At 71.3% G+C, this 221,427-nt stretch carries 197 protein-coding genes, 4 tRNA genes and 3 pseudogenes (1 of these 204 cut by a window edge); 101 read left to right on the top strand and 103 right to left on the bottom strand.

The annotated features are described in order from the left end of the window. Positions 1–764: the 3' portion of a protein-glutamate methylesterase/protein-glutamine glutaminase gene (locus JI742_RS12070; RefSeq protein WP_201827208.1), read on the top strand. It extends 325 nt beyond the left edge of the window; 764 of the gene's 1,089 nt are visible here — the last part of the coding sequence; the start codon falls outside the window, past its left edge; the stop codon is at positions 762–764. Between the two features lie 75 nt (positions 765–839). Further along, positions 840–1,685: a protein NO VEIN domain-containing protein gene (locus tag JI742_RS12065; protein WP_201827206.1), complete on the top strand. Its 846-nt coding sequence runs from the start codon at positions 840–842 to the stop codon at positions 1,683–1,685. Positions 1,686–1,696: 11 nt separating this feature from the next. On the opposite strand, the gene guaA is transcribed toward JI742_RS12065, so the two are convergent. The 5 genes from guaA to JI742_RS12040 form a co-directional block, all read right to left on the bottom strand. Beyond that, on the bottom strand, positions 1,697–3,304 hold the full coding sequence (gene guaA / locus JI742_RS12060) for a glutamine-hydrolyzing GMP synthase (protein ID WP_201827204.1): 1,608 nt from the start codon (positions 3,302–3,304) through the stop codon (positions 1,697–1,699). Between the two features lie 34 nt (positions 3,305–3,338). Next, entirely contained in the window at positions 3,339–4,586 is a 1,248-nt protein-coding gene (locus JI742_RS12055; protein WP_350309676.1) for an MFS transporter, read from the bottom strand. A gap of 91 nt (positions 4,587–4,677) precedes the next feature. Next, complete coding sequence (guaB, locus tag JI742_RS12050) at positions 4,678–6,150, bottom strand: IMP dehydrogenase (RefSeq protein ID WP_201827202.1); 1,473 nt, start codon at positions 6,148–6,150, stop codon at positions 4,678–4,680. A 66-nt stretch (positions 6,151–6,216) separates the two neighbouring features. Beyond that, positions 6,217–6,525 (bottom strand): RnfH family protein, encoded by a 309-nt coding sequence (locus tag JI742_RS12045; protein WP_201827200.1) that lies wholly within the window; start codon positions 6,523–6,525, stop codon positions 6,217–6,219. Continuing rightward, positions 6,512–6,988 (bottom strand): type II toxin-antitoxin system RatA family toxin, encoded by a 477-nt coding sequence (locus JI742_RS12040; RefSeq protein WP_201827198.1) that lies wholly within the window; start codon positions 6,986–6,988, stop codon positions 6,512–6,514. The genes JI742_RS12045 and JI742_RS12040 overlap by 14 nt, the downstream gene beginning before the upstream one ends. 42 nt (positions 6,989–7,030) lie before the next feature. On the opposite strand from JI742_RS12040, the gene smpB reads away from it, so the two are divergent. Further along, complete coding sequence (gene smpB / locus JI742_RS12035) at positions 7,031–7,519, top strand: SsrA-binding protein SmpB (RefSeq protein ID WP_236677019.1); 489 nt, start codon at positions 7,031–7,033, stop codon at positions 7,517–7,519. A gap of 63 nt (positions 7,520–7,582) precedes the next feature. On the opposite strand, the gene JI742_RS12030 is transcribed toward smpB, so the two are convergent. Genes JI742_RS12030 through rimO form a run of 3 tightly spaced genes read right to left on the bottom strand, consistent with a single transcriptional unit; the run spans position 7,583 to position 11,448 of the window. Beyond that, complete coding sequence (locus tag JI742_RS12030; RefSeq protein ID WP_201827194.1) at positions 7,583–8,761, bottom strand: acyltransferase family protein; 1,179 nt, start codon at positions 8,759–8,761, stop codon at positions 7,583–7,585. After that, on the bottom strand, positions 8,758–10,029 hold the full coding sequence (locus JI742_RS12025) for a PLP-dependent transferase (RefSeq protein ID WP_201827192.1): 1,272 nt from the start codon (positions 10,027–10,029) through the stop codon (positions 8,758–8,760). Before JI742_RS12025 ends, JI742_RS12030 begins: the two co-directional genes overlap by 4 nt. A gap of 12 nt (positions 10,030–10,041) precedes the next feature. Beyond that, positions 10,042–11,448: a 30S ribosomal protein S12 methylthiotransferase RimO gene (rimO, locus tag JI742_RS12020; RefSeq protein WP_201827190.1), complete on the bottom strand. Its 1,407-nt coding sequence runs from the start codon at positions 11,446–11,448 to the stop codon at positions 10,042–10,044. 191 nt (positions 11,449–11,639) lie between these two features. Here rimO and JI742_RS12015 point away from each other — a divergent pair, with 191 nt between their 5' ends. Further along, positions 11,640–12,161, top strand: coding sequence for an SRPBCC family protein (locus tag JI742_RS12015; protein ID WP_201827188.1), 522 nt, complete (start codon positions 11,640–11,642; stop codon positions 12,159–12,161). Between the two features lie 21 nt (positions 12,162–12,182). On the opposite strand, the gene phaR is transcribed toward JI742_RS12015, so the two are convergent. The 4 genes from phaR to JI742_RS11995 form a co-directional block, all read right to left on the bottom strand. Further along, positions 12,183–12,821 (bottom strand): polyhydroxyalkanoate synthesis repressor PhaR, encoded by a 639-nt coding sequence (gene phaR / locus JI742_RS12010; protein WP_201827186.1) that lies wholly within the window; start codon positions 12,819–12,821, stop codon positions 12,183–12,185. Between the two features lie 67 nt (positions 12,822–12,888). Next, positions 12,889–14,121, bottom strand: a complete 1,233-nt coding sequence (locus JI742_RS12005; RefSeq protein WP_201827183.1) for an ABC transporter permease — start codon at positions 14,119–14,121, stop codon at positions 12,889–12,891. Next, on the bottom strand, positions 14,118–14,870 hold the full coding sequence (locus JI742_RS12000) for an ABC transporter ATP-binding protein (RefSeq protein ID WP_201827181.1): 753 nt from the start codon (positions 14,868–14,870) through the stop codon (positions 14,118–14,120). Before JI742_RS12000 ends, JI742_RS12005 begins: the two co-directional genes overlap by 4 nt. An 8-nt stretch (positions 14,871–14,878) precedes the next feature. Then, entirely contained in the window at positions 14,879–16,288 is a 1,410-nt protein-coding gene (locus tag JI742_RS11995; RefSeq protein ID WP_201827179.1) for an efflux RND transporter periplasmic adaptor subunit, read from the bottom strand. 197 nt (positions 16,289–16,485) lie between these two features. On the opposite strand from JI742_RS11995, the gene JI742_RS11990 reads away from it, so the two are divergent. From JI742_RS11990 to JI742_RS11960, 7 genes are all read left to right on the top strand, one after another. Continuing rightward, a complete protein-coding gene (locus tag JI742_RS11990) occupies positions 16,486–17,205 on the top strand; it encodes a TetR/AcrR family transcriptional regulator (protein ID WP_236677018.1) in 720 nt (239 codons plus the stop codon). Next, positions 17,202–18,410 carry an efflux RND transporter periplasmic adaptor subunit gene (locus tag JI742_RS11985; RefSeq protein ID WP_201827177.1) on the top strand — a complete coding sequence of 403 codons (1,209 nt, stop codon included), beginning with the start codon at positions 17,202–17,204 and terminating at the stop codon, positions 18,408–18,410. Before JI742_RS11990 ends, JI742_RS11985 begins: the two co-directional genes overlap by 4 nt. Before the next feature lie 2 nt (positions 18,411–18,412). Next, positions 18,413–21,586 carry an efflux RND transporter permease subunit gene (locus JI742_RS11980; RefSeq protein ID WP_201827175.1) on the top strand — a complete coding sequence of 1,058 codons (3,174 nt, stop codon included), beginning with the start codon at positions 18,413–18,415 and terminating at the stop codon, positions 21,584–21,586. Positions 21,587–21,656: 70 nt separating this feature from the next. Further along, positions 21,657–22,307 carry a protein-L-isoaspartate O-methyltransferase family protein gene (locus JI742_RS11975; RefSeq protein ID WP_201827173.1) on the top strand — a complete coding sequence of 217 codons (651 nt, stop codon included), beginning with the start codon at positions 21,657–21,659 and terminating at the stop codon, positions 22,305–22,307. 58 nt (positions 22,308–22,365) lie between these two features. Next, positions 22,366–23,724 (top strand): TolC family outer membrane protein, encoded by a 1,359-nt coding sequence (locus tag JI742_RS11970; RefSeq protein ID WP_236677017.1) that lies wholly within the window; start codon positions 22,366–22,368, stop codon positions 23,722–23,724. A gap of 198 nt (positions 23,725–23,922) precedes the next feature. Further along, complete coding sequence (locus JI742_RS11965; RefSeq protein WP_201827169.1) at positions 23,923–24,270, top strand: c-type cytochrome; 348 nt, start codon at positions 23,923–23,925, stop codon at positions 24,268–24,270. 17 nt (positions 24,271–24,287) lie between these two features. Continuing rightward, positions 24,288–25,568, top strand: a complete 1,281-nt coding sequence (locus JI742_RS11960) for an NAD(P)/FAD-dependent oxidoreductase (protein ID WP_201827167.1) — start codon at positions 24,288–24,290, stop codon at positions 25,566–25,568. Positions 25,569–25,609: 41 nt separating this feature from the next. Here the strand turns inward: JI742_RS11960 and JI742_RS11955 are convergent, their stop codons facing one another. Continuing rightward, positions 25,610–25,906 carry a hypothetical protein gene (locus JI742_RS11955; protein ID WP_201827165.1) on the bottom strand — a complete coding sequence of 99 codons (297 nt, stop codon included), beginning with the start codon at positions 25,904–25,906 and terminating at the stop codon, positions 25,610–25,612. A gap of 99 nt (positions 25,907–26,005) precedes the next feature. On the opposite strand from JI742_RS11955, the gene JI742_RS11950 reads away from it, so the two are divergent. The 5 genes from JI742_RS11950 (at position 26,006) to JI742_RS11930 (ending at position 28,707) form a co-directional block, all read left to right on the top strand. Beyond that, complete coding sequence (locus JI742_RS11950; protein WP_350309675.1) at positions 26,006–26,701, top strand: DUF502 domain-containing protein; 696 nt, start codon at positions 26,006–26,008, stop codon at positions 26,699–26,701. A gap of 226 nt (positions 26,702–26,927) precedes the next feature. Then, positions 26,928–27,137 carry a cold-shock protein gene (locus tag JI742_RS11945; protein WP_201827164.1) on the top strand — a complete coding sequence of 70 codons (210 nt, stop codon included), beginning with the start codon at positions 26,928–26,930 and terminating at the stop codon, positions 27,135–27,137. Between the two features lie 127 nt (positions 27,138–27,264). Next, entirely contained in the window at positions 27,265–27,864 is a 600-nt protein-coding gene (locus JI742_RS11940; protein ID WP_201827162.1) for a chromate transporter, read from the top strand. Continuing rightward, entirely contained in the window at positions 27,861–28,394 is a 534-nt protein-coding gene (locus tag JI742_RS11935; RefSeq protein WP_201827160.1) for a chromate transporter, read from the top strand. The genes JI742_RS11940 and JI742_RS11935 overlap by 4 nt, the downstream gene beginning before the upstream one ends. Positions 28,395–28,419: 25 nt before the next feature. Next, entirely contained in the window at positions 28,420–28,707 is a 288-nt protein-coding gene (locus JI742_RS11930) for a GNAT family N-acetyltransferase (RefSeq protein ID WP_201827158.1), read from the top strand. A 12-nt stretch (positions 28,708–28,719) separates the two neighbouring features. On the opposite strand, the gene paeA is transcribed toward JI742_RS11930, so the two are convergent. Beyond that, complete coding sequence (gene paeA, locus JI742_RS11925; protein WP_201827156.1) at positions 28,720–30,024, bottom strand: polyamine export protein PaeA; 1,305 nt, start codon at positions 30,022–30,024, stop codon at positions 28,720–28,722. Between the two features lie 41 nt (positions 30,025–30,065). Continuing rightward, positions 30,066–30,872, bottom strand: a complete 807-nt coding sequence (locus JI742_RS11920) for a DUF3047 domain-containing protein (RefSeq protein WP_201827154.1) — start codon at positions 30,870–30,872, stop codon at positions 30,066–30,068. A gap of 206 nt (positions 30,873–31,078) precedes the next feature. On the opposite strand from JI742_RS11920, the gene JI742_RS11915 reads away from it, so the two are divergent. From JI742_RS11915 to bktB, 5 genes are all read left to right on the top strand, one after another. After that, positions 31,079–31,429 (top strand): FKBP-type peptidyl-prolyl cis-trans isomerase, encoded by a 351-nt coding sequence (locus JI742_RS11915; protein ID WP_201827152.1) that lies wholly within the window; start codon positions 31,079–31,081, stop codon positions 31,427–31,429. 10 nt (positions 31,430–31,439) lie between these two features. Beyond that, positions 31,440–32,339 (top strand): EamA family transporter RarD, encoded by a 900-nt coding sequence (gene rarD / locus JI742_RS11910; protein WP_201827150.1) that lies wholly within the window; start codon positions 31,440–31,442, stop codon positions 32,337–32,339. A gap of 60 nt (positions 32,340–32,399) precedes the next feature. After that, entirely contained in the window at positions 32,400–33,773 is a 1,374-nt protein-coding gene (locus JI742_RS11905) for a TAXI family TRAP transporter solute-binding subunit (RefSeq protein ID WP_201827148.1), read from the top strand. A 103-nt stretch (positions 33,774–33,876) separates the two neighbouring features. Then, positions 33,877–35,727 (top strand): aminopeptidase P family protein, encoded by a 1,851-nt coding sequence (locus tag JI742_RS11900; protein WP_201827146.1) that lies wholly within the window; start codon positions 33,877–33,879, stop codon positions 35,725–35,727. A gap of 172 nt (positions 35,728–35,899) precedes the next feature. Further along, positions 35,900–37,084, top strand: coding sequence for a beta-ketothiolase BktB (bktB, locus tag JI742_RS11895; protein ID WP_201827144.1), 1,185 nt, complete (start codon positions 35,900–35,902; stop codon positions 37,082–37,084). A 49-nt stretch (positions 37,085–37,133) separates the two neighbouring features. Here bktB and JI742_RS11890 read toward each other — a convergent pair whose 3' ends face one another. Then, positions 37,134–38,243, bottom strand: coding sequence for a hypothetical protein (locus JI742_RS11890; RefSeq protein WP_201827142.1), 1,110 nt, complete (start codon positions 38,241–38,243; stop codon positions 37,134–37,136). Positions 38,244–38,376: 133 nt separating this feature from the next. Between JI742_RS11890 and JI742_RS11885 the strand changes: the two genes are divergently transcribed. Then, positions 38,377–39,393 (top strand): helix-turn-helix transcriptional regulator, encoded by a 1,017-nt coding sequence (locus JI742_RS11885; RefSeq protein WP_201827140.1) that lies wholly within the window; start codon positions 38,377–38,379, stop codon positions 39,391–39,393. 134 nt (positions 39,394–39,527) lie between these two features. Continuing rightward, a complete protein-coding gene (locus JI742_RS11880; protein WP_201827137.1) occupies positions 39,528–40,391 on the top strand; it encodes an undecaprenyl-diphosphate phosphatase in 864 nt (287 codons plus the stop codon). Positions 40,392–40,404: 13 nt separating this feature from the next. On the opposite strand, the gene trmB is transcribed toward JI742_RS11880, so the two are convergent. From trmB to JI742_RS11835, 9 genes and pseudogenes are all read right to left on the bottom strand, one after another. After that, positions 40,405–41,148, bottom strand: a complete 744-nt coding sequence (gene trmB, locus JI742_RS11875; RefSeq protein WP_201827135.1) for a tRNA (guanosine(46)-N7)-methyltransferase TrmB — start codon at positions 41,146–41,148, stop codon at positions 40,405–40,407. A 168-nt stretch (positions 41,149–41,316) separates the two neighbouring features. Beyond that, positions 41,317–41,994, bottom strand: a complete 678-nt coding sequence (locus tag JI742_RS11870) for an AAA family ATPase (protein ID WP_201827133.1) — start codon at positions 41,992–41,994, stop codon at positions 41,317–41,319. Positions 41,995–42,016: 22 nt separating this feature from the next. Next, the gene (pnuC, locus tag JI742_RS11865; RefSeq protein WP_201827131.1) at positions 42,017–42,661 is read right to left on the bottom strand and encodes a nicotinamide riboside transporter PnuC; all 645 of its coding nucleotides are present in this window, start codon (positions 42,659–42,661) and stop codon (positions 42,017–42,019) included. A 95-nt stretch (positions 42,662–42,756) separates the two neighbouring features. Continuing rightward, on the bottom strand, positions 42,757–43,032 hold the full coding sequence (locus JI742_RS11860) for a septum formation initiator family protein (protein ID WP_201827129.1): 276 nt from the start codon (positions 43,030–43,032) through the stop codon (positions 42,757–42,759). A gap of 39 nt (positions 43,033–43,071) precedes the next feature. Further along, entirely contained in the window at positions 43,072–44,355 is a 1,284-nt protein-coding gene (gene eno, locus JI742_RS11855; protein ID WP_201827127.1) for a phosphopyruvate hydratase, read from the bottom strand. A gap of 49 nt (positions 44,356–44,404) precedes the next feature. Then, on the bottom strand, positions 44,405–46,054 hold the full coding sequence (pyrG, locus tag JI742_RS11850) for a CTP synthase (protein WP_201827125.1): 1,650 nt from the start codon (positions 46,052–46,054) through the stop codon (positions 44,405–44,407). A gap of 142 nt (positions 46,055–46,196) precedes the next feature. Then, complete coding sequence (locus tag JI742_RS11845; RefSeq protein WP_201827123.1) at positions 46,197–47,021, bottom strand: proteasome-type protease; 825 nt, start codon at positions 47,019–47,021, stop codon at positions 46,197–46,199. Beyond that, a complete protein-coding gene (gene mutS, locus JI742_RS11840) occupies positions 47,018–49,729 on the bottom strand; it encodes a DNA mismatch repair protein MutS (protein ID WP_201827121.1) in 2,712 nt (903 codons plus the stop codon). The genes JI742_RS11845 and mutS overlap by 4 nt, the downstream gene beginning before the upstream one ends. Before the next feature lie 407 nt (positions 49,730–50,136). Further along, positions 50,137–51,174 (bottom strand): annotated as a pseudogene (locus JI742_RS11835) (inositol monophosphatase family protein); the annotation flags it as partial. A 241-nt stretch (positions 51,175–51,415) separates the two neighbouring features. On the opposite strand from JI742_RS11835, the gene JI742_RS11830 reads away from it, so the two are divergent. Next, the gene (locus JI742_RS11830) at positions 51,416–52,183 is read left to right on the top strand and encodes an RNA methyltransferase (RefSeq protein WP_201827119.1); all 768 of its coding nucleotides are present in this window, start codon (positions 51,416–51,418) and stop codon (positions 52,181–52,183) included. Next, a complete protein-coding gene (gene greB, locus JI742_RS11825; protein WP_201827117.1) occupies positions 52,180–52,746 on the top strand; it encodes a transcription elongation factor GreB in 567 nt (188 codons plus the stop codon). Before JI742_RS11830 ends, greB begins: the two co-directional genes overlap by 4 nt. 19 nt (positions 52,747–52,765) lie before the next feature. Here the strand turns inward: greB and JI742_RS11820 are convergent, their stop codons facing one another. The 7 genes from JI742_RS11820 to hemC form a co-directional block, all read right to left on the bottom strand. Beyond that, positions 52,766–55,087, bottom strand: a complete 2,322-nt coding sequence (locus JI742_RS11820; protein WP_201827115.1) for an esterase-like activity of phytase family protein — start codon at positions 55,085–55,087, stop codon at positions 52,766–52,768. A gap of 76 nt (positions 55,088–55,163) precedes the next feature. Continuing rightward, entirely contained in the window at positions 55,164–56,375 is a 1,212-nt protein-coding gene (locus tag JI742_RS11815; RefSeq protein ID WP_201827113.1) for an esterase-like activity of phytase family protein, read from the bottom strand. A 223-nt stretch (positions 56,376–56,598) separates the two neighbouring features. Further along, positions 56,599–56,675 (bottom strand) — tRNA-Arg (locus JI742_RS11810). A gap of 13 nt (positions 56,676–56,688) precedes the next feature. After that, the gene (locus JI742_RS11805) at positions 56,689–57,963 is read right to left on the bottom strand and encodes a heme biosynthesis HemY N-terminal domain-containing protein (protein WP_201827111.1); all 1,275 of its coding nucleotides are present in this window, start codon (positions 57,961–57,963) and stop codon (positions 56,689–56,691) included. Positions 57,964–57,977: 14 nt separating this feature from the next. Then, complete coding sequence (locus tag JI742_RS11800) at positions 57,978–58,964, bottom strand: uroporphyrinogen-III C-methyltransferase (RefSeq protein ID WP_236677016.1); 987 nt, start codon at positions 58,962–58,964, stop codon at positions 57,978–57,980. 155 nt (positions 58,965–59,119) lie between these two features. Continuing rightward, positions 59,120–60,040: a uroporphyrinogen-III synthase gene (locus tag JI742_RS11795; protein ID WP_350309674.1), complete on the bottom strand. Its 921-nt coding sequence runs from the start codon at positions 60,038–60,040 to the stop codon at positions 59,120–59,122. Next, positions 60,037–61,023 (bottom strand): hydroxymethylbilane synthase, encoded by a 987-nt coding sequence (hemC, locus tag JI742_RS11790; protein ID WP_201827107.1) that lies wholly within the window; start codon positions 61,021–61,023, stop codon positions 60,037–60,039. The genes JI742_RS11795 and hemC overlap by 4 nt, the downstream gene beginning before the upstream one ends. A gap of 97 nt (positions 61,024–61,120) precedes the next feature. Here hemC and ppc point away from each other — a divergent pair, with 97 nt between their 5' ends. Then, a complete protein-coding gene (ppc, locus tag JI742_RS11785; RefSeq protein ID WP_201827105.1) occupies positions 61,121–63,931 on the top strand; it encodes a phosphoenolpyruvate carboxylase in 2,811 nt (936 codons plus the stop codon). A gap of 367 nt (positions 63,932–64,298) precedes the next feature. Here the strand turns inward: ppc and JI742_RS11780 are convergent, their stop codons facing one another. After that, positions 64,299–65,987, bottom strand: coding sequence for an electron transfer flavoprotein-ubiquinone oxidoreductase (locus tag JI742_RS11780; protein ID WP_201827103.1), 1,689 nt, complete (start codon positions 65,985–65,987; stop codon positions 64,299–64,301). 163 nt (positions 65,988–66,150) lie between these two features. On the opposite strand from JI742_RS11780, the gene JI742_RS11775 reads away from it, so the two are divergent. Beyond that, positions 66,151–66,933, top strand: a complete 783-nt coding sequence (locus JI742_RS11775) for an SDR family oxidoreductase (RefSeq protein WP_201827101.1) — start codon at positions 66,151–66,153, stop codon at positions 66,931–66,933. Here JI742_RS11775 and JI742_RS11770 read toward each other — a convergent pair. Together JI742_RS11770 and lplT are read right to left on the bottom strand one after the other, a co-directional pair. Continuing rightward, on the bottom strand, positions 66,930–67,976 hold the full coding sequence (locus tag JI742_RS11770; protein WP_201827099.1) for a glycosyltransferase family 4 protein: 1,047 nt from the start codon (positions 67,974–67,976) through the stop codon (positions 66,930–66,932). The two genes, JI742_RS11775 and JI742_RS11770, sit on opposite strands and share 4 nt — an antisense overlap. A gap of 70 nt (positions 67,977–68,046) precedes the next feature. Beyond that, positions 68,047–69,372 carry a lysophospholipid transporter LplT gene (lplT, locus tag JI742_RS11765; RefSeq protein WP_201827097.1) on the bottom strand — a complete coding sequence of 442 codons (1,326 nt, stop codon included), beginning with the start codon at positions 69,370–69,372 and terminating at the stop codon, positions 68,047–68,049. A gap of 268 nt (positions 69,373–69,640) precedes the next feature. Between lplT and JI742_RS13945 the strand changes: the two genes are divergently transcribed. Both JI742_RS13945 and JI742_RS13940 read left to right on the top strand, forming a co-directional pair. Next, positions 69,641–69,934, top strand: coding sequence for a hypothetical protein (locus JI742_RS13945; protein ID WP_236677015.1), 294 nt, complete (start codon positions 69,641–69,643; stop codon positions 69,932–69,934). 12 nt (positions 69,935–69,946) lie between these two features. Further along, the gene (locus JI742_RS13940; protein ID WP_236677014.1) at positions 69,947–70,264 is read left to right on the top strand and encodes a rhodanese-like domain-containing protein; all 318 of its coding nucleotides are present in this window, start codon (positions 69,947–69,949) and stop codon (positions 70,262–70,264) included. Between the two features lie 40 nt (positions 70,265–70,304). Here JI742_RS13940 and JI742_RS11755 read toward each other — a convergent pair whose 3' ends face one another. Then, positions 70,305–70,922: a LuxR C-terminal-related transcriptional regulator gene (locus JI742_RS11755; protein ID WP_201827095.1), complete on the bottom strand. Its 618-nt coding sequence runs from the start codon at positions 70,920–70,922 to the stop codon at positions 70,305–70,307. Positions 70,923–71,058: 136 nt separating this feature from the next. On the opposite strand from JI742_RS11755, the gene JI742_RS11750 reads away from it, so the two are divergent. Next, positions 71,059–71,769, top strand: coding sequence for a CoA transferase subunit A (locus JI742_RS11750; RefSeq protein WP_201827093.1), 711 nt, complete (start codon positions 71,059–71,061; stop codon positions 71,767–71,769). Positions 71,770–71,798: 29 nt separating this feature from the next. Then, positions 71,799–72,437, top strand: coding sequence for a CoA transferase subunit B (locus JI742_RS11745; protein ID WP_201827091.1), 639 nt, complete (start codon positions 71,799–71,801; stop codon positions 72,435–72,437). Here the strand turns inward: JI742_RS11745 and JI742_RS11740 are convergent. Continuing rightward, positions 72,391–73,446 (bottom strand): RNA methyltransferase, encoded by a 1,056-nt coding sequence (locus tag JI742_RS11740; RefSeq protein WP_201827089.1) that lies wholly within the window; start codon positions 73,444–73,446, stop codon positions 72,391–72,393. The genes JI742_RS11745 and JI742_RS11740 overlap by 47 nt on opposite strands. 147 nt (positions 73,447–73,593) lie before the next feature. Here JI742_RS11740 and JI742_RS11735 point away from each other — a divergent pair, with 147 nt between their 5' ends. After that, positions 73,594–74,004: a surface-adhesin E family protein gene (locus tag JI742_RS11735; RefSeq protein ID WP_201827087.1), complete on the top strand. Its 411-nt coding sequence runs from the start codon at positions 73,594–73,596 to the stop codon at positions 74,002–74,004. Positions 74,005–74,038: 34 nt separating this feature from the next. On the opposite strand, the gene JI742_RS11730 is transcribed toward JI742_RS11735, so the two are convergent. From JI742_RS11730 to JI742_RS11720, 3 genes are read right to left on the bottom strand one after another with little or no spacing between them, the layout of a single operon-like run. Next, the gene (locus JI742_RS11730) at positions 74,039–74,791 is read right to left on the bottom strand and encodes an arginyltransferase (protein ID WP_201827085.1); all 753 of its coding nucleotides are present in this window, start codon (positions 74,789–74,791) and stop codon (positions 74,039–74,041) included. Continuing rightward, positions 74,788–75,606, bottom strand: a complete 819-nt coding sequence (gene aat / locus JI742_RS11725) for a leucyl/phenylalanyl-tRNA--protein transferase (RefSeq protein ID WP_434057649.1) — start codon at positions 75,604–75,606, stop codon at positions 74,788–74,790. Before aat ends, JI742_RS11730 begins: the two co-directional genes overlap by 4 nt. 9 nt (positions 75,607–75,615) lie before the next feature. Next, positions 75,616–77,667, bottom strand: a complete 2,052-nt coding sequence (locus JI742_RS11720; RefSeq protein WP_201827083.1) for a peptidase U32 family protein — start codon at positions 77,665–77,667, stop codon at positions 75,616–75,618. Between the two features lie 177 nt (positions 77,668–77,844). Between JI742_RS11720 and JI742_RS11715 the strand changes: the two genes are divergently transcribed. Then, positions 77,845–79,650, top strand: coding sequence for a hypothetical protein (locus JI742_RS11715; protein ID WP_201827081.1), 1,806 nt, complete (start codon positions 77,845–77,847; stop codon positions 79,648–79,650). Here JI742_RS11715 and JI742_RS11710 read toward each other — a convergent pair. The 8 genes from JI742_RS11710 to JI742_RS11675 all read right to left on the bottom strand — a co-directional run bounded on the left by JI742_RS11710 (position 79,634) and on the right by JI742_RS11675 (position 88,325). Further along, positions 79,634–80,845 (bottom strand): PepSY-associated TM helix domain-containing protein, encoded by a 1,212-nt coding sequence (locus JI742_RS11710; RefSeq protein WP_201827079.1) that lies wholly within the window; start codon positions 80,843–80,845, stop codon positions 79,634–79,636. The genes JI742_RS11715 and JI742_RS11710 overlap by 17 nt on opposite strands. Before the next feature lie 515 nt (positions 80,846–81,360). Continuing rightward, the gene (locus tag JI742_RS11705) at positions 81,361–83,415 is read right to left on the bottom strand and encodes a TonB-dependent receptor (protein WP_201827077.1); all 2,055 of its coding nucleotides are present in this window, start codon (positions 83,413–83,415) and stop codon (positions 81,361–81,363) included. Between the two features lie 46 nt (positions 83,416–83,461). Continuing rightward, positions 83,462–83,770, bottom strand: a complete 309-nt coding sequence (locus tag JI742_RS11700; protein ID WP_201827075.1) for a hypothetical protein — start codon at positions 83,768–83,770, stop codon at positions 83,462–83,464. Positions 83,771–83,778: 8 nt separating this feature from the next. Continuing rightward, positions 83,779–84,636: a DJ-1/PfpI family protein gene (locus tag JI742_RS11695; protein WP_236677013.1), complete on the bottom strand. Its 858-nt coding sequence runs from the start codon at positions 84,634–84,636 to the stop codon at positions 83,779–83,781. A 17-nt stretch (positions 84,637–84,653) separates the two neighbouring features. Continuing rightward, entirely contained in the window at positions 84,654–86,825 is a 2,172-nt protein-coding gene (locus JI742_RS11690) for a TonB-dependent siderophore receptor (RefSeq protein WP_201827072.1), read from the bottom strand. A 48-nt stretch (positions 86,826–86,873) separates the two neighbouring features. Further along, complete coding sequence (locus JI742_RS11685; RefSeq protein ID WP_201827071.1) at positions 86,874–87,395, bottom strand: copper chaperone PCu(A)C; 522 nt, start codon at positions 87,393–87,395, stop codon at positions 86,874–86,876. A 173-nt stretch (positions 87,396–87,568) separates the two neighbouring features. Continuing rightward, positions 87,569–87,856, bottom strand: coding sequence for a hypothetical protein (locus tag JI742_RS11680; RefSeq protein ID WP_201827069.1), 288 nt, complete (start codon positions 87,854–87,856; stop codon positions 87,569–87,571). A 79-nt stretch (positions 87,857–87,935) separates the two neighbouring features. After that, positions 87,936–88,325, bottom strand: coding sequence for a DUF2946 family protein (locus tag JI742_RS11675; protein ID WP_201827067.1), 390 nt, complete (start codon positions 88,323–88,325; stop codon positions 87,936–87,938). Between the two features lie 134 nt (positions 88,326–88,459). On the opposite strand from JI742_RS11675, the gene JI742_RS11670 reads away from it, so the two are divergent. Both JI742_RS11670 and JI742_RS11665 read left to right on the top strand, forming a co-directional pair. Further along, entirely contained in the window at positions 88,460–89,470 is a 1,011-nt protein-coding gene (locus tag JI742_RS11670; RefSeq protein WP_201827065.1) for a zinc-dependent alcohol dehydrogenase family protein, read from the top strand. A gap of 9 nt (positions 89,471–89,479) precedes the next feature. Then, on the top strand, positions 89,480–90,199 hold the full coding sequence (locus JI742_RS11665; RefSeq protein ID WP_201827063.1) for a heparan-alpha-glucosaminide N-acetyltransferase: 720 nt from the start codon (positions 89,480–89,482) through the stop codon (positions 90,197–90,199). 60 nt (positions 90,200–90,259) lie between these two features. On the opposite strand, the gene JI742_RS11660 is transcribed toward JI742_RS11665, so the two are convergent. The 5 genes from JI742_RS11660 to JI742_RS11640 all read right to left on the bottom strand — a co-directional run bounded on the left by JI742_RS11660 (position 90,260) and on the right by JI742_RS11640 (position 94,166). Then, a complete protein-coding gene (locus JI742_RS11660) occupies positions 90,260–91,093 on the bottom strand; it encodes a peptidylprolyl isomerase (RefSeq protein WP_201827061.1) in 834 nt (277 codons plus the stop codon). Between the two features lie 115 nt (positions 91,094–91,208). Further along, positions 91,209–91,493, bottom strand: coding sequence for a BolA family protein (locus tag JI742_RS11655; protein ID WP_350309673.1), 285 nt, complete (start codon positions 91,491–91,493; stop codon positions 91,209–91,211). Next, positions 91,490–92,125: a septation protein A gene (locus JI742_RS11650; RefSeq protein ID WP_201827058.1), complete on the bottom strand. Its 636-nt coding sequence runs from the start codon at positions 92,123–92,125 to the stop codon at positions 91,490–91,492. The genes JI742_RS11655 and JI742_RS11650 overlap by 4 nt, the downstream gene beginning before the upstream one ends. A gap of 47 nt (positions 92,126–92,172) precedes the next feature. Then, positions 92,173–92,613 carry a peptide-methionine (R)-S-oxide reductase MsrB gene (msrB, locus tag JI742_RS11645; RefSeq protein ID WP_201827056.1) on the bottom strand — a complete coding sequence of 147 codons (441 nt, stop codon included), beginning with the start codon at positions 92,611–92,613 and terminating at the stop codon, positions 92,173–92,175. Continuing rightward, positions 92,610–94,166: a protein adenylyltransferase SelO gene (locus JI742_RS11640; protein ID WP_201827054.1), complete on the bottom strand. Its 1,557-nt coding sequence runs from the start codon at positions 94,164–94,166 to the stop codon at positions 92,610–92,612. Before JI742_RS11640 ends, msrB begins: the two co-directional genes overlap by 4 nt. A gap of 149 nt (positions 94,167–94,315) precedes the next feature. Here JI742_RS11640 and JI742_RS11635 point away from each other — a divergent pair, with 149 nt between their 5' ends. The 7 genes from JI742_RS11635 to JI742_RS11605 all read left to right on the top strand — a co-directional run bounded on the left by JI742_RS11635 (position 94,316) and on the right by JI742_RS11605 (position 104,591). Then, entirely contained in the window at positions 94,316–94,528 is a 213-nt protein-coding gene (locus JI742_RS11635) for a hypothetical protein (RefSeq protein ID WP_201827052.1), read from the top strand. After that, positions 94,525–94,812, top strand: coding sequence for a Dabb family protein (locus JI742_RS11630; protein ID WP_350309672.1), 288 nt, complete (start codon positions 94,525–94,527; stop codon positions 94,810–94,812). Before JI742_RS11635 ends, JI742_RS11630 begins: the two co-directional genes overlap by 4 nt. A 146-nt stretch (positions 94,813–94,958) precedes the next feature. Then, positions 94,959–96,950, top strand: a complete 1,992-nt coding sequence (locus tag JI742_RS11625) for a M3 family metallopeptidase (protein WP_201827050.1) — start codon at positions 94,959–94,961, stop codon at positions 96,948–96,950. Between the two features lie 236 nt (positions 96,951–97,186). Continuing rightward, positions 97,187–98,548 carry a TIGR03862 family flavoprotein gene (locus tag JI742_RS11620; protein ID WP_201827048.1) on the top strand — a complete coding sequence of 454 codons (1,362 nt, stop codon included), beginning with the start codon at positions 97,187–97,189 and terminating at the stop codon, positions 98,546–98,548. A 64-nt stretch (positions 98,549–98,612) separates the two neighbouring features. Further along, on the top strand, positions 98,613–99,656 hold the full coding sequence (bioB, locus tag JI742_RS11615; protein ID WP_201827046.1) for a biotin synthase BioB: 1,044 nt from the start codon (positions 98,613–98,615) through the stop codon (positions 99,654–99,656). A 1,223-nt stretch (positions 99,657–100,879) separates the two neighbouring features. Then, positions 100,880–101,953 (top strand): hypothetical protein, encoded by a 1,074-nt coding sequence (locus tag JI742_RS11610; protein WP_201827044.1) that lies wholly within the window; start codon positions 100,880–100,882, stop codon positions 101,951–101,953. Between the two features lie 163 nt (positions 101,954–102,116). After that, on the top strand, positions 102,117–104,591 hold the full coding sequence (locus JI742_RS11605; protein WP_201827043.1) for a tetratricopeptide repeat protein: 2,475 nt from the start codon (positions 102,117–102,119) through the stop codon (positions 104,589–104,591). Between the two features lie 349 nt (positions 104,592–104,940). Here JI742_RS11605 and JI742_RS11600 read toward each other — a convergent pair. Further along, positions 104,941–105,981, bottom strand: a pseudogene (locus JI742_RS11600) (IS110 family RNA-guided transposase). Between the two features lie 398 nt (positions 105,982–106,379). On the opposite strand from JI742_RS11600, the gene JI742_RS14150 reads away from it, so the two are divergent. The 4 genes from JI742_RS14150 (at position 106,380) to JI742_RS11580 (ending at position 109,860) form a co-directional block, all read left to right on the top strand. Next, positions 106,380–106,886, top strand: a complete 507-nt coding sequence (locus JI742_RS14150) for a topoisomerase DNA-binding C4 zinc finger domain-containing protein (RefSeq protein ID WP_201827041.1) — start codon at positions 106,380–106,382, stop codon at positions 106,884–106,886. A 316-nt stretch (positions 106,887–107,202) separates the two neighbouring features. Next, the gene (locus JI742_RS11590; protein WP_201827039.1) at positions 107,203–107,796 is read left to right on the top strand and encodes an ankyrin repeat domain-containing protein; all 594 of its coding nucleotides are present in this window, start codon (positions 107,203–107,205) and stop codon (positions 107,794–107,796) included. Between the two features lie 314 nt (positions 107,797–108,110). Then, positions 108,111–108,704 carry a protein-tyrosine phosphatase family protein gene (locus JI742_RS11585; protein ID WP_201827037.1) on the top strand — a complete coding sequence of 198 codons (594 nt, stop codon included), beginning with the start codon at positions 108,111–108,113 and terminating at the stop codon, positions 108,702–108,704. Beyond that, the gene (locus tag JI742_RS11580; RefSeq protein ID WP_201827035.1) at positions 108,697–109,860 is read left to right on the top strand and encodes a hypothetical protein; all 1,164 of its coding nucleotides are present in this window, start codon (positions 108,697–108,699) and stop codon (positions 109,858–109,860) included. Before JI742_RS11585 ends, JI742_RS11580 begins: the two co-directional genes overlap by 8 nt. 82 nt (positions 109,861–109,942) lie before the next feature. Here JI742_RS11580 and JI742_RS11575 read toward each other — a convergent pair whose 3' ends face one another. Next, positions 109,943–110,746: a DUF1223 domain-containing protein gene (locus tag JI742_RS11575; protein WP_201827033.1), complete on the bottom strand. Its 804-nt coding sequence runs from the start codon at positions 110,744–110,746 to the stop codon at positions 109,943–109,945. 334 nt (positions 110,747–111,080) lie between these two features. Between JI742_RS11575 and JI742_RS11570 the strand changes: the two genes are divergently transcribed. After that, positions 111,081–111,602: a DUF2726 domain-containing protein gene (locus tag JI742_RS11570; RefSeq protein ID WP_236677012.1), complete on the top strand. Its 522-nt coding sequence runs from the start codon at positions 111,081–111,083 to the stop codon at positions 111,600–111,602. A gap of 70 nt (positions 111,603–111,672) precedes the next feature. Here JI742_RS11570 and JI742_RS11565 read toward each other — a convergent pair whose 3' ends face one another. From JI742_RS11565 to recC, 4 genes are all read right to left on the bottom strand, one after another. Then, entirely contained in the window at positions 111,673–112,158 is a 486-nt protein-coding gene (locus JI742_RS11565; protein ID WP_201827030.1) for an SRPBCC domain-containing protein, read from the bottom strand. A 54-nt stretch (positions 112,159–112,212) separates the two neighbouring features. Next, entirely contained in the window at positions 112,213–114,543 is a 2,331-nt protein-coding gene (locus JI742_RS11560; protein WP_201827028.1) for an AAA family ATPase, read from the bottom strand. Further along, positions 114,540–118,697: a UvrD-helicase domain-containing protein gene (locus JI742_RS11555; protein ID WP_201827026.1), complete on the bottom strand. Its 4,158-nt coding sequence runs from the start codon at positions 118,695–118,697 to the stop codon at positions 114,540–114,542. Before JI742_RS11555 ends, JI742_RS11560 begins: the two co-directional genes overlap by 4 nt. Before the next feature lie 76 nt (positions 118,698–118,773). Beyond that, complete coding sequence (gene recC, locus JI742_RS11550) at positions 118,774–122,442, bottom strand: exodeoxyribonuclease V subunit gamma (protein ID WP_201827024.1); 3,669 nt, start codon at positions 122,440–122,442, stop codon at positions 118,774–118,776. 173 nt (positions 122,443–122,615) lie between these two features. On the opposite strand from recC, the gene JI742_RS11545 reads away from it, so the two are divergent. Continuing rightward, positions 122,616–125,033: a Tex family protein gene (locus tag JI742_RS11545; RefSeq protein WP_201827022.1), complete on the top strand. Its 2,418-nt coding sequence runs from the start codon at positions 122,616–122,618 to the stop codon at positions 125,031–125,033. A gap of 13 nt (positions 125,034–125,046) precedes the next feature. After that, the gene (locus JI742_RS11540; RefSeq protein WP_201827020.1) at positions 125,047–126,174 is read left to right on the top strand and encodes a phospholipase; all 1,128 of its coding nucleotides are present in this window, start codon (positions 125,047–125,049) and stop codon (positions 126,172–126,174) included. 105 nt (positions 126,175–126,279) lie between these two features. Here the strand turns inward: JI742_RS11540 and JI742_RS11535 are convergent, their stop codons facing one another. Beyond that, on the bottom strand, positions 126,280–126,969 hold the full coding sequence (locus tag JI742_RS11535) for a Bax inhibitor-1/YccA family protein (protein ID WP_201827018.1): 690 nt from the start codon (positions 126,967–126,969) through the stop codon (positions 126,280–126,282). Positions 126,970–127,114: 145 nt separating this feature from the next. Between JI742_RS11535 and JI742_RS11530 the strand changes: the two genes are divergently transcribed. Next, positions 127,115–127,516 (top strand): GlcG/HbpS family heme-binding protein, encoded by a 402-nt coding sequence (locus JI742_RS11530; protein WP_201827016.1) that lies wholly within the window; start codon positions 127,115–127,117, stop codon positions 127,514–127,516. 41 nt (positions 127,517–127,557) lie between these two features. Here the strand turns inward: JI742_RS11530 and JI742_RS11525 are convergent, their stop codons facing one another. From JI742_RS11525 to bfr, 3 genes are all read right to left on the bottom strand, one after another. Next, complete coding sequence (locus tag JI742_RS11525; RefSeq protein ID WP_201827014.1) at positions 127,558–127,773, bottom strand: hemin uptake protein HemP; 216 nt, start codon at positions 127,771–127,773, stop codon at positions 127,558–127,560. 2 nt (positions 127,774–127,775) lie between these two features. Continuing rightward, complete coding sequence (locus JI742_RS11520; protein ID WP_201827012.1) at positions 127,776–127,997, bottom strand: (2Fe-2S)-binding protein; 222 nt, start codon at positions 127,995–127,997, stop codon at positions 127,776–127,778. Between the two features lie 119 nt (positions 127,998–128,116). Further along, complete coding sequence (gene bfr / locus JI742_RS11515) at positions 128,117–128,599, bottom strand: bacterioferritin (protein ID WP_201827010.1); 483 nt, start codon at positions 128,597–128,599, stop codon at positions 128,117–128,119. Positions 128,600–128,941: 342 nt separating this feature from the next. Here bfr and carA point away from each other — a divergent pair, with 342 nt between their 5' ends. From carA to JI742_RS11495, 4 genes are all read left to right on the top strand, one after another. Next, positions 128,942–130,099 (top strand): glutamine-hydrolyzing carbamoyl-phosphate synthase small subunit, encoded by a 1,158-nt coding sequence (gene carA / locus JI742_RS11510; protein ID WP_201827008.1) that lies wholly within the window; start codon positions 128,942–128,944, stop codon positions 130,097–130,099. A gap of 27 nt (positions 130,100–130,126) precedes the next feature. Further along, positions 130,127–133,444, top strand: coding sequence for a carbamoyl-phosphate synthase large subunit (gene carB, locus JI742_RS11505; RefSeq protein WP_201827006.1), 3,318 nt, complete (start codon positions 130,127–130,129; stop codon positions 133,442–133,444). Positions 133,445–133,559: 115 nt separating this feature from the next. Further along, positions 133,560–134,042, top strand: a complete 483-nt coding sequence (gene greA / locus JI742_RS11500) for a transcription elongation factor GreA (RefSeq protein WP_201827003.1) — start codon at positions 133,560–133,562, stop codon at positions 134,040–134,042. A gap of 11 nt (positions 134,043–134,053) precedes the next feature. Then, entirely contained in the window at positions 134,054–134,518 is a 465-nt protein-coding gene (locus JI742_RS11495; protein WP_201827002.1) for a DUF4149 domain-containing protein, read from the top strand. A 25-nt stretch (positions 134,519–134,543) separates the two neighbouring features. Here JI742_RS11495 and JI742_RS11490 read toward each other — a convergent pair whose 3' ends face one another. Further along, a complete protein-coding gene (locus JI742_RS11490) occupies positions 134,544–135,020 on the bottom strand; it encodes a YhbY family RNA-binding protein (protein ID WP_182662785.1) in 477 nt (158 codons plus the stop codon). Between the two features lie 48 nt (positions 135,021–135,068). Here JI742_RS11490 and JI742_RS11485 point away from each other — a divergent pair, with 48 nt between their 5' ends. The 4 genes from JI742_RS11485 to glmM all read left to right on the top strand — a co-directional run bounded on the left by JI742_RS11485 (position 135,069) and on the right by glmM (position 140,193). Further along, positions 135,069–135,752: an RlmE family RNA methyltransferase gene (locus tag JI742_RS11485; protein ID WP_201827000.1), complete on the top strand. Its 684-nt coding sequence runs from the start codon at positions 135,069–135,071 to the stop codon at positions 135,750–135,752. 139 nt (positions 135,753–135,891) lie between these two features. Further along, entirely contained in the window at positions 135,892–137,811 is a 1,920-nt protein-coding gene (ftsH, locus tag JI742_RS11480; RefSeq protein ID WP_201826998.1) for an ATP-dependent zinc metalloprotease FtsH, read from the top strand. Positions 137,812–137,923: 112 nt separating this feature from the next. Next, complete coding sequence (gene folP, locus JI742_RS11475; protein WP_201826996.1) at positions 137,924–138,793, top strand: dihydropteroate synthase; 870 nt, start codon at positions 137,924–137,926, stop codon at positions 138,791–138,793. A 53-nt stretch (positions 138,794–138,846) separates the two neighbouring features. Beyond that, complete coding sequence (gene glmM / locus JI742_RS11470; protein ID WP_201826994.1) at positions 138,847–140,193, top strand: phosphoglucosamine mutase; 1,347 nt, start codon at positions 138,847–138,849, stop codon at positions 140,191–140,193. Positions 140,194–140,287: 94 nt separating this feature from the next. On the opposite strand, the gene JI742_RS11465 is transcribed toward glmM, so the two are convergent. The 5 genes and pseudogenes from JI742_RS11465 to JI742_RS11445 form a co-directional block, all read right to left on the bottom strand. Beyond that, positions 140,288–141,004 (bottom strand): aquaporin, encoded by a 717-nt coding sequence (locus tag JI742_RS11465; protein ID WP_201826992.1) that lies wholly within the window; start codon positions 141,002–141,004, stop codon positions 140,288–140,290. Between the two features lie 17 nt (positions 141,005–141,021). Continuing rightward, on the bottom strand, positions 141,022–141,546 hold the full coding sequence (locus JI742_RS11460; RefSeq protein ID WP_201826990.1) for an arsenate reductase ArsC: 525 nt from the start codon (positions 141,544–141,546) through the stop codon (positions 141,022–141,024). Positions 141,547–141,765: 219 nt separating this feature from the next. Continuing rightward, a pseudogene (locus tag JI742_RS13935) lies at positions 141,766–142,192 on the bottom strand (ArsI/CadI family heavy metal resistance metalloenzyme); the annotation flags it as partial. A gap of 22 nt (positions 142,193–142,214) precedes the next feature. After that, a complete protein-coding gene (locus JI742_RS11450; protein ID WP_201826986.1) occupies positions 142,215–142,538 on the bottom strand; it encodes an ArsR/SmtB family transcription factor in 324 nt (107 codons plus the stop codon). Between the two features lie 70 nt (positions 142,539–142,608). Beyond that, positions 142,609–143,097: a fasciclin domain-containing protein gene (locus JI742_RS11445; RefSeq protein ID WP_201826984.1), complete on the bottom strand. Its 489-nt coding sequence runs from the start codon at positions 143,095–143,097 to the stop codon at positions 142,609–142,611. Positions 143,098–143,355: 258 nt separating this feature from the next. Between JI742_RS11445 and pstS the strand changes: the two genes are divergently transcribed. The 7 genes from pstS (at position 143,356) to phoR (ending at position 150,303) form a co-directional block, all read left to right on the top strand. After that, complete coding sequence (pstS, locus tag JI742_RS11440) at positions 143,356–144,396, top strand: phosphate ABC transporter substrate-binding protein PstS (RefSeq protein WP_201826982.1); 1,041 nt, start codon at positions 143,356–143,358, stop codon at positions 144,394–144,396. 156 nt (positions 144,397–144,552) lie between these two features. Next, positions 144,553–145,530 carry a phosphate ABC transporter permease PstC gene (gene pstC / locus JI742_RS11435; RefSeq protein ID WP_201827918.1) on the top strand — a complete coding sequence of 326 codons (978 nt, stop codon included), beginning with the start codon at positions 144,553–144,555 and terminating at the stop codon, positions 145,528–145,530. Beyond that, positions 145,527–146,417 carry a phosphate ABC transporter permease PstA gene (pstA, locus tag JI742_RS11430; protein WP_236677011.1) on the top strand — a complete coding sequence of 297 codons (891 nt, stop codon included), beginning with the start codon at positions 145,527–145,529 and terminating at the stop codon, positions 146,415–146,417. The genes pstC and pstA overlap by 4 nt, the downstream gene beginning before the upstream one ends. Positions 146,418–146,454: 37 nt before the next feature. Next, positions 146,455–147,240, top strand: coding sequence for a phosphate ABC transporter ATP-binding protein PstB (pstB, locus tag JI742_RS11425; protein ID WP_201826980.1), 786 nt, complete (start codon positions 146,455–146,457; stop codon positions 147,238–147,240). A 157-nt stretch (positions 147,241–147,397) separates the two neighbouring features. After that, complete coding sequence (phoU, locus tag JI742_RS11420) at positions 147,398–148,105, top strand: phosphate signaling complex protein PhoU (protein ID WP_201826978.1); 708 nt, start codon at positions 147,398–147,400, stop codon at positions 148,103–148,105. 31 nt (positions 148,106–148,136) lie between these two features. Further along, positions 148,137–148,847, top strand: a complete 711-nt coding sequence (gene phoB, locus JI742_RS11415) for a phosphate regulon transcriptional regulator PhoB (protein ID WP_201826977.1) — start codon at positions 148,137–148,139, stop codon at positions 148,845–148,847. Positions 148,848–148,887: 40 nt separating this feature from the next. Then, a complete protein-coding gene (gene phoR / locus JI742_RS11410; RefSeq protein ID WP_201826974.1) occupies positions 148,888–150,303 on the top strand; it encodes a phosphate regulon sensor histidine kinase PhoR in 1,416 nt (471 codons plus the stop codon). Positions 150,304–150,354: 51 nt separating this feature from the next. Here phoR and JI742_RS11405 read toward each other — a convergent pair whose 3' ends face one another. The 7 genes from JI742_RS11405 to hpnC all read right to left on the bottom strand — a co-directional run bounded on the left by JI742_RS11405 (position 150,355) and on the right by hpnC (position 157,721). Further along, a complete protein-coding gene (locus JI742_RS11405) occupies positions 150,355–152,034 on the bottom strand; it encodes a hypothetical protein (protein WP_201826972.1) in 1,680 nt (559 codons plus the stop codon). Positions 152,035–152,164: 130 nt separating this feature from the next. Continuing rightward, the gene (locus JI742_RS11400) at positions 152,165–152,431 is read right to left on the bottom strand and encodes a type B 50S ribosomal protein L31 (protein ID WP_201826970.1); all 267 of its coding nucleotides are present in this window, start codon (positions 152,429–152,431) and stop codon (positions 152,165–152,167) included. A 130-nt stretch (positions 152,432–152,561) separates the two neighbouring features. Then, a complete protein-coding gene (rho, locus tag JI742_RS11395; protein ID WP_182662752.1) occupies positions 152,562–153,824 on the bottom strand; it encodes a transcription termination factor Rho in 1,263 nt (420 codons plus the stop codon). A 227-nt stretch (positions 153,825–154,051) separates the two neighbouring features. Continuing rightward, complete coding sequence (gene trxA, locus JI742_RS11390) at positions 154,052–154,381, bottom strand: thioredoxin TrxA (protein ID WP_201826968.1); 330 nt, start codon at positions 154,379–154,381, stop codon at positions 154,052–154,054. A 160-nt stretch (positions 154,382–154,541) separates the two neighbouring features. Further along, positions 154,542–155,906, bottom strand: coding sequence for a hydroxysqualene dehydroxylase HpnE (gene hpnE / locus JI742_RS11385; protein ID WP_201826966.1), 1,365 nt, complete (start codon positions 155,904–155,906; stop codon positions 154,542–154,544). Positions 155,907–155,911: 5 nt separating this feature from the next. After that, positions 155,912–156,775, bottom strand: a complete 864-nt coding sequence (gene hpnD, locus JI742_RS11380) for a presqualene diphosphate synthase HpnD (RefSeq protein ID WP_201826963.1) — start codon at positions 156,773–156,775, stop codon at positions 155,912–155,914. A gap of 73 nt (positions 156,776–156,848) precedes the next feature. Then, positions 156,849–157,721 (bottom strand): squalene synthase HpnC, encoded by an 873-nt coding sequence (gene hpnC, locus JI742_RS11375; RefSeq protein WP_201826961.1) that lies wholly within the window; start codon positions 157,719–157,721, stop codon positions 156,849–156,851. Between the two features lie 206 nt (positions 157,722–157,927). On the opposite strand from hpnC, the gene JI742_RS11370 reads away from it, so the two are divergent. The 8 genes from JI742_RS11370 to JI742_RS11335 all read left to right on the top strand — a co-directional run bounded on the left by JI742_RS11370 (position 157,928) and on the right by JI742_RS11335 (position 165,459). Continuing rightward, positions 157,928–158,014, top strand: a tRNA-Leu gene (locus JI742_RS11370). A gap of 33 nt (positions 158,015–158,047) precedes the next feature. Further along, on the top strand, positions 158,048–159,364 hold the full coding sequence (gene tig / locus JI742_RS11365; protein ID WP_201826959.1) for a trigger factor: 1,317 nt from the start codon (positions 158,048–158,050) through the stop codon (positions 159,362–159,364). Between the two features lie 149 nt (positions 159,365–159,513). Further along, the gene (gene clpP / locus JI742_RS11360; protein WP_286184232.1) at positions 159,514–160,125 is read left to right on the top strand and encodes an ATP-dependent Clp endopeptidase proteolytic subunit ClpP; all 612 of its coding nucleotides are present in this window, start codon (positions 159,514–159,516) and stop codon (positions 160,123–160,125) included. Positions 160,126–160,258: 133 nt separating this feature from the next. Beyond that, positions 160,259–161,533 (top strand): ATP-dependent Clp protease ATP-binding subunit ClpX, encoded by a 1,275-nt coding sequence (clpX, locus tag JI742_RS11355; protein WP_201826957.1) that lies wholly within the window; start codon positions 160,259–160,261, stop codon positions 161,531–161,533. Between the two features lie 172 nt (positions 161,534–161,705). Next, on the top strand, positions 161,706–164,141 hold the full coding sequence (lon, locus tag JI742_RS11350; RefSeq protein ID WP_201826955.1) for an endopeptidase La: 2,436 nt from the start codon (positions 161,706–161,708) through the stop codon (positions 164,139–164,141). A gap of 197 nt (positions 164,142–164,338) precedes the next feature. Next, positions 164,339–164,414 (top strand) — tRNA-Gly (locus JI742_RS11345). Positions 164,415–164,490: 76 nt separating this feature from the next. Then, positions 164,491–164,564, top strand: a tRNA-Cys gene (locus tag JI742_RS11340). Positions 164,565–164,982: 418 nt separating this feature from the next. Further along, entirely contained in the window at positions 164,983–165,459 is a 477-nt protein-coding gene (locus JI742_RS11335) for a hypothetical protein (protein ID WP_201826952.1), read from the top strand. 178 nt (positions 165,460–165,637) lie between these two features. On the opposite strand, the gene JI742_RS11330 is transcribed toward JI742_RS11335, so the two are convergent. From JI742_RS11330 to JI742_RS11320, 3 genes are all read right to left on the bottom strand, one after another. Then, positions 165,638–166,246: a DUF4236 domain-containing protein gene (locus JI742_RS11330; RefSeq protein WP_201826950.1), complete on the bottom strand. Its 609-nt coding sequence runs from the start codon at positions 166,244–166,246 to the stop codon at positions 165,638–165,640. A 103-nt stretch (positions 166,247–166,349) separates the two neighbouring features. Then, positions 166,350–166,856: a CIA30 family protein gene (locus JI742_RS11325; RefSeq protein WP_201827910.1), complete on the bottom strand. Its 507-nt coding sequence runs from the start codon at positions 166,854–166,856 to the stop codon at positions 166,350–166,352. A 386-nt stretch (positions 166,857–167,242) separates the two neighbouring features. Beyond that, on the bottom strand, positions 167,243–168,205 hold the full coding sequence (locus JI742_RS11320) for a GlxA family transcriptional regulator (RefSeq protein ID WP_201826948.1): 963 nt from the start codon (positions 168,203–168,205) through the stop codon (positions 167,243–167,245). A 305-nt stretch (positions 168,206–168,510) separates the two neighbouring features. Between JI742_RS11320 and JI742_RS11315 the strand changes: the two genes are divergently transcribed. Beyond that, positions 168,511–169,413 carry a dienelactone hydrolase family protein gene (locus JI742_RS11315; protein ID WP_350309671.1) on the top strand — a complete coding sequence of 301 codons (903 nt, stop codon included), beginning with the start codon at positions 168,511–168,513 and terminating at the stop codon, positions 169,411–169,413. Between the two features lie 102 nt (positions 169,414–169,515). Here JI742_RS11315 and JI742_RS11310 read toward each other — a convergent pair whose 3' ends face one another. Both JI742_RS11310 and JI742_RS11305 read right to left on the bottom strand, forming a co-directional pair. After that, a complete protein-coding gene (locus tag JI742_RS11310) occupies positions 169,516–170,364 on the bottom strand; it encodes an ABC transporter substrate-binding protein (protein WP_201826945.1) in 849 nt (282 codons plus the stop codon). A gap of 102 nt (positions 170,365–170,466) precedes the next feature. Beyond that, positions 170,467–170,937 (bottom strand): hypothetical protein, encoded by a 471-nt coding sequence (locus tag JI742_RS11305; protein WP_201826943.1) that lies wholly within the window; start codon positions 170,935–170,937, stop codon positions 170,467–170,469. Between the two features lie 386 nt (positions 170,938–171,323). Here JI742_RS11305 and JI742_RS11300 point away from each other — a divergent pair, with 386 nt between their 5' ends. Then, positions 171,324–172,154, top strand: coding sequence for a hypothetical protein (locus tag JI742_RS11300; RefSeq protein WP_201826941.1), 831 nt, complete (start codon positions 171,324–171,326; stop codon positions 172,152–172,154). A 43-nt stretch (positions 172,155–172,197) separates the two neighbouring features. Here the strand turns inward: JI742_RS11300 and JI742_RS11295 are convergent, their stop codons facing one another. Next, a complete protein-coding gene (locus JI742_RS11295; protein ID WP_201826939.1) occupies positions 172,198–173,724 on the bottom strand; it encodes a cryptochrome/photolyase family protein in 1,527 nt (508 codons plus the stop codon). A 64-nt stretch (positions 173,725–173,788) separates the two neighbouring features. Here JI742_RS11295 and JI742_RS11290 point away from each other — a divergent pair, with 64 nt between their 5' ends. The 6 genes from JI742_RS11290 to JI742_RS11265 are packed head-to-tail and all read left to right on the top strand — an operon-like array spanning position 173,789 to position 178,457. Continuing rightward, entirely contained in the window at positions 173,789–174,370 is a 582-nt protein-coding gene (locus JI742_RS11290; RefSeq protein WP_201826937.1) for a YqgE/AlgH family protein, read from the top strand. Next, the gene (gene ruvX / locus JI742_RS11285; RefSeq protein ID WP_201826935.1) at positions 174,363–174,827 is read left to right on the top strand and encodes a Holliday junction resolvase RuvX; all 465 of its coding nucleotides are present in this window, start codon (positions 174,363–174,365) and stop codon (positions 174,825–174,827) included. Before JI742_RS11290 ends, ruvX begins: the two co-directional genes overlap by 8 nt. 40 nt (positions 174,828–174,867) lie before the next feature. Next, entirely contained in the window at positions 174,868–175,383 is a 516-nt protein-coding gene (gene pyrR, locus JI742_RS11280; protein ID WP_201826933.1) for a bifunctional pyr operon transcriptional regulator/uracil phosphoribosyltransferase PyrR, read from the top strand. Positions 175,384–175,394: 11 nt separating this feature from the next. Then, a complete protein-coding gene (locus JI742_RS11275; protein ID WP_201826931.1) occupies positions 175,395–176,357 on the top strand; it encodes an aspartate carbamoyltransferase catalytic subunit in 963 nt (320 codons plus the stop codon). Then, the gene (locus JI742_RS11270) at positions 176,354–177,673 is read left to right on the top strand and encodes a dihydroorotase (RefSeq protein ID WP_201826929.1); all 1,320 of its coding nucleotides are present in this window, start codon (positions 176,354–176,356) and stop codon (positions 177,671–177,673) included. Before JI742_RS11275 ends, JI742_RS11270 begins: the two co-directional genes overlap by 4 nt. A 13-nt stretch (positions 177,674–177,686) precedes the next feature. Continuing rightward, a complete protein-coding gene (locus tag JI742_RS11265; RefSeq protein ID WP_201826927.1) occupies positions 177,687–178,457 on the top strand; it encodes a lysophospholipid acyltransferase family protein in 771 nt (256 codons plus the stop codon). A 37-nt stretch (positions 178,458–178,494) separates the two neighbouring features. On the opposite strand, the gene gpmA is transcribed toward JI742_RS11265, so the two are convergent. Further along, positions 178,495–179,238: a 2,3-diphosphoglycerate-dependent phosphoglycerate mutase gene (gene gpmA, locus JI742_RS11260; RefSeq protein WP_201826925.1), complete on the bottom strand. Its 744-nt coding sequence runs from the start codon at positions 179,236–179,238 to the stop codon at positions 178,495–178,497. A 97-nt stretch (positions 179,239–179,335) separates the two neighbouring features. Between gpmA and JI742_RS11255 the strand changes: the two genes are divergently transcribed. From JI742_RS11255 to JI742_RS11240, 4 genes are all read left to right on the top strand, one after another. Continuing rightward, the gene (locus JI742_RS11255; protein WP_201826923.1) at positions 179,336–179,791 is read left to right on the top strand and encodes a rhodanese-like domain-containing protein; all 456 of its coding nucleotides are present in this window, start codon (positions 179,336–179,338) and stop codon (positions 179,789–179,791) included. A 34-nt stretch (positions 179,792–179,825) separates the two neighbouring features. Then, complete coding sequence (gene grxC / locus JI742_RS11250) at positions 179,826–180,089, top strand: glutaredoxin 3 (protein WP_201826921.1); 264 nt, start codon at positions 179,826–179,828, stop codon at positions 180,087–180,089. A gap of 140 nt (positions 180,090–180,229) precedes the next feature. Next, a complete protein-coding gene (gene secB, locus JI742_RS11245) occupies positions 180,230–180,700 on the top strand; it encodes a protein-export chaperone SecB (protein WP_201826919.1) in 471 nt (156 codons plus the stop codon). 40 nt (positions 180,701–180,740) lie between these two features. Then, on the top strand, positions 180,741–181,784 hold the full coding sequence (locus JI742_RS11240) for an NAD(P)H-dependent glycerol-3-phosphate dehydrogenase (protein WP_201826917.1): 1,044 nt from the start codon (positions 180,741–180,743) through the stop codon (positions 181,782–181,784). 69 nt (positions 181,785–181,853) lie between these two features. On the opposite strand, the gene JI742_RS11235 is transcribed toward JI742_RS11240, so the two are convergent. Then, positions 181,854–182,705: a DODA-type extradiol aromatic ring-opening family dioxygenase gene (locus tag JI742_RS11235; RefSeq protein ID WP_201826915.1), complete on the bottom strand. Its 852-nt coding sequence runs from the start codon at positions 182,703–182,705 to the stop codon at positions 181,854–181,856. A 182-nt stretch (positions 182,706–182,887) separates the two neighbouring features. Between JI742_RS11235 and JI742_RS11230 the strand changes: the two genes are divergently transcribed. Continuing rightward, complete coding sequence (locus JI742_RS11230; protein ID WP_236677010.1) at positions 182,888–185,539, top strand: ABC transporter permease; 2,652 nt, start codon at positions 182,888–182,890, stop codon at positions 185,537–185,539. 75 nt (positions 185,540–185,614) lie between these two features. Here the strand turns inward: JI742_RS11230 and JI742_RS11225 are convergent, their stop codons facing one another. From JI742_RS11225 to JI742_RS11205, 5 genes are all read right to left on the bottom strand, one after another. Further along, positions 185,615–186,187 carry a chemotaxis protein CheW gene (locus tag JI742_RS11225; RefSeq protein ID WP_201826913.1) on the bottom strand — a complete coding sequence of 191 codons (573 nt, stop codon included), beginning with the start codon at positions 186,185–186,187 and terminating at the stop codon, positions 185,615–185,617. A 31-nt stretch (positions 186,188–186,218) separates the two neighbouring features. Then, positions 186,219–188,021 (bottom strand): methyl-accepting chemotaxis protein, encoded by a 1,803-nt coding sequence (locus tag JI742_RS11220; RefSeq protein WP_201826911.1) that lies wholly within the window; start codon positions 188,019–188,021, stop codon positions 186,219–186,221. 48 nt (positions 188,022–188,069) lie between these two features. Continuing rightward, on the bottom strand, positions 188,070–190,271 hold the full coding sequence (locus JI742_RS11215) for a chemotaxis protein CheW (protein WP_201826908.1): 2,202 nt from the start codon (positions 190,269–190,271) through the stop codon (positions 188,070–188,072). Between the two features lie 49 nt (positions 190,272–190,320). Next, on the bottom strand, positions 190,321–190,683 hold the full coding sequence (locus JI742_RS11210; protein ID WP_182662697.1) for a response regulator: 363 nt from the start codon (positions 190,681–190,683) through the stop codon (positions 190,321–190,323). A 63-nt stretch (positions 190,684–190,746) separates the two neighbouring features. Then, a complete protein-coding gene (locus JI742_RS11205; RefSeq protein WP_201826906.1) occupies positions 190,747–191,178 on the bottom strand; it encodes a hypothetical protein in 432 nt (143 codons plus the stop codon). A gap of 305 nt (positions 191,179–191,483) precedes the next feature. On the opposite strand from JI742_RS11205, the gene JI742_RS11200 reads away from it, so the two are divergent. Then, positions 191,484–192,641, top strand: a complete 1,158-nt coding sequence (locus tag JI742_RS11200) for a hybrid sensor histidine kinase/response regulator (protein WP_201826904.1) — start codon at positions 191,484–191,486, stop codon at positions 192,639–192,641. Beyond that, positions 192,638–193,267 carry a response regulator gene (locus tag JI742_RS11195; RefSeq protein ID WP_182662691.1) on the top strand — a complete coding sequence of 210 codons (630 nt, stop codon included), beginning with the start codon at positions 192,638–192,640 and terminating at the stop codon, positions 193,265–193,267. Before JI742_RS11200 ends, JI742_RS11195 begins: the two co-directional genes overlap by 4 nt. Before the next feature lie 24 nt (positions 193,268–193,291). Here JI742_RS11195 and JI742_RS11190 read toward each other — a convergent pair whose 3' ends face one another. The 5 genes from JI742_RS11190 to JI742_RS11170 all read right to left on the bottom strand — a co-directional run bounded on the left by JI742_RS11190 (position 193,292) and on the right by JI742_RS11170 (position 198,996). Continuing rightward, the gene (locus JI742_RS11190) at positions 193,292–193,594 is read right to left on the bottom strand and encodes a flagellar protein FliT (protein ID WP_201826902.1); all 303 of its coding nucleotides are present in this window, start codon (positions 193,592–193,594) and stop codon (positions 193,292–193,294) included. Between the two features lie 49 nt (positions 193,595–193,643). After that, positions 193,644–194,081 (bottom strand): flagellar export chaperone FliS, encoded by a 438-nt coding sequence (gene fliS, locus JI742_RS11185; RefSeq protein ID WP_201826901.1) that lies wholly within the window; start codon positions 194,079–194,081, stop codon positions 193,644–193,646. A gap of 144 nt (positions 194,082–194,225) precedes the next feature. Next, a complete protein-coding gene (fliD, locus tag JI742_RS11180) occupies positions 194,226–195,614 on the bottom strand; it encodes a flagellar filament capping protein FliD (RefSeq protein WP_201826899.1) in 1,389 nt (462 codons plus the stop codon). A gap of 145 nt (positions 195,615–195,759) precedes the next feature. Then, a complete protein-coding gene (locus tag JI742_RS11175; protein ID WP_201826897.1) occupies positions 195,760–196,581 on the bottom strand; it encodes a flagellin N-terminal helical domain-containing protein in 822 nt (273 codons plus the stop codon). 228 nt (positions 196,582–196,809) lie between these two features. Beyond that, complete coding sequence (locus JI742_RS11170; protein WP_201826896.1) at positions 196,810–198,996, bottom strand: sodium-translocating pyrophosphatase; 2,187 nt, start codon at positions 198,994–198,996, stop codon at positions 196,810–196,812. Between the two features lie 205 nt (positions 198,997–199,201). Here JI742_RS11170 and ppa point away from each other — a divergent pair, with 205 nt between their 5' ends. The 3 genes from ppa to JI742_RS11155 all read left to right on the top strand — a co-directional run bounded on the left by ppa (position 199,202) and on the right by JI742_RS11155 (position 203,979). Next, on the top strand, positions 199,202–199,741 hold the full coding sequence (gene ppa / locus JI742_RS11165; RefSeq protein WP_201826894.1) for an inorganic diphosphatase: 540 nt from the start codon (positions 199,202–199,204) through the stop codon (positions 199,739–199,741). A 116-nt stretch (positions 199,742–199,857) separates the two neighbouring features. Further along, on the top strand, positions 199,858–202,620 hold the full coding sequence (locus tag JI742_RS11160; protein WP_201826892.1) for a M16 family metallopeptidase: 2,763 nt from the start codon (positions 199,858–199,860) through the stop codon (positions 202,618–202,620). 78 nt (positions 202,621–202,698) lie between these two features. Beyond that, complete coding sequence (locus tag JI742_RS11155; RefSeq protein WP_350309670.1) at positions 202,699–203,979, top strand: ProQ/FINO family protein; 1,281 nt, start codon at positions 202,699–202,701, stop codon at positions 203,977–203,979. Between the two features lie 27 nt (positions 203,980–204,006). Here JI742_RS11155 and JI742_RS11150 read toward each other — a convergent pair whose 3' ends face one another. Continuing rightward, on the bottom strand, positions 204,007–205,218 hold the full coding sequence (locus tag JI742_RS11150) for a GNAT family N-acetyltransferase (protein ID WP_236677053.1): 1,212 nt from the start codon (positions 205,216–205,218) through the stop codon (positions 204,007–204,009). A gap of 151 nt (positions 205,219–205,369) precedes the next feature. On the opposite strand from JI742_RS11150, the gene JI742_RS11145 reads away from it, so the two are divergent. Beyond that, on the top strand, positions 205,370–207,121 hold the full coding sequence (locus JI742_RS11145; RefSeq protein WP_201826888.1) for an NAD+ synthase: 1,752 nt from the start codon (positions 205,370–205,372) through the stop codon (positions 207,119–207,121). An 88-nt stretch (positions 207,122–207,209) separates the two neighbouring features. Then, entirely contained in the window at positions 207,210–207,548 is a 339-nt protein-coding gene (locus tag JI742_RS11140) for a P-II family nitrogen regulator (RefSeq protein ID WP_201826886.1), read from the top strand. A gap of 33 nt (positions 207,549–207,581) precedes the next feature. On the opposite strand, the gene JI742_RS11135 is transcribed toward JI742_RS11140, so the two are convergent. The 6 genes from JI742_RS11135 to JI742_RS11110 form a co-directional block, all read right to left on the bottom strand. Beyond that, positions 207,582–208,196: an LOG family protein gene (locus JI742_RS11135; protein ID WP_201827902.1), complete on the bottom strand. Its 615-nt coding sequence runs from the start codon at positions 208,194–208,196 to the stop codon at positions 207,582–207,584. 11 nt (positions 208,197–208,207) lie between these two features. Beyond that, positions 208,208–208,588 (bottom strand): diacylglycerol kinase, encoded by a 381-nt coding sequence (locus JI742_RS11130; RefSeq protein ID WP_201826884.1) that lies wholly within the window; start codon positions 208,586–208,588, stop codon positions 208,208–208,210. 48 nt (positions 208,589–208,636) lie between these two features. Next, the gene (locus JI742_RS11125) at positions 208,637–209,140 is read right to left on the bottom strand and encodes an RDD family protein (RefSeq protein ID WP_201826882.1); all 504 of its coding nucleotides are present in this window, start codon (positions 209,138–209,140) and stop codon (positions 208,637–208,639) included. Positions 209,141–209,244: 104 nt separating this feature from the next. After that, positions 209,245–209,937 carry a DUF3106 domain-containing protein gene (locus JI742_RS11120; protein WP_201826881.1) on the bottom strand — a complete coding sequence of 231 codons (693 nt, stop codon included), beginning with the start codon at positions 209,935–209,937 and terminating at the stop codon, positions 209,245–209,247. 10 nt (positions 209,938–209,947) lie between these two features. Further along, positions 209,948–210,400, bottom strand: coding sequence for a DUF3619 family protein (locus JI742_RS11115; RefSeq protein ID WP_201826879.1), 453 nt, complete (start codon positions 210,398–210,400; stop codon positions 209,948–209,950). A 26-nt stretch (positions 210,401–210,426) separates the two neighbouring features. Continuing rightward, positions 210,427–211,002 carry an RNA polymerase sigma factor gene (locus tag JI742_RS11110; RefSeq protein ID WP_201826877.1) on the bottom strand — a complete coding sequence of 192 codons (576 nt, stop codon included), beginning with the start codon at positions 211,000–211,002 and terminating at the stop codon, positions 210,427–210,429. A 226-nt stretch (positions 211,003–211,228) separates the two neighbouring features. Between JI742_RS11110 and JI742_RS11105 the strand changes: the two genes are divergently transcribed. The 7 genes from JI742_RS11105 (at position 211,229) to JI742_RS11075 (ending at position 217,349) form a co-directional block, all read left to right on the top strand. Further along, a complete protein-coding gene (locus JI742_RS11105) occupies positions 211,229–213,004 on the top strand; it encodes an acetolactate synthase 3 catalytic subunit (RefSeq protein ID WP_201826875.1) in 1,776 nt (591 codons plus the stop codon). 182 nt (positions 213,005–213,186) lie between these two features. Then, positions 213,187–213,681, top strand: a complete 495-nt coding sequence (ilvN, locus tag JI742_RS11100; protein WP_182662651.1) for an acetolactate synthase small subunit — start codon at positions 213,187–213,189, stop codon at positions 213,679–213,681. A 126-nt stretch (positions 213,682–213,807) separates the two neighbouring features. After that, positions 213,808–214,824: a ketol-acid reductoisomerase gene (gene ilvC, locus JI742_RS11095; RefSeq protein ID WP_201826873.1), complete on the top strand. Its 1,017-nt coding sequence runs from the start codon at positions 213,808–213,810 to the stop codon at positions 214,822–214,824. Positions 214,825–214,987: 163 nt separating this feature from the next. Then, on the top strand, positions 214,988–216,019 hold the full coding sequence (locus JI742_RS11090) for an NAD(P)H-dependent flavin oxidoreductase (protein ID WP_434057648.1): 1,032 nt from the start codon (positions 214,988–214,990) through the stop codon (positions 216,017–216,019). An 81-nt stretch (positions 216,020–216,100) separates the two neighbouring features. Continuing rightward, positions 216,101–216,382 (top strand): hypothetical protein, encoded by a 282-nt coding sequence (locus JI742_RS11085; protein WP_201826868.1) that lies wholly within the window; start codon positions 216,101–216,103, stop codon positions 216,380–216,382. A gap of 215 nt (positions 216,383–216,597) precedes the next feature. After that, complete coding sequence (locus JI742_RS11080) at positions 216,598–217,014, top strand: PRC-barrel domain-containing protein (RefSeq protein WP_201826866.1); 417 nt, start codon at positions 216,598–216,600, stop codon at positions 217,012–217,014. A 164-nt stretch (positions 217,015–217,178) separates the two neighbouring features. Further along, positions 217,179–217,349, top strand: coding sequence for a hypothetical protein (locus JI742_RS11075; RefSeq protein WP_201826864.1), 171 nt, complete (start codon positions 217,179–217,181; stop codon positions 217,347–217,349). A 137-nt stretch (positions 217,350–217,486) separates the two neighbouring features. Here JI742_RS11075 and JI742_RS11070 read toward each other — a convergent pair whose 3' ends face one another. Continuing rightward, positions 217,487–218,002, bottom strand: coding sequence for a disulfide bond formation protein B (locus tag JI742_RS11070; RefSeq protein WP_201826862.1), 516 nt, complete (start codon positions 218,000–218,002; stop codon positions 217,487–217,489). Between the two features lie 8 nt (positions 218,003–218,010). Beyond that, a complete protein-coding gene (locus JI742_RS11065; RefSeq protein ID WP_201826860.1) occupies positions 218,011–218,475 on the bottom strand; it encodes a RidA family protein in 465 nt (154 codons plus the stop codon). Between the two features lie 78 nt (positions 218,476–218,553). Between JI742_RS11065 and JI742_RS11060 the strand changes: the two genes are divergently transcribed. After that, positions 218,554–221,298 (top strand): DNA internalization-related competence protein ComEC/Rec2, encoded by a 2,745-nt coding sequence (locus tag JI742_RS11060; RefSeq protein WP_236677008.1) that lies wholly within the window; start codon positions 218,554–218,556, stop codon positions 221,296–221,298. The last annotated feature ends 129 nt before the right edge of the window (positions 221,299–221,427 follow it).

Genomic DNA, 221,427 nt, shown 5'->3' with positions numbered 1-221,427 from the left:
AGATCGGTGTGGCCGACGGCCTGCGCCAGCTGGGCGCCGACATCAGCGAAAAGATCCGCGCCGCCGCCCGCGCCCAGATCCGCAAGGCCCCGCTGCCGCTGCCCGCCGTGGCCGCACCGGCCCCCGCGGCCCCGGCCGCCGCGGCGCGGCCCATGGGCCGGCTGTCGACCGAGAAGATCGTCTTCCTCGGCGCCTCCACCGGCGGCACCGAAGCCACCCGCGAGGTGCTGACCCGCCTGCCGGCCGACTTCCCCGCCGTCATGATCACCCAGCACATGCCGCCGGGCTTCACCACCAGCTACGCCCGGCGCCTGGACAGCCTGTGTCGCATCCGTGTGGCCGAGGCCGAGGACGGCCAGCGCGTGCTGCCCGGCCATGCCTACATCGCCCCGGGCGGCCTGCACCTCAGCGTGGAGCGCAGCGGCGCCAACTACATCGCCCGCGTGCACGACGGCGAGCCCGTCAACCGCCACAAGCCCAGCGTCGACGTGCTGTTCCACAGCGCCGCCCGCGTCGTCGGCCCCAATGCCCTGGGCGTGATGCTGACCGGCATGGGCGCCGACGGCGCCCGCGCCATGCGCGCCATGCGCGAGGCCGGCAGCTGGAACGTCTGCCAGGACGAAGCGAGCTGCGTCGTCTTCGGCATGCCGCGCGAGGCCATCGCCGCCGGCGCGGCCCATGCCGTGCTGCCGCTGGGCCAGATCGCCGAGGCGCTGACCGAGCAGTTGCGCAGCACGGCGGGCTTGTCGATCAACCGGGTTTGAGGCTTGCACCGCCCCTGAACTCGGGGGCGGGCGCTGACCTATGCTCTCCGCGTCAAGGACAAGAGAGCGTGGCGCATGGCCGGGACGGATTGGTCAAGGATTGAAGTCGAGCTCATCGTCAGAGACTATCTGTCGATGTTGGCGTCCGAACTGGCTGGTACCGCCTACAGCAAGACCGCGCACCGCCGCGCGCTGGCAGATCGACTTGAAGGGCGATCGCACGCCTCGATCGAGTTCAAGCACGCGAACATCAGCGCGACACTGCTCGATGCCGGCTTTCCCTACATCCCAGGGTACAAGCCCCGGTCGAACTACCAGGGTCTGCTTATCGATGTGCTGGGAGAGGAGCTGTCTCAGGCCTCGCAACTGCAGGCAGTGGCGGCCGACGACGCCGATCGACCCATCGTCGTTCCCGAGGTCGAAGACATCCTCGCCGTGCTGGCGTCAGCGCCCCGACGCTCCGCCGACACGCGCTCTGTTCGGGAGGCGGTACCGCCACCGCTGCGTCTGACGACCAACTACGTCGAGCGCGAGGCCCGCAACCGCTCACTTGGTGCAGCAGGCGAACTGTTCGTGCTGAATGACGAGCGTGCGCGACTCATCCACAGTGGACAGGAGCGGCTCGCAGCAGCCATCGAGCACACCGCAAAGGTTCGAGGCGACCACGAGGGCTACGACATCCTGTCTTTCGAAGCCAGCGGCGCCGAGCGGCTGATCGAGGTCAAGACGACGAAGTACGGTGCCGAGACGCCCTTCTTCGTCAGCCGCAATGAAGTGAACACCTCGGCGCGCCAGGCCGAGCTTTATCAGGTCTATCGCCTCTTCAACTTCCAGCGCGCGCCCAAGCTTTACACCCTGCCGGGCGCCATCGGTCAAACCTGTAGCCTGTCCGCCGCCACCTTCCTGGCCTCGCCCCGCTGAGGGCCCCCGCCTCACTCCCACTCAATCGTCGCCGGCGGCTTGCTGCTCACGTCATAGGTCACGCGGTTGATGCCGCGCACCTCGTTGATGATGCGTGACGAGACCTTCTTCAGCAGGCTGTAGGGCAGCTCGGCCCAGTCGGCGGTCATGAAGTCGCTGGTCTGCACGGCGCGCAGGGCGACGACGTAGTCGTAGGTGCGGCCGTCGCCCATCACGCCCACGCTCTTGACGGGCAGGAAGACGGTGAAGGCCTGGCTGGTCAGGGCGTACCAGCTCTTGCCGGTGGCCGGGTCGAGGGTGGCGCGCAGTTCTTCGATGAAGATGGCATCGGCGCGGCGCAGCAGCTCGGCGTAGTCCTTCTTCACTTCGCCGAGGATGCGCACGCCCAGGCCGGGGCCGGGGAAGGGGTGGCGATCGACCATCTCGGGCGGCAGGCCCAGGGCCACGCCCAGGGCGCGCACTTCGTCCTTGAACAGTTCGCGCAGCGGCTCCAGCAGCTTCAGGCCGAGCTGCTCGGGCAGGCCGCCGACGTTGTGGTGGCTCTTGATGGTGGTGGCCTTCTTGGTCTTGGTGCCGCCGCTTTCGACCACGTCGGGATAGATGGTGCCTTGGGCCAGGAAGGTCGCGCCCTTGTGACCCGCACCGCCCGCCTTGAGCTTGGCGGCCTCGGCCTTGAAGACGTCGACGAAGAGGCCGCCGATGATCTTGCGCTTGCGCTCGGGGTCGGTGACGCCGGCCAGCGCGCCGAGGAACATCTCGCTCGCATCGACGCGGATCACCTTGGCGTGCAGCTTACCGGCGAACATCTCCATCACGGCATCGCCTTCGTGCAGGCGCAGCAGGCCGTGGTCGACGAAGACGCAGGTGAGCTGGTCGCCGATGGCGCGATGGATGAGCGCGGCGGCCACGCTGGAATCGACGCCGCCGGACAGGCCGAGGATGACCTCTTCATCGCCCACCTGCTCGCGGATGCGGGCCACGGCTTCGGCGATGTAGTCGCCCATGATCCAGTCGCCCTGGCAGGCGCAGATTTCGCGCACGAAGCGCCGGAAGATGGCCTCGCCCTGCTTGGTGTGGGTGACTTCGGGGTGGAACTGCACGGCATAGAGGCCGCGCGCTTCGTCGGCCATGCCGGCGATGGGGCAACTGGCCGTGCTGGCCATGAGCTTGAAGCCGGGCGGCAGCTCGGTGACCTTGTCGCCGTGGCTCATCCACACCTCCAGCATGCCGTGGCCTTCGGGGGTGGCGAAGTCCTGGATGCCGTCGAAGAGCTTGGTGTGGCCGCGCGCGCGCACCTGGGCGTAGCCGAACTCGCGGCTGTCGCTCCATTCCACCTTGCCGCCCAGTTGCACGGCCATGGTCTGCATGCCGTAGCAGATGCCGAGCACCGGCACGCCGGCATCCCACACGGCTTGCGGGGCGCGCAGTTGCTGGTCTTCGTAGGTGCTGGCGTGGCTGCCGCTGAGGATGATGCCCTTGGCGCCGAAGGCCTTGATGAAGTCGTCGCCGACGTCGTTGGGGTGGATCTCGCAATACACCGCCGCCTCGCGCACGCGCCGGGCGATCAGTTGCGTGACCTGCGAGCCGAAGTCGAGGATGAGGATCTTGTCGTGCTGCATGGCGTCGGGCCGGCGGGTGGATCGGGGAAGGGGTTCAGGCGGCGGCCGAAGCCACGGCCCGGCGCTGGGCGCGGAAGTGCCGCCAGGCGAGGAAGGCGCCCAGGGCCTGCGCGAGCGCGCAGAAGAAGAAGGGCAGGCCGATGCGCCAGTCGCCTAGCGGCAGGTGCGAGACCAGGCCCAGCAGGCTGGCGCCGATCATCGGCGCGATGACGGCCATCAGGCTTTGCAGTGAGGCGACGGCGCCCAGGGTCTGGCCCTGGCTGCGCGCGTCGGCGGCATTGGAGACGATGCTTTGCAGCGCCGCCGTGGCAGTGAAGCCCAGCACGTTGAAGCCGATGACGGCGTACATCATCCAGTCCTCGGTGGCCGCGCCCCACAGGGCATAGGCGCAGGCCGAGGAGACCAGACCCAGCACCGCCAGCCGCGGAGCGGCCCAGCGCTTGAGCAGCGGCCGCATCAGGCCGCCCTGCACCAGGGTGGCCATCAGGCCGACGGCGAACAGCGACCAGCCGTTCTCCTTGGGGCCCCAGCCGAACTTGAACTGCGTGTACAGCACCCAGGTGCTGTGCATGGTGAACTGCACCAGGCTGGCCAGGGCCAGGGTGGCGACCAGCGGGCCCACGCCCTCCAGCGCGCCCAGGCGCCGCAACGAGGCCACCGGGTTGGCGCGCGACCAAGCGAAGGCCTGGCGGCGCTCCGCCGGCAGCGATTCGGGCAGCACGAAGAGGCCGTAGAGGCTGTTGGCCACGGCCAGGCCGCCGGCCACCCAGAAGGGCAAGTGCAGATCGATGTCGCCGAGCAGGCCGCCCATCACCGGGCCCAGCACGAAGCCGAGTCCGAACATGGCGCCCAGCAGGCCGAAGCGCTTGGCCTTTTCCTCGGGCGTGGAGATATCGGCCACATAGGCCTGGGCGACGGCGGCATTGGCCTGCATGGCGCCGCTGACCAGGCGCACGACGAGCAGCACCGCCAGCGAAGGCGCCAGCGCGCTGCCGAAGAAGCTGATGGCCAGGCCGGCAAAGCCCAGCAACATCACCGGCCGGCGGCCGAAGCGGTCCGACAGCGCGCCCAGCACCGGCGCGCCGAAGAAGTTGGCCAGGCCGAAGGCCAGGCTGATCGCGCCGAACCAGAAGGCCTGGTCGGCCTGGCTGCCGGTGTAGAGCCCCACCAGCGGCGGCAGCACCGGCACGATCAGGCCGATCGACACCATGTCGATCAGCACCGCGATCAGGATGAAAGGCATGGCCGCGCGGCGCGGCGCGGCGGAGGGGCTTGCGCTCAAGGGACGAGGCTCGGAAGGGGCGGACGAGGGGGCCTTGAAACGACGCCGCCCGGCCGGGGCCGGGCGGGTTGCGAGGGCGGCAGGTGCCGGCTCACTCCATGCGGTAGTTGGGCGCTTCCTTGGTGATCTGCACATCGTGGACATGGCTCTCGCGCATGCCCGCCGAGGTGATCTCGACGAAGGCGGCTTCCTCGCGCATGGCTTCGATGCTGGCGCAGCCGCAGTAGCCCAGCGAGGCGCGCAGGCCGCCGGCCATCTGGTGGACGATGCCCAGCATCGAGCCCTTGTAGGGCACGCGGCCTTCGATGCCCTCGGGCACCAGCTTGTCCGCATTCGGGTTGCTGTTGCCGTCGGTTTCCTGGAAGTAGCGGTCGGCCGAACCGGCCTTCATCGCGCCGATGGAGCCCATGCCGCGGTAGCTCTTGTAGCTGCGGCCCTGGAACAGCACGATCTCGCCCGGCGCCTCTTCGGTGCCGGCGAACATGCCGCCCATCATCACGCTGTGCGCGCCGGCGGCGATGGCCTTGGCGATGTCGCCCGAGTAGCGGATGCCGCCGTCGGCAATCAGCGGCACGCCCGAGCCCTTGAGCGCGGTGGCCACGTTGTCGATGGCGGTGATCTGCGGCACGCCGACGCCCGCGACGATGCGGGTGGTGCAGATCGAGCCCGGGCCGATGCCGACCTTCACGCCGTCCGCACCCACCTCCACCAGGGCCAGCGCCGCGGCGCCGGTGGCGATGTTGCCGCCGATCACATCGACCTGCGGATAGGTCTGCTTGACCCAGCGCACGCGGTCGATCACGCCCTTGCTGTGGCCGTGTGCGGTGTCCACCACGATGGCATCGACGCCGGCCTTGACGAGCAGCTCGACGCGCTCCTCGGTGCCTTCGCCCACGCCGACGGCGGCGCCCACGCGCAGCTTGCCCTGCGCATCGCGCGCGGCATTCGGGAAGCTGGTCTGCTTGGTGATGTCCTTCACCGTGAACAGGCCGCGCAGCTCGGAGGCCTCGTTCAGCACCAGCACGCGCTCCAGCTTGTGCTGGTGCATCAGGGCCTTGGCCTCGGCCAGCGAGGCGCCTTCCTTGACGGTGATCAGGCGCTCGCGGGGGGTCATGATCTCGCGCACCGGGGCATCGAGGCGGGTCTCGAAGCGCAGGTCGCGGCCGGTGACGATGCCGACCACCCGGCCGTTCTCGACGATGGGGAAGCCCGAGATGCCGTGCTGGCGCGAAAGCTCGATCACATCCCGCACGCGCACGCCGGGGGCGATGGTGATGGGGTCGCGCAGCAGGCCGGATTCATAGCGCTTGACGCGCAGCACCTCGGCCGCCTGTTGCTTGGGGCTGAGGTTCTTGTGGACGATGCCGATGCCGCCTTCCTGCGCGATCGCGATCGCGAGGCGGGCTTCGGTCACCGTGTCCATGGCCGCCGAGACCAGCGGCAGGTTCAGCGCGATGTTGCGGGTCAGCTTGGTCGCGAGCGAGGCATCGCGCGGCAGGACCTGGGAGAAGGCGGGCACCAGCAACACATCGTCGAAGGTGAGCGCTTTGCCGAGTAGGCGCATGGGGAAACTCCGGACCCAAAAAAAGATTATAGAAAGTCCGGCTGCGGCCCCGGGCGGGTCGCGGGCTCAGCCGCGGCGGCGCTTGCCCTGGGCGCGGAAGCGCTGGCGGCGGGCTTCCTTGGGGTCGACGCGCAGCGGGCGGTAAAGCTCCAGCCGGTCGCCGGCCTGCAGGGCCTGGTCCAGCCCGCAGGCCTTGCCCCAGATGCCCAGGGCCGAGGGGTCGCCGGGCAGCTCGGCCGCCAGCGGCCGGGCGGCCTGTAGGGCCTGCCGCACCGTGCTGCCGGGCGGCAGGCGCAGGGGCAGGCGCTGCACTTCGCCGGCCCGGGGGCTCCAGACCAGCTCGATCGCCAGGGCCTCGGCCTCAGCGGGGGCCATGGACCTGCTCGGCCCGCTGCACGAAGGCTTCGACGAAGGTCGCGGCGATGCGGTCGAAGACCGGGCTGACGACCAGTTCCAGCGCCTTGCTGCTGAAGGCATAGCGCAGCTCGAACTCGATGCGGCAGGCGCTCGGCGGCGGCGCGATCGCATGGTCATCGGCCGAGGCCGGCGTGCCCAGGGGCGTGAAATCCCAGCGGCCTTCAAGCACCGAGAAAGGCCCGTCGACCAGGGCCATGGTCAGGCTGCGGTCGGCCTCATGGGTGTTGCGGGTGCTGAAGGCATGCCGCACGCCGTGGTAGTTGAGGTGCAGGCGCGCGGTCACGCCGTCCTCGTGGCGGCTCAGGGTCTCGGCGCGCTCGCACCAGGGCAGAAAGCGCGGATAGGCCTCGACGTCGGTGACCAGCGCGTACATCTCGTGCGCCGAGTACCAAAGCAGGACGGACTTGCGGACATGCTTCATAGAATGGCCGATTCTAGGGAGCCCCTTGCCGGGCCCGTCACGATGGCCGCTGCAAGCAACAAGATCGCCGAGAACAAGAAAGCCCGCTTCAACTACCTGATCGAGGAGTCTCACGAGACCGGGGTGGTGCTGGAGGGCTGGGAGGTCAAGGCCATCCGCGCCGGCCAGGTGCAGCTCACCGATGGCTATGTGGTGATCAAGGACGGCGAGCTCTTCCTGATCGGCTGCCGCATCAATCCGCTGCGCACGGCCTCCACCCATGTGCATCCGCAGGCCGACCGCACCAAGAAGCTGCTGATGCACAAGGACGAGATCCGCCGCCTGATCGGCAAGGTCGAGCAGAAGGGCTTCACCCTCGTCCCGCTGGAGCTGTACTACAAGGCCGGCCGCGTGAAGTGCGCCGTGGCCCTGGCCAAGGGCAAGGCCCAGCACGACAAGCGCGAGACCGAGAAGACCCGCGACTGGGAGCGCGAAAAGGGCCGCCTGATGCGGACCAAGGTCTCGTCGAACGGCAGCGCGTCCAAAGACTGAGGCCGGCTCCCGGCGCTGCCGGGCGGAGGGTGCCGGCGGTGAGGGCAGCCAGCTGTCCCGCCCTCAGGCCGCCCGCGTCGCGGCCAGGTGGCGGCCGATCCAGCGCAGGCCCGGCTGCTCGACCTGGCGGTGGAAGCGCGGCGCCAGCGCCAGGCTCAACCCCCATGCAGCCAGCAGGCCCAGGGCATGCAGCCCGGCGGACTGCGCCGGCACCCAGCGCGCGAAGGCCGCGCCGACCAGCATCAGCACCGGGTAGTGGACGAGGAAGAGCGCATAGCTGGCGCCCGACTGCGCGGCCAGCCAGCGGCGCAGTCGGGCGCCCAGCCGGCCGCACTCCGCCAAGCCGGCCCCTGCGCGCTGCCGCCCCCGGTCCAGCCCCAAGCGCAGCACCGGCGCCAGCACCAGCAGCAGGGCCACGGCCGCGGCCAGGGCCAGGCGGCTGCGGAAGTCCAGCCACAGCGCCAGGGCCACGCCGCCGGCCAGCAGGCCCAGGCCAAGCTGGCGCCGCCACGAACCGCGCAGCCCCGGCCCCCACCAGGCCGCCAGCACGCCCAGGCCGTAGGCGCCGAGGAAGTAGGGCGCGGCCACGTCCCAGTCGCTGTCGCGGTTGAAGACCAGCAGCGAGGCCAGGGTGCCGGCCGCCATCAGCAGCGGCGCGGTGGCCGGCCGCCAGGCCGCGGCCGGCGCGCGCGCGGCCCAGGCGGCATCCAGCTTCGCGCCCAGGCCCAGGGCGGCGAGCAGCAGGGCGTAGAGCTGCACGTCGATGGCCACGTACCAGACGCCGGCCGAGAGCGCCTCCACGCCCAGCAGGTCTTGCAGCAGCAGCAGGTGGACGAGGATCTCGCCCAGCTCGGCGGCATCGGGCACATGGTCCAGATCGGCCAGACGCCGCGCCAGGGCCGCGCAGACCAGGGCCAGCATCAGGGTCACGGCCAGTGGCCAGCCCAGCCGCAGGTAGCGCAGCAGCAGGCGCCGCGGCAGCGAGGGCCCGCCCGCCGCCAGCCGGCCGCCCGGCGCCAGGCCCCGGGCCGCCAGCGCGCCGCCGACGACGAGGAAGACCTGCACCGCCTGACGGGCAGGGTCGCCCAGCCAGGCCAGCAGGGCCGGCGCCAGCACGGCGGCATGCTCGGACATCGGCCCGTAGAAGGCCAGGTGATGCAGCACGATGAGCTGGGCCGCGCCCACCTTCAGCGCGTCGATCAGGGGCTGGCGGGCGGCGGCTTCGGCGGGCGCGGGCCTCACCGCGCGGCCTGGGCCAGGGCCTGGTCGACGTCGGCGATCAGGTCCGCCACGTCTTCCAGGCCGATGCACAGCCGCACCAGCGGGCCGCGGTAGGGCGAGCCGGCCGGGCGGATCTGCGCCGGCTCGTAGGGCACGGCCAGGCTGAGCGGCCCGCCCCAGGAATAGCCGATGCGGAAGTGGCGCAGCGCCTCGACGAAGCGCTCGGCACGGCGCGGGCCCTCGGCCGCCTCGGGCGCGAATTCCAGCGTCAGCAGGCCGGCCGCCGCGCGGCACAGCGCGGCCCAGTGGGCATGGCCGGGGCTGTCCGGCCGGGCCGGGTGCAGCACGCGGCGGATCAGGCTGCCGGGCCGGGCAGCCTGCGCCGCGCAGTGCGCGGCCAGGGCGCGGGCAGTGGCGTCCTGGGCGGCATAGCGCAGCGGCAGGCTGGGCAGGCCGCGCAGCACGGCCTCGACATCGTTGGCGCCCACGCCCAGGCCCAGTCGCCCGTGGGCCGCGGCCAGGCGCGCATGCAGCTCGGCATCGCGGCAGGCGATGGAGCCCATCAACAGATCGCCGCCGCCGGCCGGGTATTTGGTGAGGGCGTGCACGGTGAGGTCCGCGCTCAGGCCCTCGCCCAGGTCAAAGGCATCGAAGGCCAGGCCGGCGCCCCAGGTGTTGTCCAGCGCGATCACGGCCTGCGGCGCCAGGCGCCGCGCCGTGGCCAGCAGGCCGCGCAGGTCCGGGAACTCCAGCGTCACCGAGCCGGCCGCCTCCAGCCAGATCAGCCGGGTCGAAGGCCCCAGCAGGCGGCCGAAGGCCTCGGCATCGAGCGGGTCGTACGTGAGGGTGGTGATGCCCCAGCGCTTGAGCTCATGCTCGGCCAGGTTGCGGCTGGGCGCATACACGTTGTCCGGCAGCAGCAGGGTGTCGCCAGGGCCGAGCAGGGCCTGATCGACCAGGGCGATGGCGGCCAGGCCGCTGGGCGCCAGCAGCACATGGGACGCGCCCTCCAGCGTGGCCAGCCGCGCTTCCAGGGTGAAGCTGGTCGGCGTGCCGTGCAGGCCGTAGGTGTAGCCGGACTTGTCGGCCCAGCGGGTCGAGCGCATCGCCGCCACGCTGTCGAAGAAGACGGTGGAGGCCTTGGCCACCGGCACGGCCGGCGATTCGAAGCCGGCCGGCGCGCGGTAGGGGTGGTGGATCAGGCGGGTGGCCGGGCCGGGCGCCGTGGGGTCGGCCGCGGGGTCGGCCGGAGCATTGGCCGGCTGATCCGGCGGCAGGGTGTCAGCCATGGCAGGCGCGGTTCAGACGATCTCGCCGACCAGGTCGTGCCCGCGGGTGGACACGATGCGCGCCTTCACGAAGTCGCCGACCTTGTAGCTCTTGCTGGCCTTGGCCGGCGGCAGCAGGTGGACCACGCCGTCGATCTCCGGCGCATCGGCATACGTGCGGCCCAGGCCGCCCTGCTTGCCCAGGGCCTTGGCCTGGTCGACCAGCACCTGCATGGTGGCGCCCACCCGGGCTTGCAGCTTCGCGGCCGAGACGGCTTCGGCCACGGCCATGAAGCGGGCGCGGCGCTCCTCGCGCAGGGCATCCGGCAGGGCGCCGGGCAGGGCATTGGCCGCGGCGCCGGTGACGGGCGAGTAGGCGAAGCAGCCGGCGCGGTCGATCTGCGCGTCCTGCAGGAAGTCCAGCAGGTGCTGGAACTCGGCCTCGGTCTCGCCGGGGAAGCCGGCGATGAAGGTCGAGCGCACGATGAGCTGCGGGCAGGCCTCGCGCCAGGCCTGCAAGCGCTCCAGGTTGCGCTCGCCGCTGGCCGGGCGCTTCATGCGCTTGAGCACGTCCGGGTGGCTGTGCTGGAAGGGCACGTCCAGATAGGGCAGCACGCGGCCGCCGGCCATCAGCGGCAGCACGCCGTCGACATGCGGATAGGGATAGACATAGTGCAGCCGCACCCAGGCGCCATAGGGCTCGGCCAGCAGGCCGAGCTGCTCGACCAGGTCGTGCAGCCGCGTCTTGACCGGCTTGCCATCCCAGAAGCCGGTGCGGTACTGGGTGTCGACGCCGTAGGCCGAGGTGTCCTGGCTGACGACCAGCAGCTCCTTCACGCCGCCCTCGAACAGGGCGCGGGCCTCGTTCAGCACATCGCCGATCGGGCGGCTGACCAGGTCGCCGCGCATGCTGGGGATGATGCAGAAGGTGCAGCGGTGGTTGCAGCCTTCGCTGATCTTCAGGTAGGCGTAGTGCCGGGGGGTCAGCTTGATGCCCTGCGGGGGCACCAGGTCCATGAAGGGATCGTGCGGCTTGGGCAGGTGGGCGTGGACGGCGTCCAGCACCTCGTCGGTGGCATGCGGGCCGGTGACGGCCAGCACCTTGGGGTGGACCTGCTGAACCAGGTTGCCGCCGTCCGCGCCGGCCTTGGCGCCGAGGCAGCCGGTGACCACCACCTTGCCGTTCTCGGCCAGGGCCTCGCCGATGGCGTCCAGGCTTTCCTGCACGGCCGCGTCGATGAAGCCGCAGGTGTTGACGATGACCAGGTCGGCGCCCGCATAGCTTTTGCTGGTGCGGTAGCCCTCGGCCGAGAGCCGGGTCAGGATCAGCTCGGCATCGGTCAGTGCCTTGGGGCAGCCGAGGCTGACGAAGCCGATGGTCGGCGTCGGGCCGGCCACGGGGGCCGGGGTGGGGGCGAGGGGGGCGTCGGCATCAGGCATCGGGGGATTTTGGCCGAGGCGGGCCCATGGCCGCCGTGCACGGTCCGCGGCCTGCGGCTGGGCTGGCCTCCGGGTTCGTCCTGAGGCCCGGCGGGAAGGCCTCCCACGCAGGGGCAGGGTAGATTGCGCCCCGCCCGGCCGCGCTGGCGGCCGGCCGGCCTTCCCCACCCAGAACTTCCCACGAGACCCCGATGAAACTCACCCGTGCCGCGATGCTGCTGACGATGCTGGCCCTGCCCTGGCTGGTCCAGGCGGCGGTCGACGAAACCATCCGCTACAAGGACTCGATCGAGATCAATGCCCCGATCGAGGCGGTCTGGAGCCGCGCCGGCAACTTCGGCGACCTGGGCTGGCATCCGGCCGTGGGCAAGACCGAGATCACCGCCGGCAGCAACAACCAGGTCGGCGCCGCGCGCCGCATCACCCTGAAGGACGGCGGCACGATCGACGAGATCCTGACCGAGTACGACGCCGCGGCCTTCAGCCTGCGCTACAAGATCACCGAGAGCGTGCTGCCCGTGCGCGACTACGCGGCCACGCTGAGCCTGAAGGCCGTCGACGGCAAGACCGTCGTCACCTGGCGCAGCACCTTCAAGCGCAAGGACCCGGGCAAGACCCCGGCCGCCGGCCAGGACGATGACAGCGCCAAGGCCGCCATCGCCGGCGTCTTCAAGGCCGGTCTCGAAAACCTCAAGAAGCTGAGCGAGCGCTGATCCGGCCGGCGCCCGGCGCCTTCAGCGCCCGCTGCCGCCGGGCGCGCCGGGGAAGCGACCACCGAACAGGGTTTCGGTCTGCTTCTGCATCTGTTCCTGCATCTGCTGGAACAGGGTCTTGGACGAGTCCAGGTAGGGGCCCATCAGGTTCTGCATCAGCGGGTTCTGCAGGTTCATGAAGGGCGCCCAGGCCTCGGCACCGGGCGGCGGGCCGCCGGCGCGAAGCTGATCGGCAAAGCGGTTCTGCAACTCGACGAAGGACTGCATGGTCTGTTCGAGGTAGTTGCCCATCAGGCCCTGCATGGTGTGGCCGTAGTAGCGGATCACCTGGGCCAGCATCTGCTCGCTGAACATGGGCAGGCCGCCCGATTCCTCTTCCAGGATGATCTGCAGCAGGATGCTGCGGGTCAGGTCCTCGCCGGTCTTGGCGTCGCGCACGATGAAGCGCTCATGGTCGAGCACCATCTGCTTCACATCGGCCAGGGTGATGTAGCCGCTGATCCGGGTGTCGTAGAGCCGGCGGTTGGGGTATTTCTTGAGCACCCGCAGGTCGCCTGCGGCGGCCTCGGCGCCGGGGGCTTCGGCCTCGGGCGGCAGGCTGTCCTCGCCGGCCTCTTCGTCGGGACGTGCGGTGCTGCGGGCTTTGCGCGTGGTCGCCATGGGGCTCTCCTCGGGGTGGCGGCCGATTATGGGATGGGCCGGGGCGGCGCCCGCGGCCTGCGCCGGCTCATTCGTGACGCAGGGCCTCGATCGGCAGCAGGGCCGCCGCCCGCCGCGCCGGGTAGTAGCCGAAGAACATGCCGACCGCCGCCGAGAAGCCGACGGCCAGCAGCACCGGCCCGCCGCCCAGCACGATGGGCCAGTCGGCCAGTTGTCCGATCAGCGCGCTGGCCCCGGCGCCGATCAGGATGCCGGCCGCGCCGCCGGCCAGGCTGAGCACCACCGCCTCGATCAGGAACTGCGCCAGGATGTCGCGGCTGCGCGCGCCCACGGCCATGCGCAGGCCGATCTCGCGGGTGCGCTCGGTCACGCTCACCAGCATGATGTTCATGATGCCGATGCCGCCCACCAGCAGGCTCACGCCGGCCACCGCGGCCAGCATCAGCGTCATCACCCGGCCCGAGGCCTGCTCGGCCTCCAGCACCTCGCTGAGGTTGCGCAGCACGAAGCTGTCGGGCTCGCCGGCTTGCAGCTTGTAGCGCTGGCGCAGCAGGCTGGCGATTTCCTGCTGCACGCTGTCGAAGCTCCAGCCTTCCTCGACCTTGACGCTGATCACGTAGACACGCTTCTGCGGCCCGGCCAGCCAGCGGTGGATGCGGTTGCGGAAGGTGGAGATCGGCAGCAGCACGGTGTCGTCCTGGTCCTCGCCGCTGGCGTTCTGGCCCTTGCGGTCGAGCACGCCGATGATGCGCATCGGCACCTGGTTCACGCGCAGGCTGCGGCCGATGGGCGATTCCTCGCCGAACAGCTCGCGCGCCACCGTGCGGCCGAGGATCGCGACCTTGGCCGAGCCGTTCATCTCGCCGACGTCGAACATGCGGCCCTCGGCCAGCGGCCAGTCGCGTGCCTCCAGGTGGCCGAATCCGATGCCATGCGCCCGCGTCGCCCAGTTGGCATTGCCGGCCACCACCTGCACATTGCCCGAGACCGAGGGGCTGGCCACGGCCACGCCCTGCACCTCGCGGGCGATGGCGCGGGCATCGTCCTCGGTCAGCCGCGGGCTGGTGGCCGCGCCGCCGCGCACGCCGCCGGTGTTGAGCGCGCCCGGCACGATCAGCAGCAGGTTGGCGCCGACCGAGCGGATGTGCTCGGCCACCCGCGCCTGCGCGCCGCCGCCGATCGCCACCAGGGTGATGACGGCGGCCACGCCGATCACGATGCCCAGCATGGTCAGCGCGCTGCGAAGCCAGTTGGCCTGCAGCGCGCGCCAGGCGGCGCGGAAGGCGGCCCACAGGCTCATGCCTTGAGCCCCGCGGAAGCCGCTGCGGCCTGCGCGCCGGCCGCCGGGTCGTGCGGCGGCAGGGCGCGGTCCTCGACCAGCCGGCCATCGCGCACGACGAGCATGCGCCGCGCCCAGGCGGCGATGTCGGTCTCATGCGTGACCAGCACCAGGGTGATGCCCTCGGCATTGAGCCGGGCGAGCAGGCGCATGACCTCTTCGGAGGTTGCGCTGTCGAGCGCGCCGGTCGGCTCGTCGGCCAGCAGCAGGCTGGGGCGGTTGACCAGGGCGCGAGCGATCGCCACCCGCTGCTGCTGGCCGCCCGAGAGCTGGGCCGGCGTGTGATCGGCGCGCGCGCCGAGGCCGACCATCTCCAGGCAGGCTCGCGCCCGCTCGCGCCGCGCGGCCGGCGCGACGCCGGCATAGACCAGCGGCAGCTCGACGTTCTCCAGCGCCGTGGTGCGCGGCAGCAAGTTGAACTGCTGGAAGACAAAGCCGATGCGGCGGTTGCGCAGCGTGGCCAGGGCTTCGCCGGACAGGTGCTCGACCGCCTCGCCGTCCAAGCGGTAGTGGCCGCTGCTGGGCTGGTCGAGCGCGCCGATCAGGTTCATCAGCGTGCTCTTGCCCGAGCCCGAGCTGCCCATGATCGCGACGAATTCGCCGGCCTCGATGTCGAGGTTCACCTCGCGCAGGGCATGCACGGTCTGCTCGGCGCTGCCGCCGGGCGGGCGGTAGACCTTGCCGATGCCGCGCAGCTCGATCAGGGCCATGGCCGGGCTCAGAAGCGCACCCGCGGCGCGCCGGCCGGCTGGGGCGCCTGCGCGGCCTGGCCGCCGAAGAGCTGGTTGAGCAGGCCGGGCGCGTTCTCCGGCGCGGGCGGCGAGGCCACCAGCACGGCATCGCCTTCCTGCAGCGGCGCCGGGGCGCCGGGCGGGGCCGGCTCGATGGGCAGCACCTCGGTGCTGCTGCCGTCGCTCAGGCCCAGGCGCACGCGCACTTCCTGCGGCGTGCCGTCGGGCAGCAGGCGCCAGACGCGGCCGCGGTTCAGGCTGCCGCGGCTCGGCTCGGCCGGTGGGCGCTCGGCACGGCCGGGCCGGGCCGGGGCCGAGGCGCCGGCCGAGGAGGCGACAGGCGGCAGCAGCGCCTTGGGCACCTTCACCCGCAGCGCGGCATTGGGCACTTTCAGCGCGGCATCGCGGCGGTCGGTGGCGATGCGCACATTGGCCGTCATGCCGGGCAGCAAGCGGCCGTCGGGATTGGCAAAGCGCACCACCGCCGTGTAGGTGATGACGTTCTGCACGTTGTTGGCCGATTTGCGCACCTGGGCCACCTCGCCCAGATGGGTCTGGTCGGGGTAGGTGTCGACGGTGAAGCTGGCCGCCTGGCCGGGCTGCACGCGGCCGATGTCGGCCTCGTCGACCGAGACCTCGACCTGCATGTCGCGCAGGTTGCGGGCGATGATGAACAGCTCGGGCGCTTGCAGGCTGGCGGCCACCGTCTGGCCGACGCTGACGCTGCGCTTGATGACCACGCCATTGACGGGCGAGCGGATCACCGTGCGGCCCAGGTCGACCTCGGCCGAGGCCACCACCGATTCGCGCTGGCGGATCGCAGCCCGCGCGCTGTCGGCCTGGGCGCGGGCGACGCCGGTCTGCGCCTCGGCGGCGCGGGCGGCCTCGGCCAGGGTGGCGGCCAGGTTGGCGGCGGTGTCGAATTCGGCCGGCGAGATGAAGCCCTGGTCGAGCAGGCCGCGGCGGCGGGCCAGGTCGCGCTCAGCGTTCTGCGCTTCCAGCCGGGCGCGGGCGGCATTGGCCTCGGCGGCAGCCACGCCGGCCAGGGCGGTGCCGGCCTGGGCCTTGGCGGCTTCCAGGTCGGCACGGGCCTGCTGCACCCGCAGCTCGAAGGTCTTGGGGTCGATGCGGGCGATGACCTCGCCCTCGCGCACCTCGGTGTTGAAGTCGGCCCGCACCTCGGCGAGCTGGCCGGACACCTGGCTGCCGACGTTCACCGACAACACCGGATTAACGGTGCCGGTGGCCGAGACCACCGCTTCCAGGGGGCCGCGCTCGACGGCTGCCGTGCGCCAGTCCGTCACCGGGCCGGCGGGGCCGGGCCAGGCCCACCATGCGGCAAGCCCCAGGGCGACCAGCAGCAACAGGCCTCCCAACTTCGCGGTCCAGCTCCTCATGCACGGCCTTTCATGGTCGGTCCATTCTAGGAAGCCCCTGCAAGCCCCCCCGCCGGCTTGACCCTGCGCGGCCCTGGGCCGCAAGCATGACGGTTTGACCCCGGCCGGCGCGCAGGGCACCATACTGACCAAATAGTCAGTAAATCGTCAGCCGGTGGTCGCCTTGTGCCGCCACATCTTGAGACTGTCCCGTCCCCATGAGCCTGTCCGCCCCACCGTCCGCCGCCTCGCAGCCCGCTGCGGAGCGAGCCGCCGAAGGCATGCCGGCCCGCCAGCGGCGCAAGGCCGCCCGCCCGCAGGAGCTGCTCGACGCCGCCCTGGCGCTCTTTGTCGAGAAGGGCTTCGCTGCCACCCGCACCGAGGAAGTGGCCGAGCGCGCCGGCGTGTCCAAGGGCACGCTCTACCTCTACTACCCCAGCAAGGAAGACCTGCTCAAGGCCGTGATCGCGCAGAACATCTCGCGCGAAATCGCCGAAAGCATGGACCGCGTGCTGCGCTTCGAGGGCAGCAGCGCCGAGCTGCTGCGCCTGATGCTGCGCGAGTGGTGGGCCAATGCCGGCGAGGCAAGCTGCGGCGGCATCTGCCGGTTGATGATGTCCGAGGCGGGCAACTTCCCCGAGCTCGCCAGCTTCTACGAGGCCGAGGTGATCCAGCCGGCCCGCAGCCTATGGCGCGCGGTGCTGGAGCGCGGCATGGCCCGGGGCGAGTTCCGCCCCATGCCGGTCGAAAGCACGATCGCCGCCCTGATGGCCCCCATGCTTTTCCTCGTGATGCAGCGCCACACCGCGACAAGCTGCCCGCAGCTCGGCTCGCCGGTCGATCCGGCCGAGGTGGTCGAGCGCGTCGCCGAGCTGATGCTCGACGGCCTGTGCCGGCCCGCCGCCGCCCCGTCCGACGCCGATCGGCGGCCCGCGTGAGCGCCGCGCCCCGCTGCCGCGCCGCCCTGCGGCGCCCCGGCCTGCGGCTGGCCGCCAGCCTGGCCCTGGGCCTGCTGCTTGCCGCCTGCAAGCCCGCGACCCCGTCGGGCACGGCGGCGACCGCGGCCTCCGCCCCCGCGGCGGCCGTGCTGCGCTTGCAGCCCGGTGACTGGGTCGAGGCCAGGCCGCGCGAGCTGGTGCGCAGCCTCGACGTGTCCGGCCCGTTGCAAGCCGTCGACACCGCCTTGGTCAAGGCCCGCCTGGCCGGCGAGCTGCTGCGCCTGGACGTGCGCGAAGGCGACACCGTCCGCGCCGGCCAGGTGATCGGCCGCATCGACGAGCGCGACAGCCGCCTGCGCCTGCGCCAGGCCGAGGAGCAGGCCGGCCAGGCCGCCGCCCAGCTCCAGATCGCCGAGACCGCGCTGGAGAGCAACCGCGCCCTGGTCGGCCAGGGCTTCATTTCGCGCAATGCGCTCGACACCTCGGTCGCCAATGCCGCCGCGGCCCGCGCCGCGCTGCAGGCCGCCCAGGCGGCTGCCGACCTGTCGCGCCGCCAGCTTGAGGATGCGCTGCTGCGCGCGCCCATCGGCGGCCAGGTCTCGCAGCGCTTGGCCCAGCCCGGCGAGCGCCTGGCGCTGGATGCCCGGGTGGTCGAGATCGTCGATCTGCGCCGCATCGAGGCCGTGGTTGCCGTGCCGCCCCAGGCCCTGTCCGAACTGAAGCTCGGCGCCCCGGCGCTCCTGCAGGTCGAAGGTTTGGCGCAGAAGCTGCCGGCGCGGCTGGTCCGCCTCAACCCGGCGGCCGACCCGGCCACCCGCTCGGCCATTGCCTACCTGGCGCTGGAGCCGCATCCGGCGCTGCGTCACGGACTCTTCGTCAGCGGCCAGATCGAGCTGGCCCGCGAGACGGCCTTCGCCCTGCCGCTGTCGGCGCTGCGCAGCGACCGCAGCCCGCCGCGCGTGCTGTGGATCGACGGCGACCGCCTGGTCGAGGCCAGCGTCAAGACCGGCCGGCGCGGCCAGGAAGGCGCCGCCGGCGGCGAAGCCCTGGTCGAGATCGTCGAAGGCCTGCCGCCCGCGCCCGTCGGCGCGCCGCTGCGCGTGCTGGCCGGCAGCGTGGGCGGGGTGCGTGGCGGCACGACAGTGCGCTTCGAGACGCCGGCCGCGGCTGCCGCCCCGGCCGCATCCTCAACCGGAGCGCGCTGAGCATGTGGTTCACCCGCGTCTCCATCGCCAACCCGGTCCTTGCGACCATGGTGATGCTGGCGCTGGTGGTGCTGGGCCTGTTCGGGCTGCAACGCCTGAAGGTCGACCAGTTCCCGGACATCGAATTTCCGGTGGTCGTCGTGCAGATCGCCTACCCCGGCGCCTCGCCCGAGATCGTCGAGGCCGAGGTGACCGAGAAGGTCGAGGAGGCGGTCAACACCCTGGCCGGCATCAAGCAGCTCAGCTCGCGGTCCTACGAGGGCCAGTCCATCGTCGTGATCCAGTTCACCCTGGACACCGAGAGCCGCCGCGCCGCCGAGGATGTGCGCGAGAAGGTGGCCGCGCTGCGCCCGGTGCTGCGCGAGGAGGTCGAGGAGCCGCGGGTCATCCGCTTCGACCCGGCCAGCCGGCCCATCTACACCGTGGCGCTGAGTGCGCCCGGCGGCCAGCACGACCCGGTCGCGCTCAGCGACTATGCCGACCAGGTGCTCAAGAAGCGGCTGGAGAACGTGCGCGGCGTCGGCTCGGTCAGCCTGGTGGGCGCGGTGCGGCGCGAGATCCAGGTGCGCCTGGACCCCGAGGCCCTGGCCGCCCATGGCCTGACGCCGGAGGCCGTGCGCCAGGCCCTGCGCACCGAGAACCGCGAGCTGCCGGCCGGCGCCCTGCGCTCGGCCAGCCGCGAGGACCTGGTGCAGATCCAGGGCCGGGTCGAGCGGCCCGAGCAGTTGCGCGAGATCGTCGTCGCCCAGCGCGGTGCCCAGGCCCTGCGCCTGGGCCAGGTGGCCGAGGTGGTCGACGGGCCGCAGGAGACCGAGAGCATCGCCCGCTACAACGGCGTGCGCACCCTGGCGCTGGAGGTGCTGAAGTCGCAGGACGTGAACACCGTCGAGGTGGTCGACGGCCTCGACCGCAGCCTGGCCGCCCTGCGCGCCGAGCTGCCGCCGGGCATGACGGTGGAGGTGGTGCGCGACGGCGCCCGGCCCATCCGCGTGGCGGTGAAGAACGTGCGCCAGACCCTGATCGAGGGCGCGCTGCTGACGGTGGCCATCGTCTTCCTCTTCCTCAATTCCTGGCGCTCGACCGTCATCACCGGCCTGACCCTGCCGATCGCGCTGATCGGAAGCTTCGCCTTCATGCAGGCCATGGGCTTCTCGATCAACATGCTGACGCTGATGGCCCTGAGCCTGTGCGTGGGCCTGCTGATCGACGATGCCATCGTCGTGCGCGAGAACATCGTGCGCCATGTGCAGATGGGCAAGTCGCCCCGCCAGGCGGCGCTGGACGGCACCGAGGAGATCGGCCTGGCCGTGTTGGCGACGACGCTGTCCATCGTTGCCGTCTTCCTGCCCGTGGGCTTCATGGGCGGCATCATCGGCAAGTTCTTCCACGAGTTCGGCCTGACCCTGGTGGTGGCGGTGCTGATCTCGATGTTCGTGAGCTTCACCCTCGACCCCATGCTGTCGAGCGTCTGGCACGACCCGGCGATCGACCGCCGCGGCACGGCCGCGGCCGCGGCGCGCGGCGGCTGGCTGCGGCGCGGCCTGCATGGCCTGAGCGGGCGCATCGAGCGCGGCCTGCAAGCCAGCGCCCGGGGCTACGAGCGCCTGCTGGCCCGCGCCCTGCGCCACAAGCGCCTGACCCTGCTGCTGGCCCTGGCCAGCATGGTGCTGGCCGTGCTGCTGGCCGGCCGGCTGGGCACGGAATTCGTGCCGCGCGCCGATTTCGGCGAAACCTATGTCAGCTTCAACACCCCGCCGGGCACCGCGCTGGCGCTGACCGAGCAGCGCACCGAGGCGGTCGAAGCCGTGCTGCGCAGCTTCCCCGAGGTGCGCCAGACCCTGGCGACGATCAACAGCGGCCAGGCCCAGGGCAGCCACCAGGTCACGGTGCTGGTGCGGCTGAGCGATCGACGCAGCCGCAGCCGCAGCGCCGACCAGCTCGCCGGCCCGATCCGCGCCCGGCTGGCCGAGGTGGCGGGCATCACCGTCACCCAGGTCGGCCTGCTCGATGCGGTGGGCGGCGCCAAGCCGATCTCGCTCTCGCTGCAGTCCGACGACCTGGACCTGCTGCGCCGCGTGAACCCGCAGTTGCTGGAGGCCATGGCCCGCATCCCGGGCGTGGTCGATCTCGACAGCAGCCTCAAGACCGAGCGGCCCACCGTCGACGTGCGGGTGCGGCGTGATGTGGCCGCCGCGCTCGGCCTGTCGGTCGGCCAGCTCACCGACAGCCTGCGCCTGCTGGTGGCCGGCGAGATCGTCGGCGACTGGCGGGCGCGCGATGGCCAGAGCTACGACGTGCGCCTGCGCCTGGCGTCCGAGGCGCGCGACAGCCTGGAGGACCTGGGCCGCATCCGCCTCGTCGTCGGCAGCGAGGCCGACGGCAGCCCGCGCCTGGTGCGGCTCGACCAGGTGGCCGAGCTGCGCCCCGGCCTGGGCCCCACCCAGATCAACCGCCGCGACCTGAACCGCGAGCTGGAGATCACCGCCAACGTGGCCGGCCGGGCGCTGGGCGAGGTCTCGGCCGACATCCGCCAGCTCATGGCCGGGCTGGACCTGCCGCCCGGCGCGCGCTGGCGCTTCGGCGGGGCCACGCAGGACATGCAGGAGAGCTTCGGCTATGCCATCGGCGCGCTGCTGCTGGCGGTGATCTTCATCTACATGATCCTGGCCTCGCAGTTCCGCAGCTTCCTGCAGCCGCTGGCGCTGATGAGCTCGCTGCCGCTGACGCTGATCGGCGTGGTCGGGGCGCTGCTGCTCTTCAACTCGACGATGAACATGTTCTCGGTCATCGGCATCGTCATGCTGATGGGCCTGGTGACGAAGAACGCCATCCTGCTGGTTGACTTCGCCAACCGCGCCCGCCGCGGCGAGGTGGCGGCCGAGGGCGAGCCCGCCCGGCCGCTGGACCGCGAAGCCGCCCTGCTGCTGGCCGCCCGGGTGCGGCTGCGGCCCATCCTGATGACCACGCTGGCGATGATCTTCGGCATGCTGCCCCTGGCCTTTGCGCTCAGCGAGGGCGCCGAGCAGCGCGCGCCCATGGGCCAGGCGGTGATCGGCGGCGTCATCACCTCCTCGCTGCTGACCCTGGTGGTGGTGCCGGTGGTCTATGTCTACCTCGACCGCCTGGGCGAATGCCTGGCCCGTCGCCTGCGCCGCCCGGCGCCCGATGCGGCCTGAGACCCCCGCGCCAGCGCCCCGGGAAAGCCCGCTCCTAGAATCCCGCAACTCTTGGTTCGCCCCTTCCACCATGAATGTCGAACACGCCCGCTTCAACATGATCGAGCAGCAGATCCGGCCCTGGGATGTGCTGGACAGCTCGGTGCTCGGCCTGCTGGCCGTGGTCAAGCGCGAGGATTTCGTTCCGCACGAGCACCGCGGCCTGGCCTTCATGGACCTGGAAGTGCCGCTGCCCGAGGGCCAGTCCATGCTGGCGCCCAAGGTCGAGGCCCGCCTGCTTCAGGCCCTGAACCTGGGCAAGCACGAGCGGGTGCTGGAGATCGGCGCCGGCTCGGGCCACATGGCTGCGCTGCTGGCGCACAAGGCCCAGTTGGTGCTGAGCCTGGAGATCCGCCCGGCCCTGGCCGAGCGGGCCCGAATGAACCTTCAGCGCGCGGCCGTGCTCCATGCCGAGGTGCGCTGCGCCGATGGCTCGCAGGGCGTGCCCGGCGAGAGCTTCGACGCCATCGTGCTCTCGGGCTCGGTGGCCGAGCTGCCGGCGGCCCTGCTGGCCTCGCTGCGCATCGGCGGCCGGCTGGTGGCCATCGTCGGCACGCAGCCGGTGATGCGCGCCCTGCTGGTCACCCGCCGCGGTCCCGAGGCCTACGACCGCGAGGAGATCTTCGACACCGTGGCGCCGCGGCTGGTGGGCTTTCCCGAACCGTCGGCCTTCCGTTTCTGAACCCGGCAGCGGCCGCCCCGCGGCGCTGCCTCTTGCCGATCCCCAAGGACCCGAGCCGATGCCCTTCCCGATGCCCACGATCTCCGGTGCGCGCAAGCGTCTGTCCTGCGGCCGGATCGGGATCGGCGGGCTGCTGTGGCTGGGCCTGCTTGCGAATGCCCCGGCCCAGAGCCTGCAAGAGCTGCATGCCGTCGCCCAGGCCTATGACGCCCGCACCCTGGCCGCCCGCGCCAGCGCCGAGGCCGCCCGCCACCGCCTCGACCAGGCCAGCGCGCTGCGCCGGCCCAGCGCCGCGGTGTCGGCCTCGATCAACCGCAGCGCCACCGACGCGCCGGGCCGTGACGAGACCATCTACAACACCCGGCCCAATGCCCAGCTCAGCGCCACCCAGCCGCTGATCAACCCGGCCAGCACGGTGCAGATCGAGCAGGCGCAGCGCAATCTGCTGGTCGCCCAGACCCAGCTCGAAGATGCCGAGCAGGACCTGATCCTGCGCCTGTCCGACGCCTACTTCGCGGTGCTGGCCGCGCAGGACACGCTGACCACCGCCCGCCAGAACGAGGCGGCGATCGGCGAGCAACTGGCCTCCGCGCAGCGCAATTTCGAGGTCGGCACGGCCACCATCACCGACACCCGCGAGGCGCAGTCCCGCCGCGACCTGGCCATCGCCCAGCGGCTGGCGGCCGAGAACACCCTGCGCACGGCGCAGATCGCGCTGGACCAGCTCGTCGGCCGCGAGGGGGTGCAGCCCCGCCCGCTGCAGCAGCCGGCACGCCTGCCTTCGCTCAAGCCGGGCGAGGTGGAGCAATGGGCTGCGCGCAGCGAATCCTCGCCCGCGGTGCGGCGCGCCCGGCTGGCGCTGGAGGTGGCCGAGCTGGAAACCCGGCTCGCCCGCAGCGGCGTGCAGCCCACGCTGGACCTGATCGGCAGCTACGGCAAATCGCGCAACACCGGTACGGCTGCGGGCACCTTCGGCGTGGGCACCACCACCACGGCCAGCGTGGGCTTGCAGTTCAACTGGCCGGTGTTCACTGGCGGCCGGGTCGATGCGCGGGTGCGCGAGACGGTCTCGCTCAGCGAGCGCACCCGGCAGGAGCTTGAGGACGTCCGCCGCAACCTGGCCCAGACCACGCGGCAGGCCTATTTCACCCTGCTGTCGGCCGAGGCCCAGGTCAGCGCGCTGGAGGCGGCCGAGGCCTCCAGCCGCCTGGCGCTGGAGGCCACGCAGGTGGGCTACCGGGTCGGGGTGCGCGTCAACCTTGACGTGCTCAATGCGCAGACCCAGCTCTACACCACCCAGGCCAACCTGGCCCGGGCGCGTTACGACGTGTTGCTGGGCCAGTTGCGCCTGCGCCAGGCGGCCGGCGCCCTGGGCGCGGACGACCTGGGCGAGATCGCCAAGCGCTTGCAGCCCTGAACCCGCGCGGGCGCTGCGCGCGGCCCCGGGGCGGGAAGCTGCCACCGGCGGGCTGGCCGACCCTGCACGCCCGAAGCCCACCCGTGCAGCCTGACCCTGGCCTTGCAAACCAGACCGGCGTTAACCCTCGGGGGTCGCCGGGAACCCGCATGCCAAGATATATCAATGTCGGCTGATCTATCGTCTGGAGCTTGTTTCATGCCCCTTGCCATCCCCACCCATCCCCTGCGTTCGCTGCTTGCCGCGGCCGCACTCGGTGTCTTCACCCTCGGCAGCGCCCAGGCCCAGTCCGCCGAGTCGGCGCGGCTGCACCTGCGCAGCCTGGCTGCCACCTGCGCCAACTGCCATGGCACCGACGGCCGTGCCGTGTCGGGCGAATCGATGGTCAACCTGGCCGGCCTCGGCAAGACCTACATCGTCGAGCAGCTCACGGCCTTCCGCGACGGCAAGCGCCCCGCGACCGTGATGCACCAGTTGACCAAGGGCTACACCGACGCCCAGATCGACGCAGTGGCCGGCTACTTCGCCGCCCTGCCCACCCAGTGAGCCGGAGGCCTCCCACCATGCAACGTCGTCGTCTTCTCCAAGGTGCTGCGGCCGGTGGCCTGCTCGCCACCCTGATCCCCGGCCTGAGCGGCTGCGCCAGCGTGCCGACCAGCGCCCGCGTGGTCGTCATCGGTGGCGGCTACGGCGGCGCCACCGCTGCCAAGTACGTGCGCCTGCTGTCGAACCAGGGCCTGGAGGTGGTGCTGATCGAGCCGAATGCGGCCTTCGTCAGTTGCCCGATCTCCAACCTCGTCGTCTCCGGCCTCAAGGGCCTGGACGACCTGACCACCGGCTACGGCGCCCTGGGCAAGTCCCATGGCGTGACCGTGGTGCGCGACTACGCCGCCGGCATCGACGCCCAAGCCAAGACCGTGCGCCTGGCCTCGGGCAGCAGCATCCGCTACGACAAGCTGATCCTCTCGCCCGGCATCGACTTGCAGTTCGACAAGATCGAGGGCCTGGCCGCGGCCCAGCAGGCCGGCACCATCCTGCAAGCCTGGAAGGCCGGCCCCGAGACGATGGCGCTGCGCAAGCAGCTCGAAGCCATGCCCGACGGCGGCACCTACGCGATCACCGTGCCCGAGGCCCCCTACCGCTGCCCGCCCGGCCCCTACGAGCGCGCCAGCATGGTCGCGGCCTACTTCAAGCGCGCCAAGCCCAAGAGCAAGGTGCTGATCCTCGATGCCAACCAGGACGTGACCTCCAAGGGCCCGCTGTTCAAGAAGGCCTGGAACGAGCTCTATCCCGGCATGGTCGAGTTCCGCGGCCAGCACAAGGCCGTGGCTGTCGATGCCAAGACCAACACCGTCAAGTTCGACGTGCAGGAAGACGTGAAGGCCGATGTGCTCAACGTGCTGCCGCAGATGCGCGCCGGCAAGATCGCGGTGGACTCCGGCCTGGCCAACAGCAACGGCCGCTGGTGCAATGTGAACTACCAGACCTTCGAGTCGACCGCGGCCAAGGACATCCATGTGCTCGGCGACTCGATCCAGGTCGCTCCGCTGATGCCCAAGAGCGGTCACATGGCCAACAGCCATGCCAAGGTTGCGGCGGCCGCGGTGGTGGCCGAGCTCTCGGGCCTGGAGATCAATCCGGTGCCGATGCTCACCAACACCTGCTACAGCTTCGTCGGCGACAAGGAAGTCATCCACGTCGCCAGCGTGCACCGCTACGAAGCCGCCGAGAAGACCTTCAAGACGGTCGCCGGCTCGGGCGGCGTCTCGGCTGGGCGCAACGAGCTGGAAGCTTCCTACGCCCTGGGCTGGGCGCGCAACATCTGGTCGGACATGCTGGCCTGAAGGTCGCCCGCCGCGCCGGGCGCGGGCCGGGAGGCCTGCGTTCAGCGCGGCGGCAGTTGCGTGTCCTCGCGCGGTTCGCGCACCTCACGCAGTTCGACATCGACGATGTCCTCGGCCGAGGCCGGCCGGCCAAAGCCGCGGCGGAAGGCTGCGCCTGCCCGCTGGCGGTGGGCGGTCCACTGCACCTCCGGCCGCCGGCCGCGCAGCAGGCTCCAGGCGATCACGATCAGCGCGATGCACAGGCCCATGAGCAGCAGGCCCAGGCCGAAGGCCAGGCCCAGAAGCAGGGCGATCACGCGCAAGAGGGTTCGGCCCAGGGCCGCAAGCAGATCCAGCATGGGCTGATTGTCGCGATCTCGCGACCCTTGCGCTGAAGGCGACCGCTAGAGTTGCCGCAGGCCGCGCGCGGCGGCCCATGCCCTGGAGCCTGCCCCATCGTGAAGACCGCCCCCCGCACCCTGCTGCGCCTGCTGCTGACCGGCCTGATCGCGGCCTTGCCGCTCGCGGCCACCGTGGCGATCTTCGCCTGGGCCTGGCGCCTGCTGGTCACCTGGGTCGGGCCGCAGAGCGCGGTCGGTCAGGGCCTGATCCGCCTGGGTTTCGGCGCGGGCGAATCAGAGAAGCTGGGCTACCTGCTCGGCATCGGCCTGGTGCTGCTGGGGCTGCTGGCCCTGGGCCTGCTGACCGAGACCGGCTTGCAGCGCGGCCTGCAACGCGCCGTCGAGGCCCTGGTGCAGCGCATCCCCCTGGTCCGCAATGTCTACGGCCTGATCCAGCGCTTCGTCGGCCTGCTGGCGCAGCGCGAGGGCTCGGGCATGGCCTCGATGAGCGCGGTGTGGTGCCACTTCGGCGGGGCCGAGCGGCCCGGCGTGGCCGTACTGGGCCTGCTGTCGGCGCCCGAAGCCGTGCTGATCGCCGGCCGGCCGCATCTGGCCGTGCTGCTGCCGACCGCGCCGGTGCCGGTGGGCGGCGGCCTGCTCTATGTGCCGGAGGACTGGGTCCGGCCGGCCGAGATCGGCATCGACGCGCTCAGCAGCCTCTATGTGTCGATGGGCGTGACCTCCACCGAGCACCTGCCGCGCGCCCGGCCGGCGCAGGCTGAAGCGGCCGCTGCGGCCCTCGTCGAGCGATGAAGCCAGCGCGGCGCTTGCATGCCGCTACACTGCGTCACTTGTGGTGATGCTTCAAGTTCGTGCTTCGTCGAGGTTGTGCTCCATCCGGTGCGGCTGAAATCCAGTCGACATCGTTCCGGTTCGATCCCCTGCGTGACGTTTCTTGCGTGTCCCTGCAGACGCCAGCCGCTGCGCTGGCGCACGCGCTGCGGCATGTCGCCGCCGCGTTTTCTCTCAAGGAATGTTCATGTCAGTTCAAACCGGTACCGTCAAGTGGTTCAACGACGCCAAGGGCTTTGGCTTCATCGCCCAGGACGGCGGCGGCCCCGACGTTTTCGCCCACTTCCGTGACATCACGGGCAATGGCTTCAAGAGCCTGGCCGAAAACGAGCGCGTCGAGTTCGAAGTCAAGCAAGGCCAGAAGGGCCCGCAAGCCGCGAACATCCGCAAGCTGTGATGCTGTCGGGCGCCTGAGGGCGCCCACTGCTTCCGCATTGCCCACAACGGCCCTTCGGGGCCGTTCTGCATTTCAGGACCGCTTCCGGTCCCGCTGCGGCAGCGGACCGGTCTGCCGAGCGATCGCCATGTCCGACGCCTCCCCGCCGCCCGGTGCCGAGCCGCCTGCCGCGCCGCGCTCCTGCACCCAGCTCTTCCTCGTCTTCACCGGCCTGGCCCTGCAGGGCTTCGGCGGCGTGCTGGCCGTGGCCCAGCGCGAGCTCTGCGAGCGCCGCCGCTGGCTGAGCGCGGCCGAATTCCTGGAGATGCTGGCCTTCGCCCAAGTGCTGCCGGGGCCGAATGTCTGCAACCTCTCGCTGGCCGTCGGGCAGCGCTGGTTCGGCTTGCGCGGCGCGCTCGCGGCCCTGGCCGGCATGCTGGCCCTGCCGCTGCTGCTGGTGCTGGCGGCCACCGCCTGGGTGATCGACCAGGCCGGCGCGGCCTGGCTGCAGGACGCGCTGCGCGGCATGGGCATCGTCGCGGCGGGACTCATCGTCGGCGCCTGCCTGAAGCTCGCCCGGCCGCTGCGCGAGAGCCCCCTCGGCACCCTGGGCGTGGCCGGCCTGGGCGGGGCGACGCTGATCGCCATCGCCCTGCTCAAGCTGCCGCTGGGCGCCGTGCTGGCCGGCCTGGGCCTGCCGGCCTGCCTGTGGGCCCACCGCCGGCTGCGGGCCGGGCGCAAGCCATGAGCCCGGATCTCGACCTGCCGCTGCTGGCCGCGCTGTTCGGCCAGGCGCTGCTGCTTTCGCTGCTGGCCATCGGCGGCGCGATCACCGTCGCGCCCGACCTGCACCGCGTGATGGTCGCGCAGCAGGCCTGGCTGGACGACGCCCAGTTCGGCCATGCCATTGCCATCGCCCAGGCGGCGCCCGGGCCCAACCTGCTCTTCATCCCGGTGCTGGGCTACCAGGTGGCCGGCCTGCCGGGCGCGCTGGCCATGCTGGTCGGCATCCTGATCCCTTCGACCACCCTGGCCCTGGCCGCCCTGCGCCTGGGCCAGACCCACGCCCGCCATCCCGCCCTGCGTGCCTTCAAGGCCGGCATGGCACCGATCACCCTGGGCCTGATGCTGGCCACCGGCTTCGTGCTGGCGCCCTGGGGCTCGGCGCCCGGCCTGCTGCTGGCCGGCGCGGTCGCCCTGCTGGTGTGGCGCACGCGGGTGCACTTGCTGCTGCTGATCGCGGCCGGCGCTCTGCTGGGGGTGCTGGGCTGGGTCTGAGCCGTGCCTTGCGCACAATGCCCGCATGAAGACCGAGCTGCCCCCCATCGTCCACAACCTTGCTGCCTCGCGTTTCGAGGTGCGGGTCGACGGCCTGCTGTCGATCTGCGACTACCGCGTGCAGGGCGGCGTGCTGGTGCTGCCGCACACCGTGGTGCCGCCGGAACTGCAAGGCCGCGGCATCGCGGCCGCGCTGGTCGAGGCGGCCCTGGCCCATGCGCGGGCCCAGGGCCTGCGGGTCGATCCGGTGTGCAGCTATGTGGCCGTCTACCTGCGCCGCCATCCGCAGCATGCGGACCTGCTGCGCGCCTGAGCCGCGCCAGCCTCAGCGCGCCCCGTCCGCCGGCAGGCGGGTGACCAGCACCTGGTCGATCTTGTAGTCGTCCACATCCAGCACCTCGAAGCGGTGGCCGGCCGCCTCGATGCGGTCGGTACGGCGCGGGATGCGGCGCAGCATCACCATCAGGAAGCCGGCCAGGGTGTCGTACTTGCCCTGCTGCGGCAGTTCGTCGAGGTCGAGGGCGCGCAGCACGTCGGGGATGGGCGTGAGGCCGTCGATCAGCCAGGAGCCGTCCTCGCGGCGGCAGATCTGCTCCTCGGCCAGCGGCGTGACGAGGCCGGCCATCACCGTGCTCATCACATCGTTCAGGGTGATGATGCCGACCACCAGGCTGTACTCGTTGAGGATGACGGCGAAGTCCTCGCGGGCGCTGCGGAACTGCTCCAGCACCTCCAGCAGCGTCAGCCGGTCGGGGATGACCAGCACCGGATGCAGGTGGGCGCGGTCGCTCAGCGCGATCGGCTGCTCGGCCAGCTCGCGCAGCAGCAGGTCCTTGGCATCGACATAGCCGACCGGCTTGTCGATGCCGCCGTCGCAGACCAGGTAGGTCGAATGCGGCTCGGCCTCGATGCGCGCACGGATCAGCTCCGGCGGGTCGTCGAGCCGGAAGTGCACGATGTGGTCGCGCGGCGTCATCGCGCTTTCGACCGTGCGGGTGTCCAGCTCGAAGAGGTTGACGATGACCTGCTGCTCCTGGGCATCCACCGTGCCGGCCGCGGCCCCGGCCTCGGTCATCGCCAGGATGTCGGCATGGGTGACGATCTCGTCGCGCTGTGGCGGCAGGCCCAGCAGGCGGAAGATGGCATCGGATGCCCGGTCGAAGGCCCAGACCAGGGGCTTGAACAGGGCCGCCAGGGCCAGCATGGGGCCGACCACATGCACGGCCACCCGCTCGGGCTGGCTCATCGCCAGGCGCTTGGGGAAGAGGTCGGCGAAGAGGATGAAGAGCGCGGTGATCAGCGCGAAGGACAGCAGGAAGCCCAGGGTCTGCGCCCGCTCCTCGCTGCCCGCCAGCGGCCGCAGCAGCTCGGTCAGCGCCGGGCTCAGCGCGCCTTCGCCGACGATGCCGCCCAGGATGGCGACCGCATTCAGGCCGATCTGCACGACGGTGAAGTAGCTGCCCGGCGCATCCTGCACCGCCAGCACGCGGGCGGCGCGTGGCTCGCCCTCGTCGGCCATCTGGCGCAGGCGCAGGCGGCGCGAGGCGGCCACCGCGATCTCGCTGATCGAGAAGAAAGCGCAGGCCGCGATCAGCAGCGCGATCAGGCCAAGGCTGGTGCCCGTATCCATGCGCCTCAGTGTAGGGGCGGCCCGGCGGCGGCCCGCCGCGCTCAGGCGCTCAGGCTCAGGTCGTCGTACCAGGCTTCGACCACATGGCCGAGGTCGTCGCTGTCGGTGAAGCAGCCCAGCGAGAGCAGGGTGCCGACCGGCCGCTGCGCGAACTCGGGAAAGACCATGCGGTGGTCGGCCAGCACGTCGCGCTCATGCTCGACCCACTGGCCGAGCTGGTCCGGGCCGCTCTGGATCACCAGGTGGCGCACGCCGCTGAGCCGGCGGTCGCGCCAGACGCTGCCCACCGGCAGGTGGTCGTCCCAGGTGTAGAGCAGGGACTGGAAGGGCAGGTCCAGGCCGGCGAAGAGCTTGACCTGCTCATGCACCAGGGTCTCGCGCAGCGTCAGTTCGGCCAGCGGCCCGTCGAAGCCGACGCCGACGCGGGCCACGGCATCGTCGCGGTCCTCGCGGTCGCCGCGCGCGCCGCCCACCAGCCGATCGGCCCGCCAGCGCCAGCGCAGCCGCGGCTGCTGCTGCGGATCGACCCGCAGCGCGCATTGCAGCGCGCTCGCCGCCCGGTCGGCTCGTGCATGCAGCACGCGCCGGCCTTCGCGCTCGGCTAGGCGGTACTCGGTCTTGGCCCGCTGGCGGTAGATCACATAGGGGGACCAGCCCGGGGGCAGGCTGGAACCCGCCGGGGCGGTGGAAAAGGGCGGCACCTGCACAGCGGCGGCCGCGACTGGCGCGGCGGGGACCGCTTCCTCGCGGGTGGCACAGCCCGGCAGCAGCGGCGCCAGGCCGGCGGCCAGCGGCCAGTGCAGCAGGCGGCGGCGCTGCGGGTCGGTGGGGCGGTCGGACTCGGACATGGGGGCTCGGGCAGGGCGGGGCGGGGCGGGCGTGGCGCGGCGCAGGCCCAGGGGCGGGCTTTGCGCAAGCAGCGCAGCATGCCTGCGCGGCATGACGCTTGTTCGACCGAGGTCTGCGCCCGGCTATGCTCGCCGCCTTTCGGGCGGATGCCGCGGCCTTCGGGACCGGGCCTGCGCCCGGCCCACCCCCGCACCGGAGCGCCAGCATGATCACCACCCCCTCGGGCCTGCAATACGAAGACACCATCGCCGGCAGCGGCGCCACCGCCAGCGCCGGCCAGCGCGTCACCGTGCACTACACCGGCTGGCTGTGGCAGGACGGCCAGGCCGGCAAGAAGTTCGATTCCAGCAAGGACCGCGGCCAGCCCTTCGTCTTCAACCTGGGCGCCGGCATGGTCATCCGCGGCTGGGACGAGGGCGTGGCCGGCATGCAGATCGGCGGCACCCGCCGCCTGCTGATTCCCGCCGACCTGGGCTACGGCGCGCGCGGCGCGGGCGGCGTGATCCCGCCCAACGCCACCCTGCTGTTCGAAGTCGACCTGCTCGGCCTGAACTGATGCCGCGCGCTTGAGCCCCGACGCGCAAGCCGCCGCCGACCGGCGCCGCGGCATCGGCCTGGCCCTGAGCGCCTACGCCGTCTGGGGCCTGTTCCCGCTCTACTTCCGCGCGGTCGGCGCCTTGCCGGCCTTCGAGCTGCTCGCCCACCGGGTGCTGTGGTCGGCCGTCTTCGTGCTGGGTCTGCTCGGCTGGCAGCGCCGCTTTGCCTGGATCGGCCCGGCCCTGGCCGACCGCCGGGTGGCCTGGGGCGCGCTGGCCAGTGCCACGCTGATCGGGCTGAACTGGCTGATCTACCTGTGGGCGGTGGCCACCGGCCGGGTGGTCGAAGCCAGCCTCGGCTACTTCATCAACCCCCTGGTCAATGTGCTGCTCGGCGCCTGGCTGCTGCACGAGCGGCTGCGGCCCGGCCAGTGGGCGGCCACGGCCTGCGCGGCGGCCGGCGTGCTGTGGCTGGCGCTGCACAGCGGCGGCCTGCCCTGGATCGCCCTGGGCCTGGCCTTCAGCTTTGCCGGCTACGGCCTGCTGCGCAAGACGGCCGCGCTCGGCCCGGTCGAGGGCCTGGCCCTGGAAACCCTGCTGCTGCTGCCCCTGGCCCTGCTCGCCCTGGGCGGCCTGGCGCTGGCCGGCACCAGCCAGTACGACGCGCTGCCCGGCCTCACCCAGGCCCTGGTGATGGCCGCCGGGCCGATCACCGTCATCCCGCTGCTGCTCTTCGCGGCCGGCGCGCGGCGCATTCCCTTCTCGCTGCTGGGCTTGCTGCAGTACCTGGTGCCGAGCACCCAGCTTGCGATCGGCGTGCTGCTGTTCGGCGAGCCCTTCGGCGCCGAGCGCCAGCTCGGCTTTACCGCCATCTGGCTGGGCCTGGCGCTCTACAGCCTGGAAGACCGCTGGGCGGCCCGGCGCCGCTGAGGCCGGCCCGGGCGCGCAGCCGCCCGGCACAATCCAGCGGCCTTCGCTGCCTTGCCCGCCATGCCCCAAGCCCTGCGCCAGACCCTGCTTTCCGTCCGGGATCTGCTGATCACCGCCGGCCCGCTGGCCCTGCTGGCCATCGTCCTGCTGGTGGGTGCCTACTGGCTGGTCAACCCCACCCCGCCCAAGCGCGTCGTGCTGGCCACCGGCCCGGCCCAGGGCGCCTACGGCGAATTCGGCAAGCGCTACAAGGAGCAGCTTGCCAAGTACGGCATCGAGGTGGTGCTGCGCGAGACCGCCGGCTCGGCCGAGAACCTGGCCCTGCTGCGCGACATGGACAGCCCGGTCGAGTTCGCCTTCGTCCAGGGCGGCGCCGACGGCCCGCAGCCCGCCGCCGAGGACGGCGAGGCCTCGCCCCTGCTCAGCCTGGGCAGCCTGTTCTACGAGCCGGTCTGGATCTTCTACCGCGAGGCGCGCGCCCGCCAGGCCGGCGGCAAGCCGCCGCTCGCCAGCCTGGCCGGCCTGCAGGGCTGGAAGCTCAACATCGGCGCGCCCGGCAGCGGCGTCACCCAGCTCATGCTGAGCCTGCTGGAGCTCAACGGCGTCGCGCCCGAATCGCTCACGCTCTCGCGCCTGTCGGCCACGCCGGCGGTGGTCGATCTGCTGGCCGGCCGCCTTGATGCCGTGGCCTTCACCTCGGCGCCCGAATCGCCCCTGGTGCAGATGCTGCTGCAGACGCCCGGCATCGCGCTTTTCGACTTCCGCCAAGCCGAGGCCTACACCCGCCGCCTGCCGCTGCTGACCCCCGTGCTGCTGCCGCGCGGCGTGATCGACCTGGCCCGCGACCAGCCGCCGCGCGACATCCACCTCGTCGCGCCCACCGCCATGCTGGTCGCCCACGAGACGGCGCATCCGGCGCTGCAACAGCTCTTCGTGCAGGCCGCGCGCGCCATCCACGGCGAGGCCGGCTGGTTCCAGCGCCGCGGCGACTTCCCCAACCCGCGCAGCACCGAATACCCGCTGGGCAAGGAGGCCGAACGCTTCTACCAGTCCGGCCCCAGCCTGCTGCAGCGCTACCTGCCCTTCTGGCTGGCCAATCTGATCGACCGCATGTGGGTGCTGCTGGCCTCGCTGATCGTCGTGCTCATCCCGCTCAGCCGGGTGGTGCCGCCGCTCTACGAGCTGCGCGTGCGCTCGCGCGTCTTCCGCTGGTACGGCAAGCTGCGCCAGATCGAGGACGCGCTGGAGCAGCCCGAAAGCCCCGGCCAGCCGCCCGACGAACTCCTCGGCGAACTGGAGGCCCTGGAACGCCGCGTCGCGCAGATCAGCGTGCCGCTCTCGCATGCCGACGAGCTCTACGCCCTGCGCAGCCACATCCACATGGTCCGCAAGAAGCTGCTGGCCCTGGGGGCGCAGCGGCCGGTGCCGGCCTGAGTGCGGCCGACCTACTGGCCCCCTGCACGGCCTTCGCCCCGATGCCTGCGCGGTCCGATCGCCCGTGCCATGCTGAAGCCCTCCGCCTGAATCGATCCCGCCGATGGACACCCGCACCCACCCCGCCCGCGAACGACTGATCCGCCTGCGCGAGGCCATGGCCGCCCAGGGTCTGGACGGCGTGCTGCTGCCCTCCAGCGACCCGCACCTGTCCGAGTACCTGCCCGGCCACTGGCAGGGCCGCGAATGGTTCAGCGGCTTCACCGGCTCCATGGGCACCCTGGTGCTGACGGCCAGCCGCGCCGCGCTGTGCGCTGACAGCCGCTACTGGACCCAGGCCGCGCAGGAGCTGGCCGGCAGCGGCATCGAGCTGGTCAAGGTGAGCGGCTCGATGGCCCAGGCGCCGGTGGACTGGCTGATCCGCCACACGCCCCAGGGCGGGCGGGTCGGGGTCGACGGCGCGGTGCTCGGACTGGCCGCGGCCCAGGCCCTGCGCAGCGCGCTGGCCGAGGCCGGCCTGGGCCTGGTGACCGATCGCGATCCGCTCGACGGCGCCTGGCCCGAGCGCCCGCCGCTGCCGGCCGCGCCGGTGGTCGAGCACCTGCCGCCGCAGGCCGCCACCGCGCGGGCCGACAAGCTGGCGCGGCTGCGCGAGGCGATGGTCGCGCGCGGCGCCACCCACCACCTCGTCTCCACCCTCGACGACCTGGCCTGGCTGCTGAACCTGCGCGGCAGCGATGTCGACTACAACCCGGTCTTCCTGGGCCATGCCCTGGTCGACCTGCGCGGCCTCACCCTCTTCGTCGGCGAGGGCAAGGTCGATGCCGCCCTGGCCCACCGCCTGGCGGCCGATGGCGTGCAGCTTGCGCCCTACGGCGCGCTGCGCGAGGCCCTGGCCGCGCTGCCGCCCGGGGCCGTGCTGTGGCTGGATCCGAAGCGCGTCACCCTGGCCTTCCGCGAGGCCCTGCCACCCGGCCTGAAGCGGGTCGAGGCGATCAACCCCAGCACCCTGGCGAAGAGCCGCAAGACCGCCGCCGAGGCCGAGCATGTGCGCGAGGCCATGGTCCGCGATGGCCTGGCCATGTGCGCCTTCTATGCCTGGTTCGAGCAGGCCCTGGGCCGCGAGGCGATCAGCGAGCTGACGGTCGCCGACCGCCTGTCGGCCGAGCGTGCACGCCAGCCCGATTTCCGCGGCCTGAGCTTCCCGGTGATCGCCGGCTTCAATGCCAATGGCGCGATGCCGCACTACCGCGCGACCGAGCAGGCTCATGCCCTGATCTCCACCCCGCAGGGCGTGGTGGCCGACGGCCTGCTGCTGATCGATTCGGGCGGCCAGTACCTTGGCGGCACGACCGACATCACCCGCGTCTGGCCGATCGGCAGGCCCAGCGCGGCCATGAAGCGCGACTTCACCCTGGTGCTCAAGGGCACGATCGCGCTCTCGCGCGCGGTCTTCCCACGCGGCACGCCCAGCCCCATGCTCGATGCCCTCGCGCGCGCGCCGCTGTGGGCCGAGCGCCTGGACTTTGGCCACGGCACCGGCCATGGCGTGGGCTACTTCCTGAACGTGCACGAGGGCCCGCAGAGCATCAGCAAGGCCACGCCGACGCCCGAGATGGCGATGGAGCCCGGCATGATCACCTCGGTCGAGCCCGGCCTCTACCGCCCCGGCCGCTGGGGCGTGCGCATCGAGAACCTGGTGCTGAACGTGCCCGCCGAAGGCCCGCGCCCGCCGGAAGACGAAGGCCTGGACCTGGGCGACTTCCTGGCCTTCGAGACCCTGAGCCTCTGCCCCATCGACACCCGCTGCATCGATCGCGGCCTGCTGCGCGCGGACGAGGCCGCCTGGCTCGATGCCTACCACGCCACCGTGCGCGAGCGCCTGCGCCCGCGCCTGGACGGTGCCGCACGCGACTGGCTCGACACCCGCTGCCAGCCGCTGGCCCGGGGCTGAGCCCCGGGAGCGCGCGGCCCCGCAGCCGCCCGGGTTCGCCCCAGGGTCGACGGGGCCGGCGCGTCAGCGCGGGTTCAGCGCGGGCGCGCACGATGCCGTCCGAAGCGCCGTGGCTCCGGCCGCGGCATGTGGCCGCGCCCCAGCCGGGACCGGCCCCCCAGGAGGAGACCCCATGAGTGCAGCAGAGATCTTTGTCGTCGGCGCGGCGCGTGCCCCGATCGGCGCCTTCGGCGGTTCGCTGAAGGACCTTCCCTTGGCCAAGCTGGCCACCCATGCCGTCGCCGCTGCCTTGCAGCGCGCCGGCGTGGCCACCGAGACGGTCGGCCAGCTCATCATGGGCAATGTCGTGCCCGGCGAGCCGCGCGATGCCTACCTCAGCCGCGTCGCCGCGATCGAGGCCGGCCTGCCCAAGGAGGTCACGGCCTACAACGTGAACCGGCTCTGCGGCTCGGGCCTGCAGGCCATCGTCTGCGCGGTGCAGAGCCTGGCCCTGGGCGACACCGAGGTCGCCGTCGGCGCCGGGGCCGAGTCGATGAGCCGCGGCGCCTATGTGCTGCCCTCGGCCCGCTGGGGCGCGCGCATGGGCGATGTGCAGGCGCTGGACTATGTCGTCGGCGCCCTGCACGACCCCTTCCAGACCATCCACATGGGCGTGACCGCCGAGAACGTCGCGGCCCAGTGCGGCATCAGCCGCGAGCAGCAGGATGCGCTGGCCCTTGAGAGCCAGCGCCGCGCCGCGCGCGCCATCGCCGAAGGCCGCTTCAAGAGCCAGATCGCGCCGGTCGAGATCGTCGGCCGCAAGGGCACCGTGGTCTTCGACACCGACGAGCATGTGCGCCCCGACACCACGCTGGAGGCCCTGGCCAAGATGCGCCCGGCCTTCAAGAAGGACGGCAGCGTGACGGCCGGCAATGCCTCGGGCATCAACGACGGCGCCGCCGCGCTGGTGCTGGCCAGCGCCGCGGCGGTGAAGGCCCAGGGCCTGAAGCCGCTGGCCCGGGTCGTGTCCTACGGCCATGGCGGCGTCGAGCCCGCCACCATGGGCCTGGGCCCGGTGCCGGCCACCCGCATGGCCCTGGGGCGCGCCGGCCTGAAGGTGCAGGACCTGTCGGTCATCGAGTCGAACGAGGCCTTCGCGGCCCAGGCCCTGGCCGTGGCCCAGCAACTGGACTTCGATCCGGAGCGCCTCAACCCCAATGGCTCGGGCATCTCGCTCGGCCACCCGATCGGCGCGACCGGCGCCATCCTCGCGACCAAGCTGATCTACGAGCTGCAGCGCAGCGGCGGCCGCTACGGCCTGGCCACCATGTGCATCGGCGGCGGCCAGGGCATCGCGATGGTCTTCGAGCGGGTCTGAACCGCCGGGGCCGCTCGCGCAGCGGCCGGCGGGGCCGGCCCTGCGCGGCTCAGTGCAGCGGCCCGGCCGGCTGCGGCCGGCGTGCGGATTCGGCGGTCGGCAGCCGCAGCGCCGGTCGCGGCCCGGGCAGACGCCGCAGGCGGCTGGGCAGGGGCATCGCGGCTTCGGCCGGTGCCCAGCCCTCGGTGGCCTGGGCCAGGGTCCGGGCCTGCAGGGGCAGGCCGTCGAGCCGCGCACGCTCGGCCAGGCGGTCCAGCAGGGCGGCGCAGCCGGCCTCGCCCAGGGCCTCGCCGAGCAGGGACCAGGCTTGCTGCACCCGCGGGTCGTGCCAGGCGTCTTCCACCGCATGGCGGCAGGCCTCCGGCTCGGCTTGCGGCGCGGCTTCCAGCACCCGCGGAAGCAGGGCGAAATGCAGGCGGCGCAGCCGCGCCCTCAGGGCCGGCGTGGGCAGGGCGGCCTCGATCTGCGCGATCCGCGCGCTGAAGCCGGGCCGCAGGTACTGCCAGGCGATCAAGGCCTGCAGGCCGTGGGCGGGGTTCAGCAGGCGCAGGCGCGGCGGCGGCAGCACGCTCAAGGGCCGGGCCAGGGCCTCGGCCTGCGGCAGCGGTCGCACCATGTCCAGCAGGGCGGCCAGGCGCTGCCATTCGGCACGGCTCAGGCCTTCGGCCTCGGGCAGGTCCTCGGCCTGTAAGCCTTGCAGCAGGGCCTGCACGGCGGCAGCATCGCGCCGGCCCAGGGCGGCCCGCACCCGCGGCGCCAGCACGGCCAGATGGCCGGCGGCCCAGGCGCAATCGGGCCGCAGCCGCACCAGGTCCTCGGCCAGGCGGGCCGGATCCAGCGGCTCGCGGCTGACCGGGCAGTGGCTGCGCGCCAGGCTGGCCAGGTGGCGCGGGTTCAGCTCCAGGGTCTCGAAGCCGCAGCCGCCCAGCCAGGCCCGGCGCCGCAGGGCCAGCCAGGGGCCGAGGCCGGGATGGCCGGCGCGGCTTCCCGCCCGGCCGGCACGCTGCGCGGCCTGGTAGCCCTGCCAGAGCGGGTTGCCGGGCTGCATCAGGGCGGCCGGCGGCAGCAGGTCGTGGCAGGCGTGATCCCAGCCGAGGGCGAAGCCGGTGGCGGCATCGGCCGGGTGCTCGTCGAAAGCCAGCAGGACTTGGGCAGACATGGTGCGTTCCTCGGCCAGGCCCCATGCCCGGCATGGCTGCGCAGTCTGCCGGGGTCAAGGCTCAGGGCATGAGCCTGTCCCGGCATGTTTTTGGCACACTCGGGCTGTTCCTGAACCGCATGCCGGAGAGTCGATGGACCGCACCGAACGTTTCTACCGGATCGAAACCCTGATCCGCAGCCGCGGCTGCGTGCCCTTCGACGCGCTGCAAGCGGCGCTGGAGGTCTCGCGCGCCACGCTGAACCGCGACCTGCTCTACCTCCGCGATCGCATGGGCGCGCCCATCGTCTACGACCGCGAGCGCGGCGGCTACCGCTTCGGCGACGAGCCCTCGGCCGAGGCCGCCGCCGGCCGGGCCGGCGCGGCGCCGCGCCATGCGCTGCCGGGCGTCTGGTTCAGCGAGCCCGAGATCCATGCCCTGCTGAACATGCACCAGCTCATCCGCGGCCTGGACGAGGGCGGCGTGCTGGCCCGCCACCTGCAGCCGCTGCTCGACCGCCTGGATGGCATGCTCGGTGCCGATGCCGGCGAGACCCGCGAGGCGCTCAAGCGCGTGAAGGTGCTGGCCGCCGCGCGCCGGCCAGTGGACAGCCAGCACTTCGAGCGCATCGGCAGCGCGCTCATCCGCCGCCGCCGGCTCAAGCTTCAGCACCACAGCCGGGCGCGCGGCGAGCATGGCGAGCGCATCGTCTCGCCGCAGCGCCTGGTGCATCACCGCCATGCCTGGTACCTGGATGCCTGGTGCCATGCCAAGGAGGCGCTGCGTCGCTTCGCGGTTGATGCGATCGAGGCCGTCGAGCCGCTGGAGCAGCGCGCCAAGGACATCCCGCTCAAGACCCTGGAGGCCGAGCTCGACGGCGGCTATGGCGCCTTCGTCGGCGGCAAGCTGCAAACCGCCAGGCTGCGCTTCTCGGCCCGCGCGGCGCGCTGGGTGGCGCATGAGCAGTGGCATCCCCAGCAGCAGGGCCGCCTGCTGCCCGACGGCCGCTACCTGCTGAGCCTGCCCTACACCGAGCCTACCGAGCTGCTGATGGACCTGATGCGTCATGGCGCCGAGGTCGAGGTGCTGGGTCCCGTCGCCCTGCGCCGGCAGTTGCACGAGGCCCTGGCCGCGGCGCTGGCCCGTGCCGCGGCGGCCGACCCGGACTGAGCCAAGCCCGCCCGTCGCCCTGGCCTGCGCCTTGCTGACCCCTCGGGCCGGGGTGGCCACGGGGGCCGTTCCGGGCGGCCGGGCGTCTTGGGCCGCCGCTACCATCGCCCGCTTTGGGCTACCGGGGAGTCGAGTTGGAGCTGAGCGTCTTGTGGTTGCAGGCGGCCGTGATGGGCGTCGTCGAGGGGCTGACCGAGTTCCTGCCGATCTCCAGCACCGGTCACCTGATCCTGGCCGGATCGCTGATCGGCTTCACCGGCGAGATCGCCAAGGTCTTCGAGGTCGCCATCCAGACCGGCGCCATGCTGGCCGTGATCTGGGAGTACCGCAGCCGCCTGGGCGCGACGCTGTCGGGCCTGCCGGCCCGCGATCCCTGGGCCTGGCGCTTCGCGCGCAATGTCGTGATCGCCTTCATCCCGGCGGTCGTGCTGGGCCTGGCCTTCGGCAAGTTCGTGAAGGCCCATCTCTTCCACCCGGTGCCGGTGGCGGCAGCCTTCATCGTCGGCGGCCTGATCATCCTGTGGGTCGAGCGCCGCCACCGCCGCCTTTTCGGCGCGATGGACCTGGCGGGCGAGCGCCGCGCGCGCATCGAATCGGTCGACGACATGGATGCGCTCGATGCGCTCAAGGTCGGCCTGATCCAGTGCCTGGCCCTGATCCCCGGCACCAGCCGCTCGGGCTCCACCATCATCGGCGGCATGGTGCTGGGCTTCTCGCGCAAGGCGGCGACCGAGTTCAGCTTCTACCTCGGCATCCCGACCCTGATCGGCGCCGGCGCCTATGCGCTGTGGAAGCAGCGCGAGCTGCTGAGCTGGGGCGACCTGCCGGTCTTCCTGATCGGCAGCTTCTTCGCCTTCCTCAGCGCGCTGATCTGCATCCGCTGGCTGATCCGCTATGTCTCGACCCACGACTTCACGGTCTTCGCCTGGTATCGCATCGTCTTCGGCCTGCTGGTGCTGCTGACGGCCTGGACCGGCTGGGTCGACTGGTCGGCCTGAGCCGGGCGCGGCCTCAGCGCCGCATGAAGAGCAGGTCCCACACCCCGTGGCCCAGGCGCAGGCCGCGCTGCTCGAACTTGGTCAGCGGCCGGTAGTCGGGCCGCTCGGCATAGCCGGTGGCCGGCGCGGTGTTCTGCAGCGCGGGCTCGGCTGACAGCACCTCCAGCATCTGCTCGGCATAGGGCTGCCAGTCGGTCGCGCAGTGCAGCAGGCCGCCCGGGGCCAGCCGCGTCACCAGCTCGGCCACGAAGGGCGGCTGCACCAGGCGGCGCTTGTTGTGCCGCTTCTTGTGCCAGGGGTCGGGGAAGAAGATGTGCACGCCGGCCAGGCTTGCCGGCGGGATCATCTTGGCGAGCACCTCCACCGCATCGTGCTGGACGATGCGCAGATTGCGCAGGCCGCCGGCCTCGATGGCCTGCAGCAGCGCGCCGACGCCGGGCTCATGCACCTCGCAGCCGATGAAGTCGGTCTCGGGCCGCGCGGCGGCAATGGCGGCCGTGGCCGCGCCCATGCCGAAGCCGATCTCCAGCACGCGCGGCGCGGCGCGACCGAAGACGGCGTCCCAGTCGGGCGGCGTGGCCTGGAAGGGCAGGCGGTAGCGCGGCGCCAGCTCGGCCAGCGCGCGGACCTGGCCGCTGCCCATGCGGCCGGCGCGCAGCACGAAGCTGCGGATCGGCCGGCCGGCGGGCGAGGCGGCGGGCTGCGGCGGCTCGGCCGGCGGGCCGGCAGGATCGGGCGGAAAGTCGGGGTCGGACATGGTTCAGGCTGCGGCCGCCGGGCGGCTGCGGGGAGGGCGCCGGCAGGGCGCGGGAAGATGGCGGGAAGACGGCAGGAAGGGGTCGGGCGCGCCGCGGGGCGGCTGGCCGGGCTGGCGAAGCGGACCAAGCCGGGTCGGATCGGGGCGGGTCGGGCCGGGTCAGGCGACTCAGCCGCTCGGCGGCCCGGCAAGGCGCGCATGGTCCAGCCTTTCGCAGGCCGGGTCCAGGCATTCCAGGCAGCGCGCGCGCCAGCGGCTGAAGGGCGCGCCCTCGTCGGCGCTGCGCCAGGCCGGTGCCGCGGCCGGCGCCAGGCCGTGCAGGCCGTCGAGCGCGGCCCGGGCGGCGGCGGTGCGGGCTTCGTCGAGGCCGTAGATCACGCGATGGTCCAGACCCAGGGCCTGCAATTGCGCACGCAGCAGGCGGTCGACCGGCGCGCGCACCTGCGGGCCGTCGCGCTGCAGGCCGTCGGCCTGCCAGGGCAGGTCCAGGCCGGTCAGCAGGGTGCGGGCCACGGTCGCGCGGTGGGCGGCGCCGGTGGCGGGGTAGAGGCTGCGGTCGCCGAAGACGATCTCGCTGTAGACGGCGGTCTGCAAGCCGGTGGTGTCGGCCAGCACCAGGTCATGGCGGGCGGCGGCGAGCTCGATGCGGCGCTGCTGCTCGGCGGCGATGCCGGCCTGCTCGTCCTGGCGCGGCGTGCGGCCGGCGGCGGCACAGAAGTCGCGCAGCCATTCGCCGACGACGACCGCATCGTGGCCCTCGCCGCGCAGCGTCAGCGCCAGCGCATGGGCCAGGGTGGACTTGCCGCTGCTCTCCGCGCCGAGCAGCGCGATCACCAGGCCGGGCATGGTGGCGACTCCGTCCGCGGCCTCAGGCCCGCGCGCTGGCCCGGCCCGCCCAGGCCCGCAGGCCCAGCAGGGCCATGCCCAGGAAGAGGCCGTAGAGCCCCGCGCTCAGCAGCAGGCCCTGCTGCAGGAAGAGGCCGATCGCCACGGCATTCACCGCGACCCAGCCCCACCAGTGCTCGACCCGCTTGCGCACCAGCAGGACTTGCGCGACCACGCTGCCCGCAGTCACGAAGGCATCCAGCCAGGCCGCGCCGGTGTCGGTGCCGTGGTGCAGGCCCAGGGCCAGCAGCGGCCACAGCAGGGCCAGGGCCAGCAGGGCCGCCAGGCGCTGGCGCGGCAGCAGCCAGCGCACGCGCAGGGCCTGGCCATCGGCTTCTCGGCCGTGCAGCCACTGCCACCAGCCCAGGGCGGCCATGGCGATGAAGAGCAGTTGCAGCGCCGCATTGCCGTAGAGCCGGTCGTTCCAGAAGACCAGGCCGTAGAGCGCCGAGCTGAGGATGGCCAGCGGCCAGGCCGCCGCATGCACGCGGATGTTGCAGACCACCATGGCCAGGCCCAGCAAGGCGCCGATCAGCTCGGCGCGGCTGCTCAGGCCGTGCAGCGTCTCGGCCTGCAACCAGGCCAGGGCCGCGGCCAGCGGGACGGGAAGAGAGGCCAGCTCGCTCATCGCAGGGGCAGGGCCGGCATGGCGTGCGCCAGGGCGGTGGGGGACAGGGGGGGCGGGCGCGCCGGGCGCCCGCGGCGGCGGCAGCCCGGCCGCGCTCAGCGGCGCGGGCCGAACTGCACGACGATCTCGTCGGGCTGGACCATGCCCAGTTCGACGCGGGCCCGCTCTTCGAGCAGCTCCAGCCCTTCGCGCAGGTCGCGCACTTCGGCCAGCAGGCGCGCATTGTGTTCGCGCGCCTGTTCGTTGCGGGCTTCCAGGGCCTTCAGCTCGCCCTGCAATCGGACCTGCTGCGCCATGCCGCTGTCGCCCAGCCAGAGCTGCGCCTGCACCAGCAGAAGCAGTCCGGCCAGGCTTGCGGGGAGCCAGCGCATCGCGGGCATGTCGGGCAGCTCGATGGGGCCGCGCCCGGCTTACTTCAGGTTGTAGAAGGCCGAGCGACCCGGGTAGACGGCCACGTCGCCGAGGTCCTCCTCGATACGCAGCAACTGGTTGTACTTGGCGATGCGGTCGCTGCGGCTCATCGAGCCGGTCTTGATCTGGCCGGCATTGGTGCCCACCGCGATGTCGGCGATGGTGCTGTCCTCGGTCTCGCCCGAGCGGTGGCTGATGACGGCGGTGTAGCCCGCACGCTTGGCCATCTCGATGGCGGCGAAGGTCTCGGACAGGGTGCCGATCTGGTTGATCTTGATGAGGATCGAGTTGGCGATGCCGCGGTCGATGCCTTCCTTCAGGATCTTGGTGTTGGTGACGAAGAGGTCGTCGCCGACGAGCTGCACCTTCTTGCCCAGCGCGGCGGTCAGGTGGGCCCAGCCGTCCCAGTCGCCTTCGTGCATGCCGTCCTCGATCGAGACGATCGGGTACTTGTCGCACCAGCTCGCGAGCATGTCGGTCCAGCCGGCGGCGCTGAGCTTCAGGCCTTCGCCGTCGAGCTGGTAGAGGCCGTCCTTGTAGAACTCGCTGGCGGCGCAGTCCAGGCCCAGCGCGATCTGCGTGCCGGGCGTGTAGCCGGCCTTGTCGATCGCCTCGATGATCATCTGGATGGCGGCCTCGTGGTTGACCACGCTGGGCGCGAAGCCGCCCTCGTCGCCGACCGCGGTGCTCATGCCCTTGGCATGGATGATCTTCTTGAGCGCGTGGAAGACCTCGGCGCCCCAACGAACCGACTCCCGGAAGCTCGGCGCGCCGACCGGCAGGATCATGAACTCCTGCAAATCGAGGTTGTTGTTGGCATGCGCGCCGCCGTTGATGACGTTCATCATCGGCACCGGCAGTTGCACCGCGCCCATGCCGCCGAAGTAGCGGTAGAGCGGCAGGCCGGCTTCCTCGGCCGCCGCACGGGCCACGGCCATCGACACGGCCAGCATCGCATTGGCGCCCAGGCGGGCCTTGTTCTCGGTGCCGTCCAGCTCGATCAGGGTGCGGTCGAGGAAGGCCTGCTCGGAGGCGTCCAGGCCCAGCACGGCTTCGCTGATCTCGGTGTTGACATGTTCGACCGCGCGGCGCACGCCCTTGCCCAGGTAGCGGCCGGCCTCGTTGTCGCGCAGCTCGATGGCCTCGCGCGAGCCGGTGGATGCGCCCGAGGGCACGGCCGCCCGGCCGAGCGTGCCGCTTTCCAGCAGCACGTCGCATTCGACGGTGGGGTTGCCGCGGCTGTCGAGGATTTCTCTTCCGACGATGTCGACGATGGCACTCATGTTCGGGTCGCGTTGAAGGGGTGGGGAGGAAAGGGCGGGCGGCCGCGGCTCAGGCGGCGGCTTCGCTGCGTGTCCGGCGGGGGTGCTGCAAGGCCGCCTTCACGTAGTGGATGAACAGCGGATGGCCGTCCCAGGGCGTGGACTTGAACTCGGGGTGGAACTGCACGCCGACGAACCAGGGGTGGACCTGGGTCGGCAGCTCGATCATCTCGGTCAGCTTCTCGCGCTGGGTGATCGCGCTGATCACCAGGCCGGCGTCCTGCAGGCGTTGCAGGTACTTCTCGTTGGCCTCGTAGCGGTGGCGGTGGCGCTCGGTCACCACCGGGCCGTAGATGCCGTGGGCCAGGGTGCCGGGCTTCACGTCGGAGCTTTGCGCGCCCAGGCGCATGGTGCCGCCGAGGTCGGAGGAGGCATCGCGCTTCTGGATCGAGCCGTCGGCGTCCTGCCATTCGTCGATCAGGGCGATCACGGGATGCGGCGTGTCCGGCTCGAACTCGGTCGAGTTCGCCCCGGCCAGGCCGGCCATGTGGCGCGCGTACTCGATGGTCGCGACCTGCATGCCCAGGCAGATGCCGAGGTAGGGAATGCGCTGCTCCCGGGCGTAGCGGGCCGCGAGGATCTTGCCCTCGATGCCGCGCCGGCCGAAGCCGCCTGGCACCAGGATGGCGTCGAAGCGCTCAAGCTGGCCGAGGTTCTCGGGCGTCAGCGTCTCGGAATCGAGGTACTCGATCGTGACCCGCGCCCGGTTGTGGATGCCGGCATGGCGCAGCGCCTCGTTGAGCGACTTGTAGCTGTCCGACAGCTCGGTGTACTTGCCGACCATGGCGATGGTGACGGCATGCTCCGGGTGCTCGACCGCATGCACGAGATCGTCCCAGCGCTTCAGGCTGGCGGGCGGCGTGGCCAGGCGCAGCTTGTCGCAGATCAGGCCGTCCAGGCCTTGCTCATGCAGCATGCGCGGGACCTTGTAGATCGTGTCCACGTCCCACATGCTGATCACGCCCCATTCGGGCACGTTGGTGAAGAGCGAGATCTTGCTGCGCTCTTCCTCGGGCACGCGGCGGTCGGCGCGGCACAGCAGGGCGTCGGGCTGCACGCCGATCTCGCGCAGCTTCTGCACGGTGTGCTGGGTCGGCTTGGTCTTGAGCTCGCCGGCCGCAGCGATGTAGGGCACATAGGTCAGGTGCACGAAGGCGGTCTGGTTGGGACCGAGCTTCAGGCTCATCTGCCGAGCCGCTTCCAGGAAGGGCAGGGATTCGATATCGCCGACCGTGCCGCCGACCTCGACGATGGCCACGTCCACATCCTGCGCGCCACGGCGCACGAAGTCCTGGATCTCGTTGGTGACGTGCGGGATGACCTGCACCGTCTTGCCCAGGTAGTCGCCCCGGCGTTCCTTCTCCAGCACCGACTTGTAGATCTGGCCGGTGGTGAAGTTGTTGGTCCGCTTCATCCGCGTGGTGATGAAGCGTTCGTAGTGGCCCAGGTCCAGGTCGGTCTCGGCGCCGTCCTCGGTGACGAAGACCTCGCCGTGCTGGAAGGGCGACATCGTGCCCGGGTCCACATTGAGGTAGGGATCCAGCTTGATCAGGGTGACCTTGAGGCCGCGCGATTCGAGGATCGCGGCCAGCGACGCTGACGCAATGCCCTTGCCCAGCGAGGACACCACACCGCCGGTGACGAAGACAAACTTGGTCATGTCGTGAGCCCTTCCGGAACGCCAGCCGCCGGAGCTTGTCCGGCCGCGCCCAGGAAGGCTGAGGTGGTAAAGCGGCAGTATATCGGCCGGACCTAGTCGGTCCGGCCGGCCGTCGGGCGGGCGCGCGGCGGAAGCGCCACGGTCAGACGATGCGCTCGCCCGGATGGCCGATCTTGCGCAGGGCCTCGTAGCGCTCGCTCGATCCGAGCAGCGGATGCTCGGCCGCGCCGCCATCCCATTGCGGGTCGTCGATGCCCTCGAAGGCCTCGCGCAGGCGCTGGCCCCAGGTGCTGCGGATCATCCGGAAGTAGGGGTTGTGCTCGTCGATGCAGACGATGCGCTCGGTGGCGAAGGCGCCTTCGCGGTAGACCAGCAGGTCCAGCGGCAGGCCGACGCTCAGATTGCTCTTGAGCGTGCTGTCCATCGAGACCAGCGCGCACTTGGCTGCCTCGTCCAGGCCGGTGGCCGGCGTCAGCACGCGGTCGAGGATGGGCTTGCCGTACTTGCTCTCGCCGACCTGGAAGAAGCAGGTCTCGCGGGTGGCTTCGATGAAGTTCCCGGCCGAGTAGACAAGGAAGAGCCGCATGGCCTCGCCCTTGATCTGACCGCCGAAGATCATCGAGGCATTGAAGTCGATGCCGGCCGACTTCAGCGCCGGGCCGTCCTGCTCATGCACGCGGCGCACGGCGGCCCCGAGCACGCGGACCGCATCGAACATGCTGGTCGCGTTCCAGATGGTGATCGGTGGCTGGTCGCCGTTGTCCAGCTTCTCGACTTGGAGGATCTCGCGCACCGACTGGCTGATCGACAGGTTGCCGGCCGAGAGCAGGACCATGAAGCGATCGTCCGGCTTCTCGTAGACCATCATCTTGCGGAAAGTGCTGATCTGGTCGAGGCCCGCATTCGTGCGCGAGTCGGACAGGAAGACGAGGCCCGCCTGGAGCTTGATGCCGACGCAGTAGGTCATGGTTTGCCTGGCGTGTGGGGAGGTTGCAGGGATTTGAGCTGGTAGAGCGCCGCCAGCGCCTCGCGCGGGCTGAGCTGATCGGGTTCGATCGCGGCCAGGGCGGCGAGCAGGGCGGCGGGGGCCGGCTCGGGCGCGGGGGCGACGTGGACTTCTTGCACGGGCTCCGCTTCGGCTTCGGGCGGCGCCGCGAACAGCTCGATCTGCGGCCGCTCGGCGGCCTCGCGCTGGTCGATCGCCTCCAGCAGCGCGCGCGCCTCGCGCAGCACGGCCGGCGGCATGCCGGCCAGGCGCGCGACCTGCACGCCATAGCTGCGGCTGGCGGGGCCGGGCTGGATCTCGTGCAGGAAGACGATGTCCTCATGCTCGCCGGTCTGCGCGGCGGCCACGTGCACGTTCTGCAGGCCCTGCAGGTGGGCGGCCAGGGCGGTCAGCTCGAAGTAGTGGGTCGCGAACAGGGTGCAGGCGCGGTTGCGCTCGTGCAGGTGGCGGGCGATCGCGCGGGCCAGGGCCAGGCCGTCGCGGGTCGAGGTGCCACGGCCGATCTCGTCCATCAGCACCAGGGACTGGTCCGTCGCGCCATGCAGGATGGCGGCGGCCTCGCTCATCTCCAGCATGAAGGTGGACTGGGCGTTGGCCAGGTCGTCGGCCGCGCCGATGCGGGTGTGGATCGCGTCCAGCGGCCCGAGCTGGCAGCGCCGCGCCGGCACCCAGGAGCCGATCGCGCCCAGCAGCGCGATCAGCGCCACCTGCCGCATGTAGGTGCTCTTGCCGCCCATGTTCGGGCCGGTGATCAGCAGCATGCGGGTCTTCGCATCCAGCCGGCAGTCATTGGGCATGAAGGGCCCGCCACCGGTCTCGGCCAGGCGGGCTTCGACCACCGGATGGCGACCGGCCTCGATCTGCAAGCCCGGCGCAGCGACAAAGACCGGCGCGCACCAGTTCAGCGTGGCCGCGCGTTCGGCCAGGGCCGCCAGGGCGTCCAGGCCGGCCAGGGCCTGGGCCAGGCGGCCCAGCGCGGCCAGCGGCGCGGGCTGGATCGGCGCCAGGCCCAGGGCCTGTGCATCCTCGGTCTCCAGGCTGCCGAGCAGCGCATCGAGCAGCCGCTCCCACAGCCACTTTTCGCGCGCCAGCGCGCGCTCCTGGGCCGACAGGGCCTGGTCCTCGAAGGCCTTCAGCTCGGGCGTGGTGTAGCGCTCGGCGTTCTTCAGGGTCTGGCGGCGCTGGTAGTCGGCCGGCACCTTGCCGGTCTGGCCGGCCGTCACCTCGATGTGGAAGCCGTGGACCTTGTTGAACTGCACCCGCAGGTTGGGGATGCCGGTGCGGGCGCGCTCGCGGGTTTCCAGGTCGATCAGGAACTGGTCGCAGTTCTGGCTGAGGCCGCGCAGCGTGTCCAGCGTCGCGTCGAAGCCGGGGGCGATCACGCCGCCCTCGCGCAGCAGCACGGGGGGCTCGGCCGCCAGCATGCGCTGCAGCAAGTCCAGCACGGCCGGCTCGGCGTGCAGCGCGGCGGCCAGGCTGTCGAGCAGCGCATCGCCGGCAGGCGGCAGGGCCTCGCGCAGCGCCGGCAGGGCCAGCAGCGTGCTGCGCAGGCCGGCCAGCTCGCGCGGCCGCACCTGGCGCAGCGCGATGCGGGCGGCGCAGCGCTCGACATCGCTGATGCCCTTGAGCGCCTCGCGCAGCGGCTCGGGCCCGTGCGCGATCAGGCGGCCGATCGCGGCCTGCCGCCCGCGCGCCACCGTGCGCTCGCGCAGCGGATGGGTCAGCCACAGGCGCAGGGCGCGGCTGCCCATGCCGGTCACGCAGCGGTCGAGCAGGGACAGCAGGGTCGGCGCCTTCTCGCCGCGCAGGGTCTGGGTGATCTCCAGATTGCGCAGGGTGCTGGGCGGCAGCTCGATCAGCGCGCTGGCCTGTTCGACCTGCAGGTCCTGCACATGGGCCAGGGCGCGGCCGCCGCTGGTGTGCTCGGCATAGGCCAGCAGGGCGCCGGCGGCGGCCTGGGCCAGGCCCAGGGCCTCGGCCTGGTGTCCGGCCAGGTTCTGCACATGCAGCAGCGCGCACAGCTTGCGGTGGCCCAGCGCGGTGTCGAAGCCCCAGGGCGGGCGGCGCGTCAGCGCGGCGCTGCACGCCGCCTGGGCTGCGGGCGACAGGGCCTGGGCCTCGTCGGCGGCCAGCAGCAGCTCGGCCGGCGCCAGCCGCGCCAGCCAGCCGGGCAGCTCGGCCTCGCCGCATTCGGCCAGGCCCAGGCGGCCGCTGGACAGGCCCAGCCAGGCCAGGCCCCAACGGCCGCGGCGGCGGTGGGCGGCCAGCAGCAGGGTGTCGGCGCGCTCATCGAGCAGCTCGCTGTCGGTGACGGTGCCGGGCGTGACCACGCGCACGACCTGCCGCTCGACCGGGCCTTTGGCGCTGGCCACATCGCCCACTTGCTCGGCGATCGCCACCGAGCAGCCCAGGCGGATGAACTTGGCCAGGTAGCTCTCGACCGCATGCACCGGCACGCCGGCCATCACCACCGGCTCGCCCGCGCTCTGGCCGCGCACGGTCAGGGTCAGGTCGAGCAGGGCGTTGGCGCGCCGCGCGTCCTCGTAGAACAGCTCGTAGAAATCGCCCATGCGGAAGAACAGCAGCGCGTCTTCATGCGCGGCCTTCAGGCGCAGGTACTGCGCCATCACCGGGGTGTGGGCGCTGAGGTCCGGGGGGGCGATCGCCATCGCAGGGCAGCGGGGGGCTGGACGGAAAGCGGGTCAGGACAAGGGCCGGGCCGGATGCCGGAGCACCGGGCCGGACCGCAGGCGGCAGGGCCTCAGAAGGGCGCGTCTTCGTCGGGGCGGCGGCGCGGCGGCGCGTCGTCGGGGCCGGGATCGGCCTCGGTCGCTTCGTCGTGGTCCTGCGGGTCGATGGCTTGCGGGTCCGGCGTCTCGAAGCGGGCATCGGCCTCGGGCGCCTCGGCTTCGGGGCGCTCGTCCCAGGCCGCGGGCTCGGCCTCGTCCTGCGGCTCGGCCGGCGCGAAGGCGGCTTCGGCCGCCGCCTTGGCCAGGCTGCGTTCGCTGGGCACGAAGGGCGCGGCGGGCGGCCGCGGGCGGCGCTCGGCCACTTCGCGCGGCGGCGGCGCGGCCGGCAGGTCGGCCTTGCGGATGCGCACCGGCGGGCGGGCCGCGACCGGCGCCGGGGCCTCGGCAGGGGCCGGCGGCGGGGCGTCGACCGCGTCGCCGACGATGGGCTGCAGGAAGGCCAGGGTGGCGGCCTCGGGATCGGCCTCGGCCGCAAGCTTGCGCGGCGCCGCGCGCGGCTTCACCGCCGGCCGGGCGGCCTGGCCGGCGATGCCGGCCGCTTCGGCCGGTTCGTCTTTGATCACCCGGGTGTAGGGCGCCAGGATCTGCACGAGCTGGGCATAGATGCGCGGGTTGCCGGCCACCAGCTCGCGCTGGTGCAGGAAGTCGGCCTCGCCGGTGAAATTGCCGACCAGGCCGCCGGCCTCGGTGATGATCAGCGAGCCCGCGGCCACGTCCCAGGGGTTCAGGCCGGTCTCGAAGAAGCCGTCGTACCAGCCGGCGGCCACGTAGCACAGGTCCAGCGCGGCAGCGCCCGGGCGGCGCAGGCCGGCGCAGACCTGCATCACGTCCTCGAAGATCTTCAGGTAGCGCTTGAAGTTGTCGCCCTTGCGGAAGGGGAAGCCGGTGCCGATCAGGGCTTCCAGCATGCGGCTGCGCTTGGAGACGCGCAGGCGGCGGTCGTTCAGGTAAGCGCCCTTGCCCTTGCTGGCGTAGAACAGGTCGTTGCGCGCCGGGTCGTAGACGACGGCCTGCTGCACCTGGCCGCGGAAGGCCAGCGCGATCGAGACCGCATAGACCGGGAAGCCGTGGATGAAGTTGGTCGTGCCATCGAGCGGATCGATGATCCAGACGTACTCGCTGTCGCGCGCGCCGTGGGTCCGCCCCGATTCCTCGGCCAGGATGCCGTGGCCCGGATAGGCCTGCAGCACGGTGTCGATGATGGCCATCTCGGCCGCGCTGTCCACTTCGGTCACGAAGTCGTTGTGCGACTTGGCGGTGACCTGCACGCGCTCGATGTCCAGCGCCGCCCGGTTGATGATCGCGCCCGCGGCCCGTGCGGCCTTGATCGCGATGTTGAGCATGGGATGCAGGGTCTGGGACATGGGGTGCGGCGCGGGGCGAGGGGTGCGGGCCGATGCGGCCGCGAAGGCGGCATCGGCAGGGCGGTGGCGGGGACAAAGAGCGGGGTGCATCGTCGCGGCGCCTGGCCGCCGGCAGCACCCGGGTAACCCCCGAGTTTAGCCGCGCGACCCGCGCCGCCCGGCCCGCGCGCCGGCCTGCGGCACGGGCGCGACACTGAGGGATCCGGCCGCCGCGCCGCCGCCCTTTGACCCACGCCCCGCCATGAACGATGTCACTGCCGATCCCAGCACCTTCATCCTGGTGGGCACCAGCCATGCCGGCAATGTGGGCGCGGCGGCGCGCGCGATCAAGGTCATGGGCTTCGGCCGTCTGGTGCTGGTGGCGCCGCGCTTTGCCGATGTGCTGAGCCGCGAGGAGACGGTGGCCCTGGCCAGTGGCGCGGCCGATGTGCTGACCCGCGCCCGCATCGTCGCCACTTTGGACGAGGCCCTGGCCGGTGTCGACCATGCCTGCGCCACCGCCATGACCCCGCGCGACTTCGGCCCGCCCACCCGCGCCCCGCGCGAGGCCCTGGCAGCCCTGGCCACCGCGCCGCCGGCGGGCGGCCCGCGCGTGGGCTTCGTCTTTGGCAGCGAGCGCTACGGCCTGTCGAACGACGATGTTTACCGCTGCCACAGCGTGCTGAGCATCCCGACCGCGCCGGGCTACGGCTCGCTCAACCTGGCCCAGGCGGTGCAGTTGATGGCTTATGAGTGGCGCTGCGCGCTGGGCGGCTTCGGCGCGGCCGAGCGCCGCCTCGACCCGGTCCTGGCCGATGCCGCGGCCGTGCAGGGTTTGCTGGCGCACTGGCGCGAGGCCCTGGTCGCCACCGGCTTCCTCGACCCGGCCGCGCCCAAGAAGGCCCTGCCGCGGCTGAATGCCCTGATCAACCGGGCCCAGCCCACGCAGGAGGAAGTGCACCTGCTGCGCGGCATCGCCAAGGCCATGCTGGAGCGTGCCGCCGGCGGCGCCGGACAATCGCGGCCATGAGCAAGGCCTTCACCCGCGAGACCGAGGGCAGCGACGAGGACGAGGACCTTCCCGGCCTGCCGCCGCTGCCGCCCGGCGGCAAGAACTACATCACCCCGGCCGGCCATGCCCGGCTGCGCGCCGAACTGATTCACTTGCTGGACGAGGAGCGGCCCAAGGTGGTCGAGACCGTCTCCTGGGCCGCCAAGAACGGCGACCGCAGCGAGAACGGCGACTACCTCTACGGCAAGAAGCGCCTGCGCGAGATCGACCGCCGCATCCGCTTCCTGACCAAGCGCCTGGACATTGCCGAAGTCACCGACCCCAGCGCGCACCACGGCCGCGACCAGGTCTTCTTCGGCGCCACCGTCACCTACGAAGACGGCGAGGGCGTCGAGCGCAGCGTCACCATCAAGGGCATCGACGAGGCCGACAGCCAGGCCGGCGAAATCAGTTGGATCGCGCCGGTGGCCCGTGCGCTGCTCAAGGCCCGGGTGGGCGACGAGGTCACGCTCATGACCCCGGGCGGGCCGAGCACGCTGAGCGTGCTGGCCGTGCGCTATCCGGCACCCGGCGGCGGCTGAGGCCGCCGCCGGGCCGGGCTCAGAACAAGCGGCCCAGGTCGATCAGCAGGGTCTCGCCGGTGTTCTCGTTGACGCCGTCGTTGTCGTTGACGATCAGCACCCGGCCGTTGCTCAGGCGGGTGGCGCCTTCGATCTTCTCCACCACTTGGCCGCCGGCCGCGCGCAGGTCGGGCAGCAGGTCGCGCACCAGGGTCTTGGTGACGGTGGCCCCGTCGGCCACGCCGGCCAGGCTGAAGCGGGTCAGGCGCTTGATGCGGGCATCAGGGCCGCCCTGGTTGTCGCGCTCCACCGCCATGAACTCGTCATTGCCCAGCGCGGTCACTTCGGACAGGCCGACCCAGCCGCCGTTGGGCGAGGTCACCGCCTCCAGCGGGTAGAAGACGAAGCGCCAGGTGCTGGTCGCCAGGTCGAAGATGCCCAGGCGCGGATTGCCCTCGCCGTTCCAGGCGCGCTGGAAGGCGACGACGAGCTTGTCATTCGATTCGGCCACGCCCTCGAAGCCGAAGCGGAACTGGATCGCGTCGACGGCCTCGGGCAGGCGGATGACGCGCTGGATCACGCCGTCGCTGCCCACCTTCAGGATCATGTTGGCGCTGGTCACCGGCCGGCCGGTCTCGCCCACCACGGTGCCTGCGCCTTCGGAGGCGATCCAGAAGCCGCCGTCCGACGCGATGGCAATGCCTTCGCTGTCGAGGTTGACGGTGCCGTCGGCATTGATCATCGCCGCGCGGTCGGTGGTGTCGAAGGTGGTCGCGCGGTTGGCCGTCATGGCATCGGCCGCCGGGGTGGCGGCCAGCACGCCGTTGCGGTCGGTGATGCGCAGTTCCTGGCGGATCACCGCCGGGCGGGCGCTCACGTCCAGCGTGAAGATACGGCTGGCGCGGAAGAAGCTGTCGTCGATGGCGAAGACGGTGTTCGCCTCGGTCGGCGAGGCGGCCAGGCCCGACATGGCGCTCCAGGGGATGGGCGAACCATCGGCCCGGTCGGCCGATTGCAGGGTGGGGTAGGCCGGGGTGGCGTCGACGGTGTAGCGGTAGATGCTCAGGCCGGCGCGCGTCAGGATGCTGCGATCGTCGACTTCGCTGGCGGCCACCAGCAGGCCGCGCGAGGGGATGGCGATCACGCCCTCGGGGTTCTGGCCGGTCGGCAGCGCCTGTTTGAAGACGGGGCGGGTCGGGTCGGCGACGTCGAAGACGAAGACCAGGCTCGAACGCTCGGACGCGACGAAGAGCAGTTGCTCGTCACCGAAGCGGGCCGAATCGACGTTCTCCGGCTCATTGCCCTTGGCATCCGAGCGGCGGTCCGGGTAGTGGCCCAGGCGCGCGGCCAGGCTGTCGAGCAGATTGCCCGAGCTGAATGCCACGCTGCCGTCGGTGTTGAAGATGGTGAAGCCGCGGCTGCCGCCGACCAGGTCGCCCTCGTCGGCCGTCGCGAAGCGGCTGCTCGACAGCCAGGCCACGCCGTCGGGCTCGCGGCGGATGTCGGCCGAGGATTCGACTTGCGAGATCAGCGCCGGGCGGTTGTCCATGAGGTCGATGCCGCTCAGGTTCACGCTCCCGGCGCTGAACTGGCCGCGCAAGGTGCCCGTGGCCAAGTCGACCAGCGCCAGGTGGTTGTTCTCCTGCAGGCTCAGCACCGCGACGTTGTCGCGGTTGATGTCGACGTACTCGGGCTCCAGGTCGGTCGGGAAGAGGCTGTTCACACCGTCCAGGGCGATATTGCGCGTCGTCCAGGCCGAGGGCGCGCCGACCATGTCCACCACCACCAGCCGGCCGCTCGGGCCCTGCGGCAACTGGCCGCCGTTGACCGACTCGTCGCGTTCGTTCTCGATGGCCACGGCGGCGTAGCGGCCGTCCGGGCTGACGCTCACCGCATCGGGTTGGCCGCCCAGGCTGATGCGGCGCAGCACGCTGCGGGTCGCGATGTCGACCAGCACCAGCTCGCCGCTGGGCGCGGTGAAGCTGGGCGAGGTGTTGACGGCCACCAGCGCCACCGCGCCGCGCACCGCGACCGAGGTGGGCTCGCCGCCCATCGCCAGGCGGCCCAGGGCCACCGGGGCGGCCGGGTCGCGGATGTCGACGAAACCGATCTCTTCGCGCGGGCTGTTGGTGTAGATCAGCGTCATGCCGTCGGCGCTGGCCGCCACGATCTCGGCCGCCGTTTCGTCGCTGCTCTCGCAGGACGAGCCGACCTGGGCGCAGATCGGGAAGGTCGCCGAGCGGATGAAGGAGCCCTTCACGTCGCCCCCATCGCCGCCGCAGGCGCTCAGGCCGACGGCAAAGGCAAGGCTCAGGCATCGGCCGAGCAGGCTCAGGGGATGGGACTTCGTGGCGTGGGACATGGGCGCTCCGGTCAGGGCTTGGGCAAGCCGCCGAATGTCCGGCGCCACGGTGACGTGACCGTGACAGCGTCGCCGCTCAGGGCCGCAGCTCGAAGACCAGGATCTGGTTGCGGTCGCGGGCCGAGGGGCGGGGCGTGAAGTTGTCGTCCGCCACCACGACTAGGCTGGCATGGCCGTTGGCCAGCCGCGGGCCCCAGCTCAGGCCCTCCAGGTTGGCGATGCCGCCCAGGCGCCCGCGCAGGCGGTCGAAGTCCAGCAGCAGGTGCTTGCGCACCGGCACCTGCCCGCCGGGAACGAGGCGGGGCCGGTCCTGCACCTCGTCGGCGCCGCGGGTGTCGATCACATGGAGCTGCACGCGGTAATCGACGTCGCCGGCGGCATAGCTGCGTTCGAGCATCAGGTAGCGCGTGGCGTCCAGGGCCAGGATCTCGGTGGCACCGTTGACCGAGAAGCCGGCGGGCGGCGAGGGCGCGGACCGGACCGGGTCGAGCTCGACCGCATGCTGGCGCAGCAACCGGCCGCTGGCCCGGTCGAAGAAGCTCAGGCGGGCCAGGCCGCCCTGGCCGGGGCTGGGCGCCGGGCCGTCCTCGAAGCGCGGGCCTTCCATCATCACCGCCAGCTCGCGGCCGTCGGCCGAGAAGCTCAGGCCCTCGAAGACGGCATTGCGGCGCGGCCCGGCGGCCTGGGCCTGGATGCGGAACATGGCCGGCAGCTCGTAGTCGCGCAGCGGGTGGCCGTCCTGCCGCGCCTCGCGGATGAAGGGCTGGACCAGGCTCTCGGCCGGGCCCTCGGCCGCGGTGACCCGGTCGCCCTCGCTGATCCACACCAGATGCCCCGTGGCCCGGTCGATGCGCACGCCTTCCGGGTCGGGCGCATCGGCTTCAGGCAGCTTGGCATGGGTCGAGCCGTCGGCCTGGCGCAGCGGCACGCTGGACAGCATCTCGACGGCATGGAAGCCCTGCAGGTCGTAGTGCAGGCGGGCCCAATAGAGGCGGGCCGGATCCGGGGTGTCGCGCGCCGAGCGGTCGTCGCTGATCATCAGGAAGGCCTGGCGCGCCGGATCGTGGTCGATGCCCGAGAGACCCCCGACCGTCGTGCCCTGCACCGTCATCCGCCAGGGCAGCTGCTGCTGGCCGATCAGGTGCAGCGTGCCGACGCCCGGCACGCCTTCGTCCCGCTGCGGCGCCGCGCAGCCCGCCAGCGCAAGCAGGCACGCAAGCCCCAGTGCGAGGCGCTGGGCGAAGTCGCTTGCCGGCAAGCTGCGGCGGGGTCGTGCGAGGGGCGTCATGCCGCCAGACTAGGGCGGCGCGGTGAAGGGCGGGTGAAAGTCCAGGGACGCAGCCGGTGCGCCGCAGGACGCGGAGTCCAGACGCGCTTTCCGGCTGCGCTTTCCGGCCCCGCTTTCCAGTCTCGGTTTTCAGCTCCGTTTTTCGCCTCGCTCCCCAAGCGCACAAAGAAAAACGGGCCAGCCCTTCGTGAGAGCTGACCCGTTAATCTAGAACGATTGGTTCTGGTGCGGCTGGCAGGATTCGAACCCACGACCCCTTGGTTCGTAGCCAAGTACTCTATCCAACTGAGCTACAGCCGCACTGAGTCCATGACTATAGCACGCTGAGCATGGGGCTGGGAAGGGATATGTGGGCAGCCTGCCGCAGGGCATGGGCTGCACGCGTCTCGTCGCGGTCGTGCTCGGCCATGGCGGCCAGCAGCAGCCAGGCCTCGCGCCGGGCGCCAGGCGCCAGGGCCTCGTCATCGGCCACCGGCTCCAGCCACTGCCGCGCCTTGCCCCAGAGTTGCAGGGCGGCCAAAGCCCGGCCGACGGCATAGGCCAGGGCCGGTTCGCGCGGATGGCTGAGCGGCGCGCGTTCAAGCAGCGGCAGCCAGTCCGGCGTCAGGCCCTCGCTGACCTGGGCCAGGGCCAGGGCCAGGGCTTCGCGGGCGTCGGCGTCGAGCTTGTCGAGCCGGTCCCAGAAGGGCCGCAGCCACAGCCGGGCGATGGCGGCATGGCCCAGCGCACCCAGCCGGGTGGCGGCATGGGCGGCCACATGGGCATCGCGTCGGTCGGCGGCATCCAGTTCGCGCCAGATGCGTTCGAGTTGTTCCAGGTCGCGGGCGCTGTCCAGCGCCTCGGCCGCCAGCGAGCGCAGCAGGCCCTGGGCCGCCACCGCCGAGAAGGCCTGGTGCTTGGCCAGCAGCCGGGCGGTGCGCAGGGCCTCCAGCGGCTGGCGGGCGATGCGGGTGGCTTGCAGCCGCAGCCGCAGGGCCTGGGTGCGGCGGGCCACGCCGGGGGGCAGTTCGCCCAGGCGGGTCAGCGCGGTTTCGGCCTGGCGATCGTCCACCGCCCATTCGGTGGCCAGCAGGCAGGCGGCTTCGTCGGCATGCCGGGCGCGGGGTGAGCGGCTGGCGGCCTGGCGGGCACGGGCCAGGGCTTCGTCGCGCCGGCTGCGGTCTTGCAGGCGGTGCAGGCTGCTCGCGGCCAGCAGCTCGGCCAGGGCGGTGAATTCCGGGTCCTGGGTCAGGTCGGACGACTCCTTCTGCAACTTCACCGCATGGCTCGCCGCGCCGTGGGCCCGGGTGTAGCGGCCGGCCCAGTACAGCACCATGGCCTCGCGCAAGGCTGTCTGCGCCTTGCGGTCGCGCTGGTCCAGGCGCCAGGCGCGGGCGCGGCCGGGCAGGCCGGCCAGGGTGAGCGCGGCGTGCACGAGCATCACCGTGGCCAGCACGATCGCGCCCCAGAGCAGCAGGAAGAGGTTGAGTGAAAGGTCGATGCGCCAGGGCGACCAGTAGATCGAGACAAGGTCGCTGCTGCGCCCCATCACCGCCGCGGTGACCACCGCGATCACGGCCACGACCAGCAGCCAGACGATGCCGCGCATGCTGTCCCCCGGCCTCAGCGCACGCCCGCAGCCGCGGTCAGCGCGGCCAGGCTGTCGTCGGGGCGGGGCAGGGCGCTGGGCTGGGCTTGCCGGGCGACGCCCTGCAGCAGCTCGGCAAGCTGGGCATGCCGCCGGTGGCTGCTGTCGAAGTAGCGGGCGAGCGCGGCCTGGCAGGCCTGGAGATCGACCTGGGCGGTGTCGAACTGGCGGCTCATCACCGCCAGCCGGGCGTTGAGCAGCTTGAGCTTGAGGTTCTCGCGCAGCAGGAAGGCCTGTTCCGGGTTGAGCAGGATGGCTTCGGGCCGGTCGATCTCGCGGATGCGCACGAGGCTGCGCAGCTCCTCGCCGATGCGGCCCGCGAACCAGCCCAGCCAGGCGCCTGCCGAGCCGGCCTCGCCCGCAGGCGGCGGGCGGCGCTCGGGGGCGGGCGTTTGCGCCGTCTCGCGCTGCACCAGATCCTGGATCAGCGGCAGGTTGTCGACCAGGGCCACGGCCTCGTCCAGGCGCCGGGCCAGGGTGGACAGGTCGGCCAGCGGCGCATTGCGAAGCCGGTCGAGGTCGCGTTCCATCGCGATGCGCACCGGCTCCAGCCGCAGCGAGCCGCCGGACAGACGCTCCTTGCTGCCCTGCAGGGCAGCCACCAGGGGCTCGGCACTGCCGGTGATCGCGCTCATCTGCAAGGCGGCGCGCAGGGCGGCCTCGGCTTCGCCGAGCAGTTGATCCTCGCGCGAGCGCACCATCGATCGCATCAGCTCGTCGATCTGCTCGCGCTGCACGCCCACCTCGGCCAGCCGCGCTTCAAGCAGCGTGGCCTTGGCAAGGGCCTGGCGGGCGCCTTCCTCGGCCTGCTTGGCAAGCAGCCGGGCCTCGGTGATCTGCTGGGCGCCGTCGTCCTGGCGCTTGACCAGGATGCGCTCGACCTTGCCGAGCCGCTGCCCGCTCCAGGCGGCCCAGCCCAGGGCCAGCACCGCGATCAGCAAGGCCAGGCCCGCAAGGCTCAAAGGCCAGGACCGCGGCTTGACCGGGGATGCCGCGGACGGCGGCGGTTGGGGGGCGGGGGGCGCGGGGGTCGCTTCAGTCACGCGATCGATTCTATCGACGGCCCTTCGGCGGGCCGGCCCGCGTCCGGCGGCGGTGCTGCGCCTCGCTCAGGCCCTCAGCCTTCGCCCTGCGACGGCCCGCCCGACACGGCCTTGCGGCCCTCGCGCTGCCACCAGTCGATCACCGCGGCCGGCTGCGGCGCCAGGGCTTCGACCCGGCCGAAGCCGGCGGCGTGCGCGCGGGCTGCGATGCGCGCATGGGTGCAGAGCGCGAGGCTGGTCGCGCGCCAGTCGCCGGCAGCGGGCGGCAGGGTGGATTCCAGCCGGGCGAGATGGTCCAGGGCCTCGGCGCTGCTGAACAGCCAGACGGTCTCGGCCGCGGCCTCGCGCAGGGCTTGCAGGCGGGCTTGCAGGGCGGCGTCGGCCGGCGGCGGGCCGCGCCGGTAGCAGGCCAGGGTCTCGACCCGGGCGCCGGCCGCTTCCAGCGTGGCGCCCAGCCATTCGCGGCCGACGCCGGCCTGGGCGCCGGGCAGGTCGGGCGCGCGGGCCCGGCCTTCGGTTTCGGGCGCAGCGTCTTCCAGGCCGCGCAGGATCAGCACCGGCTGGCCGACCCAGCCCGCGTGCCGTTCACGCAGCACCTGCCACAGGCTTTCGGTGTCGAAGCGTGCGGCGTCGGGCCGGGGTTCGACGACCTGGGCCGCCGGCACGCCCGCCTCGCGCAGCGCCGCGGCACTGCCCGGCCCTGGCGCCGCGGCCAGCGTGCCGGCCGGCCAGGGCTGGTCGGGCGCCCGGGCATCGAAGAAATGCCGCACCGCATTCGGGCTGACGAAGACCAGCAAGGTCCAGTCGGCCAGCCGCGTCCATGCCGCGTGCAGGGCGCGCCGGTCGTCCAGCGGGCCGACGGCCAGCAGCGGCAGGGCCTCGGCCGGCAGGCCGGCCGACTGCAGGGCGTGAAGCCAGGGCGGGCACTGCTCGGCCGGCCGGGTCAGCAGCAGGCGGCGCAGCGGTCCGGCCGCCGGACGGCCGGCGTAGCTCACGCCGCGGGCGGCGGGGCCAGCAGGCGCTCGCCGCCTGCGGCCTTGAGCGCGGCGACCACGCGCAGGCCCAGGGCCTCGGCCTCGGCCACGGTCTGCACCGGGGCCTCGGCCTCGGCGCGGGCCAGGCCCAGCGCGCGGATGTCGTCCGGCGCGTCTTCACCCGGGCCGAGCACGGCCACCAGGCGCAGCGTCAGGCCGTCGGCCGAGAAGCTGGCATGCGCCGCCAGCGGCATCGAGCACGAACCCCCCAGCGCGCGCGACACCGCCCGCTCCGCATGCACGGCCAGCCAGGTCGGACGATGGTTGTGCGATTGCAGCAGGGCCCACAGCGTCGGGCAGCGCTGCGGCGCATCGGCCCGCAGCTCGATGCCCAGCGCGCCCTGGCCCGCCGCCGGCAGCATCTGCCCGGCTTCGAAGACGCTGCGGATGCGCTCGGCCAGGCCCAGGCGCTTGAGGCCGGCGGCGGCCAGCACGATGGCGTCGTACTGGCCTTCGTCGAGCTTGCGCAGTCGGGTGTCCAGGTTGCCGCGCAGCGGCTCGATGCGCAGATCGGGCCGCGCCGCACGCAGTTGCGTCAGGCGCCGCAGGCTGGAGGTGCCGACCACGCCGCCGGCCGGCAGCGCGTCCAGGCTGGCATGCCGGGGCGAGACCCAGGCATCGCGCGGATCCTCGCGTTCCAGCGTGGCCGCCAGCACGAAGCCGGGCGGCAGCTCCATCGGCACGTCCTTGAGCGAGTGCACGGCAAGGTGGGCGCTGCCGTCCTCCAGCGCTGTCTCAAGCTCCTTGACGAAGAGGCCCTTGCCGCCGACCTTGCTGAGGCTGCGGTCGAGGATCTGGTCGCCGCGGGTCGTCATGCCGAGCAGCTCTACCGGCTCGGGCAGGCGCGCAGCGAGCAGGGCCTGCACATGCTCGGCTTGCCACAATGCGAGGCGGCTCTCGCGCGTCGCGATGACCCAGCGGGAATGTTCCGTGCTTTGTTCCATGACGAAGATGCTAGCAGCGCCTTCCGGTCACCCCGGGCTGCCCCAGTGCTTCGCTGCCAGCCGCCATCGCGGCAACTTGCTCAATCAACGAGACACCATGCCCAGTACGCGCCGCAAGAGTGCAACGCCCCCGGTCGACAAGATCGAGAAGAAGAACGGCCCCCTGCTCGACGACATCCGGCTGCTCGGCCGGCTGCTGGGCGAGGTCATCCGCGAGCAGGAGGGCGCCAGCGCCTTCGCGCTGATCGAGAAGATCCGCCAGCTCTCGGTGAGCTACCGGCTCAAGCAGGATGCCCAGGCCGGCAAGACCCTGGACCGGCTGCTGAAGAACCTCAGCGTCGAGCAGGCCGTGTCGGTGGTCCGCGCCTTCACCTACTTCTCGCACCTGGCCAACATCGCCGAGGACCGCCAGAACGTGCGCCAGCATGCCCTGCGCGAGCGCCGCGCCGAGGCCGAGGAAGGCTCGCTGGCCGCCAGCTTCGAGAAGCTCGCCCGCAAGGGCCTGCGCCATCGCGAGATTGCCGCCACGCTGGCGCGCGCGCATGTCTCGCCGGTGCTGACCGCCCACCCCACCGAGGTCCAGCGCCAGAGCGTGCTGCAGGCCGAACGCGCCATTGCCGCGCTGATTGGCGAGCGCGAGACCCTGATCGGCGAGCGCGCCCTGCGCGCCAACGAGGCCGCGCTGCGCGCCCGCATCGCCCAGCTCTGGCAGACCCGGCTGCTGCGGCCCGCCAAGCTCAGCGTGGCCGACGAGATCAACAGCGCGCTCAGCTACTACCAGAGCACCTTCCTGCGCCAGATCCCGCGCCTGTATGCGGACATCGAGGAGGCCCTGCCCGGCGAGCCGATCGCGCCCTTCTTCCGCATGGGCAACTGGATCGGCGGCGACCGCGACGGCAACCCGAATGTGAAGGCCGAGACCCTGCAACTCGCCCTGTCGCGCCAGTGCGAGACCGCGCTGCGCTTCTACTTGACCGAGGTGCATGAGCTGGGCGGCGAGCTGTCGATGTCCGGCCTGCTCGTGCAGGTCACGCCGGCCCTGCAGGCCCTGGCCGAGCGCTCCGGCGACGACAACCCGCACCGCGGCGACGAGCCCTATCGCCGCGCCCTGATCGGCGTGTATGCACGCCTGGCCGCCACGCTGCAGAAGCTGACCGGCACCAGCGCGCTGCGGCATGCGATCGCGCCGTCCAACCCCTATGCCGATGCGGCCGAGCTCCTGGCCGATCTGCGCACCGTCGACGCCTCGCTCGCCACCCACCACGGCCAGGCCCTGGCCGAGGTGCGGCTCAAGCCGCTGATGCGCGCGGTCGAGGTCTTCGGCTTCCACCTCGCCACGGTCGACCTGCGGCAGAGCTCGGACCAATACGAGCGGGTGGTCGCCGAGCTGCTGGCCACCGCCCGCATCGAGCCCGACTACAGCGCGCTCGGCGAAGCCGCCAAGGTGCGCCTGCTCGTCAATGAGCTGAACGACGTTCGGCCGCTGCGCGTGCCGCATGGCCAGTACAGCGAGCACACCGTCGGCGAGCTCGCCATCTTCGAGAAGGCGCGGCTGAGCCGCCAGCTCTTCGGCGAGGTCGCGATCCGCCACGCCATCATCAGCCACACCGAGACCGTCTCCGACCTGCTCGAAGTGCTGCTGCTGATGAAGGAGGTCGGCCTGCTGACCGGCACCCTGGGCGAGAACGCCGTGGCCTCGCTGATCGTCGTGCCGCTGTTCGAGACCATCGGCGACCTGCGGGCTGCCGCCGGCATCATGCGCGAGTACCTTGCGCTGCCCGGCATGCTCGACATGCTGCGCCGCTCGGGCAACGAGCAGGACGTGATGCTCGGCTACTCCGACAGCAACAAGGACGGCGGTTTCTTCACCAGCAACTGGGAGCTCTACCGCGCCGAGACCGCGCTGGTCGAGCTGTTCAAGCCCCTGCACGACAGCCAGGGCCTGAGGCTGCGGCTCTTCCACGGCCGCGGCGGTACGGTGGGCCGGGGCGGCGGCCCGAGCTACCAGGCCATCCTGGCCCAGCCGCCCGGCACGGTGAATGGCCAGATCCGCCTGACCGAGCAGGGCGAGGTGATTGCCTCCAAGTACGCCCATCCGGAAATCGGCCGGCGCAATCTGGAGACCCTGGTCGCCGCCACCCTGGAGGCCACCCTGCTGCCACCCGCCCGCCAGGCCACCAAGACCTTCCTGGAGCGCGCGTCCGAGCTGTCCGAGCGCAGCATGGCGGCCTACCGCGACCTGGTCTACGGTACGCCGGGCTTCGTCGACTACTACTTCGCGGCCACGCCGATCCGCGAGATCGCCGAGCTGAACATCGGCTCGCGGCCGGCCTCGCGCAAGGCCACCCGGGCGATCGAGGACCTGCGCGCGATTCCCTGGGGCTTCAGTTGGGGCCAGTGCCGGGTCGCGCTGCCGGGCTGGTACGGCTTCGGCTCGGCGGTGATGGGGCATCTGGACGAGGCGGCCGATGCCGCGGGCCGCGAGGAGCGGCTGGCCCTGCTCAAGCGCATGCATGCGCAGTGGCCCTTCTTCCGCACTCTGCTGTCGAACATGGACATGGTGCTGGCCAAGACCGACCTGCACATGGCCGAGCGCTATGTGGAGCTGGTGCCCGACCGCAAGGCGGCGAAGGCGATCTTTGCGCGCATCGAGGCGGAGTGGCAGCGCAGCAACGAGGCGCTGAGCCTGCTGACGGGCACGACGCAGCGGCTGGCGGGGGATCCGGCGCTGGCGCGTTCGATTGCCTACCGCTTCCCTTACCTGGACCCGCTGAATCACTTGCAGGTGGAACTGATCCGGCGCTACCGGGCGCAGAAGGATGCGGGGACGGAGGTGCACGAGCGGGTGCAGCGCGGCATCCACATCTCGATCAACGGGGTTGCGGCGGGGTTGCGGAACTCGGGCTGAGTCCCGGCGAGGAAGGATCCGGTGGACTCCACCGGGCCGAGTCGGCTGGCCGGGTCCTCAGCCTGCCTGGGGTGGCGCGTCGCCCTTCCACGGGGCTCGCTCGCTGCTTCGGTTGGCGTGTCGCCGTTCCACGGGGCTGTCTACCTGCGCCGGTTGGCGCGTCGCCGTCCTGCGGGGCTCTCTACCTGCGCCGGTTGGTGCGTCGCCCTCCCGCGGGGGCCCGAGGGCGCTCATGTCCCCCGCCTGCGGCTCCTCCTTGACTTCGCGCCCTCGGGCCCCCGCGGGAGGGCGCGGGGGCGGGGAGGGTGGGAGGGTGGGCGGGTGGTTAGTGCGTGCGGGGGGCTGGTGCGTGCGCGCAGGCGCGCGCCTACATCCCCGCGTAATTCGGCCCGCCGCCGCCCTCGGGCGTCACCCACACGATGTTCTGGGTGGGGTCCTTGATGTCGCAGGTCTTGCAGTGCACGCAGTTCTGGGCGTTGATCTGCAAGCGCTGGGCGCCAGCGTCCGTGGGCACGTACTCGTAGACGCCCGCGGGGCAGTAGCGAGCCTCCGGGCCGCTGTAGATCGGCAGGTTGATCCGGGTGGGCACCCCCGCGTCCTTGAGCGTCAGATGCGCCGGCTGATCTTCCGCATGGTTGGTGTTGCTCAGGAAGACGCTGGAGAGCCGGTCGAAGCTCAGCACCCCGTCGGGCTTGGGGTAGTCGATGCGCGGGCAGTCGGCGGCCGGCTTGAGCGCGGCATGGTCGGGCTGCTTGCGGTGGATCGTCCACGGCGGCTCCTGCACGCCCAGCTTGGGCAGCAGCCACTGCTCGAGGCCCGTCATCAGCGTGCCCACCGTGCGGCCCTGCTTGAACCACTGCTTGAAGTTCTTGGCCCGGCGCAGTTCCGTGTGCAGCCAGGAGGCTTCGAAGGCCGCCGGATAGTCGGCCAGCTCATCGTGCTGGCGCCCGGCCTGGAGCGCCGCAAAGGCCGACTCGGCCGCCAGCATCCCCGTCTTGATCGCCGCATGGCTGCCCTTGATCCGGCTGGCATTGAGCGTGCCCGCCTCGCAACCCACCAGCACCCCGCCCGGGAAGCACAGCTTGGGCAGCGAGAGGATGCCGCCGGCCGTGATCGCCCGCGCCCCGTAGGCAATGCGCTTGCCGCCCTGCAGATGGCTGCGGATGGCCGGATGCGTCTTCCAGCGCTGGAACTCCTCGAAGGGGCTCAGCCAGGGGTTGGCGTAGTCCAGGCCCACCACGAAGCCCAGGGCGATCGTGTTGCCCTCGCCGTGGTACAGGAAGCTGCCGCCATAAGTCTGACCATCGAGCGGCCAGCCGGCGGTGTGCACCACCAGGCCGGGGCGGTGCTGCGCGGCAGGCACCTCCCAGACCTCCTTGATGCCCAGGCCGTAGCTCTGCGGATCGCGGCCGGCATCCAGGCCGAAGTGCGCGATCGTCTGCTTGCCCAGGTGCCCGCGCGAGCCCTCGGCCAGCACCGTGTACTTCGCGCGCAGTTCCATGCCCAGGGCAAAGCCGGCGGTGGGCGATCCATCCTTGCCCAGGCCCTGGTGGCCGGTGGCGGCACCGACGACGGCGCCAGAAGCATCGAAGAGCAGTTCCGAGGCGGCAAAGCCCGGGAACACATCCACCCCCAGAGCTTCGGCCTGCTGGCCCAGCCAGCGCACCAGGGCGCCGAGCGAGAGGATGCGGTGGCCGTGGTTCTGGAAGCACTCGGGCAGCAGGGCCTCAGGCGTGGCGCGCGCGCCGGATTCGGAGAGGAAGAGGAACTCATCCGAGGCGACGGGCAGGCCCAGCGGCGCGCCCTCGGCCTCGGCGTCGGGCAAGAGCTCGTTGAGCGCGCGCAAGTCCATGATCGCGCCCGAGAGGGTGTGGGCGCCGGGCTCGGAGCCCTTTTCCAGCACGCAGACGGAGAGCTCGGCCCCCGCGGCGGCGGCGAGCTGCTTGAGGCGGATGGCCGTGGCCAGGCCGGCCGGGCCGGCGCCGATGATGAGGACGTCGACGTCGAGGGTGTCGCGCGGGCCGTGGCTGGCGAGCAGGGGGGCGGGGGTTTGCATGGCGGGGCTCCGAAGCTGCGCGGGATTCTAGGCAGGCCCCCGCACAAAAGCGAACGATCGTTCGATTTTCGCCGCGTCGCGCGCCCGTGCCGACCTCGGGCCGCTGCGGCAGGGGGCGCGTGCTAGGCTCGTTTCACCCTGTCCCGAGCCCGAGCCTGTCCCCATGAGCTACACCCTTGACCTGTCCGGCCGCGTGGCCCTGATCACCGGCGCGGCCGGCGATCTCGGCGCGCAGTTCGCCCGCACGCTGGCCCGGTCCGGCGCGGCCGTGGTGCTGGCCGGCCGGCAGATCGAGACGCTCAAGACCCTGCGCTCGGAGATCGAGGGCGCTGGCGGCGATGCGCATGTGGTCGCCCTCGATGTCGGCGACCCGGACAGCATCGCTTCCGCCGTGGCCCATGCCGAGACCGAGGTCGGCCCGATCGACATCCTGGTCAACAACGCCGGCCTCAGCCGCTCGCAGAAGCTGCTGGACGTGCAGCCCGAGGACTTCGACGCGCTCTTCGCCGTCAACACCCGCGGCGCCTTCTTCGTGGCCCAGGCGGTGGCCAAGCGCATGCTGGCGCGGGCCCAGGGCCTGGCGCCCGGCACCTTCGCCGGGGGGCGCATCGTCAACGTCGCCTCGATGGCCGGCCTGCGCGTGATCAGCCGCCTCGGCGTCTATGCCATGAGCAAGGCGGCCGTCATCCACATGACCCGCGCGATGGCGCTGGAGTGGGGCCCCAAGGGCATCAATGTCAATGCGATCTGCCCCGGCTACATCGACACCGACCTGAACCGCCACTACTGGTCGACCGAGCCCGGCCGCGAGCTGCTCGATGTGCTGCCGCGCAAGCGCCTGGGCCAGCCGCAGGACCTGGACAGCCTGATCGTCATGCTCTGCGCCCGCGAGAGCCACTACCTCAACGGCGCCATCATCCAGGCCGACGACGGCTTCGGCGTCTAGGCCGTGCCCGCTGCCGCGCCGGCGGCCGGCGCGCGCCGAAGCTCGGCGGGAATGGGCACCAGGGCCTGCAGGAACTGCGCGCTGGCCGCCGCCCAACTGTGGCGCTCGGCATGGGCGCGGGCCCCGCGGCGGGGCCGGTCCAAGGCCTGCAAGCAGGCGCTGCGCAGGTCCTCGTGCATCACGCCGCCCGGGCCGTCGGCGATCACGTCCAGCGGGCCGGGAACCGGATAGGCCGCGACCGGCGTGCCGCAGGCCATCGACTCCAGCAGCACCAGGCCGAAGGTGTCGGTGCGGCTGGGGAAGACCATCACATCCGCGCTGCGGTAGAGCGTGGCGAGCGAGGCGCCGTCAAGCACGCCGAACCAGCGCGCCTCGGGATGGGCGGCCTCCAGCCGCGCCCGCGCCGGGCCGTCGCCGGCCACCCATTTCTCGCCCGGCAGGTCCAGCTTCAGGAAGGCTTCGACATTCTTCTCGACCGCCAGGCGGCCGACGTAGAGGAAGACCGGCGAGGCCTGGCGTTCCAGCCGCGGGCCGTCGTCGCTGAAGGTGATCAGGTCCACGCCGCGGCTCCACAGCCGGGCCTGCTTGAAGCCGCGCGCTTGCAGGTCGCGAACGATGGCCGGCGTCGGCACCAGGGTCGCGCGGCCGGCATTGTGGAAGCGGCGCAGCAGCGCATACATCCAGGGCAGGGGCATGCGGCAGCGGGCGTGCACGTACTCCGGAAAGCGGCTGTGGTAGGCCGTGGTGAAAGGCCAGCCACGCTCGACCGCCACCGCCCGCGCGGCCCAACCCAGCGGGCCTTCGGTGGCGATGTGCAGGCAGTCGGGCGCCTCGGCGTCAATCGCCTGCGCCACCGCGCGGCGGCCGGCCAGGCTGAGGCGGATCTCCGGATAGGTCGGGCAGGGCATGGAGCGGAAGGCCGCCGGCGTCAGCAGCGCGACCTCATGGCCCAGGGCCTGAAGCTCGCGGCGGGTCATCTTGAGCGTGCGGACCACGCCATTGACCTGGGGGTCCCAGGCTTCGGTGACGATCAGGATCTTCATCGGGAGGGTGCGCTCGGGCGGGGAGGGAAGAAGGGAAGGGGGCTGCGGCAGCGCCTTGCGGTTGCCGCGATCAGGGCCGCAAGGCCAGGGGCCGCGAGCGCTGGCGCAAGCCGAGCAGACCGGCCAGCACCAGCGCGCCCAGGCCGGTGGCCACGGCTGCGATCGAGGCGCCCGCCGCGCTGGCGGCGCTGTAGGCGGCCAGCATCAGCAACATGCCCAGGTTCTCGCCAAAGTTCTGCACGGCCACCGTGCGACCGGCGCTCAGCAGGCGCTGGCCGCGGGCTTGCAGCAGGGCATTCATCGGCACGACCAGGGCACCGGCCAACGCGCCCACCAGGGCCAGCAAGGCCAGGCCGGGCAGCAAGTGCTCGACCCAGCTCACCATCGGCAGCAGCAGGCCCAGCAGCAGGCCCAGGGGCAGGGTGGCGGCGCTGCGCGCCAGCGGCACGAAGCGCCCGGCCAGCACCGCGCCGGCCACCACGCCCAGCGCCACCATGCCCTGCAGGCCGGCGGCCGCATCCAGGCCCAGGCCCAGGGCCTCCTGGCCCCAGCGCAGCACCAGGAATTGCAGCGCGCCGCCCACGCCCCAGGTGAGCACGGTCACCCCCAGGGCCAGGCGACCTTCGGCATCGCGCCAGAGCCGCCGGGCATCGCAGCCGAAGCCGCGCAGCAACTGGGCCGCGCGCCGGCGGCGCGGCCGGTGCACGGCCTGCACCGGCCGCGGCAGGCCCAGGTTGGCCAGTCCGGCGCCCAGGTAGAGCCACAGCACCAGGCCCAGGGCCGGCCCGAGTTGGCTCGCCGGGCCCTCCGGCCCGTCCAGGCCCGGCAGCAGGCCGGCGAGAAGGCCGCCCAGGGCCCGCAGCGGCGCGGCCAGGGCCAGGGCGGTGCCCTGGGAGGCGATCAGCAGCCCGCCCAGGCCGGCGCCGAGCAGGGCCGCGCAGACCGTGCTGGCCTCCAGCCAGCCATTGGCCCGCACCAGGCCGGCCGGCGCCACGCTTTCGGCGACCAGGCCGTACTTGGCCGGCGAATACAGGGCCGCGCCCAGGCCGGCCAGGGCATAGGCCAGCAGCGGCCCCCAGGCGCTGTCGCCGGCCAGCAGCAGGGCCGCGCCGAGCGCCTTGAGCGCATTGCTGCCGGCCATCAGGCGGGCCTTGGGCAGGGCATCGGCCAGCACGCCGACCAGCGGCGCCAGCAGCACATAGGCCGCGGTGAAGCCCAGCTTCAGCAGCGGCGGCGCCCAGGCCGGCGCGGCCAGTTCCACCATCCGCGCGATCGCGAGGATCAGCAGCGCATGGTCGGCCAGGGCGGACAAGGCCTGGGCGAGCACCAGGCGGCGAAAGCCGCGCGGCAGCGCGCGGGCCGCCGGGAGGTCCGGTGCAGGGGGAAGGTCGGGCACGGACAACGATCAGACCCGAGCGGCGTGTCAGCCGCATGAAGGCGCGCATGCCCCCGCCGTCCGCCTTCAAGTCCCGAATGGCGGGTGCATCGCTGGCCCCGGGCTTCTCGGTTGCGCAGTTCATGGGGCCCTGTCCGTGGGCTGGGTGCTGCTGGTCGGGGATCGGTCACGGTTCCGCCGATCCATGCCGCGCCGCAACGAGCTCCATCACTCGCATTTGGATCTGTTATTTACAATATAAGCAACTAATGATCAAAGGAGCCTGATCGTGCTTACCCCCTTCCCCTCGACCCCTTCCATGCACCGCGCCGCCCGGCGCAGCCTGCCCGCCTGCATGGTCAGCCTGAGCCTGGCCCCCCCGGCCTGGGCGATCGAGCCCGACAAGGTGCCCGCGCCGCAGCGTACCCAGTCGCAGCTCTACCTGGAAGCCCGCGAGGTGCCGGCCTTCATCGCCGCCGCCGGCGGGCCGGACAAGGTGCTGTTCATCGACGTCCGCACCCGCGTCGAGCCCATGTACGTGGGCATGGCCCAGGGCATCGACGCGCTGGTGCCCTTCGTCTAGCACCAGGAGCTGATGAGCGACTGGGACGACAAGCGCGGCCACTACAAGCTGGAGCCGCTGCAGGATTTCGTCCCCGAGTTGAACCGCCGTCGCGAAGCCAAGGGCCTGCCCAAGGATGCGACCGTCGTGCTGATCTGCCGCTCGGGCGACCGCTCCAGCCGCAGCGCCGACCGCCTGATGGCCGACGGCTGGAGCCGGGTCTACACCGTGGTGGATGGCTTCGAGGGCTACATGTCCCCGGCCGGCCGGCGCGAGGTGAATGGCTGGAAGAACGCCGGCCTGCCCTGGTCCTACAAGCTCGACAAGTCCAAGATGTACTTCGCGCGCTGAGGCGCCACCGGCCGGGGCCTTCGGCCCGGCCACCCGCGGCTCAGCCGGCGGCCAGCAGCTTCTGCACCAGTTCCGTCGTGCTGGCCGCGCTGAGCTTGCGCAGCAGCCGGCCGCGGTAGACATCCACCGTGCGCGGGCTCAGGCCGAGCTGGCGGCCGATCTGCTTGCTGCGCTGGCCCTCGATCAGCAGGGCCGCCACCTCGCGCTCGCGCGCGGTCAGCGCGCCGCGGCCGTCGGCGGCCAGCGGCGCGACGGCGCGCTTGTCCGAAAGGTCCTCGAAGCTCCACAGCCCGGCCTCGTGCGGCGCGGCCGGGTTCAGGGCCTGGCCGGCCACATGGCACCAGAACAGCTCGCCGCGCGGGTCGCTGGGGCTGCGCTTCATCACGCGGTCGTCGGCGTAATGGCCCTCGGCATCGAGCCGCGCGACGATGCGCGCGCCGGTGCGCTCGAACTCCTCGTGGCTGGGGTAGAGCAGGGCGAAGCTCTGGCCGATCAGCAGCTCGCGGTGGGTGCGGAAGATGCGGCAGAAGGCCTGGTTGCAGTCGACCATGCGCCGCTCGCGCGAGATCACCAGGCCCACCGGCGCCAGCGCGAAGGCGGTGCGGTAATCGGTGGCGCAGGCGCCCGGGGGCAGCGGGGGGGCGGGGGAATGCGGCATGGTCGGCGGGCGGCACCCTGGGGTTTGCCTTAGGCGATCTTACGTAGGCCGCTACGCATCAAACTGACAAGGCCGGCGCGATGCCGCGCCCCGCCTTCCTCCCTTCCGCACGCCCCTCCCACCCGAAGAGGCCCGCATGAACAAGCTCTATCCCCATGCCGCCGCGGCGCTGGACGGTCTCGTCCGCGACGGCCAGTTGCTCGCCGTCGGCGGCTTCGGCCTCTGCGGCATTCCCGAGGCCCTGATCGATGCCCTGCAAGCCAGCGGCGTCAAGGACCTGACGGTCATCTCCAACAATGCCGGCGTCGACGGCTTCGGCCTGGGCAAGCTGCTGGAGACGCGGCAGATCAAGAAGATGATCTCCAGCTATGTGGGCGAGAACAAGGAGTTCGAGCGCCAGTACCTGGCCGGCGAGCTGGAACTGGAGTTCACCCCCCAGGGCACCCTGGCCGAGAAGCTGCGCGCCGGCGGCGCCGGCATCCCCGCCTTCTTCACCAAGACGGGCGTCGGCACCCTGGTGGCCGAGGGCAAGGAGACGCGCGAGTTCGACGGCGAGCTCTACTTGATGGAGCGCGCGCTGCGCCCCGAGCTGGCCCTGGTCAAGGCCCACATGGCCGACAAGTCCGGCAACCTGCGTTTCCGCCTGACGGCGCGCAACTTCAACCCGGCAGCGGCCATGGCCGGCAAGGTCTGCGTGGTCGAGGTCGAGCACCTGGTCGAGGTCGGCGAGCTCGGGCCGGACGAGATCCACCTGCCCGGCATCTATGTGCACCGCATCGTGCACAACCCGCATCCGGAGAAGCGCATCGAGAAGCGCACCGTCACCGAACGCCCGACGGCCCTCTGAGCCCCACCCCGCGAACAGGAGAACCCCTCATGGCCTGGACCCACGACCAGATGGCCGCCCGCGCGGCCCAGGAGCTGCAGGACGGCTTCTATGTGAACCTCGGCATCGGCCTGCCCACCCTGGTGGCCAACCATGTCCGATCGGACATCGAGGTCTGGCTGCAAAGCGAGAACGGCATGCTCGGCATCGGCCCCTTCCCGACCGAGGACGAGGTCGACGCCGACCTGATCAACGCCGGCAAGCAGACCGTGACCACGCTGCCCGGCTCGGCCATCTTCGGCAGCCACGACAGCTTCGCGATGATCCGCGGCGGCAAGATCAACCTCAGCATCCTGGGCGCCATGCAGGTCAGCGAACACGGCGACCTGGCCAACTGGATGATCCCCGGCAAGATGGTCAAGGGCATGGGCGGCGCCATGGACCTGGTGGCCGGCGTCGGCCGTGTCATCGTGCTGATGGAGCATGTCGCCAAGAAGCGCGACGGCACGACCGACCTGAAGCTGCTGCCCCAGTGCACCCTGCCGCTGACCGGCGTGGGCGTGGTCGACCGCATCATCACCGACCTCGCCGTGCTCGACGTGACCCCCGAGGGCCTGAAGCTCGTCGAGCTGGCCGAAGGCGTCAGCCGCGAGGAGCTGCAGGCGGCAACGGGCGTGCCGATCCGCTGAAGCGGACCGGGTTCAGGCCCTGAGCCTGGCGGGCGCGGAGCTGGCCGCAGCCCGCGTCCACATCCTGCCCGGCCGAATCGCGCAGCTTGACCAGGATGCCGTGCCGGCCCAGGGCCGCCGCCAGGGCCTCGGCCCGGGCGCGGGCCGGGCGGCGGAAGGCCAGCTCGGGCACGGTGTTCCAGGGGATGAGGTTGAGCATCACCCGCTTGCCGCGCAGCAGGGTGATGAGGCCCTCCACCTCGTCCTCGCCATCGTTCACACCCTCCAGCAGCGTCCACTGCGCCATCCAGGGATGGGCGCTGGCCTGGCTGTAGGCCTCGGCGGCCTCGACCAGCTCCTGCGGGCTGAGCCGCGGCGCGCGCGGCAGCAGCGCGGCGCGGCGCGCCGGGTCGGTGCTGTGCAGGGAGACGGCCAGGGTCGGCTTCACCGCCGAGCGGCCCAGGGCCTCGAAAGCCCGCAGGTCGCCCACCGTGGAGAAGGTCATCTGCTTGTGGCCCAGGCCGCCGTGGGTGCCCAGCAGGTGCAGCGCCTCCAGCACCGCCTCCAGGTTGTGGGCCGGCTCGCCCATGCCCATGAAGACCAGCTTGCGCACTGGCCCGGCCGCGCGGGCGGCGGCCACCTGGGCGACGATCTCCAGGCTGTCGAGCTGGCGTTTGAGGCCCTCGCGCCCGGTCATGCAGAAGCCGCAGCCCACCGCGCAGCCGACCTGGCTGGACACGCACAGGCCCTCGTCGGGCAGGCGCACCGTCTCCACCGTCTGGCCGTCGGCCAGGGCCATCAGCCAGCGCTCGCTGCCGTCGCCGGCCGGGTGGGCCGACACGCGCCGCAGCAGCCCGTCGAGTTGGGCTTGCAGCGCCGGCAGCGCGGCCGCCAGACGCTCGGGAAAGCGCGCCCGCCGGCCGCCGGCATCCAGGCGCTGGCCGCGGCTCCACAGCCGCAGCACGCGGGCGGCATGCACGGGGGCTGCGCCAAGCGTGTGCAGTTGCTGCTCCAGGGTGGCAATCGGCATGGGCGGGGGGGCGTGTGGGCGCCGCATTGTCGTTGCCCCGTTCAGCACAAGCGGGTGACAGCCCCAGGCTGACCGGCCGCGGGGCGATCGGCGATCATCCTGGCCCTCACACCACCCTCCTGCGGCCCGGCCGTTCAAGGAACCAGCATGACCTTCCTCCGGCCCGCCCTCGCCGCCCTGGCCCTGATCGCCTCCATCCTGCCCGCCCAGGCCGCCTGGACCGAGCTTGGCGGCAACGAGCAAGTCACTTTCTATGCCGACTTCGACGCGTTGGAGAAGGCCAAGGATGCGGTGTCGATCTGGACCCTGGTCGATTCCAAGAAGCCGCGAACCTACGAAGGCAAGAGCTTCAACTCGGTCCGCACCCAGTTCCAGTTCCAGTGCGAAGGCCCCAAGGTGCGCGAAGTCGAGACCCGCTTCCATGCCGGCGCCATGGCCGCGGGCGAGTTGGTCGCCAGCTACAAGCTGGACGAGCCGGCCTGGGAGGCGGTCGCCAGCGGCACCGTCAAAGACGCCTTGGCCCAGGAGCTGTGCAAGCCGCCCGCAGCCGCGAAGTGAGGCCGGCGGGCAGCCCGGCCCGGGGCGCGACCGCTCAGGCCGGGCCCTCGTCGCCGCGCTGCCACTGGCCCTCGCGCAGCAGCTCGTGCGGGCGGAAGCGCGCCTTGTAGGCCATCTTCGGGCTCTGCCCGATCCAGTAGCCCAAGTAGAGGTAGGGCAGTCCGAGCTTGCGCGTCTGCGCGATCTGCCACAGCACGTTGTAGGTGCCGTAGCTGGCCTCGGGCTCGGGCGCGTAGAAGGTGTAGACGGCCGACAGGCCATCGCTCAGCACGTCGAGGATGGAGACCATCTTCAGCGCGCCCGGCGTGCCATCGGCCGCGGCCGCTTCTCGGAACTCGACCAGGCGCGAGTTCACCCGGCTCTGCAAGAGGAACTGGGTGTACTGGTCGACCGAGTCATGGTCCATGCCGCCGCCGGCATGGCGGCCGGCCTGGTAGCGCAAGTAGAGCTGGTAGTGCTCGGGCACGAAGCACAGGCGCAGCACCCGCGCCTCCAGCCCGGCATGCTGCTTCCAGGCGCGGCGCTGGCTGCGCGCGGGCTGGAAATCCGCCACCGGAATGCGCAGCGGCAGGCAGGCCTGGCAGCCATCGCAATAGGGCCGGTAAGTGAACATGCCGCTGCGCCGGAAGCCATTGGCCACCAGGCCCGAATAGGCATCCGCATGGATCAGGTGGCTGGGCGTGGCCACCTGCGAGCGCGCCTGCCGACCCGGCAGGTAGCTGCACGGATAGGGCGCCGTCGCGTAGAACTGGAGCGACGCGAGGGGCAGCTCTTTCGGATAGGTCACGGCAGGCTTGGCGGTGCGGCGGGGGGGCTCGACGCGGCGTCCGGGGCCGCAAGGCCCAGGCTCGCCCAGTGCGCCGGATCATAGGCCCAGGCCTCGGCGGCCCCGCGGGCCGGGGCCTTGTCCGGCGCCGGCCCCACCAGCTCGCGCAGATGCGATTCGAAGGCCGCCCGCGTCCATTCCCGCGCGCCCAGCGAGGCCAGGTGCCGGGTGTTCTGCTGGCAGTCGATCAGCGGCCGGCCCGTTGCGCGGCAGAAGGCCACCAGCGCGGCCAGCGCGATCTTCGAGGCATCGCTGCGCCGCGCGAACATCGATTCGCCAAACACCATGCGCCCCAGGCCGACGCAGTAGAGGCCGCCGGCCAGCTCGCCGTCGATCCAGGTCTCGACGCTGTGCACGCGGCCCTGGCGGTGCCAGTCCAGGTAGGCGCGGCGCAGGCTGGGCACGATCCAGGTGCCCTGCTGGCCGGCGCGCGGCATGCCGGCGCAGGCGGTGATGACGGCGCCGAAGTCATGGTCGAAACGCAGTTCGCAGCGCGGATCGGCCAGGAAGCGGCGGATCGTCTTGCGCAGGGAATGCGAGAGCCGGAAGTCCTCCACCCGCAGCACCATGCGCGGGTCGGGGCTCCACCACAGCGGCGGCTGGCCGGGGCTGAACCAGGGGAAGATGCCGCGGCGGTAGGCCGCCTCCAGCCGCGTCGGGCTCAGCCGGCCGCCCGCGCACAGCAGGCCGGGCGCCGGGCTGTCAGGGCCCAGGGCCAGCTCGGTCGGGGGGAAGGCCAGCTCGCCCAGCGGCGAGTCGTCGAGCCAGGGGATCACGGCCGCCGATCAGGCCGAGGCCGGCTGCGGCCGCTGGCGGTAGAAGCGGATCGGCGTGCCGGCCGCCTCGCTGGCCTGGATCTCGCGCTGCTGCGCCGCCATCACCTGCGGCTTCATGCGGCCCACCACATGCATCTCGCAGGGCTTGCAGTCGAAGCGCAGGGTCATCAGCTCGTCGCCGTGGCGGATCTGCAGCGGCTCGGCCTTCACCTGGCCCTGCACGCCGGTCACGCCCTTGGCCTGCTTGGGGCACAGGCTCAGCGAGAAGCGCACGCAGTGCTTGGTGATCATCAGGCTGACCTCGCCCGGCTCGGTGTGGCTTTCGTAGGCCGCCTCGATGATCTGCACGCCGTGGCGGGCGTAGAAGTCGCGCGCCTTGTGGTTGTGCACATTGGCCAGATAGCTCAGGTGCTCGCCGGGGTAGGGCGCGGGCGGCTCGACCGGCGCGGCCCGTTCCAGCCGGCGGAAGGCGGCGGCGCGGGCGGCTTCCAGCGCCACCACGCCCTCGCGCCGCAGGCCGTTGAGCGCGCTGGCCGGCACAAAGGGCAGGGTGCCGCCGCGCGGCAGGCTCAGGTGCCGCAGGCTGAAGATCGTGCCGCCCAGCTTGCCGAGCTGCTGGCGCAGCGTGGCCTCGGCCTGGGCCGCTTGCTCGGCGCGCGGCAGGGCGCCGTCCAGACGCACGCGGGCTTCGTGGCCGTCCTCGTCCCGCAGGGCCAGGCTCAGGCCGGCGGCATCCCAGCCCAGGGCCAGGTCCAGGGCGATGCGGCGCTCGGCCGAGGGCTTGTCCAGCAGCCGGTCCCAGGCGCGGTCGCGGTTGCGGTGCAGGGCGGTGCCGGCGCGCAGGTCCTTGAAGTCGGCGCAGGGCTGCGGCGGCCAGACCCGCCAGCGGTTCGCGCCCGGCTCGCCCAGGGCCGCCGCGCGGCGCTTGCCGTCGGCCGGCGCGGCCTCGGCCGTCAGGCGCTCGGCGCGGTTCACCGGCAGGCCGACCAGCTCGGTCTGCAAATCGAAATAGCTCAGGCCGTCGCCATTGCTCAGGGCCGCGTCAGGGTCCAGGGCCACGTCGAAGGCCTCGGCGCCCACGGCCAGCACCTCGCCCAGCGGCAGGCCGGCATGCTTGGGCGTGTCGAAGGCGCCGATGTCGATCTTGCGGCCGGTGGCGAAGTAGTCCGTCGAACCCCGGTTGAAGTTGCGCTGCGGGTCGGGCGTGAAGCTGAAGCGGCAGCGGCCGGAGGACGCGCGCTTGAGCGCGCCGCCGCGTTCTTCCAGCAGTGCATCGATGAGCTGCCGGTAGTGCGCCGTCAGGTTCTTCACATAGCCCAGGTCCTTGTAGCGGCCCTCGATCTTGAAGCTGCGCACGCCGGCATCCACCAGCGCCGCCAGGTTGGCCGACTGGTCGTTGTCCTTGAGCGAAAGCACATGCTTGTCGTGCGCGACGATGCCGCCGGCCGCATCCGTCACCGTGTAGGGCAGGCGGCATTCCTGCGAGCAATTGCCGCGGTTGGCGCTGCGCCCGGTGTGGGCATGGCTGATGAAGCACTGGCCGCTGTAGGCCACGCAGAGCGCGCCGTGCACGAAGAACTCCACCGCCGCATGGTCCAGCGCCTGGGCGCAGGCGGCGATCTGCGGCAGCGTCAGCTCGCGTGCCAGCACCAGTTGCGAGAAGCCGGCGTCCTGCAGGAAGCGCGCCTTCTCCGGGGTGCGGATGTCGCACTGCGTGCTGGCATGCAACTGGATGGGCGGCAGGTCCAGCTCCAGCAGGCCCATGTCCTGCACGATCAGCGCATCCACCCCCGCATCCCAGGCCTGCCAGACCATGCGCCGCGCGGCCTCCAGCTCGTCGTCGCGCAAGATGGTGTTGATCGTCAGGAAGATCCGGCTGCCGTAGCGCTGCGCATGCGCGCACAGCCGCGCGATGTCGGCCATCGCATTGCCCGCCTTGTCCCGCGCTCCGAAGGCCGGCCCGCCGATGTAGACCGCATCGGCCCCATGGTTCACGGCCTCGATGCCGATGTCGGCATCGCGCGCCGGGGCGAGCAGTTCGAGGTCGGGGCGGAGGGGCATGGCGGGGGCGGTGCAGCGGCGGCGCGATGCTGGAGTTTAGGAGTGACCTTCCCGCCCATGCGGAGCAAATCCCGGGTGCCGCGCGGCCCTGCGCGCCTACCCTGCGGACTCCGTCGCCTGGGGCGTCGCAGCCTTGGGCTGTGCTGGGCGCCTCCGTCTTCCACCGAGCGGCCGATCGTGGACCCATCCCCTGCGCCCGAAACTTCATCCCGCTGGCTGCCTCGTGCCGGCGGCACGCTGCGCCGTCGCCTGCTGCCTGCCGGCGCCGAGGCCCGGGCCTGGGGACTGCTCGGCGCCGTCCAGGGTCTGGGCCTGGTGCTGGCGACGCGGGCGGAGCTGCCCGGTAGCGTGGCCCGGGCGGTGCTGACGGGGCTGCTGCTGGGACCCTGGCTCCTGATGCTGCAGGACCGCCGCCGGCCCCTGCGCCGCCGCCTGCTCGGCGCGGGCCTGACCCTGTTGCCGCTGCTGGCGGCCGTGCTTGCCATGCAACCCCTGGGTCCCCATTTCATGTGGCCGGGCATGGTTCTGCTGGTCCTGGGCCTGACCGCCGGCGGCTTGTGGGCCGCCACCGGGCTGCGCCGGCGGCTGCCGGACGGTCCGCGCGATCCGGCATCCGGCTTCCTGGCGCTGCTCGAGGTCCTCGGCGCCCTGCTGCGCGGCCTGGGCATGGCCGCGCTGCTCCTCGGCCTGGCGGGGATCTGGCTGAGCCTGGCCGCCGCCCTGGGCGTGCGCTGGCCGGATCTCCTGTCGCGCCGCCTGCCTGAGCTGCTGGCGGCGCTGGCCGGCGCGGCCCTGGCCCTCAGCCTGGCGGCCGAGCCACCGCCCTCGGCGGCCTGGGACCGTCCGCCCGCCCTGGTCCGCGCGCTGTCGCGCCTGCTGCCCTTTGCCGCCCTGCTGGTCTTGGGCAGCCTGGGGCTCATCGCCTGGCAGGGCCAGGACCGCTTCCTGGCCCTGGGCCACCCCAGCCTGCTGCTGCTCGGCCTGGGCGGCGGCCTGCTGCTGCTGGTCCAGGCCGCCTGGCTCGACGGCCGCCAACCCGGCCTGCTGCCGCCTCCCCCGGCCCGCCTGCTGCGCCTGGCCTTGCTGACCCTGCCCCTGCTGGTGGCGCTGGCCGGCGGGTCCCTGGGCCTGCGCGTGGCCCAGCATGGATGGAGCGTCGACCGCGTGCTGGTGGCCCTGGCGATCGGGTTGGCCGGTCTGGCGGCGCTGGCCGCCGCCCTGGCGGCCGCGCGAGGCCCCGGCCTGCCCCATCTGGGGCCGGCCCTGGCCCGGGTGGCCCAACTGGGTACCGTGACCGTCCTGCTGCTGCCCACCGCCGCAGTCGACCTGCCCCGGCGCATCGCCGACCACCAGGTCGGCCGGCTGCTTGACGGCCGGGTCAGCCCCCAGGCCTTCGACTGGCGGCATCTGGACCGCCTGGGCCCGGCCGGCCAGGCCGCCCGCAGCCGCCTGGCCGGCCTGCAGGATCATCCCGAGGCGGAGGCCATCCGCAACCTGGCTGCCCAGGCCTCGCCCGAGCGCCACGCCGCCCGGCCGGACCTGCCCCCCGCCCGACCCAGCCCGGCCGAGATCCGGGCCCGCCTGCAGCCCCTGCCCGCGGGTGCCGAGCCCGAGGCCGAGTGGCTGGAGGCCCTCGCCGAGGCGGTGGTCGCCGGAGACCACGACGGCGGCGGCCGCTGGCTGCGCGAGCCGACGGTCCGCCCGGCCCTGCGCCTCGACCTGGACGGCGACGGCCAGGAGGAGTGGCTGCTCTTCCAGGGCGGGCGGCTTCTGCCGGCCGTTGCCTGGGGCTTCGACCCGGAGGACGGCGCCTGGCGTCCCCGGGGCCGGCTGGAGCGGCGCGGCGGCGACCGAGGGCCGCTGCCCGCCGACTGGCTGGACCGGGTTCAGGCCGGGGAGGTCCAGCTCCAGGCCCCGCGCTGGCGCGAGCTGATCCTCGGCGGCCAGCGCCTGGGCCTGCGCGAGCTCAGTGGCGGGCGTTGAGCGCCGCCGCCACCCCTCGCGCCCGCCGCTTGTCCCGCCAGCGCCGCCAGCCCGTCCAGGCCAGCAGCAGGGGCAGCAGGCCGGCGGCGGCGACCAGGGCGCGGCCGGGCAGGCCGAAGGCTTCGCCCATGTGCAGGGGGTGCATCCATTGCCAGAAGACGTCGCCGGCGGTGAAGCTGCGCGGGTCGCGGGCGGCGACGACTTCGCCGCTGGCGTCATCGATCCAGACCAGGGTGGACGGGAAGCGCCGGCCCGGCTCGCCCGGCTGGCGCAGGCGCACGCGCCAGGGCTGGCCGGCCTCGGCCGGGGTGTCGACCCAGCGGGCGCGGGCGCCGGCCCAGGCGGCTTCGGCGGCGGCCACGGCCTGGTCCACGCTCAGGCGACGTGGCTCGGGGAGGCCTTGCGGGACGGACGGCAGCGGGGTCAGGGGGCTGAACACGGCGATCACCGGCTGCGTCCAGTGCGGCAGGGCGAGCAGCAGGCCGCTGAAGGCCAGCACGCCCAGCAGGGGCAGGGCCAGCCAGCCGCCGAGCTTGTGCAGGTCGTGGTCGCGGCGCACCGGCGCCGCGCCGCGCAGCTTGAGCCGCCACGCTGCCCGCCAGCCGCCGCCGCGCGGCCACCACAGCCACAGGCCGCTGAGCAGGGAGACCAGCATCAGCCCGCCGCCGAGGCCCACCGCCGTCACGCCATGCTTGCCCAGCAGCAGGCTGTAGTGCAGGTCGTAGACCCAGGTGGTGAGGTGCTGGCCCCAGAAGCGGTTCAGCACCACCTGCCGGGTGGCCGGGTCCACCGTGGCCAGCAGGGGGGCGAAGGCCTGGCCCTGTGTCTCCACCGGCCGCAGGTAGCGCGCGGTCAGCGGCTCGCCAGGCGATTGCGGGATCTCCAGCCGCCAGCCCGGCCCGCGCTGCGGGTGGGCGGCCTGCAGGGCGGCATAGGCCTGTTCCAGGGTCATGGCGGGCGCGCCCTCGCGCCGCGCCAGGCGGGCATCGAGCAGGGCATCGACCTCCGGGTAGAAGGCCAGCAGGCTGCCCGTCAGGCCGACCAGCACGAACCACAGGCCCAGGCCCAAGCCCAGCCAGCGGTGCAGCCGCAGCCAGAAGCGGCGGGCGCGGCTCATGCCGGGGCCGGCCCGGCGGGCCGGGTGCAGGGTGCGGTTGCGCGGCGTGCCGGGCGCAGGATGGGGGGCGCTTGGCACGGCTTGCCTCTGCTTGGGGTCGGAGGCTGGGCAGGCCTGCTGCTGCGTGTCCCCCGGCCGCTTTGCGGCCTCCTCCTTGACCTTCGCAGCAGGCCTGCCCAGCCTCCTGCGCGCGGCCCAGGGTGCGGGCCTGAAGCCCCACGGGTGGCCTTGCGGCCCAGGGCGTGGGCCGGCAGCCCGACGGTGCCCTTGCGGCCCAGGACGTGGGCCCGAAGCCCGACGGTGGCCTTGCGGCCCAGGGCGCGAGCCGGAACGCCGAGGGTGGCATCGCGGGGCCGTGCAGGCGCGCAAGGGCGCAGGTCAAGGAGGAGGGCCGCGCAGCGGCCCGGGGGACACGGAGCCCTTGCGCGCCTGCGCGGCCCCGTGCCGCTCCACCCCCGCCCCGCGCCGCTCCACAAAGGCCCCGCGCCGCCCCACCCCGGCCCAAACCCCGCCAAGTGCATCGTCCGCCAAGGCGCGAAACGCCCCAGGGCAAGGATGACATGCCGCATCACGCAGGGTCTCCAGGCTGGGGCTCAGTAGCGGGCGCTGATCGCCAGCCAGACGCTGCGCGGCGCGCCTGGCGAGAGCAGCGGGGCGTTGGCCGTGGTGTCGAAGTAGGCGTAGGCGTACTCGCGGTCCAGCAGGTTCAGCACCTGCGCCTCCAGCTTCAGGTTCGCGCCCAGGGCCTTGCTGAGGCCGACGTTGACCAGGGTGAAGCCGCCGAAGCGGCCCTTGTCATTCGTCCGCGTCAGCTCGTAGTCGCCCTGGTGCTGGGCCCAGGCCTTGAGCGACCAGCCCTCGCCAGGCAGCCAGTCCAGGCCGGCGGAGACGATCTGCCGCGGCACATGGTCCAGCTCCTTGCCGCGGGTCGGGTCGGCGGGGCCGGCGCCTTCGGTGATGCGCGCGCGCTGGAAGGCGGCGGCCATCCAGGCTTGCAGCGGGCCGGCGGGGCGCCAGGCGAGTTGCAGGTCCAGGCCGCGGCGGCGGGTGCCGCCGATGTTGTCGGAATCGCCGCTCGGGTCGCCCAGGCGGCGCAGCACCTCGTTGCTGGCCTTCTGCTGCCAGACGGCGATGCGGCCGTCCAGGTCGAAGCCGGGCTTGAACTTCAGGCCCAGCTCGGCACCGTCGTTGATCGAGGGGGCCAGGTCGCGCACCCGGGCGCCGGTCTTGAAGCTGGCAGCCTCGGTGCCGATCTGCCAGGTGCGGCCCCAGTTGGCATAGAAGGTGGTGGCTTCGCGGGGCGTCCACACCGCGCTGATCTTGGGCTGGCGGATCGTGCCGTAGTCGTTGATCTCGCCGATCACATCGGCCGGCAGCGCGGCCAGCGGGTTGCGCAGTTCGCCGCTGAGGCGGTCGAAGCGCAGGGCCGGCACCAGCTTGAAGGCGGCGCTGGGCTGCACCACGGCCTGCACGAAGGCGCCGTGCACATTCAGGTCGTAGTCCAGGTCGCGCGTCTGCGCCTGGCGCACGCGGTCCACCGTGCGGAAGCGCTGGTTGAGGTTGTCCTGGCGCTCGGTGTCCACCCCGCCTTCCAGCGCGAAGGCTTGCAGGCCCGGCACGGTCGGCCGCCAGACGGCGGTGGCGCGGGCGCCGACATGGGTCTCATCGGCCAGGCGCTCATGCTGCGCGCCGGCCTGCGAGAAGCGCACCCAGCGCTGGTCCTCGAAGCGATTGCGGTAGAGCCGGAAGGCCAGGTCGAGCTGCTCGCCGGCCTGCGCGTCCACATGGATCGCCGCTTGGCTCATGCGGCGCTCGCCGCCGTCGGTGGCATTGAAGGCATTGCTCTGGTCGCGGTCGGCGCGCACCTGGGCCTCGGTCAGGTAGCCGGGCTCCTCGGCCTCGCCCTCGTAGGCGCGCAGCACCAGGCCGGCCGTCCAGCGCCCGCCCTTGACGAACCACTGGCCGCCCAGCGCCGTCTTGTCGGCCTTGGCATGGTCGCGCCAGCCGTCCGTGCGCTTGTGGCCGATGAAGTAGTTCTGCGTCCAGCGCTCGGTCTCGATGCCCTTGGCAAGCTGCACGTCCATGCTGTCGAAGCTGCCGTAGGCGGCGCGGGCCAGGGTCTCGTTGCCGCCGCGGCGCGGCACCAGGTTCACCGTGCCGGCGATGTTGTGCAGGCCGTAGCGCGCGTCGTTGGTGCCGCGCACCACCTCCACGGCCTGAAGCTCCAGCGGGAACACCAGGTCCAGGTAGGGCGTGTTGCCGTTGTTGCTATTGGCCGGGATGCCGTCGATCAGCAGCTTGACGGCATTGACCTCGCCCTCGCCATTGAAGCCGCGGAAGGACACCTTGCCATTCGTCGTGCCCTGGTTGAAGCCGGTCAGCATCACGCCCGGCAACTGGTCGAACAGCTCGAAATTGGAGAAGGCATTGCGCTCGGCCAGGCGCTCTTCATTGAGCACATCGACCGAGGTCAGCAGGCGCCGCGTGCCCAGCGGGCCGCGGCTGCTGGCGTGGATGCTGACGCGGCCGATGTCGAAGCTGGCATCGGCCTCGGCCGCGGCGGCCACGGTTTGGGCCTGCAGCGGCAGGCTGGCGAAGGCCAGCAGCAGGGCGGCGGCCAGGGGGCTGGGATGGGGCAGGGAGTTCATCGGGGGTCTCGTGATGTCTTGGGTTTGAAGGGGGTGGTGCCCGGGCTCAGCGGCCCGGCACGTCAGAGGGATGCGGCGAAAGCTCGGCCGGCTGCGCCCAGCCGGGCGAGGCTTCGCCCGTCGCCGGGGCGCGCGGCACGGCGGCTGGGGCTTGGGTCGAGGCGGGGTCGGTCTGCGCCGGCCGGGCAGAAGGCGCTGCGCCATGCGGCCGGGCCGGCACCGCCTCCATGGGCGCGGCGGCCTGGCCCAGGCTCCAGGCCGTCAGGCCGATGAAGAGCGCCGCGCCCAGGTTGGCCACGGCCAGCAGCAGCCAGCCCCAGCCGGCATGGCAGGCGGCCTGCGGGCGGGAGTCCATACCGGGCTTCATTGCGCGCGGGTGGCCTCGCTGCGCATCTCGGCGACGAGGCCGCGCATCATGGTTTCCATCAGCGCCCGCGCCTGAGGCGGTGCGGTGTCGGGCCGACCGGCCTGGAAGGGCGGCTCGGGCGCGTACTCGGCCAGCAATTGCAAGGACTCGGCGTACAGGCGGTCGCGGCGCTGGGCGACCAGGGCCAGGCCCAGGTCCAGCCCGGCCGAAACCCCGGCCCCGGTCAGCAGCGGGCCGTCGGCTACCACCCGCTCGTGCACCGGCTGCGCGCCGAGATCGGCCAGCACGCCGTGGGTGATCCAGTGGCTGGTCGCGCGCCGGCCCTTCAGCAGGCCGGCCATGCCGAGCAGCAGCGAGCCGGTGCAGACCGAGACCTGCTGTCCCGCGGCCCGGCCGCGCTCGCGCACGTAAGCCACGGTGCGCGCATCGCGCATCGCATCGAGCGTACCCTGGCCGCCGCCGGGCACGAAGAGGATGTCCGGGCGCTCGAAGCTGTCCTCGAAGCTCACATCGGGCACGACGACCAGGCCGGTGTCGCTGCGTACCGGCTCGCGGGTCTTGGCGACAAGCTGAAGCTTCGCGCCCATCAGTCCGGCCAGCATGTATTGCGGGCCGACCAGGTCGAGCGCGGTGAAGCCGGGGTAGACCAGCAGGCTGATGCGCTCGCTGCCATGCCAGTGGGCCGGGAAGGCCGACATGTCATGGGTCGGCGGCGTTGGCTCAGCGGCCGCGGTCGATCCAGCGGGGCCTGCGCCGGCCGGCAGGCAGGCCAGGCCGCCGAGCAGGGCTGCGCTGCGGCGCAGGGCTGCACGGCGGTCGATGCGCGGCGCCGGCAGGGTGGGGTGATCGGTCAAGGTGCTCTCCTTCAGGCTCAGAAGCTGAGGCTGGCGCTCAGGCGGGCACTGCGGCCGGGCACGGCCAGGACCTGGCCGCCGCCAAAGTACTCGGACGGGGTGTAGCCCTCGCGGTCGAAGAGGTTGCGCAGGTCGAGCTGCAGGCGCCAGTCGCCACGGCGCCAGCCGATCTGCGCATCCCACAGGGTCAGTGCGCCGGTGCGGAAGGCATCGAGCGCGGTGGCCGGCAGCTCGCCCTGGTGGCTCACGCCCAGGCCGACCCGGGTCTGGCCGCCGGCCAGCTCGCCCAGCTCGTGACTGGTGTACAGCCGGGCGGTGCGGCGCGGCACGTTGAAGATCGGCTTGCCTTCGCGGCCGCTGCTGGCGGTGTCGCGCGTGACCTCGGCATCGAGCAGGCCCAGGCTGCCGACGAGCTGCCAGCCGGCGCGCGGCGTCCAGCCCATCTCCAGCTCGACCCCGCGGCTGCGCTGCTCGCCGACCTGCACCGACTGGAAGGGGTTGTTCGGGTCGCTGGCCAGGGCATTGCGCACGCTCAGTTCGAAGATGCTGAGGCTGGCTTGCAGCCCGCCTTCCCGCAGCCGCAGACCGACCTCGGCCTGACGCGATTCCTCGGGCTTGCCGGTGTCGGCCAGTTGCGCGCCGACCGGCACCCGTACGCCCGTGCCCCAGCCGGCGAAGCCGGACCAGGCCGGGCTGAAGGCCCAGGTCAAGCCCAGGCGGCCGGTGGTCTTGCCCAGGTCCGCCAGGTTCTCGACGTTGCCAAAAGCACTTTGCGTGCGGTCGACGATGTCGAAGCGGGTGTGCCGCAGACTGCCCAGCAGGCTCAGCCGCTGGCCGATGCGCAGGTGGTCTTGCAGCCACAGGGCCTGGGTGATGTAGCGGTTGCGCTGATCGGGCGTGCCGGTGGTGTCGGCCTCGTTCCAGGCCGGCGGTTGCGGATTGCTGACATCGATCAGGCCCAGCAGGCCACCGCCTGCGCTGAAGCGCACGAAGCCGCGGTCGCGCACATGGCTCCAGTCCAGGCCGCCGCTCAGTTCGTGGCGCCAGTCGCCGTGCTCGACCTTGAAGCGCAACGAGGGGCTGATGGCATCGGCCTCGATGCGGTTGTAGAGCCGCGCGCCAGCCAGCAGGCCGAAGGGCGCGGCGGCCAGCGGGTCGGTCGCCGGATCAGGGTTGAAGCCGAAGGGGAAGAGGAAGCTGCCGCGCTGATCCAGCGTGGCCTGGCTGCGGTTGATGCGCAGCGTGAACTGCAGGGCTTCGCTCAGCTCCTGCTGCCACTGCAGGCCGGCCAGGAAGAAGTCGGACGTGGTGTCGGGCAGGCCGTCGGCAGCCAAGCTGGTGTCGCGGTCGACGCGGTAGGGCGCGCCGATCACGGTGCCGCGCGCCGGCAGTCCGGCATGGTCTTGGCCCTTCGATTCGCTGTAGCGCAGGCGCAGCGTCAGCCGACGGCGGGCATCAGGCTGCCAGTGCAGGGTGGGGGCGATCAGGCGGTGGCGCAGGTCCAGGCCGTCGGTCTCCAGGCCTTCCTCGCGCTGGCCAGCCACCATGCGCAGACGCCAGTCGGCACCGAGCGGGCGATCGATCTCCAGCCCGGCTTCGGTCTCACCGCGTGAGCCCAGGCCGAGCTGCACACGGCCGCGCGGCTCGCTGCCTGGCACACCACTGTCGAGCATCACCACGCCGCCCAGGAAGCCGGCTGGGCCCACCGCCTGCGCGCCACCTTGCAAGGTGCCGGACGGGCCCTTGACCACGTCGATACGCTCGATGCCCAGCAGCATGTTCGGCGTGGCGAAGTAGCCGGGCACCGCCATGCCGTCCAGCACGACGGCGGCATCGAAGCCGCGTACGCGGAAAGCGCCGTTTTTGTTGGCATCCCGGCTGTCAAAACCGCGCAGGTTGCTGACGTTGACCAGCGCCTCGGACAGGCTGCGCGCGCCCTGGTCTTCGGCCAGACGTCGCGGCACGACGCTGACCGACTGTGCGATCTCCTCGATACGTGTGGCCTGGCCGGTCGGCCCGCTGCTCTCTTCGGCCGCATAGGCTTCGCGCTCGCCGCTGATGCGTACCGGGGGCAGGCTGCCGCCGGCTGGCGAGCCGTCCTGGGCCTGGACGGCACCGCACAGCAGCGCGAGCAGCGGCCACATCCGACGGGCGTTCGGCGGGCTGGTGCGGGTCTTGGTCTTCTTCATGGTCCTGTCTCTTCTGGTGAAGGGTGTCCGCGCGTTGTGGCCGGGTGTTCAGTGCCCGGCATGCGGATCGGCCGGGGCGGCGCCGTCGGGCGCCTCCACCCAGACCTCGACCTGCACGCGGCCCGCGCGGGCAAAGTTCAGCGTCAGCGGAAAGCGCTCGCCGGCCCGCAGCGGCTGCTTCAGGCCGACCAGCATCAGGTGGTGGCCGGCCTCGCCGTCGCGCAGGCGCACGCTGCTGCGGGCCGGCAGGGCCAGGCGCTGCACCTGGCGCATCTGCATGCGGTCCTGGTTCAGGCGCATCGCGTGGATCTCGACCGCCTCGGCGCGCGGCGTGCTGCCGCCGAGCAGTTCGTCGTCTTGCCCGCCCTGGTTGTGGATGGCCTTGAAGTAGACGGCGCCCGTGCGCAGGCCGCCGGGCGTCGGCCGGGCGTAGGGATGGGCCAGGCGCAGGCTGCCGAGGCGGGCCTCGTGGGCCCGGGCGACCGGGGGCAGGCCGCACAGCGGCAGCAGTGCCGTGCCCGCCAGCAGGCGGCGGCGCAGGGCATGGGGCAAGTCATGGGATGAGGACATGGCATGGCGCGGCCTCGGCAGCCGCAGGCAAAAGGGGGTCGAAAGGCAGGCAAGGCCGTGCCGCAGGCGCGCTGCGCGCTGGCGGCGCGGAGGCGCTGAGGCACTGAGGCGCAGCCCGCGGTGGCCGGCCCGGGCGGGGCCAGCCGGGGGCGGCGGATCGGCCCGGGCTTCGCTCAGCCCGCCGGCGCGGGCGGGCTGCGGGGGACGGACTCGGCCCGTTGCAGGCCCGTGGCCTCGCCCGGCCGGGTGGCGGCGGGTGGCGGGCTCAGGTGGGCCAGGCTTGCGGCCACAAGCTGCACCAGCAGCGCCAGGCACAGGCCGTGATGGGCCCAGGCCAGGCGCGGCAGCAGGGGCTGCAGCAAGTCGGCCAGGGCGCGGGCGCGCAGGCCGACGGTCTGCCAGTGCGGCGCGCTTCGGGCCGCAGGGTCGCCGGCCCAGGCCGGCGGCGTGAGGTCATGCATGGGAACTCCCCGGGGCCGGCGTGCAGGGCCGGCCGATGGTCGACGGGGCCGCCGCGGCAGCTTGCCGGGCGGCTCAGGGTCAGGCCAGGGCGTTCACAGGAGGGGCGTGGGCCGGCGGCTGGCGCCAGACCGGCGGGCCGCGCGGGCCCGGCCCGGCGAGCGCGGGCGCTTGCAGCCGCTCGGGCTGTGCCAGGCGCGGCAGGCCGGGGCCGGCCTCGACCCCCGGCAGGGCCGGCAGATCGCGTTGCACCTGGCACAGGGCGCAGGCCTCGCCATGGCCGGCCAGGGGATGGACCGGCGCATCGGCCGGGGCCTGCGGGCTGCGGCAGACGGCCGTCTGCGCCCACAGGGGAATGCCGTCCCGGGCTTGCAGCGCCCGCGAGACGGAAGGCGCCAGGCTCGCCAGCAAGAGCAGCAGCGCCAGCACAAGGCTGACGCTGCGATGCCGGTGGATGCCGTGGATCTCCATGGGGCGTCGAGTGTAGCCAGCCCAAGCCGACCCGAGTCATGCCCTGGGCCTATGCTGCGCGGCTTCACCCGCCCGGGCCGGCCGCCAAGCGCGCCGGCTTCGTCGCCCGTCCATGCCCCTTCTCGGAAGCTGCCATGCGCTACCTTGCCTACACCGCCACCGAAGACCTTGACAGCCTCAGCCTGCACGAAGCGCCCACCCCCCAGCCCGGCCCGGGCCAGGTGCGGGTGCGGATGGGGGCGGCAAGCCTCAACTACCGCGACCTGCTGATCGTCACCGGCCGCTACCCCGGCATGGTGTCCCAGGGCCTGATCCCGGGGTCGGATGGCGCCGGCACGGTCGAGGCCGTCGGCCCCGGCACCAGCCGCTGGAAGGTGGGCGACCGCGTGACCGGCACCTTCTTCGAGACCTGGCTGGGCGGCCCCATGCTGCCCACGCACTTCGAGCACTCGCTCGGCGGCACCGTGCCCGGCGTGCTGGCCGAGCAGCGACTCTTTCCGGCCGACGCCCTGGTCGCCACGCCCGCCCACCTCAGCGACGAGGAAGCCGCCACCCTGCCCTGTGCTGCGCTGACGGCCTGGAACGCGCTGTTCGAAGGCCCGGTGCCGCTCAAGCCGGGCGACAGCGTGCTGGTGATGGGCACCGGCGGCGTCTCCATCTTCGCCCTGCAGTTCGCCAAGGCGGCGGGCGCCGAAGTCATCCTGACTTCTTCGAGCGATGCCAAGCTCGAACGCGGCCGCGCCCTGGGCGCCGACCACCTGATCAACTATGCAAAGCAGCCCGACTGGGACCAAGCCGTGCTGGCTGCCACCGGCGGCCGCGGCGTCGACCATGTGGTGGAAGTCGGCGGCCCCGGCACCTTGCAGCGCTCGATCAGCGCGGCCCGCCATGGCGGCCAGGTGCACCTGATCGGCGTGCTGACCGGCGGCACGCTGGAGCCGCTGCCCATCCTGTTCAAGACGGTCACGGTGCGCGGTGTCTTCGTCGGCTCGCGGACCATGTTCGAGTCCATGAACCGCCTCATCGCCCAGCGCGGCCTGAAGCCGGTGATCGACCGCGTCTTCCCCTTCGCCGAGGCCCGGGACGCGCTCAAGCACCAGATCGGCGCCAGCCACTTCGGCAAGCTGGTCGTGAAGATCGGCTGAGCGCCGCCGATGCGCCTGCCACGGCTTGATGCGCTGCGCGGTTTCGCGCTGCTGTGGATGATCGCCTTCCACTTCGCCTTCGATCTGGCCCACCTGCGCCTGATCGAGGCGGACTTCTACCGCGACCCGGTCTGGACCGGGCAGCGCGTCGCCATCCTCAGCCTCTTCCTGCTTTGCGCCGGCCTGGGCCAGGCCGTCGCGCAGGCCCAGGGCCAGCCGACGGCCCGCTTCGCGCGGCGCTGGCTGCAGATCGCCGGGGCGGCGCTGCTGGTCTCGGCCGGGTCCTGGGCGATGTTCGGCCCGCGCTACATCCACTTCGGCGTGCTGCACGGCATGGCGTTGATGCTGCCGCTGGCGCGCTGGGCCGCGCCGCTCGGTCACGGCCTGCTGCCGCTGGCGGCGCTGGCCGTGGCGCTGCCGCTGCTGTGGACCGGCCCCGACCTGTCCGGCCGCGCGCTCGACTGGCTGGGCCTGATGGCCCGCAAGCCGTCCACCGAAGACCATGTGCCGCTGCTGCCCTGGCTGGGCCCCATGCTGCTGGGCCTGTGGCTGGGCCAGCGCCTGCTGGCCCGGGCCGCGGCCAGCGGCCGGCCCGGCCTGCTGGGCGGCCCCCTGCCCGCCGCGCTGCAACCCCTGGCCCGCCTGGGCCGCTGGAGCCTGAGCGTCTACTTGCTGCACCAGCCCCTGCTGATGGGCGGGCTGATGGCCGGGCTGGCGCTCACCCGCTGAGCCGCCGGCCCATGAAAAAAGCGCCCCGCGGGGCGCTTTCTTGCAGGGCTTGCGCCGGCTTCACTGGGCCGGGGCGGGGGCCGGGCCGAACTTGTAGTCGGTCTTGGCCTTCAGGCGCAGGTCCTCGCGGAACTGGGCCAGCTTCTGCTGGGTGAGCTGCTGCACGATCTGCGGCTTGACTTCCTCGATCGCCGGCAACTGCGCGTCGCGGGTTTCGTCAAGCTGGATGATGTGCCAGCCGAAGGAGCTTTGCACCGGGGTCTCGGTCATCTGGCCCTTCTGCAGCGCGGCCATGGCCTTGCCGAACTCGGGCACGAAGCTGCTGGGCGTGGCCCAGCCGAGGTCGCCGCCCTGGGGCGCCGAGCCGCTGTCCTTGCTGCTGGCCTTGGCCGCCTCGACGAAGGGCGTGCCGCCCTTGATCTTGGCGATCAGGGCCTTGGCCTCTTCCTCGCTGTCGACCAGGATGTGGCGGGCGTGGTACTCCTTGTCGCCGGCCTGGGCCTTGGCCTTGTTGTACTCGGCCAGCACCTCGGCGTCGCTCACCGGGCTCTTCTTCTGGAAGTCGGTGATCAGCTCGCGGATCAGGATGCTCTGGCGGGCCAGCTCCATCTGCTCCTTGTAGACGGGGCTCTGCACCAGGCCGCGGCGCTCGGCCTCCTGGCTCAGGATCTCGCGCAGCACGGCCTCGTCGCGCACCTGCTGCTCCAGCTCCGGCGTGCGCTGTTGCTGGCCGCTGCGCAGCACCTGGGTCATCAGCGATTCGACCCGCGCCTTGGGCACCGGCTTGCCATTGACGATGGCGAGGTTCTGGGCCTGGACAGCCAGCGGGGCGAGCAGGGCGAGGCTCAGGCTCGACAAGGCCGCCAGACGGATCGGGAGGGAGGAGGTGTTCATGGAGACGGCCGCGCGGCGGCGAAGGAGGGGGACACAAGGGAGGCCGGCGCAGCCCCGGAGTTCCGGGGCCCGGGCCCTGCACCCCTTCGCGCAGGGCCGGCGAGGGGGTTGCGGCTTACCGTGCAGCCTCTTCAGGCGTCAGGGTTTCGAGGGCCAACGCATGGATGCCGCGCGGCATCCACTGGCTCAAACGATCATACACAAGGCGATGCCGGGCGACCCGGCCCAGGCCGGCGAAGGCCGGGCTGATGAGGCGGACATGGAAATGCCGCCCCTCGCGCGCGCCGGCATGGCCGGCATGCAGGTGGCTGTCGTCGCGCACGGCCAGTTCGATCACCGGCAGGCTCTCGCGCAGGCGGGCGTCGAGCTGGGCGGCATCGGGTGCGGTGGGCTCGCTCACGATTGCTCCGGCGTCTCGGCCTGCTTCATATGCTTGCCCAGGTAGATGGCCTGGGCCACGGTGAAGGCGATCATCAGCCCCAGGCTGCCGAAGAGCTTGAAGTTCACCCACACGTCGGTCGAGAAGCTGTAGGCCACGTAGAGGTTCACCAGGCCCATGAAGGCGAAGAAGGCGATCCACATCAGGTTGAGCTTGCGCCAGACCTGCGGCGGCAACTGCATCTGCTCGCCCATCACCGACTGCAGCAGGTTCTTGCGCCAGATCGCGTGGCTGAGCCAGAAGACCAGGCCCATCACCCAGTAGAGGACGCTGGGCTTCCACTTGATGAAGGTCTCGTTCTGGAACCAGACCGTGGCGCCGCCCAGGACGGTGACCAGACCCAGGCTGATCCAGAGCATCTTGTCGACCTTGCGCCGCATCAGCAGCAGCACCAGGATCTGGACCAGGGTGGCCAGCATCACCACCAGGGTGGCCAGCAGCACCGGCGCCTGGGCGGCGGCAACCGTGCCGCCGGACACCAGGCTGCCGAAGTGCTCGGTGGCAAAGGCCGCGGCCTCGTCCGGGCGGCCCTCCGCGATCTTGAAGACCGCGAAGAACAGGACGATGGGCAGGAAGTCGAGAAGGAGTTTCATCGCGCGTCGGGTGGGGCCCCCGGACGGGCCGGGGTGCGACGGTCGGGTCAGTCGCGGGGCGTGAAGTCTAGCGAGGCGGAGTTGATGCAGTAGCGCAGTCCGGTCGGCGCCGGGCCGTCCTCGAACACGTGGCCGAGGTGGCTGTCGCAGACCTTGCAGCGCACCTCGGTGCGGACCATGCCGTGGCTGCGGTCCACCCGCTCCTCGATCACGTCGGCGCGCAGCGGCTGGCTGTAGCTGGGCCAGCCGCAGCCGGCGTCGAACTTGGTGGTGGCATCGAACAGCGGCGTGCTGCAACCGATGCAGCGGTACTGGCCCGCTTCCCAGTGGTCCCAGTAGACGCCGGTGAAGGCGCGTTCGGTGCCGGCCTGGCGCGCCACCGCGTACTGCAGGCGGTCGAGCTGGGCGCGCCATTCGGCATCGGTCTTGACGACCTTGGGCAGGGGCGCCGAAGCGGCGTCGGGGGGCAGGGCGGTGTCGTCGCTCATGAGGAACAGCTCACTTCCAGGGGCGGGAGGTCGGCGGGCGGCGGCTCGGCATAGTGCGCCAGGGCCGCTGCGGGTTCGTCGTAGGGACGGGCCAGAACTTGCGCCAGGCGCTGCAATTCGTCGAGCCCGCCCTGCTCGGCCTCGGCGATCGCGGCCTGGGCCAGGTGGTTGCGCAGCACCACGGCGGGGTTCACGGCCGCCATGCGGGCGGCGCGTTCGGCATCCACGCTGGCTTCGGCTTGCAGCCGCGCGCGGTAGCGGGCCAGCCAGGCGTCGGCCCGCGGGCGGTCGATCACATGGTCGCGCAGCCAGCGGTCGCCCGCGGGGTCGGTCGGGTCCGGGTCGGCGGCGTGCCTGCTGCGCAGGCGGGCCAGGCGTCGCCAACTCTGGGTGTGGTCCAGGCGCTCGGAGGCGAGCAGGGCGAGCCAGTCGTCCGCCAGGGCAGCGTCTTCGGGCTGCGTCGTCCGCAGGCCCAGCTTGGCGCGCAGGCGGCGCAGCAGGGCGATGGGGAAGGTCTGGCGGTAGGTCTCGATCGCGCCGAGCAGGCCCTCGACTGCCGCTTCGCGCTCGGCCTCGCTCGCCGAGGGGCCGCCGCCCACCAGCGGCAGCAGCGCCGACGCCAGGGCTTGCAGGTTCCAGCCGGCGATGCTGGGCTGGCGCGCGAAGGCGTAGCGGCCCTGGTGATCGGAGTGGTTGCAGATGTGGCTAGGGTCGAAGCGGTCCAGGAAGCCGTAGGGGCCGTAGTCCAGCGTCAGGCCCAGCAGGCTCATGTTGTCGCTGTTCATCACGCCGTGGCAGAAGCCGACGGCCTGCCAGTCGGCCAGCAGCTCGGCCGTGCGGCGGCTGACTTCGGCCAGCATGGCGAGCACCGGCTGCTCGGCCTCCTGCGCGGCGGGGAAGAAGCGCTGGATCGTCCAGTCCGCCAGCCGGGCCAGCTCCGCATGGTGGCCGTGGTGGCAGAAATGCTCGAAGTGGCCGAAGCGCAGGAAGCTGGGCGCCACCCGGGTGACGAGGGCCGCGGTCTCCACCGTTTCGCGCCGCACCTTCAGCGGGCTACCGACCAGGGCCAGTGCGCGCGTCGTGGGGATGCCCAGGGCATGCAGGGCCTCGCTGGCCAGGTATTCGCGGATCGACGATCGCAGCACCGCGCGGCCGTCGCCGCGGCGCGAGTAGGGCGTCGGCCCCGCGCCCTTGAGCTGGATCTCCTGCGGGCCCTGCGGCGTCTCCAGCGTGCCCAGCAGCAGCGCGCGGCCGTCGCCCAACTGCCCCGCCCAGGCGCCGAACTGGTGGCCGCTGTAGACCGTGGCCACCGGCTGCAAGCCGTGCCAGACGGCATTGCCGGCCAGCAGCGCCAGCTCGGCCTCGGCCGAGGGCGGGGCCCAGCCCAGCGCATCCGCCAGCGCCGCATTGCGCAGCAGCATGCGCGGCTGCGGCACCGGGCTGGGCGCCACCGGGGTGGCAAAGGCGGGGCCGAGCCCGGCATGGCCGGCCTGCCATCCGGCGGGCCAAGCGGTGGCCGGGCGGGCGGGCAGGGGCGACGGGTGGATCGACATGCGAGCAAGTCTAGGGGCCGGGCGCCCCCCCTGCCGATGCGGGGGCAGGCCGCGCGCGGCTTCGCCCTTCGGCGACACTCGCCGGCCCGTGCGCCCGCCCTGCGGCGGCGCCCCTTTCCCATGCCCGCCCGACGTGGCCTGAAGACCGCATGTCCCCCGCCCGACTCGACAAGCTCACCTGGTACCTGATCTTCGCGGGCCTCACGCTCGCCATCCTGGGCTTCTACCTGGACGGGGGCCTGCCCACGGCCGGCCTGGGGCTGAAGATCGTCGGCGCCGTGCTGATCGTCGCGGGCGTCGTGATGATCGGCCTGCGCGCCCATCCCGCGTCGGGCCCCAAGACCCGTGGAGACCGTTCGTGATCGATCACATCGTCATGTGGCGCCTGAAGGAGCCGGCCGATGCGCCGCGTTTCAAGGCCATCCTCGACACCTGTGCCCAGCTCGTGCCGGGCATCCTGCGCTTCGAAGTCTCGATCCGCGAGGAAGGCCTGGAGGCCAATGCCGACGTGGTGCTCGTCTCGCGCTTTGCCGACGAGGCCGCGCTGGCCGCCTACCAGCAGCATCCCGAGCACCAGAAGGTCTTGCAGCAACTCGGCCCCCTGCGCGTCGAGCGCCATGTGCTCGACGCCCGCGTGCCGGGCTGAGACGGCGTGAACCCGCCTGCCCGGGCGTGGCCGGCTTCTTCGCAGCCTCTGAGCCCCCGCCTGCTGACGTGAGGCCCGCGGCCCGTCCCCGCTCGCCTGGGCCCCGCGTCTCGGCGCGGGCGCTTCGGGCGCTGCTGGCCGCCGCGGTGCTGGCCGCGCCGGGCCTGCCCGCCCAGGCCGCCGGGCCGCTGGACGAAGCCACGCTCGCCCGCTTCGGCCCCGAGGCCCGCGCCGCGGCCTCGCTCGAATGGGCCGCGCTTGACGACGCCGCCGCCTTGCGCCGCCAGTGCGACCAGGGCCTGCGCGCCTTCGAGCAAGAAGGCCAGGCCCTGCGCCGGCGCGCCACGGCCGATGCCGGCACCCTGCTCCCGGCCTATGGCGCGCTCAGCGCCGGCTTCGAGGACCGCCTGCTGCCCCTGGCCTTCCTCGCCCGGGTGCATCCGGCCGCCGCGCTGCGCAAGGCCGCCCGCGCCTGCGAGCTGCGCCAGCAAGCCGCCCTGCAGCGCCTGCACCAGCAGCGCAGCCTGCTGCGGGCGCTGCGCGCCCTGGCCCCGGCCGACCCGGTCGAGGCGCGCCTGCGCCAACACCTGCTGCGCCGCTTCGAGCGGGCCGGCGCCGGCCTGCCCGCCGTCGCCCGCGACCAGGCCGCCGCGCTGCAAGAGGCCCTGGCCCTGGAGATCCAGGCCTACGACCTGGCCCTCAGCGAGGACCGCCGCGAGATCCGCTTCACCCCCGCCGAGCTGGCTGGCCTGCCCGCCGCAACCTTGAGCGAGCTGCCGCGCGATGCCCGCGGCCGCCACCGTCTGGGCTTCGATGCCGTCACCGCCGATGCCGTGCTGCGCCTGGCCCGCCGCCCCGCCACCCGCGAGCGCTACTGGCGCGTCTGGATGCAGCAGGGCGGCGAGGCCAATCTGCGCCGGCTGGACACCATCGTCGGCCTGCGCCGCGATTACGCCGCGCTCTTCGGCGTCGCCAGCCCGGCGGCCTTCGAGCTGCAAGGCCGTATGGCCGGCGACCCCGCCACGGCGCTGGCCTTCCTCGACCGGCTGGAGGCGCAGATCGCCCCGGCCCAGGCCGCCGAGCTGGCCGAGCTCCAGGCCCTGCAAGCCGCCGACCCCCAGGCCGCGCCCGGCAGCCGCTTGCAGCGCTGGGACCTGGCCCACTACGCCGACCGCCTGCGCCAGCAGCGCCACCCGCACGAGCCCGAGGCCCTGCGCCGCCACCTGCCGCCGCAGGCCGCGCGGGATCTGGTCTTCGCCATCGCCCAGCGCAGCCTGGGCCTGCGCTTCGAGCAAATCGACGCCCCGCTCTGGCATGCCCAGGCGCAACGCTGGCGCCTGCGCGACGCGCAGGATGGCCGCCTGATCGGCGACCTGCTGCTCGACCTGCACCCGCGCCCCGGCAAATACGGCCACTTCGCCGTCTTCCCCCTGCGCGGCGGCGCGCCCGGCCGGCTGCCGCTGGCCGCGCTGGTCGGCAACTTCGATCCCCAGGGCTTCAGCCTGGACGATCTGGAAACCCTGCTGCACGAGTTCGGCCATGCCCTGCATGTGCTGCTGGCCCGGCCGCGCCATGTGGACGCCGCCGCGCTGCAACAGCCGCTGGATTTCATCGAGGCGCCCTCGCAGATGCTGGAAACCTGGGCCAGCGACCCGCGCGTGCTGGCCCTGCTGCCCAACGTCTGCCCGCGCTGCGAGCCCATCCCCCCGGCCCTTTTGCAGGCCGCGCTGGAGGCGCGCCGCATGGGCCGCGCCCTGCATGTCGGCCGGCAGTTGCTGTTTGCCCGCTACGACCTGCTGCTGCACGGCGCGCAGCCGCAGCCGCCGATGGCGCTGTGGCGCCGGCTGGAAGCCGCCAGCCCGCTGGGCCATGTGCAGGGCAGCCTGTTCCCGGCCAGCTTCGACCACATCGTCAGCGAATATGCGGCGGGCTATTACGGCTACCTCTGGGCGCAGGTGATCGCGGCCGATTTCGGCAGCGCCTTCGCGCCCGACCCGCTGGACCCGGCCGTCGGCCGCCGCTGGCGCGAGACCGTGCTGCAACCCGGCAACGAACAGCCGCCCGAGCAGCTCATCCAGGCCTTCCTCGGCCGCCCGCTGCGCGAGGACGCCTTCCGCCGCTGGTTGCAGGGCCGCTGACGCGCGCCGGGGCGCTGCCGGCCCGGTCGCAGGTCGTCGGTACCCGCTGCCGCCCGCAGCCCGCAGCCCGCAGCCCGCAGCCCGCAGCCCGCCGCCCGCCGCCCGCCGCCCGCCGCCCGCCGCCCGCCGCCCGCCGCCCGCCGCCCGCCGCCCGCCGCCCGCCGCCCGCCGCCCGCCGCCCGCCGCCCGCCGCCCGCCGCCCGCCGCCGCCCGGGCCGGCGCTGACAATCCCCGCAATGACTTCGCCTCCCCCGTCCCTCGCGGCTGTGCACCTGGTCGGCGGCGGCCCCGCCGGCTTGATGGCGGCCGAAACCCTGGCCGCTGCCGGCCGGCCCGTGGTGCTGCACGACGCCATGCCCAGCGTCGGCCGCAAATTCCTGCTGGCCGGCAAGGGCGGCCTGAACCTGACGCACAGCGAGCCCCGCCCCGGCTTTGACACCCGCTACGGCGAGCGCGCCGCCGCCCTGGCCCCCTGGCTGGATGCCTTTCCCCCGCAGGCCCTGCGCGACTGGGCCGCCGGCCTGGGCGTGGACACCTTCGTCGGCAGCTCGGGCCGCGTCTTCCCGGCCGAGATGAAGGCCGCGCCCCTGCTGCGCGCCTGGGTGCAGCGGCTGCGGCAGCAGGGCGTCGTCTTTCGCATGCGCGAGCGCTGGCTGGGCTTCGAGCGGCCCGACCCGGCCGCTTCAAGCGATGCAGCCGAGCCGGCCCAGGCCGCCCCGCCGCTGCGCCTGCGCTTCGCCGGGCCGCAGGGCGAATCCACCGTGCCCGCCACCGCCTGCCTGCTGGCCCTGGGCGGCGCAAGCTGGTCGCGCCTGGGCTCGGACGGCGCCTGGGTCGCGCCCCTGGCGCAAGCCGGCGTGCCCATCGCGCCGCTGCGGCCGGCCAATGTCGGCTTCCATGTCGGTTGGGCCGGGCAGGAAGCGGGCTGGAGCGCGCCCTTGCGCGCCCGCCAGGCCGGCGCGCCCCTCAAGCCCGTGCGCCTGCGCATGGTGGGGCCGGACGGCACCGTCTTCGACCGCGCCGGTGAGTTCGTGCTCAGCGACTACGGCGTCGAAGGCAGCCTGATCTACGCCGCCGGCGCCGCCCTCCGCGAGCAGATCGCCGCCACCGGCGCCTGCACCGTCCACCTGGATTTGCTGCCCGCTTTCAGCCTGGACAAGGTGCGCGCCGAGATCGCCCACCCCCGCGGCCCGCGCAGCCTGGCCACCCACCTGAAAAGCCGCCTGGGCCTGGAAGGCGCCAAGGCCGCGCTGCTGCAGGAAGTGCTGCACCGCGGCCTGCCCGACGCGCCCGAGCAGCGCCCCGACCCCGCCGATGCCGCCGCCCTGGCCGCCCTGCTCAAGGCCTGGCCGTTGCGCCTTGTGGTCCCCCGGCCGATCGACGAAGCCATCAGCACCGCCGGCGGCGTCAGGCTGGAAGCCCTCCACCCCGGCCTGATGCTGCCCCCCGGCCCCGCCCTGCCGGCCGGCATCTTCGTGGCCGGCGAAATGCTGGACTGGGAAGCCCCCACCGGCGGCTACCTGCTGCAAGCCTGCTTCGCCAGCGGCCAATACGCCGCCCAGGGCCTGCTGCGCTGGCTGCATCACACGGGCGCCTGAGGCCCCCCGGCGCCCGCGCCGCGCGTGGTCCAATCCCAGCCTGCCTTCGAACGACGCTGACGCGATGAGCCTGACCGACGCCCCGACCTCCGCCTGCTCGGCCCCCGCCGCCGCCCACCCCGTCACCCTGCACCGCCCGCAGGCCGCCGGCACCCCCCACGCCAGCCAGCCCGGCCGCTGGCCCGTCGAGGCGGTGGAAGCCCTCTTCGAACTGCCCTTCAACGACCTGCTCTGGCGCGCCCAGCAAGTCCACCGCGAGCATTTCGACGCCAACGCCGTCCAGCGCTCCACCCTGCTGTCCATCAAGACCGGCGGCTGCCCCGAAGACTGCGGCTACTGCCCCCAGGCCGCCCGTTACGACACCGGCGTGGAAGCCACCAAGCTCATGTCCGTCGAGCAAGTGCGCGCCGCCGCCCAGGCCGCCAAGGACGTGGGCGCCACCCGCTTCTGCATGGGCGCCGCCTGGCGCGAGCCCAAGGACCGCGACATCGAAAAAGTCAGCGAACTCATCCGCGAGGTGAAAAGCCTCGGCCTGGAAGCCTGCTGCACCCTGGGCATGCTGACCGAGCCGCAGGCCCATGCCCTCAAGGACGCCGGCCTGGATTACTACAACCACAACCTCGACACCGCCCCCGAGGCCTACGGCCGCATCATCACCACCCGCGACCAGGCCGAACGCCTGGCCACCCTGGCGCGGGTGCGCGACGCCGGCATGAATGTGTGCTGCGGCGGCATCGTCGGCATGGGCGAATCCCGCCGCGAACGCGCCGGCCTCATCGCCGAGCTGGCCAATCTCGACCCCCAGCCCGAATCCGTGCCCATCAACGAGCTGGTGCAAGTGGAAGGCACCCCCCTGGCCGGCACCGAGAAACTCGATCCGCTGGAATTCGTCCGCACGATCGCCGTGGCCCGCATCACGATGCCCAAGGCCTATGTGCGCCTCTCCGCCGGCCGCCAGCAAATGGACGACGCCACCCAGGCTCTGTGCTTCCTGGCTGGCGCCAACTCCGTCTTCTACGGGGAAACGCTGCTGACCACGGGGAACCCCGAGGTGGCGCGGGACGAGGCGCTGTTTGCGCGGCTGGGCTTGCGGGCGGAAGGCGCGTGAGCGGCTGACCTTGCCTGCGGGATGCGGACGGGGGAAGCAAAACGCCGCGGCTTGTGCCGCGGCGTTTTGCTTTGGGGGGTGTCCGTCGTTGGGCGCATGTATCGTGTTGGACGGGTGTGTCGCTGCAGCCTTGCCGTCGGGCCGCCTGACGCGCCGGTACAAGCCCTCGCAAGAAGGGGGAGGTGTTCCCTTTCGCTGTGAAGCAGGTCACGGTAGGCTCAAGCTGTGATGAACATTCGGCGTCATGTGGCAAGTGCTGCTGTTATGCCTTGAGCAAGTTACGCCAAATAGATACGAAGCGCTATGAGCGCCGGCTAGTAGCTCTTCAATCAATCAGCCGGCAAGGAGACTTGTATGAGCAAGGGTGGAAATAGTGGCGGCGGTCGCGGAGGTGGTTCGCAAGGCAGTGGCGGCGGCAAAGGTGGGGGTTCAACAGGTGGTGGCGGTGGTGGCCGTGGGCAGGGAAGTGGTGGCGGATGGCCTAGCGGCACGGGCAACCCATCTGGCGGTGGCCGCAGCAATGCGCCTGCCGGCAACGGAGGTAAAAGCTAACTACTTCGAAAACACTGTTTGGCCTAACTGATCGGTCAAGCAGACGCCAACACTGGCCATGCCTTGGGCAATTTACGGTCAGTGTTGGTGCGCTCCGTACCTCCGGTGCTCCGGCGCCGCTTACCTTGGGCGTTGGGGGACGTCGGGAGGCGCATGCACCCGAGCCGGCGAGTGTGTCGCTGCCGCCTTGCTGTTGGGCCGCATAACGCGCCGTTGCAAGCCCTCGCAAGAAGGGGTTGTGTGGCCCTTACACCTGACAAGCAGGTCGCGGTAGGCTCTAGGTGTCTTGAACATTCGGCGTCATGTGGCGAGTGCTACTCTGATGCCTAAAGTACGTTCTTCGAGCATGGTTGCTCGGCACACTCCGGCAAGGAATTTGCAGATGTGGGCAGGTTTATACAGCGCCAAAAATCTGCTAGCTTGCGCTGCGTTGCAGGCATGCACGCACAAGCGAGCTTGAGCGGTCAAGCCATCAACGCAGCGTGACCCTGACAGCATCAATTGACGGCCAGTGGGGATCTGTTGAATCTGAACAGTGAGGCTGGCGGGCTGGCCCGCAACCAAGCACGTAGAACATGCCGCTGCACTGGACAGCCTGCGGCTGCCAGTGAGCTATTACGTTCGGCTTCAAACTAGATAACCGCACCTGAATGTTATTCGGAGAGAGAAACATGAATAGATTGAGTAATGTCACGTTTATTTTGTTGGCATTGATGCTGCCAAATATTGCTACTTCAAACGATGGGATCATCTTGGTGCCGGATAAACCAGAACAGATGCCTGCGGAGAAGCACGATCCTGCTGAAAAAGTAGCGGCGACGAAAAGTGGGGCTGGAATCTCTGCTTTGGACGATCAAGGGCTAAAGAATATATTTGAATTGAAAGAGCAGAATGAAAGACGTGAAAAAGCAACCATTCTGGCAAAGCAACGCTTAGACGCGGCATTAAAAGAAAATCCAGAAGCGAAATACGCCTCTGTAGTGGTCCTAGCCGACAAACCGTTAAAGAAAGATGACTCGCCCGGAAAACAAGCGAATGACAATATTAACTTCCTTAGAGATCTGCTCGTCTCGTCAGCAAAGCATGGCTCTACAAAATCTGATGTTTTGCGCCCGATCTACGGCTACGGCTATGACGCGATTACTGTGCCGGACGACCCCAGCCCTCCAGGTCAAAGCAAGTACAGCCACCGCGATATCACGTATATCGCGACTCGCAATCCTGACGGGTCAATAACCACGCGATCCGTCACTCCTACCGATGTCGAAGAACACTACAGAGACGAACAGCTCAGTCTTTACAACGGCTATACGGAGTCAGCAAGGTTGGCGGAAGAAAAAGCGAAAAATGCCCAAGACGAAGCTGATAGAAAAGAAAAGGAAAGAAAAGCCGAGGATGATCGAAAGAAAGCCGAGCAAGCGAAGAAGAACTACGAGGCTCTGAAGAAGAATATGGATGCGCGTGATGAGTCCTGCAAGAAAGGTGCAGCCGCCTGCAGAGAAGCCAACGAAAAGTTAATGCACAAATTTGAGGCGGTTGAGAAATTCAACAGGACTGCTAGGTGCATTGACTTCGGGGCAATAGACAAAGCACCGCCGGCATTTGGCCCTTGTTCTGCTGGCGCTCCACCGTGTATGTATTGCTCACACGCCAAAGATTTTTCAAATAAATCGAAATTGGATGCTCAAACTAAGAAAATATTTAGCACCTTGAAAAAATTAGGGTCCGAAATTTCTATCCAATAGAAGCCGAACAAAGCGTTCCAGCCGACGTCCCCGCTTCGCGGGGACGTCGGCTGGAGGCGGGCGTTAGGCATCAGAGAAATGCCAGTCGTTGGCGGAATTGTTGAATTCACAGCCTCGCACTCCAGGCCGCGGTACAGTGCATCCAGATAATGAGGAGCCCAAGTTGCTCGAAATCTACGCTCGCCAGTTAGAGATTGCCCGCAGCCACGGCTCCGACGCCGAGGCGCTGAGCTACCTATCATCGGTTCTTCGCTCGCTGCTGCAAGCCCTCGCGATTTCCGCTTTGGAGGTCACGCTTCAAGCGACCCCCGTCGTTGATGACGACTCGAACCTCAATCAGTTCATAGATCGCTTCAGCCAACCATCCGATGGGTTGCCATTAGAAGTCCTTGACAGCCTCGTTCCGAGGATCAGAAGCTTGGTCTTTCGCGGGTTTATGAAGGGGTGGTACGAACGAATTGGTGAGGACCAAAAGACCCTCGTAGAGGCTCTAACTGAGTGGGTCGAATTCCGCAACAAGCGCCCCGGCCACGGGGTTCTCGATTCACCGACAACAAGCCTTTGGGCCAAGCGCACCAGCGACCTCATCCAACGGCTTCTAGAGTCTGCCAATGACGTTCTTCCACAGCAAAGCAATTCAGGGCTGGTTGCCAAGGTCGGTGACATCGCAGTGCCATTGACAGCTCCTCTAGTCGTTGAGGGGGCAGCAATTGTTATAGCGAAAGTGTTTTCTCGAAACGGTGTGTGGAAAGTGCAAGGCCAGATCTTGTCCTGGTCTGACGCGCGCGACATTACGATTGACCTAAGTCCCACAAACCTATTCTCAACTGAGTATCGTCCCAACGACAGATTTCGGTGGTCTGAAGTTGCGTACGGCAACGGTTCAAGGCTAGTCTTGAACAATATACCAGTGCGCCAGACCTCGACTTTTGTGGGAAGAAAGAGGGAACTTGACAAGCTCGGAGATTGGCTGAGTGACATTGTCGATTCAAGAACTTGTCTAGTGTTTGGCGATGGCGGATTCGGTAAGACGACGCTGGTCCTAGAATTTTTCAACAGGATTATCGATGATGGCTTCGAAGACGAGAGTGTTCCAATCCCTTCAGTCATAAACTTCTATACCGCAAAGAAGACGAAGTGGACTGAAGAGGGGTTGGTTCACTTCAAGGGAATATCTGATGCTATGGAGGACAGTGTCAGAGAGTTGATGTACTGCCTCCATCCTGTTCTAGGGAAAGACTGGTACAAGCTGGAAGGCCGAGCATTAATCGAGAAGGTGGGAACGGAACTCTCAAAGGAGGGATTTACCCGCAACGATGTGCTGTTAATTATCGACAATACTGAAACCCTGGCCACATCAACATCTGACGCCGAGGAACTTGCGGAATTTATATCGCGCGTAGCCAAGAGAATCGGCCGCGTGGTGATAACCTCGCGCAGGCGCGAACTTTTGGCAGCTGAGCCCGTGCCGGTTAGTCAGCTGTCGGAAGAAGAGGCCCTTACGCTGATTCGTAAGCTGGGGACGGAATATAGCGCCCAATCCGTCATGCAGTCGAGCGAACCAAGGCTGCGAAGGGCTTGCGAACAGCTAATGTACAAGCCGCTCCTCATTGACACACTTGTGCGCTACATCGCACGCTCCTCCTCAGGCGTGCAGGAGGGCCTAGATCAGATACTCAAGAAGACAAGCGACGAACTCCTAGAGTTTTTGTATGAAGACGCTTGGCTGAGAATGAACAAGATGGTTCAAGAGGTCTTCATCGTCTTGTCTTCTCTAGCAACGCCACCGGACTCAAAGTCAGTAGGCGATGCATGCCGCGAGATAGGTGTTAGTCACTCTGAATTTCAATCGAGTTTGGGCGAAACCTATTTCGCCACAATCACCGATCGCGGCGAGATATATGACCTGGAAATTGTTGACCTTGCGAAGGAGTTCTTTAGGCAAAAGAAGCGACGCGCCGCGCAAGCAGACGCTGAGCGATTCGACAACATCGCTTTCAAGGTCGACAAGTTGGCCGCGGAACGTTGGGAGGTTGATCGCAATTATCGGACAGACAGGGTTGCCGACGCTTATCGCAGCGAATACGCTCGCGCGGCCAAACTCGCCATCATTCGACGGGACTACGGAGCGGCAAGGGAAAACTTCGACCTAGCTGTAATAGAAGAGCCACTGAATGCCGCGCTTCGCGAACGCATTGCTTCCTTCTTGCTGCGAAATCTCGGTAAAGCTGAACTTGCGTTGCCGTTCGCTAGAAAGGCGACCGAACTCGACCCGCAGAGCGCTGATGCGTGGCTGACTCTTGGGTTGGTCAAGTACCAAGTAGGCGACATTTCGGGCGGTGATATCGCCATGGACAACGCGATGAAGCAGGGCAAGCAGGAATCGCTGTGCCTGCTAAGAAAGGGTATCGCCCGGTATCACGCGGCCCGACTAGAACCGTACGGCAAGCGCTCTGCCAAACTGCTCAAGGAGGCAACCGCCCTTGTCGACACTTCTTTGCGTCTGCCTGTTGCGGCAGACTTCTATGCACAAAAGAACAGGCGCGAAGCCGAGAAGTATGTTTCTCTCATTCGCTCTTTAACACTGATGATCAATCGTCGCGAGGTTACTGCCGAGAATTCGCCACAAGGGGGCTAGACACAGGGACCTCGCCCCTTAGTTCGCTGATGCCTAACCCTCTACAGGGACTTCCCGCTGAGTCAACGGTGATCAGTGTTCTTCTTCCAAGGCCGGTTTCCTTTCGCGTGAACAGCAGGACGTGGTGATCGAAGGCGCCACCGTGGAAGGACAGACTGCACATCTACAGGCGGGCTTGTGTCGGTGGGGTTCACCGAGGCCCCAGATACGAACCGCTCAGCAGGGCTCCATTCACTCGACGTGCTGTGGGCACATGAGGGTTACCGAGTTCACCTGCTGCCGGTCTGACCTGTGGTGGGCATCTTCGAGCGCACGTCCGGGTGAGGAATCGGGTCTTGTGTGTTCGGGCTCAGCTGGCCGGCTGGGCTTTGAGGCAGCAGCGCGCCGCAGGCGGCTCGGGCATGTGGTCAGGGTTGAACGCCGCGCCACGTGTGAGCACGGCCCACAAGATGCGGGCGTTCTTGTTGGCCAGTGCCACGACGGCCTTTTGCCAGTCCACGCGCTCTTTGAGCTGCACCAGCCACAGGCTGATGCGGTCGCTGCGTTTGCCGGCGCCCATCACCGCAGACTTGGCGCCCTGGATCAACAGGGTGCGCAGGTAGTCGTCGCCGCGCTTGGTGATGCGGCCCAGGCTGGCCTTGCCGCCGGTGGAGTTCTGGCTGGGGACGAGGCCGAGCCAGGCGCCGAACTGGCGAGCGCTGTCGAACTGGCTGAAGTCGCCCACGCTGGCGATCAGGGCCGACGCGGTGACGGGGCCGATGCCCTGCAAGCTGGCGGCGGCCTTGGCGCGATCATCGAAGCGCACATGGCTGGCGATGCGCTCGTCGCACCAGGCCATTTGCAGGTCGATGCCGATCCAGTGCAGGTGCGCGCGCTGCAGCGCCAGGCGGGCCACGCCGGGCAGCTCGTTGGCCGCGTCTTCGATGACCTCGGCCAGCACCTTGCGCAGTGCCTCGGGGCTTTGCGGGAACATCAGGCCGAATTCGGCGAGCAGGCCGCGGATGCGGTTGATGAGGGCGGTGCGCTCCTCCTTGAAGCCCTCGCGCAACCGGTGCACAGCAAGTTGCCCCTGTTGCTCGGCGGTCTTCACCGGCACGAAGCGCATGTGGGGCCGACCGGCCGCCTCGCAGATGGCGGCTGCGTCGTTCGCATCGTTCTTGCCGCTGCGCCCGGCCATGCGGTATGGCGTGACGAAGTGGCCGGCGATCAGGCGCGCATCCAGACCCAGCAAGCGCAAACGGCGGGCCACATGGTGCGCGCCGCCGCAGGTTTCCGTCGCCACCAGGCAGCCCGCTGGCAACTCGGCACACCAGGCGAAGAATCATTCCGACGACATTGGCTTGGCCACCACCAGCCGGTCACTGCGGTCCACCGCGTGCACCTGAAGCACCCGCTAGGACAGGTCCACCCCTACCCGCGCCACCGCGCTGCGTGTAATCTCCGCCATGACTTCCCCTTTCCGTTCAGATTGAACTTCCGCAACAGGTCAATCTTGGTACCTCGATACCGTCATAGGACTGGGGAAGTCCCTTCGTATTCGGTCAAGCGGAGCGGCAGGCAGCGTAAGGCCGGGCTGAGGCACATAATGCATCATCTCAGCCCGGCCTTACTCTGCCTGCCTCCGCGGGCCGGTTAGCTCGAACGTTAGGTCTCACAGGCCAAGCCCCTTCCCCGGCTTCTGCACATTGGGTGCCGCTACACCCTGCGATGCCATTTCGCAGTGTCTCAGCCTGAAGATTGCCGAGCTCTTTGGCTTGTACTGCCAAAGCGTTCGACGCGCACTACACAATGAATATCAAAGTCATTCTTGCTGCGTTTCTCTGTGCCGCCTATGTTGGTGGATGTGTTCATCTCAATAACGAGGTGCGCAGAGCATGTACTCACGGAAACTGCAAACATGGGTGGAACAGCAAGTACACGGGATCGGAGAAGTTAGCCTTCATTGCATGGGCCATTGGTGTTCCAGGAGCAGTCTATCTCGGCTGGCGTGCCGCTGGACATCTCAGTAGTACGAAAGTGCCCATGCCCGATCCGCAGAACCGAACAAGTGAAATCGGTCGCGTTCCCCCGCCGCCACCTTCTCGGCCACCGAGACCTAGGCCAGAACGGGTGCGAAAGATTCCTGTGGGCGGAAAAATTGTGTGTCCGAAGTGCAAAGGTCCGACGGTGCTGCGGACTGCATTGCGAGGTGCGCGTCAGGGGCAGAAGTTTTACGGCTGTAAGCGATTCCCTCGGTGCCGTGGAGTCGTGAACGTGGCCTCTAGTCAAGAGGTGAAAGGCCAGGATGATGGGTGAGGCCCCTCGTTCAAGCGGAGCGCCTGGGAGCTTCGCCCTTGCCCGCCCGATCATCTTTACTTCCCCGACTCAGTGATCAAGACACATCTCGGTGATTTGTCCGAGTCGCACCTATAAGTATCGGTTAAGCTGCCGGTCGGCATGGGTCATTTTGGTGGACCTCTGGCGGCTGCCGGGATCTTCCTAGCGATGTATGGAGGCCTTGCTCGGCAGCTAGTATAATGTAGCGCGCCGCGGCCTAAACTTAGTTTGCTTCAAGTGCTGAATGCTAGCGCATGTCCGACGCGACACTTTCGGTAACTTAATGAAAAGCCATATGCAGCCCATCGCTATAACTGATAAGCAACACATGACGCAAAGCGAAGCGGTACCAAGAGGCCTTGAGCTTAACGTGGTAATCGATCGTTTATATAGTTTTGCGAAAAAGGGCGACTGGGAGCGCATTGTTGAGATATGGGCCAACTCGCCCGCAGTTGCGCGACGCTGTAGCCGTTTTAGAAAAAGACCATCAAAATATACATTCTTGCATCAGGCAGCATTTTTCGGAAAAAAGCAAGCCTGCGAAATTTTGGCTGGCCTTGGCGCAGATTTGCATGCTAAAAATTACAAAAATGAAACTCCCGCAGATGTTGCATCAAGGATGCAGCACGAGACCTTGGCGGCATGGCTCAGGGAGATTTCCAATGCGCCTCCCGCGCCCGCAGATCCGGATGTGCTTCCATGTAGTTTCCAATGGTTAGAAGCGGTAAAACTTAAAGCTCCGCATGACCTGCTCGTGCTGTATTACGAGCATATTATTACGATACCGAAAAATTCAACATACTATACCGACCGCATTGGTCGGGTGCTTGTGGGATTCCATGGGTCGTACGATCCCCCTCGGGGTATGGATGGTGCGCCAATTTTTTGAGTTTGATGGGTTCGCGCATCTCGGTGGCGTGTATGATGTATTGTGTAATGCGCGAATCTACGTGCAATCTGTGGGTCATCAGTAGCGGCGTAAGTAAGTAGTGCTGTTATCTTTTGTATCTCCGGGGGGTGGGTGTTGTCAGGTCAAGGCGTTGCAGATCATGTATTTGATGCGGCAGTGGTTCGGGATGCGCTGCCCGAAGGATCGCGTAGTTCCATTTGTTTTGGAGTCGTGCTGTCGTCGCTGGCCTTTGACGCCAAACCACGTCTTTCGTCACCCCCCCTCCCCCAATTGAATGAAGTTTGAGGTCTGAGTTGCTCCCTATCGACCACTACGGGCTCGCCGAAGCAGCTCCCATTAAACCCTTCGCGCAAAGTTTTTGGGTTTATCCCGGCCTGTTGTGTGTCGGGGCTTATCCGGGTGCGCCGGACGCGGCCACGCGAGACGCAAAGTTGCGCGGGCTGTTGGACTGTGGCATCCGGAGGGTGATTAGCCTGATGGAGCCGGATGAAATCGACTACGGTGGGCGACCGTTTGAGCCCTATTTGCCGCGGCTTCAGGCACTGGCATCTCAGCAAGCCAGGCCGATCAGTTGGCTGAACGGCCCGCTCCGGGACGCACACCCGCCGCAGCCGGAGATGCTGCGCAGGATCTTGTCGACGATTGAATCCGGTCTTCGGGAGGGGGTGCCTACCTACGTTCATTGCTGGGGTGGTCACGGCCGTACAGGCACGGTGGTGGCCTGTCATCTTGTGCAGCGGGGTATGTCGGCGCAGCAGGCCATCGATAAGCTGTTGGCTTGGCGCGCGGGGCTCCCCAAGCATCACTTTCCCTTTGAGGGCGGGCAGGAGCGCTTTGTGCGGGACTGGCGCCCCGATGTTCTACCCGCAGGAGGTCTGGATGATTGATTCGCTGTTACAGCAGACCGGGGAGCCCAACCAGTGGGTGGTTTTCCGCGAGGAGCTGGCCGTTCAGGCGGCGATGCTGCGCGCCTCGGTGGGGGGTGGGGATCGCCGCCAGGTTGCGCGGGCGGAGGCGGTGGTGAGCTCCGATCCGCAAACAGCCTTCCGCTTCGAAGCCGATGGAAGCGCTCGGCTGTCCGAGGCAGCGGGGGGCTTGCCCGCTGGCCGGTTTGAGCCGATGGCGCTGGGTGCGCTGCGCCGGCGTGCGCTTGCCGACCGTGCGGCTGGCGCGGGGAGTGGGCGGTTGCGGCTGTGGGTGCTGGACGGGGTTTCGCCGCTTACGGACATAGGCAGTCTGCAGGCCACGGCCGGGCCGGGCACGCTGTTCCAGGTCGCTTCGCAGTTCAACGGCCTCGAGTCGCCCGGCCCCTATGTGACGCCGGTGTCGTGCTACCTGAGTGACCCCACGCAGGGGCCGCGGGCTTCAATCTCGGCCTACCCGGGGGCGCTCCTGCGGCATTACGCGGCGCCGGACGGCGCGGGTGGGCGTTTCACGCAGCGCACGGATGGGCCGCAGCTTAATTTTCTCGGGGAGGTTTGTGCGCCTGGGGTGGCGGAGGTGCGCAGCGGCTACCTCACCTCACATGGCGTGCACGACCGCGATGCATTCATCGCGGCGATAGAGAGGGGGTTCGAGAACATTTGCGTTGGGGTGCACGACGGTCTGCCGGTGCTGCTGGGCCACGACTGGGACGGCGCGGTGCTTCCGAATGCGCCGAGGATCGCGCAGGTGTTCGCCTCCACCTTCGCGGGTGGGCTCTATAGCGCGGGGGAGGAAGAAGCTCACCTCCCGATCTGCACATTGCTGCTGCGTGCGGCCTACCTGGGCACGCTGCTGGCCGGGGCGGTGCTGCAGAGGCCCAAGGTGGTGTTGACGATGATCGGTGGTGGGGTTTTCGGTAACCCGCCGCCCTTGATCTGGGATTCCATCCAATGGGCAATTCGCGAGGTGCAACCCTGCCTTGCGCGCGACATGGACGTGGTGCTGAACGCCCGCGAGTTGCAACAGCACCTATCGCTGGAGGAGATTCTGCCGGTGGTGCGCGCCACGGGCGGCTTGATGCTGGAACTGGGCGGGGCTGAGCCGCGGCTGCTGCGCTGAGGCATGCAGGGGCAAGCCTTCTCGCTCGTAGTTGTATGCGTACTGAGGCGCTGCGGCTGGCGTTGCAGCCGGCCGCAGCGCCTCAGCCCCCGCAGGCCAACACCCCCGCCTGCACCGTCCGCCCGCTCTCTCCATCCGCCACCACCATCACCACCCGCCGCGCGCCCGCGCCGGGGCTGGCGGGCGGCGGGGTGTAGCTCAGGCGCAGCGGCTGGCCGGCGTGCAGCGGCGCCAGCAGCTGGGGCGGGATGGGGGTGTAGCCGCGCACCACGGCGGCGTGGCGCAGCAGGCTGCCTTCGTTCTCGCCGGCTTTCACTTGGGTGCTGTGGCCGTCTTCGCTGACAGCCCAGAAGGCTTGCAGCCGCGCGGGCAGGGGGGCGCCGGGGCGGGGGTGCAGTTCAACGTCGACAGCCTTGCCGCGGCCGCTCAGGCTCAGGGCCAGCGGGGCGGCGGTGGTGGCAGGGCGCGGCAGGGCCTGGCCTTGCCACCAGCCGCGCCAATCGCGGCCTTCCAGCACGGTCTGGGGGGTGTAGAGCTGGCGGGCGCCGAGGCGGTCGCGCACTTCCGTCTGGCGCTGGGTGTGCAGCGGGTCGGCGTAGCGATCGGGCCAGCCTAGGCGGTCCCAGTAGGTGACGTGGAAGGCGAGCGGCAGCACGTCGCTGCGCCCGCTGAACTGGGCCAGCCAGCGGTCGGCCGGCGGGCAGGAGCTACAGCCTTCGGAGGTGTAGAGCTCCAGCACCTGCGGCGCGCGTTCCGGCGCCTCGGCCCGGCCCGGGCAGGTGGCGGGCGCCGCGCCCGCCCCCGCAAGCGGCGGGGCGGTTTGCGCAGCCAGCGGGCCGGCCGCCAGGGCGGACAGCGCCAGCCCCCAGGGCTTGACCCGATCCATCAGCGGGCGAGGGGCAGGGCGTGACTGGGCAGGGCGATGCGGCATGGCGGGCTCCCGGCCGGCGGGGCGCCGGCGTGTGGCGGTGGGTCGGCCGGGGGGCGGGGGGCTTACGCGGGGGATGACGGGGGCGCTTGCCTGGCGCGGCTGCGGCGGAAATGCCCATGGGTCAGGCAAGTTCACCGGGGCATGGCCGCGGGCTCTGCCGCCAGGCGGCGTTGCCGCGCCGCCATTCAAGCCCCCGCCTGAGGGATCCCCAGGCCCCGGGCGGCCAGCCCACCATGCCGGCGCGTTTGTGCCGGGGTGGCGCAAGGCGGAACCAGCTCAGGGGCCTGCGATGGATCGTGTGTTCGAAATGCTTGCGGTGGGCCTGCTGGCCCTGGCGGTGCTGGCCGGGCTGGCCTTGCGGGTTCGGCGCAGGGGCGAGGATGAGCCCTGGCCCTACCACCTGAAGCGCCCGCTCAGCCGGCCGGAGCAGGTGCTCTTTCATCGTCTGGTGGCGGCGCTGCCGCAGCATCTGGTGCTGGCGCAGATGCAGGTGTCGCGGGTGCTGGGGGTGAACAAGGGGGCGAACTTCCAGGCCTGGCAGAACCGCATCAACCGCCTGAGCTTCGACTTCGTGATCTGCCGGCCGGATGCCAGCGTGCTGGCGGCCATCGAGCTGGATGACGCCAGCCATCAGGCGCCCGCCCGGGTCGAGGCGGATCGTCGCAAGTCCCGCGCTGCCGCCAGCGCCGGGCTGCGGCTGATCCGCTGGACCGTGGGCGATCTGCCGTCTGAGGACGAGATCCGCGCGGCCGTGCTGCCGAGCCCGCCTGTGGAGGGCGCGGCCCCATCCAGGCGGCGGGCGGCGGGGTGACGGGCTGGGGGTGGTCGATGGCTGCCGCGCGCCCGTCGGCTGCCCAGAACGCCGCGCACCCCGCCCCGGCTCAAGCCGGAGGGGTTGGCTCAGCGGCCGGCGGCATCTCCGCCCCCTCCACCAACAAGGCCAGCAGTTGCAGCGAGTCCTGCCAGCCCAGCATGCAGGATTCCGGCGTCAGCGCGGCGGGCAGGCCGCTCTGCGTCACGCGCAGTTCGGTGCCGCTGGGGGTGGGGCGCAGGCTGACTTCGGTGCGCAGGGTGCCGGGCAGGTCGGGGCGCTCGAACACTTCCTCGGTGACGATGCGCTCGCCCGGCACCAGCTCCAGGTAGCGGCCCTGCCAGGTGTGCACCTCGCCGCTGCCGAGCTGGGTGAAGCCCATGCGGAAGGCGCCGCCGGGCCGGGTGTCGACCGCATGCACGATGCCAATGAAGCCGTGCGGCGGCATCCACTTCATCAGGGCCTGCGGGTCGGTCCAGGCGCGGTAGATGCGCTCGGCCGGCGCGCGCAGCATGCGGTGCAGGGTGAGGCTGCCGGGGGCGGGGGTGTCGGGCATGGCGGGCTCCGGGGGCGGTGAGGCTGGCAAGCCTCGCGTGCGGCCCGCGCCGGGTCAAGGGCCGCTTGCCTGCCCGTCGGACGCCGGATCCCACCCCTCCGCCAAACCGCTCGCCCGCTGCACGCGCCGGCCCAGGGCGTCCAGCAGGGTGGCGCGGCCACCGGGGGGCAGCAGCAGGGTCAGCCGTTCGCGGGCGCGGGTGAGGCCGGTGTAGACCAGTTCGCGGCCCAGCACGGGGCTGGGGCGGGCGGGCAGCAGCAGGGCGGCGTGGCGGAATTCGGAGCCCTGGGCCTTGTGCACCGTCATGGCGAAGACGGTTTCCACCGCGCGCAGTCGGCCGGGATGCAGCCAGCGCACGCCGCCCGGCGCCTCGGGCGCGGGCACGACGACGCGCAGGCCGCCGGGGCGGCCGGTGGCGGGATCGGGCGCGCTGCTCAGGGTCAGGCCGAGGTCGCCGTTCATCAGGCCCAGCTCGGGGTCGTTGCGGGTGACCATAACGGGCCGGCCCAGGTACCAGCCGCCCGCCGCCGGGCCGAGCAGGCCTTCGGCGCGCAGCAGGGCCTCGATGCGCTCGTTCAGGGTCTCGATGCCCTGCGGTCCGCTGCGCAGCGCAGCCAGCAGTTGGAAGCCAGCCATCGCCTCCAGCAGCTCGCGCGCCCAGGCAGCGCGGGCCTCGGGCGGGGCGCCGGGCGGCGGCTCCTCGGCCGGCAGGCGGGCCAGCCAGGCGCCGGGGGCCTGCGGATCGACGAGGCGGTCGGCGTCGTCGCGGCCCAGCAGCAGGCGGCGCAGCGGGGCTTCGCGGTCCAGCTCTAGCACGCGCAGGCCGGGGCCGGGCGTGTCGAGCTGGGCCTGCAGGGCCGCGCGATCGCCGCGGCGCACGGTCTCGGCCAGGCGGCCGATGGTGCCGCCGGCCTGGAAGCGGTGGCTGGTGCGAAGCAGGGCCACGGCCTGGTCCAGGCGGCGCGGGGCGGTGGGGGCCGGCTCCGGGATGGGGCCCGGGGCAGGACCAGGACCAGCGGCAGGCGACGCTGCGGCAGGCAGGGGGGCAGCCACCGCACCCGCGGCCGGCGCGGGCCGGGCCGCGGCGGGCGGGCTTGCCCAAGCTGCGGCGGGCTCGCCGGCCACGGCGTGCAGCCAGGCGCGGGTGTCGGCGTCGTAGGCCTCTTCGTCGGCGCGCAGGGCCAGGTCGCCGAGCACGGCGCCGGCTTCCACCGAGGCGAGCTGGTCCTTGTCGCCCAGCAGGATCAGCCGCGCGCCGGGCGGCAGGGCCTCGACCAGGGCGGCGGCGGTTTCCAGGTCGAGCATCGAGGCTTCGTCCACCACCAGCGCGTCCAGCGGCAGGGGGTGGCGGGCGTCGTGGCGGAAGGCGCGGGTGTCGGGCCGGGCGCCGAGCAGGCGGTGCACGGTCAGCACCTCGGTGGGCACGGCGGCGCGCAGGCGCTCGGCCTCGGGCAGGCCGTCCAGCGGCAGGCGGGCCACCGCGCCGGCAATCGATTCGCCCAGCCGCGCCGCGGCCTTGCCGGTGGGCGCGGCGAGGCGGATGCGCAAGGGCCGCGCCTGCGGCCCGGCCGACAGCGCCAGATGCTGCAGCGCCACCAGCAGGCGCAGCACGGTGGTGGTCTTGCCCGTGCCGGGGCCGCCGGTGATGAGCGCGAAGCGGCGCCGCGCGGCCAGGGCGCAGGCGCGCTTCTGGCCGTCGGGGGGCGGCGGGCCGGCGTCCGGCGCGGCGGCGGCGGGCGGGAAGAGCACGTCCAGCGCGCGGGCCAGCGCGGCGCGGCCGGCGGGGGATTCCGCCTCGGGCACCGGATCCAGCCGCGCGGCCAGGGCAGCGCGCAGGGTCTGCTCCTGCCGCCAGCAGCGCCGCAGGTAGAGCCGCGGGCCGACGCGCACCAGCGGCGTGTCGCCCGGGTCGGCCGGCGCGGGCTGGCCGGGGCCGGCGGGCGTCAGGTCGCTGAGCAGGGCGGGATGGGCCAGAGCGGCATCCCAGGCGGCGCTGCTGAGGCCGGCCAGGAGTTGCGCCGGGCGCATCGGCGGCCGGGCCGGGGCTGCATCGATGGCCGCCGCGGCGGCGCGGAAGCCGGCCGCGGGCGGACGGCGCGGCCGACCATCAGGCGGCAGGGCCAGGGCAGTGCCGGCATCGGCCAGGGTGGCGTCCAGGTCCAGGCAGGCATGGCCGCGGCCGAGCTGGTGGCTGGCCAGCGCGGCGGCCAGGATGGCGTGCGGATGCGCGTCCGGCTGCCGGGCGGCCAGGAAGGCGGCGAACTGGCGGTCGAGCGCGCGCAGCCAGCCCTCGGCCACCCAGCGGTCCAGCTCGGCCAGCAGCGTGGCATGGGCGGCCGGCGGCGGCGCCAGCAGCATGGGGCGGTCGGTGTCGTCGGGGCTCATGCGGCGGGGGGACGGGGGGCAGGCGCAGGGGCCGGGGGGCCGTCTGGGGCGGCGGCTGCCACCGGCTCGCCCGGCCGGCCGGCGAACAGCGCATCCAGGGCCTCAATCAGCACCCGCGGCGGCTGGATCGCGAGCACCCCGCCGCCGGGCGCCGCATGGCCGCGCAGGAAGAGGACCAGCGCACCGCCCACATCGCGCTCGTAGTCATAGCCCGGCTTGCGGATGCGCAGCAGGCGGTGCAGGGCCAGCAGGTAGAGCAGGGCTTGCAGCTCGTAGCGGCTGTCCAGCGCGGCGGCCTGCAGCGCGGCCGGGCCGTAGGCGGACTCGTCCTCGCCCAGGGCATTGGACTTGTGGTCGGCCACATACCAGCGGCCGTCATACTCGAAGACCAGGTCGATGAAGCCCTTGAGCATGCCGTCCAGCGCCTGCGGCGCCAGGGCCGGGCGGGGCGCGCCGGGGAAGACCTGGGTGCTGACGAGCCGGTCCAGCGCGGCGGCGTCCACTGCCGTGGCGGCGAACCAGAACTCCAGCTCGACCGCGCTGCTGCCGAAGGCCTGCGGCGCCACCGCCCCCCGGCCCGGTCCCAGCGGCAGCGGCGTGCGCAGCCAGTCCAGCAGCCAGGCGTGCAGCGTGTCGGCCAGGGCCGCATCGCCGAAGCGCGCGGCGCGCGGCGCCAGCCAGGTGCGCGCCTCGGCCTGCAGGGCGGGATCAGCCGCCAGCCGGGCGAAACCGCGCTGGCCGGCCCATTCCAGCAGGCTGTGCAGGAAGGTGCCGGGGGCAGCGCCGCGGGCCAGGGTGTGCAGGCGGCCGGGGGTGGGCGGGGCTGCGGGTGGGCCGGCAGGGGTGGAAGCGGTGGTGGTGGTGGCTGCGGCTGCGGCGGAAGCGGGCGCAGGGGCGGCCGGCGTCGCGTCCAGCCCCGCGAACAGATCGGCCGTGATCCCGCGCGGCGGCAGCGAGCCGGCGGCTCGCGCTTCGTCCGGCCCGCGCGGCGACAGCGGGCGGGCCGGCTGCGCCTCATCCGACCAGGGCAGCAGCCCCGGCGTCGCGGCTGCGACCGGGCGGTCCGGGCCTTCGGCATAGGTGGCGGCGCTGGCGCTGCTGGGCGCCTCGGGCGGCAAGGGTTCGCGGGCGGGCTCGGGCAGCAGGTCCAGCGTGCGCGTCGCCGGCGCGGCCTGCGCCGCATGGCGCAGGGCCGAGTAGCTGGCGATCCACCAGCGCCGCCGCGGCTGCGGCAGCGGCGGGGCCGGCCGCAGGCGGGGCGGGGCGGGCGGCGCGGCACGGTGCGCCTCGGCCGCTTCGGGCAAGGGCGCGCAGACGATGGACGGGCAGGCCGCCGTCCAGGCGCCCAGGGCCGCATCCAGGGCCGGGCCCAGCAGCGCTTCGCTGCGGTCGGCGTCCTCCTCCTCGTCCACGTCGCCAGCCGATCCGCCCCCGGCCGCCCCGCCGCCCACCAGCAGGTGGCCCAGCGCGCTGCGCCGCAGCGTCTTGAGCGGCGCCACGCCCAGCCAGGTGGCATGGCGCGCGCGGGTCAGGGCGACGTAGAGCTTGCGCAGGTCCTCCTGCACGCGCTCGGCCTCGGCCGTCGCACGGGCGGCGGCGTCGGGCTGGGTGCTGGCCCGCAGCCGGCCCTCGGCATCGTGCCAGCGCAGGGGCTGCGCGCCATGGCGCTTCTCGGCCTTGAAGAAGGCGGCGAAGGGCAGGAAGACCAGCGGGTACTCCAGGCCCTTGGACTTGTGCACGGTGACGACCTGCACCCGGTCGGCATCGCTTTCCAGCCGCAGGCGACGCGCGTCGGCATCGCCGCGCGGCGCCTCGCGCTGGCGGCCCAGCCAGCGGATCAGCGCGGCCGGGCCGTCGAGCGTGGCTTCGGCGCCCTGCAGCAGTTCGGCCAGATGCATCAGGTCGGTCAGGCCGCGTTCGTCGCCGCCGGCCAGCAGGCGCGGCGCGACGCCGAAGTCCTGCATCAGCCGGTGCAGCATGGGCAGCACGCCGTGGCGGCGCCAGCGCGCCTGCAGGGCCTGGAAGCGGGCGAGTTCGGCTTCCCAGGCGGCTTCGTCCAGGCTGAGCGCTTCCAGCGTGGCCCAGTCCAGGCCCAGCGGCGCGGTGGCCAGGGCGGCGCGCAGCGCGGCGCCGTCCTCGGGCGTGGCCGCGGCTTGCAGCCAGCGTTGCAGCACGCCGGCCTGCGGGCTGTCGAAGACCGAGCCGCGGTCGGACAGGTAGACGCTGCGCACGCCCAGGGCATCGAGTGCGCTGCGCACGGCCTGCGCCTCGGTGCCGGTGTTGACCAGCACGGCCACGTCGCCGGGCCGCAGCGGCCGCAGGCCCGGGGGCGGGGCGGCGGGCAGGGCCTCGGCCGCAGCGCCCGGCACGAAGCCGGCGCGGCCGGCGGCGCCCTCGGCCAGCAGGCGGGCGATCTCGGCCGCGCAGCCGGCGGCCAGGCGCTCGCGGGCCAGGCCATCGCCCAGCGGCTTGCCGCCCTCGGCCGGCAGGGTCCAGACGGTGAGCGGCGCGGGCGCGGCGGCCTCGGCCGTCCACCAGCGTTCGCGCCGGCCCAGGGCGGCCACGGGGGTGAAGGGCAGGGCCTCGCCCAGGCCGAAGGCGCCGCCGGGCCGGGCCTCGGCCTGCGCGAAGACGGTGTTGACCGCAGCCACCATGCCCGGGGTGCTGCGGAAGTTGGTGCCCAGGGTGGCGTGGCGGCCGGCGGTGGCGCGGCGCGCTTGCAGATAGGTCGGCAGGTCGGCGCCGCGGAAGGCATAGATGGCCTGCTTGGGGTCGCCGATCATCAGCAGGGCGCGGTCCTGCGCGTCGGCGGCCAGGCCGTAGATCGCGTCGACGATGCGGAGCTGCACCGGGTCGGTGTCCTGGAATTCGTCGATCAGCGCGACCGGGTGCTGCGCCCGCAGCCGCGCGGCCAGGGCGGGGCCGCGCGGGCCTTGCAGCGCGGCATCCAGGCGCCGCAGCAGGCCGTCGAAATCGAGCAGCGCGCGGCGCTGGCGTTCGGCCTCGGCCTGGTCCAGGGTCCAGCGCAGGGCCTGGGCCAGGATGGCGTCGCGGCCGTCGGGCAGGGCGTCCAGCGCGGCGCGCAGGCCGGCCAGGGCGGGCCAGAGCGGGTGGGGGTCGCCTTCGGCCATGCGGGCCTGGGCGAAGGCTTCGAGGGCGGGCCAGGCGGTTTCTATGCGCAGGCGCGGCCGTTCACCGGCCGGCAGGTCGGCTGCGCCGTCCTCGTCGGGGACGAGGACGCCAGCCCGCTCTTCATCGGTGCCGTCCTCGACCGTGTCCGGCGTCTCCGCCCAGCAGCGCAGGGCCTCGACCCAGGTGGCGCGCCTGTCCATCCTGAGCTGCTTGGCCGCCACCGCGGCATTCAGCGCGCCCAGCAGCGTGTCCGCCCAGCCCTCGCCGCCCAGGGCCGGCGCGCGCCAGGGCTGGCGCAGGCGGGCCAGGGTGGTGCGGCGGGCGCGGTCCGCCTCGGCCAGCGCGGCTTGGGGCGGCAGCCCGGGGCCCAGGGCTTCGGGCTGCATGCGCAGCGGGGCCAGGGCCCGGCCCAGGGCCTCGGGCGTGGGCCACCAGGCGGCCAGGCGGCGGGCCAGCGGCAGGGGCAGGGGCCGGGCATGCAGGCGCCACCAGTCGCGCAGGGCCTCGGCCTGCACGCGCTCGGGCTCGGGGTCCACGGTCAGGGCGAAGAGGCTGCCGCTGTCGAAGGCATGCTCACGCAGCACGCGGGTGCACCAGCCGTGCAGGGTGTGGATGGCGGCTTCGTCCATCCAGGCGCAGGCCAGGCGCAGGCGCTGGGCGGCGGCGGGCCAGTCGGCGGGCGGCAGGTCTTCGCGCAGGGCGCGCAGCAGGGGCTCGTCCAGCGCGGGCGGCGGTTCGCCGCGGGCCTGGGCATCGGCCAGGGCGGTGAACGCCTCGCTGGCTTCGTGCAGGCGGGCGCGGATGCGCTCGCGCAGCTCCTCGGTCGCGGCCTCGGTGTAGGTGAGGACGAGGATCTCCGGCGGCAGCAGCGGTCGGGGCGGCCCGGCCTCGCCGCCATGGCCCAGCACCAGACGCAGCACCAGGGCGGCCAGGGTGTAGGTTTTGCCGGTGCCGGCGCTGGCTTCGATGAGCCGGCTGCCGCGCAGCGGCAGGCGCAGGGGGTCGAGCAGGGGGGCGCTCATGGGATCAGCCTCCGCGGCCCGGCGGCCCGGGGCGCAGGCAGCCACGCGCCGCTGCGGGTCGGTTTGAAGGGGTGGCTCATGCACCCTCGCCCTCGCCGCCGGCCGGGGCGGCGCCGCGGCGGCCGCGGCCCTTGCCCTCGGGGCGCAGCACGGCGGCGTCCAGCGGCGCGAGCAGGCGCTGCACCGCATCGACGAAGCCGCCGCCCGCCCACAGGGCCTCGAAGCTCGGGAAGCAGCGGGCCAGGGCCTCGCTGCCCAGGCGCTCGCCCGGGCGCCGCTGCGCGCCGGCGCCGGAGACGGGATCCTCGGCCACTCGGCGCACGGCCTCGCGGCCTTCGGGGAAGGCGGCGGCCGGCGTGTCGGCCGGTAGTCCGGCCTTGCGCAGCGCCTCCAGCCAGGCGAAGCCGGCCTGCGGCGCCAGCGGCAGCGGGGCGCAGAGATGCTGCTGCCAGGCCTCGCCCAGGGCCTGCCAGGCGGCCTGGGCTTCGGCCGCCTCCAGCGGGCGCAGGGTGATGTGGCCGACGGGGCTGAGCACGCGGCTTTCCATCGGCCGGCCCGCCGCATGCGCGGCCAGGTGGACCAGCCAGGGACCGAGCAGCTTGTCGAGCCGGAGATGTCGGTCCTTGACCAGGTCGGTGGGCAGCACGACCTGGCGCAGGCGCCGGCCGTCGGCCCAAGCGCGCAGGCCATCGAGCCGGTCCAGCACCTGGGCGCCGCCGGGCAAGGGCAGGTCCAGCGCCTCGTCGGGCAGGGGCTGGGGGGCGTCGGCATCGAGTTCGTCGAGCGCTTCCAGCATCGCCAGCAGCGGCCGGGCGGCGCGCTCGCCGGCCAGGGTGCCGAAGGCGCCGCCGGGCAGATCGCCCCGGCGCGCGGCGCGGGCGCGCAGGGCCTCCAGATGCAGTGCGGGCGCAGGGCCGCCGTGGGCACGGGCATCGAGCAGCTCGGGGATCCAGGCCTCGCGCAGCGCCCAGACATCGAGGCCGGAGAGATCGAAGGGCTCATGCTCGGCGGCTTCCTCCGCCGCCTCGTACAGCCCCACCTTCAGGCGCCGGCTGAGGAAGCTGGCCGCCGGGTTCTTCAACATGCGCTGCAACTCGGCCAGGCGCAGGCTGGCTTCGGGCGGCAGGGGCGCCAGGGCCGCGCCACCCGCGCCGGCCGACGCGACCGGGCCCTGCCAGCCGGCACGCCAGGCGGGTTCGTGGCTGCGCAGGCGCAGGTCGCCGCCGTCCTCGGGCAGGGCGAAATAGGCCGGGTGGAAGGGCTGCAGGCGGTGCTCGACGGTCAGCGCCGCCAGCAGAGCCTGGCCGGCGGCGCGGCGGGCGGCGGCATCGTCCTCGGCCGCTTCGGGCGAGCCGGCCAGACGCCAGCCGGCAGCTAGATGCTCGCGCAGCTCGGCCACCAGCACCGAGGCCGGGCGCTCGCGCGGCTCCTGCGCGCTGCGCCCGACCCAGGAGACGATCAGCTTCTCGCGGGCCGAGAGCAGGGCTTCGAGGAAGAGGTAGCGGTCGTCCTCGCGGCGCGAGCGGTCGCCGGGGCGGCGGTCGGCAGCCATCAGGTCGAAGTCCAGCGGCGGGCGGCTGCGCGGGTAGGCGCCGTCCTGCATGCCCAGCAGGGCCACCACGCGGAAGGGGATGGCGCGCATCGGCATCAGCGTGGCCACGGTGATGGCGCCGGCGAAGAAGGGCTGGTTCAGCGCCGGCCGGTCGAGCGCGGCCAGCCAGGGCTCGGCGACGCTGGCCAGGGGCAGGGGCTCGTCGAGGCCGGCGGCGGCGCAGGCGTCCAGCCAGGCTTGCAGGGCGGCGTCCAGGCGCAGCAGGGTGTAGCCGTCGGCCTCGTCATCGGCCTGGAAGCAATCGTCCAGCAGGGCGCGCAGGCGTTCGCCCCAGGCGGCGGGCGGGGCGGGCTCGGCCAGGGCCAGGCGATGGCGCTCCAGCGTGTCCAGCAGCGCGATCAGGGGACCGAGGCTGGCGGCTTCCAGGCCGCCGACCTCGCCCAGCGGCTCCACCCCCTGCCAGGCCGGGCCCTCGCCCACGGCATGGCCGAGCAGCATGCGCTGCAGGCCGGCATCCCAGCCGTGCTGGCCGCCCAGGCCGGGCAGGCCCAGGGCCTCGCGCTGGCCGGCATGCAGGCCCCAGCGGATGCGGGCGGCCTCGGCCCAGCGGCGCAGGCGCGGCAGCTCGGCCTCGTCCAGGCCGAAGCGCGCGCGCAGCGCCGGCACGGCCAGGCTGTCGAGCACCTCGGCCACCGTCAGGCGCCGGGTCGGCAGGGCCAGCAGGCCTTCCAGCACGGCCAGCAGCGGGTCGTGGCGGCGCTGGCCGCGGTCGGCCAGGCTGAAGGGCAGGTGGCGCGGATCGCCCGGGGCATGGCGGCCGAAGACGGCCTGCACATGCGGGGCGTAGTCGGCCACCTCGGGCACCATCACGATGACCTCGCGCGGCTGCAAGCTGGGGTCGGCGGCGAAGGCGTCAAGCAGGGCGTCGTGCAGGGCCTCCACCTCGCGCTGCGGGCCGTGGGCGATGTGGAAGCGGATCGAGCCGTCGCGCGCCGGGTCCACTTCCGGCCAGCGGGCGCGGGTCTCGGCCAGTGGGCGCAGGTCGCGGATGTCGTCCTGCAACTGGCGCAGCAGGCTGTCCTGCGGGTTGGGGTCGAAGCAGTCGATGCGCTGGCCGATGGCGGCGAAGCGGCCGGCATAGGCCTCGGGCTCGTCATGCTGGGCCAGCAGGCGCAGGAAGTCGCGGCCCTGCTGGCCCCAGGCGGCCAGCAGGGGCTGGGCGTGCAGGTGCAGGGCGTCCTCGGCGATCGGGCCCTCGCTGCCCGGGCGGCGCGGCCGGCGGCGGCTGGCCTGGCGCAGCGCGTCGCGCGCGGCCACGAGGTGCGACCACTCATGCTCGCAGGGGTTGTGCACCAGCATCAGCACCTGCACCCAGCGGCCCAGGGCGGCCAGGGCCTCCAGGGTCTGCGGCGGCAGGCTGGACAGGCCGAACACCGCCACCCGCCGCGGCAGGCCCGCCGGCCGCGGCGTGCCGGGCGCCTGGGCTGCGGCCAGGAAGCGGCGGTGCACGCTGGCCCGGCCGCCCTCGGCCGCGGCCTCGCCAAGCTGGGCCTGCACATCGGCCCGCAGCGCGCGCCACAGCGCGGGCTGCCAGGCTTGCTCGGTCGGCAGGGGCAGGGGCTCGGCGCCGGGCCGGGCGAGCCGGTCGCGGCCCTCGGCCCAGTCGGCCAGCCAGTCGGCCCGGTAGACCTGGTAGCCGTCGAAGAGATCGGCCAGGCGATCGGCCAGCTGCTGGCGCTTGCGGCCGTCGGCATCCTGGGCCAGGAAGCCGGCCAGCGGCGCGAAGGCCGGTGCCGCCAGCAGGCCGGGCAGCAGGCGCATGAGGCGCAGGGCCAGCAGTTCGCGGTCGTAGGGCGAGCTGGCCGGCACAGCCGATTCGCCCAGCACCGCCCGGTAGGCCTGCCACAGGAAGCGCGCCGGCAGCTCGGTGGCCAGCCCGGCGGCCAGACCCAGGCCGCCTTCGGCCGGATCGGCCGCCAGCGCCAGCTTCAGCCACTGGGCCACGCCGTTGCTGGGCACCAGCAGCCATTCGGTCTCCAGCGGCGCCAGCGGCTGCCGCGCCAGCCATGCCACCAGCAGCGCCCGCAGCGATTCCGCATGGTTGCCCTGCACGACCAGGAAACCCGGCGCGATCGCCCCGGCTGCGCCGGGCTCGGCCGGCGGAACGGGGGCAGGGGGCAGCAACTCGGCCATGGCGACGCATTCTGGCGGGCGGCGGGCGCATGGGGTGAGCCTGGGGCGCTGGCTTGCGTCGCCCGGCGGCGATCGCGGCCCCGCCTCCCGCCGGCCGGCCCGGGCCCCGCCGCCCCCCATGCCACACTCCCGCCCCCTGTGAGACACCGCCCCCCGGCCCGGGGGCCTGAGCCGTGGATTCGAAGATCACCGACCAGATCGCTGCCGAGCTGAAGGTTCGTCCGGCGCAAGTGCGGGCAGCCGTGGAGCTGCTGGACGGCGGGGCGACCGTGCCCTTCATCGCCCGCTACCGCAAGGAGGCCACCGAGGGCCTGGACGACATCCAGTTGCGCGAGCTGGAGGCCCGCCTGGCCTATCTGCGCGAGCTGGAGGAGCGCCGCGCCGCGGTGCTGAAGTCCATCGACGAGCAGGGCAAGCTGACGCCCGCGCTGGCCGCTGCGATCGCCGCCGCCGCCACCAAGCAGGAGCTGGAAGACCTCTACCTGCCCTACAAGCCCCGGCGCCGCACCAAGGGCATGATCGCCCGCGAGGCGGGCATCGAGCCGCTGGCCGATCGCCTGTTCGCCGACCCGGGCCTGGACCCGCTGGCCGAGGCGCAGGCCTTCGTCGCCGCCTACGAGGGCGGCGCTGCCAAGCTGGCCGAGGCCGGCTTTGCCGATGCGCATGCGGTGCTGGACGGCGTGCGCGACCTGCTGAGCGAGCGCTGGGCCGAGGATGCCGAGCTGGTCGGCAGCCTGCGCGAATGGCTGTGGGCCGAGGGCCTGCTGGTCAGCAGCCGGGTGGCCGAGAAGAACGAGCAGGATCCGGAGGTTGCCAAGTTCCGCGACTACTTCGATTACGACGAGCCCATCCAGCGGGTGCCCAGCCACCGCGCGCTGGCCGTCTTCCGCGGCCGCACCCTGGGCCTGCTTGACGCCAAGCTGATGCTGCCCACCGACCGCGAGGCCCTGGCTGCCGGCCTGAGCGGCAGCAAGCTGCCGCCCTCGCTGGCCGAGGGCCGCATCGCCCAGCACCTGGGCTGGCGCGCGCAGGAGCGGCCGGGCGATGCCCTGATCCGCAAGACGGTGGCCTGGACCTGGAAGGTCAAGCTCAGCCTGAGCCTGGAGCGCGACCTCTTCGGCCGCCTGCGCGAGGCGGCCGAGGCCACGGCGATCAAGGTCTTTGCCGAAAACCTGCGCGACCTGCTGCTGGCCGCCCCGGCCGGCAAGCGGGTGGTGATGGGCCTGGACCCGGGCATCCGCACCGGCGTGAAGGTGGCGGTGGTGAGCGACACCGGCCGGGTGCTGGACACCGCCACTGTCTACCCGCATGAGCCGCGCCGCGACTGGGAGGGATCCCTCCACACCCTGGCCCGCCTGGTGGCCACGCATGGCGTGAACCTGATCGCCATCGGCAACGGCACGGCCAGCCGCGAGACGGACAAGCTGGCGGGCGACTTGATGACGCGGGTGGCCAAGCTCGCCCCGGACGCTCCCGCCATCCAGAAGGTGGTGGTGAGCGAGGCCGGCGCCTCGGTCTATTCCGCCAGCGAATTCGCCAGCAAGGAGCTGCCGGACCTGGATGTGAGCCTGCGCGGCGCCGTCTCCATCGCCCGCCGCTTGCAGGACCCGCTGGCCGAGCTGGTGAAGATCGAGCCCAAGAGCATCGGCGTCGGCCAGTACCAGCATGACGTGAACCAGGGCGAGCTGGCCCGCACCCTGGATGCGGTGGTCGAGGACTGCGTGAACAAGGTCGGCGTGGACCTGAACACCGCCAGCGCGCCGCTGCTGGCCAAGGTCTCGGGCCTGAGCCCGGCGGTGGCCCAGGCCATCGTGCGCTGGCGCGACGCGAAGGGTGCTTTCCGCAACCGCCAGCAACTGCTGGATGTGAGCGGCCTGGGCCCCAAGACCTTCGAGCAGGCCGCCGGCTTCCTGCGTGTGCGCGACGGCGACCAGCCGCTTGACCTGAGCGGCGTGCACCCGGAGACCTACCCCCTGGTCGAGAAGATCCTGGCCGCCACGCAGCGGCCGATCACCGAGCTGATGGGCCGCGCCGACGTGCTCAAGGCCCTGAAGCCCGAGGCCCTGGCCGACGCGCGCTTCGGTGCCATCACCGTCAAGGACGTGCTGGCCGAGCTGGAGAAGCCGGGTCGCGACCCGCGGCCGGATTTCAAGGTCGCCCGCCTCACCCAGGGCGTGGAGGACTTGAAGGACTTGCAGCCCGGCATGACGCTGGAGGGCACGGTCAGCAACGTGGCGCAATTCGGCGCCTTCGTCGACCTGGGCGTGCACCAGGACGGCCTGGTGCATGTGAGCCAGCTCTCGAACAAGTTCGTCAACGATGCGCGCGAGGTGGTCAAGACCGGCGACATCGTCAAGGTGAAGGTGCTGGAGGTGGACCTGGCACGCGGCCGGGTCTCGCTGACGATGAAGCTTGACGCGGCGCCCCCCGCCGCACGCGGCGAGGGTGCGGACAATCGCTACCGCCCGGCGGCGCGCGACGAGCGTAGCCGCGGCGCCGGCCGGCCCGGCGGGGGCGGTCGCCCGGCGGAGGCGGCGGGCGGCAATGCCATGGCCGCGGCCTTCGCCAAGCTGCAATCCGGCAAGCGCTGAGGGCGGGCCTTCGATGCCGGCCGTCCTGGCCCCGCTGCGCGTGCAGGCCGGCCCGGTCGCGGCGGCCCATCTGCGCGCGCACGGCCTGCGGCCGGAGGACGTGGCCCTGGTCCCGGCCGCCGCGGGCGGGCCCAAGGGCCTGGTGCTGAATCCGCTCGACCGCTTTCTGTTCGGCGACTGGCTGGCGCGCAGCCGGCGGCCGGGGCATGTCGTGCATCTGACCGGCGCGTCCATCGGCGCCTGGCGCATGGCCTGCGCCTGCGCGCCCGATGCCGACGCGGCCCTGGCCGCGATGGCCGAGGCCTACATCGGCCAGGACTATCCGCATGCGCCCGGCCGCGCGCCGGCGCCGGCGGATGTCAGCCGGATCTTCAGCGAGACGATCCGCGCCCAGTTCGGCCCGCCCGGCGGCGCGCAAGAGGCGGCGTTGCTCGCCCATCCCCAGCGCCGCCTGCATGTGGTGACCGCCCAGGGGCGCGGCTTGCTGGCTGGCCGGCCCGGCCGCCTGCGCACCGTCCTCGGTCTGGGCACGGCCTGGGCCGGCAATGCCCTGGCCCGGCCCGGCCTGGGCTTGGGCCTCGCGCGCTGCCTGTTCAGCGACCCGCGCGACCCCTTGCCCCTGCCGCTGGCCGACGACGGCCTGCCGACCCGCCGCATCGCCCTGGATGGCCGCAACCTGCAAGCGGCCTTGCGTGCGAGCTGCGCCATCCCCTTCTGGCTGCAAGCGGAACAGGATGTGCCGGGCGCGCCGCCCGGCCCGCACTGGGACGGCGGCCTGGCCGATTACCACTTCCATTGGCCCTATGCGGCCCTACCCGAGGGCCCGCAGGCACCGCCGCTGGTGCTCTATCCGCACTTCCAGCCCACGCTGGTGCCGGGCTGGTTCGATAAGCCCTGGCGGCGCCGCCACCGGCCAACGCCCGCGCTGGACCGCCTGGTGCTGCTGAGCCCCGATCCGGCCTGGGTGGCCCGCCTGCCCGGCGGCAAGCTGCCCGACCGCAGCGACTTCCAGCGCTGGGCCGACGATCTGCCGGCCCGCATCCGCGCCTGGCGCAGCGCGCTGGCCGCCAGCCAGGCCCTGGCCGAGGCCTTCGCCGACTGGGTCGAGGGCCGGCGGGCGTTGGCGGTGGAGCCGCTCTGAGGCACAGCGGTCAGGCGGGCGGCTGCACGCGGCCATGAAAAAAGGGGCCCGAAGGCCCCTTGCGATCTGCGCCCCCCGGGGCCGGAGCCCCGGGGGGTTCGCGCCTTACTCGCGCTCGCCGCCGAAGATGCCCAGCAGGCTGAGCAGCGACTGGAACACGTTGTAGACGTTCAGGTAGATCGACAGGGTGGCGGTGACGTAGTTGGTTTCGCCGCCGTCGACCACGCGCTTGATGTCGTAGAGCATGAAAGCCGAGAAGATCACCACGGCCAGGGCCGAGATGGTGGCGGACAGCGCCGGCATTTGCAGCCAGATGTTGGCCACGCCGGCCACCAGCAGACCGATCACGCCGACCATCAGCCACTTGCCCATGCTGGACAGGTCACGCTTGATCGTGGTGGCCAGGGTGGCCATGCCGAAGAAGACCGCCGCCGTGCCGCCGAAGGCAAAGGCGATCAACTGGCCGCCGTTGCTGAAGCCCAGCACCGCGCCGATCAGCCGCGACAGCATCAGGCCCATGAAGAAGGTGAAGCCCAGCAGCAGCGCGACGCCGACGCCCGAGTTCTTGAACTTCTCGATCAGGAAGAAGAAGCCGAAGGCAATCGCCATGAAGGCGATGAAGCCGATGAAGGGGCTGCCACCGAAGAAGCTGAAGCCCATGTTCACGCCGACCCAGGCGCCCAGCACGGTGGGCACCAGCGACAGCGCGAGCAGCCAGTAGGTGTTGCGGAGCACGCGCTGCTGGCTGAGGGCGGAGCGGCCGGCGTAGGTGGTCTGGATCGAAGGATTGAGCATGGAAGTCTCCGTAAAGGGGATTCACTGACGCGGCGATAGACCGTTCTCCGACAGTCTAGTTCCTCTGCCGGCACAAAGCCTGCAGTGCCCAGCCAACCCGAGGCCGTTGCATCGGCCTCTTGCAGCCTCACAAGGAGATCTCAGGATGAAAACCCGAGCCGTGCTCGAACTGGCCGATGTCAAGCGCGTGGCCGCCGCCGCCGAGGCCGAGGCCCTGGCCAACCAGTGGGGCGTGACGATCGCCATCGTCGACGAGGGCGGCCACCTGCTGTGGCTGCAACGCCTGGATGGTGCGCCGGCCGTCTCGGCGCAGATTGCGCCGGCCAAGGCACACACCGCTGCCCTGGGTCGCCGCGAGAGCAAGGTTTATGAGGACGTGATCAACGGCGGCCGCATGTCCTTCCTGAGCGCGCCGGGCCTGGCCGGGCTGCTGGAGGGTGGAGTGCCCATCCTGGTCGACGGGCAGTGCATCGGCGCGGTGGGCGTCAGCGGCGTCAAGTCCACCGAGGATGCGCAGATCGCCCGGGCCGGCATCGCCGCGCTCTGAAGCCTCGCCGGCCTTCGGAGCCCAGGCGGGCCTCGGCGGCCTCACTTGGTGAGGATGAGCTTGCCGAGCTTGGTGGCGCGCAGCAGGTAGGTCGCGCCGTTGTGCTGGATGTGCACGACGCTTTGGCCGCGGAAGAGTTGCTGGCTTTGCAGCGCCGCGGGTTGATCGTCCTCGGCGGCTGGGCGCTGCGCAGTTCGCGGCGTGGCCGGGGGGCGCGGGCGCTCAAAGGCGGCAGGCGGGGGCAGGGCGTGGTCCATGCTCAGGCCCCCGCGGTCGCCGGCCACTGGCCAGCTTCCCAAAGGTGGCAGGCCTGGCCGGCCGACTTGCAGTGGGTTTCGAAGACGGCGCGGGCGCAGTCGCCACAGCGGCCGCAGCCGGTGGCCAGGCCGGTGTCCATTTGCAGGCTGTCGAAGTCCTGCCCGCTGGCGGCATGCTGGGCGATGGCCCGGTCGGAGACCCGGTGGCAGAGGCAAATGATCATGGCGCGGCATCGGAGGGGTCGATGCCGCTAATTTAAATGCGAACGATTCGCATTGCAAGACATGCCGCAAGGCCCTGATCGCGGCAGGGCGGGGCCGCTGCCGCCGGGCCGACGCGGGATCACCCTTCCGAAGGCGGCCGGGTCATGGATTGCAGCCAGTTCTGGCGGCCCACCTGGTCGACGAGACCGAGCTGGGTTTCGAGGAAGTCGATGTGCTCCTCGGTGTCGTCCAGGATGCCCTGCAGCAGCTCGCGCGACACGTAGTCGCGCACCGCCTCGCAGTGGGCGATGCCGGCCTTGATGGTGGCCTGGGCGGCGGTTTCCATGGCGAGGTCGCTCTTGAGCGCCTCGATCGGGTCTTCGCCGATCAGCAGCTTCCCCAGGTCCTGGAAGTTGGGCAGGCCGTCGAGCATGAGGATGCGCTCGGTCAGCTTGTCGGCATGCTTCATCTCGCCGATCGACTCCTCGTACTCCTTCTTGGCCAGCTTGTCGTAGCCCCAGTGCCGCATCAGGCGGGCATGCAGGAAGTACTGGTTGATGGCGGTCAGCTCGTTCTTGAGCTGGGCGTTCAGGTGCGCGATGACTTGGGGGTCGCCTTGCATGGGGGGCTCCTCGGGGCATTCGGCAAAGCCGGTGGTCGTTGAGTCTAGGCGCGGCCCCAGACCCGCAGGCGGCATGCCCCCACCGCAGCGGTCGGGCTGCGGATGCTTCGCAAAACCGTTCGCAGGCGCGAACGGGGCAGGGGGCGGCGGCCCCCGCCACTTGGCAGCGGCCGGGCTGGAGGGGGCCCCGAATAGGGGGGGCTCGGCTATACTCCTCAGGTTTACCCGCATTCAAACCTGCCGCCCACGCGAAACGACCACCGTTTCCTCGCCGCCAGCGCCACCGCCCTTTCCGGGGCGGACGCGCCGCGGAGCCGGGCGCGCCCCAACGGAGTCCTTCCCGTGCTGCCCGTCCTGCCCCCCGCACTCCTCGCACTCGCAGACGGCACGGTCTTTCCAGGCATCTCGATCGGCGCCGCCGGTCACACGGTCGGTGAGGTGGTGTTCAACACCTCGCTCACCGGCTACCAAGAGATCCTCACCGACCCGAGCTACTGCCGGCAGATCGTCACCCTGACGTATCCGCACATCGGCAACACCGGCGTCAATGACGAGGATGTCGAAGCCCCGAAGGTCCATGCCGCAGGCCTGGTCATCAAGGATCTGCCGATCCGGATGTCCAACTTCCGCGCCCAGCGCAGCCTCTCCGATTACCTGGTCGACGAAGGCACGGTGGCGATTGCCGGCCTCGACACGCGCCGCCTGACCCGCCACCTGCGCAGCCTCGGCGCGCAGAACGGCTGCATCGTGAGCTTCCCGGTGGGTCATGTCCTGAGCGAGGCCGACCGCGCCGACGCCGTCGCCCGCGCCCAGGCCGCCCCCAGCATGGCCGGCCAGGACCTGGCCAAGGTCGTCAGCACCGGGCAGTCCTACGTCTGGACCGAGTCCGAGTGGGTGCTGGGCCAGGGCTACGGTGCCCAGACCGCGCCGCGCTTCCACGTGGTGGCCTACGACTTCGGCGTCAAGCGCAACATCCTGCGCATGCTGGCCAGCCGCGGCTGCAAGGTGACGGTGGTGCCGGCGCAGACCCCGGCCCGGGACGTGCTGGCGCTGAAGCCCGACGGCGTCTTCCTCAGCAACGGCCCCGGCGACCCGCAGCCCTGCGATTACGCCATCGCCTCGGCGGCGGAGTTGATCGAATCCGGCATCCCCACCTTCGGCATCTGCCTGGGCCACCAGATCATGGCCCTGGCCTCGGGCGCCAAGACCTTCAAGATGAAGTTCGGCCACCACGGTGCCAACCATCCGGTCAAGGATCTGGACACCGGCCGGGTCGCGATCACCAGCCAGAACCACGGCTTCGCGGTCGACGAGAAGACGCTGCCGGCGAACCTGCGCGCGACCCACATCAGCCTGTTCGACGGCACCCTGCAGGGCCTGGCCCGCACCGACAAGCCGGCCTTCTGCTTTCAGGGCCATCCGGAAGCCAGCCCCGGCCCGCACGACATCGGCCCGCTGTTCGACCGCTTCACCGCCCTGATGGCCGCCGCCGCCCGCTGAGCGGCGCGCAAGAGACGAGAGAGAACCATGCCCAAGCGCAGCGACCTTCAGAGCATCCTCATCATCGGCGCCGGCCCGATCATCATCGGCCAGGCCTGCGAATTCGACTACTCCGGCGCCCAGGCCTGCAAGGCCCTGCGCGAGGAGGGCTACCGCGTCGTGCTGGTCAACAGCAACCCGGCCACCATCATGACCGACCCGGGCATGGCGGATGCGACCTACATCGAGCCCATCACCTGGCAGGTGGTCGAGAAGATCATCGCCAAGGAACGCGCCGCCCATCCGGACGAACGCATGGCCGTGCTGCCCACCATGGGCGGCCAGACCGCGCTGAACTGCGCGCTGGACCTGCACCGCCATGGCGTGCTGGCCAAGTACGGCGTCGAGATGATCGGCGCGAACGAGCATGCCATCGAGAAGGCCGAGGACCGCCTGAAGTTCAAGGACGCGATGACCAAGATCGGCCTGGGCTCGGCCAAGTCGGGCATCGCGCATTCGATGGAAGAGGCCTGGGCGGTGCAGAAGAGCATCCAGGCCGACATCGGCGGCCCGGGTTTCCCGATGGTCATCCGTCCGAGCTTCACCTTGGGCGGCACCGGCGGCGGCATCGCCTACAACCCGGAAGAGTTCGAGACCATCTGCAAGCGCGGCCTCGACCTGTCGCCGACCAAGGAGCTGCTGATCGAGGAGTCGCTGATCGGCTGGAAGGAATACGAGATGGAAGTGGTCCGCGACAAGGCGGACAACTGCATCATCGTCTGCTCGATCGAGAACCTCGATCCCATGGGCATCCACACCGGCGACTCGATCACCGTCGCGCCTTCGCAGACGCTGACCGACAAGGAATACCAGCTCCTGCGCAATGCCTCGATCGCGATCCTGCGTGAGATCGGCGTCGACACCGGCGGCTCGAACGTGCAGTTCTCGATCAACCCGAAGGACGGACGCATGGTCGTCATCGAGATGAACCCGCGGGTCTCGCGCTCCTCGGCGCTGGCCTCCAAGGCCACCGGCTTCCCGATCGCCAAGATCGCGGCCAAGCTGGCGGTGGGCTACACGCTCGACGAGCTGAAGAACGACATCACCGGCGGCGCCACGCCGGCGTCCTTCGAGCCCTCGATCGACTATGTCGTCACCAAGATCCCGCGCTTCGCCTTCGAGAAATTCCCGGCCGCCGACCCGCACCTGACCACGCAGATGAAGTCGGTCGGCGAGGTGATGGCCATGGGTCGCACCTTCCAGGAGAGCTTCCAGAAGGCGCTGCGCGGCCTGGAGACCGGCATCGACGGCCTGAGCGAACGCACGTCCTGCACCGAGGCGGACCGCGACGAGATCATCGAGGAGATCGGCGAGCCCGGCCCCGAGCGCATCCTCTTCGTCGGCGATGCCTTCCGCATCGGCATGTCGCTGGAGGAGGTGTTTGAAGAGACCGCAATCGACCCCTGGTTCCTCGCGCAGATCGAGGACCTGGTCCGCACCGAAGCCCAGCTCAAGGGCCGCAGCGTGGCCAGCCTGTCGGCCGCCGAGCTGCGCTTCCTGAAGCAGAAGGGCTTCTCCGACCGCCGCCTGGCCAAGCTGCTCGGCAGCGACCAGCATGCGGTGCGCGCGGCGCGCCATGCCCTGGGCGTGCGCCCGGTCTACAAGCGGGTCGACACCTGCGCGGCCGAGTTCGCGACCGGCACCGCCTACATGTACTCCTGCTACGAAGGCGTGGACGGCGAGTGCGAGGCCCAGCCCTCGGACAAGAAGAAGATCATGGTGCTCGGCGGCGGCCCCAACCGCATCGGCCAGGGCATCGAGTTCGACTACTGCTGCGTCCATGCCGCCCTCGCCATGCGCGAGGACGGCTATGAAACCATCATGGTCAACTGCAACCCGGAGACGGTCTCGACCGACTACGACACCAGCGACCGCCTCTACTTCGAGCCGGTGACGCTGGAAGACGTGCTTGAGATTGTCGCCAAGGAAAAGCCGGTCGGCGTGATCGTGCAGTACGGCGGCCAGACCCCGCTGAAGCTGGCGCTGGACCTGGAGCGCAATGGCGTGCCCATCATCGGCACCACGCCCGACAGCATCGACATCGCCGAGGACCGCGAGCGCTTCCAGCAACTGCTGCACAGCCTCGGCCTCAAGCAGCCGCCCAACCGCACCGCGCGCACCGAGGAGGCTGCGCTCAAGCTGGCCCAGGAGATCGGCTACCCGCTGGTCGTGCGCCCGAGCTATGTGCTGGGCGGCCGCGCGATGGAGATCGTGCACGGCGACAAGGATCTGGAGCGCTACATGCGCGAGGCCGTGCGCGTGAGCGAGAAGTCGCCCGTGCTGCTGGACCGCTTCCTCGACGATGCCGTCGAGGTGGATGTGGACTGCATCGCCGATGGTTCAGACCGCGAGGACGGCGTGATGATCGGCGGGATCATGGAGCACATCGAGCAGGCTGGGGTGCACTCCGGCGACTCGGCCTGTTCGCTGCCGCCCTATTCGCTGCCTGCCGTGTTGCAGGACGAGCTGCGCCGCCAGACCGCGCTGATGGCGCGCGCGCTGAAGGTCAAGGGCCTGATGAATGTGCAGTTCGCCATCCAGGGCGACTTCAGCGCCGATCCCTCGCAGGCCGTCGTCTACGTGCTGGAAGTGAACCCGCGCGCCTCGCGCACCGTGCCCTTCGTCAGCAAGGCCACCGGCCAGCCGCTGGCCAAGATCGCCGCGCGCTGCATGGCCGGCCAGCTCCTGGGTGACCAGCGCGGCAGCGATGGCCGCATGCCGCGCGAGGTGGTGCCGCCCTACTTCAGCATCAAGGAAGCCGTCTTCCCCTTCAACAAGTTCCCGGGGGTGGACCCGGTGCTCGGCCCCGAGATGCGCTCGACCGGCGAGGTCATGGGCGCGGGCAGCACCTTCGCCGAGGCCATGCTCAAGAGCCAGCTCGGCGCCGGGTCGCGCCTGCCGGAGCAGGGCGCGGTCGTCATCTCGGTGAAGAACAGCGACAAGGACCGTGCGGTCAAGGTCGCGTCCGATCTGCACGATCTCGGCTTCAGCATCCTGGCCACCAAGGGCACGGCGGCGGCCATCGCGGCGGCCGGCGTGCCGGTCAAGGTGGTCAACAAGGTCAAGGACGGCCGGCCGCACATCGCCGACATGGTCAAGGCCGGCGAGGTCCAGCTCGTCTTCACCACGGTCGACGAAACCCGCACCGCGATCGCCGACAGCCGCTACATCCGAACCGCGGCCCTGGCCCACCGCGTGACCTACTACACCACCATGGCCGGTTGCGAGGCCGCCACCGAGGCGCTGAAGCACGAGGACGGCATCAGCGTGTTTGCCCTGCAAGAGCTGCACGCCGAACTTCACTAAACTTCGCCTGCACAGAGGGCCGCCCCCGGATCGGGAAGGCGGCTTTCCTTTTTCCCCCACACGCCGGACCCGGGCTGACCGCCCCGGTCCGGCGTGTCTTTCACCCCTTGATGCGATGAGCACCATTCCCCTGACCAAGCGCGGCGCCGAGAAGCTCAAGGACGAGTTGCAGCGGCTCAAGCATGTCGAACGACCCGCGGTGATCCAGGCCATCGCCGAAGCCCGGGCGCAGGGCGACTTGTCCGAGAACGCCGAATACGACGCGGCCAAGGACAAGCAGGGCTTCATCGAAGGCCGCATCAACGAGATCGAGGGCAAGCTGGCTGCTGCCAAGATCATCGATCCGGCGGCGCTGGCCGACAACGCGGCCGGCCGCGTCGTCTTCGGCGCGACGGTCGACCTGGAAGAGGAAGCCACCGGCGGCGCGGTGACCTATCAGATCGTCGGCGAGGACGAGGCCGACCTGAAATTCGGCCTGATCTCGATCAGCTCGCCGATCGCCCGCGCGCTGATCGGCAAGGAAGCCGGCGACGTGGCCGAGGTGCAGGCCCCCGGCGGCATCAAGCGCTACGACATCGTCGAAGTCCGCTACCAGTGAGCGCTCGCGCCATGCCTCCGCTGCTGCCGCCCGGGCTGGAGCGTCTGCGCCGCGGCCTGCCCGGCGTGTGGCTGGGCCTGCTGCTGGCGCTGGGCCTGATCGCGGCGCCGACGCTGTTCGCCCTGCTCGACCGGCCGCTGGCCGGGCGCGTCGCCGGCCAGCTCTTCGCGGTCGAGGCGCGGCTGACCCTGGGCTTCGTCGTCGTGCTGGGCCTGATCGAGCGCACGCGCGGCCAGCGCCGGGCCGAGGCCGGGCTCGGCCCCCGCCTCAGCGCCGAGCTGCTGCTCGTGCTGGGCGTGCTCTTCCTGACGGTGGCGGGCTATTTCGCGCTTCAGCCCATGATGGAAGCGGCGCGGGCCGGGCAGGGGCGCCTGTCCTTCGGCGCCTTGCACGGCCTGTCCTCGGCCGCCTACTTCCTGAAGATGGCGCTGCTGGCCGTGCTGAGCTGGCGGGTCGCGGCGCCGGCGCAGGCCTGAGCCTGGCCGCGCGCCGCCGGGCGACTCACTCGCCGGCCGGCCGCTTGCGGCTGCTCATGCGGGGCTTGGCGCGCTTGACGATGCCGCCCGCGGTGACCCGCTCGTTGCCGAAGACGGTCAGCTTCTTGACCTGGGCCCGGTGGTTGCCGCTCTTGGAGAACTTCAGCACCTTGACGATCTTGGGCCCGGACTTGGCGCCCTCGGCCGGCGGGGCTTTCTCCTTCGGCGGGATCGGCCGCCACAGCACGAGCAGCTTGCCGATGTGCTGCACCGGGGCGGCGTTGAGCGTGTCGGCCAGTTGCGCCAGCAGGGCTTCGCGGGCGCTGCGGTCGTCGGAGAAGACGCGGAGCTTGATCAGGCCGTGGGCCTTCAGCGCCAGGTCGGCCTCGCGCATCACGGCGGGGGTCAGGCCCTCGGCCCCGATCATGACGACCGGGTCGAGGTGGTGGGCGGCAGCGCGGTGTTCCTTGCGCGCCGCCGGTTTCAGGATCAATGCGGGCATCGGGGGATTATCGTTGCCCCCCGCCCCTTCTCGCGGAAGCTTCCGAGCATGAAGACCAAGACCAAGAGCCGCAAGGTCAACAAGGCCTGGCTGAACGATCACGTCAACGATCCCTACGTCAAGATGGCGAAGAAGGACGGCTACCGTGCGCGCGCCGCCTACAAGCTCAAGGAGATCGACGAGGAGCTGAAGCTGGTGCGGCCCGGCCAGACAGTGGTGGACCTGGGCTCCACCCCCGGCGCCTGGAGCCAGTACCTGCGCCGCCGCTTCGCGCCCAAGGAGGCGGGCGTCGGCGGCGCGGCGGTGGGGCAGCTCGACGGCCGCATCCTGGCGCTGGACATCCTGCCGATGGAAGCCATCGAGGGCGTCGAATTCCTGCAAGGCGACTTCCACGAGGACGCGGTGCTGGCCGAGCTCAAGGCCCGCCTCGGCGGCCAGCCGGTCGACCTGGTGGTGTCGGACATGGCGCCCAACCTGTCGGGCATCGCCGCGTCCGACTCGGCCCGCATCGCCGGCCTGGTCGAGCTGGCGATCGATTTCTCCCGCACCAACCTTCGGCCGGAGGGTGCGCTGGTCTGCAAGGTCTTCCACGGCAGCGGCTACAGCCAGTTGGTGGAGCTGTTCAAGCGGCATTTCCGCGTGGTCAAGCCCATCAAGCCCAAGGCCTCGCGCGATCGATCGTCTGAAACCTTCCTGGTCGGCATGGGTCTCAAGACCGTGAGCGGCGCGTGAACGATGCCGGTCTCCGACCCCGGGCTATGGGCGGAGAAGGGAGAAGTGATCGAGCGCGGCCTGTTCGAAGCCCTAGAATCAAACTACTGTCAAGTCCCGTGCCCCTTCGGCGCGGCGACGGGACGCTCAAGGAGTCGCGGTGAACAATCAATGGTTCTCGAAGGTTGCGGTGTGGATGGTGATCGCCCTGGTGCTCTTCACCGTCTTCAAGCAGTTTGATCGGGGCATGGTCGGTGCGGGGCAGGTCGCTTACTCGGACTTCCTCGACGAAGTGCGGCAGCGCCGCATCCAGAGCGTGACGCTGCAGGAAAGCGGCAGCGGCACCACCGAGATCCGCGCCCAGACCACCGACGGCAAGCAGATCCGCTCCACCGCCACCTACATGGACCGTGGACTGGTCGGCGACCTGATCGCCAACGACGTGAAGTTCGACGTCCGCCCCCGCGAAGAACCCTCGATGCTGATGAGCATTTTGGTGAGCTGGGGCCCGATGCTGCTGCTGATCGGCGTCTGGGTCTACTTCATGCGCCAGATGCAGGGCGGCGGCAAGGGCGGTGCCTTCAGCTTCGGCAAGAGCAAGGCCCGCATGCTCGACGAGAACAACAACTCCGTGACCTTCCAGGACGTCGCCGGCTGCGACGAGGCCAAGGAAGAGGTCAAGGAGCTGGTCGATTTCCTGAAGGACCCGCAGAAGTTCCAGAAGCTCGGCGGACGCATCCCGCGCGGTGTGCTGCTCGTCGGCCCCCCGGGCACCGGCAAGACGCTGCTGGCCAAGGCCATCGCCGGCGAAGCCAAGGTGCCCTTCTTCAGCATCTCCGGCTCGGACTTCGTCGAGATGTTCGTCGGCGTCGGCGCGGCCCGCGTGCGCGACATGTTCGAGCAGGCCAAGAAGAACGCGCCCTGCATCATCTTCGTCGATGAAATCGACGCGGTCGGCCGCCACCGCGGTGCCGGCCTCGGCGGCGGCAACGACGAGCGCGAGCAGACGCTGAACCAGATGCTCGTCGAGATGGACGGCTTCGAGACCAATCTCGGCGTGATCGTCATCGCCGCGACCAACCGTCCCGACATCCTCGACCCGGCCCTGCTGCGCCCCGGCCGTTTCGACCGCCAGGTCTATGTGACCCTGCCCGATGTGCGGGGCCGCGAGCAGATCCTGAACGTGCACATGCGCAAGGTGCCGATCGGCACCGACATCAAGGCCGACATCCTGGCCCGCGGCACGCCCGGTTTCTCGGGTGCCGACCTGGCCAACCTAGTCAACGAGGCGGCCCTGTTCGCCGCCCGCCGCAGCGCGCGGGTGGTCGACATGGTCGACTTCGAGAAGGCCAAGGACAAGATCATGATGGGCCCCGAGCGGAAGTCCATGGTCATGCCCGAGGAAGAGCGCCGGAACACGGCGTACCACGAGGCCGGTCACGCCCTGGTCGCTCGCCTGCTGCCCAAGACCGACCCGGTGCACAAGGTCACCATCATCCCGCGCGGCCGTGCACTGGGCGTGACCATGCAGTTGCCGGAGGGAGATCGCTACAGCATGGACAAGGGCCGCATGCTCAGCACGATCAGCGTGCTCTTCGGCGGCCGGATCGCCGAGGAGGTCTTCATGGACCAGATGACCACCGGCGCCAGCAATGACTTCGAGCGCGCCACCGCCCTGGCCCGCGACATGGTCACCCGCTACGGCATGACCGACGCCCTCGGCCCGATGGTCTATGCCGAGAACGAGGGCGAGGTCTTCCTCGGCCGCAGCGTGACCAAGACCACCTCGATGTCCGAGGAGACGATGCGCAAGGTCGACGCCGAGATCCGCAAGATCATCGACGCCCAGTACGCGCAGGCTCGCCAACTGATCGAGGAGCATCAGGACAAGATGCACGCCATGGCCAAGGCCCTGCTGGAGTGGGAAACCATCGACGCCGAGCAGATCGAGGACATCATGTCCGGCAAGGCGCCCCGCCCGCCCAAGGACTGGACCAGCGTCGGCGGCGGCAAGAGCGGCGGCGACGGCCCGGCCGCCCCGGTGGGCGGCAGCCCCGACCAGGCGGCGGCTGTGGCCTGACCCGGCGAAGGCGCCGCGCGACGGCAGGATGCGACGGGGCTTCGGCCCCGTCGTCGTTTCTGGCCCGCTCCCCTGGCGCGTGCTTTCCTTGTGCTTCCTTCCTCGTTCACCCATGCCTGCTGAGCTGTCCGCCGCTTCTCCCCGCACCGCGCCCGTCTGGCAGGCGGGCCGCTTCCGGCTGGGGCTGGACCGCCCGCTGATCATGGGCATCGTCAATGTCACGCCGGATTCCTTCTCCGACGGCGGACGCATGACGGCTGCCGCGGCCATCGCCCATTGCGAGCAGTTGCTGAAGGACGGTGCCGACATCCTGGACATCGGCGGCGAGTCCACCCGTCCCGGGTCCGAGCCCGTGCCCGCCGAGCAGGAGCTGGCCCGGGTGCTGCCGGTGCTGATGGCGGCGGTCACGCTCGATGTGCCGGTGTCCATCGACACCCTCAAGCCGGCCGTGATGCAGGCCGCGCTCGACCTGGGCGCCGACATCGTCAACGACGTGCAGGCCTTGCGCCGCCCTGGAGCGCTCGACGTGGTCGCGACCCATCCGAGCTGCGGCGTCTGCCTGATGCACATGCTGGGCGATTCGCCCAAGACGATGCAGGCCGCACCCGTCTATGGCGACGTGATCGCCGAGGTGCGCGATTTCCTGCGCGAGCGCGTGGCCGCCCTGGCCGCCCGCGGCGTGGCGGCCGAGCGCATCAGCATCGACCCCGGCATCGGCTTCGGCAAGACCGTGGCCCACAACCTCGAACTGCTGGCCCGCCAGCATGAGCTGCTGGACCTGGGCCTGCCGGTCCTGGCCGGCTGGTCGCGCAAGAGCACCCTGGGCAGCCTGTGCGATCGCACCGTCGATCAGCGCCTGGCCGCCAGCCTGGCCGCCGCGCTGGCGGCAGTGCAGCGTGGCGCGCGCATCCTGCGCGTGCACGATGTGCGCGAGACGGCCGATGCGCTGAAGGTCTGGTCGGCCGCCGGCCTGCCGGGCTGAAGCCCAGCCCGATTCCCGAACGAAGGCCGTCATCGAACGGCCACAATCCCCGCATGAGCAGACAGTATTTCGGCACCGACGGCATCCGCGGCACCGTGGGCCAGGCCCCGATCACGCCCGATTTCGTGTTGCGCCTGGGCCATGCGGTGGGTCGCGTGCTGCAGGCCCAGCGCGGCGGCGGCCGGGGCCGGCCGACTGTGCTGATCGGCAAGGACACACGTATTTCGGGCTACATGCTGGAGTCGGCGCTCGAAGCCGGCTTCGCCTCGGCCGGTGTTGACGTGCTGCTCAGCGGCCCCCTGCCCACGCCCGGCGTGGCCTACCTGACCCGCGCCCTGCGGCTGGACTTGGGCGTGGTGCTCAGCGCCTCGCACAACCCCTACCCCGACAACGGCATCAAGTTCTTCTCCGCCCAGGGCGCCAAGCTGCCCGACGAGTGGGAGCTGGCCGTCGAAGCCGCGCTGGCCGAGCCGCCGGCCTGGGCCGATTCCACCAGCCTGGGCAAGGCCCGCCGCGTGACCGACGCGCAGGGACGCTACATCGAGTTCTGCAAGGGCACGGTCGACCCCAGCTTCTCGCTGCGCGGGCTGAAGATCGTCGTCGACGCGGCCCATGGTGCCGCCTACCAGGTCGCGCCCGCCGTGCTGCATGAGCTGGGGGCCGAGGTGGTCGCCATCGGCTGCAGCCCCGACGGCCGCAACATCAACGACGGCTTTGGCGCCACCCATCCCGAGGCCCTGGTCGCGGCCGTGCAGCAGCACGGCGCGGCCCTGGGCCTGGCCCTGGATGGCGATGCCGACCGGCTCCAGATCGTCGATGCCGGTGGCCGGCTCTACAACGGCGACGAACTGCTCTACGCCCTGGTCGTCGATCGGCTCGACCGCGGCCAGTACCTGCCCGGCGTGGTCGGCACCCTGATGACCAATCTGGCGGTCGAGCAGGCCCTGCGTGCGCGCGGCCTGGACTTTGTCCGCGCCAAGGTGGGCGACCGCTATGTGCTCGAAGAGCTGCTGGCCCGCGGCTGGCTGCTGGGGGGCGAGGGCTCCGGCCACTTGCTCGTGCTCGACCAGCACAGCACCGGCGATGGCCTGGTCAGCGCCCTGCAGGTCTTGCAGGCGGCCGTGCGCGGCGGCCGTGGCCTGGCCGGCCTGCTCGGCGGGCTCAAGCTCTTCCCGCAGACCCTGCTGAACGTGCGCTTGCAGCCCGGCCAGGATTGGCGCGCCGACCCGCGCCTGGCCCAGGCCCAGGCCGCGGTGGAGGCCGAGCTGGCCGGTCGCGGCCGGGTGCTGATCCGCGCCTCGGGCACCGAGCCGCTGCTGCGGCTGATGGTCGAGGCGGAGGACGCCGGCCTGGCCCGGCGCAGCGCCGAGCGGCTGGCCGAGGCCGTGCGCGGCGCCTGAGCGCTGCGCAGCCCCGCACTGCGTACCTGCTCGCCGAGATCTCGGCTGGGTGATGAGCCGGGTGGCGCCGGGCTTGTGCCGGGGTGGCGTCAGCTCAGGCCAGCCGCGTGCGGCTTGGGTCGGCTGCCGCGTCCCGCGCCGGGGCCGGCTGAGCCGCCGGCGCCGTCGGCGCCAGCAGCCGGGCCAGGCCCCAGCCCACGCCGGCACCGACTAGCTGGGCCAGCATGAAGCCCGGCACATCCGCAGGCGCGATGCCGGCAAAGCTGTCGCTGAACATGCGGCCGAAGGCCGCGGCCGGGTTGGCAAACGAGGTCGAGGCGGTGAACCAGTAGGCCGCGCCAATGTAGGCCGCGACCAGGGCCGGCGTCTTGCCCGCCGGGCTGCGCAGGATGACCATCAGCAGGCCAGCGGTGGCCACCGCCTCGGCCAGCCACTGCGCCGGGCCGCTGCGCACCTTGTCCGACCACTGCAGCACGGGCATCTCGAACATCGCATGCACCAGCCAGGCGCCCAGCATGGCGCCGAGCAACTGCACCGCCCCATAGCCCAGGGCCAGGCGCAGGGGCAGCTCGCCGCGCAGCAGCATCACCAGGGTGACCGCGGGGTTGAAATGCGCCCCGCTGACCGGCCCCATCAGCTCGATCAGCACCCACAGCCCGAAGACCGTGGCCAGGGTGTTGGCGAGCAGGGCCAGGCCGTCGTTGCCGGCCGACAGGCGCTCGGCCATCACGCCCGAGCCGATCACCACTGCCAGCAGGGCCAGGGTGCCCAGGCCTTCGGCCAGCAGTTTCTGCAGGGTGCAGGTCTTCATCGGATTCCCGCAGGGCTTCAGGCCGGGTTGGCCGGGGCTTGCTTGGCAAGCTCGCGCACGCTGCCTTCCAGGGCCAGGCGCTCCAGCGCGCTGGCCGGCAGGTTCAGCAGCAGTTCCAGGCGGCGCTGCATGGCGAGCAGGGTCTGGCGGAAGGCGCGCAGCCGCTCCTCCTCGCTGCCTTCGATCGCCGAGGGATCGGGGTAGCCCCAGTGCGCGGTGGCCGGCTGGCCGGGCCAGTAGGGGCAGGTCTCGCCGGCGGCGTTGTCGCAGACGGTGATGACCAGATCCATCACCGGCGCATCGGCCGCGGCGAAGTCGTCCCAGCTCTTGCTGCGCATGCCTTCGGTGGCGATGCCGGACTCCGCCAGCACCTTCAGCGCCAGGGGATTGGGCGCGGTCTTGGGCGAGCTGCCGGCCGAATAAGCCTTGAAGCGCCCGCCGCGGGCAGCGCTCAGGTGGTTGAGCAGGCCCTCGGCCAGGATGCTGCGCGCCGAGTTGTGCGTGCAGAGGAAGAGGACGTTCAGCGGACGGTCAGTCGACATGGGCAGCTCGTTCAGGGTGGGGAAGGGGGATTCAGCGCCCCCGCACCGGGATGCGGGCATCGAGCCGGACGGTGGCGGGCGGGGTGGGCGCGCAGCAGGCGCCGGCCGCATCGGTGGGGGTGGCGGCCGGTGCCGCCGCAGACGGGGCGCAGCAGGCCTCGGCCGGGGCGGCAACCCGCACGGCCGGCGTGCCGCAGGCCGCCGCAGCCGGGCTGGGCACGGCCGGTGCGCAGCAGGCCGAGGCCGGCTCGGCCGCAGCCGCCGGGGCCTCGCGGAAGACCGGGATCGTGGCCAGGGAATGGAAGTGCTCCCAGGCGATGCCCTGGGGGTCGGGAATCCAGTGCTTGTCGCTGCGGGCGTAGCAGCAGGTGGTCTCGCCTTCGTCAATCAGGCTGAGGTCGGCCGATTCGGCGCGGGCCTTCAGTTCGGCAAGTTCCGAAGGGTCGTCGACTTGCAGGCCCAGGTGGTCCAGGCCCGGCGCGGCGCTGCCGCGGGTGGAGATCGCGAAGTTCAGCCGCGGATCCTCCAGCATCCATTTCGCGTAGTCGGCCTCGCGGCGGGCGGGCTCGGCGCCGAACATCGCGCTGTAGAAGGCGATGTTGCGGTCGAGGTCCTCGACATGGAGGTGGACGTGGAAGCGCTTCATGGGATCTCCTTGGGCATGGGGCTCAGCAGTCGCAGCCGCTGGCGGGGGCCACCGCACAGGCGGCGCCTTCGCAGCAGTGTTCGGTCAGGTAGGCGATGAGGCCGTCGACCTGGCCGTAGCGGGCGCGGTAGATCAGGTGCCGTCCTTCGCGGGTCGATTCGCACAGGGCCGCAGCTTGCAGCTCCTTCAGGTGGAAGGAGAGCGTGGCGGGCGGTAGCCCGAGCTGGGTGGCCAGCACCCCGGGCGTCAGGCCGGGCGGACCGGCAACGACCAGGGCGCGGAACACCCGCAGCCGGCTGGCCTGGGCCAGGGCGGCAAAGCTTCGGACGGCATCTGACTCTTCCATCATTCCATGATAGTCGAATGATAGAGCCGGAAAACGCCCGCCGAGGCGGGCATCCCATGCAGCGGGGTCTTTACTTCTTGGGCGCCGGCGGCATCAGCACCTTGTCGATGACGTGCACCACGCCATTGCTGGCGGCCACATCGGCCTGGGTGACCAGGGCTTCGTCGGCGGTGACGAAAGGACCGGCCAGGGCGATTTGCAGTTCGGCGCCGTTGAGCGTCTTCAGCTTGCCGGGCTTGACCTGGGCGGCCATGAGCTGGCCGGGCACCACGTGGTAGGCGAGCAGGGCCTTGAGCGCTTCCTTGTCGCCGGCGAGCTTCTCCAGCGTCTTGGCGGGCACGGCCTTGAAGGCCTCGTCGCTCGGCGCGAACACGGTGTAGGGGCCGGCGGCGGCCAGGGTCTCGCTCAGGCCGGCGTCCTGGATCAGCTTGGTCAGGGTGCTCAGGCTCGGGGCGGCCGCGGCAGTGGCCGGGATGGGCTGGGGCAGCGGGGTGCTGGCGCAGGCACCAAGCAGCGCGGCGCAGGCGCTCAGGGCGATCAGGTGGGGGCGAAGGCGCATGGGGGCTCCGGGAAGAAAGGAAAGCGGTCGGGCAACAGATCCGCAGCCCGCGATGGTTCACGCGCTTCGTGACAAGCGCTTGACCCCTGTGTGACAGCCCCGTCAGCCCGCTGCGGCTCGGCGCAACAGGCTGTGCGACGTGCCCCTTGAGACTCCGCATGTCGGAAAAATGACAACTGTGACGGCGCTGTCACGAGGGCGTCATGGCGGCTTTCTAGAGTGCAGCGGTCTTCTCCACGCCACCCGAAAGGTTGCCGCATGTCCCGATTCAATCTCCGTGCCTTCGCCCTGGGCGCCACCCTCAGCCTCGGCGCCAGCCTCAGCTTCGCCCAGGACGTCACTGGCGCCGGTGCCAGCTTCCCCGCCCCGGTCTATGCCAAGTGGGCCGATGCCTACAACAAGGCTACCGGCGTGCGCATCAACTACCAGTCGGTCGGTTCCGGCGCGGGCATCAAGCAGATCAAAGGCAAGACGGTGGACTTCGGTGCCTCCGACGCGCCGCTGAAGGACGAAGAACTCGCCAAGGACGGTCTGATCCAGTTCCCGACCGTGATCGGCGGCGTCGTGCCGGTGGTCAACATCAAGGGCATCACCCCGGGCCAGATCAAGATGACCGGCCAGGTGCTGGGCGACATCTACCTGGGCAAGATCACCAAGTGGAACGATCCGGCGCTGACCGCGCTGAACCCCGGCGTGCCGCTGCCGGACAGCTCGATCGCCGTGGTGCGCCGCGCCGACGGCTCGGGCACCACCTTCATCTTCACCAACTACCTCTCCAAGGTGAATGCCGAGTGGAAGGAAAAGGCGGGTGAGGGCACGGCCGTGAACTGGCCGACCGGCGCGGGTGGCAAGGGCAACGAGGGCGTTTCGGCCTTCGTGCAGCGCCTGCCCAACTCGATCGGCTATGTCGAGTACGCCTACGCCAAGCAGAACAAGATGTCGCACGTCCTGCTGAAGAACAAGGACGGCGAATTCGTCGGTCCGGACGAAGACAACTTCAAGGCCGCCGCCGCCGGTGCCGACTGGGCCAAGAGCTTCTACCAGATCCTGACCGAGCAGCCCGGCAAGACGAGCTGGCCCATCACCGGCGCCACCTTCATCCTGATGCACAAGCAGCAGGACAAGCCGGCCAGCGCCAGCGCCAGCCTGAAGTTTTTCGAGTGGGCCTACACCCAGGGCGACGCCATGGCGGCCAGCCTGGAGTACGTGCCCCTGCCCGCCTCGGTGAAGGACCTGGTCCGCGCCCAGTGGACCGCCCAGCTCAAGGACAGCGCTGGCAAGGCCATCGCCTACAAGTAAGGGCCTGCACACCGGGCAGCCCGCGCCAAGTCGGCTGCCCGGACGCTTCCTTTCCCTCAGGGTCCGCCCGGTTTCGCCCGGGCGGACCTACGTAAGATCGCCGAGGTCACCTTGTCCGCAACCCTCCCCGCGACCGCCCCTGCCGGCGGGCCCTCGATGGCGTCCACCCAATCTCCCTCCCAGCCCCCGGCCCGGCGCAGCAACCTGCCGTGGGCGGATGGCTTGTTTTCCACGCTCGCCCACGGCGCGGCCATCATCACCCTGCTGCTGCTGGTCGGCATCATCGGTTCGCTGGTTGTGGGTGCGTGGCCGGCAATCACTGAATTCGGCCTGCCCTTCCTGTGGTCCTCGGAATGGGATCCCGTGCAGGAGAAGTTCGGCGGCCTGGTGATGGTCTACGGCACGCTGATGACGGCTTTCATCGCGCTACTCATTGCGGTGCCCGTCAGCTTCGGCATCGCCCTGTTCCTGACCGAGCTTTCGCCGGCCTGGCTGAAGCGCCCGCTTGGCATTGCCATCGAGCTGCTCGCCGCCGTGCCCTCCATCGTTTACGGCATGTGGGGCCTGCTGGTTTTCGCCCCCCTGCTCGCTGAATACGTCCAGACGCCGCTGCAATCCGCTTTCGGCACCGTGCCGGTGCTGGGCGCGCTGTTCTCCGGTCCGCCGGTCGGCATCGGCATTCTTTCGGCCGGCATCATCCTGGCGATCATGGTGATTCCCTTCATCGCCTCGGTGATGCGGGACGTGTTCGAAGTCACCCCGCCGATGCTGAAGGAATCTGCCTACGGCCTGGGTTCGACAACCTGGGAAGTCATGTTCAAGGTCGTGCTGCCCTACACCAAGACCGGTGTGGTCGGCGGGATCATGCTGGGCCTGGGGCGTGCCCTGGGTGAAACGATGGCGGTGACCTTCGTCATCGGCAACTTCAACCAGCTCAACAGCCTGTCGATCTTCGAAGCCGCCAACAGCATCACCTCGGCCCTGGCCAACGAATTTGCCGAAGCCGGCGCCGGCCTGCACCAGGCCTCGCTGATCTACCTGGGCCTCGTGCTGTTCTTCATCACCTTTGTCGTGCTGGCCTGCTCCAAGGTCTTGCTGGCCCAACTGAAGAAGTCCGAAGGGAGCCGTTCTTGAGCGCCGTCCTGCAAGGTGGGGGCCGCGACGCCGCCCTCGACGCCAAGCGCCTGAGCAAGTTCAATTCGCGCAAGCGAGTGAACGCCATCGCGCTCTTCCTGTCACTCGGTGCCATGGCCTTCGGCCTGTTCTGGCTGACCTGGATCCTGTTCGAGACCATCCGGCTGGGCGTTGGCGGCATGGCGCTGTCCATCTTCACCGAGATGACGCCGCCGCCCCAGGCCGAGACCGGTGGCCTGGCCAATGCCATCTTCGGCTCGCTGATGATGGTCGGCCTGGCCACCGCGCTGGGCACGCCGATCGGCGTGATGGCCGGCGTCTACCTGGCCGAGTACGGCCAGAAGGGCTGGCTGGGCAATGTCACCCGCTTCATCAACGACATCCTGCTCTCGGCCCCCTCGATCGTCGTCGGCCTGTTCATCTACACGGTGGTCGTCGCGCCGATGAAGGGCTTCTCGGGCTGGGCCGGCGTGCTGGCCCTGGCGCTGATCGTGATCCCGGTCGTGATCCGCACGACCGAGAACATGCTCAGCCTGATTCCCAATGCCCTGCGCGAGGCCGCCTACGCCCTGGGCACGCCGAAGTGGAAGGTGATTGCCAGCATCACGCTGAAGTCGGCCCGCGCCGGCGTCATCACCGGCGTGCTGCTGGCCGTGGCCCGCATCGCTGGCGAAACCGCCCCGCTGCTCTTCACCGCCCTGTCCAACCAGTTCTGGACCAGCTCACTCAATGAGCCCATGGCCAGCCTGCCGGTGACGATCTTCAAGTTCGCGCTCAGCCCCTACGAGAACTGGCAGCAACTGGCCTGGGCCGGCGTCTTCCTGATCACCCTCGGCGTGCTGCTGCTGAACGTGCTGGCCCGCACCTTCCTGCGCAACAAGCACTGAGCCTCCCGCCACCTCACTCCATCGGAACCCACCCATCATGGATGCCAAGATCCACATGCCCGAGACCGAGGTCGCCAAGCTCTCGGTGCGCAACCTGAACTTCTTCTACGGCCACTTCCATGCCCTGAAGAACATCAACCTCGAGATCCCCCGGGGCAAGGTCACGGCCTTCATCGGCCCCTCGGGTTGCGGCAAGTCCACGCTGCTGCGCACCTTCAACCGCATGTTCGAGCTCTATCCCGAGCAGCGTGCCGAAGGCCAGATCCTGCTCGACGGCCAGGACATCCTCAGCACCAAGGACGATGTGGCCCTGGTGCGTGCCAAGGTCGGCATGGTCTTCCAGAAGCCCACGCCCTTCCCGATGTCGATCTACGACAACATCGCCTTCGGCGTGCGCCTGTTCGAGAACCTGAGCCGGGCCGAGATGGACGAGCGTGTCGAGTGGGCGCTGAAGAAGTCCGCCCTCTGGACCGAGGTCAAGGACAAGCTCCAGCAGAGCGGCTCGGGCCTCTCGGGCGGCCAGCAGCAGCGCCTGTGCATCGCCCGCGGCATCGCGATCAAGCCCGAGGTGCTGCTGCTCGACGAGCCCTGCTCGGCCCTGGACCCGATCTCCACCGGCAAGATCGAGGAGCTGATCCTCGAACTCAAGAGCGACTACACGGTGGTCATCGTCACCCACAACATGCAGCAGGCCGCCCGCGCCTCGGACTACACCGCCTACATGTACCTGGGCGACCTGATCGAGTTCGGCCCCACCTCCGAGCTGTTCATGAAGCCGCGCCGCAAGGAGACCGAGGACTACATCACCGGCAGGTTTGGTTGAGGGCCGCGGCGCCAGCCGTCCCGTGGACGGCTGGACGGCCCGGACGACCCGAGCTCTGCGAGGCGCTGGGTGCATCAAGCAAGCCACCGACTCGATGGACTGATTCAGCCCGCTGGGCTTGCGCCCGGCCCGTTCCAACGTTTTCCAGGATCCCCCCATGCCCGACAAGCACCTCTCCACCCAGTTCGACGCCGAGCTCGGCGACATCTCCACCCGCGTGCTGGAGATGGGCGGTCTGGTCGAGGCCCAGGTCGCACAAGCCGTCTATGCCCTGGCCCAGTTCAGCAGCGAGACCGCTGCGCAGGTGCTGGTCGGCGAGGAGCGGGTCAATCGCATGGAAGTCGAGATCGACCATGACCTCTCGACCATCATCGCGCGCCGCCAGCCGACCGCCCGCGACCTGCGCCTGCTGATCGCCATCAGCAAGACCCTGGGCAATCTGGAGCGTGCCGGCGACGAGGCCGCGCGCATCGCCCGCGTGGTGCAGCGCCTGATCGGCCTGGGCATGCCCACCCGCATGCACACGCCCATGGGTGACCTGAGCTTCGAGGCCAGCCTGGCCACGGCCTCGCTGCGCAAGGCCCTGGACGCCTTTGCCCGCCTGGATGCCGAAGCCGCCTTCGAGGTCATCAAGCAGGACAACCAGATCGACCTGGAGTTCGACGGCCTGATGCGCAAGCTCATCACCTACATGATGGAAGACCCGCGCAGCATCTCGGCGGCGATCGACCTGGTCTTCGTGGCCAAGGCCATCGAGCGCGTCGGCGACCATGCCAAGAACGTGGCCGAGCAGATCATCTACGTGGTCAAGGGCACCGATGTTCGGCACAACCCGCTCGCCACGGTCGAGCAGATCGTCAAGTGATCCGGGCTGACGTGAGCAGGGAGATCAGCGCATGAGCCGCGTGTTGGTGGTGGAAGACGAGCCGGCGATCGCCGAGCTGATCTCGATCAATCTCCGGCATGCCGGCCACGAGGTGACGATTGCCGGCACCGCAGACCAGGCGCAGTTCGAGATCGACGCCGTGCTGCCCGATGTGGTGGTGCTGGACTGGATGCTGCCTGGCTGCTCGGGCCTGCAACTGGCCAAGCGCTGGCGCGCCGAGAAGCGTACGGCCGAACTGCCCATCATCATGTTGACCGCCCGTGCCGACGAGGCCGACAAGGTCAGCGGCCTAGATGCCGGGGCCGACGACTACCTGACCAAGCCCTTCTCCACCCAGGAGCTGATGGCCCGCATCCGCGCCGTGTTGCGCCGCAAGGCGCCGGACGCGCTGGACAATGTGGTCGAGGTCGGCCCGCTGCGCATCGATCCGGCCACCCGCCGCGTCGGCCGCGTGATCGACGGCGAGCTTCGCGAGCTGAAGGTCGGCCCGACCGAATTCCGCCTGCTGCATTTCTTCATGACCCATCCCGAGCGCGTGCACAGCCGCTCGCAGTTGCTCGACCGGGTCTGGGGCGACCATGTCTTCATCGAGGAGCGCACGGTCGATGTGCACGTCAAGCGCCTGCGCGAATCGCTCGCGCCGGTCGGCTGTTCGGCGATGATCGAGACCGTACGCGGCGCAGGCTACCGGCTCAGCGCCTCGGTGGTGGCCGCAGCCTGAGGGGCTGAGGCCCTGCTTCTTCTCCCGTCTCCGGAGGCCCATGGGCTGGTTGCTGCCACGTTTGCTGGCCGGTCTCTTGGCCCTCCTGGGCGGTGCCCTGGCGGGTTACTTCCTGGGTGAGTTTGCCCACCTGCCCATGGTCTCGGGCCTGTTCGGGGCCTGTGCTGCCGTGGCGGTGCTGGTCGTGCTGGACACCTTGCGCGGCCTGCGGCTGATGCAGTGGCTGGGCGAGTCCGGCCGGCCTTCGGTGCCGGCCAAGCTGGGCGTCTGGGGCGAGGTGGCCTACCGGGTCGAGCGCCTGCTGCGCCAATCCGAGGCTCAGACCCGGCAGGAGCGTGACCGCCTGCAGCGCTTCCTCAGCGCCATCGAGGCTTCGCCCAATGGCGTGCTGCTGCTCGATGCGAACGAGCAGATCGAGTGGTGCAACGGCGTGGCGGCCGAGCACTTCGGCCTGGACCCGCAGCGCGACCGGTTGCAGCGCATCACCAACCTGGTCCGGGCGCCGGTCTTCGTGCGTCATCTGCAGCAGGGCGACTACGACCGGCCAGTCAGCTTCCACGGCCCCGATGGCTCGGTGCTGCTGACCGTGCTGGTGCGCGACTACGGCGAAGGCCGTCGCCTGGTGCTGACCCAGGACATCACCGAGCGCGAGCGCGCCGAGGAGATGCGCCGCCACTTCGTCGCCAATGTCTCGCACGAGATCCGCACGCCGCTGACGGTGCTGGCCGGCTTCATCGAGACCCTGGACAACCTGCCGCTGACCGAGGCCGAACGCAAGCGCGTGCTGGGCCTGATGGGCCAGCAGACCCGGCGCATGCAGGACCTGGTCAGCGACTTGCTGGCCCTGGCTAAGCTCGAAGGCAGCCCGCGGCCGCCGACCGACCGCTGGGTCGAGGTCGGCCCCTTGCTCGACCGCGTGCTGGGCGATGCACGCACGCTCTCACGCGACCGGCATCCCATCCGCCTGGAGGGCGAGGCGCCGCGCGGTGCGCAGATCGCCGGCAACGAGACCGAGCTGCACAGCGCCGTGGCCAATCTGGTGACCAATGCCGTGCGCTACACGCCCGAGGGGGGCGCGATCAGCATCGCCTGGCGCCGCCTCCCGGAGGGCGGCGGCGAGTTGGCGGTGCGCGACGCCGGTATCGGCATCGCCCGCGAGCACATCCCGCGGCTGACCGAGCGCTTCTACCGCGTCGACCTCAGCCGGGCGCGCGACACCGGCGGCACCGGCCTGGGCCTGTCGATCGTGAAGCATGTGATCCAGCGCCACGGGGGCGAGCTGGAGATCGAGAGCCAGCCCGGCCGGGGCTCGACCTTCCGCCTGCGCCTGCCGCCGCAGCGGGTGCGCGGCGCCGCCGGGCCGGCCACGCCGCTGCGTCTGGTTCACAGCGAGGAGCGGCCGAACCAGGACGCGCCGGACGACGATCCGAGCCTGCGTTCCGCATCGGGCGCCTGAACCGGACGGCGCGCGCGCCCCGCGTGTCAGCCGGTCCGGGCCCGCGAGGCCTCAGGGCTGCGAAGTCGCCACGGTCGGTGCCACGCGGCGGTAGAGCAGGGTGCTGCCGCTGCGGTCGGTCGGCCGCTTGACCTGCGCGACCAGGCGCCAGCCCAGCCGCTGGGTGCCGGCCTCGTCGCTGCGGCGCCGGATGCTGGTGATCAGCCAGTCGCAGCCGGCGGGCTCCTGGCCGGGGCGGGCCTCGACCCGCCAGCCGCCGTGATGGGACAGGGCGGCCAGGGTGCTGCGGTCTTCGCCCGGCGCGAGCACGCAGCTACCTGCCGGCAGATGCTGGGCCAGGCGCTCGACCAGCGGTCGCTGGCTGCGCGCATAGTCCAGCACCGGCAGCAGCAGGGTCATCATCAGCAGCCAGTTCAAAGCCACGCCGCCGGCCGGCAGCACCAGGCTCTTCCACAGGGCGCTGCGGTGCCGGCCGGTGCGCCAGCGGACGAGGGTCAGCCAGGCCAGGGTGCCGGCCACCGCCGCCGCCACGGCCAGGGGGGAGAGGGTGTGCACATAGCCCGGCGCCAGCTTCAGCACATTGGCGGCGGGCTTGGCCGGCCAGCCGGTGCTCAGCGAAATCCACATCATCCAGCTCGCCAAGGCGCAGAGGCTGAAGGCGAAGACGGAGAACCAGTCGATCGCTGCCGACAGGCTGCGCGAGAGCGTCGGCAGGGCGAAGGCGGCCAGCACGGCGGTGGCCGGCAGCATCAGCAGCAGGGCGCGGTCGCTGCCCCCGCCGGCCAGCCAGCCCAGCATCAGCACACCGGCGATGCCGGCGGGCACGGCAATGTGGCGGTGGCCGGCATGGCGGCGCCATTGCCACAGCGTCCAGCCGGCCAGCACCCAGCTTGGCCACAGGAACCACAGCGGCAGCTCCAGCAGGTTCAGCGGCGAACCGGGCAGCTTCAGCCGCAGCGCCCAACTGCCCAGCGCCCAGGCCGTCAGCGCGGCGCCCAGGCCGGCGCCCGCCAGCCAGGGGGCGAAGGCCCGGGCCAGTGGATAGCTCGAACGCCGGCAGATCAGGATGCCGCCAAGCGCCAGGGCCAGGGCCATCACCGGGGCCCCGCTGCCGGCCAGCAGCGGCAGGGCCAGCAGGGCGGCGACGCGCGCGGGTACCTGTCGCCAGCCGCTGGCCGCCATCGCATACAGGAAGAGGCTAAGGGCGAAGAGCTGCACCAGCTCGGGCGTGGTCTCATGCCCCGGCTGCAACAGGCCGAGCGAGGCCACCAGGGCCAGCAGGGCGCCGTCGGCCACGGCGCGCGCGTAGTCGATCGGATGCGCCTCGCCGCCGAAGGCGAAGGGCACCGGCTGCGCGGCCTCGGTGCGGGCCAGCAGGTAGCAGGCATACCAGGTGCAGGCCAGCACGCCGATCAGCAGCAGGGCGAAGGGCAGGCGCGCAGCCAGCGCCGGATCCATCCATCCGCCCAGCAGCTTCATTGCCAGCGCGCCCAGGCCGGTGGCCAGCGGTGCCGCATCGGCGGGCAGGCCGCCGAGGGTCGGCGCCCACCAGGGGCTGTCGCCGCGGGCCACGCTGGCCATGGCGCCGAAGGCCGCCAGCTCGGGGCCGCGCCAGGGGTCGCGCCCGAACAGGCCCGGCAGCACATAGGCCGCACAGAACAGCAGCAGGGCCAGACGCGGCAGGCGCTCGGCGGCGCGGGCGGACACCAGGGCGGGCTTGGGCGTGTTCAAGGCGGCGGCATGTTCGGGAAGGCGGCGGCCGGCATCTTGCCGCATCGCGCCGGGGCATGAAAAAAGGCAGCCGAGGCTGCCTTGATCGAAGGGGCGGACCGGCGTGCGCTGGGGCGTCCGGTCGCGGGCCTCACTTCTTGCCGGGGATGCCGGCGCGGGCGAACTTGGTGCGGAACTTCTCCACGCGGCCGCCGAGCGAGTCGATGCTCTTCTGGGTGCCGGTGTAGAAGGGATGCGATTCGCTGGTGGTTTCCAGCTTCATCAGCGGCACTTCGCGGCCGTCGTCGAGCTTGATGGTCTCGCGGGTCGTCACGGTCGAGCGGGTGACGAACTTGAAACCGTTGCTCAGGTCGACGAAGCAGACGTCGCGATAGTTGGGGTGGATACCGTCTTTCATGGCACAGCTCGCTGTTGAGCCCGGCAGCCACGCCGCACCATGCGACGCACTTTCCGGAAGCGGAAAACCTAAGATTGTAGCTCGGGCAAGGAGCCCGTCCGGAAGGGCCGGCGCCCTGCGTCGCGCGGCCTCAGCCGCCGCGGCGCATCATGTCGAAGAAGTCCAGGTTGGTCTTCGTCGACTTCATCTTGTCGAGGATGAACTCCATCGCCTCGATCTCGTCCATGGGATAGAGCAGTTTCCGCAGGATCCAGGTCTTCTGCAGGATCTCGGGCTTGAGCAGCAGCTCCTCGCGGCGCGTGCCCGACTTGTTGATCAGGATCGAGGGGTAGACGCGCTTCTCGGCCATGCGGCGGTCCAGATGGATCTCGCAGTTGCCGGTGCCCTTGAATTCTTCGTAGATCACCTCGTCCATGCGCGAGCCGGTCTCGACCAGCGCGGTGCCGATGATGGTCAGCGAGCCGCCTTCCTCCACATTGCGCGCGGCGCCGAAGAAGCGCTTGGGGCGCTGCAGCGCATTGGCATCGACACCGCCCGTCAGCACCTTGCCCGAGCTGGGCAGCACATTGTTGTAGGCGCGGGCCAGGCGGGTGATGGAGTCGAGCAGGATGACCACATCCTTCTTCAGCTCGACCAGGCGCTTGGCGCGCTCGATCACCATCTCGGCCACCTGCACATGGCGGGCGGCGGGCTCGTCGAAGGTCGAGCTGATGACCTCGCCACGCACGGTGCGCAGCATCTCGGTCACTTCCTCGGGCCGCTCGTCGACCAGCAAGACGATCAGGTGCACCTCGGGGTGGTTGGCCACGATCGCATGCGCCAGCTGCTGCATCATGACCGTCTTGCCGGTCTTGGGCTGGGCCACCAGCAGGGCCCGCTGGCCTTTGCCGATGGGCGCGATCAGGTCGATGATGCGGCTGGTGATGTTCTCTTCAGACTTGATGTCACGCTCGAGCTTGAACGCCTCTTTCGGGAACAGCGGCGTCAGGTTCTCGAACATGATCTTCTGCTTGTTCTCCTCGGGCGTGATGCCGTTCACCCGGTCGACCTTGACCAGGGCGAAGTAGCGCTCACCGTCCTTGGGCACCCGCACCTCGCCCTCGATCATGTCGCCGGTGTGCAGGTTGAAGCGCCGCACCTGGCTGGGCGAGAGGTAGATGTCGTCGGTGCTGGCCAGGAAGCTGGTGTCCGGCGAGCGCAGGAAGCCGAAGCCATCCGGCAGCACCTCCAGCACGCCGTCGCCGAAGACCTGCTCGCCGGCCTTGGCACGCTTCTTCATGATCGCGAACATCAGCTCCTGCTTGCGCAGGCGGCTGCTGTTCTCAATCTCCAGCTCTTCCGCCATGCGGACCAGCTCGGAGATGTGCTTGAGTTTGAGTTCGGACAGATGCATGGGGGAGCACCCTCGCGGTGCAGGGCGGCAAGGAGCCGCCGGAAACCGGATCACCCGGCGGGTGTCGGCTTGCGGAGAAAACCCGCGGCCTGACCATGCAGTCCGGCGGGCTCAGCTCGATGGGGAGATTCGGGGGGCGAAGCCCGGACGCTGATGCGGCCCGGGTGCCTGTTCGGCATCGGATGGGGGCTGCCGGGAAGCAGCCGGACCCATCCGATGTGTCTTGATTATAGGTGGCCGTCGACGAAGCCGACGAGCTGGGACTTGGGCATTGCCCCGACCTTGGTCGCGGCAAGCTGGCCGTTCTTGAACAGCATGACCGTGGGGATGCCGCGGATGCCGAACTTGGCCGGCACGGTGCGGTTCTCGTCGACGTTCATCTTGGCGATGGTCAGGCGGCCCGCGTAGTCGCCCGCCAGCTCGTCGAGGATGGGCGCGATCGCGCGGCAGGGGCCGCACCATTCGGCCCAGAAGTCCACCAGGACCGGGGTCGAGGATTGCAGCACATCGCTGTCGAACGATGCATCGGACACGTGCTTGATCAGGTCGCTGGCCATGAAGGTCGTCCTTTCGGACCGTTGGAAAACGGAGGCCACGCAGGTCGCGGCATGCGGCTGCGGGCCGTAAATTTTGACACAAGGGTTCCGCCGGCCCGGGCGGGCGGGCTGCGGGGCCGTGCGAGCCGCCAAACAGCCGGGGCGGGCGGCTTCGCCTGCCTCAGGGATGCAGCTCGGCCAGCAGGCCTTCGACCGCCTGCCGGCCCGAGCGCACCGCGGCTTCGAGCGTCGCGGGGTAGGGGCCCGCCACATGGTCGCCCGCTGCCCACAGGCCTTGCAGGATGCGTGCCCCGGGCCGTTCCAGCCCGGCCGTGGCGGCGAAGGTCGCGCGCTTCTCGGCCAGCACGCGCAGCACGCGCCGCGGCCGTGCCGGGTCGGCGGGCGGCAGCAGCGGGCCGGCCTGGGCGGCGAGCTGGTCGAGCACGGCCTGGCCGCAGCGCGGCAGGCCGCCCGGCAGCCAGGACTCGGCCGCGCTGACGACGACGGCCCACAGGCCGCTTGCGCCCGGAGCCTGCACCGGGTCGCGCAAGCGGCCCAGGTCGAAGATCCACTGCCCGGGCTGGCTGGGGCTGTCGCGCAGCATCAGCAAGGGCTCGCCCAGGCGCTCGCCCTCGGTCGCGACCAGCACGGTGACGATGGCCCGGTGCTGCAGCGCGGCGGCCTGCGCCGCCCAGTCCGGTCGCAGCGGCGCGATCAAGCGTGCGGCCTCGCCCGGCGGGCAGGCCAGCACCACCGCATCGGCCCCATGCCGCTGGCGCAGGCCCTGCGCCCCCTGGACTTCGAGCTGCCAGGTGCCGTCGGGCTGCGGATGCAGGGCCTGCACCCGTTGGCCCAGGCTCAGCGTCTGAGCCTGGGCGGCCAGCCAGGCGGCTGCTGGATCGGGCAGCAGGGCGCCCAGGTCCTCGCGCGGCAGCAGCAGGTCGCTGCTGCCGGCCGGGCCGAAGAGCGCGTCCTTCAGCACGCGCAGAAAGATCTGCGCGCTGGCCTCGTCCGGCGCGGTGTTCAGGGCGGCGATGCACAGCGGATCGATCAAGCCCTGCCGCAGGCTGGCCGGTAGGCCGCGGACGAGTTCGGCCACGCTGCAATCGCGCTTCAGCATGAAGCCCCGCAGCGCCCAGCCAGCGCTGGCGCGCAGCAGGGCCAGGCGGTCGCGCCAGGACCAGCCGCGCGCGCCCAGCACGCCGCGCAGCAGGGCCAGCCGGCCGCCACCGGGCGGCAGCGCCAGGCCGTGGCCCTGGGGGTCGAGTGCGCGCAGCGGCAGGCGCAGCAGGGCGCGCTGGACGTCCACTCCCAGCTCGGCCATCAGCCCCAGGGTCTCGCTGTAGGCGCCGATCAGCAGGTGCTGGCCGTTGTCCAGGGCCAGGCGGCCCGGCGCGGCGCCGGCAACCGTGTCGGGCAGGCGGCGGGCCCGGCCGCCGGCCTGGCCGGCCATCTCGAAGATCTGCACCGAGCCGCCCGCCTGGCGCGCCTGCACCGCCGCGGCCAGCCCGGCCCAGCCGGCGCCGATGACCGCCAGGTGGCGCATCGCGCTCAGCGCGTCTGGCGGTGGGTCCGCCAGGCGATCCACAGCTTGCGCAGCGGGGTCAGCGCGATGCGCTGATGCAGCACCTGGAAGCCGCCGCGCTCGATCTCGCCGAGCAAGCGGCGGTAGATCGCCGCCATCATCAGGCCGGGCCGCTGGGCATGGCGCTCCCCGGCGGGCAGCAGGGCCAGGGCCTCGTCGTAGCAGGCCTGGGCGCGGGCGGCCTGGAAGCGCATCAGGGCCTGGAAGCGCTCGCTGTAGCCCCAGGGCGCCTCGCGCTTGAGCAGTTCATGCGCCTTCACCTCGAAGCGCTGCAGCTCGTTGACGGGCAGGTAGATGCGTCCGCGCCGCGCGTCCTCGCCGACATCGCGCAGGATGTTGGTCAGTTGCAGGGCCCGGCCCAGGCGGTGCGCATAGGCGCGGGTGGCCTCGCCCAGCGGCTGGCCGTCGATGCAGCCGAAGATGCTGGCCGAGACCTCGCCGACCACGCCGGCCACCAGGTGGCAGTACTGGAACAGCCCGGCCTCGTCGAGCACGCGGTTCTGGCGCAGGTCCATCTCGCAGCCGTCGATGATCAGCGCGAGCTGATCGGCCCGGATGTTGAACGCCGCTGCATGCGGCATCAGCGCCTTCAGCACCGGGTGCTGCGGCTGGCCGGCGTAGGCGCGCGCCAGCTCTTGCCGCCACCAGGCCAGCTTGGTCGCGGCCAGGCCCGGGTCGGCCACTTCATCGACGACGTCGTCCACCTCGCGGCAGAAGGCGTAGAAGGCCGTGATCGCCGCCCGCCGGGCCGGGGGCAGGAAGAGAAAGGCGTAGTAGAAGCTCGAGCCGCTGCGCGCGGCCTTGTCCTGCACGTACTGTTCGGGCGTCATGAGGGGCCGGGACGGAGGGCGGACGGGGGCGGTCCGGGGCGGCGCGGATTCTCCCATCGCGCCCCGTCGGCCTTCAGCGCATCGTCAGCACGCGGCCGACGAGCCGCAGCCTGTCCCGCCGCCGCAGCACCGGGCGCTGGCGCAGCGCGTCGTGGCCCTGCGCAGCCAGGCGGTCGAGCACCATCAGCCCGCCCTGCACGACGGCCCGCATCTCCCAGGCGAAGCGGCCCGGCAGGCGGCGCGGCAGGCCGGCGCCCTGCAGCATCAGGCTGCGGGCCCAGGCGGCCAGCTCGGCCACCAGGCGCGGCAGACCGGGTGGCGCCTGGCCGGCAAGCAGGCCGGCCGGGTCCAGGCCGTGTGCGGCGCAGTCGGCCAGCGGCAGGTAGAGCCGGCCGCGCGGCAGATCCACCCGCAGGTCCTGCCAGAAGTTGATGAGCTGCAAGGCGGTGCAGATCGCATCGGATTCGGCGCAGGCCTGCGGGTCGTCGCCCCGGCCGACCAGATGCAGCAGCAGGCGCCCGACCGGGTTGGCCGAATTCGCGCAATAGGCCAGCAGGGCCGCGCGGTCGGGATGGGGCGCGCCGTGCACATCCTGCTCGAAGGCGTCGAGCAGGGCCTCCAGCCAGGGCTGCGGCAGGCCGTGCTGCGCGATCGCAGCGGCCAGCGGGCCGAAGACAGCAGCCCATGGGCCATCCGCAGCCACCCGGCCCTGCATCGCCAGCCGAAGGGCCTGGCGGTAGGCGGCCAGGTCGGCCAGCCGTTCGGCGGCCGGTGCCGTGCCCTCGTCGGCCAGGTCGTCGGCCGTGCGGGCGTAGTGGTAGATCGCCCGCACCGTCGGCCGCAGCGCGGGCGGGCACAGCCAGGACGCGACGGGGAAGTTCTCGGGGTGCTCGACCGCGGGAGCCCGCGACGAGAGGGCGGGGGGCGCAGGGGCATCGGGCGGCATGGCCAGCGATTCTGACCGGCCCGCGAAACGGGCTTGGCGCCCAGCCGCGGACGGCTTCGGAGCCGAGGCTAGAATCCGCCCCCGGTCAGAACCGCCGTGCGCAGCAGCCTCGAGGCGGTCGGAAATCCCGGCAACGCCCCAGCGTGTGCCCGAGGCTTCCGACCGGCGACACAAGGCGGTGACCGCTGGGCCACCCCTGGCCCCGCGCGCGGGTGGCGAAATTGGTAGACGCACCAGGTTTAGGTCCTGACGCCTGCAAGGGTGTGCGGGTTCGAGTCCCGCCCCGCGCACCACCACCGCAAATCAACACTACAGAGCAAGAGAACATGGCCGTCACCGTGGAGACCCTCGACAAGCTGGAACGGCGCATCACGCTGTCGCTGTCGGCGCAGGACATCAGCACCGAGGTGGAGCAGCGTCTCAAGCGCATGGCCCGCACCGTCAAGGCCGACGGCTTCCGCCCCGGCAAGGTGCCGATGTCGGTGGTTGCGCAGCGCTACGGCATGTCCGTGCAGTACGAAGTCGTCAACGACAAGGTCGGCGAGGCCTTCGCCCGGGCGGCCAGCGAAGCCCAGCTCCGCGTGGCCGGTGCGCCGCGCATCAGCGAGAAGGAAGGCGAGGCGCCGGAAGGCCAGATCGTTTTCGACGCGGTCTTCGAGGTCTATCCGGAAGTCCAGATCGAGGACCTGAGCACGGTGCAAGTGAGCCGCGCCAGCAGCGAGATCGACGAGGCCGCGATCGATCGCACCGTCGAGATCCTGCGCAAGCAGCGCCGCAGCTTTGACGAGCGCGCCGAGGGCGAGGTGGCCGTCGACGACGACCGCGTGACCATCGACTTCGAGGGCAAGGTCGACGGCGTGGGCTTCCCGGGCGGCAGTGCCGAAGGCTTCCAGTTCCTGCTGGGCGAAGGCCGCATGCTGCCGAGCTTCGAGGATGCCGTGCGCGGCATGAAGGTCGGCGAGAGCAAGACCTTCCCGCTGACCTTCCCCGAGGACTACCACGGCAAGGACGTGGCCGGCAAGGAAGCCGACTTCCTCGTGACCGTCAAGAAGATCGAGGCCCAGCAACTGCCGGAGATCACCGAGGACTTCGTGAAGTCGCTCGGCGTGGCCGATGGCAGCATCGATTCGCTGCGCGGCGACATCCGCAAGAACCTGGAGCGCGAGATCAAGGCCCGCCTGGCCAGCCGCAACAAGTCGGCGGCCTTCGAGGCCCTGCTGAGCGCGTCGAGCTTCGACCTGCCGCAGGCCCTGGTGGCCAATGAGATCGAGCGCATGACCCAGGCCGCGCTGGCGGACCTGAAGGAACGCGGCGTGAAGGATGCGGCCAAGGCCGGCATCCCGGCCGAGGTCTTCCAGCCGCAGGCCGAGCGTCGCGTGCGCCTGGGCCTGATGGTGGCCGAGCTGGTCAAGCGCAACAACCTGCAGGCCACGCCGGACCAAATTCGCAGCCACATCGAAGAGATCGCCCAGAGCTACGAGCGGCCCGAGGAAGTGATCCGCTGGTACATGAGCGACCGCGGCCGCATGGCCGAGGTCGAGGCCTTGGTCATCGAGAACAATGTCCTGAGCCATCTGCATGCGCAGGCCAAGGTCAGCGATGAGGCCGTGCCCTTCGAAGCCCTGATGCAGCAACCGGCCTGAGGCCGCGGTGCTGGGCCCTCGGGCCCGCATCCCCAAGCAGGGGCGCGTGCCGCAAGGCCGCGCCCCTTGTCGTTGCGGCCCAGGCCCAGGGGCCGGCGGGCTTCCGGGGCCGGCCCATAATGCCCCAACATCTTTTCCGCAGGAGTGCCATGAGCGCGCTGGACACGCAGAACCTGGGCATGGTGCCCATCGTCATCGAGCAATCGGGCCGCGGCGAGCGGGCCTACGACATCTACTCGCGCCTGCTGCGCGAACGGGTGGTCTTCTTGGTCGGTCCGGTCAACGACCAGACGGCCAACCTCGTCGTCGCGCAACTGCTCTTCTTGGAGAGCGAGAACCCCGACAAGGACATCTCGCTCTACATCAACTCGCCGGGCGGCAGCGTCAGCGCGGGCCTGTCGATCTTCGACACGATGAACTTCATCAAGCCCGATGTCTCGACGCTGTGCATGGGCATGGCCGCCAGCATGGGCGCCTTCCTGCTGTCCGCCGGCGCCAAGGGCAAGCGCTTCGCGCTGCCGAACTCGCGCGTGATGATCCACCAGCCGCTCGGCGGCGCGCAGGGCCAGGCCACCGACATCCAGATCCAGGCGCGCGAGATCCTGCGCCTCAAGGAGAAGCTCAACGAGATCCTCGCCGAGCGCACGGGCCAGACCTACGACAAGATCGTCGCCGACACCGAGCGCGACTACTTCATGTCCGCCGCCGAGGCCAAGGACTACGGCCTGATCGACCAGGTCATCGCCCAGCGCGGCGGCTGAGCACGCCGGATTTCGCGCCGGCCGCGAAGCCCGGAAGCGGCCTGAGGAAGGGTCTTTTCCGCGAGGAAGGGCCCTTTTTTCTTTGGCTTATCATCGTCCCGACAAGATCGTCAAGCGGAAAGCGCAGCACTCCATGGCCGACAAGAAAGGCTCCACCGGCGAGAAGGTTCTCTACTGCTCCTTTTGCGGCAAAAGCCAGCATGAGGTGAAGAAGCTGATTGCCGGTCCCTCGGTCTTCATCTGCGACGAGTGCATCGACCTCTGTAACGACATCATCCGCGACGAGGCCCCGGCCGACGCCACGGAAGAGAAGTCCGCGAAGAGCGACCTGCCCGTGCCCAGCGAGATCAAGGCCAGCCTCGACCAGTACGTGATCGGCCAGGACCCGGCCAAGCGCACGCTGGCCGTCGCGGTCTACAACCACTACAAGCGCCTCAAGCACATGCAGGGCGCGGGCAAGAAGGAGGAGGTCGAGCTCGCCAAGAGCAACATCCTGCTGATCGGCCCGACCGGCTCGGGCAAGACGCTGCTGGCGCAGACGCTGGCCCGGCTGATCAATGTGCCCTTCGTGATCGCCGATGCAACGACGCTGACCGAGGCCGGCTATGTCGGCGAGGACGTCGAGAACATCATCCAGAAGCTGCTGCAGAACTGCAATTACGACGTCGAGCGGGCGCAGCGCGGCATCGTCTACATCGACGAGATCGACAAGATCTCGCGCAAGGCCGACAACCCCTCGATCACCCGCGACGTTTCGGGCGAAGGCGTGCAGCAGGCCCTGCTAAAGCTGGTCGAAGGCACGATGGCCAGCGTGCCGCCGCAGGGCGGCCGCAAGCATCCGAACCAGGACTTCCTGCAGATCGACACGACCAACATCCTGTTCATCTGCGGTGGCGCCTTCGACGGGCTGGAGAAGGTCATCGCCAATCGCTCGGAGAAGTCCGGCATCGGCTTCGGCGCGACGGTCAAGAGCAAGTCCGAGCGCAAGCTCACCGAGGTCTTCCGCGAGGTCGAGCCCGAGGACCTGATCAAGTTCGGCCTGATCCCCGAGCTGGTCGGCCGCCTGCCGGTGGTCGCCACCCTGGGCGAGCTGACCGAGGATGCCCTGATCCAGATCCTGACCGAGCCGAAGAACGCCCTGCTCAAGCAGTACCAGCGCCTGTTCGCGATGGACGGCGTCGAGCTGGAGATCCGCCCCAGCGCGCTCAGCGCGATCGCGCGCAAGGCCCTGGCCCGCAAGACCGGCGCCCGCGGCCTGCGATCCATCGTCGAGCAGGTGCTGATGGACACGATGTACGAACTGCCGGCGCTTGAGGGCGTCAGCAAGGTCGTCATCGACGAACCGACGGTCGAAGATCAGGCCAAGCCGCTGCTGGTCTATCACGAACAGGTCAAGGCCAGCGCCTGAGACCGCGGGGCAGGGAACGATGAGCCTGCCCGCATCTCAGCGCATGAGCCACCCCGAAATGTCGACCCGCCTGCCCGCATGTCGCAGGCGAAACAGGTCTCCCGCCCCCGTGCGGGCCTTGTGATTTCCCGCTCCGGCCGCAACTGAGCAGCCTGAGCACGAAAGGCCTTCCATGTCCGGTCAACCCATCCTCCCGCCCGACGCGATCACGCTGCCCTTGCTGCCGCTGCGCGATGTGGTGGTCTTCCCCCACATGGTCATTCCGCTCTTCGTCGGACGGCCGAAGTCGATCAAGGCCCTCGAGGCCGCGATGGAGGCCGGCCGGCAGATCATGCTGGTGGCCCAGAAGGCCGCCGGCAAGGACGAGCCCAAGGCCGACGACATGTTCGATGTCGGCTGCGTCTCCAGCATCCTGCAGATGCTCAAGCTGCCCGACGGCACGGTGAAGGTGCTCGTCGAGGGCGCGCAGCGCGCGAACACGCTGAAGATCGAGGACAACGGCGAGCATTTCATCGCCCAGGTCGCGCCGGTGCCGCCGGATGTCGCGACCTCGCCCGAGGTCGAGGCCCTGCGCCGCGCCGTCACGCAGCAGTTCGACCAGTACGTCAAGCTCAACAAGAAGATCCCGCCCGAGATCCTCAGCTCGATCGCAGGCATCGATGACGCCGGCCGCCTGGCCGACACCATCGCCGCCCACCTGCCGCTGAAGCTGGAGAACAAGCAGGCCGTGCTCGATCTGCTGAGCGTCTCCGCGCGCCTGGAGAAGCTGCTCGAACTGCTGGAGCATGAGGTCGACATCCTGCAGGTCGAGAAGCGCATTCGCGGCCGCGTGAAGCGGCAGATGGAGAAGAGCCAGCGCGAGTACTACCTCAACGAGCAGGTCAAGGCCATCCAGAAGGAACTGGGCGAGGGCGAGGAAGGCGCGGATCTCGAGGAGCTCGAGAAGAAGATCATCGCCGCGCGCATGCCCAAGGACGCGCGAAAGAAGGCCGAGACCGAGCTGAAGAAGCTCAAGCTGATGTCACCGATGTCGGCCGAGGCCACGGTCGTGCGCAACTACATCGACACCCTGGTCAACCTGCCCTGGGCCAAGAAGACCAAGATCAAGCACGATCTGGCCCTGGCCGAGGACGTGCTGAACCAGGACCACTACGGCCTGGACAAGGTCAAGGACCGCATCCTCGAATACCTTGCGGTGCAGACCCGTGTCGACAAGGTCAAGGCGCCCATCCTCTGCCTGGTCGGCCCCCCGGGCGTCGGCAAGACCTCGCTGGGCCAGAGCGTGGCCCGCGCCACCGGCCGCAAGTTCATCCGCATGGCCCTGGGCGGCGTGCGCGACGAGGCCGAGATCCGTGGTCACCGCCGCACCTACATCGGCTCCATGCCGGGCAAGGTGCTGCAGAACCTCGGCAAGGTTGGCGTGCGCAATCCGCTCTTCCTGCTCGACGAGATCGACAAGCTCGGCATGGACTTCCGCGGCGACCCCTCGTCCGCGCTGCTGGAGGTGCTGGACCCCGAGCAGAACCACACCTTCGGCGACCACTACGTCGAGGTCGATTTCGACCTCTCCGACGTGATGTTCGTCGCCACCTCGAACAGCCTGAACATTCCGCCGGCCCTGCTGGACCGCATGGAGGTCATCCGCCTGTCGGGCTACACCGAGGACGAGAAGCTCAACATCGCGCAGAAGTACCTGCTGCCCAAGCAGTTCAAGAACAACGGACTGAAGGACGAGGAACTGCTCGTCACTGAAGGTGCGCTGCGCGACGTGGTGCGCTACTACACCCGGGAAGCCGGCGTGCGCTCGCTCGAACGCGAGATCGGCAAGATCTGCCGCAAGGTCGTCAAGGCTCTTTCGCTGAAGTCGGTCGCGCCCCAGGTGCGGGTCGACGAGGCGGCCTTGTCGGACTACCTGGGCGTGCGCAAGTACGACTTCGGCCGGGCCGAGAAGCAGAACCAGGTCGGTCAGGTCGTCGGCCTGGCCTGGACCGAGGTGGGCGGCGACCTGCTGACCATCGAGGCCGCCGTCATGCCGGGCAAGGGCAACATCCTGCGCACCGGTTCGCTCGGCGATGTGATGAAGGAATCGGTCGAAGCGGCGCGCACGGTCATCCGTTCGCGGGCCCGTCGCCTCGGCATCAAGGACGAGCTTTTCGAGAAGCGCGACATCCACATCCACGTGCCCGATGGCGCGACGCCCAAGGACGGTCCCAGCGCCGGCGCCGCGATGGCCACGGCCTTTGTCTCGGCACTGACAGGCATTCCGGTGCGGGCCGATGTGGCGATGACGGGCGAGATCACGCTGCGCGGCGAGATCACGGCCATCGGCGGCCTCAAGGAGAAGCTGCTCGCGGCCCACCGCGGCGGCATCCGGACCGTCATGATCCCGGAAGAGAACGTCAAGGACCTGGCCGATATCCCCGAGAACGTGAAGGGCCACCTTGAGATCGTGCCGGTGCGCTGGATCGACCGCGTGCTGGAAGTCGCGCTTGAGCGCCTGCCCGAAGTACTGCCCGAGGAGGAGGTCAAGCCGGCCGCCCCCGTTCAGCCTGCCGCGGTGGAGGCTGCCCCGGCCGCCGCAAGCTCGACCGACGTCACCAAGCATTGATCCGCCCGGGGGCGGCCCTTGGGCCCGCCCTCTCGTGTCGCCTGGCCGCGACAACTGCCGTTGGATCACGGTACTTGCGCAAAGCGGTCTGACTCGCCTACACTGCGAGGCTCGCAACGACGCAATCGATGCGAGCGACAGATGACAAACAGCGTGGCAGCCAAAAGCAGCCGAAGCGATTTGAAGTCTTCGTCCAAGCGGGAATAGCTCAGTTGGTAGAGCGCAACCTTGCCAAGGTTGAGGTCGCGAGTTCGAGTCTCGTTTCCCGCTCCAAATTCCGAAAAAGGGAAGCCCATGACAACATCGGCTTCCCTTTTTTCTCGGGGCCTTCGGTTCCCGAACGATCCACGGCGCGGTAGCAAAGCGGTTATGCAGCGGATTGCAAATCCGTCCAGGGCGGTTCGACTCCGCCCCGCGCCTCCAAGACAGCAGGGACTCAGCAGCGAAAGCGACTGAGTCCTTCGTCGTTTCTGGCCGCGCTGTTGGCAAGTCGGCATGTTGCCGAGGTCTACGCGCACGGGAGTGCACGCCGACAGCCCTCGCAGCAAGGTCAAGGGCTCCAGGCTCCGGGCGATCTCGTCGCGCGTCGCTCAGCCGCAGCACGTCGGAGGCTTGCGGTCGGCGTGTCCGGCAGCAGCCACCCGAACCGATGCAAGCTCACCCTGCCAGCCCCTCCCCGGACGGGTGATGCATCAAGCAGCCCCCCCGGCCCGACCCGCCCGCCCCCAAGCTTCACCCCTTGTTCACCCCCAGTTCACGCCCCGGCGTCCCTGGCCTTCACCCCCGGGCTCGACAGTCTCTTCACCGCAGCACGTCGCTGCGGACCCACCGAAAGAATGTCATGTCCACCCCGTCGATCCGCCGCTTCGCCCTCTCCGCCGCCTGCATCGTGGCCCTGGCGGGCCAGGCCGCGGTCGCCGCACCGCCGGCCGTCTCCGGCAAGCCCGGCCCCCAGCCCGGCGGTGGCTACCTGCACGCCGATGGCTTCCTGAGCAAGGGCGACATGCTCATCTACGTCGGTACGCCCCGCGCCGCCGAAGCCCCGGCCCAAGCCGCCGCCACCCCGGCCCCGCAGCCCGCGTCGGCCCAGGCGGACCGCATCGCGGTGAGTGAGCGCAGCAAGGCTTCGGCTTCCAACAGCAAGGGCCTCAAGCTCGGCCCGCAGCCGGGTGGCGGCTACCTGCATGCCGACGGCTTCCTGAGCAAGGGCGACATGCTGATCTACGTCGGCGTGCCCAGCGAAGCCCGCCAAGCCCCGGCGCAGTTCGCCGGTGAGGGTGCGCAAGGCCAGGGGCCCTCGGCCACGCAGACCCGCTGAATGCTCCGGGCCGGGGGAGTCGCTCCACCCCGGCCCGGTCCCCTCGTCCCCTGTGTCCCTCTCGGGAACTTCGCCCAGCCGTTGTGCTGGGCTTTTTTTCGTCAGCGAACGGCCCGAATGGGGGGCCACTCCGGACACCCGGCATCCGCCTCGCGTGCGCGGATCGTTCGCCGATGAGCTAGCGGCGGGCCTGTTCATGGGTGTCAGCCACCGACCTCACACGTCGCAAAAGGTCCGTGTCCAATTCCTCGTCCCGCTCCAGACCATGCTGGCGCAGAAAGCTGCGCACCGCCGCCCGCGTCCTCGGCCCCTCCAACCCATCGGGTGGCCCGGCTGAGTGCCCAAGCTGGTTCAGCAGCCGCTGAAGCTCATGCAGCTCGGCGCGGGCGAGGGCGCGTACTTCGGGGGGTTTGGGTGGATGGGCATCGATCCGCGCCGTCCAGGGGATGGCGGGTTCAGGGGCTGGTGGCGTGGGTGACCGCAAGAGCAGCCAAGCCCCCAGCACCAGGAACAGCAACACGCCCAACAGCACCCCACCGCTGCCTACAGCGGCAGCTTGCCGCCCCGGCTGCGGATCAGTGTTCGGCTTGGCCCCCAGCGACTTCCACGATCGGCTGTCCTGCCAGGACAGACCCGAGCCCGGTATGCCCACGGTGCGACGCAGTCCGCGCCTGCCGATGTTGAGGTTCAACCCTGGCGGTCCGATGCCCAGGCTCAGCCCGGACTTGCTCACATTGACCCGCAGCAGCTTGCCGATGGGGAAGGACTTGTAGAAGCGAAAGCCCATGGTCGTGTGGCGGTGACGCGGTCGAGGAGGGAGCAGTTTGCCGGCTGGGTGGCCCACGGGGTGAGCCTGGCGACGGCTGGCACCCCGGGCCGTCCCAGGCGGATCAGGCCAGACCGATACGCCGAATCTCCAGCGCGAAAGGGCCCGCCTGCCGCTCGCCGATCAGCAGGCCGAGCTGGCGGATCCGGGCTGGGTCGATCGCTGTCGCCCCGGGCAGCTCGCGGCCGCGGAAGCTCGCGCGGAAGTCACGCAGCGGCAGGTACAGCGTCTGCCAGGTCGGGCCGGGTGTGAAGCTCATCTGATGCGGGATGCCGTCGAGGGCGTCTCCTGCCAACAGGCTGAGCTTGTAGCGCTTGCCCTCGCCACGCAGTTCGATGAAGCCGTGCTGCGCGCCAGCCAGGCCCCGCGCCGCGGGCTGGCTGCGCACCGAGGCGAAGCCACCGCCCTGGGCGAGCGACACGCTGCCCTCGAAGACGGCATGGCCGGCAGGGTCGTGCCGCATGCGGCTGAGCGAGAGACCGCCCATCACACGATCGTCAATCGCCTGCCACTCGCCGACGGCTGCAGGGGCGCGGAAGTCGAAGAGCAGCAGCGGGCTGGACGGGGGCACGTTCACAACGAATGACCGAACACGGCGGAGGGCGCAGTTTCGCCTGCGGTCGTTTGCAGGTGACCGCCCAGATGGTGCAGGTGCCGTTGTTCGGCGAGCTCGCTGGCCTTGTTGTCCGCGTGGCCCATCCTCCGCAGCTTGCGTTCACGGCCATGAACTGCTGGAGCTACCGATCGGGCCAGGGCTCGCGCTGGGCGACATCGGTCCGGTCCGGCCATGGCATGCGGCTTGATCGGGGTATGGACTGCGCGGCAAGGTCCTGCGGGTCACACACCCGTCCCGCTTCGCTCCTGTCGTTCAGGGGGCCCGGCGCATCCAGCGACAGAACCGACGAAGCCCCCTTGGGCTCGGCCGGAGGGAGCGCGGGGCCCCCCGGCAACGGGCGATCAGGTGCCGCCGCGCAATGCCCTCACCCCGCGACCCAGCTTGCGTCGCAACAGGGCGCGCAGGGTCATGCCGTCCGAGTACCCGATCTGCGTGGCGATCTGGTCAACGCTGTCTCGGCTGGTGCGCAAAAGATGCACGGCGCGCTCGACGCGCAGGTCCTGGAAGTAGGATAGCGGCGACTTGCCCAGCACGCCCCGCAGGCGCCGCGCCAGGGTACGTTCGCTGGCACCCACGGCGGCAGCGGCCTGGGCCAGTGAGAAACCGTGCACGAGCTGCTGCCGCGCCCAGACCTCGAAGCGCTCGACCAAGGGGTCGGCGTGGGCGAGGTGGTCGGGAATCACGAACTCGGCTTGCGAGCCCCGCGCCTCGACGAGCAGGTAGCGCGCGACCAGGGCCGCCAATGTCGGGCTGCCGCTGCGCACTATGCCCAGGGCCAAATCGAGGTGGGCCAGCGCGGCACCGGCTGTGGTGAAGCCCGCCGAGGTCACGAGCATGCGGGATTCGTCGAGTGCCACGCGTGGGTAGCGCTGGCGAAACATCGGCGCCAGCCACCATGAGGTTGTGGCGCGCTGACCGTCGAGCAGCGCGCTTTGCGCCAGAAGGAAGGTGCCCGTGCAGGCCGCACCCACTGCTGCGCCGGCGCTGGACCAATGCCGCAGCGTGCTGATCGCGTCGGCCACGTCCGCACCCGCCAAGCGCGCCGCGAGCGTGTCCGGCATGTTGGCGCCGAGCGCCGGGATGAGCACAGCGTCGGGCATGCCTGCGTCCTGCACCGCCACGACCGGCACGTTCAGACCTTGCGCCGTGTGTACGCGGCGCCGTACGCCGACCCGAGTGACCTCGAGGGGTGCGGGTGCCTGACCCAGCGACCCCGCCAGCTGCTGGGCGGTGCCCAGGGTGTCGCTGAGGGCTGCGAGGCCGAGATCGAACACGCCATCGAGAACCAGAAGATGGATTCTCATGGCGAGAATGATATCAATGTTGTCTTTCCTGCCACTCGCGCAGAGCGCCGTGCTGGCTTAATCTGCGTCCTTGCCAAAGCAGTCATGCGTGCCGCCAAGGCATTCGCCCACGAACCGGCGGCACTCGCTCGTCCGGGCCGAGGACCGACTCGTCCAGAAGGCGGACGCTGACCCAGGCTCGACCCGCGCAGCCCGGCCCGCCCCAGCCGAACGGATGGATTGGCTTCGCGACCCTGGCCTGCCGTCGGCGCCTCGGGGCCGGGCAGTTCACCCCCCTCGCTCTCTCAACCCCCCCAGGAACCTTCATGAAACTGATGGAATACGGCCTCAAGCCGGTCGACTTCAACCACCCTGCCGAAGTTGCGGACAAGCCCGATGCAGGCTGCTCGCGGCGCGGCTTCGTGGTGACGTCGCTCGCCTCGGGCTTTGCGGTCGCGTCCAACCCGGTGCTGGCTCAGGCCATCACCACCGACAGCAAGGGCCTTGTGGCCGGCGAAGTCAGCATCACCGTGACGGACGGCAAGATTCCGGCCTACCGTGCCATGCCGGCTGGATCAGGCACCTTCCCGGTGATGCTGGTGGTGCAGGAAATCTTCGGCGTGCATGAGCACATCAAGGACATGTGCCGCCGCTATGCGAAGCAGGGCTACTACGCGATCGCGCCCGAGCTGTTCGCACGCCACGGCGATGTGTCGACGATGACGGACATCCCGACCATCCTGTCGCAGGTGGTCTCCAAGGTGCCTGACGCGCAGGTCTGCGCGGACTTGGATGCGACCCTCGCATTTGCCCGCGCCAGTGGTCGCGTCGATGCCAGGCGCACCGGCTTGGTCGGCTATTGCTGGGGGGGGCGCACGGCCTGGGTCTATGCCCGCCACAACCGCAAGCTGAATGCCGCGGTGGCGTACTACGGCCTGCTCGAAGGCCTGAAGGCGCCGGAGCTTCGACCGCAGGACCCGATCGACTTCGCCGGCGAAATCAAGGTGCCGGTGCTGGGCCTGTACTCGGGCATCGACGCCTTTGTGAAGCAGGAAACCATCGCCAAGATGCGTGGCCTCATCAACCAGGGTGGCAGCGGCTCGGAGATCGTGGTCTTTCCGAATGTCGACCACGGCTTCAACGCCGACTACCGGCCCAGCTACGACAAGGCTGCGGCCACCTATGCGCAGAAACTAGCCAACGACTGGTTCAAGAAGCACCGCGTCTGAGACGCGGCCCGCCAGGACGCGCCCGGCCCGTCCTCGCCCCAAACGAAGAACGCCGGGCTTTGCCCGGCGTTCTTCATGGCTCATCCAGTGGATGCCCTTGGCTCAGCGGCCCGCGTTCGGGAAGAACAGCGGCTCGCCGCCGATCTTGTAGGAGGCGATCGTTGCCTGGCCCTCGGCCGAGACCACCCAGTCGGCGAAGGCTTGCGCGGCCGCCTGCTTGACGTGAGGGTGCTTGGCCGGGTTCACGACGATCACGCCGTAGGGGTTGAACAGGCGCTGGTCGCCCTCGACGAGCACAGTCAGGTCGCCGCGGTTCTTGAAGTTCAGCCAGGTGCCGCGGTCGGTCAGCGCGTAGGCAGCACTCGACGAGGCGATGTTCAGCGCCGGGCCCATGCCGCAGCCGCATTCGCGGTAGCCGGCCGGCTTGCTGGCGGCCACATCGATGCCAGCGAGCTTCCAGTAGCGCAGCTCGGCGGCGTGGGTACCGCTCTTGTCGCCGCGCGAGATGAAGGCGTCCTTGCCCGCAGCCAGCTTGCCGAGGGCCGCCGCCACGTCCTTGCCCTTGACCCCGGCCGGGTCGGTGCTCGGCCCGACGAGGACAAAGTCGTTGTACATCACGTCGCGCCGGCCCAGGCCCCAGCCCTGCTCGACGAACTTGTCCTCGGCAGCCCGGTCGTGCACGAAGACCAGGTCGGCATCGCCGCGCCGTGCCATGTCCAGCGCCTGGCCGGTGCCGAGAGCGACCACCTTGACCGTGATGCCCGTCTTGGCCGTGAAGACCGGCAGCAGGTGGGCGAAGAGGCCCGATTGCTCGGTCGAGGTGGTGGAGGCCATCACCAAGCTGATGGGTTCCGCCTGCAGCGGGGCGCTCAGGCCCAGGCCGGTGACGGCGGCAATCAGCAGGCTGCGGCGCAGTCGCGAAAACAGGGGGCTCAGGAAGGAAGGCGACATGGGCGAAAGCGGAGGAAGGAAGAACACTGCCTAGGCTACGAAGACACCGGGCAAAAGGCGATATGTCCTCGTCTTCCTAGCGCCGCGACCTGCCGGCCGGCCTCACTCCCGCAGCGCACAGCCTCCGGGCTGGATGGCCTTCTGGCCCTGGACCCGGTAGCTTCCCGCCTGCCAGCGGAATAGCGGCATGCAGCCGCCCGAGGTCGCGATGCCGATGTCGCGCCAGCCCTCGCTGCGGCCGGCCTGCGGCACCAGCTCGACGCCGGCCTGCCAGTCCGTCAGCGGCTGCCAGCTTCCCTCGCCCCGGTCGGCCAGCAGCCGCAGCGAGCCGCCGCGGTGCCCGGGCAGGCAGCGGCTGGCTTCCAGGAAGACCACGGCCTCGGCCGGCGCTGCGCCGCTGAGCTCATGCCACTCGATGTCGGGCTTCACCGGCGTGGCGCAATCGGGCAGATGCCAGCGGCCCTCGCGCTCTTCCAGCCCGGCGGCGCGCAGCACGGTCGATCGATCTGCCGGATTCGCCATCGCTCCACCCACCATCAGCCCCAGGGCGAGCAGGGCCAGGCGGTGGCGCATGCCCCGGCGGACGGCTGGGGGCTGGGCCGAAGGGCAGGTCGAGACGGTGGGTGCAGGACGGCAGATGGGTGGCATGGTGCGGCGGGCACAGGACGAACAAGGGAAGGGGCTGGGCGCGTCGGGCGTCTTGGTCGGCGTCGACTCGGCCCTCCGGCTGATCCCTTGACTCTACCCAGCCCCGCCCCGACCCGCCGGCCGGCTTCCGGCAAGCCCGAGCGGCCCGAAGCCCGCGCCCCGGCGCGCCTGCTCGGCGGCGCGCCCAGGCCACAAGCCCCCCGAGGAAGAGGTCGCCGCCGGCATCGCAGGCGGTGACACTCCGGGCCTGCCGCAGGCCGGGTTGCGCCGGTGCGTGACGCCTGGCGGCCCGAACCATGATCGCTTCCCTGATGCGCCGTCTCCCCTGGAACCTGGCCGCCGCCGGGCTGTTGCTGACCCTGAGCGCCTGCGGCGGCGGCGGCGGTGGGGGCGGCGACGACGGTCCGGCCTCCGCCACCAGCCTGCAAGGCGTCTACGACGTGCAGGAGAGCAATGTCTCGCAGGGCCTGGCCTTCGTGCTGGAAGACGGCCTGCTCTGGGCCCTGCTGATCGACGAATCGGGCGAGACGCCGCGCGTCGAGCTGCTGCAGGGCGGCCTGACCCTCGACGGCAGTGCCGTGGCCGGCCTGCCCAGCGAGGCCGATCAGGGCCTGCGCTACTTCGCCCCCGCGCCGGCCGGCCCCACCCGGGTCAGCGCCTTCACCGGCCTGCGGGTGGGCGGCGGCTTCAACGGCACGCTGTCGATCACTGCCTTGCGCGAGGACGCGTTGAGCTTCGTGCCCGTGCCCAACAGCGTCTTCCCCTACCGCACGGCCGCGACCGCCACGGCCATGGCCACCCGCTGGGATGCGGTGCTGACCACCGGCGAGAGCCTGCTCTTCACCGTCGCGGTCGATGGCAGCTTCGAGGTGGAAAGCCCCTCGGGTTGCGCGATCAGCGGCAGCTTGGTCCCGCGGGCCAATGGCCGCAATGTCTACAACGCCACCTTCAACTTCGGCCCGGTACCTTGCCAGACCCCGGGCCTGGTGGCGCGGGGCATCGCCGTCATCCAGACGGAAGACGGGCAGCGCCTGCTGCTGGGCGGCATGACCCGCGCCGAGCGCGACTTTGCCGTCGTGCTCAGCGGCTTCGAGTTCCCGCTGCCGCCGGCACTGCCCGCCTCCGCGGCCGCCGCGCGCTGAGCCCCGGCCGGCCCCTCGGCCGGAACATCGGCCCGGCGCCGGCTCAGCCCTTCACCACCGCATAGCGTTCCAGCGTGCGGGTCCGGGCCTCGGCATGGTCGACCACGGGCCGCGGATAGTCGCGGCCCAGCACCAGGTCGGCGGCGGCCAGATCCACCGGCCGGGCCAGCCAGGGCGCATGCAGGGCGGCATCCGGCAGCGCGGCCAGCTCCGGCACGTAGCGGCGGATGAACTTGCCGGCCGGGTCGAACTTCTCGCTCTGGCTGACCGGGTTGAAGATGCGGAAATAGGGCTGGGCATCGCAGCCCGAGCTGGCAGCCCACTGCCAGCCGCCATTGTTGGCGGCCAGGTCGAAGTCGTTCAGATGCAGCGCGAACCAGGCTTCGCCGCGGCGCCAGTCCAGGCCCAGGTCCTTGGTGAGGAAGCTGGCCACCACCATACGCAGGCGGTTGTGCATGTAGCCGGTCTGGGCCAGTTGGCGCATGGCGGCGTCGACCAGCGGGTAGCCGGTGCGGCCGGCGCACCAGGCCTCGAAATGCGCGTCGGCCTCGGGGCCCTCTTCCCAGGCGATGCGGTCGTACTCGGGCCGGAAGGCGGCCCGCTCGACCCGCGGATGGTGCTGCAGCACCTGCATGTAGAAGTCGCGCCAGATCAGCTCGCTGCGCCAGACCTCGGCCCCGGCCGCCCCCGGGCCGCCGGCCTCGATGCGGGCCTGCGCCTCGCGCAGCAGGCGGCGGATCGAGACCGTGCCGAAGCGCAGGTGCACGCTCAGGTAGCTCGGGCCCTTGATGGCGGGAAAGTCGCGCGCCGTGTCGTAGCGGTCGATGCGGCCGTCGAGGAAGTCCGCCAGCAGGGCCTCGGCGCCCGGACGGCCGGTCGGCAGGGCCAGCGCGTCCAGGCCGCTGGGCTCGAAGCCGATTTCGGCCAGCGCCGCTGGCACGCCGGGCTCGTCCGCGGGCCGCGCGGCCAGGGCGTCGCCATGGGCCTCCACCGGATAGGCCTTGAGCTGGTAGGGCGTCAGCGCCTTCAGCCAGGCGTTCTTGTAGGGCGTGAACACGCCATAGGGCTTGCCGGCGCCGGTCAGCACCTCCTCGCCCGCGAAGATGCTCTGGTCCTTGAAGCCGTGGAAGGCGATGCCCACCGTGCGCAGGGCCTCGGCCACCGCCGCGTCGCGGCGCTGGGCGGCGGGCTCGGGATCGAGGTTGGTGAACACCGCCTCTACGCCCAGCTTCAGGGCCAGGCGCGGCAGTTCCTCCAGCGCCCGGCCGTGGCGGGTGAGCAGGCCCGCGCCGGGCCGCCCATGCGCCTCGCCCAGGGCGCGCAGCTCGCCGTCAAGCGCTTGCAGGCTGCGCCAGATGAACTCGACGCGGCGGTCGCGGCGCGGCAGGGGGTCGAGGATGTCGCGGTCGAAGAGGAAGACCGGCCAGACCTCGCGCGCCGCGCGCAGGGCCTGGTGCAGGGCGGCATGGTCGGGCAAGCGCAGGTCGCGGCGCAGCCAGACGAGGGCGCGGCCCAGGCTGCGGCGGGGCAGGGCGGCTTCGCGGGGGCGCAGGGGGTCTTGAAGGCTCATCGGGCGGCGGGGGGCAAGGTCGGCGGGGGCGGCCGCAGTGTGCCCGCCACCTAGAATCCTCACCATGTCCTCCGGCGCCTCGATTGACCTCACCAACCAGTTCCTGATCGCGATGCCCGGCGTGGCCGACGACAACTTCGCCGGCACCGTCGTCTACCTCTGCGAACACTCCGAGCGCGGCGCGCTGGGCCTGGTCATCAACCGGCCCAGCGACATCACGCTCAGCAAGCTCTTCGAGAAGGTCGACCTCAGCCTGGACCGCGAAGACCTGGCCGCCCAGCCCGTCTTCGTCGGCGGCCCGGTGCAGACCGAGCGCGGCTTCGTGCTGCACGATGCGCTCGAAGTCGAAGGCGGCGGCTACACCAGCAGCCTGAAGATCCCCGGCGGCCTGGAGATGACCACCTCCAAGGACGTGCTGGAGGCGCTCTCCCACGGCGCCGGCCCGCGCCGCGTCTTCGTCACCCTGGGCTATGCCGGCTGGAGCGCCGGCCAGCTTGAGGAAGAGCTGGGCCGCAACGGCTGGATCACCGTGGCCGCCGAGCCGACGCTGATCTTCGACACCCCGGTCGAGCAGCGCTATAAGCGGGCGCTCTCCCTGCTCGGCATCGACCTGGGCATGCTCAGCAGCGAAGCCGGCCATGCCTGAGCCGGCCGGCGGCCCCGCGCCGTCTTCCGCCGCCCCGCAGACCCTGCTGGGCTTCGACTTCGGCCTGCGCCGCACCGGCGTGGCGGTAGGCAACACCCTGCTGCGCGAGGCCAGCCCGCTGACCACCGTGCAGGCCGAGGGCGAGGCCCGCTATGCGCCCATCGCCGCCCTGGTGGCCGAATGGCAGCCCGCCGCCCTGGTGGTGGGCGTGCCCTTCCATCCCGACGGCGCCGAGCACGATCTCAGCCGCGCCGCCCGCCGCTTCGCCCGCCAGCTTGGCCTGCGCCACGGCCTGCCGGTGCACGAGGTGGATGAACGCTACAGCAGCGTCGAGGCCGAGGCCGTGCTCGCCGCCGAGGGCGGCCGCCGCCCGGCCCGGCCGGGCCGGCCCGATCCGCGCCTCGATGCCCGGTCCGCCGCGCTGCTGCTCGACCAATACCTTCGGGCCCTGCCATGAGCCGCTGCCCGCGCTTCCTGCCTGACGGAGTCCTGCCCCGATGAGCCTGCTCGCCCTCGATGCCGAGGCGCTCTACCTGGACCTGCGCGCCCGCGTGCAGGACTGGCTGGCGCCGCGCGATCCGCTGGAGAACATGCTGGTGGGCGTCTGGTCCGGCGGCGCCTGGCTGGCCGAGCGCCTGCACCGCGACCTGGGCTTGCCCGGCCGCCACGGCGTCGTCTCCAGCACCCTGCACCGCGACGACTTCGGCGCCCGCGGCCTGGCCGCCACCACCGACCCGACCTCGCTGCCCTTCGAGATCGAGAACCTGCATGTGCTGCTGGTCGACGATGTGCTGTTCACCGGCCGCACCACCCGCGCGGCCATCAACGAGCTGTTCGACTTCGGCCGCCCGGCCAGCGTGACGCTGGCGGTGCTGGTGGATCGCGGCGGCCGCGAATTGCCGATCGAGGCCGCGATCTCCGCCGCCCGCATCGCCCTGCCGCCGGCCCAGCGCCTGGCCCTGGGCCGCGATGCCGAAGGCCGTTTCAGCTTCGACCTTCAAACCCTCGCCTGAGCCGACGACCGATGCTTTCCCGCCGCAATCCGCAGCTCAACGCGCACGGCGAGCTGATCCACCTGCTGTCCATCGAGGGCCTGCCGCGCGCCGTGCTGCACGGCATCCTCGACACCGCCGCGACTTTCCTGGCCGTCAACGACCGCGAGGTCAAGAAGGTGCCGCTGCTGCGCGGCAAGAGCGTGTTCAACCTCTTCTTCGAGAACAGCACCCGCACCCGCACCACCTTCGAGATCGCGGCCAAGCGCCTGTCGGCCGACGTGATCAACCTGGACATCGCCAAGTCCAGCGCCTCCAAGGGCGAGAGCCTGCTCGACACCATCGCCAACCTCAGCGCCATGCATGCCGACATGTTCGTCGTGCGGCACAGCGAATCGGGCGCGCCCTACCTCATTGCCCAGCACTGCGCGCCGCATGTGCATGTGATCAATGCCGGCGACGGCCGCCATGCGCATCCCACGCAGGGCCTGCTCGACATGTACACGATCCGCCACTACAAGAAGGACTTCACGCAGCTGCGCGTGGCCATCGTCGGCGACATCGTGCACAGCCGGGTGGCGCGTTCGGACATCCTGGCCCTGGCCACCCTGGGCGTGCCGGAGATCCGTGCCGTCGGCCCCAAGACCCTGGTGCCCGGCGACCTGCGCGCTATGGGCGTGCGCGTCTGCCACGACATGGCCGAGGGCGTGAAGGATGCCGACGTCATCATCATGCTGCGCCTGCAGAGCGAGCGCATGAGCGGCGCCATGCTGCCCAGCGCCGGCGAGTTCTTCAAGCACTTCGGCCTGACGCAGGAGAAGCTGGCCCTGGCCGCGCCCGATGCCATCGTCATGCATCCGGGGCCGATCAACCGCGGCGTCGAGATCGATTCCGCCGTGGCCGACGGGGCGCAGAGCGTGATCCTGCCCCAGGTCACCTTCGGCATCGCCGTGCGCATGGCCGTCATGTCGACGATTGCAGGCAACCTCGCATGAAGCTCCTCCTCCAGAACGGCCGGGTGATCGACCCGGCAAGCGGCCGCGACGAGAGGGCCGATGTCGCGATCGCGGCCGGTCGCATCGTCGCCATCGGCAGCGTCCGCCCCGATTTCCAGGCCGACCGCGTGATCGACGCGCGCGGCCTGGTCGTCGCCCCCGGCCTGGTCGACCTGGCCGCGCGCCTGCGCGAGCCCGGCCACGAACACGAGGGCATGCTGGAAAGCGAGCTGGCCGCGGCCGCCGCCGGCGGCGTCACCAGCCTGGTCTGCCTGCCCGACACCGACCCCACGCTGGACGAACCCGGCCTGGTCGAGATGCTCAAGTTCCGCGCCCGCAAGCTCAGCCGCTGCCGGCTCTTCCCGCTGGGCGCGCTCACCCGTGGCCTGGCCGGCGAGGCCCTGACCGAAATGGCCGAGCTGACCGAGGCCGGCTGCGTCGGCTTCAGCCAGGCCGAGGTGGCCATCCGCGACACCCAGGTCCTGCAACGCGCGCTGCAATACGCGGCCACCTTCGGCTACAGCGTCTGGCTGCGGCCGCAGGACCCCTGGCTGGGCAAGGGCGTGGCAGCCAGCGGTGCGGTGGCCACGCGCCTGGGCCTGTCGGGCGTGCCGGTCAGTGCCGAGACGGTGGCTCTGCACACCCTGTTCGAGCTGGTCCGCGTGACCGGCGCCCGCGTGCACCTGTGCCGCCTGTCCAGCGCGGCCGGCGTCGCCCTGCTGCGCGCGGCCAAGGCCGAGGGCCTGCCGGTCACGGCCGACGTGAGCATCAACTCCCTGCATCTCAGCGACGTCGACATCGGCTACTTCAATCCGGCCATGCGCCTGAACCCGCCGCTGCGCCAGGGCCGCGACCGCGACGCCCTGCGCGCCGCGCTGGCCGACGGCACGCTCGATGCGCTGGTGAGCGACCACACCCCGGTCGAGGGCGATGCCAAGACCCTGCCCTTCGGCGAGGCCGAGCCCGGCGCCACCGGCCTGGAGCTGCTGCTGAGCCTGGCCCTGAAGTGGGGTACCGACAGCGGCCTGGCCCTGCCGGCCACCCTAGCCACCGTCAGCAGCCAGCCGGTGCGGGTGCTGGGCGAAGCCCTGGGCTCGCTCGCCAGCTCGGCCGGCCGGCTGGTGGAAGGCGGCGTGGCCGACCTCTGCCTGTTCGACCCGGCGGCCGAATGGACGGTGCAGCCCGGCAGCCTGCGCAGCCAGGGCAAGCACACGCCCTTCGCCTTCGAGACCACCGGCATGCGCCTGCCCGGCCGCGTGCGCCTGACCATCGTCGCGGGCCATGTGGCCCACGAGCTGGCGCCCGAGGCGGCCTGAGCCCGCACCGCCGATGAACAAGCTGCTGCGCACCCCCATCGTCGCCTGGCGCCTGCTGCGCGTGCTGCTGCACATCGTGCTGGGCGTGCTGACCGTCGCCCTGATCCTGCCGCGGGTCGACGAGGCCGGCCGCCGCCGCCGCGTGCAGGCCTGGGCCCAGACGGCGCTGCGCGCCCTGGGCATGCGCCTGATCGTCGAAGGCCAGCCCCGGCCGGGGGCGACCCTGCTGGTCGCCAACCATGTGTCCTGGCTGGACATCACCGCCATCCATGCCGTCTGCCCGCAGGCGCGCTTCGTGTCCAAGGCCGAGGTGCGGCGCTGGCCGCTGCTTCGCCACCTCAGCGACGCGGCGGGCACGCTCTACCTCAGCCGCGAGAGCCGGCGCGATGCGCTGCGCGTCGTGCACCAGGTGTCCGAGGCCCTGCAGGCCGGCGATGTGGTGGCCGTCTTCCCCGAGGGCACCACGTCCGATGGCCACGGCCTGCTGCCCTTCCACGGCAACATGCTGCAAGCGGCGATCGCCGTCGAGGTGCCGGTGCAGCCCCTGGCCCTGCGCTACTCGGACGCCGAATCGGCGATCAGCCGCGCCGCGCCCTACATCGACCAGATCAGCCTGATGTCCAGCATCCTGGCGGTGGTGCGGGCCCGCGGCCTCACGCTGCGGGTGCAGTGGCTGCCCGCCCGGGGCAGCCGCCATGCCGACCGGCGGGCGCTCGCGCAGACCCTGCGCATCGACATTGCCGAGGCCCTGGGCCTGCCGGCCGAAGCGGTGGCCGGCCACTGAGGCCACGGCATGCCGCCTGGGCCGGGGCAGGGGGAAGTCAGTCCTGGCCGTGCGGGCCGGCCTCGACGATGGCGCGCTCGTCGGCCATGGCATCGCCCAGGTAGTAACGGCGGAGGGGCTTGAGCGCGCCGTCCAGCTCATAGACCAGCGGCGTGCCGTTGGGAATGTTCAGGCTGACGATGTCGGCATCCGAGATGCCGTCCAGGTGCTTGACCAGCGCGCGGATGCTGTTGCCGTGGGCGGTGATGACCAGGCGCTGGCCGCTCAGGATGGCCGGGCCGATCGTGCCTTCCCACAGCGGCAGCACGCGCACCACGGTGTCTTTCAGGCATTCGGTCAGCGGAATCTGCTCGGGTGCCAGGTCGGCATAGCGCAGGTCCTGGCGCTGGCCGCGCGGGTCGTCCGGCGTCAGCGCGGGCGGCGGCTCGTCGTAGCTGCGGCGCCATTGCAGCACCTGCTGCTCGCCGAACTCGCGGGCCATGTCGGCCTTGTTCAGGCCCTGCAGCGCGCCGTAGTGGCGTTCGTTGAGGCGCCAGTCCTTGACGATGGGCAGCCAGGTGCGGTCCATCGCATCCAGGCAGTGCCAGAGCGTCCAGATCGCGCGCTTGAGCACCGAGGTGTAGGCCACGTCGAAGCTGTAGCCGGCCTCCCTCAGCATATTGCCTGCGGCCCGGGCCTGGGCGACGCCGGTGGGCGTCAGCGGCACGTCGGTCCAGCCGGTGAATCGGTTCTCCAGGTTCCACGACGATTCACCGTGGCGGATCAGAACAAGCTTGTGCATGGGGTGGGGTTGGGGGAGGTCGGGGGATCCGTAATTACCCGAGATTCTAGAATCAGGGCTTTGCCGGGACCCACCCGGCTTACGGGGACAAGACACCGTGGACTTCCTGATCGAGAACTGGATCCTTGTGCTGATCGCCGCCACCTCGGGGGGCCTGCTCGTCGCACAGCAGTTGCGCGGCGCCTCCGGCGGCGGCGCCAGCGTCAGCCCGGCCGAGGCCGTGACCCTGCTGAACCGCGAGAAGGCGGTGATGCTCGACGTCGGCGAGCCGGCCGAATATGCCGAGGGCCATGCCACGCCGGCCCGCGCGCTGCCCTTCGGCCAGCTTGAGGGCTCGCGCCTGCTGCCCAGCGACAAGAACCGGCCGGTGGTGCTGATCTGCCCGACCGGCGCCCGCGCCCGCCGGGCCGTCGACCTGCTGAAGAAGGCCGGCCACGCCCGCGTCGTTGCCGTGGCGGGCGGCACCGCCGCCTGGCGAGATGCGCAGCTTCCGATCGAGCGCGGCGCGGCCGAGGCCGCCGCCAGCCCGCCGGCCAAGCGCAAGTCGGCCTGAGCCCGCCCCAGCCTTGTCACGAGGAGACGCCGCGATGGCCACCGTCCAGATGTACACCACCCAGGTCTGCCCTTACTGCCTGCGCGCCAAGGCGCTGCTCAAGCAGCGCGGGGTGAGCGCGATCGAGGAGATCCGCATCGACCTCGATCCCGCCGCCCGCGACGCCATGATGGCCCGCACCGGCCGCCGCACCGTGCCGCAGATCTTCATCGGCGACACCCATGTCGGCGGCTGCGACGACCTGATCGCGCTGGACCAGCGCGGCGGCCTGCTGCCCCTGCTCGGCCAGGGCGGCTGAGGCCCGGGCCGGGCCACGCGGCCCGGCCATAATCGCGCGCCTCTTGCGCGGCCGATCCTTGGCGGACGGCCGGGCACGACACCCTGACCCCAGGCCGCGCCGCGCGCGGCCGGGCTCCCCGACCCCAGCGAAAGCCCCTCATGGCCGACGAACAGCAAGCCGATCCCATCTTCCAGATCCAGCGCGTTTATCTGAAGGATGTGTCGCTCGAACAGCCGAACTCGCCGCGCATCCTGCTCGAACAGGTGCAGCCGCAGATCGAGATCAACCTCGGCGTCGGCGCCGAGACGGTGGCCGACGGCATCTACGAAGTCGCCGTGACCGCGACCGTGCAGACCAAGATCGCCGACCGCACCCTGTTCCTGGTGGAAGCCAAGCAGGCCGGCATCTTCGAGATCCGCAACCTGCCGCAGGAGCAGATGCGCCCCATCCTGGGCATCGCCTGCCCCGGCATCCTCTACCCCTACCTGCGTGCCAATGTGGCCGACCTGATCACCCGCGCCGGCTTCCCGCCGGTGCACCTGACCGAGGTCAACTTCCAGGCCATGTTCGACGCCCAGCAACAGGCCGAGCTGCAGCAGCTCGCCGGCGAATCCCTGGGCCAGGCCTGATCGCGGCCGGGCGCGGGCAGCGGGCCGGCCGGGCGGGGTGATGCGGATCAGCGTGCTTGGCGCCGGCGCCTGGGGCACCGCCCTGGCCCTGGCCATGGCGCGCGAAGGCCATGCGCCCTGCCTGTGGGTGCGTGACCCGGCCCAGGCCCGGGCCCTGCGCGCGCAGCGCGAGAACGCCCGCTACCTGCCCGGCGTCGCCCTGCCGCCGGCGCTGCACATCGAGGATGCGCTCGATGCCGCACTCGACCATGCCCGCGCCGGGGCCGAGGGCCCCGAGGGCGCCCTGATCATCATCGCCAGCCCGATGGCCGGCCTGCGCGGCCTGCTGGCCCGCTGTGCCGGCGCCGGCCTGCCCGACGGCGTGGGCCTGCTCTGGCTCTGCAAGGGCTTCGAGGCCGGCAGCGGCCGGCTCGGCCACGAGATCGCCGCCGAGCTGGCCCCCGGCCTGCGCAGCGGCGTGCTCTCCGGCCCCAGCTTCGCGCAGGAGGTGGCGCTGGGCCAGCCGACCGCCCTGGTCGCCGCCAGCCGCGACCCCTGGCTGCCGCAGCAGGCCATCGCGGCCTGCCACGGCGGGGCGCTGCGCGTCTACACCTCGGACGATCCGGTCGGGGTCGAGGTCGGCGGCGCGGTCAAGAACGTGCTGGCCATCGCCACCGGCATCGCCGACGGCCTGCCGGCCCGCGCGGGCGGCGAGCCCGGCCTGGGCCTGAATGCCCGCGCCGCGCTGATCACCCGCGGCCTGGCCGAGATGAGCCGCCTGGGCCTGGCCCTGGGCGCGCGGCCCGAGACCTTCATGGGCCTGTCCGGCCTGGGCGACCTGGTGCTGACGGCGACCGGCGCGCTCTCGCGCAACCGCCGCGTCGGCCTGGAACTGGCTGCCGGCCGCAGCCTGGCCGAGGCGGTCGCCGCGCTCGGCCATGTGGCCGAAGGCGTGCCGACCGCGCCGACCGTGCTGGCCCGCGCCCGCGCGCTGGGGGTGGAGATGCCGATCACCGCCGCCGTGGTCGAGGTGCTCGAAGGCCGGCTCGGCCCCGCCGAGGCCGTGCGCGCGCTGATGCGCCGCGAGGCCCGCGCCGAGCATTGAGCGGCTGCCCCCGGCCGCGGCGCTGAGCCGCTGGCCGCGGGCCCTTTGCGGGGCGGCCGGCCCAGGGCCTCAGCGCAGCGCTTGGGCCAGCGCCGCCGCGCCGGGGCCGAAGGCATAGCTGTCCATCGCCAGCGCGCCGTGGTCCACGCCGGCATGCAGGCGGGCGGCTTCGTGCAGGCCGCCGGCCCCCATCGCGAGGTAGAAGGGCAGCCAGTGCTCGTCGGTCGGGTGCTGCTCGCGGGCGGCGGGGGCAAGCTGCCGGTAGTCCAGCAGCCCGGCCTCATCCCCTGCGGCGACGCGCGCCTGCACCCAGTCGCGGAAGGCGCGGGTGCCGGCCTGCTCCGGCGCATCCTGCGGCAGCCAGCCCTGCGGGCCGAAGAGCAGGCGCAGGTTGTGCGTCAGGCTGCCGCTGGCCAGCAGCAGCACGCCGTGCTCGGCCAGGCTGGGCGCCAGCGCGGCGCCCAGGGCCCGCAACATGGCGGGCGTGGCCTGGTCCGGCAGGCTCAGCGGCAGCACCGGCCGATCGGCATCGGGCCAGGCGAAGCGCAGCACGCTCCACACGCCGTGGTCCAGCCCGCCCGCCTCGCGCCGCGCGACCTGCAGGCCCTGCGCGGCCAGGGCCGCCGCCAGCACATCCGCCAGGGCCGGCGCCCCCGGCGGCTCGTAGCGCAGGCGGTAGAGGGCTTCGGGGAAGCCCTTGAAATCGTGGATGGCGGGATGCCGCATCGCGGTCAGCAGGGTGGGCTCGGGCGTGCGGTTGTGCGGTGACAGCGCCAGGATGACGCGCGGCCGGCCGAAGCCGGCCTCCAGCGCCGGGCCGAGCCGGCGCATGAACTCACCCGCCGGGCCAGGCTGCAAGGCGAGCATCGGCGAGCCATGGGACACGAAGAGCGCAGGAAAGGGCAGGGGGTGCGGGGCCATGGCCGGATTGGACGCCCGTCCGCCCGCGCCGCTGTTCAAGCGCTTTGACCCCGGCATGCAGATGCCGTGGGCGCCATCGCCCGGCGCAGCCCGACCGCGCCTCCCACCGCGCCCACTACCGCGCCCGTCCGGCCAAGACCCGCCGCACAGGCCCCCGGCCCGGGATCGGCTAGGGTCGCGGCATGGCCGCGTCTTCCCCTCCGATCGCTCCGTCCCCGTCCCCCAGCTTCCGGCCGCCGAGCCTGCTGCGCCTGGCCTGGCGCCAGGGCTGGCGCGACCTGCGCGGCGGCGAGCTGAGCCTGCTGCTCATTGCAGTGGCCCTGGCCGTGGCCGCGCTCAGCGCGGTCGGCTTCTTTGCCGAACGTTTGCAGTCCGGCCTGAGCCGCGATGCCCAGGCCCTGCTCGGCGGCGACGCGGTGCTGGTCGCCGACCAACCCCTGCCCCCGGTGCTGGCCGAGCGCGCCCGCGCCCTGGGCCTGAAGACCTCGGCCAGCGTCGGTTTCCCCAGCATGGCCCGTGCGCCCGAGGCGCGCGGCGGCGCCAGCCGGCTGGTCGCCGTCAAGGCCGTCGATGCGGCCTATCCGCTGCGCGGTGCGCTGCAACTGGCCGACGGCCCCGAGGCCGATGCCGCCCGCACCCGCAGCCTGCGGGCGGCGCCGCCGCGCGGCGCGGTCTGGGTCGATGCGGCCCTGCTCGATGCCCTGCAGCTCCAGGTCGGCGACCGCCTGGGCCTGGGCGATGCGGACCTGCGCATCGATGCCGTGCTGCGCATCGAGCCCGACCGCGGCGCCGGCTTCCTCAGCTTCGCGCCGCGGGTGATGCTGCACCTCGACGACCTGGCCGCCACCGGCCTGGTGCAGCCGGCCAGCCGCGTCAGCCATCGCCTGGCCGTGGCCCTGCCGGCCGGCGGCGAGGCCGCGGCCGTGACGCGCTACCTGGACGAGACCCGGCTGCGCATCGGCCAGGAAGGCTGGCGCGGCCTGCAGCTCGAATCCCTGGAAGCCGGCCGGCCCGAAATGGCCCAGACCCTGGACCGCGCCGCCTCCTTCCTGCGCCTGGTGGCCCTGCTGGCCGCCCTGCTGGCCGCGGTGGCGGTGGCGATTGCCGCGCGCCACTATGCCGACCGCCATCTGGACGAGAGCGCCATGCTGCGCGTGCTCGGCCAGTCGCAGCGGCGCATTGCCGGGGCTTATGCCCTGGGCTTCGGCGTGGCCGGCCTGGCGGCCAGCGCGGTCGGCCTGCTGATCGGCCTGGCGGTGCATCAGGTCTTCGTCTGGCTGCTGGGCAGCCTGGTCGGGGCCGAGCTGCCGCCGCCCGGCCCGGCGCCGGCCCTGCTGGGCCTGGGCGTGGGCATGAGCCTGCTGCTCGGCTTCGGCCTGCCGCCGGTGCTGCAACTGGCCCAGGTGCCGGCGCTGCGGGTGATCCGGCGCGAGCTGGGCCGGCCGCGCGCCGTCTCCCTGCTCACCGCCCTGGCCGGTCTGGCCGGCTTCGGCGCCATGCTGTGGGCCACGGCGGCCACGCCGCGGCTGGGGGCCATCGTCGTCGGCGGCTTCGCGATGGCCTTGCTGCTCTTCGCGGCGGCCGGCGGCGGGGTGATGGCCCTGCTGCGCCAGGCGGTGCCGGCCGGCGGCGCGGCCCTGTTCCTGCCGCGCCCGCTGCGCCTGGCCACCCGCCAGCTTGCGGCGCGGCCGGTGCAGGGCATGGTGCAGGTCGCGGCGCTGTCGGTCGGCCTGCTGGCCCTGGTGCTGCTGGTGCTGCTGCGCACCGACCTGATCGCGAGCTGGCGCGAGGCCACGCCGCCCGATGCGCCCAACCGCTTCGTCATCAACATCCAGCCCGACCAGACCGAGGCCTTCCGCGCCCATCTGGCCGAGGCCGGCGTCGCCCGCTACGACTGGTATCCCATGATCCGCGGCCGGCTCAGCGCCATCAACGGCCAGCCGGTGCGCGCCGGCCAGTTCGCCACCGAGCGCGCCAACCGCCTCGTCGAGCGCGAGTTCAACCTCAGCCATGCCGCCGAGGCGCCGGCCCACAACCGCCTCGTCGCCGGTCGCTGGGATGCGGCTGCGGCGCAGCAGGCCGGCGCGGCGGCGGCCGATGCGCCGCAGGCGCTTAGCGTCGAGGAGGGCCTGGCCCAGGAGCTGGGCCTGAAGCTCGGCGACCGGCTGCGCTTCGACATCGCCGGCCAGGCGCAGGAGGGCGTGATCCGCAACCTGCGCCAGGTCGACTGGGCCTCGATGCGGGTGAACTTCTTCGTGATGTTCGAGCGCGCCGCCATGCCCGAGCTGCCGGTGACCTGGATCGCCGCCTTCCAGGCCCCGCCGCGCCCGCCGGGCCAGGCCGGCCCCGGCTTCGACAGCCGCCTGAGCCAGGCCTTTCCCAATGTGACCGTGGTCGACCTGTCGGCCACCCTGGCCCAGGTGCAGCGGGTGCTCGACCAGGTCGTGCGGGCGGTCGAGTTCCTCTTCGCCTTCACCCTGGCGGCCGGCCTGCTGGTGCTGCTGGCCGCCATCCGCGCCAGCCGCGAGCAGCGCCTGCACGAGGCCGCCGTGATGCGCGCGCTGGGCGCCGGCCGCAAGCTCATGGCCCAGGTGCTGCGGGTCGAGCTGCTGGGCCTGGGCGCGCTGGCCGGCGCGCTGGCCTCGGTCGTGGCCATGGGCCTGGGCGCGGCGCTGGCGCGCTACGCCTTCGAGTTCCGCTGGACGGCACCGCTCTGGGTGCCGCTGGCCGGCGCCGCCGCCGGCGCCCTGCTGGCCCTGCTCGCCGGCAGTTGGGGCCTGCGCGGCCTGCTGGCCCGGCCGGTCGTCGAGACCCTGCGCCGCAGCAGCCCCTGAACGGCCGACGCCGCCGCGCCCGGGTGGGCGGCGGCGGCGTCGGGCGGGGGCGGTCGGGGCGCGCGGCCCCGGCGCTCAGTGGCTGGCCGCGTCGATCAGGCCCAGCTCGCTGCTCGACATCAGCGATTCGATGTCGAGCAGGATCAGCATGCGCTCGTTCACATTGGCGATGCCCATCAGGTGGCTGGTGTCGACCAGGGTGCCCATCTCGGGCGCCGGCTTCACCAGGGCATGCGGCAGTTCCAGCACGTCGCTGACCGAATCGACCACCGCGCCGACGATCCGGCCCTTCACGCTCAGCACGACCACGGCAGTGATGGCGGTGATCTCGGCCTCGCAGCCGAACTTCACCCGCAGGTCGATCACCGGCACGATCACGCCGCGCAGATTGATCACGCCCTTCAGGAAGGAGGGCGCATTGGCGATGCGGGTCGGCGCCTCGTAGGAGCGGATCTCCTGCACCTTGAGGATGTCGATGCCGTACTCCTCCTGGCCCAGGCAGAAGCTCAGGTACTCGCGGCCCGGTGCATTCGCGGTCTGGCCGTGGGCCGCGCCGTAGGAGCTTTCGTTGCGGGACGGCGTGCGGGCGGGGGCTGCGGCCGCGGCCGGGGTCGGGGCGTTCGTGCGGGGAGCGGTCAGGGTGTCCATGGCGGTTTCCGGTTCGGTGGGGTGGGGCCGGTCAGAAGCTGGTCCAGTCGTCGTCGCCCGCGGGGGCGGCGGCCGGCGGGCTGGCGGGGCGGGCGGCGGCCGTCGAGCGCGGGGCAGCGGCCGGTCGGGCGGCCGGGGCCGCCGTGGCGCGCGGGGCGGGCTTGCCGGCAGCCGGCCGGGGCGCCGCCGGCTTCGCGGCGGTCGAGGCCGGGGCCGGCGCCTTCCGCGGGCTGCTGCGCACCCGGTCGATCAACTGGGCGGCCTGCACCTGCGCGCCTTGTTCCAGGCGGAAGCTGCCGATGGCCTGTTGCAGTCGCTGGGCCTGCTCGCGCAGCGATTCGGCGGCGGCGCTGCTTTCCTCCACCAGGGCCGCGTTCTGCTGCGTCATCTGGTCGAGGTTGTTGACGGCCTGGTTGACTTGGCCGATGCCATCGCTCTGCTCGGCCGAGGCGGCGGTGATCTCGCCGATGATGTCGCTGACCCGGCGCACGCTGGAGACGATCTCCTCCATGGTGCTGCCCGCGTCCTGCACCAGGCGGGCGCCGGATTCGACCTTGTCGACCGAGTCGCCGATCAGGCCCTTGATCTCCTTGGCCGCCTGCGCGCTGCGCTGGGCCAGGTTGCGCACCTCGCCGGCCACCACCGCGAAGCCGCGGCCCTGCTCGCCGGCCCGGGCAGCTTCCACCGCAGCGTTCAGCGCCAGGATGTTGGTCTGGAAGGCGATGCCGTCGATCACGCCGATGATGTCGGCGATCTTCTTGCTGGAGGCGCTGATGTCCTCCATGTTGGAGACGACCTGCGTCACCACCGCGCCACCGCGCTGCGCTGCCGTCGCGGCCGAGGACGCCAGTTGATTGGCGGTGCGGGCCGAGTCGGCCGTCTGCTTGACGGTGCCGGTGAGCTGCTCCATCGAGCTGGCGGTTTCCTGCAGGTTGGAGGCCGTCTGCTCGGTGCGGCTGGAAAGGTCGAGGTTGCCGGTGGCGATCTGCGTGCTCGCCGTCGAGATGCCGTCAGTGGTGTTGCGCACCTCGGTGATCAGCTTGAGCAGATTGGCCTGCATGTCGGCCAGCGCGCGCTGCACGTCGGCCACTTCATCCTTGCCGTCGATGGTGATGGCCTGGCTCAGGTCGCCCGAGGCGATGGTGCGGGTGGCCTGGACCACCCGGTCCAGCGGCCGGGTGACCGAGCGGGTCAGCGCCCAGCCCATGCCGATCAGCAGCATCACCGCGCCCAGGCCCAAGGCGATCATCAGTTGCTGCGAATGCTGGTAGCTGCTCATGGCCGCTGCGGTCTCGGCCATCGCCTCCTTGCGCGAGGACTCGTTGAACTGGTGCAACTTGTCGAGGATCTCGTTGAGCAGCGGCATGCAGGACTTCGTCAGCTGCTGGATGGCCTCGGCCTGCTTCTGTGCGGTGGCCAGCGCGACGATCTCGGCGGCGATCGGCTCGTAACGCTTCTCCAGGGCCAGCAGGTCCTGGACCATCTGGACGTCCTGCGGAGTGGCCTTGGGGTCGCTGGCCACCAGTTGGCTCAGATCAGCCAGCGAGGCATCGAGCTTGGACTTGGCCGCGTGGATGCGCTCGACCTCCGGCTTCTGGGCCGCGGGGTCCTGCTCCAGGGTCAGGTTGCGGGCTGCGATCGCACGCATGTCAATCGCGGCCCCGGCGTCGGCCAGCAGTTCGGCGGTGCGCATCGTGACCTGACTGACGGCTTCGAGCTTGTGCTCGATGCCCGACATCTGTCTCAGGCTGACGAAGAGCACGGCCAACAGCAGCAGCAGCAGCCCGGCGAAGCCAACACCGAGACGTTGGCCGATTTTCAGTTGGGTGAGCATGGGAGGGTCCTTGGATCGGGGCGGGCGTGAGAGGAACAGGGTCGGGAATCAGTGGCGCGAGCGGCGCACCAGGGAGGCCACGTCCAGGATCAAGGCGACCCGTCCGTCTCCCATGATGGTGGCGCCCGAGATGTCGGGCACCTTGCGGTAGTTGGCTTCGAGGTTCTTCACCACCACCTGCTGCTGGCCGAGCAGTTCGTCGACCATCATGGCCACGCGGCTGCCCTCGGCCTCGACGACGACCATGATGGGATGCGAGGGCTGCTGGCCGTCCTCGCGCGGCACATGGAAGAGCGACTCCAGCTCGATGACCGGCATGTACTCCTCGCGCACCTGCACCACGCGGCCGGTGCCGCCCAGGGTCTTGACCGTCTGCGGCGTGACCTGGAAGCTTTCGACCACGCTGGCCAGCGGCAGGATGTAGACCTCCTCGGCCACGCCCACGCTCATGCCGTCCATGATGGCCAGCGTCAGCGGCAGCCGCACCGCCACGCGCATGCCGTGGCCCTCGGCCGAATCGATCTCGACCGTGCCGCCGAGCGCCGAGATGTTCTTCTTGACCACGTCCATGCCGACGCCGCGGCCGGACACATCGGTCACCACCTCGGCGGTGGAGAAGCCCGGCGCGAAGATCAGCGACCAGACCTCGGCATCGCTCATCTCCTCGCTCACGGCCAGGCCGCGCTCGCGGGCCTTCTTGAGCAGCTTGGCGCGCGACAGGCCCTTGCCGTCGTCGCGCACCTCGATGACGATGCTGCCGCCCTGGTGGCTGGCCGCCAGGGTGATGGTGCCCTGCTCGGGCTTGCCCTTGGCGCGGCGTTCCTCGGGCAGCTCGATGCCGTGGTCGCAGGCATTGCGCACCAGGTGGGTCAGCGGGTCGGTGATCTTCTCGACCAGGCCCTTGTCCAGCTCGGTGGCCTCGCCGACGGTCAGCAGCTCGACCTCCTTGCCGAGCTTGGCCGCCAGGTCGCGCAACATGCGCGGGAAGCGGCTGAAGACCGTGCCCATCGGAATCATGCGGATCGACATCACCGCTTCCTGCAGGTCGCGGGTGTTGCGGTCCAGCGCGGTCAGGCCGGCGATCAGGGTCTGGTGCTGCACGGGGTCCAGCACGCGGCTGTGCTGGGCCAGCATGGCCTGGGTGATGACGAGCTCGCCCATCAGGTTGATGAGCTGGTCGACCTTCTCCAGGCCCACCCGCAGGGTGGTGCCTTCCAGGCCGGCGGGCTTGGCCTCGGCGCGGGCGCTGGGGGCGGCGGCCGGGGCAGCGGCCACGGCCTCGGCCGGGCGGGCCGGGCCGTCCTCGGGCGCGGCGGCTGCGCTGCCGGGGGCGCCGGGGGCGTCGTCGAAGAAGCCGTAGCCCGGGTCCTCCTCCTGCACCGGCGAGCCCGGGGCCTTGGCATAGAAGCCGTAGCCCGGCGCGATGTGCTCGCCGGCCCAGGGCCGCAGCCGCACCTGCTCGCGGGCGATGTGGAAGGCGAAGAGGTCCAGCAGCTCGCTGTCGGCCGTCGCGGTGATCAGCTTGAAGCGGCGCAGGCCGTCGGCGGCCAGGCCGCCATCGACCGGCTCGACCTGGCCCAGGCCCTCGATCTCCTTGAACAGGCTCAGCACATCGTCGGCCAGGCCGGGCCGCTCCAGCGGGCCCAGCGTCATTTCCAGGATGCGTTCGCCCTTGACGGTGACGGGCACGTCGGCCGCCTCGGCGCCGTGCACGCCGGCCTCGGCCTGCGGCGGGGCTGCGCTGGGCTGCGCCGCGGCCGGCACCGTGCCGGGCGCGCTGGCTTGCGCGGCGGGCGCAGGCGCCAGGGCCTGCGGCGCCGGGCTTTCGCCCTGGCTGTAGGCGGCGATCTGCCGGCGCAGCGCAGCCGTGTCCGGGCTGTGACCGGCGCCGCCGGCCTGGTGGCGGGCAAGCTGGCCGGCCAGGGCATCGCCCGAGGCCAGCAGCACATCGACCATGCCGGCGGTGGCCGCCAGCTCGTGGCGGCGCAGCTTGTCGAGCAGGGTCTCCATCACATGGGTCAGCTCGGCCACATCGCTGAAGCCGAAGGTGGCCGCGCCGCCCTTGATCGAATGGGCGCAGCGGAAGATGGCATTGAGCTGCTCATCGTCCGGCGCGGCCACGTCGAGGGCCAGCAGCAACTGCTCCATCTGCTGCAGGTTCTCGCCGGCTTCCTCGAAGAAGACTTGGTAGAACTGGCTGAGGTCGATGCCGGCGGCGCTGCCGCCCTGCATGCCTGGGGACTCGCCCATCATCGGCTCCTTGATGTTCCTGAACAGGTGCGCTCGCGGCGGGCCGGGCTCAGCGGATGACCTTGCGGATCACTTCGATCAGCTTGGCCGGATCGAAGGGCTTGACCATCCAGCCGGTGGCCCCAGCCGCGCGGCCGGCCTGCTTCATCTGGTCGCTGGACTCGGTGGTCAGGATCAGGATGGGCGTGGCCTTGAAGGCCGGGTGCTCGCGCAGCTTCTTGGTCAGGCCGATGCCGTCGAGGTGGGGCATGTTCTGGTCGGTCAGCACCAGGTCGTAGTGGTGCGAGGCCGCCTTGTCCCAGGCGTCCCGGCCATCGACGGCCTCGGTCACCTGAAAGCCCGCGCTCTTGAGGGTGAAGCTCACCATCTGGCGCATCGAGGCGGAGTCATCCACGGCAAGGATGGAAGGCATGGGGACGTTCTCCGGGGTAGATCGGGTCATCGGCAGAGGGGGCAGGATCTTGAGGACGCGGGCTCAGAACAGCTCGACCGAGCCGGCGTCCATCTCGTCCTGCGTGACCGGGTTCGGTCGCTGCGGCGCGGGGGTGATGGCGGCTTCGCCGTCCTCGTCGGCCCCGAAGGCGCGGGCGGCGAGCTGGTCGGCGCAGTTGCGCACCCGCTGTTGCGTGTGACGCAGGAGCTGGCTGGCCATGTCCTCGAACTGCAGGGCGACGACGCTGTCGGTCAGCGTCTCGCGCAGGGCCTGCACCGCCGTCGGCGAGCGGCTGGGGTCGACGCTGTCGAGGGCGCGGTGGGCCGCGTCGAAGCCGCTCAGCAGCAGGGCGCAGCTCTCGCTCAGCAGGGTCTGCAAGCGGTCGAGGTCGTGGCCGACGGCGAGCAGGTGGTCCTGCAGCTCGGCCACGGCGAGCACCGGCAGCTCGACGGTGGGATCGGGGGAACTCGGCATGGCGCGGATGCGGGTTCGGAATCGGGGCCGCTGCGCGGCAGCGGGGAGGCGGACACAGCGGCGGGGGCGGCCCTCGGGGCCGCGCAGGGTCCGCTGCGCTTCAGGGTCATTCTTCGCCTCGACCCCCCGGGCCGGTGCGCCGAAGATGCGCCGGAAAGCCGCGCTGTTTTCCGCCTGTCGTCCGGCCCTTGACGGCCCGCTGCGGCCCGTCGGCCGCCCCCGGTGGCGCAAGAGCCGGGGCCGCCCAGCCCTGGGGCACACTTCGCGCCAGGCCTTGCGCTCCTGCCTGTGCAGCCGCCCCGACCATGCCCGCCGCCGACCTCAAGTCCCCCCACCGCCCGTTGCGCCTGCTGCATCTCGAAGATTCGGCCTTCGACCACGAGATCCTGCTGGCCCATCTGCGCGCCGGCGGGCTGGAGGCCGAGGTCCGCCGCATCGAGACCGAGGCCGAGCTGCGCGCCACCCTCGCGCAGTCCTGGGACCTGGTCGTCTCCGATTTCGCCCTGCCGGGCTTCTCGGGCCTGCAGGCCCTGGAGATCGTGCGCGGCCACGACCCGCTGCTCCCCTTCGTGCTGATCTCCGGCACCATCGGTGAGGACATGGCCGTGCAGGCCATGCGCCGCGGCGCCAGCGACTACCTGCTCAAGCAGAACCTCGTGCGCCTGGTGCCCGCCCTGCAGCATGCGGTGGAGGCCGCGCGCAGCCGCCGCGACCAGCGCGCCGCCCGCGAGGCCCTGGCCGCCAGCGAGACCCGGCTGCGTGAGCTGACCCAGCACTTGCAGGCCAGCGTCGAGGCGGAGCGGGCGGCCATCGCGCGCGAGATCCATGACGATGTCGGCGGCTCGCTCACCGCCCTCAAGTTCGACCTGGCCTGGATCGAGCGCCACAGCGGCGTGCCCGCCGTCGGCCAGCGGGCGCGCGAGGCGCTGGACACCGTCACCCATGCCATCGAGGCCAGCCAGCGCATCATGCACAACCTGCGGCCGGCCATCCTGGAGCAAGGCCTGGTTGCCGCCCTGCAATGGATGACCCAGCGCTTCGAGAAGCGCAGCGGCCTGGAGACGCGCTTCAGCCACAGCCCGGCCGAGCTGCCGGCCCTGCCGCCGGGCCTGGCCCTGATCGCCTACCGCACCGCGCAGGAGGCGCTGACCAATGTCAGCAAGCATGCCCAGGCCCGCCGCGTGAAGCTGGACCTGACCCTGGCCGCCGGCGTGCTTTCGCTGGAAGTCAGCGACGACGGCCGCGGCCTGACCGTGCAGGACCTGGCCAAGGCGCGCAGCTTCGGCCTGCGCGGCCTGCGCGAGCGCGCGGCCACCGTGGGTGGCTGGGTCGACCTGAGCAGCGGCGAGCGCGGCACCAGCCTGATCCTGTCCCTGCCCATGGACGGCCGGCCGCCCCAGGATGAACCCGAGGGCGGCGACCGCAATGCCGACGATCCGACCACCTGGGGAGTCGATCCTTGATCCGCGTCATTCTCTGCGACGACCACGCGCTCATCCGGCGTGGCATCCGCGACACCCTGACCGACGCGCCCGACATCGAAGTCGTCGGCGAGGCCGGCGACTACGGCGAGCTGCGCAGCCTGATGCGCGACACCCGTTGCGACGTGCTGGTGCTCGACATCAACCTGCCCGGCCGCAGCGGCCTGGACGTGATGCATGTGCTCAAGGACGAAGGCAGCCCGGTGCGCGTGCTCGTGGTCAGCATGTACCCCGAGGACCAGTACGCCATCCGTGCGCTCAAGGCCGGCGCGCACGGCTATGTGAACAAGGGCAGCGACACCGCCCAGCTCGTCGAGGCGGTGCGCATCGTCGCCCAGGGCCGCAAGTACATCACCCCCGAGATCGCGCAGATGCTGGCCGAAAGCCTGAGCCAGCCCCAGGCCGAGGTGCTGCACGAGCGCCTGTCCGACCGCGAGCTCCAGACCCTGACCCTGATCGCCAGCGGCAAGCGTCTGTCGGACATCGCGCAGGAGCTGACGCTCAGCCCCAAGACCGTCAGCGTCTACCGCGCGCGGGTGCTGGAGAAGCTGGGCCTGTCGAACAACTCCGAGCTGACGGTCTACGCCATTCGCAACGGGCTGGTGTAGGCGGAGCCAGGTGCCCGTGCAGGCTCAGTGCATGAGCGCCGGGCGGCCGCCGAGGCTGGCATTCAGGTCGTCGAGCCAGGGTTCGGCCAGGCTGCGGATCTGGGCATCGTTGATGAGGATGCGCTGCATGATGCGGTGCTTGAGCTGGCGTTCCTCGCGGCCCAGGTCGCTGCGGTTGGCGGCATGCTTGAGCTGCGAGATCAGCAGGCCGCACGCGCCTTCGAGGCGGACGACGCCGTCCCAGTCGCCATCGCGGGCGGCGGCCAGCATGCGCTGGCTGGCTTTCTCCAGGGCCTGGTAGTAGGGCAGCAGGGGGGTGGGGGGCATGGCGGCGGGCTCCGTGGCGCGGGGTTCGGCGGCGGTTCGGTGCATGGCTTCAGCGGCCGGGTTGGCCCAGGACCTGCGGGCCGATGGCGGCCCAGGCCTCGCGCAGCGGCTGGACCAGGCGCAGGCATTCGTCGAGCATGGCCTCGTCATTGCGCAGATTGGCTTCCAGCAGGCGATGGGCCAGGTAGCTGTAGAGCCCGTCGAGCTGCTCGGCCAGCGCACCGCCGGCCGACCGGTCCAGGGCGCTGCGCAGGCCTTCTTCGAGGATGCGGATCGCGCGGGTCAGCGCGGCACCCTTGTCGGCGATCTCGCCCTGGCGCATGGCCCCCCGGGCGCGCTGGATGCTGTCGACCAGGCCCCCGTAGAGCATGGTGATGAGCTGGTGCGGGTTGGCGGCGTCGACTTCGGTCTCGACCCCGACCTGGCGGTAGGCATTGGCAAGGCCGCTGCTGCGGCGCGGGGCGAAGGGGCTGGCAAAGGCGTGCATGGCGTGGGGGCGGGGGGTCAGGGCCGCGGGGCCGATGGCTGTTTATCGGTGCCGGGATGCTCCGGCTTGAGCGGCCGAAAGCCCGAATTGCGGGGCCGCGCAGGGGCTGTCGGCACGATGCCGGGCGCTGCGCCGGCCACCGGATCAGGCCTTGTTGCTGCTGCTGTTGAGCATGTTGAGCTGCTGGGTCACATAGCTCGACAGGCCGCTGAGCTGGCTCATGCTGGCATCGAGCGCCTGGTACTGGCGCAGCAGCCGCGCCTGCACCTGGCTGACGCGGTTCTCCAGCCGCTCCTGCTCGTCGCCGTTGCGGTCCAGGCGGGCGCGCAGGCCTTCGCTGCGGCTGCTGAGCAGGCCGTCGAAGCCGGTCAGGCTGTCGGCCAGGTTGCGCAGCCTCAGGGCCAGGCCTTGGCTGCTGCTGTCGCCGGCCGTGCCGCTGGCGCCGAAGAGCTTGGCCAGCTCGGCCGGCTGGGCCAGGGCGGTGTCGAGCTTGGCACTGTCGATCTTGACCGTGCCGTCCTTCTGCACATCGAAGCCCAGGTCGGCGAAGCGGCTGAAGCTGGCCGAGGCGCTGCTGCTTTCGCGCAGCATGCTGCGCATGCGGCCGAGCAGGCTCACGGCCGTGCTGTCGCCCTGCAGGGTGCCGGCAGTGCTGGTGCCTTCGTCGTAGCGGGTCTGCGTGCGCAGGTAGTTGTTCAGGGCGTTGTAGGCGTCGGCAAAGGCCTGCACCGCGGCCTTCTGGCCGCCGCTGTCGCTGCTGACGCTGATCTCGGCCGGCGTGCTGGTGAGGGCCTGCAGGTTCAGGCTCAGGCCGGGGATGGCGCCGTCGAGCTGGTTGCCGGCCGATTCCACCGCCAGGCCGTTGACGGTGGCCAGGGCATTGGCGGCGGCCTGGGTCTGGCTCATGCCGCCGGGGTAGCCCAGGCTGGCGAAGGCACCGCTGGCGGCGCCGCCGGACAGGTCGCTGGCGCCGATCGTCATGGCCTGGGCCAGGCCGCTGCTGCGGCTGGTCAGGGTCAGGCGCGCGCCGTTCACGTCGCTGACGATGGCGGCATTCACGCCGGCTGCGCTGGCGTTGATGGCGTCGCGGATGTCGGCCAGCGTGGTGTCGGCCTCGCTGAAATCAAGCGTGGTCGTGTTGCCGCCGACGGTCAGGGCGAGCTGGCCGCTGCCCATCACCGCCTCGGCGCTGGCCTGGGCCGGCGAGGCCAGGCTGTGCGCCCGCGCAAGCTGCTGCACGCTGACGGTGTAGCTGCCAGCCGCCGCGCTGCCGCTGCCACTGACCTTGACAGCCGTGCTGTCGCTGCTGGCGCTGCTCTGCGCCCACAGGCCGGCGCCGGCCAGCTTGGCCGAGGCCTCGCGCAGCGTGCTCATCAGGCTGTTGACCTGACCATAGGCCGAGATCTTGGTCTGGATGCCCTTGGCCGCAGTCTGCAACTGGGCAATGGGCTGGCGCTCGATCGCGACGAGCTGGCTGACGATGGAACTGACGTCGAGCCCGCTGCCCAGGCCGGTGGAGGAGACGGTCGCCATGGTGGAAATCCTCGGGGGTGTCGCTGGGGCATCGGCGGCATCGGCGCCAACTTGAGACCAGGCCCGGCGCGCCGGCCGCATGCGGCCAGCGGGCCGGGCCCGGTGGGGTCAGGAGGGCGGGTCGCGCGCGGGGCGCGCTGCGGCTTCAGCCCTGCAGCAGCTTCAGCACCTGCTGCGGCAACTGGTTGGCCTGGGCGACCATGGCGGTGCCGGCCTGCTGGAGGATCTGCGCCTTCGACAGGTTGGCGGTCTCGGCGGCGAAGTCGGCATCCATGATCCGGCCGCGGGCGGCCGAGGTGGTTTCCACGCTGACCTGGAGCTGCGAGATCACCGCCTCGAAGCGGCTCTGGACGGCGCCCGATTCGGCCCGTGCGGTGTTGACGATGTCGAGGTCGGCATCGAGGTCGGCGATCACCGCGCTGGCGGCGGCGGCGGTGCTGATGTCGGCTGCGGCATAGGCGGTCAGCGCGGTCATGTCGAAATTGGTCGCGGCGGTCAGGGTGTCGGTGCCGTCGGCGCCGATCTGGAAGTCGGTGCTGGTGAAGCTGCCGTCAAGCAGGTTGATGCCGTTGAACTTGGCGTTGTCGGCCACCCGGGCGATTTCCTCGACGAGCTGGTCGGCTTCCGATTGCAGGTTGGTGCGGTCGGCATCGCTGATCGAGCCATTGGCCGACTGCACGGCCAGTTCGCGGATGCGCTGTAGGTTCTCGCCGATCTTGCCCATCGCGCCTTCGGCCGTCTGGAACAGCGAGATGCCGTCGTTGGCATTGCGCATCGCCACGTTCATGCCGCGCACCTGGGCATTCATGCGCTCCGCGATGGCCAGACCGGCGGCGTCGTCCTTGGCGCTGTTGACCCGCATGCCGGAGGACAGGCGCTGCATCGAGGTGGCGAGCGTCGACTGCGATCCGTTCAGATTGCGTTGCGCATTGAGCGACATCGTGTTGGTGTTGATGGTCTGGGGCACGGCAGCACTCCTAAGGGGTCACGTGGTGCGCCGGTGGCTCGGGCTGCCGGCGGAGAACGCGTCGCAGGAACGCGGTGAGGTGATTCTTCGGCCGCTGCCGCCCCGGGCATGCCATGAAAAACGGCGGATTCGGCGGCCATCTCGGGGCCGGCGAATCCGCCGTGGGGCCCGGCACGCGGCCGGGTGGTGGGCGTGGGCGGGCGGCTGCCTGGCCGGCCCGCCCGGGGCTCACTGCAAGTGGGCGATCAGGCCCCGGGCCTGTGGGGCCAGGGCCTGCGGGGCGGCCGGGGCCTGCGGCCACGGCGCCTCGGCCCGCAGGGCCGGCGGCTGCGCAGCCGGCAGGCCGGCCTGGCCACCGCCGGGGGCCGGCAGCAGGGGCACGATCAGCAGGGCCACGATGTTGATGATCTTGATCAGCGGGTTGACCGCGGGGCCGGCCGTGTCCTTGTAGGGATCGCCGACCGTGTCGCCGGTCACGGCGGCCTTGTGCGCGTCGCTGCCCTTGCCGCCGTGGTGGCCGTCCTCGATGTACTTCTTGGCGTTGTCCCAGGCGCCGCCGCCGGTGCACATGCTGATGGCGACGAAGAGGCCGGTGACGATGGTGCCCATCAGCAGGCCGCCGAGCGCCTCGGCGCCGAGCAGCAGGCCGACCAGGATGGGCACGACCACCGGCAGCAGCGAGGGGATCATCATTTCCTTGATCGCCGCGCCGGTCAGCATGTCGACGGCCCGGCCGTATTCGGGCTTGCCGCTGCCGTCCATGATGCCGGGGATGTCGCGGAACTGGCGCCGCACCTCCTCGACCACCGCGCCGGCCGCGCGGCCCACCGCCTCCATCGCCATCGCGCCGAAGAGGTAGGGGATCAGGCCGCCGATGAAGAGGCCGACGATCACCTTGGGGTTGCTCAGGTCGAAGCTCGCGGCAATGCCGCGCGCCTCCAGCGAGTGGGTGTAGTCGGCAAACAGCACCAGCGCGGCCAGGCCGGCCGAGCCGATGGCATAGCCCTTGGTCACCGCCTTGGTGGTGTTGCCCACCGCGTCGAGCGGGTCCGTCACGTCGCGCACGCTGTCGGGCAGATCGGCCATCTCGGCGATGCCGCCGGCGTTGTCGGTGATCGGGCCGTAGGCATCCAGCGCGACGACGATGCCGGCCATCGACAGCATCGAGGTGGCGGCGATCGCGATGCCGTAAAGCCCCGCCAGCCCATAAGCCGCCAGGATGGCCGCGCAGACGAAGAGCACCGGCCAGGCCGTGCTCTTCATGCTGATGCCGATGCCGGCAATGATGTTGGTGGCATGGCCGGTGGTCGAGGCCTGGGCCACATGCTGCACCGGCTTGTACTGGGTGCCGGTGTAGTACTCGGTGATCCAGACCAGCGCCGCCGTCAGCACCAGGCCGACGGCGCAGGCGCCCCACAGCCGCAGGTGGGTGCCCTCGCCCAGGGCATCGGCCGGCATGGCCAGCACGGTCACGCCGTAGAACAGCGCCAGCGACAGCAGGCCGGCGACCGCCAGGCCCTTATAGAGCGCCGGCATCACGTTCTTCATGCCCGGGCTGGCCTTGACCGCGTAGGTGCCGGCGATCGAGGCCAGGATGGACACGGCGCCCAGCAGCAGCGGATAGAGCGCGGCCTGCAGCGGCGCGGCCGTGACCAGCAGCGCGCCCAGCGCCAGGGTGGCGATCAGGGTGACGGCATAGGTCTCGAACAGGTCGGCGGCCATGCCGGCGCAGTCGCCGACGTTGTCGCCCACGTTGTCGGCGATCACCGCGGGGTTGCGCGGGTCGTCCTCGGGGATGCCGGCCTCGACCTTGCCGACCAAGTCGGCGCCGACGTCGGCGCCCTTGGTGAAGATGCCGCCGCCCAGGCGCGCGAAGATGGAGATCAACGAGGAGCCGAAGGCAAAGCCCAGCAGCGGCTTGAGCACCGAGGACAGGCTCTCGTCGGGCGTCAGCGCGCCATTGCCGGTCAGCATCCAGAAGAAGCCGCCCACGCCCAGCAGGCCCAGGCCGACGACCAGCATGCCGGTGATCGCGCCGCCCTTGAAGGCCACGTCCAGCGCCGGGCCGATGCCCTTGACCGCGGCCTGCGCGGTGCGCACATTGGCGCGCACCGAGATGTTCATGCCGATGAAGCCGCAGGCGCCCGAGAGCAGCGCGCCGACGACGAAGCCCACCGCACTCATCGTGTCGAGGAAGACGGCGATCAGCACCGCCAGCACCACTCCGACCAGGGCGATCGTGCGGTACTGCCGCCCCAGATAGGCCGCGGCGCCCTGCTGGATGGCCGCGGCGATCTCCTGCATGCGGGCATTGCCCGCGTCCTGGCGCAGGATCCAACTGCGCTGGATGAAGCCATAGAGCACTGCGGCAAGCCCGCAGACCATCACGAACCCAAGCGAACCGGAACTGGACATGAAGAAGTCTCCTGCCTCGTTGTCGATGTGGTGTGACGCGCCGCACCGCAGGCCGCAGGCCCGCGCAGGGGTCGCGAATCAATGTAGGGGACACCCTGGGGATGGACAACGCGGGTCGGCCCTGGGTCAGATCGACGCAAGCCCGGCCCCTAAAATCAGCAGGAACCCCTAGCGATTCCCTTTCCCCACACATCAACGAGCCCGCATGAGCCTGAACAACGTGACCCCCGGCGCCAAGGCGCCCGAGCAGTTCAACGTGGTCATCGAGATCCCGATGAACGCGGATCCGATCAAGTACGAGGTGGACAAGGAAACCGGCGCGATCTTCGTCGACCGCTTCATGACCACCGCGATGCACTACCCCTGCAACTACGGTTACGTGCCGCAGACCCTGTCGGACGACGGCGACCCGGTCGATGTGCTGGTGATCACGCCCTACCCGCTGACCCCGGGCGTGGTCGTCACCTGCCGTGCCATCGGCGTGCTGCAGATGGACGACGAAGCCGGTGGCGACGCCAAGCTGCTGGCCGTGCCCATCGACAAGATCCTGCCGATCTACACCCACTGGCAGAAGCCGGAAGACATCAACCAGATGCGCCTCAAGGCCATCCAGCACTTCTTCGAGCACTACAAGGACCTCGAAGCCGGCAAGTGGGTCAAGGTCAAGGGCTGGGAAGGCCCGGAGGCCGCCAAGGCCGAGATCGTCTCGGGCATCGCGCGCTACGCCGAAACCTCGAAAAAGTAATCCGTGGACAGGCTGCGGCCCGGGGGCGCAAGGCCCCGCGCGCCGCGCGCGGGGAACCGCTGGCTAGACTGCCGCATCGCAGGGTGTCCCGCCCTGTTGCTGACGAGCCTCTGCCCATGAGCCTGAGCCTGTTTCGGATCAATGGTCTGCGGCGCCTTCTGGGCGCCGCTTTGCTTTCCTGCGCCACCCTGGCCGGCGCCGCGCCCGCCGGCACCGCGCCGGCCCCGCTGCCGCGCGGCGTGAGCCTCGGCGCGGCGGTCGAGGGCATCACCGAGTACCGCCTGGCCAACGGCCTGCAAGTGCTGCTGGTACCCGATGCCTCCAAGCCGACCACCACGGTCAACCTGACCTACCGCGTCGGCTCGCGGCATGAGAACTACGGCGAGACCGGCATGGCCCACCTGCTGGAGCACCTGATCTTCAAGGGCACGCCGAAGAATCCCAATGTCTGGGCCGAGTTCAGCAAGCGTGGCCTGCGCGCCAACGGCACCACCTGGTTCGACCGCACCAATTACTTCGCCAGCTTCGCGGCCAACGAGGCCAATCTGCAGTGGTTCCTGTCCTGGCATGCCGATGCCATGGTCAACAGCTTCATCGCGAAGAAGGACCTCGACACCGAGATGACGGTGGTCCGCAACGAGATGGAGTCGGGCGAGAACAGCCCCGGCCGCATCCTCTACCAGAAGACCCTGTCGGCCATGTACGACTGGCATGCCTACGGCAAGGACACGATCGGCGCGCGGGCCGATGTGGAGAACGTCGACATCGGCCGCTTGCAGGCCTTCTACCGCCGCTACTACCAGCCGGACAATGCCACGCTGATCGTCAGCGGCCAGTTCGATGCGGCCAAGGTGCTGGCCTCGGTGGCGCGCGAGTTCGGCCGCATTCCCAAGCCCAAGCGCGCGTTGCCGCGGCTCTACACCCTCGATGCCGCGCAGGACGGCGAGCGCAGCGTCACGCTGCGCCGCGTCGGCGGCACGCCGCTGCTCTATGCGGCCTACCACCTGCCGCCGGCCGCTCATCCCGACTTCGCCGCCGCCGAACTGCTCGGCCTGGTGCTGGGCGATGGCAGCTCGGGTCGCTTGCAGAAGCAACTGGTCGAGGCCGGCCTGGCCGCGGCCATCGGCGCCGACACCCTGGCCCTGCATGACCCGGGCGTGGGCCTCTTCGTCGCCCAGCCCGGGCCCCAGCACGACCTGGCCCGCGCCCGCGAGGCGCTGATCGCCACCGTCGAGGGCTTTGCCGCCGAGCCGGTGCGCGAGGAGGAGCTGAACCGCGCCCGCGCCCAGTGGCTCAAGGGCTGGGACCAGACCTTCAGCAATCCGGAGAAGGTCGGCATCGCGCTGTCGGACTCGGTCGCCCAGGGCGACTGGCGGCTCTTCTTCCTGCTGCGCGACCGCGTCGAGCAGGTGAGCGTGGCCGACGTGCAGCGTGTCGCGACCGAGCGCCTGCTGCCCGCCAACCGCACCCTGGCCACCTACTTGCCGACCGAGGCGCCCAAGCGTGCGCCGGCGCCTTCGTCCGTCGACGTCGCCGCGCAGTTCCAGGGCTTCAAGCCGCGTGCGGCCGAGGCCGCCGCCGCCGCCTTCGACACCCGCCCCGAGGCCCTGGACCGCGCCACCACCCGCGGCCGGCTGCCCGGCGGCCTGCGCTATGCGCTGCTGCCCAAGCCCACCCGCGGCGCCGCCGTGCAGGCCCGGCTCACGCTGCGCTACGGCACGCTCGACAGCCTGAAGGGCCAGGGCGAGGTGCCGGGCTTCGTCGCGGCCCTGCTCGACAAGGGCACGCCCACGCTCAGCCGCGCCCAGATCCAGGACCGCCTGCTCGCGCTCAAGACCGAGCTGGCGATCAGCAGCCAGGAAGGCGCCGTCACCCTGGCCCTGCAATCCAAGCGCGACACCCTGCCCGAGGCCCTGGCCCTGGTCGGCCAGCTCCTGCGCGAGGCCAGCTTCCCGCCCGCCGTGCTGGAGGAATTGCGCGCCCAGGCCCTGTCGCAGATCGAGAGCCAGCGCGAGGATCCGGAGGCCCGCGTCGAGCTGGCCCTGGCCCGCCACGGCAACCCCTACCCGCGCGACGACCCGCGCTACGCCGCCAGCTTCGACGAATCGGTGGCCGATCTGAAGGCCCTGAAGGTCGAGGACCTGCGCGCCTTCCACCGCCGCTTCTACGGCGCCAGCCACGGCGAGTTCAGCGCGGTGGGCGACTTCGACCCCGAGGCCGTGCGCAGCGCCCTGGCCCGGGCGCTCGACGGCTGGGCCAGCGCCGAGCCGCAGGCCCGCATCCCCCTGCCGGCCGTGCCGGTGGCGCCGACCCGCCTGGTCGAGCGCACGCCCGACAAGCAGAACGCGACCCTGTCGGTGCGCCTGTCCGGCCTGGCCCTGACCGACCTGCATGCCGACTACCCGGCCCTGCTGGTCGGCAACCAGATCCTCGGCCTGGGCGGCAGCGCGCGGCTGTGGAAGCGCATCCGCGAGAAGGAAGGCCTGAGCTACAGCGTGGTCAGCTTCTTCCAATGGAACCCGGTCGATGCCAATGCGAGCTGGAAGGCCGAGGCCATCTTCGCGCCGCAGAACCTGGCCAAGGTCGAAGCCGGTTTCCGCGAGGAAGTGGCCCGGCTGCTGGCCGACGGCATCACCCCGACCGAGCTGGAGGAGACCCGCAAGGGCCTGCTGGCGGCCCGGGCGCTGCGCCGGGCGCAGGACGCGCAGCTTGCCGCCAGCCTGGCCGCGCAGCTCCACCTCGAGCGCAGCTTCGCGACCGAGGCGGGCGTCGATGCGGCCATCGCCCGGCTGACCGTCGACCAGGTCAACACGGCCCTGCGCCGCTGGCTGCAGCCCGAGCGTTTTGTCACGGCCGTGGGCGGCGATTTCAAGGATTGAGCCCGCCGCGCCCGCCCCGGCGGGCGGCTGCGGGCCGGGCGGAGACAATCGCCCCGTTTTCCCCGACCTGGCTTTGCCGTGCTGCCCTCTTCGTCCCCCGCTGAATCGACCCCGTCCCCCAGCCTGCCGCAGGCCGACGCCGACCGTACCGAGCCCCTGGGCGCGGCCCTGCCCGAGGCCCCGGCCGATGCGGTGGCGCAGCCTGAGGAGCCGGCCGAGCGGGTCGCGTCTTCGCCCACGGCCGAGTCGGTCCTCGCCCCGGTTGCGCAAGCCCCGGCCGCCGCGGGCGCCGACGAGCCGGCGGATGCGACAGCCGAGACCGCTGCCGCCGATGCAGTCGCCGCAACCGCAACCGCAGCCGCAACCGCAACCGCAGCCACCCCGCCTGGCATGAGCCTCGCCGCCTGCGCGAGCGAGCTGGCCACCCGCTTCCCGGCCGTCTTCACGCCGGGCCAGGCCCGGCCGCTGAAGCTGCGCATCCAGGCCGACATCCAGGCCCGGGCGCCGGGCGTCTTCGGCAGGAAGATCCTGTCGGCCTTCCTGCACCGCCACACCACGGCCACCGCCTACCTCAAGGCCCTGGCCAGCCAGCCCGAGCGCATCGACCTCGACGGCCAGCCGGCCAGTCCGGTCGATGCCGAGCACCGCGACGCCGCCGCGGCCGAAGTGCAGCGCCGCCGCGCCCGTCGTGCTGAGCAGCGCCCGCCCGCGCCGGGCCGCGTACCCCGCGCCGCCGAGGCCGTCGCCGGCGATGCCGCACCCGCTGCACCCGATGCCGCCGATGCCGCCGATGCCGAGCGGCCCGCCCGCCCGCCGCGCGGCCCGCGGCCCGAAGGCAGCCGCCGCGCCGGCCCGCCGGCGGGCGAGGCCGGCCCGCCCCGCGCACCCCGCGCCGAGGGCGAGTCCCACCCGCCGCGCGCACCCCGCGCCGAGGGTGATTCCCGCCCGCCGCGCGCCGACGCTGCCCCGCGCCCGCCGCACCCCGAAGGTGATCGGCGTGGTCCGCGCCCCGAGGGGGCAGCGCGCGGCCCGCGTTTCGAGGGCGAGCGACGCGGTCCCCCGGCCGAGGGCGGCCGCCGCCCGGCGGCAGCCGGTGCCCGCCCGCCGCTGCCGCGTCCGGACCGCGAGGGCCGCGGCCCGCGTCCGGATGGCGTCCGCAGCGCGCCGGTCGACCGGGCCGAGGAGACGCCGCGCGACCCCGCCCAGCTCGAACGCGCCAACCTGCTGCGCGCCTACGAAACGAGCACGCTGACGCGCGCGAACTTCTGCGCCCTCAAGCGCCTGGACGAGGCGACGCTGGAGGCCCAGCTCGCCCAGGCCCGCAGCGAGCGCGGTGCCCGCGCGCCGCGCCGCGGCTGAGCGGCCGGGCCGCGCGCTTGCACCCTCTCAGTCGGCTGCGGCCGGCCGGCCCTCGGCCAGAGCCTTGAAGACCCGGCGCTCGCTCAGCTCGTCGAGGTAGGCGGCCACGCCCGCGCCCTCGCGGTCGAGGAAGCGGGCGACTGCATCCGCAAAGCCCGGATGCGCCAGCCAGTGCGCACTGCGCGTGGGCACCGGCAGCAGGCCGCGGGCCATCTTGTGCTCGCCCTGGGCGCCGCCCTCGAAGCGGCGCCAGCCTTCGGCGATGCACCACGCGATCGGCTGGTGGTAGCAGGCCTCGAAGTGCAGGCAGCGCACCGGCTCGGTCGCGCCCCAGTAGCGGCCGTAGGCCACGCGTTGTGACGGGTCGAGCGCGATCAGCGCGCTGGCCACCCGCGTGCGGCCGCGCCAGGCCCGCACCAAGCGCCAGTGCGTGGGCAGGTGGGCGGCCATGTACGCGAAGAAGTCGCGCGTCAGGTAGGGCCGGCTGTGGTGCTCGGCATAGGTCTGGCTGTAGCAGCGGTAGAAGAAGTCCCAGTCGGCCGTGTCCATGTCCGGCCCGGCGACCTGGTCGAGCGTGACGCCGGCCTCGGCCACATAGCGCCGCTCCTGGCCGATCTTGCGGCGGCGGTCGCGGCTGAGGTGGGCCAGGAAGTCGTCGAAGTCGGCATAGGGCCGGGCCTCGGCCGGCGCCTCGGGTGCGGCGTCGCGGTTGTGCCAGTGGAACTGCACGCCGTGGCGGATCAGCCAGCCGGCCGCCTCGGCCGTGGCCTGGTCGGCCGGGTCGATGAAGAGCAGGTGGGCGGAGGATCGGCCGTCCTCGCGCGCCCGGTCTTCCAGCGCTCGCAGCAGGGCGGCCCGCGCCGCGGCGCTGCGCGCGAGCAGGCGGCTGCCGGGCACCGGCGTGAAGGGCGGTGCGCTCAGCAGCTTGGGGTAGTAGCGCTGGCCGGCGCGTTCCCAGGCCTCGGCCCAGGCCCAGTCGAAGACGTATTCGCCGTAGCTGTGGCTTTTCTCGTAGAGCACGCAGCCGGCTTCCAGCCGGCCGTCGGCGCGGGCCAGGGTCAGGAAGCAGGGCGTCCAGCCGGTGGCCGGCACCGCGCTGCCGCTGGCATGCAGGGCGTCTAGGTAGGCATGCTTCAGGAAGGGGCTGGGCGTGGGGCTGGCGGCGAGCAGCGCATCCCAGGCCTGGGCGGGCACGGTGTCGGGCCGCTCGTGCACGCGCAGGGTGAGCGGGCCGGGCATGGCGTCTGCATCGTCCGGGGGCGGCCCGCCCTGGCCCGCGGCCTGCGGCCCCGCCGCCGGCCTGGCCGAGGGGGCGGGGCTACCATGCCGGGCTGCTTCCGCCGCGGTCGGCGGGCGCCGCTTCTCGTCCTCGCGCGCCTTGTTCTCGTCCATGTCCCTGCCTTCGCTCGCCTTCGCGCTGCTGCAATTCAACCCGGTGCTCGGGGATCTGGCCGGCAATGCCCGCCGCCTGGAGGCCGCCGCGCGGGCGGCGCATGCGCGCGGCGCGACGGTGGTGCTGGCGCCCGAGCTGGCCCTGTGCGGCTACCCACCCGAGGACCTGCTGCTGCGGCCGGCCTTCCTGGCGGCCTGTGCAAGCACGGTGCAGGCCATGGCCGCCGACCTGGCCGACTGCCCCGGGCTGAGCCTGATCCTCGGTCATCCGCAGCCGCTTGACCGGGCTGGGGCTGTTCGCGGCCGTTCGCTGCAGCGCCAGCCGGCGATCAATGCCGCCGCGGTGCTGGCCGGCGGCCGGGTGCAGGCCCTCTACGCCAAGCGCGAGCTGCCCAACTACCAGGTCTTCGACGAGCGGCGCTACTTCGTCGGCGGCCGCGAGCTGGGCCTGGGCCCGGTGCTCGTGGAGGCCGGCGGCCGGCGCCTGGGCCTGCTGATCTGCGAAGACGCCTGGTTCGACGAGCCGGCCGAGGCCGCGAAGGCGGCCGGCGCCCAGGCCCTGCTGGTGCTGAACGCTTCCCCCTACCACCGTGGCAAGGCCGCCGAGCGCGAGGCCCGCATGGCCGAGCGCGCCCGGGCCGTGGGCCTGCCGCTGGCCTATGCCCACGGCGTGGGCGGGCAGGACGAGATGGTCTTCGACGGTGCGTCCTTCGTGCTCGACGCGGCCGGCACGGTGCAGGCCCGCGCACCGGCCTTCGTGGAGGGCACGCTGCATGCCGCCTTCGACGGTCCGGCCGATGCGCCGCAGCCCCGCCCCCTGGCCTTTGTGCCCGCCGAGGCCGGTGCGACGCTGCCCCCCGAGGCCGCCGCCGGCCGGGCCACGCTGCCGGGCGAAGAGGCCGAGGTCTGGGCCGCCCTGGTCACCGGCGTGCGCGACTACGTCGGCAAGAACGGCTTCCCGGGCGCCATCCTGGGCCTGTCGGGCGGCATCGATTCGGCCCTGGTGCTGGCGATTGCCGTCGAGGCCCTGGGCGCCGACCGGGTGCGCGCGGTGATGATGCCCTCGCCCTACACGGCCGACATCTCCTGGCTGGATGCGCGCGACATGGCCGAGCGCCTGGGGGTGCAGTACGACGAGATCGCGATCGCGCCGGCCATGGCGCGCTTCCGCGAGGCCCTGGCTTTCGACTTCGCCGGCAAGCCCGAGGACGCGACCGAGGAGAACCTGCAGGCCCGCATCCGCGGCACCCTGCTGATGGCCTTGTCGAACAAGGGCGGCCGCATCGTGCTGACCACCGGCAACAAGAGCGAGATGGCGACCGGCTACTGCACCTTGTATGGCGACATGGCCGGCGGCTTCGCCGTGATCAAGGACGTGGCCAAGACCCTGGTCTGGCGCCTGGCGCGCTGGCGCAATGCCGAGGCCGTGGCGCGCGGCGAGGTCGAGCCCATCCCCGAACGCATCATCACCCGCCCGCCCTCGGCCGAGCTGCGGCCCGACCAGTGCGACCAGGACAGCCTGCCGCCCTACGAGGTGCTCGACGCCATCCTGGCCCGCTACATGGAGGACGATGCCTCGATCGAGCAGCTTCTGGCCGAAGGCTATGCGCCGGCCGATGTTGAGCGCGTCACGCGGCTGATCCAGCTCAACGAGTACAAGCGCCGCCAGGCGCCGATCGGCATCCGCATCACCCACCGCGCCTTCGGCCGCGACTGGCGCTACCCGATCACCTCGAAGTTCCGGGCCTGATCGGGGCGTCCGGTCCCCGCACCGGTGCATCGCGGGCGGCCTGACTACACTGGGCGCCATTCGTTTTCGGACCCTGGAGACCCGCCCCATGAAACAGATCACCGCCGTCATCAAGCCCTTCAAGCTCGAAGAGGTGCGCGAGGCGCTGGCCGAGGTCGGCGTGTCCGGCCTGACGGTGACCGAGGTCAAGGGCTTCGGCCGCCAGAAGGGCCACACCGAGCTGTATCGCGGCGCGGAGTACGTGGTCGACTTCCTGCCCAAGGTGAAGGTCGAGGTGGTCGTGCGCGCCGACGATGTCGAGCGCTGTATCGAAGCCATCGTCAAGGCCGCCCGCACCGGCAAGATCGGCGACGGCAAGATCTTCGTGACCGAGGTCGAGCGCGTGGTGCGCATCCGCACCGGCGAAGTCGACGAATCGGCGATCTGAGGCGGGCCGAAGGTCAAGCCAGGGCCGGACCGCTCAGATCCGGTCCAGCTCCAGCGGCGGCCGGCCGGGACGGTCGCCTGCCTGCCGGTGCAGATGGTCGAGCAGCGACTCGATCTGCGTGTCCACCGTCAGCAGGGCCCGGGTGGCCGGGCCAACAAAGCCCTGGGCCACGGTCTGGTCCAGGAAGCCGAGCAGGCTGTCGTAGTAGCCGGCCACATTGAGCAGGCCCAGCGGCCGGTCGTGCTCGCCGAGCTGGCGCCAGGTCCAGACTTCGAACAACTCCTCCTGCGTGCCGATGCCGCCCGGCAGGGCCAGGAAGGCATCCGCCGCCTCGGCCATCGCCTGCTTGCGCTGGTGCATGGACGACACGACGCGCAGCTCGCTCAGCCCGGTGTGGCCGACCTCGCGCTGCTGCAGCGAGACCGGGATCACGCCGAAGACGGTGCCGCCCGCGGCCAGCGTGGCATCGGCCACCACGCCCATCAGGCCGATCCGGCCGCCGCCATAGACCAGACGCCAGCCCCGCCGACCCAGCGCCGTGCCCAGGGCCTGGGCGGCGGCGCGAAAGCGCGGATCCTGCCCCGCCCGCGAGCCGCAGTAGACGCAGAGGCTGAAGGGCGCGGCCGGGGCAGGCGTGGGCAAGGTCATCATCGCGTCGCTCAGACCATGAAGCGGTGCCAGAGCGCCGCACCCCAGATGCCGCCACACAGCAGCAGGCTCATCAGCACGGCGGCGCTGGCCAGGTCCTTGGCGCGCTTGGACAGGTCGTGCAGCTCGTAGCTGACGCGGTCGATGGCGGCCTCGATGCCCGAGTTCAGCAGCTCGACGATCAGCACCAGCAGCACCGAGCCGACCAGCAGCGAGACCTCGACCCAGCCCTGGCCCAGCCAGAAGGCGGCAGGCAGCAGCACGGCAGCGCTCCAGGTCTCCTGCCGGAAGGCGCTTTCGCCGCGGTAGGCCAGCTTCAGGCCGTCGATCGAGTAGCCGAGTGCATGGCGCAGCCGGTCCAGGCCGGTGCGGCCCTTGTGGGGGTTGCTCATGGCGCGCGATGGTAGTCGCGGCCCTGTGACGAAGGGTTCCGCCGGGCTTCAGGCCGCGGGCAGGTCCGGGCGGGTGTCGACCAGGCGGGTGCCGCTCAGCAGGTCGTGGGCGAACTGCCGCTCGGGCAGCCAGCGGCTCAGGCCGCCGTAGACCAGCACCCAGGCCGCGAGGCTGAGGCTGGCGCTGCCGCCGGCCGTCCAGCCCATCGCCCAGCTCAGGGCCAGCGGGGGCAGCACCCAGATCCAGCTCAGCACGAAGCGCAGCAGGGCCTGGCCCAGGCGCGGGCGGCCGCCGTCGCGGGCCACCAGGCGCAGCCGCCAGGTCTGCATGGCCAGGGTCTGGCCCCCCTTGCGCCAGAAGCCGACGAAGTAGGCCGCCAGCACCAGGAAGGCCCAGGCTTGCAGGCCGCTGCGACCCTCCAGGCCGTGGCGCTGGCCGGTGATCACCGCATAGAGGAAGCCGGCGAACATGGTGACGGCGAAAAGCAGCACCGCTTCGTAGAGCAGCGCAGCCAGGCGGCGGCGCAGCGGCGGGGTGGGGGGCAGGGCCATGGGCGAGGGGGCCGGCGCGGCAGGGGCCGGACTCGGGCGGGAGGGAAGGCGGAGGGAGGCCCGCGGCGTCCGGTCGCCCGGCGGGCCCGGGGCAGGTCGTTCGCTCAGGGCCGCCGTGCAGCGGGCGGGGCCCGATCCGGCGTGCCGGCCGCGCCCTGCGGACCGCGTTGCGGCAGCAAGGTGGCGGGGTCGATGAAATCGGGCGAGGTCGCGATTCTCGGCAAGCCCGGTTGCTGGTGCAGGGGTGGGGCCGGCGGCTGGGTGATGGGCCGGGTGCTGACGCCCTGCGGCCCCTGGATCAGCGTGGGCGCGACGACGCGGGCGCCGCCCTGGCCGGCCTCGGCCGGAGCGCCCTTGCGACGCGCGGCCTTGTCAGGCTTGCCGGCCGCGGGCTGCGGCAGGCTGCGCGCGAGCCGGCGCCGCTCGTCTTCGGAGAGCTGCTGGTAGGCCGCCCAGTCGGATTGCCGCACCTCGGGCCGCAGGCGCTGGGCCTCGCTGAAATTGAAGCGGGCCTGGCCGCGCTCGCGGGGGCTCATGCTGGCCCAGGCGCGCATGCGTTCCTGAACCCGGGCTTGCTCGGCCGGGCTCATGCGATCGAAGCGGGCGGCGATCTCCAGCCACTTCTGCTTGCGCGCATCGTCGATGCGGGCCCAGTCGCGGGCGAGCGGTCGCAGCGCGGTCTGCTGGCTGACGGTGAGCTGGGCCCAGGCCGGCGCGGCAGCGTGCACCGCCACGGGGCCTGCAAGGCCGAGGCTGAGCAGCAGGCCGAGAAGGGCGCGGACCGTCACCTTGGACATGCGGCCGGCTTCAGGGCCGCACGCCGCGCAGGAAGGCGGCGAAGCCGGGGTCGCTGTAGGCATCGGGCGGCAGATCGTCGGCAAGCAGGGCTGCGTCGATCTCGGCCGCGGCAAGCAGCAGGTCTTCGTCCTGCAACTGCTCGACCACGCTCAGGCCCAGCAGCAGGGCAGCCACGGCGCAGCCCACGCCCAGGGTGCCCACCCAGCCGCGCGCCGGCCGGCCCAGGCCCAGAGCGCTGCCCAGGCCCAGCAGCGAAAGCCCGCCAGCCGTCTGACCGATCGGTACCCGCCGCCGGGCGGCCTGGATCCGGGCCCGGCCGACCGCCTGTTCGCGCGCCACCCGCAGGCGCTCGGTAATGTCCTGCGGCAGCGCCTCGCTGGCGGCCGAAAGCCGGGCCGTCACGCGCAGGGCATAACGGGCCTCGAAGGCTTCGCGGTCCGGGGTGTCAGGCGTCGTGGTCATCGGTGCGGGGGAGTGGGATGACAGGCTCATGGAACAATTCCCCGGGCGCGGAGGACCCGGGCCAGCGTGTGCACGGCCCGGGAGCAATGGGTCTTGACGCTGCCGACCGAGCAACCCATGGCCGCTGCGGTTTCGGCCACATCAAGCTCTTCCCAGTAACGCATCAAGAAGGCTTCGCGTTGACGGGCCGGGAGCTTGGTGACCTCGGCTTCGATGTCTTGCAGGATCCGCGCCCGCTCGACCCGGTCGGCGGCGCTTTCGAAGCGCGGATCGCCCTGCGCCTCGGCGGCGCCCAGGGTCTCCAGCCAGCTCATGTCGCCGTCCTCGTCCTCGGCGCCGGACAGGCTGCTGAAGTTCTGGACCACCGCATTGCGCACCTTCTGGCGGCGAAACCAGTCCAGCGTGGCATTCGACAGGATGCGCTGGAACAGTGCGGGCCACTCGGAGGCGGGGCGCTCGGCATAGTGCTCGGCCAGGCGGATCATCGCGTCCTGCACGATGTCGAGGGCGGCATCGTCGTCGCGCACCGTGTAGGCGGTCCGCTTGAAGGCCCGTTTCTCGACGCTGCGCAGGAAGTCGCTGAGGGCGTCGGTGGCGGGCAAGGTCGGCAGCGTGCGGCGGTGGGGGCCGGATTATCGCCATGCCCGGGCTCTGGCCGGGCGGGCTGCCCGCGATGCCATAATCCCAGGTCGCATCAAGATTCACAGGTCTCTTTCTGCCCCCGACCCGGGCGCCGATGGTGGCCGCGCAGGCCCCGCACCCGCCTCAAGAGGGCGCGGAGAGGGGCACCGAAGGGTTTTCGTCAGAGAAATTCTCAGAGGTTCTCAAATGGACATGTCTGCCGCGGAAGTCAAACGGGCCGCCAGCGCCCAAGCCGCTTCTTCCCCCGCCACCGACCCCAACGGTTCGGAAATCCTCGTCAAGGGCCTGCAGGCCGAAGGCGTCAAGTTCCTCTGGGGCTACCCCGGCGGCGCCGTCCTGTACATCTACGACGCGCTGTACAAGCAGGACACCATCGAGCACGTCCTCGTGCGTCACGAGCAGGCTGCCGTGCACGCGGCCGACGGCTATGCCCGGGCCACCGGCGAAGTCGGCGTGGCCCTGGTGACCTCGGGTCCGGGCGTCACGAATGCCATCACCGGCATCGCGACCGCCTACATGGACTCGATTCCCATGGTGATCATCACCGGCCAGGTGCCCACCGCCGCGATCGGCCTGGATGCCTTCCAGGAGTGCGACACCATCGGCATCACCCGCCCGATCGTCAAGCACAATTTCCTTGTCAAGGACGTGCGCGACCTGGCGACGACCATCAAGAAGGCCTTCCACATCGCCCGCACCGGCCGTCCCGGCCCGGTGGTGGTCGACATCCCGAAGGACGTCTCGCTGGCCCGCACCCCCTTCGTCTACCCGGACAAGGTGGAGATGCGCTCCTACAACCCGGTGAAGAAGGGCCACAGCGGCCAGATCCGCAAGGCCGTGCAGTTGCTGCTGAGCGCCAAGCGGCCCTACATCTACACCGGCGGTGGCGTGATCCTGGGCGAGGCCCACAAGGAGCTGCGCGAGCTGGCCGACCTGCTGGGCTACCCGGTCACCAACACGCTGATGGGCCTGGGCGCCTTCCCCTCGACCGACCCGCGCTTCCTCGGCATGCTGGGCATGCACGGCACCTACGAAGCCAACATGACGATGCAGCACTCGGACGTGCTGATCGCCATCGGGGCGCGCTTCGACGACCGCGTGATCGGCAACCCAAAGCACTTCGCCTCGGTCGAGCGCAAGATCATCCACATCGACATCGACCCCTCGAGCATCTCCAAGCGCGTGAAGGTCGACATCCCCATCGTCGGCGACGTGAAGGATGTGCTGCAGGAGCTGATCGCCCAGATCAAGGAGACGCCGACCCGCATCGAATCTTCGGTGCTGTCGGCCTGGTGGGCGCAGATCAACGAGTGGCGCAAGAAGGACTGCCTGGGCTTCAAGCTCTCGGACGATGTCATCAAGCCGCAGGCGGTGGTCGACAAGCTCTGGGAGCTGACCCGGGGCACCGACACCTACATCACCTCCGACGTCGGCCAGCACCAGATGTGGGCTGCGCAGTACTACCGCTTCGACGAGCCGCGCCGCTGGATCAACTCCGGCGGCCTCGGCACCATGGGCGTCGGCCTGCCCTATGCGATGGGCATCAAGCTTGCCAAGCCGGATGCGGACGTGTTCTGCATCACCGGCGAGGGCTCGATCCAGATGAACATCCAGGAGCTCTCGACCTGCCAACAGTACAAGACACCGGTCAAGGTCATCAGCCTGAACAACCGCTACCTCGGCATGGTGCGGCAGTGGCAGGAGCTGGACTACGAAGGCCGCTACTCGCACAGCTACATGGACGCGCTGCCGGACTTCGTGAAGCTCGCCGAGTCCTACGGCCACATCGGCCTGAAGATCGAGAAGCCCTCGGAGGTCGAGCCGGCCCTGAAGGAGCTGATCCGCCTGAAGGACCGCACCGTCTTCCTCGACGTGCGCACCGACCCGACCGAGAACGTCTGGCCCATGGTCAAGGCCGGCAAGGGCATCAGCGAGATGCTGCTCGGCTCCGAAGACCTCTGACCCTGGCCTGAACCCCAGAGCCGCGGCCCGACCGCGACGCGAGGGCAGGGGGCTTGCCGGCCCCCGTGCTTGTCGCGCCGCCCGGTCCGCGGACCTTGTTGCTCCCCTTCCACGCTTCCGGCGCGGCCACAGGCCGGCGGTCACCGCCGCCGTCCCCAAGAGCCCGCCCAGGACGACGCCCCATGCAAAAGCACATCATTGCCCTGTTGCTCGAAAACGAGCCTGGCGCCCTCTCGCGCGTCGTGGCCCTGTTCTCGGCCCGCGGCTACAACATCGAGAGCCTGACGGTCGCGACGACCGAGGATCCCTCGCTCTCGCGCATGACCATCACCACCCGTGGCAGCGACGACGTGATCGAGCAGATCACCAAGCACCTGAACCGCCTGATCGAGGTGGTCAAGGTCGTCGACCTGACCGAAGGCAGCTACACCGAGCGCGAGCTGATGCTCATCAAGGTGCGTGCCGTCGGCAAGGAGCGCGACGAGATGAAGCGCATGGCCGACATCTTCCGCGGCCGCATCGTCGATGTGACCGAGAAGACCTACACCATCGAGCTGACCGGCGACGCCGCCAAGCTCGACGCCTTCATCGAGGCGGTGGACCGCACCGCCATCCTTGAAACCGTGCGCACCGGCACCAGCGGCATCGGCCGCGGCGAGCGCATCCTGAGGGTTTGATCGGCCCACCCCCGAAGCGCCTGCGGCGCTCCCCCTCCAGGGGGCGCCGCTGGCAGACCGGCGGAGCCGGATCTGCGGCGGCTGCTGGATGAACCTCCCACCTTTCCGAATACTTTGGAGCACGCTATGAAGGTCTATTACGATAAGGACGCCGACCTCTCCCTGATCAAGGGCAAGAACGTCGCCATCATCGGCTACGGCTCGCAAGGCCATGCCCATGCGCAGAACCTGCGCGATTCCGGCGTCAATGTGACGGTCGGCCTGCGCAAGGGCGGTGCGTCCTGGTCCAAGGTTGAGGCCGCGGGCATCAAGGTGGCCGAGGTGAACGACGCCGTCAAGGCGGCCGACCTCGTCATGATCCTGCTGCCCGACGAGAACATCCCCGAGGTCTACAACAACAACGTCGCGCCCAACATCAAGCAGGGCGGCACGCTTGCCTTCGCCCACGGCTTCAACGTGCACTACAACCAGGTCGTGCCGCGTGCCGACCTGGACGTGATCATGGTCGCCCCCAAGGGCCCCGGCCACACCGTGCGTTCCGAATACCTCAAGGGCGGCGGCGTGCCCTCGCTGATCGCGGTCTACCAGGACAAGTCCGGCAAGGCCCGTGACATCGCCTTGTCCTATGCGGCGGCCAATGGCGGCACCAAGGGCGGCGTGATCGAGACCAACTTCAAGGAAGAGACCGAGACCGACCTCTTCGGCGAGCAGGCCGTGCTCTGCGGCGGCGCCGTCGAGCTGGTCAAGATGGGCTTCGAGACCCTGACCGAAGCCGGCTATGCGCCGGAGATGGCCTACTTCGAGTGCCTGCACGAGCTCAAGCTGATCGTCGACCTCATGTACGAAGGCGGCATCGCCAACATGAACTACTCGATCTCGAACAATGCTGAGTTCGGCGAGTACGTGACCGGCTCCGAGGTGATCAACGAGAAGTCGCGCGAAGCCATGCGTGCGGCCCTCAAGCGCATCCAGACCGGCGAGTACGCCAAGATGTTCATCCTGGAAGGCAAGACCAACTACCCCAGCATGACCGCGCGTCGCCGCCTGAATGCCGAGCACCCGATCGAGACCGTCGGTGCCCAGCTTCGCGGCATGATGCCGTGGATCGCGAAGAACAAGCTGGTCGACCAGTCGAAGAACTGAGCCCGCGCGCCCCGCGGGGCGCCGCAGCCCGGCCGGCCGCCATCCCCCTGGGGATCGCGGCCGTTTTTCATGGGCGGGCTGATGCATGCCCGGCCGCGGCGGTTGGGCTCACGCCCTGAGCCTGTCGCGCAACCGAGCCCGCCGGACACCGAGGATGTTCTCCATGAAGCCCCTGCCGCTTGAGCTGCCCCTGATCCAGGCCCCCATGGCCGGCGCACAGGATGCCGGCTTGGCCCTGGCGGTCGGCGAGGCCGGCGGCCTGGGCTCGCTGCCGGCGGCACAGCTCGGGCCCGAGGCCCTGGCTACCGAGCTGGCCCGCCTGCGGGCGGCCGGCCGGCCCTACAACCTGAACTTCTTCTGCCACAAGCCGCCGACGCCGGATGCCGTGCGCCAGGCCGCCTGGGTCGAGGCGCTGAAGCCCTACTACGAGGAGCTGTACCTGGATGCCGCGCAGGCCGAGGCCGGCCCCGGCCGCCAGCCCTTCGACGCCGAGGTACTGGCCCGCATCGCGCCCTTCCGGCCGCCGGTGGTGAGCTTCCACTTCGGCCTGCCCGATGAAGCGCTGCTGGCGCCCATCCGCGCCTGGGGCGGCTGCATCCTGTCCTCGGCCACCACGGTCGAGGAAGCGCGCTGGCTCGCCGCACGCGGGGTCGACGGCCTCATCGCCCAGGGCCTGGAGGCCGGCGGCCACCGCGGCATGTTCCTTTCGGACGATCTGTCCACCCAGCTCGGCAGCTTCGCGCTGCTGCCGCAGATCGTGCGGGCGGCGCCGCTGCCGGTGGTCGCCGCGGGTGGCATCGCCGATGCGGCCGGTGTGGCCGCCGCACGGGCCCTGGGCGCCTGCGCGGTCCAGGTCGGCACCGCCTACCTGCTGTGCCCGGAAGCAAGGATCAGCCCGCTGCACCGCGCCGCGCTCCAGGCGCCCGAGCCCGGGCCGACCCAGCTCACGCGGCTCTTCACCGGCCGGCCGGCGCGCGGCTTGGTCAATCGCCTGATGCGCGAGCTGGGGCCGATGAGCCCGCTGGCCCCGGCCTTCCCGCTCGCTCCGGGGGCGCTGGCGCCGCTGCGCGCCGCGGCCGAGGCGCGTGGCCGCAGCGATTTCTCGCCGCTCTGGGCCGGCCAGAACCTGAGCGGCTGCCGCGCCGTGCCGGCCGGCCAGCTCACGCGCGAGCTGGCCGCGGGCTGGGGCCGCTGAGCCCTTCGGGACCCGCCCCCGGCGATGCGGCATGGCCTGCGTGCTAGGGTCAAGGCCTCTTCACTTCCGTCAAGGATTGCCATGCGTCCGCTGCGCTTGCTTGCCATCTGCCTCCCCCTGGCCCTGGGCCTGAGCGCCTGCGAGAAGAAGCCCGAGGGCGTGATCGAGCAGGCCCAGGACAAGGTCAACGACGCGCTCGATCGCCGCCCGAACGAGAAGCTCCGGGACGCCGCCGAGGACCTCGGCAAGGCCGCGACCGAGGCCAAGGACGCAGCGGCCAAGGCCGCCGAAGGTGCGGCCGAAGCGGCCGGCAAGGCCCTGAAGCAAGCCGGCGAGGCGGTCGAGAAGGCGGCCAGCCGCTGAGCCTGCACGGTCTGGGCCGTCGCGCTGCGGCGGGTCCAGGCTCACTGCATGCGCCAGCGCACCGACCTGAGGCTCCTGCGGGATCAAGCTCGGGGTGTGCATTTCGAAAGCCCCCGCACCGGCGCCCCGCCGGTCTGGCTTTCGGGCTGCACAGGCCGGACGGTGCATCGGCACGGCCCGATGCCCTCCGCCCCTTCCCTTGCCAAGGAGTCCTCATGGACAGCCCCACCCTCACGTCCTCGCCCGCGCCGGGCACGCTGCACGCTCCCACCGCCGGGCCCGGCCCCGCGCTGATGGGCGCCCACACCTTGCTGGGCAACGATGTCTACAACCGCGACGCACTAAGCCTCGGCGACATCAAGGAATTCATGATCGACATGGCCACCGGGCACATCGCCTATGCGGTGCTGTCCTTCGGGGGCGTGATGGGCCTGGGCGACAAGCTCTTCGCCGTGCCCTGGTCGGCCCTGAAGCTCGACACGGTCAACAAGCGCTTCACGCTGGACGTGCTGCGCGAGGCCTTGAAGGAAGCCCCGGGCTTCGACAAGGAGCATTGGCCGAGCATGTCCGATGCCACCTGGGCCCATGCGGTCCACAGCTTCTACGGCACGTCGCTGGCGCGGCCGAGCTGAATCCTGCCTGCCACGCTGGCACCTGCTGGCGTGTCGAGCCCTTCCCGCGGGCCTCGACGTGTGGTGAGGCGCAGCTGCCCGCTCCACCGGCCCGGCCCGCAAGCCGGCGGATGTTCCGTCCGCCTCCTGCTCCAACGATCGTCCCTTTTTGCAAGGTGAATCCCATGAGCAACGAACCCCTGAAGAATCCCTCGCAAGGTCCGGCCATCCAGGCGCCGGACAAGTCCGCACCGGGCGACGGCAGCAAGACCCAGGTCAAGCCGCAGGACAATGTCCCCGTGAAGAATCCCGCCGAGCAGCATCCCAATGCGGCCAAGGATGCGGTGAAGAAGTGATCGTCGGGGCCCTGGCCGGGTGACCGGGCGGGGCCCTGAGAGCGGCCCGCTTCCCGCCTGTCGCGGGTCGTGAAAGCCGGAGCCGCGCTTGCGGGGCTCCGGCTTTCGAACGTTCAGGCTGGCCTGCGCCGGGCGGCTCAGCGCCGCGCCAGCAACAGACGCAGCGCGGTGGCGGCCAGCAAGGCGAACAGCGCCCCGCTCCACACCTCGTAGCCCAGGCCCAGCAGGCGGTAGCCGGCCGAATCCATGCACGTGGCCGTGACCTGGAAGAGCCAGGGCAGGGTGGTCTCCAGGCCGGTGGCCATCAGGAAACGGTCGGCCAGGGTCAGCGCGCAGCTCGCATCGAGCGCGGCCACCTTGTGCTGGAACACGGCCGAAGCCACGCCGCCCAGGGCCAGGGCCAGCACCCCCAGCGAGGCGGCGGTCTGCACCCCGCGCGGCTTGCTGATCCAGCCCAGCAGCGCGACGGCGGCCAGCGCCAGGTAGAGCACGCGCTGGAAGATGCACCAGGGGCAGGGCTGCATGCCGAAGCCGTGCTGCGACAGCAGGGCCAGGCCGACGGCCGCCAGCGCAACCAGCGCGACCAGCGCCAGCACCCCGCGCGGCATGCGCGCGAAGACCGAACGCGGCGGCAGGTGATGGGCCGTGTTCATCGCAGGCGTCAGCGCACTTCGGCGATCAGTTCGATCTCGACGCAGGCGCCCAGGGGCAGCGAGGGCACGCCGAAGGCGCTGCGCGCATGCGCGCCGACCGTCGCGCCGAAGACCTCGCCCATCAGTTGCGAGGCGCCGTTGGTGACCAGGTGCTGCTCGGTGTAGGCCGGCGTGCTGCTGACCAGGCTCATCAGCTTGACGATGCGCAGCACGCGCTCCAGGTCGCCGTCGAGCGCGGCATTCAGCGTGCCCAGCAGGTCGATGCCGACCGCGCGCGCGGCCGCGGCGCCGGTGGCGGTGTCCAGGTCCTCGCCGAGGCGGCCGGTCCAGACCTTGCCGTCGCGCTTGGCGATGTGGCCGGACAGGAAGATCAGCGAGCCGCTGCGCGCAAAAGGCACATAGGCCGCGGCCGGAATCGCCAGCGGCGGCAGGGTGATGCCGAGGTCGGCAAGGCGTTGCGCAACGGTGCTCATTGGGGGCTCTCCAAGCTCGCTCGTCCGAGGGAAACAGGCCCCCTGGCGCCAAGCGGCGACGATCCTACACTGGCCCGCATGGCCTCCGCCGGCATGCTCACGGCCCTGGCGCTGGCGGGGCTGGCGGGGGCGGCGGTGCAGCTTCAGCAGGCCGATCTGCTGCCCCATCGCGGGCCGCTGGCCCTGGGCCTGGCCCTGGCTGCGGCAGTGCTGGCGGCGGGCCTGCGGCGCCTGGCAGGCCCTGGGCGATGCGGGCTTGCCGCGGCCCGCCCCGCCGGCTCGGCGCGGGGCTTCAGAAGCGGCGCAGATCGTCTCGTGCCGCCGCTGCTCGCCCTGGCGGTGGCCGCCGGCGTCTTCGCGCTCACCGAGTTCCGCGCCCAGGCCCGCCTGGCCGAGCGGCTTGAGGCCCGCCTCGAAGGCCAGGCCCTGCAAGTGCAGGGTCGCATCACCGGCCTGCCGCAGGCCCAGGCGGCCGGCTGGCGCTTCAGCTTCGAGGTCGAGGCCGCCTGGACGGCCGCCGGCCAGCCCGTGCGCCTGCCGCGGCACCTCAGCCTGGCCTGGAACCGCTGGCCCGGCGAGCCCCCGCCGCCCGCGCTGCGCAGCGGCGAGCGCTGGCGCTGGACGCTCAAGTTGCAGCGCCCCCAGGCCCTGGCCAATCCCGGCCTGCCCGACCGCGAGCTGGCCCTGTTCGAGCAGGGCATCGGCGCGACCGGCAGCGTGCGGGCCAGCCCGCCGCCCGAGCGGCTGGCCGCCGCACCGGCCTTCTCGATCGATGGCCTGCGCGAGGCCTTGCGCGAGGCCATCTTCCGCCGCCTCGTCGGCCAGCCGCCCCAGGCCGGCCAGGTGCCGGCCACCGCCGCCGAGCCGCCGCCCGCCCGGCCGGGCGAGCGCGAGGCGCGGGTGATCGCCGCGCTCAGCGTCGGTGACCAGGCCGCCATCGAGCGGCGCGACTGGGCGCTCTACCGCGACAGCGGCATCGCCCACCTGATGTCGATCAGCGGCCTGCACGTCACCTTGTTCGCCTGGCTGGCCGGTGGCCTGATCCGCCGCGCCTGGGCCCGTGCCGGCCGCCTGCCGCTGTGGCTGCCCGCGCCCCATGCCGCCGCCTGGGGCGGGCTGCTGGCGGCCCTGGCCTATGCCCGGCTGGCCGGCTGGGGCGTGCCGGCCCAGCGCACGGTGCTGATGCTGGCGGCCTTCACCCTGCTGCGCAGCCTGGGCCTGCGCTGGCCCTGGCCGCTCACGCTCAGCGCCGTGGCCCTGCTGGTCGGCCTGATGGATCCCTGGGCCTTGCTGCAGCCCGGCTTCTGGCTGAGCTTTGGTGCGGTGGCGCTGCTGATGCTGGGCGAGCCGGCCCGGCCGGCCCCCCGCCCGCCCCGCGGGCCGCGCGACAGCATCCGGGCCTGGGCGCTTGCGGCCGGGCGTGCAGCCGCAAGCGCGCTGGCACCGGCCGTGCGCGCGCAGACGCGCATCAGCCTGGGCCTGGCGCCGCTGGGCCTGCTGCTCTTCCAGCAGTTCGCGCCCCTGGGCCTGCTGGCCAATCTGCTGGCCGTGCCCCTGGTCACCCTGCTGCTGATGCCGCTGAGCCTGGCCGGGGCCTTGCTGCCGCCGCTCTGGGACACAGCCGCCTGGGGCCTGGCGGGCCTGCATCTGGGCCTGGAAGCCCTGCTGGACCTGGGCCGCCACCTGGGCACGCCGGTGTGGACGGCGCCCGCCGCGCCGCTGGCCGCGGTGCTGCTGGGCCTGCTGGGCGGCGCCCTGGTCGTCATGGCCCTGCCGCTGCGGCTGCGCGCCCTGGCCCTGCCGCTGATGCTGCCCATGCTGCTGCCGGCCCCGGCCCGCTTGCCCGAGGGCGCCTGGCAGATGCTGGCTGCCGACATCGGCCAGGGCAGCGCCGTGCTGCTGCGCACCCGCCACCATGCCCTGCTCTACGACGCCGGTCCGCGCTTCGGCCCCGACAGCGATGCCGGCGACCGGGTGCTGCTGCCCCTGCTGCGCCACCTGGGCCTGCGCCGGCTCGACCTGCTGGTGCTCAGCCATGGCGATGCCGACCACATCGGCGGCGCGGCCGCGCTGATCCAGGGCCTGGACCTGGGCGCCGTGCAGACCTCGCTGCCGGCCGACCATGCCCTGGCCGGGCTCGCGCACCGCCGGGGCCTGCCCTGGCGGCGCTGCGAGGCCGGCCAGGGCTGGCAGTGGGATGGCGTGCGCTTCGACTGGCTGCACCCCGAGGCCGCCACCCTGGCCGATCCGGCCGTGCCGTCCAACGGCCGCTCCTGCGTGCTGCGGGTGGCCGGGGCCTGGCCGACGCAGCCCGGCGGCGCGCCGCAGCCGCAGCGCCTGCTGCTGACCGGGGACATCGGCCGCGCCGAGGAACTGCGCCTGGCCCGGGTGGGCGATCCGGCCGGCGCCGGCCCGCCCCCCGCGCTGCGGGCCGAATGGCTGATGCTGGCCCACCACGGCAGCGGCCTGAGCAGCCACGACTTCTTCCTCGATGCCGTGCGCCCGCAGGCAGCCTTCGCCCAGGCCGGCCACCGCAACCGCCACGGCCATCCGGCCGCCGCGCTGCGCGAGCGCCTGGCCGCGCGCGGCATTCCGCTGATCGAGACCCCGCGCTGCGGCGCCTGGCAGCTCGGCCCGCAAGGCAGCCGCTGCTGGCGCGCCGAAGCCCGCCGCCACTGGCATGCCACCGGGCCCGCCTCGCCCGACAAGCCGGCACCGGCAACAGCACCCACAAGGGCATCTGCATCTGCATCGGCATCCGCATCGACACCGGCACTGCAAGCCGCACCGCCCGATGGCTCGGAACTTGCTGCCCGGCCTTGAGGGGCCAGGCCATGCCCTGCCACGCCGGCTGTGGTCGCGAAGACACAGCCGAGCGGCATGATGGGCAGGCCGTCGACGCCGCTGGCCGCCCGCCGCGCCGCAACCCGACCGATTTCCGAACACCCGAGG

Source organism: Piscinibacter lacus (assembly GCF_016735685.1).
GTDB classification, from domain to species: Bacteria; Pseudomonadota; Gammaproteobacteria; order Burkholderiales; family Burkholderiaceae_C; genus Aquariibacter; species Aquariibacter lacus.
Note: the sequence above shows the minus strand (reverse complement) of the source record. Positions and strands in the feature narration are given on the sequence as shown.

What these genes read in the sequence shown, in the direction of transcription:
- JI742_RS11805 (WP_201827111.1), bottom strand. Translation starts at nt 57,963, where the DNA reads ATGCGCGGCATCGTCTGGCTGCTGGTCGTGGCCGTGATCGCGGTGGTC.
- JI742_RS12045 (WP_201827200.1), bottom strand. Translation starts at nt 6,525, where the DNA reads ATGGCCCCCGCTGAGGCCGAGGCCCTGGCGATCGAGCTGGTCTGGAGC.
- JI742_RS11650 (WP_201827058.1), bottom strand. Translation starts at nt 92,125, where the DNA reads ATGAAACTCCTTCTCGACTTCCTGCCCATCGTCCTGTTCTTCGCGGTC.
- JI742_RS11120 (WP_201826881.1), bottom strand. Translation starts at nt 209,937, where the DNA reads ATGTCCAAGGTGACGGTCCGCGCCCTTCTCGGCCTGCTGCTCAGCCTC.
- JI742_RS11945 (WP_201827164.1), top strand. Translation starts at nt 26,928, where the DNA reads ATGTCAGTTCAAACCGGTACCGTCAAGTGGTTCAACGACGCCAAGGGC.
- JI742_RS11970 (WP_236677017.1), top strand. Translation starts at nt 22,366, where the DNA reads ATGCCCTTCCCGATGCCCACGATCTCCGGTGCGCGCAAGCGTCTGTCC.
- JI742_RS11290 (WP_201826937.1), top strand. Translation starts at nt 173,789, where the DNA reads ATGTCCTCCGGCGCCTCGATTGACCTCACCAACCAGTTCCTGATCGCG.
- JI742_RS11160 (WP_201826892.1), top strand. Translation starts at nt 199,858, where the DNA reads ATGAGCCTGAGCCTGTTTCGGATCAATGGTCTGCGGCGCCTTCTGGGC.
- JI742_RS11240 (WP_201826917.1), top strand. Translation starts at nt 180,741, where the DNA reads ATGCGGATCAGCGTGCTTGGCGCCGGCGCCTGGGGCACCGCCCTGGCC.
- ilvN (WP_182662651.1), top strand. Translation starts at nt 213,187, where the DNA reads ATGCAAAAGCACATCATTGCCCTGTTGCTCGAAAACGAGCCTGGCGCC.
- JI742_RS11820 (WP_201827115.1), bottom strand. Translation starts at nt 55,087, where the DNA reads ATGTCCCACGCCACGAAGTCCCATCCCCTGAGCCTGCTCGGCCGATGC.
- JI742_RS11620 (WP_201827048.1), top strand. Translation starts at nt 97,187, where the DNA reads ATGACTTCGCCTCCCCCGTCCCTCGCGGCTGTGCACCTGGTCGGCGGC.
- JI742_RS11230 (WP_236677010.1), top strand. Translation starts at nt 182,888, where the DNA reads ATGGCCGCGTCTTCCCCTCCGATCGCTCCGTCCCCGTCCCCCAGCTTC.
- JI742_RS11315 (WP_350309671.1), top strand. Translation starts at nt 168,511, where the DNA reads ATGAAACTGATGGAATACGGCCTCAAGCCGGTCGACTTCAACCACCCT.
- JI742_RS11990 (WP_236677018.1), top strand. Translation starts at nt 16,486, where the DNA reads ATGAGCCTGTCCGCCCCACCGTCCGCCGCCTCGCAGCCCGCTGCGGAG.
- pnuC (WP_201827131.1), bottom strand. Translation starts at nt 42,661, where the DNA reads ATGAGCGAGCTGGCCTCTCTTCCCGTCCCGCTGGCCGCGGCCCTGGCC.
- rho (WP_182662752.1), bottom strand. Translation starts at nt 153,824, where the DNA reads ATGCATCTGTCCGAACTCAAACTCAAGCACATCTCCGAGCTGGTCCGC.
- JI742_RS11575 (WP_201827033.1), bottom strand. Translation starts at nt 110,746, where the DNA reads ATGGATCGGGTCAAGCCCTGGGGGCTGGCGCTGTCCGCCCTGGCGGCC.
- JI742_RS11445 (WP_201826984.1), bottom strand. Translation starts at nt 143,097, where the DNA reads ATGCGCCTTCGCCCCCACCTGATCGCCCTGAGCGCCTGCGCCGCGCTG.
- JI742_RS11665 (WP_201827063.1), top strand. Translation starts at nt 89,480, where the DNA reads ATGCGCCTGCCACGGCTTGATGCGCTGCGCGGTTTCGCGCTGCTGTGG.
- lon (WP_201826955.1), top strand. Translation starts at nt 161,706, where the DNA reads ATGTCCGGTCAACCCATCCTCCCGCCCGACGCGATCACGCTGCCCTTG.
- JI742_RS11115 (WP_201826879.1), bottom strand. Translation starts at nt 210,400, where the DNA reads ATGACCACGACGCCTGACACCCCGGACCGCGAAGCCTTCGAGGCCCGT.
- JI742_RS11070 (WP_201826862.1), bottom strand. Translation starts at nt 218,002, where the DNA reads ATGAACACGGCCCATCACCTGCCGCCGCGTTCGGTCTTCGCGCGCATG.
- ruvX (WP_201826935.1), top strand. Translation starts at nt 174,363, where the DNA reads ATGCCTGAGCCGGCCGGCGGCCCCGCGCCGTCTTCCGCCGCCCCGCAG.
- JI742_RS11200 (WP_201826904.1), top strand. Translation starts at nt 191,484, where the DNA reads ATGCCCGCCGCCGACCTCAAGTCCCCCCACCGCCCGTTGCGCCTGCTG.
- gpmA (WP_201826925.1), bottom strand. Translation starts at nt 179,238, where the DNA reads ATGCACAAGCTTGTTCTGATCCGCCACGGTGAATCGTCGTGGAACCTG.
- JI742_RS14150 (WP_201827041.1), top strand. Translation starts at nt 106,380, where the DNA reads ATGAATATCAAAGTCATTCTTGCTGCGTTTCTCTGTGCCGCCTATGTT.
- JI742_RS11915 (WP_201827152.1), top strand. Translation starts at nt 31,079, where the DNA reads ATGATCACCACCCCCTCGGGCCTGCAATACGAAGACACCATCGCCGGC.
- JI742_RS11205 (WP_201826906.1), bottom strand. Translation starts at nt 191,178, where the DNA reads ATGCCGAGTTCCCCCGATCCCACCGTCGAGCTGCCGGTGCTCGCCGTG.
- JI742_RS12025 (WP_201827192.1), bottom strand. Translation starts at nt 10,029, where the DNA reads ATGGCTGACACCCTGCCGCCGGATCAGCCGGCCAATGCTCCGGCCGAC.
- JI742_RS11465 (WP_201826992.1), bottom strand. Translation starts at nt 141,004, where the DNA reads ATGAAGACCTGCACCCTGCAGAAACTGCTGGCCGAAGGCCTGGGCACC.
- tig (WP_201826959.1), top strand. Translation starts at nt 158,048, where the DNA reads ATGGCCGTCACCGTGGAGACCCTCGACAAGCTGGAACGGCGCATCACG.
- JI742_RS11870 (WP_201827133.1), bottom strand. Translation starts at nt 41,994, where the DNA reads ATGCCCGGCCTGGTGATCGCGCTGCTCGGCGCGGAGAGCAGCGGCAAG.
- guaB (WP_201827202.1), bottom strand. Translation starts at nt 6,150, where the DNA reads ATGCGCCTACTCGGCAAAGCGCTCACCTTCGACGATGTGTTGCTGGTG.
- JI742_RS11170 (WP_201826896.1), bottom strand. Translation starts at nt 198,996, where the DNA reads ATGTCCAGTTCCGGTTCGCTTGGGTTCGTGATGGTCTGCGGGCTTGCC.
- JI742_RS11635 (WP_201827052.1), top strand. Translation starts at nt 94,316, where the DNA reads ATGTCCCCCGCCCGACTCGACAAGCTCACCTGGTACCTGATCTTCGCG.
- JI742_RS11125 (WP_201826882.1), bottom strand. Translation starts at nt 209,140, where the DNA reads ATGGCCCTGCCCCCCACCCCGCCGCTGCGCCGCCGCCTGGCTGCGCTG.
- secB (WP_201826919.1), top strand. Translation starts at nt 180,230, where the DNA reads ATGGCCGACGAACAGCAAGCCGATCCCATCTTCCAGATCCAGCGCGTT.
- JI742_RS11780 (WP_201827103.1), bottom strand. Translation starts at nt 65,987, where the DNA reads ATGCAAACCCCCGCCCCCCTGCTCGCCAGCCACGGCCCGCGCGACACC.
- clpP (WP_286184232.1), top strand. Translation starts at nt 159,514, where the DNA reads ATGAGCGCGCTGGACACGCAGAACCTGGGCATGGTGCCCATCGTCATC.
- JI742_RS11580 (WP_201827035.1), top strand. Translation starts at nt 108,697, where the DNA reads ATGATTGATTCGCTGTTACAGCAGACCGGGGAGCCCAACCAGTGGGTG.
- folP (WP_201826996.1), top strand. Translation starts at nt 137,924, where the DNA reads ATGCCTGCTGAGCTGTCCGCCGCTTCTCCCCGCACCGCGCCCGTCTGG.
- glmM (WP_201826994.1), top strand. Translation starts at nt 138,847, where the DNA reads ATGAGCAGACAGTATTTCGGCACCGACGGCATCCGCGGCACCGTGGGC.
- JI742_RS11450 (WP_201826986.1), bottom strand. Translation starts at nt 142,538, where the DNA reads ATGGAAGAGTCAGATGCCGTCCGAAGCTTTGCCGCCCTGGCCCAGGCC.
- JI742_RS11215 (WP_201826908.1), bottom strand. Translation starts at nt 190,271, where the DNA reads ATGGGCGAGTCCCCAGGCATGCAGGGCGGCAGCGCCGCCGGCATCGAC.
- pyrR (WP_201826933.1), top strand. Translation starts at nt 174,868, where the DNA reads ATGAGCCTGCTCGCCCTCGATGCCGAGGCGCTCTACCTGGACCTGCGC.
- JI742_RS11590 (WP_201827039.1), top strand. Translation starts at nt 107,203, where the DNA reads ATGCAGCCCATCGCTATAACTGATAAGCAACACATGACGCAAAGCGAA.
- phaR (WP_201827186.1), bottom strand. Translation starts at nt 12,821, where the DNA reads ATGGCGACCACGCGCAAAGCCCGCAGCACCGCACGTCCCGACGAAGAG.
- fliD (WP_201826899.1), bottom strand. Translation starts at nt 195,614, where the DNA reads ATGGCGACCGTCTCCTCCACCGGCCTGGGCAGCGGGCTCGACGTCAGT.
- JI742_RS11740 (WP_201827089.1), bottom strand. Translation starts at nt 73,446, where the DNA reads ATGCCGATTGCCACCCTGGAGCAGCAACTGCACACGCTTGGCGCAGCC.
- JI742_RS11955 (WP_201827165.1), bottom strand. Translation starts at nt 25,906, where the DNA reads ATGCTGGATCTGCTTGCGGCCCTGGGCCGAACCCTCTTGCGCGTGATC.
- JI742_RS11090 (WP_434057648.1), top strand. Translation starts at nt 214,988, where the DNA reads ATGAAGCCCCTGCCGCTTGAGCTGCCCCTGATCCAGGCCCCCATGGCC.
- JI742_RS11225 (WP_201826913.1), bottom strand. Translation starts at nt 186,187, where the DNA reads ATGGACACCCTGACCGCTCCCCGCACGAACGCCCCGACCCCGGCCGCG.
- JI742_RS13940 (WP_236677014.1), top strand. Translation starts at nt 69,947, where the DNA reads ATGAGCGACTGGGACGACAAGCGCGGCCACTACAAGCTGGAGCCGCTG.
- JI742_RS11490 (WP_182662785.1), bottom strand. Translation starts at nt 135,020, where the DNA reads ATGCCCGCATTGATCCTGAAACCGGCGGCGCGCAAGGAACACCGCGCT.
- trxA (WP_201826968.1), bottom strand. Translation starts at nt 154,381, where the DNA reads ATGGCCAGCGACCTGATCAAGCACGTGTCCGATGCATCGTTCGACAGC.
- JI742_RS11140 (WP_201826886.1), top strand. Translation starts at nt 207,210, where the DNA reads ATGAAACAGATCACCGCCGTCATCAAGCCCTTCAAGCTCGAAGAGGTG.
- JI742_RS11540 (WP_201827020.1), top strand. Translation starts at nt 125,047, where the DNA reads ATGCCGGCCGTCCTGGCCCCGCTGCGCGTGCAGGCCGGCCCGGTCGCG.
- JI742_RS11610 (WP_201827044.1), top strand. Translation starts at nt 100,880, where the DNA reads ATGAATAGATTGAGTAATGTCACGTTTATTTTGTTGGCATTGATGCTG.
- JI742_RS11145 (WP_201826888.1), top strand. Translation starts at nt 205,370, where the DNA reads ATGTCCCTGCCTTCGCTCGCCTTCGCGCTGCTGCAATTCAACCCGGTG.
- ppc (WP_201827105.1), top strand. Translation starts at nt 61,121, where the DNA reads ATGCCCAGTACGCGCCGCAAGAGTGCAACGCCCCCGGTCGACAAGATC.
- JI742_RS11640 (WP_201827054.1), bottom strand. Translation starts at nt 94,166, where the DNA reads ATGTCGATCCACCCGTCGCCCCTGCCCGCCCGCCCGGCCACCGCTTGG.
- JI742_RS12065 (WP_201827206.1), top strand. Translation starts at nt 840, where the DNA reads ATGGCCGGGACGGATTGGTCAAGGATTGAAGTCGAGCTCATCGTCAGA.
- JI742_RS11975 (WP_201827173.1), top strand. Translation starts at nt 21,657, where the DNA reads ATGAATGTCGAACACGCCCGCTTCAACATGATCGAGCAGCAGATCCGG.
- bfr (WP_201827010.1), bottom strand. Translation starts at nt 128,599, where the DNA reads ATGCAAGGCGACCCCCAAGTCATCGCGCACCTGAACGCCCAGCTCAAG.
- JI742_RS11495 (WP_201827002.1), top strand. Translation starts at nt 134,054, where the DNA reads ATGCCTCCGCTGCTGCCGCCCGGGCTGGAGCGTCTGCGCCGCGGCCTG.
- JI742_RS12005 (WP_201827183.1), bottom strand. Translation starts at nt 14,121, where the DNA reads ATGAGCCTGTGGGCCGCCTTCCGCGCCGCCTGGCGCGCGCTGCAGGCC.
- pyrG (WP_201827125.1), bottom strand. Translation starts at nt 46,054, where the DNA reads ATGACCAAGTTTGTCTTCGTCACCGGCGGTGTGGTGTCCTCGCTGGGC.
- JI742_RS11565 (WP_201827030.1), bottom strand. Translation starts at nt 112,158, where the DNA reads ATGCCCGACACCCCCGCCCCCGGCAGCCTCACCCTGCACCGCATGCTG.
- JI742_RS11680 (WP_201827069.1), bottom strand. Translation starts at nt 87,856, where the DNA reads ATGCATGACCTCACGCCGCCGGCCTGGGCCGGCGACCCTGCGGCCCGA.
- JI742_RS12015 (WP_201827188.1), top strand. Translation starts at nt 11,640, where the DNA reads ATGAAACTCACCCGTGCCGCGATGCTGCTGACGATGCTGGCCCTGCCC.
- JI742_RS11210 (WP_182662697.1), bottom strand. Translation starts at nt 190,683, where the DNA reads ATGCCTTCCATCCTTGCCGTGGATGACTCCGCCTCGATGCGCCAGATG.
- bioB (WP_201827046.1), top strand. Translation starts at nt 98,613, where the DNA reads ATGAGCCTGACCGACGCCCCGACCTCCGCCTGCTCGGCCCCCGCCGCC.
- JI742_RS11905 (WP_201827148.1), top strand. Translation starts at nt 32,400, where the DNA reads ATGCCCCAAGCCCTGCGCCAGACCCTGCTTTCCGTCCGGGATCTGCTG.
- JI742_RS11720 (WP_201827083.1), bottom strand. Translation starts at nt 77,667, where the DNA reads ATGCCCCTCCGCCCCGACCTCGAACTGCTCGCCCCGGCGCGCGATGCC.
- JI742_RS11845 (WP_201827123.1), bottom strand. Translation starts at nt 47,021, where the DNA reads ATGACCTACTGCGTCGGCATCAAGCTCCAGGCGGGCCTCGTCTTCCTG.
- JI742_RS11300 (WP_201826941.1), top strand. Translation starts at nt 171,324, where the DNA reads ATGCGCCGTCTCCCCTGGAACCTGGCCGCCGCCGGGCTGTTGCTGACC.
- JI742_RS11305 (WP_201826943.1), bottom strand. Translation starts at nt 170,937, where the DNA reads ATGCGCCACCGCCTGGCCCTGCTCGCCCTGGGGCTGATGGTGGGTGGA.
- JI742_RS11745 (WP_201827091.1), top strand. Translation starts at nt 71,799, where the DNA reads ATGGCCTGGACCCACGACCAGATGGCCGCCCGCGCGGCCCAGGAGCTG.
- trmB (WP_201827135.1), bottom strand. Translation starts at nt 41,148, where the DNA reads ATGTCCGACCCCGACTTTCCGCCCGATCCTGCCGGCCCGCCGGCCGAG.
- JI742_RS11460 (WP_201826990.1), bottom strand. Translation starts at nt 141,546, where the DNA reads ATGTCGACTGACCGTCCGCTGAACGTCCTCTTCCTCTGCACGCACAAC.
- bktB (WP_201827144.1), top strand. Translation starts at nt 35,900, where the DNA reads ATGAGTGCAGCAGAGATCTTTGTCGTCGGCGCGGCGCGTGCCCCGATC.
- ilvC (WP_201826873.1), top strand. Translation starts at nt 213,808, where the DNA reads ATGAAGGTCTATTACGATAAGGACGCCGACCTCTCCCTGATCAAGGGC.
- guaA (WP_201827204.1), bottom strand. Translation starts at nt 3,304, where the DNA reads ATGCAGCACGACAAGATCCTCATCCTCGACTTCGGCTCGCAGGTCACG.
- JI742_RS11685 (WP_201827071.1), bottom strand. Translation starts at nt 87,395, where the DNA reads ATGTCCTCATCCCATGACTTGCCCCATGCCCTGCGCCGCCGCCTGCTG.
- JI742_RS11935 (WP_201827160.1), top strand. Translation starts at nt 27,861, where the DNA reads ATGAGCCCGGATCTCGACCTGCCGCTGCTGGCCGCGCTGTTCGGCCAG.
- hemC (WP_201827107.1), bottom strand. Translation starts at nt 61,023, where the DNA reads ATGGAACAAAGCACGGAACATTCCCGCTGGGTCATCGCGACGCGCGAG.
- msrB (WP_201827056.1), bottom strand. Translation starts at nt 92,613, where the DNA reads ATGAGCGACGACACCGCCCTGCCCCCCGACGCCGCTTCGGCGCCCCTG.
- JI742_RS11980 (WP_201827175.1), top strand. Translation starts at nt 18,413, where the DNA reads ATGTGGTTCACCCGCGTCTCCATCGCCAACCCGGTCCTTGCGACCATG.
- recC (WP_201827024.1), bottom strand. Translation starts at nt 122,442, where the DNA reads ATGGCCGAGTTGCTGCCCCCTGCCCCCGTTCCGCCGGCCGAGCCCGGC.
- JI742_RS11065 (WP_201826860.1), bottom strand. Translation starts at nt 218,475, where the DNA reads ATGAGCACCGTTGCGCAACGCCTTGCCGACCTCGGCATCACCCTGCCG.
- grxC (WP_201826921.1), top strand. Translation starts at nt 179,826, where the DNA reads ATGGCCACCGTCCAGATGTACACCACCCAGGTCTGCCCTTACTGCCTG.
- JI742_RS12000 (WP_201827181.1), bottom strand. Translation starts at nt 14,870, where the DNA reads ATGGCCCTGATCGAGCTGCGCGGCATCGGCAAGGTCTACCGCCCGCCC.
- clpX (WP_201826957.1), top strand. Translation starts at nt 160,259, where the DNA reads ATGGCCGACAAGAAAGGCTCCACCGGCGAGAAGGTTCTCTACTGCTCC.
- JI742_RS11270 (WP_201826929.1), top strand. Translation starts at nt 176,354, where the DNA reads ATGAAGCTCCTCCTCCAGAACGGCCGGGTGATCGACCCGGCAAGCGGC.
- JI742_RS11900 (WP_201827146.1), top strand. Translation starts at nt 33,877, where the DNA reads ATGGACACCCGCACCCACCCCGCCCGCGAACGACTGATCCGCCTGCGC.
- JI742_RS11535 (WP_201827018.1), bottom strand. Translation starts at nt 126,969, where the DNA reads ATGCTCAATCCTTCGATCCAGACCACCTACGCCGGCCGCTCCGCCCTC.
- phoR (WP_201826974.1), top strand. Translation starts at nt 148,888, where the DNA reads ATGGGCTGGTTGCTGCCACGTTTGCTGGCCGGTCTCTTGGCCCTCCTG.
- JI742_RS11190 (WP_201826902.1), bottom strand. Translation starts at nt 193,594, where the DNA reads ATGCCCCCCACCCCCCTGCTGCCCTACTACCAGGCCCTGGAGAAAGCC.
- JI742_RS11265 (WP_201826927.1), top strand. Translation starts at nt 177,687, where the DNA reads ATGAACAAGCTGCTGCGCACCCCCATCGTCGCCTGGCGCCTGCTGCGC.
- JI742_RS11320 (WP_201826948.1), bottom strand. Translation starts at nt 168,205, where the DNA reads ATGAGAATCCATCTTCTGGTTCTCGATGGCGTGTTCGATCTCGGCCTC.
- JI742_RS11965 (WP_201827169.1), top strand. Translation starts at nt 23,923, where the DNA reads ATGCCCCTTGCCATCCCCACCCATCCCCTGCGTTCGCTGCTTGCCGCG.
- JI742_RS11775 (WP_201827101.1), top strand. Translation starts at nt 66,151, where the DNA reads ATGAGCTACACCCTTGACCTGTCCGGCCGCGTGGCCCTGATCACCGGC.
- JI742_RS12040 (WP_201827198.1), bottom strand. Translation starts at nt 6,988, where the DNA reads ATGAAGCATGTCCGCAAGTCCGTCCTGCTTTGGTACTCGGCGCACGAG.
- JI742_RS11675 (WP_201827067.1), bottom strand. Translation starts at nt 88,325, where the DNA reads ATGGAGATCCACGGCATCCACCGGCATCGCAGCGTCAGCCTTGTGCTG.
- pstS (WP_201826982.1), top strand. Translation starts at nt 143,356, where the DNA reads ATGTCCCGATTCAATCTCCGTGCCTTCGCCCTGGGCGCCACCCTCAGC.
- JI742_RS11310 (WP_201826945.1), bottom strand. Translation starts at nt 170,364, where the DNA reads ATGTCGCCTTCCTTCCTGAGCCCCCTGTTTTCGCGACTGCGCCGCAGC.
- JI742_RS11105 (WP_201826875.1), top strand. Translation starts at nt 211,229, where the DNA reads ATGGACATGTCTGCCGCGGAAGTCAAACGGGCCGCCAGCGCCCAAGCC.
- JI742_RS11920 (WP_201827154.1), bottom strand. Translation starts at nt 30,872, where the DNA reads ATGTCCGAGTCCGACCGCCCCACCGACCCGCAGCGCCGCCGCCTGCTG.
- hpnE (WP_201826966.1), bottom strand. Translation starts at nt 155,906, where the DNA reads ATGCGCCACCTGGCGGTCATCGGCGCCGGCTGGGCCGGGCTGGCCGCG.
- JI742_RS11150 (WP_236677053.1), bottom strand. Translation starts at nt 205,218, where the DNA reads ATGCCCGGCCCGCTCACCCTGCGCGTGCACGAGCGGCCCGACACCGTG.
- phoU (WP_201826978.1), top strand. Translation starts at nt 147,398, where the DNA reads ATGCCCGACAAGCACCTCTCCACCCAGTTCGACGCCGAGCTCGGCGAC.
- JI742_RS11075 (WP_201826864.1), top strand. Translation starts at nt 217,179, where the DNA reads ATGAGCAACGAACCCCTGAAGAATCCCTCGCAAGGTCCGGCCATCCAG.
- smpB (WP_236677019.1), top strand. Translation starts at nt 7,031, where the DNA reads ATGGCCGCTGCAAGCAACAAGATCGCCGAGAACAAGAAAGCCCGCTTC.
- JI742_RS11930 (WP_201827158.1), top strand. Translation starts at nt 28,420, where the DNA reads ATGAAGACCGAGCTGCCCCCCATCGTCCACAACCTTGCTGCCTCGCGT.
- carB (WP_201827006.1), top strand. Translation starts at nt 130,127, where the DNA reads ATGCCCAAGCGCAGCGACCTTCAGAGCATCCTCATCATCGGCGCCGGC.
- JI742_RS11060 (WP_236677008.1), top strand. Translation starts at nt 218,554, where the DNA reads ATGGCCTCCGCCGGCATGCTCACGGCCCTGGCGCTGGCGGGGCTGGCG.
- JI742_RS11755 (WP_201827095.1), bottom strand. Translation starts at nt 70,922, where the DNA reads ATGCCGCATTCCCCCGCCCCCCCGCTGCCCCCGGGCGCCTGCGCCACC.
- JI742_RS11335 (WP_201826952.1), top strand. Translation starts at nt 164,983, where the DNA reads ATGTCCACCCCGTCGATCCGCCGCTTCGCCCTCTCCGCCGCCTGCATC.
- JI742_RS11570 (WP_236677012.1), top strand. Translation starts at nt 111,081, where the DNA reads ATGGATCGTGTGTTCGAAATGCTTGCGGTGGGCCTGCTGGCCCTGGCG.
- pstB (WP_201826980.1), top strand. Translation starts at nt 146,455, where the DNA reads ATGGATGCCAAGATCCACATGCCCGAGACCGAGGTCGCCAAGCTCTCG.
- JI742_RS11890 (WP_201827142.1), bottom strand. Translation starts at nt 38,243, where the DNA reads ATGTCTGCCCAAGTCCTGCTGGCTTTCGACGAGCACCCGGCCGATGCC.
- rimO (WP_201827190.1), bottom strand. Translation starts at nt 11,448, where the DNA reads ATGCCTGATGCCGACGCCCCCCTCGCCCCCACCCCGGCCCCCGTGGCC.
- JI742_RS11670 (WP_201827065.1), top strand. Translation starts at nt 88,460, where the DNA reads ATGCGCTACCTTGCCTACACCGCCACCGAAGACCTTGACAGCCTCAGC.
- JI742_RS11750 (WP_201827093.1), top strand. Translation starts at nt 71,059, where the DNA reads ATGAACAAGCTCTATCCCCATGCCGCCGCGGCGCTGGACGGTCTCGTC.
- JI742_RS11555 (WP_201827026.1), bottom strand. Translation starts at nt 118,697, where the DNA reads ATGAGCGCCCCCCTGCTCGACCCCCTGCGCCTGCCGCTGCGCGGCAGC.
- greA (WP_201827003.1), top strand. Translation starts at nt 133,560, where the DNA reads ATGAGCACCATTCCCCTGACCAAGCGCGGCGCCGAGAAGCTCAAGGAC.
- JI742_RS11220 (WP_201826911.1), bottom strand. Translation starts at nt 188,021, where the DNA reads ATGCTCACCCAACTGAAAATCGGCCAACGTCTCGGTGTTGGCTTCGCC.
- JI742_RS11940 (WP_201827162.1), top strand. Translation starts at nt 27,265, where the DNA reads ATGTCCGACGCCTCCCCGCCGCCCGGTGCCGAGCCGCCTGCCGCGCCG.
- mutS (WP_201827121.1), bottom strand. Translation starts at nt 49,729, where the DNA reads ATGGCGATCGCCCCCCCGGACCTCAGCGCCCACACCCCGGTGATGGCG.
- JI742_RS11815 (WP_201827113.1), bottom strand. Translation starts at nt 56,375, where the DNA reads ATGACGCCCCTCGCACGACCCCGCCGCAGCTTGCCGGCAAGCGACTTC.
- JI742_RS11135 (WP_201827902.1), bottom strand. Translation starts at nt 208,196, where the DNA reads ATGACCTTGCCCACGCCTGCCCCGGCCGCGCCCTTCAGCCTCTGCGTC.
- JI742_RS11735 (WP_201827087.1), top strand. Translation starts at nt 73,594, where the DNA reads ATGACCTTCCTCCGGCCCGCCCTCGCCGCCCTGGCCCTGATCGCCTCC.
- JI742_RS11330 (WP_201826950.1), bottom strand. Translation starts at nt 166,246, where the DNA reads ATGGGCTTTCGCTTCTACAAGTCCTTCCCCATCGGCAAGCTGCTGCGG.
- JI742_RS11660 (WP_201827061.1), bottom strand. Translation starts at nt 91,093, where the DNA reads ATGAACACCTCCTCCCTCCCGATCCGTCTGGCGGCCTTGTCGAGCCTG.
- JI742_RS11885 (WP_201827140.1), top strand. Translation starts at nt 38,377, where the DNA reads ATGGACCGCACCGAACGTTTCTACCGGATCGAAACCCTGATCCGCAGC.
- JI742_RS11530 (WP_201827016.1), top strand. Translation starts at nt 127,115, where the DNA reads ATGAAAACCCGAGCCGTGCTCGAACTGGCCGATGTCAAGCGCGTGGCC.
- JI742_RS11080 (WP_201826866.1), top strand. Translation starts at nt 216,598, where the DNA reads ATGGACAGCCCCACCCTCACGTCCTCGCCCGCGCCGGGCACGCTGCAC.
- paeA (WP_201827156.1), bottom strand. Translation starts at nt 30,024, where the DNA reads ATGGATACGGGCACCAGCCTTGGCCTGATCGCGCTGCTGATCGCGGCC.
- JI742_RS11690 (WP_201827072.1), bottom strand. Translation starts at nt 86,825, where the DNA reads ATGAAGAAGACCAAGACCCGCACCAGCCCGCCGAACGCCCGTCGGATG.
- fliS (WP_201826901.1), bottom strand. Translation starts at nt 194,081, where the DNA reads ATGCACGCCTTTGCCAGCCCCTTCGCCCCGCGCCGCAGCAGCGGCCTT.
- eno (WP_201827127.1), bottom strand. Translation starts at nt 44,355, where the DNA reads ATGAGTGCCATCGTCGACATCGTCGGAAGAGAAATCCTCGACAGCCGC.
- JI742_RS11700 (WP_201827075.1), bottom strand. Translation starts at nt 83,770, where the DNA reads ATGGACTCCCGCCCGCAGGCCGCCTGCCATGCCGGCTGGGGCTGGCTG.
- hpnD (WP_201826963.1), bottom strand. Translation starts at nt 156,775, where the DNA reads ATGACGCCCGAACAGTACGTGCAGGACAAGGCCGCGCGCAGCGGCTCG.
- phoB (WP_201826977.1), top strand. Translation starts at nt 148,137, where the DNA reads ATGAGCCGCGTGTTGGTGGTGGAAGACGAGCCGGCGATCGCCGAGCTG.
- JI742_RS11525 (WP_201827014.1), bottom strand. Translation starts at nt 127,773, where the DNA reads ATGGACCACGCCCTGCCCCCGCCTGCCGCCTTTGAGCGCCCGCGCCCC.
- JI742_RS11485 (WP_201827000.1), top strand. Translation starts at nt 135,069, where the DNA reads ATGAAGACCAAGACCAAGAGCCGCAAGGTCAACAAGGCCTGGCTGAAC.
- greB (WP_201827117.1), top strand. Translation starts at nt 52,180, where the DNA reads ATGAGCAAGGCCTTCACCCGCGAGACCGAGGGCAGCGACGAGGACGAG.
- pstC (WP_201827918.1), top strand. Translation starts at nt 144,553, where the DNA reads ATGGCGTCCACCCAATCTCCCTCCCAGCCCCCGGCCCGGCGCAGCAAC.
- JI742_RS11860 (WP_201827129.1), bottom strand. Translation starts at nt 43,032, where the DNA reads ATGCGCTGGCTCCCCGCAAGCCTGGCCGGACTGCTTCTGCTGGTGCAG.
- JI742_RS11400 (WP_201826970.1), bottom strand. Translation starts at nt 152,431, where the DNA reads ATGAAAGACGGTATCCACCCCAACTATCGCGACGTCTGCTTCGTCGAC.
- JI742_RS11830 (WP_201827119.1), top strand. Translation starts at nt 51,416, where the DNA reads ATGAACGATGTCACTGCCGATCCCAGCACCTTCATCCTGGTGGGCACC.
- JI742_RS11560 (WP_201827028.1), bottom strand. Translation starts at nt 114,543, where the DNA reads ATGAGCCCCGACGACACCGACCGCCCCATGCTGCTGGCGCCGCCGCCG.
- JI742_RS11295 (WP_201826939.1), bottom strand. Translation starts at nt 173,724, where the DNA reads ATGAGCCTTCAAGACCCCCTGCGCCCCCGCGAAGCCGCCCTGCCCCGC.
- JI742_RS11995 (WP_201827179.1), bottom strand. Translation starts at nt 16,288, where the DNA reads ATGAGGAGCTGGACCGCGAAGTTGGGAGGCCTGTTGCTGCTGGTCGCC.
- JI742_RS11770 (WP_201827099.1), bottom strand. Translation starts at nt 67,976, where the DNA reads ATGAAGATCCTGATCGTCACCGAAGCCTGGGACCCCCAGGTCAATGGC.
- hpnC (WP_201826961.1), bottom strand. Translation starts at nt 157,721, where the DNA reads ATGCCGCCCGATGCCCCTGCGCCCCCCGCCCTCTCGTCGCGGGCTCCC.
- JI742_RS11705 (WP_201827077.1), bottom strand. Translation starts at nt 83,415, where the DNA reads ATGAACTCCCTGCCCCATCCCAGCCCCCTGGCCGCCGCCCTGCTGCTG.
- JI742_RS11130 (WP_201826884.1), bottom strand. Translation starts at nt 208,588, where the DNA reads ATGAGCAACCCCCACAAGGGCCGCACCGGCCTGGACCGGCTGCGCCAT.
- JI742_RS11235 (WP_201826915.1), bottom strand. Translation starts at nt 182,705, where the DNA reads ATGGCCCCGCACCCCCTGCCCTTTCCTGCGCTCTTCGTGTCCCATGGC.
- JI742_RS11275 (WP_201826931.1), top strand. Translation starts at nt 175,395, where the DNA reads ATGCTTTCCCGCCGCAATCCGCAGCTCAACGCGCACGGCGAGCTGATC.
- ppa (WP_201826894.1), top strand. Translation starts at nt 199,202, where the DNA reads ATGAGCCTGAACAACGTGACCCCCGGCGCCAAGGCGCCCGAGCAGTTC.
- JI742_RS11520 (WP_201827012.1), bottom strand. Translation starts at nt 127,997, where the DNA reads ATGATCATTTGCCTCTGCCACCGGGTCTCCGACCGGGCCATCGCCCAG.
- JI742_RS11085 (WP_201826868.1), top strand. Translation starts at nt 216,101, where the DNA reads ATGCGTCCGCTGCGCTTGCTTGCCATCTGCCTCCCCCTGGCCCTGGGC.
- JI742_RS11960 (WP_201827167.1), top strand. Translation starts at nt 24,288, where the DNA reads ATGCAACGTCGTCGTCTTCTCCAAGGTGCTGCGGCCGGTGGCCTGCTC.